Genomic DNA, 230,686 nt, shown 5'->3' with positions numbered 1-230,686 from the left:
GGCACGCCACCGGCCACCCGAGGGCCGGCCGGACGCGCCGGCCGCCGTCACCTCCGCTGTCGTCGTCACCTCCGCTGTCGTCGTCGCCGCGTCGAGCGGAACCTTCGTCAACCGCATGGTCGTTCCTTTCCTCAGAGGACGTCGCCGAGGACGGCGACGATCACCGGCACCAGGCCGGCGAGAATGAAGGCGGGCAGGAAACACAGCCCGAGTGGAAGCACGATCAGCACCCCGGCGCGACGGGCCGCCGCCTCGGCCGCCGCCGAACGGCCGGCCCGCAGGTCGTCGGCGAGCCGGATCGCCGCACCGGCGAGAGCCGCTCCGCTGGCGGCGGAGCGCACCGCGGCGGCGGCCAGCCGGTCGCCGCCCGGCACCGCGTCGAGCTGCCGCCACGCCTCGACCGGCTCCGCCCCGAGCCGCAACGCCCGCGCCACCCGGCCCAGCCGGGCACCGAGCGGCCCGGCGACGGCGTCGGCCACGGCGACCACCGCCTGATCCACCGGCGCTCCGGCGCGCAACGCCGCCGCTAGCAGGTCGGCGGCCAACGGCAGGTCAGCGGCGGCGCGCAGCCGTCGACGGCGTACCGACGGGGGTTCGATCCGCCGCAGCGACCGGTCGACCCCGACAGCGACCCCGACAGCCACCGGCAGGTACCACCCGCTGCCGCCGATCACCAGCACCGCCAAGCCGGACAGTGCCGCGACCGGCCGCACCAGCCGGGACAGATCGAACTCCGGTGCCGGTTCCCCGCCGAGGCGGGCCAGCCGGCGGCGGGCAGCACGCGCCGTGACCGGCCCGGCGGCGGTCCGCAGCGGCGCACGGATGCTGGTCGCCATCAGCTGGTCGCCTCCGGTGCCCGGTTCAGCCGCTCGGTCCAGGCCAGCCCGGCGACCTGCAAGGCGACGGCGGCCACCGCGCAGCCGGCACCGGTCGGGGTCCGCAGCAGCACCGCCAACGGGTCCACTCCGATGCTGTAGCCGAGCGCCAGACCGCCGACCGGCAGCCCGGCCAACAGCCAGGCCGTCATCTGCGCCCCGGCGGCCTGCGCGGCCACCGCCTCCCGTGACCGGTCCACCGCCCGGGCGTCGGCTTCGATCCGTTCGATCAGGTCGGCCAGTGGCGCGCCGGTGCGTTCCGCCAGCCGTACGGCGGCGGCCGACAGGTGCGCGAGCCGCGTCGCGGCGGCGTCCGCCGGTGCGGCCGTCAGCGTCACCGGCTGCACCGGAAGACCGGCCCGCAGGTCAGCGGCGTGCGCGGCCAGTGCGTCCACCTGCCGTACCCGCCCGTCCCGTCGGGCCTTGCCGGCCGCGCGGACCACCGCCGTCCGCAGGCCGAGCCCCAGGTACGCGGCGGCGACCACCGCCGCCACCGGCCCGCCCAGCCAGCCAGCGGCCAGCCCACCGCCGCCGGCCACCGCGACCAGCGTCCAGCGTGGATGCCTGCGGGCGGCGTCGCCGAGCCACCGCGCCCCGGCGCGCAGCCGGACGCCGACCTGGGTGCTCGCCGGTGCGCTCGGTGCCGGCAACGTCGGGGCCGGGCCGGTCACCGCCAGCAGCCGACGGCGGTAACTCCGTGGCCGCAACGGGCCAGGCCAGCGCCGAAGTAGCGGACCGGGACGCCGGCGCGGCGGGTCGGCCCGGGTCATCGCGGTCCCCCGCCGTCGAGCACCGCCGGCACCGGTACGCCGCGTTCGGTGAGCAACCGGGCCAGGGCCGGCCCGGCCGGTTGCGGGCCCGCACCGCGCCGCCAGGCCGAGGTGACCGTGATCAGCTGGTCCGGGCCCTGCGGAGTGAGCAGGCACACCGCGTCGACCACCCGCCGCCCGCCGATCCGGCGCAGCTGGACGACGACCTGGATCGCGGCGGCGATCTGCGCGTGCAGTGCGGCGCGCGGCAGCCCGCCGAGCAGCCCCAACGCCTCCAGCCGGGCCGGTACGTCGCTGGCCGCGTTGGCGTGCAGGGTGCCGGCGCCGCCGTCGTGGCCGGTGTTGAGCGCGGCCAGCAGATCGACGACCTCGGCGCCCCGACACTCGCCGACGACCAGCCGGTCCGGCCGCATCCGCAACGCCTGCCGGACCAGCTCCCCCAGCCCGACCGACCCGACACCCTCCACGTTGGCCGTCCGCGCCTGCAGCGTCACCACATGCGGATGCTCCGGCCGCAACTCCGCCGCGTCCTCCACCATCACGATCCGCTCACCGGCCGGCACCAGCCCGAGCATCGTGTTCAACAGGGTCGTCTTGCCCGACCCCGTCCCGCCCGCGATCAGGTACGCCAACCGGCCGGCCACCACCGCCCGCAGCAGCTGCGCCACCCCGTCGTCGACCATGCCGTTGGCCACCAGCTCCGCCAACTGGAACGGCCGCTGCCGGAACGTCCGCAACGACAGGTACGGCCCCGTCGCCGCCACCGGCGGCAACACCGCGTGCAACCGCGTCCCGTCCGGCAACCGGGCGTCGACGTACGGGCAACCGTCGTCGAGCCGACGCCCACACGCAGCCGCCAGCCGCTGCGCCAACCGCCGTACCTCGTCGACCGACCGCAACGCCACCGCAGCCCGCTCCAGCCCGCCACCCCGGTCCACCCACACCTGCACGCCGTTGACCAGCACATCGGTCACCCGTACGTCGGCCAGCAACGGCGCCAACGGCCCAGCGCCGGCCAACTCCCCGTGCACCCGGTCGGCCAGCCGCAACAACCCGGCGTCACCGCGCAACGCCGCCCCCGGCTCGGCCCGCACCGCACTGACCACCGACGCCGGCGTCACCGGCGTACCGTCCGCGACGAACCGCTCCCGCACCCGGGCCGCCACCGCCGCACGATCGACCTGGCCCGCGACGTCACCCCGGGGTCGCCCCTCGGCGGTGACGAGCGGCGGGTTGGTGCGGTGCATCGCGGTGGGGTACGGCGGCGGCATCTGAGCCCTCCTACAGATCAGGAAGCGATGCCGAAACTGTGGACGTCGACACGGCGTCCACGCCTGGCCGATCAGACAGCCTGTGGACAACCGACCTGCCTGTGGATAACTCCTCCCGGCGCAGGTGATCTGCTATGGCAACCGGGGCACCGAATCGACCGGGTCAGATCGAACGGCGTGGCCAGCGCCGGCGTGGGCGCGGCTCCTCCTCGCGGTGTTGGCGCTGGTGCTCGCGCACCCGGTCTTCCCATGCCTGCTGGTCGTCGTCGGCGGGATCGAACGGGTACCAGCGGTGGGAACCATCCTCGAAGTGCATGTCCTCGTCGCCGGGCCGGATGACCGACATCAGCGCCACCACCCCATGAAGCGCCAGTACAGGTAGCCGCTGCGGTCGTCGGCCAGGTCGATCATCGCGTCGAGCAGGCACGTCGCCATGTAGACCGACAGCGACACCGTCGCCCCCGCGTACTCCGCCAGCAGTTCCTGACGACGGCTGTGACAGGGCCAGGGATCCGCGCATCCCGCGCAGGTCCACGCCGGCTGGATCGGAATGTGGACGCTCACTCGCCATCCTCCGGCCAGTGACCCCGGTTGATCGGAATCCGGTGCCGCGCCCGGCAGGGCAACGCCGACCCGCACCGACAGACCTGCTGCCACTTGCTCCAGGACCACACCGGCCGATGTCGCCTGGCCAGAGTCCGTGCGACCGCGACGACGTACGCCTCGTAGGTGACGCGCTGGGTCATGAGCCCCTCCTTCAGTGAGGGGATGTGACGGCCGGGCCTATCGGTCATCCGACCGCCACACCCAGCAACCATGGTTCTCACGAACCATGATCAATGCAATATTACATTCTAGATGAAACACTTGACGATACTTCATATAGTGATGTTTCATTGTCGAGCGTGGTCGATGGGTGCTACATATCGAGTGCGAATGTCGCCCGGTGTGTAGTCGCGGAGAGGAGAATCCAGTGACGACCGACACCGGCTCGACCGTCCCGAGGCGACAGCTCGGCAGGCATCTACGGCAGCTCCGCGAGGAGGCCCGCATGACCGTGAAGGCTGCGGCCACCGCGCTGGAATGGTCCACGCCCAAGATCTGGCGCATCGAAACCGGTGCGACGTCGATGCGGTCCCTCGACGTCGAAGCCATGTGCAAGGTGTACGGAGCGTCACCAGAAATCACCGAGGCGTTGATGGGTCTCGCCAAGGAAACCAGGGCCCGTGGCTGGTGGCACTCGTACGGCGATGCCATCCCTGAGTGGTTCGAGCTGTACGTCGGCCTTGAGTCAGGCGCGACCCGGCTGCGCAAGTACGAGGCACACCTGATCCCCGGCCTCCTGCAGACCAAGGCGTACGCGACCCGGGTATATGAGGCCGGACGCCCCGACATGAAGCGCGAGGACGTCGACCGAGGGGTTGCCTTGCGGCTCGACCGTCAGGCGCTACTGACCCGAGCCACGCCACCCGCGCCGCAGGTCGACATCATCCTCGACGAGGCCGTGCTCCGGCGCGACATCGACGCTGAGCAGCTGAACCAGATCGTCACCGTCAGCCGCCAACCCAACGTCTCCGTCCGGGTGGTGCCGTTCAGCGCGGGCCTGCACCGCGCTACGTTGGCGAACGGCGCGTTCACCATCCTGGATTTCGACGGTTCCGACGAACCGACGATCGTCTACGCCGACGGGCTGACCGGTGCGCTCTACCTCGACAAGCCCGCCGAGGCGGCGGCGTACGAGGAGGTCTGGTCAACCGTCGAGTCCACGGCACTGAGCGAGGCGCAGTCTCGCAAACTCATCTCATCGATCGCGGAGGAACTGACATGACCGAACTCGTGTGGAAGAAGAGCACCCGCAGCAACGCCGGCGGGGACTGCGTCGAGGTCGCCAGCCCCAACCGAGCAGTCCTGGTCCGTGACAGCAAGGACCAGGCCGGACCAATCCTGTCGTTCACCGCCGGCACCTGGACCGGCTTCGTCCGAGGGATCAAGGTCGGACAGTTCGACCTCTGAACTCGCTGACCGGCTGCCCCCGATCCCAGGCATGGGACCGAGGGCAGATCGGGGCGTCAGATCACCAACGGCCGTACGACGACGACCCGACGGTGTGGTCCACGATCGGAGCGGAGCCCGCCTGGTACTTGACGGACCGGGCGGCGCTCATCGCGTCGCTCTTGTTGTAGTACGTCTCCGACGTGGCGAGGATCCGGCCGTTGCTGGCAACGATCTGCCAGTAGTACTGCTGCGTCGGGTTGCTCGAGTAATGGATCTGGATTTCCACTTGCTCACCTTCCGGGGCGCCTGCCGTCTGTCGGCAGCGCACAGCGAGGCAGAGCCATCCCGGACAACTGTGCCCGACTCGCCGTGCGCGTCAGGGCACACCCGTTGTAAGGTCACACTGCAGCGGCAAAGTTGCAGTGGACCCCAGCCCGGAAATGTCGGACCTTCGACCATCTGGGTCTGGGGTCCTTTTTCTGTCCCGGTCACGAAGCGTAGGGGCCAAGCCAGACCCCGTCAAGTTGATCACACACTCGCATAGTTCGACCAACTGTCTACATGTGCCGTCTAGGCGAGACCTACACACAAGATGTTGTGTGATTTTAGAGAGTCGTGTACGTCGGCGACTCCATGCCCAGCACTGCACCTCCGACACATGTACGAACACTCAGCGTGACGGGCGAGATGTACACCAACTGCCCGATTGCTGGTCACGTCGCCTCGCCTCGACCTTCAGAGCGGATGGCTCGCATGAGCTCGGCCAAGGCCTTGATAATGTCCGGGCACCGTACTATCGGCGCATCGCGCAGGGCACCAGAAACATGATCGCGGATGCTGCCGTCACGACGATCAACGGATTTGCCAGGGCCCAAGGGCCGACCGACGCGCGACGAGCGAGGCGCGTGTCAGCCCTCAGGGCTACTACGAGGTCTGGCATCGGCAGCCGACTCAGCAGAAGGAGCATGACGTGGACTCGGCGTGGCGCAAGAGCACCCGGTCTGGTTCGTCCGGTGACTGTGTAGAAGCCCGGTTCGTCGCCCAAGCCGCCCAGGTCCGTGACAGCAAGGACCAGGCCGGGCCGATCCTGTCGTTCACCGCCGGCACCTGGACCGGCTTCGTCCAGGGAATCAAGGTCGGCCAGTTCGACCTCTGAACTCACTGAACGCCTGCCCCTGATCCCATGAACGGGACCAGGGGCATACGCTGGCGTCAGGGCAGGCGGTCAGGCTGCGATGAACTCGACAGCACCACTGCTGACCTTGATATTGAAGTCCATGCCAGTACCCTTCGACAGCTTGGCCAGGGTCGCGATCGACGGCGGCTGGTCGCCCGACTCAAGGCGCGCGATCACCGACTGGGTCATCCCGACCTCGCGGGCGAGCGCCGTCTGAGTGAGGCCATGCTCCCGGCGGTAGCGCAAGATGCGCAGTGCGACATCGTTAGCGAACGCTGTGCGGTTCCACTCCGAGCTGAACTCTGGGTCGTGGCGCTGCTCGTCGTGGACTTGGGCCGAGGTCTTCAGATCGGACAGGTTCATCACTCGTCGCCCCTCACTTCGTCGATGCGCTTCTCAGCTACCGCGATTGCCTTTCGGAAGGCTCGTTGGTTGACGCTCACCTCGGGGGCGATGGCTCCGATGACATAGGCGTTGCCGACCTGGCGATAGAGGGCTCGCCAGCGGCTACGGCCGGCTCGTGGGCGTAGCTCCCGAAGGTTTGTGGCTGTCTTGATGTCGCTCGAGTGCGGGTACCCAAGGTTTGGCCCGATTGCTACCAGTTTGTCTACTGCATGGCCGATCGCCACACGCTCAGCGGCTCGCAACTCACGCAACTCCGCTTCCGCCTCGGGGTGGTAGTAGACAGGCCACGACGCCTGGCCAATATAGCAGAACTGCGATAACGGCGTGTGCCTGGAGGCCGCATCACCGGAACGTCGGTCGCCCGCGTCCGAACGAGCCGGACCGGTCGTCACGACGCTGCCGCCGTACGGTCGACCAGGCCGGCGACGATCCGCTGACACAACTCGGCCAACGGGCCGCGACCCGACGCACCCGGCGCTTCGCCGCGCTCCAGCCCACGGCTGACCCGTGGCTCAGGCTGCAGCACCCCGGTCACCGGCAGCCCGAGGGTCCGCCCGATCTCCCGGGCCCGCAGCCGGCCCGGTGCCGGCCCGCGCACGACCAGCGACAGGTCGGAGCAGTGCCGGTGGATGCGGGCGATCACCCGGGCGGTCGCGGCGGTGGCCCGCAACTCGGCCGGGACCAGGACGAGGACCCGGTCGGTAAGGTGCATCGCGGCGACGGCGGCGTCGTCGGGCCGGCGGGGCAGGTCGACGACGATCAGGTCCCGCTCCCGCCGGGCGGCGTCGAGCGCGGCGGTCATCGTCGCGGCCGGCAGTGGCAGCGGCTCGCCCCGGTCCCAGGAGAGCAGGCCGAGGTCGCCCCGGCAGGGCAGGGCGACGGCGAGGGCGGCCGGGTCGATCCGGCCGTCGCTGTCGGCCAGGGCCGGCCAGCGCAGGCCGTCGATCTGCTCCCAGCCGAGGACCAGGTCGAGGCCGCCGCCGAGCGGGTCGGCGTCGACCAGCAGGCTGCGCAGGCCACGCCGGGCGGCGGTGACCGACAGGGCACCGGCCAGCACGCTGGCACCGGCCCCGCCCCGGCCGCCGATCACCCCGACGACCGCCGCCGCTGGTCGCTCGGCGTCGCCGTCGTCGGTGAACCGGTCGACCAGCCACGGCTCGGCGGCCGGCAGGATCGCGATGTGCTCGGCACCGAGCACCTCGGCGATCTGCCAGGGCGGCTCCTGGTCCGCGCGGCCGACCAGGACCAGCCGGGGTCGGCGGGGCAGCCGGGCCCGCAGGTAGGCGTCGGCCTGGTCGGCGCCGACCAGGACGAGTGGGGCGACGGCCTGCCGGGAGCGGGCGGCCACCGGGTCGGCGGCCAGGTCGACCTCGGTGCCGGCGAGCGCCGCGAGGCGCAGCAGGTCGTCGAGGAGCCGTTCGTCGGCGGTGACGACCAGCGGCAGCCGGCGGGGTACGACGGTGCTGGTACGCGGCGGCATCCGGACCTCCTGCGGTCGGTGAGGGATGCCGTAACTGTGGGTGCAGATCTGGGCCCAACGCGCTGTCGACCCGGCGGCCTGTGGACAACCGGGCCGCCTGTGGACAACGCCGTCGACAGCCAGTTGATCTGCTACAGCGAGTGCCGCATGCGAACCGCCGGGCACCGACCTGGAGATAGCGACGACCCCCGCCGGGGGGATGGCGGGGGTCGTCTGGGGTTCGGCTCCGGGGGGGTCGAGCCGAACCCTCTCAGCGGTCACGGGGGGTGCAACCGCCGAGCGTCTGTTGGATGCCGCGACCCGGGAGATGAAACCGTGTCACAAACAAGCATGCCTGAGCGGACCGCCACACGTCGAGTGGTGTTTCCGGCGAGTCGCGTAACGGCAGCCGACCCGAGCAGCGGCCGCAGCCGCCCGGCCGCTGATCCAACGGTCAGTAACCGGGGCTGCCCGCTGGTCCCGCCCGGGGGCCACCCCGGGGACCGCCGACAGCGGCGCGGTACGGCTAGACTTCAGCGTCGTGGGCCGCAGCGCCGCTTTTTTTGATCTCGACAAGACCGTCATCGCCAAGTCCAGCGCCTTGGCGTTCGGCCGGCCTTTCTACCGCGATGGGCTGATCACCCGCCGGGACGTGGTCAAATCGGCGTACGCGCAGTTGATGTTCCGCCTCGGCGGCACCGACGAGCAGACCATGGCCCGCACCCGGGACTACCTCGCCGCGCTGTGCAAGGGCTGGCCGGTGGAGCAGGTCCGCCAGCTCGTCGCCGAGACCCTGCACGAGCTGATCAACCCGTACGTGTACGCCGAGGCCGCCGCGCTCATCGAGGAACACCAGGCCGCAGGCAGGGACGTGGTGCTCGTTTCCGCCTCCGGCGAGGAGATGGTCCGGCCGATCGGCGAGCTGCTCGGGATCACCGACGTCATCGCCACCCGGATGGCGGTCGAGGACGGCCGCTACAGTGGCGACATCGAGTTCTATGCCGCCGGTCCGGCCAAGGCGACGGGCATCGTCGAGCTGGCCGAGCAGCGTGGCTACGACCTGGCGGAGTGCTACGCCTATTCCGATTCCTACACTGACGTGCCGATGCTGGAATGCGTCGGGCACCCCAGCGCGGTGAACCCGGACCGGCAACTGCGTCGGATCGCCGCCGAGCAGGGCTGGCCGGTGCTGGCGTTCCGCCACCCCGTACCGCTCGGGCGTCGGCTGCGGGAACGTCCGGCCGTGCCGGTCGCCGCCGCCGCGCTCAGCGTCGGGGTCGGGGTCGCGATCGGCATCGCCTGGTACGGCCGGCACCGCCGCACCCGGGCCACCTCGGTCTGACGACACCGACGAGACCCGCCGCACCAGGAGGACCGGACCGGCGGGTCAGGCTGTGGCCAGCACCTCGTCGGCGACGGTCGTCAGCTCCCGCGCGGCCAACTCGACAGCGGTGAGGTAGTGCCGCAGCCAGGAGCGGATGCCGTCCGGCGTACCGGTCGCGAAGGCACCGGCCGCGCCGACGTACTCCGGTTCGCGCTCGCGGTGGCCGACCTCGACGGCGAGCAGGCCACGGGGATCCACCCCGGCCGCGACCAGGGTGAGCCGCCCGGCACCCCGGGCGACCAGCCCGCTCGGGCCGGCGAACGGGCGCAGCGCGAGCAGTTCGGCGTGCACCACCGCGGCCACCAGCAGCGCCGGTGCCGACGTACCGCCGCCGACCAGCTCCGCGAGCCCGTCCAGCCGGGCGGCGACGGCCGGCGTACCGCTGATCGGACGCCCCAGCTGGTCGGCCGGGACCTGGTCGCGGGCGGCGAGCACGTGCAACCTGGCCAGGACCTGACGGGGGGTACGGGGCCACCGGTCGGCCAGCCCGGGCACCGCCTCGGCCACCCGCAGCGCCCCCTGCGTCACCGGGTCCGTCACCGTGCCGGCGCGGACGTCGGCGACCGGGTGCGGGTGGCCTTCCAGCGCGGCGCTGGCGACCGCCGAACGCAGGCTGACCTCGGCCGCGACCGCTCCGCCGTGGCGGCGCAGGGCGCGGTGCCGCAGCGCGGCGTCGACCTGTTCGCGGGCGGCGGCCAGCGCCGGTGCCACGTCGGCGAGGTCCAGCAGCGGGGCGAGCGGATCGGTCCTTGTCACGTCGGCCACGGTACAAGCCGGCGCGAGCAACCGCCCGCCGCGCGGGTGTGGCCTTTCGGCGCGTGGTGGGTACCCCGGTATCCGACAACTCTCGTGCCGGCTGGACCGCGACACTAACCTCGGAGCAAGTCAAGCGACGTGTGAGGAGCCCCACGGATGAGCGAAACGCTGGAGAACCTACTTCAGGAGAATCGGCGGTTCGAGCCGCCGGCCGAACTGGCCGGGGCGGCCAACGTCACTGCGGCCGCCTACGACACCGCGGCCGCCGACCGGCTCGGCTTCTGGGCGGACCAGGCCCGCCGGCTGCACTGGGCCAAGGAGTGGGACCAGGTGCTGGACTGGTCCAACCCGCCGTTCGCCAAGTGGTTCGTCGGCGGTCAGCTCAACGTCGCGTACAACTGTCTGGACCGCCACGTGGCCGCCGGCGCCGGTGACCGGGTCGCCATCCACTGGGAGGGCGAGCCGGGTGACACCCGCACCATCACCTACGCCGAACTGCACCGGATGACCTGCCAGGCGGCGAACGCGTTGACCGACCTCGGCGTCACCGCCGGCGACCGGGTGGCGATCTACCTGCCGATGATCCCGGAGGCCGCGGTCGCGATGCTGGCCTGCGCCCGGATCGGCGCCACCCACAACGTGGTCTTCGGCGGGTTCTCCGTCGACGCGCTCTCCGGCCGGGTCCGCGACGCCAGCGCCAAGGTGATCGTCACGGCGGACGGCGGCTACCGCCGGGGCAAGCCGTCGGCGCTCAAGCCGACCGTCGACGAGGCGGTCGCGCAGTGTCCGTCGGTGGAGAACGTGCTGGTGGTACGGCGTACCGGTGAAGATGTCGCCTGGACCGACAAGGACCACTGGTGGCACGAGACGGTCGAGACGGCGAGCAGCACGCACGAGGCGCAGCCGTTCGACGCCGAGCACCCGCTGTTCATCCTCTACACCAGCGGCACCACGGCCAAGCCGAAGGGCATCCTGCACACCACCGGCGGCTACCTCACCCAGGCGTCGTACACCCACCACGCGGTCTTCGACCTCAAGCCGGAGACGGACGTCTACTGGTGCACCGCCGACATCGGCTGGGTCACCGGGCATTCCTACATCGTGTACGGGCCGCTGTCCAACGGTGCCACCCAGTTGATGTACGAGGGAACCCCGGACACCCCGCACAAGGGCCGGTTCTGGGAGCTGGTGCAGAAGTACAAGGTGAGCATCCTGTACACCGCGCCGACGCTGATCCGCACCATGATGAAGTGGGGCGAGGACATCCCCGCCAAGTACGACCTGGGTTCGCTGCGGCTGCTCGGCAGCGTCGGTGAGCCGATCAACCCGGAGGCCTGGATGTGGTACCGGGAGCACATCGGTGCCGGCCGGTGTCCGATCGTGGACACCTGGTGGCAGACCGAGACCGGGGCGATCATGATCTCGCCGCTGCCCGGCGTGACCGCGACCAAGCCGGGTTCGGCGATGACCCCGCTGCCGGGGATCAGCGCCGACGTGGTCGACGACCAGGGTGCGTCGGTGCCCGACGGGGGCGGCGGCTACCTGGTGCTGCGCGAGCCGTGGCCGTCGATGTTGCGCACCATCTGGGGTGACGACCAGCGGTTCATCGACACCTACTGGTCGCGGTTCGACACGATGTACTTCGCCGGTGACGGGGCCAAGAAGGACGCCGACGGGCACGTCTGGCTGCTCGGCCGGGTCGACGACGTGATGCTGGTGTCCGGGCACAACATCTCGACCACCGAAGTGGAGTCGGCGCTGGTGTCGCACCCGTCGGTGGCGGAGGCGGCGGTGGTCGGCGCGACCGATCCGACGACCGGTCAGGCGATCGTCGCGTTCGCGATCCCCCGGGGCAGCGCCGACACGGCCGGCGACGCGGGCGAGGCGTTGATCCAGGAGCTGCGCAACCACGTCGCCCGTACGCTCGGGCCGATCGCCAAGCCCCGGCAGATCATGCTGGTGCCGGAGCTGCCGAAGACCCGGTCCGGCAAGATCATGCGCCGGTTGCTGCGGGACGTCGCCGAGAACCGTTCCCTCGGTGACGTCACGACCCTGCAGGACTCCACCGTGATGGAGCTGATCTCCTCCGGCATGCAGGGCGGCAAGTCCGACGAGGACTGACAGCGTACCCGCTGGGCTGGACACTCTGGCCGGTTCGGCCGCTTCGGCGGCCGGACCGGCTTTTTCGCGTGCCCTGAGCGTTGTGACATATCAGGGCGTTCCAACCATGATCGTGAAACAAATCGACGCATGGACCTTCACAGAAGTTCCCTCGGGTGACTAGGTTCACGATGGCCCCGCAACACGAGGCCGGATCATCCGGAACCCCCAGCCCCACTCACCCAAGTGGCGGCTCGGTATCCCCCGAACCGGAGGTAACCACGTGCGCAAAGTCATGGTGGGAATGCTCACCGTGTCGCTTGCCTCGGGAATGGGTGTCGCTCTCCCCGCGTCAGCGGGGGCGGCACCGCCGGTGGACACACCGGCGGCAGCGCCCTCCCAGGCCGTAGCCCCCAGCATCGACGACCTGCCCAACCCGCTCGGCGAAAAGCGGCGTGAGCTGCGTGAACGTGCGGTCAGCGAGGTCGTCAGCGGACGGATCGCCCCGCAGCGCCGGGGTGCCAGCACCGTCGCGAAGATCGGTGAGACAGCCGGCACCGGCCTCGCCGGGCGGGGCACCGCCGCCGCCGGCAAGGACCAGTACGTCGAGCTCTCCCGGGAGACCACCGACCGGATCTTCGTGATCCTGGCCGAGTACGGCGACGAACGGCACCCCAGCTACCCGGACGTGGACAGCAACCCCGGCTGGCCCGGCCCGGTCAGCTTCGACGGACCGCTGCACAACCAGATCCCCGAGCCGGACCGGTCGGTCAACAACAGCACCGTCTGGCAGGCCGACTACTCCGCCGAGCACTACCGGCAGCTGTACTTCGGCGCCGGCGAGGGCGTCGAGTCGGTCAAGACGTACTTCGAGACGCAGTCCTCCGGCCGGTACAGCGTCGACGGCACCGTCACCGACTGGGTGAAGGTCCGCTACAACGGCGCCCGCTACGGCCGCGACCTGTGCGGCAGCAACGTGTGCAGCAACGTCTGGCAGCTGGTCCGTGACGCCGCCAACCAGTGGGTCGCCGACCAGCGGGCGCTCGGGCGCACCGACGCCGAGATCACCGCCGAGCTGCGCGAGTTCGACAAGTGGGACCGGTACGACTTCGACGGCGACGGCGACTTCAACGAGCCCGACGGCTACCTCGACCACTTCCAGATCGTCCACGCCGGTCACGGCCAGGAGGACGGCGACCCGTGGCAGGGTGAGGACGCCATCTGGAGCCACCGCTGGTACGCCTTCGCCAGCGACGCCGGCCTGACCGGCCCCGCCGACAACCTGTTGGGCGGCACCCAGATCGCCGACACCGGACTGTGGATCGGTGACTACACCATCCAGCCGGAGAACGGCGGCCTGAGCGTCTTCGTCCACGAGTACGCCCACGACCTGGGCCTGCCGGACGACTACGACACCTCCGGCGGTGGCGACAACAACAACGAGCACTGGACGTTGATGGCGCAGAGCCGACTCGGTGCCGCCACCGACGAAGGAATCGGCGAGCGCCCCGGCGACCTCGGTGCCTGGAACAAGCTGCAGCTCGGCTGGCTGGACTACGAGGTGGTGGTCGCCGGCCAGAAGCGGACCCTGCACCTCGGACCGCAGGAGTACAACACCAAGCGGGCGCAGGCGGTCGTGGTGGTCCTGCCGAAGAAGGAGGTCACCACCGAGCTCGGCGAACCGTACGCCGGTGACCTGCAGTACTTCTCCGGCAACTCCGACGACCTGAACAACACGATGACCCGCGAGTTCGATCTGACCGGGGCCGCCACCGCCGCCCTGTCGATGAAGGCCCGCTACGACATCGAGGACGACTACGACTACCTGTACTACCAGGCGTCCACCGACGGCGGCGCGAGCTGGACGTCGCTGGACGGCACCATCAACGGCGACCCGTTCGGCACCGACGGCAGCGGCACCCCGGCGATCGACAGCTCGACCGGTGGCCAGTGGGTGGACATCGCCGTACCGCTCGACGCGTACGCCGGTGACGAGGTGCTGGTGCGGCTGCTCTACCGCACCGACGGCGCGGTGGCGTACGGCGGCTTCTTCGGTGACGAGATCGTCGTCACCGCCGACGGATCGCCGATCTTCACCGACGGCGCGGAAGGCGACGGCGACTGGACCCTGACCGGCTGGTCGGCGGTCGGCGCCAGCGCCACCGGCGAGTTCGACAACTACTACATCGCCGGGCACCGCTCGTACGTCTCCTACGACCGGTACCTCGAGACCGGTCCGTACTACTTCGGTTACGCCGACAGCAAGCCGGACTGGGTGGACCACTACGCCTACCAGGAGGGTCTGCTGATCTCGTACTGGGACACCTCCCAGGCCGACAACAACACCAACGTGCACCCGGGTGAGGGTCGCAACCTCTACATCGACTCCCGGCCACGGCCGATGTACAACCTGACCGGCGCGCCGTGGCGGGCCCGGGTCCAGGTGTACGACGCGCCGTTCAGCTTGGAGAAGGCCGACTCGTTCACCCTGCACATCAACAGCCAGCCGCAGTACATCCGTGGCCAGGCGGCCCAACCAGTGTTCGACGACACCAAGAAGTACTTCTTCGAGGAGTTGCCGAACCACGGGGTCAAGCTGCCGGCCGTCGGCGTCAAGATCCGGGTGGTGGATGTCGACGGCACCACCATGAAGATCAGGATCTCCTGAGCCGGTGCTGCCCGGCCGGCGGATGCAACGTCGGCCGGCCGGGCGGCGTCCAACCCGACATGACACCTCCGCAGCTGATTCATCGGTCAGCCATCCGGCGTCGTCCGACCCGCGCCGGGTGGCTGGCCGTCGGCGTCTGCGCCCTCGCCCTCACCGCCGCGGCCTGCGCCCCACCGCCGGGAGACACGACGTCGGCCACCCCGCAGCCGGGAGACACGATGCCCACTGAGCCCGGCGAGACCCCGACGGAGCCAGGCGAGACCCCGACCAGGTCCGCCGACCCGACGGGGCCGCCGCTGTCGCGCACCGACCCGCCGGTGCCGACCCGCCCCGGTACGCCGCCGTCGACACCGTCCGACCTGATCACCGGCGACTGGCTGGTCGGCACCGTCACCACCGGCGGCACCGGCCCCTGCTACGGCCTGGTCACCGACGACGGCGTGGAGCATGCGCTGTACGGCGACGCTGGTGCACCACTCGTCCGGCACACCCGCATCCGGGTCAAGGTCGAGCCGCTCGACGTACGGATCAGCTGCGGGCCCGGTCAGTCGTGGCGGCTGGTACGCGCGGAGCTGCTGCGCTGACGTCGGCGTCGTCGGCCAGCTCCAGCCACTGGTAGTCGTGCCGGCACGGCGGCCCCGCCGCCAGACCCAGTCGTCGACTGTCCAGATCGAGCAGTACCGAGTGGACCGTCTCGGCCTGGTCCGCCGGGGCGTCCCGTTCGTCGAGGTGCCGGCAGATCGCCAACGGCAGCCCCAGGTGGTCGTGGAACACGTCGGCCAGCGCGTCGAGCCCGACCGGGCCGCGACCGGCCCGTTCGACCAGCAGCCGTCGGGCCCGCGCCGAACGGAACAGCGACGACCCGCCCATGTCCTTGATCGTGTCCCGCACCGCCAGGGCGCTCTCCAGGTGGTTGGCGTGCGTCAACACCCCGTCCGCCGGGTGCAGCCAGCCCACGTCACCGGGTACGACCTCCAGATCCAGCAGCTCGCCGCCGCCCGGCCCGGCCTGACCGAGCAGCATGTTGATCGAGGCGTTGCGCGGCGTACGGCAGGCCACCCTGGTCGCCTGACCGAGACTGCCGGCTTCCAGCACGGCACGCAGCAGAACGTGGTACGGCACCCCCGGCGTACGGCCGGCCGACAGCCCGTCCCGGTCGGTGCCGAGCATGTTGACGCAGACCCCGAGGCCGGCGGAGTTCAGCCCGGTCTTGGCGAGCATGCCGGCCTCGGCGAGGGTGAGCACCGCGTCGCCACGCTCGTCGACGGTACGCAGCACCACCATCGTGTCCCGCTGATCGGGGTGCCAGTCCCAGTTCTGCCCGAGCAGCAGGTGACCGTCGGTGGTGTGGGTGCCGAGCACGCCGACCGCCGTACAGCCGCCGTCGGCACCGTCCGGATGCGCCGGCGCGGCGGGGGGCCGGGTGCCGTAGAGCAGTTCGGTACGCGCGTTGAGCGCGTAGATCTCGTCGACGTGCACGCCGGCGCCCTCGGCCAGCCCGTCGAGCATGTCGGTCACTCGCGGGTGCACGGCCCGGCTGGCGTTCCGGAACGTGCCTCCGGCCACGCGTACCGCTGCCCGGCTCAGCCCGGCCTCGTCCAGGAAGCGGCGCAGGTACCGGTCGACGTTGTCGGCGATCAGATCGGCGGCGGCGACGCCGTACCCGGCACCGCACTCGGCGGGCGCGCCGGTGACGTCGACCACCGGGACTCCGGCGACGCGCAGCGGGGCCCGCAGATCGTGCCGGGCGACATCATCAGCCACGGGGATCACCCTATCGTCGCCAGTGACGAGACCTGCCCCGGAATCTTCCCTGATTGTCTGACCAGGCCTTATCCGCAGGGTGCGGCGGCCGCCTACGCTGTGGCCATGGCAGATGACGGCGGGGCGGTCGGTCCGGTGGACGAGTCCTGCGTGCTCATCGACGGCCCATGGGAGCACCGGTACGTCGGCGCGAACGGCAGCAGGTTCCACGTCGTCGAGGCGGGCACCGGCCCGCTGGTGTTGTTCCTGCACGGTTTTCCCGAGTTCTGGTGGGCCTGGCACGAGATGCTGCCGGCCGTCGCCGACGCCGGGTACCGGGCCGTCGCGGTCGACATGCGCGGCTTCGGGGCCAGCGACAAACCACCCCGTGGCTACGACGGCTACACGCTGGCCGCCGACGTCACCGGCCTGATCCGGGCCCTCGGCGAGCGTTCGGCCGTCATCGTCGGCGCCGGGTTCGGCGGCATGATCGGCTGGACGGCCGCCGCGTTCCACCCCCGGATGGTGCGCCGGTTGGTCGTCATCGGGGCCGCCCACCCGCTGCGGCTACGATCGGCGATCTTCTCCGATCCACGGGGGCAGTTCACCGCCTCCACCCCGTCACTACGGTTCCAGCTGCCCCGCTACGAGCACGTGCTGACCCGCGACGACGCCACGATGATCGGTGAATTCCTCCGACGCTGGGGCGGGCCGGCCTGGACGGACGGGCCGCGCTTCGCCGAGTACGAGCAGCGGTGCCGCACCGCTATGCGGATCCCGCAGGCGTCGTTCTGCGCGCTGGAGGGCTACCGCTGGGCGTTCCGGTCACTGCTGCGGCTGCACGGCTACCGCTTCGTGAAACTGCTGCAGGAACCGCTGGTGACGCCGACGCTGCAGCTGCACGGTGCGCTGGACCCGGCGGTCCTGCCGCGTACCGCGCAAGGCTCCGGGCGGTACGTGATCGCCCCGTACGAGTGGCGGCTACTGGACGGGGTGGGCCACTTCCCGCACGTCGAATCTCCCGACGTGGTCCTCGGTGAGGTGCTGCGGTGGGCGAAGAGCTGACCGGGCCGATCCAGCGGCGCCCCGGCCCGGCGGCGGATCCGCGGCTCAGACCCGCTGCTCCCGCAGCTCGGTGACCTCGTTGGCCGGTGCCCAGCCCTGGTAGACACCGAAGTCGAACTCTTCCAGCCCGAGGGACTGGGCGACCGGGGCGCGTCCGCCGGTGTACTCGACCCGCAGCCAGCTGTCGTGCTTGGCGAGCACCACGAACGGCTGGCCGTGCCAGGTGCAGGTGGTCCGCACGTACGCCAGGTCGTCGATCTCGGCGGCCGGCACCACCCGGACGCACCGGCCGGGGCGGATGGCGGTGAATCCGTCGCCGTCGGTGGGCTGGTAGATCCGGACGTGGTCGCCGTCCGGGCTGGCGTCGTACTCCTGCCCCCGCCAGCGGGCGACGTAGCCGTCACGCATCATTCCTCCTTGACCCGCTGCCACGCCGCCTCGTCGACGTCCAGGCGGGCGACGAGAGTCTCGGTGCCGTCGGCGGTCAGCCGCCACAGCTGGGATCCGTGCGGCAGCCGGATGCTGTCCACCTTGAACTCGGCCACCACGTCGCTGCTCTCGCCCGGGGCGAACCCGTTGCCCCGGAACGGCGGACGCTCGATGACCCAGCCTTCCATCGCCCGCATCGCGGACTCGTGCTGCCCGCCGTAGGGGATGCGGTAGAGACTCGGCCGGTAGGCCGGCCAGCGGAGCACGAAGATCTCCGTCGCCGCCCGGTCGAACGGTGAGCCCGCGTAGCCCAGGCCGAGCGCGGCGTGCAGTTTGCCCGGGGTGTTCAGATGGGCGACCTCGGCGGCCCGGTGCACGAAGCCGGACACCCGGTCGTATCCGCGCTCCAGGTAGTAGTCGACCTGGCTGGCCGCGATGGCCTTCTGCATCATCGTCGGCTGGTCAGGATCGGTGCCACCGGTCGCGGCGACCGGCTGCGCGACCGGCGACTCGGCCGGCCGGGCCTCCGCCGGCTCGGCCTCGGTCTCGTCACCGAGGCCGAGCTCGGCGGCCCAGCTGGCCAGGCCGACGATCTCGGTGCCGGGCAGCTTCGCGCCGACCGGGGTGCCGGGGTTGATGACGAACGACCACTGGGTGTCGGGCCAACGCCGGATCAGCTGGACGAACTTGACCTCGACCGTTTCGAGCGGGCTGTCGAAGTGGTCGGCGATGCGTTCCGGCGACGTGAACACCAGGACGAAGGTGTCACCGTCCACTGTCTCGGTACGCCACACGAAGCCGTCGTCGCCGGGCCGCGCCCCGGCCGCAGACTCGGGCGAGACCGGCAGCAGGACCCGGGCGAGCAGCAGCGTGGAGAGGAAGGAGTTGCTGCCGCCGCCACCGGCAGCGGCGACCAGGTCGCGCTCGACGTCGTTCGCCGGATCGAAGACGACGGCCGGCTCAGGCTCCGGCAGCTGTGGCTCTGGCTCGGGCTGCGGCTGTACGGGCTGTTCGACGCGCTCGACCGGGGCGACCGTTGGCGCGGGGACCGGGCCCGGTGCCGCGACCTCGACCGGGGCTGGGGCGGGGGCTGGAGCTGGGGCGACGTTCGCCGGGGCCGGAGCAGCCGATGCGGGGGCCGACGCCGCAGGTTCGACCGGCGCCGGACCGGCAGGTGGTGTCGGGACACGACGCGGCAGGCCGTTGGGCCCTACGCCGCCACCGGCACTGCCACTCGTACGGGTCGACCCGTACGGCGGTGGGCTGGCAGGCGCCGGCGGCGCGGTCGGTGACGCCGTGGCGAGGTCGGGTTGCGGGCGGTGCGGCCACTGGCCCTGCGGGGCCGGGGTGGTCGGCGGCGCGGGTGCCGGTGGTGCGGGTGCCGGTGGTGCGGCGTGGTCGGTGGTGTACCGGTCGTGCGGCGGCGGCACGGGCTCCCCGGGCCGGGCCGGAGCACCGTGACCGCCCTGATCACCGTGACCGCCCATGCCGGTCGGCCCCATGCCGGTCGGCACGGTGGCGGTGGCCCGCGCGCGGGCCTGCCCGCCGCGGTTCGGCAGTCGCGCGTCGCCCCGCGCCAGCTGAGCGACGAACCAGGCCGGCAGCCAGCCTTCGATCGGCAGACCGGGGTTGACCGCCAGCCACCACTCGAGATTCGGCCAGGTGGCGGCGAGCTCGGCGAAGGTCACCCGACGGGCGGAACTGCCGTTGTCACCGAGGCAGGCGCGCAGGGTGACCGGGGAGGTGAAGGCGAGCACGTGGGTACGGCCGTTGGTGGTCCAGGTACCCCAGCCGAGTGGAGCCTGGCCGGCCAGCGCCTCCGCCGACACCGGCAGCAGCAGCTCCGTACCGGCCAGGATCTGGAAGTACAGCTCCTGGTCCTGCCGGAGCAGCGCATCACGCATCGCGGCCTCGACCTCGGTGGCCGGTTCCCAGTCGGTCACGGCCGCCCCCCTTCCGCCGGACAGGCCACACGCGTCGGATACAACCTACAAGGTGGGGCGGCGATCACAACGGCCGGCGGGGAGGCGTTCTCGATCACGCCCCGACTATCACTCAGCGTGCCGATCGAAACACAATTTCCCCGGCCGGTCACTGAAACAGCCGGACGTTGCGCTGCTCCGTACTGAGATAGTCGGCCGCCGATTCATCCACCGCCACCTTGATCTCCTGCAGCATCGTGCGCAACCGGCCGGCCGCCGCCCGCCAGTGCGCCTGGCGGGCCTCGTACGCCTGGCGGGCCGCGCCGTCCCAACTGCCGACCAGCGGCGCGGCGTCGCGCTCCACCTGATCGAGCTGGGTCTCCAGCGTGCGCAACGCCTGCTGGATGTCGACGCTCGCCTGCTGCAGCACCCGGAAGTCGACCACCAGGACGTCGTCGTTCATCGGGTCACCACCGACCCGCCGGCACCCGGAACCGGCACACCTCGGCTCACAGCGGCAGCTCGATGCGTCGGGCGACGGCCGCGACCCGGTCGGCGGCGGCCGTGTCGGTGCCGCGATAGTGCACGCCCGCGCCGCGCACCGCACCCGCCGTCTCGCGCAGCGCCCGGTGCAGGGCCGCCTGCTCCTGCGCCCACGCCGTCTTGACCTGCTCAAACGATCGGCCGCCGGCGCCCCGCCAGGCGCTGCGCACCGACTCGAGGCGCTGCAGCAGCCCGCGCAACATCGCCTGCAGCTCCTCGTCGGTCTGCTCGAACCGGGCGGCGACCTGCTGCATCGCCGCCGGATCGACCTGTGTCTGCGACATCTGACCACCCGTCATGTCTCGCCTGCCGTCACCCTCACCGACGAACGTAGCCGGGCCGGCCCCCCGGCGCTGCCCCGAACCCGTCCGCTGTGGATGACGTGCCGCCCGCTGCCGCTGCGGGCCGTCACCGGAGAGCGGCCCGCGCGTCCAACGCCGGGCCGGCCGGGACCAGCCCGACCACGTCGGCGGGCATCGGTACCGGCACCGCGTCGGGATAGCCGAGCACCGCGAGCGTCGCCGGATCGGTGACCTCGTGCCGCACCCCGGTCTCGGTGACCAGGCTGACCGGCGCCGGCGACAGCGCGGGCGCTGGCGCGGAGGCGGTCGCGGAGGCGGGCGCCGTACCGTCGCCTGCCGAGACCGCCCGGACGAGCGCCGCGCGGCCGGGTGGCACCTGCACCCCACCGGCCGCCGGCCCCGACGGCCCCGACGGATCCAGGTCGATCTCCACCGGAGCGTCCGGCGCGGCGATCCGTACGCAGAGTCGACCCTTCGCGGCTTCACGTAGTCGCGGTGTGGTCGCCGGTGGTGGCGCCGACCCGGACGGCGTCAGGTCCCCCGCACCGGCAAGGGCACGGAACCTGCCCTGCGTCAGCGGAGTCGGCACCGCCTGGTCGTGGCTGGTGAGCAGCAGATCGGCCTGCACCTGGGTGATCTGCGCCAGTCCATCGCGCACCGCCACCGCGTACTGTCGCGATCCGCTCTGGGTCGCCACCACGAAGACCTCGCCGACCCGGGCCCCCGGTACGCCGGACGACCGGTCGCCGACGCCGGGCACCGTCGGCCCGACCAGCTCGGCACCGGCCGGCACCGCGCGCAGGAACGCCGTCGCGACCGGCAGGGGCCGGTGCTGCCCCCAGCCGAGCGCGCCGCGCACCAGCTGCGGCTCCGGTACGCCGTGCCGCCGGCCGCGCCAGAGCAGCGCGACCGCGCCGTCGGGTGTCTGGACCAGCAGCCCGTCCTCACCCAGCGGGCGGTTCGCCGCGCTCGTGACCCCGACCTGGACCACCGACGCCGGCGGGCCGGTCGCGGCGGACACTGCCGGCGTGGTGCCCGTGCAGACCGTCCAGGCGCCGTCGAGCAGGTCCTGCTGCTGCGGCAGCGAGTCGGGAGCGCCCTGGATGCCCAGCAGTGCCCCACGCGGCACGCTCCGCAGCGCGTCGCGGGACACCAGCACGGTGCGCGGCGGCGCGCTCGCCACGAGCAGCGCCGCCGAACTGTAGTTGTGCACCGGATGGAGCAGTCCGTCGCGGAAGACGTACCGGACACCGGACTCGCGCTCGACGATGATCGCCCGACCGTCCCGCCAGTCCTGCCGGGCCGACCCGCCGACCGCTCCGTACGCCGCCGCACCGCCCACTCCGATGACGGCGGCCAGCAGGCCGGCCAGGGCCACGGTCCCGGCCCGACCGCCCGGCACCGGCTGGGCCGGATCGGCGTCGCCGGTCACCAGTGCGGCCACCGTCCGGTTCCCCGCGTACCGGTGCGACCGCAGCAGTTCCCGCCGCGATGCCATCGCCCACCTCCGCACTCCACCTGGGACAGCGCCGACAACCCGGCGTGACCGGTTGGTCGACGGTGAGAGATCGTATCGCCGACCGACGATGCGGGGCGGTACGGCGATCCGCCGTCATGGCAAGATCCGGGGATGGGTTTCGTGACTAGCCTGCTCATTCGGCTCGGCAGCACCGCGCTCGCGTTCTGGCTCGCGACCTTCGTCATCCCCGGCATCAGCCTGGAGACCGACGCGGTCGGCGAAAGCATCGTCACGTTGCTGTTCGTGTCGGTGATCTTCGGTCTGGTGAACGCGATCCTGCAGCCGATCATCAAGACCCTGGGCTGCGGCCTCTACGTGCTGACGCTCGGCCTGATCGCGATCGTCGTGAACGGACTGCTGTTCCTGCTGACCGGGGTCATCGCCGAGCAGCTGGACCTGCCGTTCCAGGTCGACGGGTTCTGGCCGGCCGCCGTGCTCGGCGCGCTGTTCGTCAGCGTGGTCACCTGGCTGCTGGGGCTGGTACTGGACCGGGACTGACCGCCGGACATCGCGTCACCCGTTGGGAAACTCGTACGACAGCCGGTCGCCCGGGGCCTACGGTCGGCGGATGGTGTCGATCATGCTTGCGGACGGCCATCAGATCTGCGACGACCCGACCCGGGTCGACGTCGACCGGGTCCACGACTGGCTCTCCACTGACGCGTACTGGGCGCTGGGCCGCCCCCGGGAGGTGGTCGCCCGGTCGATCGCCAACTCACTGGTGTTCGGCGTGTACCGGGGCGGCGACGGTGGCCAGGTCGGTTTCGCCCGAGTCGTCACCGACCAGGCGACCTTCGGCTGGCTCTGTGACGTCTACATCGACCGGTCGGTACGGGGTCGTGGACTCGGCCGCCGGCTGGTGGCGGCGGCCCGCGACGAGCTGGCCCGACGGGGCGTACGCCGGCTGCTGCTGGGCACTCTGGACGCGCACGGCGTCTACGCCGCGTTGGGCTTCGCCCCGCTGGCCGAGCCGGGCCGCTGGATGGAGCTGACGGCACCGCCGACGGCCGATCCGGCCCTCGGCGGCTGACCGCAGGCCCGGCCTGGCGGCTCAGCCGACCTGGCGGCTCAGCCGACCTGGTGGGTCAGGATCGCCGATCCGTCGGCCCGCACCAGCTCCAGCCGTTCCAGGTCGGTCTGGGCGAACCGGGTGGCACCGGTGAAGACGATCTCCGCGCCGGGACTCACCGCCCACGAACCGACCCGCTGCTTCGCGCCGTCGCGGTCGTAGGCGACCAGCTCGAAGTTCATCGGTTCACCGTCCGGATTGGTCGGCTCCCACCAGCATCGCATCGTCACCTCGGTGCCGTTGGCGACCTTCTGCAGGCCGACCTCGGCGTGGATCGGCAACTGCGACGCCACCGGCTGCATCGCGGTGAGCTGCGTGCCGGGGTTGGTCTCCGGCGTACCGCCGGCACCGACCCAGCCGACCCCGAAACCGACCACGATCGCGAGTCCGGCGGCGGCCAACGTCGCGCCGGCGGTCTGCCAGCGCCGCATCCGGCGGCCCTTGCGGCGGGCCTGTCCGGCGGCGGTGACCAGCGTCGCCAGCCGGGGTCCGGCCGACGGTGGGTCGCTGATCTGCTCGAAACCCGCCGGGTCGAGCCGGCCGAGCAGACCCGGCAGTACGGCGATCTCGGCGACCGCCTGCCGGCAGCTCGGACATCCGCTGAGGTGGTGCTCGTACGCGGCACGTTCCGACGGGGACAGGGCACCCAGGACGTACGCGCCGTCGTCGTGCGCGTAGTCACACTTCACTGGGTCACCCCCATCTCCTCCAGCACCAACCGTAGCGAGCGCAGTGCGTAATGTGTACGTGACTTCACGGTCCCGGGTGGCACCCCGAGCCGGGCGGCCGCCTCGGAGACCGAGCGACCCCGGTAGAAACATTCGATCAGCACCTCGCGGTGCGGTGGGGACAACCGGCCGAGAGCCTCGGCCACCGTCCACGCCTCCACCGCGCGGTCCGCCTCGTCCACCGCGGGCGGTGGCTCCGGCAGCTCGTCGGTGACGACCTCCCCGACCCGTACGCTGCGTCGACGCCAGGCGTCGATGGCGAGGTTGCGGGCCGTGGTGAACAGCCAGGCCCGTACGGAGCCTCGCTCCGGGTCCAGCGACTCGGGGTGTCGCCAGGCCCGCAGCAGCGTCTCCTGCACCAGGTCCTCGGCTCGTTGGCGGTCACCGCCGGCCAGCCGCAGGGCATGGGCGAAGAGCGCGTCGCCGTGCTCTTCGTGCAACGCGCGCATCAGTTGTGAATCCTGGTCGGTCAAGAGGCGCCCTTCCCTTCCGCCTCTTGACACGTAGCCGCCGGCCCGGCGGTTCAACGTCCTGCGAAAACAGCTCAGTTCATCGGCTGTTCCGGCGCGGTCATCGCGTCGGCGACCGCCCGGGCGGCGGTCAGCAGCTTCGCGCGGACCACCCGGGCCGAGGTCATCATCTCGGCGGCCGGCAGCGCACACGCGATCGCGACCCGTCGTTCGACGTCCTTGTCGACGTTGACCATCACCGCCGCGCAGGCCACCCCCTGCCGGTACTGGCCGATCTCCAGATGCATACCGCGCCGGTCGCCGACCGCGATGTCGGCCTCGAAACCCTCGATCGTCGTGATCGTCGCCGAGGTGAACGGCCGCATGCCGAATTCCTTGAGGTAGCGGAACCGCTGATCGGGGGTGAGGGTGGCGAGCAGCGCCTTGCCGAGCGCGGTCGCGTGGGCGCCTTCGTCGAAGCCGGGGACCATGTCCTCCAGGTACGGCGACCGCAGTCCGTCCGCTGAGGCCGTCACGGCCACCTGGGTGCCGACGAACCGGCCGAGATAGTGGCTGTAGCCGGTCTCGACGGCCGCCCGGCGCAGGGCCTCGCCCACCGCCGGCGGTCCACGGAACGCGGCCACCAGTTCCCGGTACCGGTCGGCGACCTCGAGCCCCACGATGTAGGTGCCGTCCTCACGACGGATCACATAACCCTCGTACGCCAGGGTGCGCACCAGGTGGTACGTGGTGGCCACGGTCAGCTCGCAGCGCCGGGCAATCTGTTTGACGGTCAGTCCGCGCGGGGCACGACCGACCGCTTCGAGCACCCGAAGTGCCCGTGAAACGCTCCGGATGAGGTCCGAAGGTTCCGCCAAGGGGTCGCGCACAACCACCTCCGCCGCCGGGGACTTACACCATATGAAAAGACAGCCGCCTGTGGAATGCCCTTTCGAATCAGGGGCACCAGATGGCGACTATCGGTGTGGCGCCCGACACGTACGGTTCATGCTATTGGCTGGCCTGAGCTCCTCGCAAATGGGAGCACCCACCGCCCTCGCCGTACCGCCCCTGGACAGCGGAAATCCGACTGCCAGGCTACGCCGACGACACCGTCCGGCAAGCCGGCCGTCGGCGGTACGGACCTCGTCAGTTGGTGCGGTCGGCGATGAAGTCGCAGAGGGACTCCATCGCCTGCCGGGCCGGCCCCGCCGGCAGCGGTGCCAGCCGGGACCGCGCCTCCTCGGCGTAGCTGCGCACGGTCTCCCGGGCCCGCTTGAGCGCCGGCGACTCGCGCAGCAGGCCAAGGGCTTCGGCGTGCAGGTCGTCGTCGGTCACCGGGCCGGCGGCCAGGATCTCCCGCAACCGCCGGGAGGCGGCGTCCCCGTCGTCGTCGGCCAGGGCGTACAGCATCGGCAGGGTCGGCACCCCCTCCCGCAGGTCGGTGCCGGGTGTCTTGCCCGACTGGGCCGACTCGGAGGCGATGTCGAGCAGGTCGTCGGAGAGCTGGAACGCCACGCCGATGATCTCGCCGTACCCGCCGAGGGCCTCGACGTGGGTCGGCGTCGCACCGCCGAACATGCCGCCGAACCGGGCGGACGTCGCGATCAACGAGCCTGTTTTGTCCCCGATCACCTGCAGGTAGTGGTCGACCGACGGTTCACCGTCGCGCGGACCGACGGTCTCGGCGATCTGACCGTGCACCAGCCGGGCGAAGGTGCGGGCCTGCAGCCGGACCGCCTCGATACCCAGGTCGGCGGCGAGATCGGCGGCCCGGGCGAACAGGTAGTCGCCGACCAGGATCGCCACCGAGTTGGTCCACCTGGAGTTGGCGCTGGGCGCACCCCGGCGCACCGGGGCCTCGTCCATCACGTCGTCGTGGTAGAGCGTCGCCAGGTGAGTGAGCTCCATCACCACCGCCGCCGGCACCACCAGCGGCCGGTCCGGGTCGCCGAAATGCGCGCCGAGCGCCACCAGCAGCGGCCGGAACCGCTTGCCGCCGGCCTCGACCAGGTGTCGGGCCGCCTCGGTGACGAACGGATCGGCGCTGAACACACTGTCGCGCAACTCGGCCTCGACCGACGCCATGATGCCGGTGACGGACGCCTGCAAGCGCGGGTCGACGATGTCGATCCCGATCGAGGTCACCGCCCCGCCGCCAGACGCGATGGAGCTGCCGTCAGCCGTCCTCACCACACCCCCAACCATGCCACAGCGGTCCGTGCGGCCCAGGTTGGGGGCGGGTGAGGTGACTCATCGGACAAACTCGGCGGCGTTGCTGGTGAGATCCAGCAGTGCGCCCGGCGCGACCCCGAGCAGCAGCGTGGCCAGTACGCCGATCATCAGCGCCGCCGAGGTCAGCGCCCCGGGGATCACCACCGTCGGGGTGGTCTCGCTCGGCTCACTCAGCCACATCATCACCACCACCCGCAGGTACGGGAAGGCGAGAATCATGCTGGTCACCACACCGGCGATCACCAGCCAGACCTGACCGTCCCCGACCGCCGCCCCGAACACCGCGAACTTGCTGGTGAACCCGCTGGTCAGCGGGATTCCGGCGAACGCCAGCAGGATGAAGGTGAAGATCCCGGCGAACAGTGGCGACCGGCGGCCCAGCCCGGCCCAGCGGGACAGGTGGGTGGCCTCACCCTCGTCGTCGCGGACCAGGGTCACCACGGCGAACGCCGCGATGACGATGAAGCCGTACGCCACCAGGTAGAACATCGTGCTGGCCAGGCCCTCGGCGGACAGCGACAGCACACCCACCAGCAGGTAGCCGGCGTTGGCCACCGACGAGTACGCCAGCAGCCGCTTGATGTCGGTCTGGGTGACCGCCATGATCGCCCCGACCAGCATGGTCAGGATGGCGATCACGCCCAGCACCGGGGTGAAGTCCCAGGCGGCCCCGTAGAAGGCCACGTGCAGCACCCGCAGCAGCGCGCCGAACGCGGCGACCTTGGTGCAGGCGGCCATGAAGCCGGTGACCGGGGTCGGCGCGCCCTGGTAGACGTCCGGTGCCCAGACGTGGAACGGCGCCGCGGTCGCCTTGAACAGCAGCCCGACGGAGATCAACGCGATGCCGGCGAAGAGCAGCACCGGGCTGGCGTTGGAGGTCTCCACCGCCGTACGGATGGTGGCGAAGTCGACCCCCGGTCCGGTCGGGCTGTCCACGCCGGAGGTGAAGCCGTAGGTCAGCGCCAGCCCGAACAGGAAGAACGCCGACGAGTAGGCGCCGAGCATGAAGTACTTCAGGGCGGCTTCCTGGCTGAGCAGCCGCCGACGGCGGGCCAACGCGCAGAGCAGGTACAGCGGCAGCGAGAAGGCTTCCAGGGCGATGAACATCGTCAGCAGGTCGTTGGCCGCGACGAACAGCAGCATGCCGGCGATGGCGAACAACGCCAGCGGGTAGACCTCGGTCGCGCCACCCCGGCCGGCCGCCTGCCTACGGTCCTCCGGCGAGTTGACCACGATCGCCGCCTGCGCGACGAAGGCGCCGCCGGTCTCCAGCGACCGTTCGCCGATCAGCAGCATCGCCATCACCCCGAGGACCAGGATCGCCCCCTGCAGGAACAGCGTCGGGCCGTCGACCGCGATCGCCTCGCCGGCGGTCACCGTCCGGGTGCCGCCCTGCATGACGACCGCCACCAGGGCGGCGACCATGCTGGCAAGGGTGAGCACCAGCTGCACCGGGTTGCGTACCGACCGGGGCACGAACGCCTCGACCAGCACGCCGACCATCGCCGCGCCGAACAGGATCAGCATCGGCGCGATCGCCGCGTAGCTGATCTCGGGGAACGAAATGTCGCTCACCGGGCCGCCTCCTGAATAACGCCCACGGTCGGGGCGGGGTCGGACCTGCCGACGTCATCGGACAACGTCGCCTCGATCGCCGGGTTGATGACGTCGGTCAACGGCTTGGGGTAGAAGCCGAACAGCAGGATCAGCGCGATCAGCGGGGCGACCACGATCTTCTCCCGCAGAGTGATGTCCCGCTTCATCGCCTCGACCTCGGTCAACGCCGGATTGAGCGTGCCCTGGGTGGTGCGCTGCACCATCCACAGCACGTACGCGGCGGCCAGGATGATGCCGAGGGTGGCGATCACAGCGACCGGCTTGTTCACCGAGAAGGTGCCGATCAGCACCAGGAACTCGGAGATGAACGGGGCGGTGCCGGGCAGCGCCAGCGACGCCAGTCCGGCGAAGAAGAAGACGCCGGCCAGCACCGGGACCAGTTTCCCGGCACCGCCGAAGTCGCTGATCAGCGCGGATCCGCGCCGCGCCACGAACATGCCGACGACCAGGAACAGCAGGCCGGTGGCGAGCCCGTGGTTGACCATGTAGAGCACCGCACCGGTGCCGGCCTGGGTGGTGAACGCGAAGATGCCGACGCCGATGAACCCGAAGTGCGAGATCGAGGTGTACGACACCAGTCGCTTCAGGTCGTTCTGGCCGACCGCGAGCAGCGCGGCGTAGATGATGCCGATCACCGCCAGCGTCAACGCCCAGGGGGCGAACCACTGGGACGCCTCCGGGAACAGCCCCAGGCAGTAGCGCAGGATGCCGAACGTACCGACCTTGTCCATCACGCCGACCAGCAGCGCGGCCGAGCCGGCCGGCGCGGCGCCACCGGCGTCGGGCAGCCAGGTGTGGAACGGGAAGAACGGTGCCTTGATCGCGAACGCCACGAAGAAGCCGAGGAACAGCCAGCGCTCCACGCCGGTGGACATGTCGATCTGGCTGAGCGCCTGCCAGTCGAAGGTCTGCCCGCCGACCACCCACAGGCCGATCACGGCGGCCAGCATGAACAGGCCGCCGACCAGCGAGTAGAGGAAGAACTTGACCGCCGCGTACTGCCGCTGGTGGCCGCCGTAGCTGCCGATCAGGAAGTACATCGGCACCAGCATGACCTCGAAGAACACGTAGAACAGGAAGATGTCGGCGGCCGCGAAGACGCCGATCATCGTGCCTTCGAGCAGCAGGAGCAGACCGAAGTAGACCGGCACCGACCGCTTCGACGCCTCCGCGTCGTGCCAGGAGGCGAGGATCACCAACGGCACCAGTACGGCGATCAGCATCAGCATGACCAGCGCGATGCCGTCGGCGGCGAAGGTGAAGTTCACCCCCCAGTTGGGGATCCACGGGTACGACTCACGGAACTGGAAGCGCTCACCACCGGCGGAGAAGGCGAACCACATCACCAGTGACAGCACCAGCACCGCCACCGACCAGCCGAGCGCCAGCCACTTGGCCAGCTCCCCCTGGCGGCGCGGGACGAGCGCCACCACGAGCGCGCCGACCAGCGGCGCCACGGTCAGCACCGAGAGGAACGGAAAGTCGTTCACGCCAGCCATCCCATCTGCAGGGCGAGGAACGCCGCGACCACCACGAAGGCACCGGCGAGCACAGACATCGCGTACGAACGCACGAAGCCGGTCTGCAGCCGCCGCAGCCGCCCGGAGCTGCCGCCGATCGCGGCGGCCAGGCCGTTGACCAGGCCGTCGACTCCCCGGTTGTCGAGGAAGACCAGCGCCCGGGTGAGGAAGACACCCGGCTTTTCGAAGACCGCCCGGTTGACCGCGTCGGTGTAGAGGTTGTTGCGGGCAGCGGTGACCAGTACGCCGGCCGGCTGCTCCTGCTCGGCGGTGCCGTTGCGGAACAGCAGCCAGCCGCCGACCGCGCCGATCACCGTGACCACCAACGCCAGGATGGTGACTGCGGTGTGCGACAGCATCGCCTCGTGGCCGCTCTCCTCGGCCCCGAAGACCGGGGTCAGCCACTCGGGCACCGAGGTGGACATCAGCCAACCGGCGGCGACCGAGCCGACCGCCAGCAGAATCAGCGGTACGGTCATCAGCGCCGGCGACTCGTGCGGGTGGTCGATGTCGGAGGTCCACCGCTTCGGGCCGTGGAAGGTCAGCACGAACAGCCGGGTCATGTAGAAGGCGGTCAGCCCGGCACCGAGCAGCGCGGCCCCGCCGAACAGCCAGGCGGTCCAGCCCTCCCGCTCGAAGGCCACCGCGATGATCGGCTCCTTGGAGAAGTAGCCGGACAACGGTGGGATGCCGATGATCGCCAGCCAGGCCAGCCCGAAGGTGGCCCAAGTGATCTTCATGTAGCGCCACAGGCCACCGAAGCGGCGGATGTCGGTCTGGTCGGACATGCCGTGCATCACCGAGCCGGCGCCGAGGAACAGCCCGGCCTTGAAGAAGCCGTGCGCCAGCAGGTGCACGATCGCCAGGGCGTACGCGCCGCCGCCGAGCCCGACACCGAGGAACATGTAGCCGATCTGGGAGACCGTCGACCAGGCCAGCACCCGCTTGATGTCGTCCTTGGCGCAGCCGATGATCGCGCCGATCAGCAGGGTGGCCGCACCGACGCTGACCACCACGGTCTGCAGCGTCGGGTTGGCCGAGAAGATCGGGTTGGACCGGGCGATCAGGTAGACGCCGGCGGTGACCATCGTCGCGGCGTGGATCAGCGCCGAGACCGGGGTGGGGCCCTCCATGGCGTCGGGCAACCAGGCCTGCAGCGGGAACTGGCCGGACTTACCGGTGGCGCCGAGCAGCAGCAGCAGGCCCATCGCCAGGATCGTGCCGGAGGCCAGCGCGCCGGCGCCGGTGAAGACCGCGTCGAACTGGGTGGTGCCGAGGGTGGCGAACATCAGGAAGATCGCCAGCACCAGGCCGGCGTCGCCGACCCGGTTCATCAGGAACGCCTTCTTACCGGCGGTCGCCGCGGCCGGCAGGTTGTACCAGAAGGAGATCAGCAGGTACGACGCCAGACCGACGCCCTCCCAGCCGAGGAAGAGCATCACGTAGTTGTTGCCGAGCACCAGCACCAGCATCGCGGCGACGAACAGGTTGAAGTACGCGAAGAAGCGCCGCCGCCCCGCGTCGTGCGACATGTACTCGACCGCGTACACGTGGATCAGGAAACCCACGCCGGTGATCAGCAGCACGAAGACCGCCGACAGCGGGTCGAACAGCAGCCCGAAGTCCACCGACAGGCCACCGACCTCGATGAACTGCCACAGGCTCAGCTCGACCGCCCGGTTGTCCAGGCCGCGTAGCTGGAAGAAGTAGGTCAGGCCGAGGACGAAGATCGCCCCGACGGCGACCACGCCGAGCCAGTGCCCCCACTTGTCGGCGCGCTTGCCGAGCAGCAGCAGGATCGCCGCGCTGGCCAGCGGGATGGCCACCAGCAGCCACACGCTACTCAGCAGCCCCGTGGCCTGGGCGTACTCCACAGTCGGTTCCACGTGTGGGCCCCTTAGTACTTCAGCAGGTTGGCGTCGTCGACGCTCGCCGAGCGTCGAGTCCGGAAGATGGTCGTGATGATGGCGAGCCCCACGACCACCTCGGCGGCCGCCACGACCATCACGAAGAAGGCGATGATCTGGCCGTTGAGGTCACCGTTGATCCGGCTGAAGGTGACCAGCGCCAGGTTCGCCGCATTGAGCATCAGCTCGATGCACATGAACAGCACGATCGCGTTTCGGCGGACCAGCACGCCGACCGCGCCGATGGTGAACAGCACCGCCGACAGGATCAGGTAGTTGTCCGGAGTCATTTGTCAGTCCCCTTCGGGGCGGCCTCGCTCGGCGAAAGTTCACGCGTCGGCAGGATCGCCGGGATGCTCCGCTCGGTGAGCGTGCCGTCGGGCAGCCGGCCCGGCGTGGCGACCGAGGTGGAGGTGGCGTAGACACCCGGCCCCGGCTTCGGGCCCGGGTAGTTGCCCGGCGCGAACCGTTGCCGCATCATCTCCGGCTGACCGCGCCGCTCCTCCTTGCGCTTCTCGATGTGCGCCAGGATCAGCGCGCCGATCGCGGCGGTGGTCAGCAGAGCGGCGGTCACCTCGAAGGCCACCAGGTAGCGGGTGAACAGCAGAGCGGCGATGCCCTGGACGTTGCCGTCCGCGTTGGCCTGCTCCAGACCGACCGCCTGCACCCCGCCCAGGCCCCGATACAGCCCGGTGCCGACCAGCGCGGCGAAGCCGACGCCGAGCACGACGGCGGCGACCCGCTGCCCGCGCAGGGTCTCGATCAGCGAGTCCGAGGCGTCCCGGCCGACCAGCATCAGCACGAACAGGAACAGCATCATGATGGCGCCGGTGTAGACGATGATCTGCACCAGGCCGATGAACGGCCCGCCCTGCACGACGTAGAAGACGCCGAGGCAGAGCATGGTCAGGACCAGCCAGAGCGCGGAGTGCACCGCGTTGCGGGCCCACACCATGCCGATCGCGCCGAGCAGCGCGAGCGGAGCCAGGATCCAGAAGGTCACCGCCTCTCCAGTGGAGACCTCCGCTGCGAGGACCTCGGTCATGGCTTGGCCTCTCCCGTCGTCGTCCCCGAGCCGTCCTCGGTGCCCTGCTCCGACCAGGGCGCCCGTTCCGCACCGGCCGACGTACCGGGGTTGGTCAGCGCCCCGACGTAGTAGTCCTTCTCGCTGTCGCCCAGCCGCATCGGGTGCGGCGGCTGCTCCATGCCCGGCAGCAGCGGCGCCAGCAGCTGCTCCTTGGTGAAGATCAGGTCCTGCCGGGAGTCGCGGGCCAGCTCGTACTCGTTACTCATGGTCAACGAGCGGGTCGGGCAGGCCTCGATGCACAGCCCACAGAAGATGCACCGGGCGTAGTTGATCTGGTACGTGCTGGCGTACCGCTCACCCGGGGAGAACCGCTGTTCCTCGGTGTTGTCGCCGCCCTCGACGTAGATCGCGTCCGCCGGGCAGGCCCACGCGCACAGCTCACAGCCGATGCACTTCTCCAGCCCGTCCGGGTGCCGGTTGAGAATGTGCCGGCCGTGGTAACGCGGCGCGGACACCGGCGGCTTGAACGGGTAGTCGGTGGTGACCACCTTGCGGAACATGTGGGAGAAGGTGACCCCGAACCCCTTGAACGTTCCCGTGATCGCGCCCACGTCACACCTCCTTGTCGTCGGCGGCGGGACCGACCTGGGCCGGTTCCCGTTCGGCTACCGCCCGCTTGGCCCGGGGGCTGGGCGGGACCTGCAGGTCCATCGGGGGCAGCGGGAAGCTGCCCGGCGGACGGGTGTCGACCTGCTCCTGCAGGGTCGGCGTCGGCTGTTGCCTGCGGCTCGGCCAGAAGATCACCACGGCCAGCAGGATCGCGACCGGGATGCCGATCGCGACCAGCCGGTCGTTGCGCTCCCAGCCGCTGGTCACCCGGATACCGCCGAGCGCCAGGATCCAGAGCAGGTTGATCGGCAGCAGTACCTTCCAGCCGAACCGCATGAACTGGTCGTAGCGCAACCGGGGCAGGGTGCCGCGCAGCCAGACGAAGACGAACACCAGCGCGATGACCTTGCCCATGAACCAGAGCATCGGCCACCAGCCGGAGTTGGCCCCGTCCCAGATGCTGATCGGCCAGGGTGCCCGCCAGCCGCCGAGGAACAGCGTCACCGTCACCGCCGACATGGTCACCATGGCGACGTACTCGGAGAGCATGAACAGCGCGAACTTCAGCGAGCTGTACTCGGTCATGTAGCCGGCGACCAGCTCGGACTCGGCCTCGGGCAGGTCGAACGGTGCCCGGTTGGTCTCGGCGACCGCCGCGATGAAGAAGATGATGAAGCTGGGCAGCAGCAGGATCGCGTACCAGCCCGGCGCGTACAGGTCGAAGCCAGCGATCGAGGTGACCCGGTCACCGCCCGACTGGGCGGCGACGATGCCGCTGGTCGACATCGTGCCGGCGGTCATGAACACGCCGACCACCGACAGCCCGAGTGCGATCTCGTAGGAGATCACCTGCGCCGTCGAGCGCAGGCCGCCGAGCAGCGGGTACGTCGACCCGGACGCCCAGCCGCCGAGCACCAGGCCGTACACGCCCATCGACGAGCAGGCCAGCAGCACCAGCACCGCCACCGGCACGTCGGTTACCTGCAGCGGGGTCCGGGTGCCGAAGATGCTCACCATCGGCCCGAACGGGATCACCGACAGCGCGGTCACCGCGCAGATCACCGAGATCGTCGGGGCGAAGAAGTAGACCACCTTGTCGGAGGCCTTCGGCAGGATGTCCTCCTTGAAGGCCATCTTCAGGCCGTCCGCCAGGGTCTGCAGCAGACCGAACGGACCGGCCTGGTTCGGGCCGGGCCGCACCTGCATCCGGCCGACGACCCGCCGCTCGAACCAGACGCCGAGCAGCGTGCCGACCAGGCCGAACACGAAGGCGAAGACCACCTTGATCAGGATCAGCCACCACGGGTCCAGCCCGAAGTCGGCCAGGGTGGGATCCTGTGCCACTGGGTTCACCGCAGACCCCCTACGTTGAGGTTCGTCGCGCCGTTGCCGCCGACCGCACCACCGGCGGCCGTGCTGTCGCCGGTCGGGCCGGCGGCCGCGCCGACCCGGACCACCGCTCCGCCGGCCACGCCGAGGCTGCGGCGCACGGTGGAGCCGGGCGAGTTCGTCGGCAGCCAGACCACCCCGTCGGGCAGCCCGTCGGTGACCGCCGCCGGCAGGGTGACCGCGCCCCGGTCGGTGCCGACGGTGACCGGGTCGCCGTCGGCGACGTCGAGCGCGCCGGCCAGCGCCTTGCCGAGCCGGACCACCGGCCGCCGCGCCGTGCCACCCAGGTGGGTGTCGCCGTCGGTGAGGGTGCCGAGGTCGATCAGGTGGTGCCAGGTGGCCAGGACCGCTTCGCCGGCTCCCGGTGCCGCCACCGCGACCGGGTCGACCAGCGGCAGACCGGGCCGCTGGGCCTTGGTAGCCGGCAGCGCGCCAAGCTCCCGGCGGATCAGGTTGACCTCGCCGGTGCCGAGGGTGACGCCGAGTTGGGCGGCGAGCGCGTCGAGCACCCGCGCGTCGGGCATCGCGGTCGTCTCCAGCACCACCCCGAAGGTGCGCAGCCGGCCTTCCCAGTCGACGAAGCTGCCGGCCTTCTCCACCACCGGGGCGACCGGGAAGACCACGTCGGCGCGGCGGGTCACCGCGCTGTGCCGGATCTCCAGGCTGACCAGGAACGGCACCTCGTCCAGGGCCTGCTCGGCCAGCCGCGGATCGGTCAGGTCGGCCGGGTCGACGCCGGCGACGACCAGCGCGCCGATCTTGCCGGCGGCGGTCGCCGCGACGATCGCGTCGACGTCGCGGCCCGGCTCGGCCGGGATGATCCCGGCCCCGATGTCCCAGGCTCCAGTGAGCTCGGCGCGGGCCGCCGCGTCGGCGACCGGGCGGCCACCGGGCAGCAGGTTCGGCAGGCAGCCGGCGTCGACCGCGCCCCGGTCACCGGCCCGGCGGGGCACCCAGGCAAGCTTCGCGCCGGCCCGGTCGGCGACCGCGCCGGCGGCCGACAACCCGCCGGGTACGCCGGCCAGCCGCTCGCCGACGATCAGGATCGCGCCGGAGCGGGCGAGTGCCTCGGTGACCGTGGCATCCTCGGTGAGCAGCCGCGCCTCGTCGCCGGGCACGGTCGGCACCAGCGTGGCGCCGAGCTTCTCCAGGCCCCGGCTCAGGTACGGCGCGAGCGCCACCACCCGCAGGCCCTTCTTGGTGTACGCCTTACGCAGCCGCAGGAAGAGGATCGGGCACTCCTCCTCCGGTTCCAGCCCGGCGAGCACCACCACCGGGGCCTGCTCGACGTCGGCGTAGGTCACCTCGGCGCTGCCGGCGACCCGGGCGGCCAGGAACTCGGCCTCCTCGGTGGAGCCGGCGGCACCGGCGATCGGCCGGGCCCGGAAGTCGATGTCGTTGGTACGCAGCGCCACCCGGGCGAACTTCGCGTAGGCGTAGGCGTCCTCGACGGTGAGCCGGCCGCCGGTGAGCACCCCGACGCCGTACGCGCCGTCGCGGGCCTTGCGCAGCCCGTCGGCGGCGACCGCCAGGGCCTCGCTCCAGGACGCTTCGCGCAGCTCACCGCTGTCGGCGTCGCGCACCAGCGGGGTGGTCAGCCGGTCGGTGGCGGTGGCGTAGCGGAAACCCCACCGGCCCTTGTCGCAGTTCCATTCCTCGTTGACGGCCGGGTCGTCGCCGGCCAGCCGGCGCATCACCTTGCCGCGCCGGTGGTCGGTGCGCTGGGCGCAGCCGGCCGAGCAGTGCTCGCAGACGCTCGGCGTGGACACCAGGTCGAACGGGCGGGCCCGGAACCGGTACTGGGCGCCGGTGAGGGCGCCGACCGGGCAGATCTGCACGGTGTTGCCGGAGAAGTAGGAGTTGAACGGCTCGTCGCCGGCACCGGCCTCGCCGTCGACCGCCGGGTCGGCGCCGAACGCCTCGTCGCGGTAGACGTTGATCTGCTCGCCGGAGGAGCGGTCCATCAGGTCGATGAACGTGTCACCGGCGATCTCCTCGGAGAACCGGGTGCAGCGTTGGCACAGTACGCAGCGTTCCCGGTCCAGCAGCACCTGGCTGGAGATCTCGACCGGCTTGGGGTACTCCCGCTTGTGCTCGTGGAAGCGGGAGTCCGGCCGACCGGTGGACATCGCCTGGTTCTGCAGCGGGCACTCACCGCCCTTGTCGCACATCGGGCAGTCCAGCGGGTGGTTGACCAGCAGCAGCTCCATGACCCCCTGCTGGGCCTTCTTGGCCACGTCGGAGGTGAGCTGGGTGCGGACCACCATGCCCTCGGCGACGGTCTGGGTGCACGAGGCGACCGGCTTGCGCTGGCCCTCGACGTCGACCAGACACTGCCGGCAGGCACCGGCCGGGGCGAGCAGCGGGTGGTCACAGAACCTGGGGATCTCGATGCCCAGCTTCTCGGCCACCCGGATCAGCAGCGCCCCCTTGGGCGCGGTGACCTCGACGCCGTCGATGGTCAACGTCACCGTCTCGGTGGTCTTGGCTACGTCGCTCATCAGTGCGCACCTACCAATGCTTTCTCCGACAGCTTCGGCGCCGTGCGGCCCTCGATGTAGTCGAGGTAGTCCTGCTTGAAGTACTTCAGCGAGGAGGTCACCGAGCTGGTCGCACCGTCACCGAGGCCGCAGAACGACCGGCCGAGGATGTTGTCGCAGGTGTCGAGCAGGGTGTCGAGGTCCTCGTGGGTGCCCTGACCGGCCAGGATCCGCCGGTAGACCCGCACCATCCAGTAGTTGCCCTCGCGGCACGGGGTGCACTTGCCGCACGACTCGTGGTGGTAGAACTCCAGCCACCGGTAGGTCGCGTACACCGGGCAGTCCTGGTCGGAGAAGATCTGGGTGGCGGTGGTGCCGAGGATCGACCCGGCCGCGGCCACCCCTTCGAAGTCGAGTGGCACGTCCAGGTGCTCGGCGGTCAGCAGCGGGGTGGACGACCCACCGGGGGTCCAGAACCGCAGCTCGTGCCCGGGTTGCATGCCGCCGGCCAGCTCGATCAGCTCGCGCAGGGTGATGCCCATCGAGCACTCGTACTGGCCGGGGTTGGCGATCCGGCCGGAGAGCGAGTAGATCATCGGGCCGGACGACTTCTCCGTACCCATGGACTTCCACCAGTTGGCGCCGCCGAGCACGATGTACGGCACGCTGGCGATGGTGCCGACGTTGTTGACCACGGTCGGGCAGGCGTACAGGCCGTGGGTGGCCGGGAACGGTGGCCGCAACCGGGGCTGGCCCCGGAAACCTTCGAGGGAGTCCAGCAGCGCGGTCTCCTCGCCGCAGATGTACGCGCCGGCACCGCTGTGTACCACCAGGTCCAGGTCGAAGCCGGAGCCGAGGATGTCGGTGCCGAGGTAGCCGGCCCGGTACGCCTCGTCGACGGCGTTACGCAGCCGCCGGGCGGCGTGCACCGCCTCGCCCCGGATGTAGATGAAGGCGCGGCTGGCCCGGATCGCGTACGAGGCGATGATGACGCCTTCGACCAGCGAGTGCGGGTCGTACATCATCAGCGGGAGGTCCTTGCAGGTGCCCGGCTCGCCCTCGTCGGCGTTGACCACCAGGTAGTGCGGCTTGCCGTCGCCCTGCGGGATGAAGCCCCACTTCAGCCCGGTGGGGAACCCGGCCCCGCCGCGACCACGCAGCCCGGAGTCCTTGATCAGTTTGATCAGGTCGTCCGGGTGCACCGGGTCACTGGCGCGGCCCCGGCCGCTCGGCGTACCGGCGAGCACCTTGCGCAGGGCCGCGTAGCCGTCGAGCTGCTCGTAGACGTCGATCTTCCAGGCGTCCGGCGACAGCCAGCGCTTGGTCAGCACCGGCGTCAGCTTCTCCAGGGTCTCCCGTCGCGGCTCGGTCATGCCGTGCCCTCCTCGCTGCGCGCGTCCCGCAGCGCCTCACGCTGCGGCTGCGGGCTGTCACCGGCCGGTTTGGCGTCGCCGGCCGGCGGGTTGGCGGCGGTGCCGGCCGCCTCGGCGGCCTCGGCGTCGCTGTCCGGCTCGGCCCGGTCGGCCGGCACGGTGGTGCCGGGCGCGTCCGGCGCCGGCGTCTTCGCGTCCGGCGCGCGGGTCTCGGCGGCCCGGATCTCCGGCGACTTGGCCTGCGGGGCCTTGACGTCCGGAGCGGTGCTGCCGGTCGCGGCCGGTGCCGGCCGGCTGGCCGCTGGCTCCGGCGCGTCGCCGGTGATCGGGGTGTTCGGGTCGAAGCCGGCGACGGCGATGCCGTGCTGCTGGGCCAGCCGCAGCCCGCGCAGGGTGGCGTCGCCGGCCGGTCCGTCGGCGACCGCACCCTCGCGGGTGTCGGAGAAGCCGGCGAGCTGCAGCGACATCTCCTTCAGGGTGCACAGCCGGGCACCCCGGGTGGGGGTCGGCCGGCCGCCGGCGCGCAACTCCTCGACGACCCCGAGCGCGATGTCCGGGTCGACCTTGTCGAAGAAGTCGTAGTTGACCGTCATCACCGGGCCGTAGTCGCAGGCGGCCAGGCATTCGGCGTGTTCCAGGGTGACCGTGCCGTCGGCGGTGGTCTCCTCGTGCCCGACACCGAGGTGCTCGCTGAGCGCGTCGTAGACCCGCTGCCCGCCGAGCACGTCGCACATGGTGTTGGTGCAGACGCTGACCAGCCAGTCACCGGTGGGCCGGCGCTTGTACATCGTGTAGAAGGTGGCGACCGCGCTGACCTGGGCCTTGTTGATCCCCAGCTGCTCGGCGCAGAACTCGACGCCGGCCGGCGAGACGTAGCCGTCCTCGGACTGCACCAGGTGCAGCAGCGGCAGCAGCGCCGAGCGGGACCGGTCCGCCGGATACCGGGCGATGATTTCCCGGGCCCGGTCGTGCGTTTCCTGACTGAAGCCCATCAGCGGTCACACCCACCCATCACGGGGTCCAACGAGGCGCCCCCGGCGATCACGTCGGCGAGCAGCCCGCCTTCGGCCATGGCCGGGATCGCCTGAAGGTTGACGAAGCTCGGTTCGCGGTAGTGCACCCGGTACGGGCGGGTCCCGCCGTCGGAGACGGCGTGTACGCCCAGCTCGCCCCGGGGTGACTCGATGCCGACGTACACCTGGCCGGGTGGCACCCGGAAGCCCTCGGTCACCAGCTTGAAGTGGTGGATCAGCGACTCCATCGACTGACCCATGATCTTGGCGACGTGCTCCAGCGAGTTGCCCATGCCGTCGACGCCGATGGCCAGCTGCGCCGGCCAGGCGATCTTCTTGTCGGCCACCATGATCGGGCCGGGCTCGAGCCGGTCCAGCGCCTGCTCGACGATCTTCAGCGACTCCCGCATCTCGGCCATCCGGACCAGGTAGCGGCCCCAGACGTCGGCGGTCGGCGTGGTCGGTACGTCGAACTCGTAGTTCTCGTAGCCGCAGTACGGCATGGTCTTGCGCAGGTCCCAGGCGAGCCCGGCCGAGCGCAGCACCGGACCGGTGATGCCCAGCGCCAGGCAGCCGGTGACGTCGAGCACCGCGACGTTCTGCGTCCGCTCCAGCCAGATCGGCTGCCCGGAGAGCAGGTCCTCGTACTCCTTGAGCCGCTTCGGCATCATCTTCAGGAACTCGCGGATCTTGGTGATCGCCTCGTCCGGGATGTCCTGGGCGACCCCGCCGGGACGGACGTAGGCCATGTTCATCCGCAGCCCGGAGACCAGTTCGAAGATCTCCAGGATGTACTCGCGTTCCCGGAAGCAGTACAGCATGATCGAGATCGCGCCGAGCTCCAGACCGGTGGTGCCCAGCCAGATCAGGTGCGAGGAGATCCGGTTGAGCTCCATCATCAGCACCCGGATGGTGTTCGCCCGGTCGGTGATGTCGTCGGTGATCCCCAGCAGCTTCTCGACCGCGAGGCTGTACGCCGTCTCGTTGAAGATCGGCGCCAGGTAGTCCATCCGGGTGACGAAGGTGGTGCCCTGCACCCAGTTGCGGTACTCGAGGTTCTTCTCGATCCCGGTGTGCAGGTAGCCGACGACCGTCCGGGCCTCCCGGACCGTCTCACCCTCCAGCTCCAGCACCAGGCGCAGTACGCCGTGGGTGGACGGGTGCTGCGGACCCATGTTGACGATGATCCGCTCGTCGGTGAGCGGGTCGGTGCCGCCGACCACGGTGTCCCAGTCCCCACCGGTGACGGTGAAGACCTTGCCCTCGTCGGTGTCGCGCTCGGTTGCGTATCCGGCGGTCATTGGTAGCTCCTCCGCTTGTCCGGCGGTGGGATCTCGGCGCCCTTGTACTCCACCGGGACACCGCCCAGCGGGTAGTCCTTGCGCTGCGGGTGGCCCTCCCAGTCGTCCGGCATCAGGATCCGGGTCAGCGCCGGGTGGCCGTCGAAGACCACCCCGAACATGTCGTACGTCTCCCGCTCCTGCCAGTCGGCGGTCGGGTAGACGGCGGTGACGCTGGGCAGGTGCGGGTCCTCGGCGCTGACCGCCGCTTCCAGCCGGACCCGACGGCGGTACGTCATCGAGGTCAGCTGGTAGACGACGTGCAGTCGACGCTCGTCGGCACCGAGGTAGTCCACTCCGGAGACGGAGGAGCAGAGCTCGAAACGCAGCGACTCGTCGTCGCGCATCACCCGGCACACCTCGGCGATGCGCTCCGGCTTGATGTGCAGGGTCAGCTCGCCCCGGTCGACGACGACCTTCTCGATCGCGTCGGCGAACGCCGGGTAGGCCTCCTCCAGCGCGTCGCAGACCTCGTCGAAGTAGCCGCCGTACGGCCGCTCGCTGCCGGCCACGGAGGCCCGGCGGCGGACCAGACCGCCGAAGCCGGAGGTGTCGCCGGAACCCTGGATGCCGAACATGCCACGCCCGGCCGGACTTGCCGGCGGGTACTCGGCCGGCGCGCCGCTGGTCGCCCCGACCGGCGGCGCGGCGGCGGGTACGCCGCCACCGGGCTGCTCGCTCGGCGCGTTGGTCGGCCCCGTCACTGGATCGTCCTTTCGCTGGTCGACGCGGACATCACTTCAGCCGCTCCCGGACGTGCAGGTGGTTCTCGGCTTTCATCCAGTTCTCGATCCGCAGCTGCTCCTCGCGGCCCTCGCGGACGGCCTGCTCCCACTCGGCCCGGCGGGTCTTGTCGGAGCGGTACGACGACGGCATCGACCCGGGGGCGACCACCGGCACGTCACCGCGGGCGCGGCGGGCCTCGAGCATCTTGCGGCCGTTCGGTCCGAGCGGCTCGTGGCCGATCTTCTCGCGCAGTTTCAGGACCGCGTCGATGAGCATCTCCGGACGCGGCGGGCAGCCCGGCAGGTACATGTCGACCGGCACCACGTGGTCGACGCCCTGCACGATCGCGTAGTTGTTGAACATGCCGCCGCTGGAGGCGCAGACGCCCATCGACAGCACCCAGCGCGGCTCGGCCATCTGGTCGTAGATCTGCCGCAGCACCGGGGCCATCTTCTGGCTGACCCGGCCGGCGACGATCATCAGGTCGGCCTGCCGGGGCGAGGCCCGGAAGACCTCCATGCCCCAACGCCCCATGTCGTAGTGCGGGGCACCGGCCGCCATCATCTCGATCGCGCAGCAGGCCAGCCCGAAGGTCGCCCCCCAGACCGAGGTCTTACGGGACCAGTTGACCAGCTTCTCCACCGAGGTGAGCAGTACGCCGGCGGGGAGTTTCTCCTCGATTCCCATGGTTCCTCCGTCAGTCCCAGTCGAGCCCGCCGCGCCGCCACTCGTACACGTAGGCGACCGAGACGGCGACGATGAACAGCGAGACCGCGACGTACCCGAACGCGCCGAGCGGGTCGAGCGAGACCGCCCACGGGATCAAGAAGATGATCTCGATGTCGAAGATGATGAACATCATCGCGGTCAGATAGAACTTGATCGGGATCCGACCGCCGCCGACCGGCTCCGGGCTCGGCTCGATGCCGCACTCGTACGCTTCGAGCTTCGCCCGGTTGTAGCGCAGCGGTCCGGCCAGCCGGGCGGCGGCCACCGAGAACAGCGCGAAGGCCGAGGCGAGGGCGAACACCCCGACGATGGGTATGTAAGGCGAGAGCGACATGGTCTTCTCCTGCTCGTCCTTCCCTGCCCGCGGTCAGTTTCCAGCGATCCAGCGTGTTGACTGCCCGGGTCGGGCACCCTTGCCCGCCCCGGTGGTTGCTGCGGTGGGCCGGTGCCGGCCCGGTCGTGCTCGTGGTGGCGTCACACGGCGGGAGCCACCTTGGTCATCGCGTTGATCATCCGGTCCATGGCGTCCCCACCCCGTGGATCGGTGAGGTTCGCCAGCAGTTTCAGGACGAACCGCATCAGTGTCGGATGCGGCATGCCGTGTTTGGTGGCGATCCGCATGATCTGTGGATTGCCGATCAGCTTCACGAAGATGTTGCCGAGCCGGTAGTAGCCGCCGTACCGGATCTTCAACTCGGCCGGGTACTGCGCCAGCGCCCGCTCCCGGTCGGCCCCGGCGGACCGGGCCAGTGCCTGCACCGCGACCTCGGCGGCCAGCTCACCGGACTCCATCGCGTACGCGATGCCCTCGCCGTTGAACGGGTTGACCATACCGCCGGAGTCGCCGACCAGCAGGACTCCCCGGGTGTAGTGCGGCACCCGGTTGAAGCCCATCGGCAGCGCCGCGCCGAGAATCGGACCGTCGGCGTTGGCCTCGTCGGCCAGGCCCCAGTCCGCCGGGGTGCTGCCCAGCCAGTCGGTCAGCATCCGCCGGTAGTTGGTCTTACCGAAGGCCGACGACGAGTTGAGCACACCGAGACCGACGTTGACCCGGCCGTCGCCCATGCCGAAGATCCAGCCGTAGCCGGGCAGCAGTGTGTCGCCGCCCTCACGGCTGCGCAGCTCCAGCCAGGACTCCAGGTAGTCGTCGGAGTGGCGGGGGGAGCGGTAGTAGCGGCGGACCGCGACGCCCAGCGGCCGGTCCTCCCGCTTGGCGAGCCCCATGGCCAGCGGGAACCGGCCGGAGACGCCGTCGGCGGCGACGATCAGCGGGGCCCGGAAGGTCGTCGGCTGCTTGTCCGGGCCGACCTCGGCGGTGACCCCGACCGCCCGGCCGGTGTCGTCGAGCACCGGGGCGACCACGTTGGTGCCGGTGTGCAGCAGCGCGCCGGCCTCGACCGCCCGTTTGGCCAACAGGTCGTCGAAGTCGAGCCGGGTGCGCACCAGGCCGTAGTTGGGGAAGCTGGCCAGGTCGGGCCAGTCCAGCTCGAGCCGGATCCCGCCGCCGATCACCCGTAGGCCGCGGTTGTGCAGCCAGCCGGCCTCCGGCGAGGTGTCCACCCCGAGCTTGATCAACTGCTTGACGGCACGCGGGGTGAGCCCGTCACCGCAGACCTTCTCCCGGGGGAAGCTGGTCTTCTCCAGCAGCAGCACCCGTACGCCGTGCCGGGCGAGGTGGTAGGCGGTCGCAGACCCTCCTGGACCCGCGCCGACGACGATGACGTCGGCTTCGGTGTCGCTCACAGCCACCTCCCATTCACCTCCGGGCCGCTCGTGAAATGCTTCACAAGCCGTCTCGGGGGTGAGTCTAGAACCGTTAACAGGGCGGCGATCGGTTAGGCGACCCTAACCCTGCGAGGTAGCGACCCCGTCGGGTGACCGACGACACGGAACCTCCCATCGACGGACACCGAGGAGTAACCGGACCGCGACACCACCGCCGGAAACGGGTCGGACCGGCTACGCCCGCAGCGCCCGGACCGGACCGGCTACGCCCGCGCGAGCGGGTCCGGACCGGCTACGCCCGGGTAGCCCGGTGCAGCGCCACGATGCCGCCGGTCAGGTTGCGCCACTGCACCGTCCGCCAACCCGCCGCGCCGATCCGCCCGGCCAGCGCCGCCTGGTCCGGCCACTGCCGGATGGACTCGGCCAGATAGACGTACGCCTGCGGGTTGCTCGCCACCGCGCGTGCCACGGTCGGCAACGACCGCATCAGGTAGGAAAGGTAGACGGTCCGGAAGGCCGGGTTGGTCGGCTGGGAGAACTCGCAGACCACCAGCCGCCCACCGGGTCGGGTCACCCGGGCGAACTCGGCCAACGCGGCATCGGTGTCGACCACGTTGCGCAGCGCGAAGGAGATCGTCACCGCGTCGAAGGTCGCGTCCGGGAACGGCAGGGCGAGGGCGTCACCGGCGAGCAGCGGCACCTGCGGACGGGCCCGGCGACCGGCCCGCAGCATCCCGAGCGAGATGTCCGAGCCGACCGCCCACACTCCGTCGCGGCCCAGCTCGGCGGTCGACACCCCGGTCCCCGCCCCGACGTCGAGGACCTTGTCCCCGGGGCGCAGTTCTGCCGCCGCCCGGGTGGCCCGACGCCACCGGCGGTCCTGGCCGAACGAGATCACCGTGTTGGTCAGGTCGTAACGGCCGGCCACGCCGTCGAACATCGCGGCGACCTCGGCCGGTTGTTTGTCCAGGCTGGCGCGGACGGCAGGCGGATTCTGGTTCACACCTTCGCACTCTGCCAGCTACCGGCGGCGACCGGCGGAGCGGGTCCCGACCACTCTCACCAGCATCCCCAGCAGCACCGCGACCAGGCCGAGCCCGACCAGGGTGGCGACCGACGGTCCGGTGACCGGCAGACCGTCGCCGCCGGGCGGCGCGGTCAGCACCGTGAACGTGTCCTGGTTGTCGCTGGGATCGACGTCCACGGCGGTCGCGGCCACCGCGCCGGCCGGCAGGGTCGCCAGCGTGGCGACCGGGTCGGCCGCCGCCAGCGCCACCGGGTCGGCCACCTCGTCGATCGCCGCCGTGACGACGCCGCCGGCAAGCACCGCCGGGGCCGGGGCACCCGCCCCGACCTGGACCGGGTGGGTGAAGACCACCGCCGAACCGGTCTGCGCCGACCTCGTGGCCAGGACGAGCTCGGGGTACGCGCAGGTGGCCTCGGCCCGGTCGGCCGCATACCGGCAGCCCGGCAGGGTCTCGGCGAAGGTCACGTGCTCGGGCAGGCGCACAGTGAGCGTGATTCCGGTCACCGGCACCGTGCCGACGTTGCCCACCTCGTACCGCAGCGCGGTGGTGTCGCCCGGCGCCACCGTCGCCGCCGGGTCGTCGGGCAGGTACGGCACGTCCCATGCCCGTACGTACACGTCGGTGACCGGCTGCCCGGCGATGCTCACCGGCGCCTGCGTGCTGTCGTTGGCCGGGTCGGGGTCGCGACCGTCGTGGCGCACCGTCGCCCGGAGCACACCGATCCGCATGCCGGCACCGATCCACGGCCGGATCCGGGTCTCGAGCCGGATCGAGCGCCCGGCCGGCAGGTCGTCCAACGCGCACTCGCCGGCCACCGGGATGTCGTAGCCCCGGTTGGGGAAGTCCGGGTCCGGCGACGGCGGATCGTAGGGCGGCATCGTCCCGGGCAGGGTGTCACAGAAGTAGATGGTGCCGGCGTCGACCGCTTCGCTGTCCACCCTCGACTCGCTCAGATCCAGGATGATTCCGCTGGCCGTACCGGGCCCGTGGTTGGTCACCGTGATCACCGTCGACTTGTAGCCGGGCGCGTTGATCGTGGCACCGGTGATCCGTACCGCCAGGTCAGCGTCCGGGGAGGCCGGCGCGGCGACCGGCGTGGCGACGGTTGCCGAGGGAGTCGGGTCGGCCGGGGCAGGGGCGGCAGCGGCCGGGCCGGCGACCGGACCGACGGCGACGCACATCCAGGCGGCCACGAACGCGACGGTTGCCGTACGCCGGACCGCTGGCAGTTTCCACTTCCAGCCCATGGCGACGTAGCGTAGCCATCGAATGCACTGAATGCACGCCCGACACCCGGACACACGTCGGGCGGGATGGTTGAACCATCCCGCCCGACGCGCCGTGCGTTATGTAGACGGCCCCCGCGGGCCGCTGGAGTACCCTTCCGGCAACCCGCCCTGGGGGACGTGACCAGCACCGACAGGGGGTGTCGGCGCGGCGTGGGTGGCTGCCGGAACGTTGTTGACGGCGACGTTAGCGGCCGGCCCGCAGCTTCGCGCGCCTCGTGATCAACACGTTATGGCCCTCTGACCTAAGGTGCGCGCACCCTCCGCCGCATCGACAGCGGTACGCACCACAACCGGCCGAGCGTGATCGCCGTACCGATGAAGTCGACTCGTCCGGTCGGTCACCAGGCTCCCCCGATCAGGGGAGAGCGGGCCGCTCAGCGGGCCGATGCCCCGGCGGTGGGCGGTGCCCGTCAGTGGGCGTCGACCAGCGGAAGATCCCGGCGGGCGCCACCACCGGGCAGAGCGATCGACGAGAAGTGCGACACCACCCGGTCGTCGGTCGGGTCGTCCGCCGGGGTGTGGTGCACAGCGAGGTGGCGGTACTCGGTGTCGCGCTGCGCCGGGATCCGGCCGGCCGACCGGATCATCCAGATCAGCTCGTGCAGGTTCGACCGGTGCCGGGCACCGGCGGAGGAGATCACGTTCTCCTCCAGCATGATCGAACCCAGGTCGTCGACGCCCATGTGCAGGGCCAGCTGCCCGACGTCCTTGCCGGTGGTCAACCAGGAAGCCTGCAGGTGCGCGACCTGGTCGAAGAAGAGCCGCGACACCGCGATCATGCGCAGGTATTCCAGGGTCGTCGCCTGGGTACGGCCCTTCAGGTGGTTGTTCTCCGGCTGGTACGTCCACGGGATGAACGCCCGGAAGCCACCGGTGGAGTCCTGCACGTCCCGGATCATCCGCAGGTGCTCGATCCGCTCGGCGTTGGTCTCCCCGGTGCCCATCATCATCGTCGCGGTCGACTCGATGCCGTGCCGGTGCGCCAACTCCATCACCTCGAGCCAGCGCGCACCGGACTCCTTGAGCGGCGCGATAGCCCGACGCGGCCGGTCCGGCAGCATTTCGGCGCCGGCCCCGGCGATCGAATCCAGACCCGCCGCCTTGATCCGGGCAATCGCCTCGTCCAGGGTGACACCGGATACTCTGGCCATGTGCAGAATCTCGCTCGGGCCGATCGAGTGGATCACCAACTGGGGGAACGCGGACTTCACCGCGCCGAACAGTTCCTCGTAGTACTCGACACCGAAGTCAGGGTGATGCCCGCCCTGCAGCATCACCTGGGTCGCGCCGAGCTCGACCGCTTCACCACAGCGACGCAGGATCTCCTCGGTCGGGTGGGCCCAGCCTTCGGCATGCTTGGGAGCGCGGAAGAATGCGCAGAACCGGCACGCCGTGACGCAGACGTTGGTGTAATTGATGTTGCGATCGATCAGATAGGTCACGACGTTGTCCGGGTACCGGCGGCGGCGTACCGCGTCGGCGGCCTCACCGAGGGCGTGGAAGGGCGCATCGGTGTAGATCAGCAGCGCCTCCTCCGGAGTGATCCGGCCACCGTCGGCGCCACGCTGCAGGATGCTGTCGATCTCCCGGCTGGTAGTCACGCATGAAGCGTACTGCCCGGGTGCAGGAGAGGCAGAGCCACCGGATGACCCTGCTCCGTCGGCACCTGCCCATCGTGATCCTGCTGGCCGCCGGCGTCGCGCTGCGGGTCGCCTACCTGATGGCGTACCAGCCGGCCTTCTGGTTCCATGGCGACAGCGGCGCCTACCTGTTGATGCTCGACCAGCCGCTGGAGCCGCACCCGAACCGGCCGCTCGGCTACGTCCTGCTGCTGGCCGCGTTGGAGCCGACCCGCACCCTGGCCGCCGTCGCCGGTGTCCAGCACCTGCTCAGCCTGCTGCTCGCGGTCGGCCTGTACGCCCTGCTGCTGCACCGGGGGGTCGCCCGGTGGCTGGCCACGCTGGCCGCCGTACCGGTGATCTTCGACTCCCTTGTCCTCACCATGGGCCACTACCTGCTGCCCGACCTGCTCTTCATGGTGTTGTTCGCCACTGCCGTCGGCGCGCTGCTCTGGTCGCCCCGGCCGGGCCTGGTCGCCGCGATCGTCTCCGGCGGCCTGATCGCCCTCGCCTGGGTGACCAAACCCACCGCCCTGCCGGTCGCCCTGCTACTGGCGATCTATCTGGTCGTCCGGCGGGTCGGCTGGCGTCCGGTGGTCGGCTACCTGGTCGCCTTCGCCGTGCCGTACGTCCTGGTCATGGTCTGGGTTGGTGACCGGCAGAGCGTGTACGGCGCGCAGAGCGGCACCGCCCTGTACGGCCGCGCCGCGATGATCGCCGACTGCGACCGGATCGAGCTGACCGACGAGGAACGCATCGCCTGCCCCGACCAGCAGCTCGGGCAGCGGTGGGACCGCGCCGACGCGTTCTTCTGGCGGCGGCCCGACCGGCTCGGCAACTGGGTCTACACCGACGAGGGCACCCGGGTGCTGACCAGCTTCTCCCGGTCGGTGATCCGTCAGCAGCCCGGTGACTACCTGGCGACCGTCGGCAAGGAGAGCGCCGCGCACTTCGTGCCGGGCCTGTACCTCGGACCGATGAACGACTGCCTACGGCAGCGCCTGGTGCCGCCGGCGCGGTTCCGCTCCGCCGAGGTCCGCGTCGAGGACCACTGCCCGCCCGCCCAGGCCTCCGCCGCCTACCATCCCCAGGTCGCCGAGCCGGCGGTGGCACCCCCGGCCACCACGCTCAGCCGCGCCCTGCACTGGTACGGCACCTGGACCCGGGGCATCCCGGTGGTGCTGTCGCTGGCGGTGCTGTTGACCATCGCCGCGCTGGTCGCCGGCCGCCGGGTAGCCGGCTGGATCCGGCTCGACACGGTCCTGCTGGTGCTCGCCGGGCCGGGTCTGGCCGTGTTCACCGTGGCGATCGGCATGTACGAGCCGCGCTACGCGCTTCCGGCCCTGCCGCTGGCGGCGGCGACGGTCGCGTTGGCCGCACAGGGTCTGATCCATCGGGACGCGCAGGGTGCCACGGCGACTGCCGACCAGACCGACCACGCCGACCACGCCGACCGGGAAACACGGTAAGGCGGCACGACAAGGCAGTCGGACTCCGAAAGGCAAGCGCAGTAAATCGTAGAGGAATTCACGTCCACCATATTTTGCAAATGAGCGTGACCAACTCTGGCGCGACCGGGACACCGCAACTACGCTGGGCCGCGACTCCGGGACCGGCTCGCCCGCCGGTGCCCGGTCGTCCGGCAGCGCCCCCGATGTCGATGGAGCTGATACAGATCCGCCTATCTCGATTCAGCCGACACCGCGACAGTTAGAAACTGTCGCGGGTTCCACGATCCGCGTGAAATTGTTTCGCACCACGACGTCGAATGCCGCCGGGTGCGACGGATCATGCTGCCCGGATTCCCCCATCTCACCCGCTCATCTCCAAGGAGACAATCGATGTCTGCTGCTTCCCTGCCGCGCACCGGCACCAGCGCCGCGGTCACCATCGGCGGAATTGGCGGTATCGGCCAGTTGAGCCTTCCGCTGCCGGCGGCCCTGGTCACCGCCGCAGTCACCATGATCGTCATTGGTGCGTTGCTCGTCCGGCTGTCCTTCCGTCCGGGTCGCCCCGCGTCGAACCGGTGACCGCGACCCTCGTACCGGGGCGCACCTACGCCGCCGCCGCTGCCCTGCTGGCAGCGGTGGCGGTGTGGGCCGCCCATCACGCGCTCGCCGCGTTCGGCCTGCTCACCCACGGTTCCGGGCACCGTTTCACCGCGATCTACGTGCTCATGTACGGCCTGCTGGTGTGGCAGTTGGGGTTCGCCTACCTCAATCAGCCGTACCGGGTCGGCCGCGCCGGGCGGCGGGCCCTCGACGCGCTCGACGTGGCGGCCCTCGTCCCGGTGTACAACGAGGACCCGACGGCGCTGCGCGCCTGCCTGGAATCGATGATCGGGCAACGCCGACGGCCCCGGACGATCGTCGTCGTCGACGACGGCTCCACCACCGGTGCGGACGCCTACGCCGAGATCCGGGACTGGTTCGGGCCGGCCGCCACCCAGGCCGGGATCCGGCCGGTGTGGCGACGCCAGGACAACGCGGGCAAACGCCACGCCCAGGCCGCCGCCGTCGTCTCCGCACCCGACGCCGACGTCTACTGGACCGTCGACTCGGACACGATCAGCGATCCGCACGCCCTCGGCGAGCTGCTCGCGCCACTGGCCGACCCGGCGGTGCAGTCGGTCGCGGGGATCGTGATGGCCGCCAACGTCCGGTCGTCGTTGCTGACCCGCTTCACCGACCTGTGGTTCGTCACCGGGCAGCTGACCGACCGGTCCAGCCTCTCCGTCCTCAACGCCGTCTGGGTCAACTCCGGACCGATCGCGGTCTACCGCGGCCGGGTGATCCGCGACAACCTGGACAGCTACCTCAACGAGACCTTCGCCGGGCGGCGGGTGCCGTTCAGTGACGACTCGATGCTGACCCTGTTCGCCATGTTGGCGGGTCGGACCGTCCAGCAGCCCTCGGCGTTCGCCTTCGCGCTGATGCCCGAGAAGGCCGGCCATTTCCTGCGAATGTTCGTCCGCTGGATGCGGGGCTCGTTCATCCGGTCGCTGTGGCGGATGCGGTACCTGCCGCTGCGTTCGTGGGCCTACTGGCTGCACCTGATCCGGTGGGCGACGACGCTGCTGTCCACCACGCTGTTCGTGACCGTTGCGGTGGTGATCCCGATCCGGGAGCCGTCGCTGGCCGCCCTGCCCTGGCTGGTCAGCGTCCCGATCGTCATCGGGTACGCGCAGTGCCTGCGGTACCTGACGATCCGCCGGTCCGACCAGTCGACGGCGTACCAGTGGGGCACCTGGGCGCTCGCGCCGATCGCGGTGGCCTGGGCGATGCTGGTGCTGCGCGCCACCCGCTGGTACGGCGTGGCCACCTGTTGGAAGACCGGCTGGGGCACCCGTGGCACCGTCGAGGTCGCCCTGTCGGCAGCCCCGGTCCCCGGCCAGCGGGCCGGCGACGTCGAACAGGTGCCGAATCCGGATGCCGAGTTGGCGGCCCGCCGCTAGCCTGATCGGTCGTGCGGCGGGTGTCGGTGGTCGGGGTGCCAGGGTCGGGGAAGTCCACCCTGGCCACAGCGTTGGCGGCCCGGCTCGGTGTACCGCACGTCGAGCTGGACGCGCTGTTCCACCAACCGGACTGGCAGCCGACGCCGCCCGAGGAGTTCCGGGCCGCGGTGGCCGACGCGACCGCCGGCGACGGCTGGGTCGCCGACGGCAACTACTCGTCGGTGCAGGAGACGATCTGGCAGCGCGCAGACACGGTGATCTGGTACGACCTGCCCCGCTGGCAGGTGATGCGCCAGATCGTGTGGCGCACCGTGCACCGGGCGTGGAGTCGGGTCGAGCTGTGGAACGGCAACCGGGAACGCTGGACCAACCTGCTCAGCCGCGACCCGGAACACTCGATCGTCGTCTGGGCGTGGCAGCAGTACCCGCACTACCGCAGCCGCTACCAGGCCGCGCTGACCGACCCGCGCTGGAGTCACCTGCGGATCGTCCGGATCACCGCACACGCCCAGGCCCGACGACTGCTGCACGACCTGGACCGGTGAACTCCCGCGTCGAGCTGCGCCGTCAGGCGTCGTAGTCGACGGTGAGCCGGTCGGTGGTCGGGCTGGACTGACAGGTCAGCACGTAGCCGGCGGCCAGCTCGTCGGGCTCCAGGGCGTAGTTGCGGACCATCGTGACCGCGCCGTCGACCACCTTCGCGCGACAGGTGGAGCAGACCCCGCCCCGGCAGGCGTACGGCAGCTCGGAGCGGACCCGCAGCGCCGCGTCGAGCACCCGCTCCCCCGGCTGCATCCGCACCGTCGAGGCCCGTCCGTCGAGCAGCACGGTCACCTCCGCGCCGGTCGCCTCCGCGCCGGTCGCCTCGGCAGCGGCCGGTACCGGCTCGGCCGGCGTGGCGACGGTCGGCGCGTCGCCGGCGTGGAACAGCTCGCTGTGCACCGCCCCGGCCGGCACACCCCGGTCGCCGAGCACCTGCTGGGCCGCAGTCACCAGACCGTACGGTCCGCAGAGGAACCATTCGTCGATCCGGTCACCCGGCACCAGGGTGTCCAACAGCTGGCCGAAGCGGGCGGCGTCGATCCGCCCGGACAACAGCTGCGCGCCGGTGACCTCCCGGGAGAGCACGTGCACCACCTGCAGCCGCGTCGGGTACCGGTCCTTCAGGTCGGCGATCTCGTCGGCGAACATGACGGTGTGCGCCGACCGGTTGCCGAAGATCAGGGTGAACCGGCTGGCCGGCTCGGTGGCCAGTCCGGTGGCGAGCAGCGACAGCACCGGGGTGATGCCGGAGCCGCCGGCCAGCATGCCGTAGTGCCGGCTGCGCTGCGGGGCGAACCCGGTGGTGAAGTTCCCGAGCGGCGGCAGCACGTCCACGGTCGCCCCGACGGTGAGCTGACGCACCGCGTACCCGGAAAATGCGCCGCCGGGCACCTGCCGCACGCCGATCCGCAGCCGGCCGTGGTCGTCGAGCTCCGCCGGGGTGGAGCAGATCGAGTACGAGCGGCGCACGTCGGGGCCGCCGGCCGGGTCGACCAGCCGTACGGTCAGATGCTGCCCGGCGGCGAACCGGAACGTCTCGCGGACCGCCGACGGTACGGCGAAGGTGACCGCGACCGCGTCGTCGGTGAGCCGGTCGACGGCGAAGACCGGCAGCGGGTGGAACACCGGCCGCCGCCGCACCGGCCGGCTGATCGTCACCGCCATCGCGGCACCACCCCCTCGCCTGCCATCACAGGGCCTTGATCTGCTCGAACGGTTCGGTGCAGGCCTGGCACCGCCACAGCGACTTGCAGGCGGTCGCGCCGAACCGGCTGAGTTGCTCGGTCCGTGGCGACCCGCAGGCGGGGCAGCGCACGGTCAACGGCACAGGCACCGGCCCGGTGGTCACCGGATGCGGTGGGGCGATCCCGGCGGCGGCGAGCTTCTCCCGGCCGGCGGCGGAGATCCAGTCGGTGCTCCAGGCCGGGGCGAGCACGGTGGCGACCGTCGCCTCGGCGAAGCCGGCGCGGGCCAGCGCCGCCCGGATCTCGCTGCGGATCAGCTCCATCGCCGGGCACCCGGTGTAGGTCGGGGTGATGGTCACCCGGACCGCGCCGGTGCCGGCGTCGAGCTCGACGCCGCGCAGGATGCCGAGGTCGTCGATGGTGAGGACGCGGATCTCCGGGTCGACCACCGCGGCGGCCGCCGCCCGGGCAGCGCTCTCGGTGGCGCTCACCACCGCGCTCCCGGATGTGCCCGGTACACCACCTGCATCTCGGCCAGCAGGTAGGACAGGTGCTCGGTGTGCCGGCCGTGCCGGCCGCCGTCGGGTCGCCAGCCGTCGTCGGGCCGGCGCAGTGTCGCCTCGTCGAGGACCGGTCCGACCATGCCGAGCCAGCTCTCGCGCAGGTCGGCGACCCCGCCGCCGGGCGGCGGGGCGACCAGCTCGTGCGTGTACGGCCACAGCTGGTCGACCGCACGCTGCATCCGCCGGTGCGACTCCTCGGTGCCGTCGCCGAGTCGCAGCGTCCAGATCCGGGCGTGGTCGAAGTGGTACGCCGATTCCTTCGCCGCCTTGCCGGCGATCGCCGCGAGCCGGGAGTCGGGGCCGGACCGCAGCACGGCGTGGAGCTGGCTCTGGTAGGCGGCGACGAACAGCAGCTTGCCGATGGCGACCGCGAAGTCGTCGTCGGGCAGTTCGACCAGCAGGCAGTTGTGGAACTCCTGGTCGGTACGCAGATACGCCAGGGTGTCCTCGGTGATCGGGGCGTCCGCCGGGGCGGCCGGCACGGCACCGGGTGGCAGCTGCTCGGCGGCGTACGTCAGCAGCAGCCGGGCCACACCGAGCTGGTCGAGCGCGACGTTGGCGAGCGCGACGTCCTCTTCGAGCTCGGGAGCCCGGGTGCACCACCAGGTCAACCGCTGGGCGGTGATCAACGCGTCGTCGGCCCAGCAGAGCAGCTGGTCGACCGGGGTGCTGCCGCTCACAGGTGACGCACCCCGTCCGGCACCTCGTAGAAGGTCGGATGCCGGTAGACCTTGTCGGCCGCCGGGTCGAAGAAGGCGTCCTTTTCGTCCGGGCTGGAGGCGGTGATCGCCTCGGCCGGCACCACCCAGATCGAGACGCCTTCCTGGCGGCGGGTGTAGAGGTCGCGGGCGTGCCGTAGGGCCAGCACCGCGTCGGGCGCGTGCAGGCTGCCGACGTGGGTGTGGGCCAGACCGCGCCGGGGGCGGACGAAGACCTCCCACAGCGGGGTGGGGGTGGTGGCGTTGGCCTGCTCGCTCATCGGGCGCCCGCCCCGGCCGTCGCGGCGGCGGACCGGGTCGCGGTCGCGGACCGGGCGGCCTGCTTGTCGGCGTACGCCCGGGCGGCGGCGCGCACCCACCCGCCGTCGTCGTGTGCCGCCCGACGGTGGGCGAGCCGCTGCCGGTTGCAGGGGCCGTCGCCGCTGATCACCCGGTGCAGTTCGGCGTAGTCGGGGGCGGTGAAGTCGTACGCCTGACGCTGCTCGTTCCAGCGCAGGTGCGGATCCGGCAGAGTCAGGCCGAGGGACCCGATCTGCTGGACGCACATGTCGACGAAGCGTTGCCGCAGCTCGTCGTTGGAGAAACGCTTGATCTTCCAGCTCATCGACTGGGCCGAGTGGGTGGAGTCGGCGTCGGGTGGGCCGAACATCGCCAGGGACGGGTACCACCAGCGGTCGATGGCGTCCTGGGCCATCTGTCGCTGGCCAGGGGTGCCGTGGGCGAGGGTGTGCAGGATCTCGTACCCCTGACGCTGGTGGAACGACTCCTCCTTGCAGATGCGGATCATGGCGCGGGCGTACGGGCCGTACGAGCAGCGGCACAGCGGCACCTGGTTGATGATCGCGGCGCCGTCCACCAGCCAGCCGATGGCACCGACGTCGGCCCAGGTCAGCGTGGGGTAGTTGAAGATGGAGCTGTATTTCTGGCGGCCGGACAGCAGTAGGTCGACAAGTTCCTCGCGGGTCACCCCGAGGGTTTCGGCGGCGGCGTAGAGGTAGAGGCCGTGGCCCGCCTCGTCCTGGACCTTGGCCAGCAGGATCGCCTTGCGGTGCAGGCTGGGGGCCCGGCTGAGCCAGTTCCCTTCGGGCTGCATACCGATGATCTCCGAGTGCGCGTGCTGGGCGATCTGCCGGATCAGGGTGCGCCGGTAGCCGTCCGGCATCCAGTCGCGCGGCTCGATCTTCTGGTCCGCCTCGATGGTCCCGGTGAAGTACGTGGCGGGGTCGTCATGCCGCCCCGGGTCGGCAGTCGGCCCGGCCCGGTGCCGGGCTGCGGCCGCTCGCAGCTCCGCCTCGGCGGCCTCGACTTCGCCGAGGATGCCGCCCGGTGTCTCACGCATCGACTGGGGGTGATCGCCGTCCACCCGTCCAGTGTTACAACTAACCCACCCGTACGCCAAGGCCTGTAACAAAACAGTCCAGACTCCGGGCAGCATCGGACGGCAGGGAGATGCACCATCGGCGATCCCATGAGGCAACTCACCACGGACATGATTCCGATCCACCTATTGTGCCATTATTATGGAACTAATTGGACATAAACGTTCATTGTCGCCGCAATTAACCTGAACTTGAAACTCCCTCCACTGGCCGATCGAGATTCCCGACGTAAACTGCCCTGTGTCGCGTCGGGCCACACCGAGCGCGCCAGACCGGACACCCACCGTCGATCAGGACATCCGACGCAGAATCATCCACGCTCACCTCCCGGAGCAGCCCCCAATGACTTCACGCGTGACGGTCACTGTCGTGCTGGCAGCCCTGGTGGTCGGCGCAGTCCTGATGATCCCCACCGCCTCCGCCCGCCTGGTGGGCGACATGACGTCGAACGCCGACAACCAGCCGGCGACCGCGCTGACCGAGTCGACGCCGACCGCCCCCGAGTCTCCTGAGCCGCCCGCCGTACCGACGCTGCGGGCCGCACCGGTCTCCGTCCCCGTCGACGGATTCCTCTCCTGGGCACTGCTGGACCGGGCCAGCGGCGAGATCAACGGCTCGGACAACATCACCGAGACCAGCTCGACCGAGTCGATGATCAAAATCTGGATCGTCTCCGACTACCTGCGCGAACTGGGCGAGGCCGAGCCGAGCCCGGACAACCTGGCGCAGGCCGAGCTGGCCATCCGGGACAGCGACGACGACGCGACCAACCGGCTCTACTACGCCGCCGGCGGCGACATCGTGCTCGACCGGATGATCAAGATGTGCGGGTTGGCGCAGACCCGGGCGGTGATCCCGCCGGGGGAACGCAACATCTGGTGGAGCTACACCCAGATGTCCGCCCGCGACGCCGTCCTGATGGGCGAGTGTGTCCGCAACGGCACCGCCGCCGGGCCGAAATGGACCGACTGGGTGCTGAACGAGATGGCGCAGGTCCGGGGCAGCACCGCGGCGACGGACCAGCAGGCCCGCTCCGGCGGCGGCCGTTGGGGGATCGTCGACGGGCTGCCACAGAGCCTCCTCGACTCAGTCGAGGTCGGGATCAAGAACGGCTGGACCCGGATCTGGGCCGATGCCTCCTGGCACCTGAACTGCCTCGCGGTCACCGACGACTGGGTGCTCGCCGTGCTGACCCGCTACCCCGGCGAGTACGGACTCGACTACGGTGCCAACCTCTGCCGCGACGTCACCCGGCAGCTGGTCACCCCGCACGCCGGCGCGTCGATCCAGCTTCCCGCCACCGCCGCCACGCCGGCACCCCGTAGCTGACATGGCGGATCGACACCCCACCGACCGGGCCGGTGACGTCCCACACCCCCGGATCCCGGTCACGCACACCCGACCGACCGGTATCGCCCGCCACGGCCGGCGACCCGGCCGGCGCCTCGGCGGACGCCGCTGGCCGGTGCCGCTGGCGCTGGCCGGGGTGCTGGTGATGATCGCCGTCACGGTCGCCGCTCTACGGTTCGTCCCCGACGCGCCGCTGGCCAGCGCCGCCGGGCAGCCCGCCGCCGGGCAGTGGCACGACGGCGTACCGCAGTCGGATCCCACACCCACCCCGCAGGCCAGCCCGACGCTGCCACCGCTGGCGGTGGCGCCGGCCGACGTACGACTCGACGTCGACGGCTGGTGGTCGTGGGCGCTGCTCGACCAGCGCACCGGGGAGATCCACGGGTCGGCCAACCTGGCCGAGACCAGCACCACCGCGTCGTTGATCAAGGCCTGGATCGGTGCCGACTACCTGCGCCGGGCCGCCGAGGACGGCCGTACGCCGGACGACTACCGGATGTACCAACTGGAGATCATGATCCGGGACAGCGACAACGCGGTGGCCGAGCAGCTCTGGCAGGAGATCGGCCGGTCGGCGGCGATCGACCGGATGATCGACATCTGCGGACTCACCGACAGCAGCTCCACCGAGAACCGGTGGAGCACCACCCTGCTGTCCCCCCGCGACGTCGCCCGGCTCGGCGCCTGCATCGCCGACGGGCGGGCGGCCGGCGCGACCTGGACGGACTGGTTGCTGACCCAGATGCGTACCGTCCGCAGCCCCGGCGACTTCGGCGTACTGCAGGCCTTCGACGGCGCCGAGGCAGCCGACATCGCCATCAAGAACGGCTGGGTGATCCGCGACGAGGAACGGCAGTGGCACGTCAACTGCCTGGCGATCGGTGACGGCTGGACCATCGGCGTGATGGTCCGCTTCCCGACCAGCCACGACTACAGCTACGGCGGCCAGGTGTGCCAGGACGTGACCGCCCAGCTCCGCGCGGCGGCAGCGACACCTGCGGAGGCAGGGACACCTGCGGAGTCTGCGGCACCGCCGGACGTCGAGGTCGACGGCACGGGCGCAGGGGCGGGCCGGCCGTCAGGCCAGGAAGAACTCCGGGCCGTCGGCGGGTAGCGGCGGCGCCTCGCCGAGCCGGGCGGCCCGACCGGCGAACTCCCGCAGACCGGCCACCTGCCGGTCGCCGAGGGAGAAATCCAACACCCGGAAGTACGACGCCAGCGTCGCCGCGTCGAACGGCTCCCACCGGGCGGCTGCCTGCGCCACGTCGTCGAGCTCGGCCAGGCACAGGTCACGGGAGCGCAGGAAGGCCTGGTGGACCTCCTTGACCCGGCCAGGATGGGCGGCGGCGAAGTCACGGCGGACCGCCCAGACGGCGAACACCATCGGCAGACCGGTCCAGTCCCGCCAGGCCTGCCCCAGGTCGGTGACGGTCAGACCACGGGCGGGGGCCTCGTAGTGCGCCCGCAGCGCGACGTCGCCGATCAGCACCGCCGCGTCCGCCTCCAGCAGCATCTGGGTGAGGTCGGGCGGGCAGGTGAAGAACTCCGGGGTGACCCCGTACCGCTGCGCCAGCAGCATCCGGGCCAGCAACACCCCGGTACGCGAGGTGGAGCCGAGGGCGACCGGCCGGCCCGACAGCTCCTCCAGTGGCCGGGTGGCGACGACGTTCACCGACAGCACCGGGCCGTCGCTGCCCACCGCGATCTGCGGCAGCAACAGCAGCTCGTCGGCGTGCCGCAGGTACTCGACCAGCGAGATCGGACCGATGTCGAGGTCACCGGCGACCAGCGCGGCGCTGAGCCGCTCCGGCGAGTCCTTGTGCAGGTCGACGTCGAGCAGCGCGCCGGAGCGCATCAGCCCCCAGTAGATGGGCAGGCAGTTCAGGAACTGGATGTGCCCGACCCGGGGCCGGCGCAGCTCGCCGCCCGCTCCCCCGTCACCACGACTCATGATCCCCACCGTATCGGGCGGTCCGCCGGGCGGCGCGGGTACACGGCCGGCGAGTGGCGTACCACGCAGTCCGGGGCGACCCGACGACCCGGCCGGATATTCGTCGCCGTTTGCCGGGACAACCCCGTGGCCGCCCGCGAGACGGTAGCAACGAAGGTAGGAACGCGGTAGCATCGCGGTATGAAGGTCAGTGTGAGTCTGCCCGACGACGACCTCGCCTTCGTGGAACGCTATGCCCGCGACCGTGGCAAGACGCGCTCCGCCGTCCTGCACGAGGCCGTCCAGTTGCTGCGTCAGCGCGACCTGGCCGCCGAGTACGAGTCGGCGAACGACGAATGGGTGTCCAGCGGTGAGGCCGACGTCTGGGACGCCGTGACCGGAGACCTGCTGCGGTGAAACGGGGCGACGTGGTCCTGGTCGACCTCAACCCCATCATCGGAGCGGAGGCGGCCAAGCGCCGACCATCGGTCGTGGTCAGCAACGACGCCGCCAACCGCAGCGCGGTGTCGCGCGGCCGGGGCGTCATCACCGTCGCGCCGGTGACCAGCAACACCTCCCGGGTCTACCCGTTTCAGATCCTGCTGCCGCCGGATCCGGGTACCGGGCTGACCGTGGCCTCCAAATGCCAGGCCGAGCAGATCCGCTCCATCGACGTCGCCCGGGTGCATCGCCGGCTCGGTGCGCTCTCCCCGGAGCAGCTCCGGGACCTCGACGCCGCCATCCGGCTGCACCTGGACCTGTGAGGTCGCCGCGCCGGTCCGGACGCCACACCCGGCGGACGGCGTACGGGTCGAAATCGGTGGAGGACGTCGACGACGGCGAGTAGTGTCACTGGTCGCTTGACGGCCATGGTGAACAGGCACCGCTGACGGACGTCACCGCGCCGGGGCCCCGACGGGCGACCCGGACACGCGAGCGAGCACGCCGACGATCCGCGCTGGAGTCCGCATGCCCGTACCAGATCTCGACACCGAACTCGCCACCGAACGCGCCCACCTGGCCGCGTCCCGCGCCGCGCTGCAGCGGATGCGGCAGCGGGCGGAGACCCTCTTCGCCGCCGGGGACACCGTCGCCGGGGACGCGTACACCGCCGAGACCCTCGGCCGGCACCTGTCCCGACGGGTCGCCGAACTGGCCGACGACCCGCACACCCCGCTGTTCTTCGGCCGCCTCGACTTCGGCCCGGCCGACGACGCCACCGCACCGACGGACCAGGCCACCGCACCGACGGACCAGATCACAGGCCGCCACCACATCGGCCGGCGGCACGTCGCCGACGACGCCGGCGAACCACTCGTCCTGGACTGGCGGGCACCGGTCAGCCGCGCCTTCTACCAGGCCAGCGCCGCCGACCCGCAGCAGGTACGGGTCCGCCGCCGGTTCGGCTACGTCGGTGGCGACATCACCGGCTTCGAGGACGAACACCTCGACCGGGGCGAGGAGCTCGGCACCAGCTCCCGCATCCTCACCACCGAGATCGAACGGCCCCGGGTCGGACCGATGCGCGACATCGTCGCCACCATCCAGCCCGAACAGGACGCGCTGGTCCGCGCCGACCTGGGCACCTCGATCTGCGTACAGGGGGCGCCCGGCACCGGCAAGACCGCCGTCGGCCTGCACCGGGCCGCATACCTGCTGTACGCCTACCGGGAGCGGCTGCGCCGCGCCGGAGTGCTGATCATCGGACCGAACCGGGCCTTCCTGGCGTACATCGCGAACGTGCTACCCGCGCTCGGCGAGGTCGAGGTCGCCCAGTGCACGATCGCCGACCTGATCGACGCGGTGCCGGTCCGGGGCGTGGACGACCCCGCCGTCGCCGCGCTCAAACACGACCCCCGGATGGCCGAGGTGCTGCGCCGGGCCGTCGCCGCGTACCTCGGCGAGCCGCAGGAGCCGATCACCGTCGCCGACGGCTCGTACCGCTGGCGGATCGGTGCCGAGGCCCTGCACCGGGTCGTCGCCACGGTCCGCGCCGAGAATCCGCCGTACCTGCTCGGCCGGGAACGGGTGCTGGCCCGCGTCGTCGCGCTGCTGCAACGCCAGGCCGAGACCCGGCGGGCGGAGTCGCCCAGCGACGCCTGGCTGCGGCGGATGGCGCGGGTCGCGCCGGTACGCGGCTTCCTGGACCAGGTCTGGCCCGCACCGACCGCACCGCAGGTGGTGGCGGCGCTGCTCACCGACGCGCGCCGACTGGCCGACGCGGCGACCGGGGTGCTCGACGACGCCGAGCAGGCGGCGCTGATCCGTCCGGCGGCCCGCTCGCTGGGCAGTGTGCGGTGGACCGACGCCGATCTGGTGCTCATCGACGAGGTCGCCGGGCTGCTGCACCGGCCGGCCGGGTTCGGCCACGTCATCGTCGACGAGGCACAGGACCTGTCCCCGATGCAGTGCCGGGTGATCGCCCGGCGCAGCGAACACGGCTCGATCACCCTGCTCGGTGACCTGGCGCAGGGCACCGCCGTGTGGGCGGCCACCGACTGGCGCGACGCCCTGACCCACCTGGGCCGCCCGCAGACCCGGGTGGTGCCGCTGTCGGTCGGGTTCCGGGTGCCGGCGGTGGTGGTGGCGCTGGCGAACCGGTTGCTGCCCGCGCTCGGGGTGGACGTGCCCCCGGGCGTGTCACTGCGGCGCGACGGCTCGCTGTCCGTGCGTACCGTCGCAGACCTGGCGACCGCCACGGTGGCCGAGGTCCGCGCGGCCCTGACGCACGACGGCTCGGTCGGGGTGATCGCCGCACGGGACACGACCGCCGGCCTGCGGGACGCGCTGGCCGCCGCCGGCGTCGCGACCACCGACGTCGACGACCCCGACCCGGCGGTACGGGTGACCGTGGTCGCCGCCACCGACGTCAAGGGCCTGGAGTACGACCACGTGATCGTCGTCGAGCCCGCACAGATCGTCGCCGCCGAGCCACGCGGCCTGCACCGGCTGTACGTCGTGTTGACCCGCGCGGTGTCCCGGCTGGTGGTGCTGCACAGCGCGCCGCTGCCGGACGCACTCGCCGACGACTGACCGGCCGCTGCGCCCCGAACACCGTCCACCAAACACCTTCGGCCACAACGACTTCACTGTCCGCACTCGACTGGGAGTCGGCGTCGGGGCGACCGCGAGTTGCCGTTAGCATGACGCGTTTCTCCCCACACCCTTTCGCCTCAGACCCACCCCGTACCGCCACTGCCCGCCCCCCCACTCACCTGGAAGTCCGAGAATGGCCTTCTCGTCCCCTACCTTCCTGTTCCTGTTCCTGCCGCTGACCCTGCTCGGCTACCTGGCCGCGCCGGCCCGACTGCGCAACCTGTGGCTGCTGGCCGCGAGCATGCTCTTCTACTTCTGGGGTGCCGGCGGTGAAATCGGCGTCCTGCTCTACGTGGGGCTGATCAGCTTCTTCGGGGCGTTGATCGGATGGCGGGCCGGGCGACGGGCCCAGGCCGCGCAGGACGCCGGGGGCCGGGCCGCAATGCCGAAGGCCGCGATCGTTTCGCTGATCGCGTTGCTTCTCGTACCACTCTTCCTCTTCAAATATCTGCCACCCCTGGCCGACTTCGCGGACTCGATCGGGTGGAGCGACCGGTTCGGCGTCGGTCCGGTCACCTGGGCGCTGCCGCTGGGTATCTCGTTCTTCACCTTCCACGCCATCTCGTACGTCGTGGACACCGCCCGGGGCGCGATCCCGGCAGAACGGTCGCTACGCGACTACCTGCTCTACCTCTTCCTCTTTCCACACCAGATCGCCGGCCCGATCGTCCGGTACGCGGAGATCGTCGACGAACTGAAGAGCCGCCGCGACGTGCACCTGGAAATGGCGGTGTACGGGATCACCCGATTCGCCTGGGGTCTGGCGAAGAAAGTGTGCATCGCCGATTCCGCAGGTATCGTCGCGGACGCCGCTTTCGGTTCGGCAGGCGGTGACATGTCCGCCCCGACGGCATGGCTGGCCGCCGTCGCCTACACCGTCCAGATCTATTTCGACTTCAGCGGATACTCCGACATGGCGATCGGGCTGGCCATGTTGTTCGGGTTCCGCTTCCCGGAGAACTTCCGGGCGCCGTACACCGCGCTGGGGCCGGCGGACTTCTGGCGGCGCTGGCACATGACGCTCTCCCGGTGGTTCCGGGACTACGTCTACATCCCGCTCGGCGGCAGTCGACACGGGCTCCGGCGGGAGTACGCGGCCCTGCTGATCACCTTCCTGCTCACCTCGCTGTGGCACGGCGCCACCTGGCCGTTCCTGGTCTGGGGCGGGCTGCACAGCCTCGGTCTGTTGGTCGAGCGGATCACCGGCGTTCGTGACAGCACCCGGCTGACCTGGCTACGTCGAGTGGTGACCGCCGTGTTCATCATCGCCGCCTGGGTCCCGTTCCGGTCCCAGACGATGACCCAGACCGGGCAGATCTGGAACGCGATGGTGACCGGCGGGCTGGCCGCGCCACCGCCGGTGGTGCTGGTCACGCTCACCCCGTTGACCGTCGCGGCGATCCTGCTGGGCGTGGCCGCGTTCTTCGCGCCCCGGTCGACGACCGGTTTCCAGTTGGTGCACGGCCAGTTCCAGGGCTTCCGCATGCGGGTGGCCACCGTCACCGCCCCGGTGCTGCTCGGCGTGGCGGTCGTGGGCGCGCTCTGGATCGACTTCAGCCCGTTCCTCTACTTCCAGTTCTGAGGATTCCGATGACCCAGACGCCGAATCTCGCACGCGACCGTGGGCAGACCGACAGCCCGGGCACCACGACCGACCCCGGCGACCCGGCCGACGGTACGGCGCAGGCCGGTCGGCGTAGTCGACTCGCGGCCCGGCTGCTCACCCTCGGGCTGGCGGCACTACTGCTGGTGCCGACCCTGATGAGCATCCGGGATGCCGACGACGCGGTGGAGAACCGGGCCTCGGTGCCCTTCCCCGAGCTGAACTCCGACACGGTCGCCGACACCGACACCTACCGCCAGTTCGACGCGGCCCTGCGGGACCGGCTGACCCTGCGGCGTCAGGTGGTCAAGGCGGTCGGCAAAGTCGGGTACGACGGGCTGGGGACCAGCTTCAGCAGCAGGGTCTACGTCGGCGAGGACCAGGTGCCGTTCTTCACGGAGGACTTCACCAAACCCTGCCTCACGCCCTTCGACGCCGAGGCGGTCGACGCCCGCCTGCGGTCGTTCGAGGAAACCGCCCGGGCCTCCGGCAAGGACGTGCTCTTCGTCGTCGCGCCGGACAAGACCTCCGTACTGCGGCACAAGCTCGGCTGGCCGGCGGACGTGCTGATGGTCTGCGCCGACCCGGTGCGGGAGCAGTCCCAGGCACAGTGGGGCGACGACCACGCCGGGCCGGTGGTGACCCTCTGGCCACAGTTCGCCGAAGCGGAGCTGGCCGAACCAGGTCGGATCTGGCAGACCGGCGACAGCCACTGGAGCTACCAGGGCGCGATGATGTTCACCCGTGCCGTACTTGAGCGACTGGCCGTCCGGGGCGGTGCGCCGGACGAGCTGCGCGACGCACCGGGCGCGCAGCAGCGGCCCGACCGGAGCCTGGCCGGCGACCTCTACCCGCTGATGGGCATCCCCCGCAAGGACAAGGTGGCGAACTGGGTCGTGCGCCGGGAGGGTGTCACCGTGGAGACCACGGCCACCGAGCTGGCCTCGGGGCGTACCGAGCGGGTCCACACCACGGTCGCCCCGGACGGTACGCCGATGGTGCCCGGTCGGACCCTGGTGGTGTACGACTCGTTCTTCTACCTGGCCGAGGCGCAGCTGACACCGTACTTCGCGCAGCTGCACACCTTGCACTGGGACGATTTCCTGCCGATGGCCCGCGCCGGTCAGGTGCCGGAGTTCGACCGGGTCATCTTCCAGAGCGTGCAGCGCAGTTGGCCGCAGCGGACCGTCGACCAGCTACCGGATCCGGCGGTCACCGCCACGCTCATGGCCGGGCTGGGCGCGCCGGCCAGCCCGTCGGCGGCGCTAGCAGACGACTGAGTGTGACCACCCCGGACCCGCCCCGGTCCGGCACCGACCGCTGCGGAACAATCGCCAGGTGAGCGAGGAGAAGTCGACCGGCGGCGGGCTGCGCCGGCTGCTCGCCTTCCTGCTCGCCGTCGTACCGGTCGCCCTGGTGCCGATCACCGCCGAACTGCTGCGCCACCGGCTGCCGCACCGGCTGCCGATGCACTGGAACGCCGCCGACGTGGTCGACGCGACGAGTTCGCTGACCAACAGCGTCACCGGGTACACGATCGGGGCCTCCGTCGGGGCGGTGCTCGCCGCCGTCGGCGTGCTGCCGCTGGGGCTGCGGTGGCGGCTCCGCCGGTGGCTGATCACCATCGGGGCGGCGGTGGCGGCCTTCGTCGCCGCGATCTGGCTGACCACCGTGTCGCTGTCGATCGACGTACTGGATCCGGCGCAGGCACCGGCACCGAGCTGGCACGTGCCGGCGCTGCTGATCGGCGTCAGCGGCTGGACCTTCGCGGCGTACCGGGCCTGCGGCCCACCACCGGCGGCACCGGCCGCAGCCGGCCGACCCGCCGCCGACCTGCCCCGGGTGCCGCTGCCGCCCGGTACGGGCAGCTGGACCGCGCCGGCGGCGGTGTCCCGTCACGGGTTCTGGCTGCTGGTCCCGCTGCTGCTGCTGACCGCGCTGGTCGCGTTCTGGCTCAACATCTGGGCGGCCAGCCCGGCGCTGTTCGCCGCAGCGCTGGTGGGCCTGACGCTGGTCAACCGGCTGAGCATCGACCGGACCGGCATCCACATCGGGTTCGGCCCGTTCGGCTGGCCCCGGCTGACGGTCCCGGCGCGGGAGATCGCCGGCGCGGTCGAAACCACCGTCCGGGTAGCCGAGTGGGGCGGCTGGGGATACCGGCTGCATCCCGACATGCGGGGTCGTGGCCTGATCACCGGATCCGGCCCGGGGGTGCGGGTCGAGCTGTCCGGCGGGCGCTACCTCGTGGCGAGCACCCGGGACGCGGCGACCGTGGCCGGCCTGGTCAACACCGTCGCCGACCTCGTCGAACGCTGAACCGCAGCCGCCGGGGTCAGATCCCGGTGGGCCAGCCACTGGACGACTGACCGGACGGGTTGAACGCCGCGTGCAGTGCGGCCGCCACCCGGTCCTGGGCCTGCACCGCCACGTCCAGCACCGCCCCCATGCCGAAGAACTCATGCGGTACGCCGTCGTAGTGGATGTGCTCGACCGGCACCCCGGCGGCCCGCAGCCGGGCGGCGAACTCCTGCCCCTGGCTGCGCAGCGGATCCCGCTCCACGGTGATCACCACCGCTGGCGGCAGTCCGGCGAGGCGCTGCACCGGCACGTCGAGCAGCGCCACCCGGGGATCGGCGAGCAGCTGCGCCGACGGGAAGGTGTGCCGGGCGAACCAGCTCAGCATCGCCCGGTTCAACGGTGCCGCGTCGGCGGCGTCCACGGTCGAGTCGTCATCGACGACGATGCTGGTCAGCGGGTAGATCAGCACCTGGAGCAGGGGCAGCCGTTCGCCGGCGTCACGCAGTTGCAGGCAGGTCGCCGCCGCCATGTTGCCGCCGGCTGCCTCCCCGGCGATCGCGATCCGCTGCGGATCCCCGCCGATCTCCCCGGCGTTGGCCAGCAGCCACCGGGTGGCGGCGAGGACGTCGTCGTGGGCGGCGGGGAAGGGATGCTCCGGCGCGTGCCGGTAGTCGACGGCGACCACCATGCACCGCTCCCGGTTGCACAGCGCCCGGGGGGTGGCGTCGTAGGTGTCCAGGCTGCCGACCACCCAGCCGCCGGCGTAGAGGTAGACCAGCACCGGCAGGCCGGCCGACGGTGAGGCCGACGTCGGCCGGTACACCCGCAGGGTCAGCCCGCCGCCGGGCCCGTCGATCACGTAGTCGAAGACCGAGTCGACCGGTTCCCGTTCGTCGAGGTCGCCCCGGTCGGCGCGGATCCGGGCCACCGCGTCGGTGAGCGTCGGCTGCCGGCGGGCCTCCGCCGGGTCGAGGATCTCGGTCGGCCGGGGCCCCAGCGCGGCGAACGCGTCCAGCAGCGCCTGCGACTGCGGCTCCAGCAACCCGGAGGCGTCGGTGGCGACCCAGCCGCGCCGCCCCGACGTCCGGTCCCGCAGCCGGTCGAGCAGCGCGGTCGGCCCGCCCAGCAGCCGACCGCCCCGGGCGGTGTTCGGTGCCTGCGGGTGCGGGTGCGTCGGTGCCCGGTGCTTGGCGGCGCTGAACTGCTCCCCCAGCTGCGCCATCCGCTGCGGTCCGACGGCGGCCCGCAACGCCGGCAGCAGGATGCCCTCCTGCTCGGTGGCCTGCCGCCGGACGTCGGCGATCAGGTGGTTGAGCGCCTCCTCGAAGTCCAGGTTGCCGGGTTTGGACCGGTCGATCTCCGCCGCCGCCTCCTTGATCCGTTGCCGGGTGTCCCGGCCCCGGCCGATCAGATCGGCCACCGCTTCGGCCGGCAGCCCGCCGGCAGCCATCCGCTGCGCCACCTCGGGCTCGTCGAGTACCGGGTCGAGGGTCTGCTCCTCGGCGACCAGGTGCATGGACATCCGGAACACCACCTGGTCGGCGAGGATCCGCCGGTCCCCCTGGCCTGCCTCCAGCCGCTGGAAGATCCGGTCCAGCAGGATGTGGTCGTCGCGGATCGCCCGGTCGATGTCACCCGGCAGTGCCTCGATCACTTGTCCCATCGCTCCCCCTGGTCGCGTCCGTCCCGCGCGCCACCGCCGCTGGGTGGCCGCCCGCCTGTGGCGCGGATACCCGACACCGCGCCTAAGATTCGCCGTACCGCCGGTCGTTTCGGCCCGATCGCGCGCGCCACGGCCCGGTCGGGTGCCACGATGCGGTCAGTGGGGTGCGCCCGACGTCCCGCAGGAGGAGAGGCCGTCATGTCCGTCGCCGCAGCCGGGGTCCCCGCCTGGGTCGATCTCGGCACCCCCGACCTGGCTGGTGCGATCCGGTTCTACGGCGAACTGTTCGGCTGGACCGCCCGGATGCCCGATGAGCCGGACGGTGAGGGGTACGTCCTGTTCAGCAAGGACGACAAGCTGGTCGCCGGTGCCGGCGCGGTCTCCACCGACGGGCAACCGCCCACCTGGACCACCTACATCGGCACCCTGGACGCCCAGGCCACCGCCAAACTGGTGGAGTCGGCCGGCGGCACCGTACTGATGCCGCCGTTCGACGTGCTGGACCGGGGGCGGGCCGCCGTCTTCACCGACCCGGGCGGTGCCAGCTTCGCCGTCTGGCAGCCGGTCGGGATGGTCGGTGCCGAGTTGATGAACGTGCCCGGTGCGCTCTGCTGGAACGAGCTGACCACCCGCGACCCCGACGGTGCCAAGGAGTTCTACGGCGAGGTGTTCGACTGGGAGGTACGCGACACCCCGTTCCCCCCGATCATGTACACGGAGTGGCTGGTCGAGCAGCAGCCGGTCGCCGGGATGATGCCGATGGTCGGCGACGACTGGCCGGCCGAGCTGCCCGCCCACTGGATGGTCTACTTCGCGGTCAACGACTGCGACGCGACCGTCGAACACGCCACCGCGCTCGGTGGCACCGTGTCAGTCGCCCCCACCGACCTGCCGCACGGCCGGTTCGCCGTGCTCCACGACCCGCAGGGGGCGTTCTTCTCGGTCATCCGCATCGCCGGGGACTGACGGCTGCCCGGTCGCGTGGGTCGACCGGTCGCGGACCGGGACGACCAGCGGGCCGTGGGCGCCCGGCAGCACCCGTACCCGGGCCCGGTAGTAGCGGGCCAGGTTCTCCTCGGTCAGCACCTGCGCCGGTGGGCCGTCGGCGACCGCACGGCCGGCGGCGAGCAGCACCAGCCGGTCGGCGTACTCACCGGCCACCGACAGGTCGTGCATGGTCGCCAGCACGGTCAGCCCCCGGTCGCGGCGCAGCTCGTCGACCAGCTCCAGCACCTCCTGCTGGTGGCCGATGTCCAGCGCACTGGTCGGCTCGTCGAGCAGCAGCAGCGGGGCCTGCTGGGCGAGCGCCCGGGCCAGCAGCACCCGCTGGCGTTCGCCGCCGGACAGGGTGCTCAGCTGCCGGTGCGCGAACCCGGACAGGTCGAGCCGGTCCAGCACCTCGTCGACCACCGCCAGGTCGGCGGCCGATTCCCGGCCCAACGGCGGGACGTACGGGGTCCGTCCGAGCAGGACGTACGCGGCGACGGCCATCCCGGCGGGCACCACAGGGGACTGCACGACGGTGGCGACCCGCCGTGCCCGGTCCCGCCGGCCGAGCCGGGCGATCGGCGTACCGAACAGCTCCAGGGTGCCGGTGGCCGGCACCAGCCCGCCGACCGCCCGCAGCAGGGTCGACTTGCCGGCACCGTTGGGGCCGATCACGGCCACCCACTCCCCGGCGCGCACCGTCAGGTCGACTCCGTCGAGCACCGGCGTACGGTCGAGGCGTACCCGCAGGTCACGAACCTGGACCACGACGGAGTCGGCGACGGGACCGGCAGGGTCGGGGGCGGATCGGGCGGTCACAGCGTCACCGTCCGGCGGGTGGTGCGCAGCACCAGGACGAAGAACGGGGCACCGAAGAAGGCGGTGACCACGCCGATCGGGATCTCGGCGGGGGCGGCGACGGTCCGCGCCACGACGTCGGTGACGGTCAGGAACGCACCGCCGAGCAGCATCGACAGCGGCAGAATGACCCGGTAGCTGCTGCCGACCACCAACCGGACCAGGTGCGGCACGATCAGCCCGACGAACCCGATCAGCCCGGAGACCGACACCGCCGCCGCGGTGCCCAGCGACGCCGCAGCGAGCAGCAGATAGCGGGACCGCTGCGGGTGCAGCCCGAGGCTCGCGGCCTCCTCGTCGCCGACCGACAGTACGTCGAGTTCCCGGCCGTGCACCAGCACCACCAGGCCGGCCAGCACCGCGTACGGGGCGATCAGCCGCACCTCGTGCCAGCCGTCGGTGGCGAGCCGGCCGAGCAGCCAGGAGTAGACCTCCCGGATCGTGTCGACGTGCCGTTGCAGCAGGTAGGTCTGGCCGGCGGCGAGGAACGCCGAGACCGCGACGCCGGCCAGGATCAGCGTCGCGGTGGACCGGTCCCGGCCGCCGGCCGCGCCGAGCAGGTAGGTCAGCGCGACCGCGCCGACGGCGCCGACGAAGGCGGCCACCGGTACGGTGACCGGCAGCCCGGTCAGCACTCCGGTGCCGGGGCGAAGCGCGATCACCGCAGTCACCGCCAGCCCGGCCCCGGCGGCGACCCCGAGCAGGTGCGGGTCGGCCAGCGGGTTGCGGAACACCCCCTGGTAGCAGCCGCCGGCCAGGGCCAGCATGCCGCCGACCAGCAGCGCCAGCACCACCCGGGGCAGCCGCAGCTGGGTGACGATCGCGGCCTGCCGGTCAGTCAGTCCACTGTCGAGCTCCACCCCGGGGAGTTGGTCGAGCAGTTCGACGCCGACCGCCAGCGGCGGCAGGCTGGCCGGGCCGAAAGCGAGCCCGGCCAGCACCGCCAGGACGACGGCGGTCACCGCTGCGGCGAACCAGCCGACGGTCAGGCCCGGCCGGTGGCGGCCGCCGTCCAGTCCGCCCGCCGACGGCCGGCGGGCCGTCCGGAGCATGTCAGTTCGTCGCCGCGTCGACCGCGTCGACGATCGCCCGGACCAGGTCGACGACGCGCGGGCCCCACCGGGAGGCGATGTCGTCGTCGAGTTCGACCACCTGGCCGGCCTGTACGGCGGTGATCGTGGACCAGCCGGCGCGGGCCGCCACGGTCTGCGCGTCCTGCTCGCAGCACTTGGTGTCGGCCAGGAAGATCAGGTCCGGGTCGGCGTCGATCAGCGCCTCGGCGGACAGCTGCGGGTAGCCGCCGGCGTCGCCCTGCGGGTCGGCCGCGTCGGCGATGTTGGTCAGCCCCACCATGGCGAACAGCGAACCGACGAAGGTCTGGCTGGTCACCGTGTAGAACGTCGGGTCCAGCTCGTAGTAGTAGGTCAGCGGCTCGGCCAGCTCCGGCGCGTCGGCGACCAGCTTGTCGATCTCCGTACGCATGCTGTCGGCCAGGTCGGCCGCCGCGTCCGGATGCCCGGTGAGCGCGCCCAGTTCGGTGATCTGGCGGTACGTGTCCTCCAGGGTGACCGCCGCGTCGGCGACGTACACCGGGACCGACAGCCGTTCCAGCCCGGCCACCACCCCGTTGGCGTCGGTGGAGAGCACCACCAGGTCGGGCTCGTAGGTGACGATCGCCTCGACGTTCGGGGTGAACCCGGACAGATCGGTGGTCGGTGCCTCGGCCGGGTGGTTGGAGTTGTCGTCGACGGCGGCTACCTGGTCACCGGCGTCGATCGCGAAGAGCATCTCGGTCAGCGTCGGCGACAGCGAGACGATCTTCTCCGGCCGTACGTCGAGGGTCAGGTCGCCGACGGTGACCGGGAAGCTGGCCCCCGCCTGCGGGCTCGCGCCGGGCTGTGCGTCGTCGGCGTCGCCGGAGCCGCAGCCGGCCAGGGCGAGCGTGGCGGCGGCGGTGACCGCAGCGGTACGCAGCAGCGCCGCCCGCAGCCGATATGGTGTCCTCATTGGTCCTCCTGTCGGTCGAGGGGTGCTGCTTCGCCGACAGGTCCGGGGTGCCGCTGGGCTGGCCCCGGCCAGGTTGGCGAGGCGCCCTTCCTCGAGAGCGCGGTTCGCGACCACACCGCAGGCGACCTGGCTCACCCCGGGCGGCGCTCGCCGGTCGGGGCATCACAGTTGCGGGACAGCGCCGGGTTCTCACCGGCTTCGCTGCGGGGCGGTCGCTAGCACGGTAACCCACCGGTGCCGCCGGGTCGTCATCGCGACAGCCCAGGGCTGCCGTACGGTGATGTTCGCCGCACGGCAGCCCTGGTCGTAGAAGGGTGTCGCAGGAGGGTCAGGAGCGGGTGATCGTCACGTTGTCGATGGCGGCCTCGACCAGGCTGGCGGTGGAGGTGTCCGCCGCCTGGACCAGGATGCGCACCGACTGGCCCGCGTACGGGGTCAGGTTGTAGCTGTTGGTCGACCAGGATCCGTACCGGTTGCTGGCCGCCCCGGACTGGTTGAGCAGGGTGGTGGTGCCGCCGCTGTGGACCACGCTGACCCGCAGGTAGTCGGCCGACGACGAGTTGTTGAGGTGGGCGAGGTACCACGCCAGGGACAGCGTGAGGGTGCCGCTCGACGGCAGCGAAATCGCCGGCGACTGGGCGCTGGTGACCCCGCCGTCGACGTCGTGCACACCGGCGGAGCTACCGGCGAGCCGGCCGGTGACCAGGCTGTTGCTGCCGGCGTAGGCGGTCAGCTGCAGGGCCCCGCCGGAGCTGGTGGCCTGCGCCACGCCGCGCTCGAACTGCCCGGCGGTGGCGGTGTCGGTGCCGGCCGGGTTGGTCGTCCAGCCGGTGGCGGTCTCGAAGGTGTCCGACCAGACGGTGGTGCCCGGGTCGGGGTCCGGGTCGCCGCCGCCGCCGCAGTACTGGGACTGCTTGCCGATCGCCCGGTACGGACAGTCGGCGTACTCGCTGAGGATCAGCACCGCGTCCCGGTTGCGGGTGGTCTCCCGGTTGATGACCGAGGCGGGCGGGTAGAAGCCGCCGCCGGCGGCACCCCGGGGGTAGAGCTCGAAGGTGTACGCCCAGATGCCGTGTTGGGCCCACATCCAGTCGATGCTGCTGCCGTCGGTGATGTAGAGGTCCGACGATTGCTCCGGGGTGTAGCCGTTGGTGGCCGCCATCTGGCCGCCGATGGTGGCGAAGGTGTTGTACTGGTCGGCGGTCATCCCGGTGGTGGTGTTGGCGGTGGTGTGCCCGAACGGCCAGAGCACCAGCTCCGAGTAGGAGTGGAAGTCGATGTTGGCCTTGATCTGCTGGGTGCCGCCGACGACCCGGCTGTTGACGAAGTTGCGCAGCGCCTGGGTCTCCGGGGCGGAGAACGCCGACGGGCCACGGTAGGTGTCCGACGACGGCGATCCGGAGGAGCCGCCGCAGCAGCCCCACAGGTAGCCCCAGTTACGGTTGAGGTCGGTGCCGACGAACGACGACCCGCTGTTGGGTTGCCGGTTCTTTCGCCAGGACCGGTACGAGCCGGTGGCGATGTCGTACTCGCTGCCGTCCGGGTTGACACTGGGGATGATCCACAGTTCCCGGTTGTTGACGATGTTGGTGATCCGCGAGTCGCTGCCGTAGCTGTCGGTGAACAGGTTCAGCAGGTAGATCGCCATCTCGACGGTGAGGTGCTCGCGGGCGTGCTGCTGGGAGTTGAACAGGATCTCCGGTTCGTTCTCGTCGGTGCCGACGTTGTCGGAGATCTTGACCGCCATCAGGTCACGACCCTCGTACGACGTACCGATGCTGACCTTGCGGGCGATGCTCGGATGGTCCGCGACCACCTGGTTCACGGCGGCGGTCATCTCCGCGTAGTTGTGGTACGCCGAGTCCGACGGCGGGAAGTCCAGGGTGCCCACGTCGTCGGTGGCACGGACCGGGGCACGGACCGCTTCGACGTCGAAGCCGAGCGCCTGGATCGCCGTGACCTCGTTGCGGGTCGCGGTGACGTTGATGACGCCGTGTTCGATGAAGTCGATGGCGGCGCCGGTCTTCGCCACCGCGTCGCGGTCGGCGAAGGTCTTCGGCCCGAGGACCCGGTACGGACCGGCGATCGAGTCCCGGTCGACGCCGCTGGGCTTGGGATCGGCCGATACCGGGCCGGTCACGACGGCGAACAGGCCGACGACGGTGGCGATCAGCAGGACGGTGGTCCTGCGCCACGAGCCGGCGGCGTTCGCAGATGGTGCGCGGAATCGCATGTAGACCTCCTGGGGGTGGGGAGGACTCCGCTAGTGAGCACAACTGCACCATTAGTCACATGGTCATATCAATATCCATTACCCTCAGTTCCATGCCAAGCTGATCATCACACGGTGCGGATACTTCGCGTACCGGACAGCACGCAGCGGAGTGTCCGCAGCTCACAGCAGTTTGTCGAGGGTGATGGGGAGATCATGCACCCGGATCCCGGTGGCGTTGTAGATGGCGTTGCCGATCGCTGCCGCCGACCCGACGGTGCCGAGTTCACCGACGCCACGCGCACCGAGACCGTTGACGACCGGGTCGGGCCGGTCGATGAAGTGAACGTCGATGACCGGAATGTCGGCGTTGACGGGGACCATGTAGTCGGCCAGGTTGCTGGCGGCCAACCTGGAATCATCGATCATCTCCGAACGGCGTCGGACGGGGCGCGCCGGGTGGAACCCGGTGGCGGGCAACCGGTCGGCTGCCCTTCCACCCTGATCACCGATGTGGATCGTTGCCAGGACCTGTCGATCCCAGGCTAGGGTGGGCCCGATGACGGGTGACCGCCGCCACGCGATGCTGGAACGACTACGCCGGGCGTACGACACGGGCGCCGCCGCCCGCGACCAGCATCCGAAGTCGGCGTGGAAGATCGCCGAGCGATCCGCGTTCGGCGACCGGCTGGCGCGACGCGGGGCCCGGTCCCTGCTGGAGATCGGTGCGGGCACCGGACAGGACAGCCGGTACTTCCAGGAGCAGGGCTTCGACGTGGTCGCCACCGACCTCACCCCGGCGATGGTCGCCGCCTGCCGGGCGAAGGGCCTCGACGCCCGGCTGATGGACGTCCTGGCCATGGACTTCCCGGTGGCGTCGTTCGACGCGGTCTACACGATGAACTGTTTGCTGCACGTGCCGAACGCCGACCTGCCGGCCGCCCTGACGGCGATCGGAGACGTGCTGCGGCCGGGCGGGCTGTTCTTCCTCGGCGTCTACGGCGGCGACGGCAGCGAGGGCGTCGCCGACTGGGACGATCACGACCCGCCCCGGTTCTTCTCGATGCGCACCGACGAACAGATCCGGCGGTACGCCACCGACGTCTTCGACCTCGTCGACTTCCACGCCCTCGACGTCGACGGCGGCTTCCGCTTCCAGTCGCTGACCCTGCGCCGCCCGGCCCAGGCGCCCTGACGCAAGATCAATGTGAGCGTCGTTGCTGTCATCTCGCGCTGTTGACAACAACGACGCTCACATTGATCTTGATCATGCCTGTCGGGAGCACTGTGGAGGCGGCTACGGTTGGGCGCTGTGACGGATCGGAGCTCATGGGTGCCGGGGTGGCGGGTGCGGCTGGCATCCCTGGCGGCCGCTGGCGGGTTCCTCGCGATCGCCCTCGGCATCCGATTGTTGGCCAGTGGGGACGGTGTGCTGGACAGTTCCGGTGTGCTGCAGCAGCACTCCGGCACCGCCCTGTACGCGTCGATGGTCTACGCGGGCGTCTTCGTCCTCGCCCCCCGGGTCACGCCGGTCGTGGCTGGCGTGGTGGCCGTCGCTTTCTGCTGGCTCGTCGAGCTTCTGCAGCTGACCGGGATCCCGGCGGCGCTGTCCGAGCGCAGCGTCATCGCGCGGCTGGTGCTGGGCGTCCAGTTCGACGCCACCGATCTGGCGTGGTACCCGGTGGGCGTACTGCCGTTGGTGCTTATGCACCTCGGCATCGACCGCTGGCGGCGGTACCGCCGCGACCAGCAACCGACGGCCGCCGGCACCGCCCACACCTAGCGCAGGTGTCTACGGTGAAGTCGGGTGGGCCAGGGCCGCCTGGACGATCCGGACCGCTTCGGCGGGGTCGATGCCGACCCGGCTGATGATCGTCGCGTAGTCGCGGGCGGCGCGGCGGGCCTGTTCGAGAGCCTGGTCACCGGCGGCCGAGACGAACGAGCCGGCCCGCCCCCGGGTCTCGATCAGGCCGGCCTCCTCCAACTCCCGGTACGCCCGACCGACGGTGTTCACGGCGAGACCGAGGTCGGCGGCGAGCCGGCGGACCGTCGGCAACCGGGTGCCGACGGCCAGCGACCGGTCCTGGATCTGCTTCGCGAGCTGGGCCCGCAGCTGCTCGTACGGCGGCGTCGGCGACGCGGCGTCGATGACGATCATCGGACGATCATGGCCTGCCGGGCAGTCGCCCCGACGCCGGCGGTCCGGCGGTGGATCAGGGCGAGCGCGGCGACGCCGACCGGGACGAGGCCGATCGCGACGGCGTTCCACCAGCCGAGCGACTCGCCGTACAGGAAGATTGCCGGCAGCGTCCAGACCAGGCTGGGGGTGACCAGGGCGCGGGCGTCGGAGACCCGCATGATGACGTCGGCCGTGAGCGACACCTCGTCCTCGGCGACGGCCGGGGTGGTCAGCACCTGGCGTAGTTGCAGGATGGTGCCGGCACCGGCACCGGCGAGGCCGATGAGGACGACGGCCGCGCCGGCGCGCAGGTCAGGATCGGAGATCGGCAGTACGCTGAGCGCGAGCAGCAGCGCGCCGGCGAACGTCGCGACCGCGAAGACGGCGTACGGCCGGCCCAGCACCGCCTGCCAGCCGAAGCCGACCGGGTGGGCCACCCGTCGGGGCAGCGCGGCGCCGGCCCGCTGATCGGCGCGACGGATCCACCAGCCGAGCAGCCACTGGCCGGTCAGCAGTGCGACCACCAGCGCGGAGAGTGCCAGGAGTCGGAACTCGGCGGACGTGCCGTCGCCGAGCCGGGAGACGTGGGTGAGCGACGCGCCGATCATGAACGTGGCCAGCAGGAGGCTGCCGTAGGAGTTGGCCTGTCGGCGTACGGCCAGCCGCGCGGCGAGCAGCGGGGTCGGCTCCGCCTCGGTCAGCCCGTGCCGGTCCAGCCACTGTCTGGTCTCCGGGTGCGCCGTCTGGCTCATGTCACCACATCCTTATGTCGCAAGACTTGTCCCATGAGCATGCGACAGAGCATGCGACAAAGTCAAGCCCGGCGTGCCGGGTGAAACCGGGAGGCGGGGACCTGCACCTGCGTCTATGGTGAACCGATGGCAGCGGTCAGGCAGTTCCAGGTCACCTTCGACTGCGCCCAGCCGGAGCGCGTCGCCCGCTTCTGGTGCGAGGCGCTGGGGTACGTCGTACCGCCACCGCCACCGGGGTTCACCTCTTGGACGGAGTTCGATCAGGCGCTGCCGCCGGAGCGCCAAGGGTCGGCGTTCGCCTGCGTCGACCCGACCGGCGTCGGCCCACGACTGTTCTTCCAGCGGGTTCCCGAAGGCAAAACCGTCAAGAACCGGCTACATCTCGACGTACGGGTCGGCAGCGGGCTCGTGGGCGACGAACGGGTCGCCGCACTCGAAGCCGAATGCGCCCGGTTGGTCGCGCTCGGCGCGGTACGGGTGGAATTGCTAAGCGCAGATGGTTTTAACGAGTCGTGCCTCGTTATGCGCGACATCGAGGGGAATGAGTTCTGCCTCGACTGAGGATCCGACAGCACCCCTTCCATCGCATCGATCACAATGAAAAGATGAGATCGCTACACGTCGAACTCCCGGCAGCAGGGCACGCGGAGGTCGGCGAACGATCCGATGGGAGTGTCAATGCGAAGACTGACCACATTACTGGTGGCGTTCACGATCGCCATGGCCGGCCTGTTCGCGACCACCGCCGCCCCGGCGTCGGCGGACTACCCGGACCCACCGGGCGGCACGCTGCGCAACGTCTACAGTACCCTCAGCTTCTGTAACTCGTACGGCACCTACGGAGTCCAGAACGGCCTGTGGAGCTCGTACCTCTGCCAGTACCGGGCCTACGGCAACCCGCCCGCCGTCTACTACTTCTTCTGGACGTTCGAGTAGCAGGTGGCTCCTGGGGAGGCTCCACCGTGGGGCTACGGTCTGCTCCCAGCAACGCCCTCACCCACGTCAACCGGGCGTGCGAGACGGGGGCCGGCGAGCGGGGTCGAAGACGCGGGCCATCATCAGGGCGGCCCGGCGCCGACTCACGAAGCGGCTCACGAGCACGCCGAGCCGGTTGCCACCGCCGTCAACGACGATCGGGCCCGGATCCCGGAGCTCAAGGTGCCGCAGCGCGGTCGCGACGACGTCCTCTGCGGCCCGTACCTTCCCTGCGGCCAGCACCGCCGCGTCCGGACCCATCCCGGCCGTGAAGTCGGTGCCGGTGGCTCCGGGGGCGACCGCGAACACCGTCAGGCCGGTGCCACGCAGCTCCGTCCATAGTGACTCGGTGAAGCTGAGCATGAACGCCTTGGCGGCACTGTAGACGGCCATCCGGGGAGTCGGGAAGTACGCGGACACGCTGGCAAGGTTGATGATGAAGCCGTTGGCGGCACCCGTCAGCTGCGGCATGAAGGCCGCTGTCAGCGCGACCGGTGCCATCACGTCAACGGCGACCTCGGCGGTCGACTGACTCGGGTCCACATCGGCAAACAGGGCGAAAGAGCCGATCGCGGCATTGTTGATCAGGCTTGTCACCTCGACGCCCCGGTCGGCGACCACTCGGCGGATCTCGGTTGGCGCACCAGGACTGGACAGGTCCACGGGGACGACCTCGATTCGCACATCAGCAGTGCGGCGCAGCTCGTCCGCAATCGACGCCAACCGGTCGGCGCGCCGCGCGACCAGCACGAGGTTCGCGCCGCGCCCGGCCAGCGCCCTGGCGAAGGCGGCACCGATCCCGGAGCTCGCCCCGGTGAGCAGAACGGTCTGTGAGCGGTAGTCGACAGGCATACGACCAGCCAACGTTCTGCCGGCGGCGGTGTCCAAGACCTGTTTCGCACCCCGTCATGCAACAGGCGCATGACGATCGGGACCCGGGGTCAGCCAACGAGGAGCCGCTCAGCAGAGCGGACGAACTCCGCGACCAACGGGTTGGCGTCCCCGGCGCGGGTGACCACGGCGACCTGGCAGGGCTCGACCTCGTGGATGGCAACGGTGACCAGGTCGGGACGCAGGCTGAACCGCCGGTCATTGGCCGGGACGACGGCGATGGCACTGCCGTCGGCGATGGCTTCGAGTTTGTCGTCGTAGGTGTCGGCCAGCGTGGGGCCGAGCTGGGCGGGACTGCCGTCCGGGCGGGGTTCGAGCCGCCAGAAGCCGGTCCAGTCGGCACCCATGCCGGTGCAGCCGACCAGCGGTTCCGCAGCGATGTCCGCGACGGTCACCGACTCCTTGCCGGCCAGCCGGTGCGCGGCGGGCACGACCAGGACCCGGGGTTCGTCGTATAGGACAGCCACGTCGAGGTCGTCGGCCGGAACCGGCAGCGGCGTACGGATCACCAGGGCGTCGGCCTGCCGGCGCAGCAGTGCGTCGGCGTCCCGGCTGTCGAGGTGGCGGGTGCGGACGTGGGCGTCGGGAAACCGGTGGCGCAGGTCGCGTACAGCGGGGGTGACGATCAGATCGTCGACGTACCCGATGGTGATGGTGCGCTCCGGCGCCGCCGCCCGCGCGGCGAGTACCGCCTGTTCGGCACCGTGCAGTAGCTGCTCGGCACGGGGCAGGAACGCCGAACCGGCGGCGGTGAGCCGGCTGCCCTGGCTGGTGCGTTCCAGCAGGCGTACGCCGAGAGCGTCCTCCAGCCGCTGGATCTGTCGGCTCAGCGACGGCTGGGCGACCCGGAGCTGCTCGGCGGCGCGCGCGAAGTTCAGCTGCTCGGCGACCACGATGAAGTACCGGACCAGCCGCAGGTCCAGATCCGGAAGCATGCCGAAAGCCTACTCGTCATGCAGTTCCTGCATAGCGAGGTCGTGCAGCAGGTCGGTGGAGCGTTCAGTCCGCTGGTCCGCGACGCCATCGGCGGCCCCGACTCCGGCTCCGGCCCTGGCCGTGGCCCCGGCGCGGTCGACCATCGTGGCTTTCTTCGTGGTGACGGGCCGACGGCCTACACCGGCATTCGGGCCTGGAACTGCCTCGACTGCCAGTCCCGCAGCGCCTGCTTGATCCGTACGTTCTCGTCGCGGGTCATCGCCAGCTCGGCCCGCACTGCGGCCAGCTCGTCGGCGACCAGGTGCAGGAAGGCGCGGACCTCGGTCGGGTCGAGACCGCGCCGGGTGCGGTCCAGGAACTGACGGTCGCGGACCAGCCCGGGGCTGATCGGCGGCCGGGCCGCAGCGCGGTAGTGGCGGGCACCGGCGTTGCGGGTGTGCGGCCGGGACTGCTGCCGGGTACGCCGGGGGAACAGAACGAGGTGGAGAAGCCTGCGCACGGTGGAACCGCCTTTCGCATTTCGACGGGATCGCTGTCGGGTGTTTCTGGTCAGGGGCGAGATTCGGGGGTACGGCCGTCGCGCTCGACGACGCCGGGCCGCCGCAATGCGTGTTTGAACACCGACAGCAGCATCATCTGGCCGGTACGGGGGCCGCTGACGACGGTGCCCATCACCGCGATCATGGTCACGTGCGGAATGTCGTGACCGTGCCGCAGATGTGACACCCGGATCGCCACCGGTCCGTTGCCGAATGCCCAGTCTTCGGCGCGCAGCCGCAACACGTCGCCGACCTTGATCAACGGTTCACCGGACAATTTCGCACCACCCTCCGCTGTTGCCGTTCTCCGGCGGGTGTGGGAACTCCGGCGGCGACAGGCCGGCAACGGTGAGCACAGTCCGGATCCGGCGGGCACGTGGCACGTCACGCCGGTCGAGGATCGCCAGGGCCATGGTGAACGGTGCGCAGAACGCCACCGATCCGCAGGCCGGGCATTCGCCGGTCCGTAACGGCAGGTGCTTCTCGGCGGTCTCCCGCGCGTGCCGCAACACCCGTTCGGCGTCCGCGTCGACATCCACGTCGGCATCGGAGCCCGACTCCTTATTGATCATCGACTTCTCCCGTCCAAGAAGATCTGACGACATCCACCCTGGACGCAGCCGGTCCGCAGTGGAAGGATTTCCACCAACAGAACCCGTTCCGAAGTTTCGATCTTGAATCGGGAAGGACCGGTAATTCGTGACCACCAACGGGGTTCCTCGCATCCTCAAGTTCCTCCGTACGCTCAACGGCGGCATGACGCAGGAGCAGTTGGCGCAGCGGTTGAGCGTCTCCACCTCGCTGATTGCCAAGTTCGAGACGGCCCGGCAGATCCCGCTGCCGGACACCGCCGTGCAGATCGACGAGGTCTTCGGCAGCGGCACGCTGGTGCAGGAGACCGCCGACAACGCCCGCCGGGCCGTCCCACCGGACTGGTTCCAGCCCTGGCCGGAGTACGAGGCCGAGGCCGAGATGCTGCGCGCGTACCAGTCGACCTACGTCCCCGGCCTGCTGCAGACCGAGGCGTACGCCCGCGCGGTGCTCGCCGTCGGCATGCTCCCGCCGGAGGTGGCCGAGCAGCGGCTGGCGCACCGGCTCGCCCGCCAGGTGACCGTCTTCGACCGCAGGACGCCGCCGGTCACCTCGTTCATCGTCGACGAGGCGGCGCTGCGCCGAGGCGACCCGGTGGTGATGAAGGAGCAGCTGCTGCACCTGGTGGAGATGTCGCGGCGCGACCGGCTGCTGCTGCACGTGGTGCCGCTCTACGCCGGGCTCTACGCCGGACAGTCCGGCAACTTCATCCTCGGCACGCTGCCGGACGGGGCGACGGTGGCCTACGCGGAGAACCCGTTGGACGGCCGCACCTAGCGCCAGCAAGATGTTCGCCTCCGTCGTCATACTGCAGCTCGTCGACGAAGGCACAGTCGACCTCGACGGGTCGGTCGAGACCTACCTGCCGGGCCTGGTCCGCAGCCCCGGCGTCGACCCCGACACGATCACCGTCCGCCAACTGCTGCAGCACACCAGCGGACTGCCCGACTACACCGACTCGATGTTCCCGGAAATGATCGACATCCCGCCGTACCAGCACATCTACCTCGAGCCCCGGGACCTGCTCGACATGGCCAACGCCATGGAAGGCCGGCCGGCCGGCACCTGGGCCTACAGCAACACCAACTACCTGCTGGCCGGTCTGATCGCCCAACGGGTCACCGGCCGCCCGTTCAACGAACTGGTCACCACCCGGGTCATCGAGCGGCTCGGCCTGCGCGACACGTACGCGCCCGAGGTCGGCGAGGAAGGCATCCGGGGCAGGCACCCCAAGGGTTACCAACTCGACGACGCCACCGGCGAGCTGCTCGACTTCACCCGGATGGACCCGAGCTGGGGGTGGGCCGCCGGCCAGCTGATCTCCACCCCGGCCGACCTGAACACCTTCATGCGGGCGCTGCTCGACGGCAAGCTGCTCAAGCCCGCGCAGCTGGCCGAGATGCGCACCACCGTCTCCGTACACCCGCAATCGGACGTGCGGTACGGGCTCGGTCTCTTCAGCACCCCGTTGAGCTGCGGCGGGGTGGCCTGGGGACACGGCGGCGACATCCCGGGCTACTCGACCGCCAACGGCGCCACCGACGACGGTCGGGCGGCGACCCTCACGGTCACCTCGATGACCGGATCGGTGACCGACAAGTCCGTCGCCGCCGAGCGGGCCGCGCTCGTCGACGCCGCGCTCTGCGCGAAGTGACCCGCAGCGGTCGAGGGCGGTTCAGCAGCGGACGAGTTCGTCGATCAACGTCCAGTGCCCGTCCTCGATCGCCTGGTCGTAGTCCAGATTCAGCAGTGTCCGTACCACGGTGGTCAGCCGGCTCACGGTGATCCGCTGCGGATCGTTGGCGACCGACAGCTGAACGACGACCAGCTTGACCATCGTCCACAGCCGCCGGGTCTCGACCCGGTCGAGGTCACCGAACATCTGCTCTGCCAGTACGGCGGTCCGCTCGATCGCCGTACTGGCAATGCCGTAGTCAAGGCCGGCCAGTGCGGCCCGGTTCACCAGATCGCGCCGGACCCGCTTGGGCAGCCGTTCGACGGCTTCGACGTGCGACCGCAGGGGTCCGCCGATCAGTTCCTGTATGTGCACGACGCCGTCAGCGGTGAACCAGGCCCCACGGTCGTCGCGGTACCACCGCCAGATCCGCCCGGGACTGTCGAAGGTAGCCCTCGTCGGCACGACCACGTGCACGCTGAGCGCCCGGTGCAGGTCCCGGGCGAGTTTGCGCAGGTGTGCCGCGCCGCTGGTGCCGGAGAGCTCCGCCGGATGTTTCGGCAGCAGCAGAATGTCCTGGCGGTTCCAGCCGACGGTGTGCCGGATCTGCGCCGCCACTGCCTGCGGATCGTCGGTCTCCTGGCTGCCAAGATGGACCGTGCCGGTCGAGTCGATGTCGACCACGACGGTGGTGACGCCCGGGTGGTGCGGCAACGTCTGCGGGTCGAGCGGGGTCAGGTCGCTGGCCCGGGTGGACTCGACGACCAGGACTGCACCGTCGCGCAGCGCCGTGGTGTGCGAGTGCGTCGGCGGCCCGGCCAGCGGTACGGCCTCCGGCAGGTTCAGCGCCTTGGCCGCAGCCGCCGTCACGGTGATCACCGCCGCGTTGCTGACCGTCAGGTCGATCGTGATCGGCTGGTGGACGGTGTGCGTCCCGGTGATCCGGAAGGTACCGCTCGAAACCAGGTAGACGTACCCCTCGGTCTTGTCCTCGTGGGTGTGCTCGACGGTGGCCGACACCGTGAGCGGATCCGGCCTGTCTTTGCTCGACGCCAGTTTGAATTGCAGGACCTCCTGATCGCGACTGTTGGTGACGGCGGTGTCGGTCTCCGTCTCGTCGCCGAGTTCCCGCACGCTCTCGTTGGTGAGCTTGACCGAGTAGAGGTACGTCAACGTGTGCGGCAACAGCTGGACGGTCGGGTCGGCGATCAACAGGTGACTCAGCCCGGGGATCCTGACCCCGCCGGGTTGCAGGATGCGGTCGCCGAGCCCGAGCAGCACCGCCGGGACGACCTGTGTGGCCAGGTGGCCCTCAGTGCCCGGAGCCAGCCAGGACGGCGGGTGGGGCAGCCGGTCGGTGTGCCGGAACACCGTGTTCTGCACACCCCGGACGGCCGCCGCCAGCATCGACCTGTCGACGGTCAGATCGTTGAGCAGCACCTTCGATCGGACCTTGCCTTCGATGGCTTCAAGACGCCGCGCCGAAAGGTCGTAGTACGGCAACAGGTCGGCCGGCCGGCGGTTGCGGTAGACGACGACCTGGGTCACCGCGCTGCCGACCGGCAGCATCGGGGTGTCGGTGGTCAGCGCGGTCGGATAGTGCAGCCGCAGCGTCCCGGGCAAGGTACGGGTCTGGGCCGGCTGCGGTCGTTGCCGCGCCCACCAGGCGGTGATCGGGCCGGCCTGTCCGAGACTCATCCAGACCACCATCTCGGGTGGGCTGGACACCGTGGCGGTCCGGACAGTGAAGATCCACGGGTGGGTGTACTCCTCGAAACCGACGTACTTGCGGGAGTCGGTGGTCGCCTTGTTCGCCCTGTCGTCGATCTTGAGGCGTTCCTGCCGGCGGTCGGAGTTCGACACGGCCACCGTCCGTACCCGGTTCCGGCCCAGCGCCCTGCCGAACAGCCGGACAGCCGCTCCGAGGGCCTCAGCCGACCCCGGCACCGACAGCCCACCGCCACGACTCCACTCGAAGCCCCGGACGCGACGGTCCTCGCGCTGGACGCCGCCCTGGTGGTAGGTGTCCGACTTCTCCTTGGCCGGCAGGCTGCCGATGTGCGTACCCTGGCCCATCCGGGCGGTCACCGTGACCATGTCGACGGTCCACCCGTACCAGGTCTTGCGCGGCAGCAGCAGGTGCAGGGCACCGTTGGCGCCGAGGTACGGGGCGAGGACGTGCAGGGCGTCGGCCTCCAACAGCATGGCCAGTTTGTCCTGCCGTCGGGCGCCGACGCTCCACGCCTGGCTGGTCCCGGTGACGTGGGGCAGCAGGGTGAGCACCGTCGGCATGACGTCGTCGGCGTTGGTCATCTCCGCCACGTCGCCGAGGCCGAGCGACTGGCCGGAGGCGACCGTCGGCGGGAGGTGGCGCCGGTTCTCGCCGCTCGCCACGAACTGGCCGACGAGTGCGTCCGTGACCGAAGCAGTGAGCGCCGGCGCGGGCAGGTTGTACCGGTCAGGGAAACGCAGCGTCTCGGTTCGCAGCAGCACGGCGGTCATCGACCCGGCCGGGACGAGCCTCGTCTCGGTGACCATCGTGTCGTCGGCGCCCTTGCGGGTCGCCCGTACCTCGAAGACGGTGTGGAACTGGTACAGGTCACTGGCGGTGGTGTCCTTGGCGGACCGGCGGTTGATGCCGCTGATGCCGTGACCGGACGAGTGGTCCCAGAGCGTGAACGCCGCCTGGCCGCCGTAGGTGCCGGTCAGCCCGATGGCGGTGCCGTCCTGCGCACGCCGCAGTCCGAGGGTGACGAGCAGCCGCCAGGGCCACTTGATCCTGTACGCCGCCGATGTGTCGAGACTGCTGTTGACGTCCTTGACGTTCTCCGGACCGCCACTGAACTGCGAGCCCCGCTGCAGGTCGACATCTGTCAGCGCTTTGACCGGGTCACGCAGGATGTCGACCGGACGCGCCTGGTAGAGCCGCCGATGGACCGTCAGGTACCACGACGTGCCGTCGACGGCGGTGTACAGGCCCAGGTACGTCGTGCCGGAGGGGCTCATCGCGTCCGCCGGCCCGAACCGGTCCATCACCCGTACCGCGGTGGTGATCATGTCCTTGTCGACCTGGTCGACCTCCATCTCTTCGGGGTAGCCGAGCAGCTCGCCGATGGCCGCCAGCACCCCGGCGGTCTGCGGCGGGGTCAGCGGAGTCGAACCTGGCGGCAGCTTCACCTCCGGACCGGGGTCGGCGAGATCGAGTTCGCCGAGCTGCGGTAGGGCGTCGACCCGGTCGCTGTCGAGCCGCCCGATCGTCGTGACCACGCTCTCGATCGAGGTGGTCGCCGGCGGCAGATGTGCCTTGCCCGTCAGGTCGAACACCGCCGTCTCCACGTGCAGCAGCGCTTTGTACCTGCCGCGCACCCCCGCGCCGGTCAACTTGATCCGCCGGTTCCCCCGATAGCCGACCATGGCACTGTCGGAGTGCACCTGGCTGAACGCCAGTTCCGTGCCGAAGTTGACCCCGCCCTGCACCTGCCAGTCGCTACCGGGACCGAACTTCGTGCGCCCGACGACCGTCCCGTCGATGCCGATCTGCTGACCGGTGGTCACGCCGGTACGGGTGACCACCTTCCCGCCGTACTTGGCCGACGAGTCGATGGTCAGCTTGTCGTCGGACCGGGCCGATCCGGCGACGCCGAACAGGGACTGGTCGGTGGCGTCCCCCTCCTGTTCGATCCAGAACCTGACGTACGCCAGGTACGTGCCGAGTTCGTACGACGCCAGCAGGCCGCTGTCGGCCGCCTTGCCGTGCCCGGTGAGCAGGGCGCTACCCGAGAAGTGGGCCGCGAAGTGGCGCTCCATGGCTGCGGTCTCGACCGGTGACACGGCCGGCTTGGTGAGCCCGCTGAATGCCGTCCGGATCGAGTGCAGCACCGCCGGAAGGACCTGCTCCACCTTGCTGATGCCGGTGACCATGGGCAGCACGGTGAACGGCTGCTGGATGCCGGTCCGCGCCGGGGTCAGGAACGTCAGCGGGGTCAGGGCGCTCGTGCTGCCGGCCTCGTCGCGGGCGGCGGCGAGGAAGGTGCGGACCTGCCGCGTGAAGCGCCGTCTGACCCCGACCTCGGGGGTGACGACCACTTCCGCGAACAGCGGCTTGTTCATCAGCAGCGCGTCGGTCGTCCGTTCGACCACGGCCTTCTGCGCATGCTGACTGGCGTCGCCGACGTTGATCCCTTTCGCCGTTGCGCCGCCGAGGATGCCACGGACGATGCCGCGACCCGGGGTCTCGACGACGTCCCCGGTCTGTGGATCGGTCATCTCGTTGATCCCGAACCCGACGCCGACGTTCGCGGCCAGTTGGGCGCTGCTGCCGTTGCCGTCCTTGCCGGCGGCCTTCGTCCCGCCCAGTGCGTCCAGCCGCAGGATCGTGTTCGACAGCCGGTCTACGGCCCAGGTGTGCGGGGAGGGACTGGTGACCTTCGGCGTCAGGGTCAGTGTCAGCTGGTCGGTGCGGGTCCGGCCGTCGAGGGTGTGCGGTACGGACAGCAGCAGCGCCCCGGACGCCAGGTCACGCGGATGGTGGGTCAGCGTACGTTCGCTGAGGAACTCCGCGATGGACTTCAGCACCTCCGGGCGGGCCCGCCGCTGGTGCACCACCCCGTTGGCGTCGGTCGTGTCCGAATGGTAGTGATCCAGCAGCCGCGATCTGATGGCACCGAGGTCGACCGAGACGACCTTCTTCCAGGCACCGTCGAGATCGCCGGTGACGGTGCCCGGCGACAACTGGTCCCGGGAGCCGTCGGGCGGGCGCAGCCCACTCAGGTCCGGGACCAGCGTCTCCTTCAGGTAGCGGACGGTGAGCGGCTTGCCGATCAGCACCGACCTCGCGGCCTGCGCACCACCGATCCGACGTACGGTGATCCGGGGTTCGGGGTAGTCGAAGTAGCCGGGTGCCTTGAAGCTCTTGATCGAGGTGGCGTACTCCGCCATCGTGATCACCGACTGCCCGGTGCTGGTGGTGACCGCGGCGGTCGCCGCCACCGCCGCCACCACCCCGCTCTCCGGCGGCAGTCCGATCGCCGGGGTCGACACCGCCCCGGTCTGGCTCGTGGCGGTGACGGACTTCGGCGCCGACCGCGCACCGTACGGCACCGCGAAGTTGACCTCGCCGGCCTTGAACGCCGGCCGGGGGACGGCCTGACCCAGCCTCAGCCGTACCTCGTACATGTTGCCGCCGGACGATACGACGTCGCCGCTGTTCGCCAGGTTCCGCAGATAGTGGTCGTCGGTCAGGTCGGCGGCCAACTGGCGGGCCACGGACTGCGACAGCGACGTGAGCTGGGTGACCCGGTCCGCGAAGCCGCCGAGGTCGGTCAGGCCGGAGTCAAACTGCCCGTCGCCCAACGCGTCGAACTGCTGGGCGTGCGCCGGCGGCCCGAACGTGATCCCGTGACGCTCACCGGCGAAGTCGACGTACCGCTGCACCAGTTCGGGCCAGTGCCGCCGGTCGACGGACCGCAGACCCGCGCTGAACGCGTCGGACAACTGCACCAGGCGGGTGCCTTCCGGCAGCGTCTCGCGTACCGCCTGGTCGAGCTCGCCGGGGTTGTTCACCAGCAGCACGACGAGGTTGGCGCCGTGATCCGGAGCCGTCTCCTGGATGAGTTCGTCAAGCTTGCGTGTCTCGTCCCGGCCGACTTCGACGACCTCGCCGGACTCCCGGTCCACCGCAGCGAAGATCACCGCCGTCGGCGGTACCGGCGCGTCGACCCGCAGCCCGTGGAACACGGCGTCCAACAGCTGCAACGTCCAGGTGGGCGCCTTGTCGAAGGACCCGTCGAACTCGAACACCTTGGCGACACTCACGGTGAGCCCGTCCGAGACCGTGTTCCAGCCCGGCACCCGCATTTCCTGCTCGACGTGATCGACGTGCTCCGCGTGATCCACGTGCTCGACGTGCTCGACGTGATCCACGTGCTCGACGTGATCCACGTGATCCACGTGCTCGGTGGCGGTGGCTGCCGCCGCGACGGCGCTTTCGCCAATTTCCTGCAGTTGCTGCTCGATCAGGTTGATTTCGGCCGTGAGCGACGCGGCCTCCGCAGGGATCGGCGCGCTCGACGATCCGGTCGTCAGCATGGTTCGTTCGTCGACCAGTCGTTCGAGGCGTTGCCGCAGTGCCTCGACGTTCTCGGGGGTCTGCGCGGTCTGGTCGAGGGTGCCGGGTCGGTAGTCGTGTGGGGCCAGCAGCAGGCCGGAGACGCCGTCATGGTGTGCGAAGTCCGGCCCGGTCAGCGGAACCCGGTCCGGGGTGAAGGCGATGAACCGCAGGTCGACCAGCCCGACCGGCGCGACCTGGCTCGGCGAACGGCTGTCGTAGGAGGTCACCGGGTCCTGGCCGGCGGGAGCCGTCACGTCGACGAACATCAACCCCGACGAGTGGTCGTTGACCAGCGCGAAGGCGTGGGTCGGCGCATTGGGCGGACCGGCCGTCAGGTACGCGACGGATCCTGGCACGTCGCGCAACAGGTCGGCGACCTGCTCGACACCGCCCGCCTGTCGCCAGGGTTGCCCGTGGTCGATCGCGAACCGCTGCGCCGGCCCGGCCTCCAGGTACGCGGAGTCGCGCACCACATTCGGCCGCTTCGCGAGTACGCCGGCCCTGGTCAGGCCGGTGTCGACGTTGTGCAGCTGGGGAAGGCAGTCCAATGGCTGCGGGTCGGCCAGGCGCGCCTGCTGCAGCGACCGCGCCGTGTCGGCGGTCGACCCCACCGTACGGGTGGCCGGCCCCGCAGTGGCAGCGGTGGCCGGCTCCGGCGGTTTGGGGATCGTGCGCCAGAACGCCAGCACTTCCTCGCGCCACCGGTCGGTCCGCGCGGCGTCCGCCGCCCGCACGTCGGCGTCGGCTCTGGTGGTGTACGACGAGAACACATCGCCGTTGGCCTGCTCGTGATCGAGCCAGAGTTTGCTGTGGCCGCCCGAGTTCAACTGCTCACGGGCCAGGTAGACGAAGTCCTCACGGTAGTCGGCACCGATCTGGTCGAGTACGTCACGGGACAGACCACGGTTGTACGCCAACTGCTGGAACCCGTCGCGGGCCTCGACCACCGCCCGGTTCGACTTGATCTCGCCGATGAACCGGTCGGACAGGTTGTCGAGGTCGAGCAGATCACGGTACGGCGCGGTGGTGATGTCCTCAGGACGGGAGTTCGTCGGCAGTGACTCCTCGAACACCGCCCGGAAGTCCTGCTTGAACACGTTCCAGGCGCGATCCAGCGCGGTCGCGCCCAGCTCGGGGAAGTACGCGGCGACCTCGTCGAACGTGCCCCGGGCCTGATTCAGCGTACGTTCGAAAGCGGCCTCGGCCGTGAAGGCGTCGTACAGTCTTGCCTGGTTCGCCGCTACGGTTTCCAGCAGGTGTTCCAGCGGAGCCCCGTTGCCGGCGTCCAGGGCTTCGCGGTACGCCGCCCGCACCGTCTGCTCCCAGCGCCCGTTGACGGCCGCCAGCCCTTCGGGGGACAGCGTGGACTTCGGGGTGCCCAGCTGCCAGTCGACGTACGCCTGGTTGAACAGCTCGACCTGGATGTGCCGCAGACCGTCCGGGCTGTCCAGTACGCCGGGCGGGGCCTTGCCGGTGGTCGCCTCCCACAGCTGTGCCGGTGACGGGTACGGGTTGTCGCCGCCGTCGAGCAGTTGCCCCACCGTGGTGATGTGCTCCTGCCCGCTGCCGAGCCGGTCCCGTACATGTCCGGGCAGGGCCTGGTCGCGCCACCGGTCGAGGTCCGGGAACGGCTGGTCCCGCCGACGGCCGATCAGGTTCGCGGCCTGCCGCTCCCCGGCGTCGGGGTGCAGGGCCAGTTTTGCCTCCTGCTGGGTCAGCGGTTCGGAGATGCCCAGGTCGTTCTGCCGTTGCGCGTTGAGTTTCAGCAACTCGCTCGGGCGCACACCGCGTTCGAGACCTTTCTGGTACGCGGCCAGGTCGGCACTGTCCAGGTCAAGATCGTGCAATCGTTGCTGGATGTCGGCACGGTGATCCTCGAAGGGGTTCAGCCGGGACTCGGCCAGCAACCGGTTCAGGCCGAGCCACTCGGCGTCGGTGACGCCGAGAACCTTGCGACCGTCGGCGCGCTCGGCCCAGCTGCGGCCGTCCTGCCCGCGCTGGTCGGGATGCGGGCTGAACAGTTCCGCGCGGTCCAGCAGGTTCCCGTACTCGCTGTCCAGGGCCTGCCGGGCCTCGGTAGTCAACTGTGGAGTCCAGGGTTGTGCCTGCGACTGCGGCGACGGCGGCGGTGTCGTAGCCGGCTGCGACTGGGAGGTGCCCGCATCCCGCATCGTCGGCAGCACCGGATCCGGTGGGGACACCGACTGCGTCTGCGGCGAGAGCGTCTGCCCCGCCTGCGCCGTCGTCGACTGCGTCTGGGGCGTCTGCGACTGCGCCGTCGTCGACTGCGTCTGGGGCGTCTGCGACTGCGCCGGCGTCTGCTGAGGCAGGTCGGCGATCGTCGACGGCCGGGCCGGGGCGGACGAGGTCGACGTCGGCCGGTCGAGGCTGCTCACCGAGGTGCGCGGGGAGTTGTCCGGCACGACCGGGGCGGGGACGACACTCGCCGAGGTCTTCGGGGCGGTCCCCAGGTTCGCCGGCGGGAGCGACCCCGCGCGCGCCTCGCCAACCGGACGCACCGCCGACGGCTCACCTGTCGGGCGTACCGCCGAGGGGCCGCCGACCGGGCGTACGACCGGAGCCTCACCCGGCGGACGCACCGCCGGTGGGTCGACGGTCAGCTTCGGCGGCAGCGAGACACCGCTGTTGGTGATGCTCAGGTCCACCTTCGGCGGCGACGTGACCGATCCGATGACCGGCGCGTTCGGTACCGACTGCGCCGGCACCGGCAGGGGCGGGCCGACCGACGCGGGCAACCCGGTGACGGGCCCGGGGCGGGAGGTGGCCGGGACCATGTCGTGCAGGCCCGGTACGGCACCTGACAGGCCCATCGCGGCCGAGATGCCGATCACGGTCGGATCGGCTTCGTACTTCACTCCGTACGCCGTCTTGACGATCGCATCGGGGCCGAGGTCCACCGCCATGTTGACGCCGACGTTGGAGATGACCTCCGCCGCCGGCCGGATGACGGCCTGGCTGGAGCGTACCGCCGCACTCGCCACCTGCGCCGGGGTCCGGACCGCCGGCGGCACCACGGCGGCGCCGTTGCGGGTCGCGACCTGCAACGCCGCGACCAGCCCGTCGCCCACCTGCACGGTGGTGATCCGCGGCATCCCGGCCGAGACGATCCGCAGCGCCCGGCCGAAATTGACCGACACGTTCACCACGACCCGCACCAGGCTGGACAGCAGTACGGAGACGGCCCTGGTGATGGCGGCGAACAGCGGCCCGATGGCGAACGTCAGCGGGGTCAGCACCACCCCGATCACCCCGACGATGATCTCGATGGTCCGCATCTGTTCCTGTTCGGCCCGCGCGTCCCGGACCTGCTGGGCGAAGTCCTGGATCGCCTGGCCGACCGCGATCATCTCGTTGGCGACCGGCACCACCGTGTTGGTGACGATCCCGTCCCAGGCCTGCACCGCCCGGTCGCGGCCGGTGCCCTGCCAGGCGATCTCGCCGAGCGGCCCGGTGATCCCGCCGGCCTGCCGGTACAGCTCGTTGCCCAGGGCGACGAACGCGTTGCCGAGGCTCTGGATCTGCTGGTCGTCGATCTCCGTTGGAAAGATCGGCACGTCAGGCCTCCTCGATCGCCACCTGGATGACGGTGTCGGGGTGCGCGCGGCGCAGCAGCCGGCCCCGACCCGGTGGCCCGTTCTCGGCCCGGTGGCCGCCGAACAGCACGCCTTCACGGCTGTCCCCGGGCAGGATCACTGCGGCCGGCTGCTGCTCCCGCAGCCGGGCGAGCAGCTGATCGACCGCGAACCCCCGGGAACTGCCGGTGACCCGCCGGGCGAGTACCACGTGAAACCCGAGGTCGTGCCCGTGCGGCAGCCGGTCGACCAGCGGCGACAGCGGCGAGCTGCCGCCACCGACCAGGTCGTGATCGTCGACCACGACGAACAGCTGCGGCCCCTGCCACCAGTCCCGGCGGGCCAGGTCCTGACCGGTCAGACCGGGCGGCGGCATCCGCTCGGCAAGCTTGCCGTCGACCTGTCCGACGTACTCTGCGGCGGCGGTCGGGTCGGCGGCGTAGGCACCCAGGTAGTCCTCGGGCACCGCGCCCAGCAGGGTCCGCCGGTAGTCGATTACGACGAACCGGATCTCCCACGCCGTGTAGCGCCGGGCCATCGCCGCCATCCAGGTACGCAGCAGCTGGGTCTTGCCGGTGCCGGAGTCGCCGAGCACCACCAGGTGCGGATCGTCACCGATCAGGTCGAGGTGGACCGGGGCGAGGCCGACCTCGTCCAGCCCGACCGGTACACCGGCGCTGGTGGCGTCGACCGGCAGTTGCGCGGCGGCCAGCCGGCGCGGCAGTACCCGCACCTCGGGGGCGGCCGGTCCGCTCCAGCCGGCGGCCAGTTTGCCGATCACCTCGTCGACCGCCTCGGTCAGGGCGTCGACGGTGTCGGTGTCGTCGACCCTGGGCAGCAACGCCTGGTACGGCACGCCGGGCGGGGCCAGTCCCCGGCCGGCGACGACGTCGCCGAGCGCGCGGGCCGCCGGCCGGCTGATCTCGCTCTCCGCCGGGTCGTTGAGCCGCAGTTCGAGCCGGCCGGCGAGGCTGTCACGCAGATTGGACCGGATGTCGAACCAGCGGTTCGCGGTCACCACGACGTGCACCCCGACGCCGAGGCCGCGCGCCGCCACGTCCACGACGACCTCGTCGGCCAGGTCGAACTCGGCCCGGATGGCGGGCCAGTTGTCCAGCACCAGGAACACGTCGGCGGCGCGTACGTCGGCGGGGATTCCGCCGCTGGCCCGCAGCTGCCGCCAGCGGCCGGCCGAGTCGACGCCCAGATCGGCGAAGATCCGTTCGCGTTCGTCGACGAGCCGCCGGGTGTCCAACAGGATCCGGCGGGCCAGCTCCACGTCCCGGCGACCGGCGACCCCGGCGACGTGCGGGGCGGCGGCGAGCGCCCGCAGCCCACCGCCACCGAGGTCGACGCAGGCGAACTGGGCCTCGTCCGGGGTGTGGGTCAGCATCAGGGCCAGCACCGTGGTGCGCAGCAGGGTGCTCTTGCCGGTCTGCGGAGCGCCGACCACGGCGAGGTTCCCGGCCACGCCGAAGTCCACCAGCATCGGGGACTGCTGCTGGGTGGCCGGCTCGTCGAGGACGCCCAGCGGCACCCGCAGCCCGCCGAGCCACGGCCAGCTCTCGGCCTGCAGCCCCCGCTCCGGCACCTCGCTCACCGGGCCGAGCACGGATCCGAGGGCGATCGCCGGTGGCAGCGGCGGCAGCCACACCTGATGGGCCACCGCGTCGACCTGGGCCAACGCGGTCGTCACCAGATCCAGTGTGGATGGTCCGTCGACACTGCCCTCGGCCGACCCGGTGTCGGAGGCCCGACCGGTGTCGGTCCCGGCCGACCCACCGGGGTACGGCGCGTCGCGGGTGACCGGGCCGAACGGCACCGGGACGAGATTGGCCGGCGCGGCCGGCCGGGCCGGCGGCCAGGCCGGGCCGGAGACGTGCGAGACCCGGAACCGGCGGTACGCCGACTCGTCGACCTTCAGGTACGCCGAACCGGGCAGCGGCGGCAGCAGGTACGCGTCGGCGGTGCCGAGCACCGCCCGGCTCTCGGCGGCACTGAACGTCCGCAACCCGATCCGGTACGACAGGTGCGACTCCAGGCCACGCAGCCGGCCCTCGTCGAGCCGCTGGCTGGCCAGCAGCAGATGGATCCCGAGGCTGCGGCCCACCCGACCGATCTGCACGAACAGGTCGATGAAGTCGGGCCGCCCGGTGAGCAGCTCACCGAACTCGTCCACGATCACCAGCAGGTACGGCAGGGCCGGCAGCGGGGCACCGTCGACACCCGTACCGCCGGCGGCACGGCGCACCTGGTACTCGCGTACCGAGTCGACGTTGCCGGCGTCGCGCAGCAGCCGCTGCCGACGCTGCTGTTCCCCGACGAGCGCCGCCCTGACCCGGTCCACCAACGCCATGTCGTCGGCCAGGTTGGTGATCAGACCGGCGACGTGCGGCAGATCCACGGCGTTGGCGAAGGTGGCCCCGCCCTTGAAGTCGACAAGCACGAAACTGAGCAGGTCCGGTGGGTGGGTCATGGCCAACCCCACCAGCAGGGTACGCAGCAGTTCACTCTTGCCGGAGCCGGTCGCGCCGATCACCAGCCCGTGCGGGCCGACACCGCCCTGCGCCGACTCCTTCAGGTCGAGCACCACCGGCCGGCCGTCGCTGTCGATGCCGATCGGTGCGCGCAGCAGTTCGTCGCTGCCGGCCGGCAACCAGCGTCCGGTGCCGACCACCTCGTCGCGGGACAGACCCAGCAGTTCCGGCACCGACAGCGAGTCGACCAGCTCGCCGGCCCGGGGCGGCCGCAGCCGAAGCGGCGCCATGGCCCGGGCCAGGCACCGGGCCAACGCCGGGGTCGGGGCGTCGCCGACCAGGTCGTCGACCGCGGCGACCAGCTCCGACCGGCCGGCGAGGGTGAGCCGGCCGGCGTCGTCGACGCTGACCCGTACGTCGGCCCGGGGCGGCTGGTACGACGGGCTGGTCACCAGACACACCACGCTCACCCCGCTGGCCTTGCCGGCCCGGGCCAGCAGTTCGGTGAGGACCGGCTCCCGGACCCAGGTACTGGCCGGGTCGTAGCCGTCGATCAGCAGCACCAGCCGGCGGCCCGGGTCGGTGTCGGCCCGGGTCAGCAGGACCGGTTCGTCGGTGGTGTCGAGCCGGGCCAGCCACAGCTGCAGCAGCCCGACCAGGGCGGACAGGTCGTCGGCGACGGCGACCTGCGCGACCGTCGGCGGCAGGTCGGCGACCTGACCGGTGGGGCCGGCGGTCCGTACGTGCGGTAGCCAGACCGCCCACTGCCAGTCCCGGACGGTGTCCGGCGCGCAGACCATCACGGCCACGTCCTCCGGTGCGTGCAACGCCGCCGTCTGGCACAGCATCGCCCGGCCCACCGCGCGGGCCGCCGCCGGCGGGCCGATCACGCTGACCACGCCGGCCCGGCCCAGGTCGATCAGGCCGGGCTGGCGGCCGACCGAACCGACCTGCCGGACCATCGCCTCGGCGGCCGCAGTGAGGTCCGGATCGGTGTCGGCCATCGGGTCGGCCCTGGCCGACAGGGTGACCGGTACGCACAGCGGCCCGCTGCCGAGGCCGATCCGGATCCGCAGAAAGTCCGGATCGGTGGGTCGACGCTCCCACAGCCGCTGCCGGTGCCAGGCGATGGCGAGCAGTCGCTGCGGTGACGGATGCGTCACCGGCACCGCCGCGCGCTGCTGGGCGGCGATGTCGCGGGCGCTGCGGCGGATCCCGGTCAGATGCGCGTGGTAGCGGATCCGCTGGCGGGCCCGCTGGCGGCGGGCGTGCGAGCTCATCTGGTAGCGGATACCGAAGGTCGACACGATCGAGATCACGATGAACGCGATGCCGGCCACCACCATCCACCGGTGCCCGAGCGTGATCATGTAGCCGGCCATCGCGATCGTGCTGAGCAGCGGCAACAGCAGGGTGATCAGCGCGATGCCGCCGTTGCCGGCAGGGTCGGTGGGCGGGGCCGCCACGGTCAGCCGGCCCTGCGGCAGGGCCGGCCCGGCGGTGCGCGCGGCCCGGTGCAGCAGCCGCACGGGGGGCGCGGATTCTGATGTCGACATGGCTTCCTGTGGTCCGGCCCGGTTCAGGACCGGGCCACCTCGGTGAGGGTCACGGGGTTGGGGGTGCCGCCCGGCGGGGTGTCGCCGCCGGACGGATCCGGACCGCCGGACGGGCCGGTGCCGCCGCCGGAGCCACCGCCGACCACGTCGACGAACGCGTCGAACATGGCGACGATCTGGGTCTCGGCGGCGTCGTAGTTCAGCGCCGCCCGACGCAGATTGACCCCGATCACCGCGAAGAGCCCGGGTGGTTCGTCGTTGAACAGCTCGCTGGCCGCCGCGTTGAAGTTGTCGAACAGCAGCTGTGCGTCGGTCGCGCTCGGACCCAGCCAGGCGCCCGCCTCGGACAGGCCGTTCAGCGCGCCGACGATCCGTTCCAGGCATCCCGCGACCCGGCCGGCGTCGTCGAGCACCTGCTGGCCGTTGGCGGCCAGGGTGGTGATGTCGCAGGAGATGCTGCTGGTGTTGTAGACCGGGTTCGGCCCGAGCGGGTTGTCGGCCAGGGGCATGTCAGGTTCCCCGGATGGTGTAGTAGTTCGCGGTCTCCGTACGCTCGTAGTTGTCCAGGGTGGTCTGCATCCGGCCGATGATCGCGTCGATCGCGTCGATCAGGTCGGTGTTCGCGCCGACCAACTGCTGCGACAGGTCGGCGAAGGTCGACGCCGCCGGCCCGGACCAGACGGCGGTGGCGCTGTCCAACGCGCCCTCGATGCCGGTCAGCAGCTCGTCGACGGTGTCGCGTTCGGTCCTGATGGTCGTGATCGCGGCACGCACCGCGTCCATGTCGACGTAGTACATCAACGGCATGCCGGCTCCTTTCCCCACCTGCGGGCGCGCCAGGCGACGCGACGCCGGATGCGGTCACCGTAGGTCGCCGGCCGATGCCCCGGACAGCTCCGCTTTCGGGCCCGGTACCCAGAACATGGACGTTCCGGTGGTCACCGGATCCGGGGGATGCTGCGCCGGAACGACGGCACGACCGGGAGGTGGCATGGGAACGACGAGCAACAATCCGGGTGACGAGGTCCGCGACCCGGGCCTGCCGGTGCCCCCACCGAACCCGGGCGGCGACTCCTCGCCGCCGCCGGAACAGATCACCCTGGACTCGGTCACCGTCGACCCGGGCTTCTCGATCTCCTACGAACCCGGCGGCTCGTCGGACAGCTCCGGCGAGTCGGACGAGGACGGCCGCACCGCGACCTACTCCCAACTGTCCGTGTCGTTGGCCGACCTGGCCGCCACCGAAGGGTCCCTGCTCACCGCCGTGCGGGACCTCACCGCCCGGTACGAGGAGCTCCGCAACCGGGTGGCGACGACCCAGGACACCGTCTTCGGGCAGACCGTGACCCACGACGAGATCGTGCAGGACAACCCCGGCGCGCCACACCAGCAGTACTACATCCGGCGGGACGTACCGGACTCCCTGCAAACCTACGCGATCGGGTTCGCCGACGGGACCGACGAATTCCCCGGGATCCGTCCGTACATGGCGCAGGCGCTGGACGACTTCGCCAAGACGCTGCAGCTGCTCGGCGCGTACGTCCAGGCGTTGGAGGCCACCGGCGACGGGTACGCCACCGCCGACGACCACTCCCGGTTCGACTCCGGCTGATCCTCCGGGCCTGCTCGACCTGGGCCGGTCAGGACGCGATCGACCGGCCCAGGTCGAGCATCACGCCCACCGCCCCCCAGATCGTCAGCGCCGCGACCAGCGCCACCGCCACGAACAGCGCCGAGGCACCCAGCAGCCAGCGGGGCCGACGGTCCGCCAGCGGCGACCGCGACGCCAGCCAGGCGCCGCAGCCCACCAGGGTCAGCGCCACCAGCACGCCCACTGCGACCGCGACCGGCCACCGGGCTGCGACGGTCACGGTCAGGGTGACCAGGCCGGCCGCCGCGGCAGCGACCGTCGCCACCGCCTCCACCGCGAACTCGTGGCTGACCGCACGCAGCACCAACGCCACCGCCAGCGCGCCGACCAGCAGCCACGCCGCCCAGTCCGGCGATCGGGCCACCCCCACCAGGCCGGTCGCGGTGAGCAGCGCCGCCGCCACCGTCCACCCGGCCAGGACCCGGTACGCCCGGCGTACCGCCGCGGTGACCGTCACCGGGTCGTCAGCCGGCGCCGAACCGGCCCGGCCCTGGCCGAACATGGCCAGCCGGCCGGCGGCCGGCGCGGCGGCGACCAACATCGCGAAACCGACCAGCGCCACCACCGCCAGCAGGCCGGCGCCCGAGGGCCGCAGCACGACCAGCGGTACGGCGCACCCGGCGGCGACGGCGATCCACAACGCCACCGCCAGCGTCCCGGCGGACGGCGCCGCCGCGAACGCCAGCAGACCGCCGACGCTGGCGGCCACCGCCGCGCCCGACACACTGCCCAGCGTCATCGCGCCGGCGCAGCCCAGGGCGACCGGGGCGGTCAGGGCCAGGCCGGCCAGCAGCGGCTCCGGCAACGGCCAGCCGCGCCGTCGGGCGAGGGCGACCAGCCCCGGAACGGCCAGCCCAACGACGACGGCGAGCAGCTCGACACCGACCGGCCGACCCGGCCCGGACGTGGCCGGTCCGGACGCCGCAGGCCCGAACGTCGCCAAGCCGACCGTCGCCACCAGCCACCCGACGCCCGCCGCCACCAGGGTCGCGGCCGCCGCCCGTTGGTTCCACCGCCACCGCCCCAACTCGTCGGTGGCTTCGGCGACCACCTCGTCGATGTCGGTCACCTGCGCCTCGTGGTCCTCGTCGGCGGCCAGGTCGACCAGGTACAGCACCATCCCCTCGGTCGGTGCGCAGTCGGCGAGCGGGGCGTCCAGCGGCAGCGGCCGAGCGCCCAACGGGGCCAGCGACCACACCTGCGGGTGGGCGCCGGTGGTGGGCTGCTCACACAGGTCGAGGATCAGCCCGAGATACTCGCCGACCGGCACGTCCACCGGCAGGGCGAGGTCGACCCGGCGGTGGGCACCGACCACGGTGACCGGACAGCGGTGGCCCGTCGCGGCACCGGCGCCGGTGCTGAGATCGGCGCCGACGCCGGTGCCGGCGGTGGCCGGCGTCACGACGACCGCCACGTCGCCCGGTTGCTCTCCTCCGCCCCGGTGTAGTTGTCCCAGCAGGTGTTCAGCGCGTGGCCGACCATGCCGAGCACCCCGGTGGGTCCGAACAGGTCGGCGGCGGCGACGCTCCACTGGTTACGCAGCTCGAAGTAGTGCTCCCGGGCCTCACCGGTCCAGATCGACTCCAACTCGGCGAGCTGGGTCTTCAGCTGGGAGAGCCGTTCCTCCATCTCGGCGGACCGGGACAGCACGTAGCTACCGGCGGTCTCCTGCGCCGAGGTGACCCGCAGAAAACTACTGTCGATGCTCATCGATCACTCCTTGACGTCGTCAGCCGAGCCGGGCCGGTGGCATGGACGCGAGGACCTGCTGCACCGACTGGTTGTTGGCCGTCTCGCTGCCCACGTAGTTCTGGTAGGTGGTGTTCAGCCCGTTCGAGATCCCCATCAGCGCGTTGTGCAGGTTCTGGGCATCGACCGCCCACCGCTGCATCAGCTCGTCGAAACTCACCTGCGCCACGCCTTCCCATGCGCCGCGCAGCGACGCCACGTACTGCCGCAGCTGATCGAGCCCGACGGAGATCTCGTCGGCGATCGCGGCGGCGCTCTGCGCGCCGGCCTGCACCTGCAACGGGGTTACGCCGTAGTCGGCCACCGTCGGTTCACCTGCCTCATTTCGCGTCCTCCACCTGGCATCCGTCATCGTGTCCGGCCGGCCCGGGCACCACCAGTCACCAAATCCCCGACGTCGGGGCGGGCGACCAGAACAGGGACGTGGTGCGCCAGGCCAGGCACCGCCGAGAATCGGGCCAATGACCACACGTCTGCGGGTAGCGACGCACGGTTGGGGCGCCCACCGCAGCGTCGGTGCCGCCCTGCGGGCGGCCGCCGTCGGCGGCACCGTCACGATCCGGGCCGGCCGCTACCGGGAGGCGCTGGTCCTCGACCGGGCCGTCACCCTGGTCGCCGAGGGCGAACCGGGATCCGTCCGGATCGTCACGCCGGTCGCCCCGGTGCTGGTGGTCGGCGCGACGGTGACCATCCGGGGCGTGGTCTTCGAGGCGCCGCCGACCCACCCGGGTACGCCGGACGGGCACACCGCCGCCGTGCTGCTCGACCAGGGCAACGCGCTCCTGGAGGACTGCACGGTCGTCGGTGCCGGCGTGATGGTCACCGGCACCACGACGGCGACGCTGCGTCGGGTGACCATCCGGCAGGTCGCCGGCGACGGGGTCCAGGTGACCGACGACGCCACCGTCACGGTCACCGACTGTCTCCTGGCCGGGGTCGGCGGCTGCGGGCTGCGGGTCGTCGGCGGCCGGGTCGACGTCACCGGCAGCCGGATCGAGGACAGCACCGGCGCCGGGGTCCTGGCCACCGGTACCGCCGAGGTACGGCTCGACGACTGCACGCTCACCGGGGTACGGGACTCGGCGCTGGCAGCCCGCGACGACGCCCGACTGACCGTCACCGCAGGTCGGCTGGTCGACGCGCGCGGCAACGCCGCGTACCTGACCGGGCGGGCCCGGATCACGATGACCGGGGTCGTCGCCACCGGGTCCGGGTACAGCACGGTGCACGTCGGCGGGCAGGCCCGCGCCGAACTGACCGGATGCGAACTGGACGGCAGCGGCGAGCACGGGGTGGCGGTGGCCGACGGCGCGACGGCGCAGCTGACCGGCGGACGGATCACCGGTGCCCGGCTGACCGGTGTGCACGTCTGCGACCGGGGCGACCTCACCGCCGACGGCGCGACGATCTCCGGCGGCACCGGCCTGGTCGTCGACACCGCGCACCGGCCGCTGCTACGCGGCGGCGCGATCACCGGCACCGGTGGTGTCGCCGTGCAGGTCGGCGCCGAGTGCACCACTGTGCTCGCCGGCCCGACGCTGCACGGCACCGTCCACGGCGGACCGTGGGCGGTGCTGCGCTGCCCCGACCCGGGACCCCGTGACGAGCAGCCGACGCCGGGGCAGGCGGCCCCGGCGCCGGCCGACGATCCGGCCGACCCGGACGAGTCGGTGGCCCGGCTGCTGCGCCAACTCGACCAGCTCGTCGGACTCGACGACGTCAAACGCGACGTCGGCGCCCTGGTCACCGTCATGCGGCTGGTCCGGTTGCGGCGCGACGCCGGGCTGCCGCCGCCACCGCTGAGCCGGCATCTGGTCTTCGCCGGCAACCCGGGGACCGGCAAGACCACCGTGGCCCGCCTGTACGGTCGGATCCTGCACGCGCTGGGCCTGCTCACCCGGGGGCATCTCGTCGAGGCCAGCCGTAGCGACCTGGTCGGTGAGTACGTCGGACACACCGCGCCGAAGACCACCGGTGTCTTCCAACGGGCCCGGGGCGGCGTGCTGTTCATCGACGAGGCGTACGCGCTCGCCCCGACCGGGCAGGGCGCCGACTTCGGCGCCGAAGCGGTCGCCACCCTGGTCAAACTGATGGAGGACCACCGCGACGACGTCGTCGTCATCGCCGCCGGCTACCCCGACGACATGGCCCGGTTCGTCGCCTCGAACCCGGGCCTGGCGTCCCGGTTCACCCGTACGCTGCGGTTCCCCGACTACCGGTCGGCCGAGCTGGTCCGCATCGTCGAAGCCCAGGCCGAACAGCACCGCTACCGGCTCACCGGATCCACCCGGGACACCCTGACCGCACTGTTCGACCGGCTCCCCCGGGTCGACGGATTCGGCAACGGCCGGGCCGCCCGGCACGTGTTCCAGCGGATGACCGAACGCCACGCGCTACGCGTCGCCACGACCCCCGGGGCGAGCGAGGCCGAGCTGACCGACCTCCGACCGCAGGACGTGCCTGATGACGCTGACTGACCGATCCGTTCCCGCCGACCGCACGATGCCCACCGACCGCACGATGCCCACCGACCCGGCCGCTGAGCCGACGACGCCACAGCTGGTGCTGCTGCTCGACTGGGCGTCGCTGCCCGCCGGCCGGTACGCCGCCGTGGCCGCAGCTGCCGGAAAGCGCCGCGTGGTCCTGGCCGTCCCGGCCGACGAACCGGTGGACCTGGTGGGGCTGCTGCGGGCGGGAGTGCGTGCGCTGGTCGCCGTCGGCGACCCCGTACCCGATCTCGACCTGGCGATGGCGGCGGCCGCCGCGGGAGGCCGGTACGTCTCGGCCGGGCTGGTCGACCGGTTCGTCGCATCCGTCGACGAGCCGGCACCACCGGACCGGATCCCGTTGACCTACCGGGAACTCGATGTCCTGCAGGGCATCACCCAGGGCCTGACCCACCGGCAGGTAGCCCGGCGCATCGGCGTCACCGAGGCGACCGTCCACACGTACGCGAAGCGGCTGCGCCGCAAACTCGACGCGGTCAACAAGGCCGACCTCACCCGGCGGGCGATCGAGCTCGGGTACGCGCAGGCCAGCTCCGCCGAGCGCTGAGCACGTCTCGTCGCTCCGGTTCTGCCGGTGCGATTTCCTGTCGCCGGCCCCAGGCTGCCGGTTGGATTACCAGGTGGGTGGCGTACCGGCGGCGGGTCGCCGCAACCCGGGCAGCCAGGCGGGCGCCCCGGCGCAGCGCCGCACGGGAGGACGCGTTGACCGTCGAACCGGCCCCGTACGACGTCGTCGCCCTCGTCCGGGATCCGCTGGCCGGCATGGGCGTACGCTTCCTGCTCTCCGAGGCCGACCGGATCCGCGACGTCGCGCTGCGCTGTCAGGTCCAGGACCTGCACAACGGTACGGTGCCCGACACCTGCGCCGCGCCGCGTCGGCCGACGGTGGCGGTGCTCGGCGTCGACCTGCCCCCGGCGCAGCTGCGCCGGATCTGCGACCGGTGGCCGACCCTGGTGGTGGCCTCGGCGACGGCGATGAGCTCGGCACTGGCCGCAGTCCGGTGCGGTGCCCGTTCGGTGCTCGTCGCGGCGGCGACCGACCCGGCTGAGATGCGCATCGCCCTGAACGCCGTCGTGTCCGGCGGAATCCACCTCGGACGGGGTCTGCAGTGGGCACCGGCCGAGCCCGTCCGGGCGGTGCCGGCCCGTACCGGCTCGGTCGCCGCCGAAAGCCGACAGCTTCCGGCGCTCGCTCCCCGGGAGGTGCAGACCCTGCGGCTGATCGCCCGGGGTCTCACTCACGCACAGGCCGCCCGGGAACTGGGGTTGACCGCCGCCACCGTCGACACCTACGTGAAGCGGATCCGGACCAAGCTCGCCGTGGGCAACAAGGCCGAGCTGACCAGGCGGGCGATCGAGTTCGGCTACGTACCGGCGCAGCTGGCCGCCCCCGGCTCCTGACCCGGATCGGTACGACCGGCCACCGGTCCCGGTCGCCTATCCGGCGGTGCAGTTCACCCGGACCTGTGCGGCACCGATGTGTTCACCGTTCGGGTCCCGGCCGGAGTCCTGCAGGTGCAGCGAGATGGCACCGTTGCGGACCGCCACCGCCCCGGTGCCGACCCACTGTCCCCGGTTCGCCGTCTGGTTGATCGAGAACTGGGCGTACGGGCTCGTCGACGTCCGACCGCCGAGCACCTTGTACACCGCCGGGTTGCCGGCGACGTCGCGCGCCGAGCCGCTGTTCGGGACGAGGACGGAGAAGGTGCAGGTGCCGTTGACGACGGGAGCTGTCTCGAACCACCAGACCACGTAGTTGCGGCCGGTCGCGGTGGAGCTGCCGGACATCGGGATCGCCAGCGCCGACCCGGAACAGCCGTCGCCCCGGTGGCCGCCGGTGATGTCGTACCAGCCGGCGGTGCCGTCGCGGTACACCCCGTGGCTGTACCAGTTGTGTGCGTCGTTGTTGCCGGCGCAGCCGGGACCGGCGATCGCCGAGTACGTGGTGGCCGCCAGCCGCGCCGCGCTGGTCGGCTGCGTCGCGACCGACCGGCTCTGCTCGGCGGTAGCCGGTGGTGTGGTCCGGGTCGCCGATGCCACGACAGGGGCGGTCGTCGGCTGCGTTCCGGCCGGCGGCGGCACCAGGTGCGCGCCAGTCGGCGTATCCGGCTGCTGGCCGGCCGTCGTCGGACCCTTGGTCGGGGCAGAGCCGTCCGGCCCGGTCGGCTGACCCGGGCTCTCGGACCCGTCCGGCCCGACCGGGCTGTCCGGGTCGGTGGTCGGCGCGGTGGCACCCGGTACGGCAGCCGCCCGCGCGGTGCCCTTTCCGCTGCTCAGGTACTCGACCAGGAACCCGGCGACAGCCACGACGACCAGGGTCAGCAGCACCGCGACCAATGCGGCGGCACCGCGTCGCGCGGGTGAGGCCGCCGGGTCGCGGTGCAGCACCCGGGTCGCGACCGCGTCGGCGAACGCTGCCCGCGCGCGGTCGGCCGGCAGGTGGCCGGCGGGTGCGTCCCCGGCTGACGATTGCTGGCCGAGCTGCATCACTGTCCTCCGGGCACGGTCGGCGTCGACGTCTCGACGCTCGTGATCTCGACGCAGGCGACCTCGCCGCACGCGATCGCCTCGACCCTCGGATGGAACCCGATCCCCGACGGCCGGAACAGGAAAACCGACCGGCAGAACCGGATTCGTCACTGCCGAGGGCCTGCGTCACTGCCGAGGGGCTGCGTCACTGCCGGGCGAGCCGAACGAGCAGGCTGCGTACCTCGAGGTCGGCCGACCCCGCGCAGAGCGACCGGGCCCGGTCGAAGCACCGGGCATGGTCCTCGGCGCGCTGCTCCGCCTGGGCCACCAGGCCCAACGCGTACCAGGCCTGGGCTTCGCGCAGCGTGTCGCCCAGCTCGTGGCAGACCCCGACGGCACGGGTGGCGACCGCGACCGCGCGTGAGCTGCCCAGTTGGGCGAGCACCTCGCTGAGCGCACCGAGACATTCGGCGATCCCGGTAGGATGGTGCTCGGCGGCGAACGCCGCGTACGCCGATTCGAGCACCTGCACCGCGCCCGGCAGGTCCCCGGCGGCGGCCAGGTCGAGGCCGAGCCGGTAGCCGAACATGCCGGCCGTCACCCGGTCCCGGCCCGCCGGATCAGCGAGCTGGGCGAGCCCACGGCGGTGGGTCCGGGCCGCCTGCTGCGGCTGCCCCAGGTCGCGTTCGATGTCGCCGACGGCGTAACTGGCGATCACCGCCCCCTGGGTCTCACCGAGCGCGGCGAACAGGTCTGCGGCGAGCCGCGCCCGGTCGAGCGCCTCCGCCAGACGACCGCAGCGGTGCAGCGCACCGGTGGTGTAGAGCGTGCTCCACGCGTACCCGGTCCGGTCGCCGATCTCCGCGTGCAGCCACCGCGCCCGTTCGTGCTCCGGCAACGCCTGCTCGGGGCGACGGACCTGGTACTTCAACGCGAAGCCCAGGGAGTCGCGGTGCCGGGCCTCCGCCGCCGGGTCACCGAGGACGACGGAGGAGTCCACCGCCGTCTGGAAGACCTCCCGCCAGGGCGCCAGATGGTGATGGCGGTTGGCGACCCCACGGATCGCGTCCACCACGGTCACGATCTCGGCGTGGCGGTGCTGCTGTGCCGTACGCCGCAACGCCCAGGTGATCGCCCGGCGCTGCGCGGTGCACCAGTCCAGGGCGGCCGTGGCGGACCTGAACGGCGTACGGGCAGCGGGGAACCGGTGCCGGGTCAGCGGCTCCTGGTACGACGGGAACCAGCCGCCGACATCTGCCACCGTCGCCAGCAGGCCGGCCCGGACCCGGTCGAGAGCCGCCTGCCGATCCGCCGGACCGTCCTCGGCCGCCGCGCGTTCCTGCCCGAACACCGCCAGCAGATCGTGCAGCCGGTACCGGCCGCTGTCCGCCAACGGCGTGAGCAGCCCCGCCTCGGCGATACCGGCCACCACCGTGGCGGCCCGGTCGGTCCCGCTGTCCAGCAGGTCCGCCACGACCGCCGCGTCGTAGCCGGGCCATGGCAGCAGCGCCAGCCGCCGCAGCGCCGTCCGATGTTCCGGGTCGAGCTGCCGGTAGGACACCAGGAACGCGGTACGGACCTCGATGTCCCCGGCGTACAGGCCGTCGAGCCGGCGCTGACTGTCGCGCAACCGGTCCAACAGCCCCGCTATTGTCCACAACGGACGGCTAGCCAACCGGCTGGCCACGATCCGCAGGGCCAACGGCAGGCCGCCGCAGATCCGGACCAGCTCGTCGACCGCCGCCGGCTCGGTGGCCAGCCGGGCCGGTCCGACCACCCCGGCCAGCAGGGCCCGGGCATCGGGTCCGGACAGCGCACCGAGCGCGATCCGCTCGACGTGCCCCGGCCCGGCACCGGCCCCGGCGGCACCGGCCAGGTCGGTCAGCTGGCGACGACTGGAAACCAGAACCCGCCAGTCGCCGCCGACCGGCAGCAACGACCGGACCTGCGCGGCGTCGCGGGCATCGTCGAGGACCAGTACGGCGCTACGCTCGGCCGACGCCTCGCGGTACGACGCCAACCGCGCGTCGAGGCCAGCGGGCAGCCGACGGCGGTCCACACCGAGCTCGGCGAGCAACTGCGCGACCGCACCGCGTACCGTCGTCGGTTGTTGCTGGGTGCCTCGGAGATCGACGAAGAACGCCCCGTCCGACAACTCGGCCGCCACCGTACGGGCAGCGCGCACGACCACGCTGGTCTTCCCGATCCCGGGCGGACCGTGGACCACCACGATCGACCCGGGACGGGCCAACAGGCCCGCCAGCCGGTGCAGTTCAGTGTCCCGCCCGCTGAAATCGGACGGATCCGCCGGCAGCGGCACCCGCGCCGGCGCGGCCAGACCGATCAGGGCGAGATCCGGATCGCCGTCGACCGGCTGGTCCGACGTCGCCGACCGGCGCAGCCGCTGCGCCTCGGCCGGCGGCAACCGCAACGCCTCGGCGAGCCCGGTCACCGTGGCCCGCTGCGGCCGGCCGACCCGGCCGCGTTCCAGGTCGCGCAGCGTCCGCACGCCCAGACCGGCGGCCTGCGCCAACTGCTGCTGGCTGAGGCCGGCGGCCCGCCGGTACCGGCGCAGCAGCACGGCGAACGCGTCCGGACCCGCCGGGTCCGCAGCACCGAGGCTCATGGTCCGGCCTTTCGACACACCGACGCTGACCGTGCGGCCACAAGTTACCGGACATCAATTCCGCAGCCACACAACCGAAGCACCGGAAAGGAATGATCATCAGGCATGCCGACACTCGAGGTTGCCCCGACCACACCCGACGGCCGGTCACCGACCGACCTGCCGTCGCTGCTCGTGGCGTTGCGGCGGGCGGCCGGTCTGTCGCAGGAACGGCTCGCCGAGGCCGCCGGCCTGTCCGCACGCACCGTCGGCAACATGGAACGCGGCCGGGTGGCCCCGCACCCGTTGACAATCGAACGGATCGCGGCGGCACTGCGCGCGACGGCATCCGTCGACGCGGCGGTGGTGGACCAGCTCACCCGGGCAGCGGCCGCCCCGGTGACCCGTCGACCGGAGACCTGCCACCCGCTGGCCCTGCCGGTGCGGCGACGGTCCTGCCCCGACCGCCGGGCCGAGCTACGCCAACTCGACGCTCTTGCCACCGCTGCCGTCGACGCGCGGCCGTCGGCGGCCGGGCCGGCCGTCGTCGTGGTGTGCGGGCCGGCGGGGGTCGGCAAGACCGACCTCGCCGTGGCGGCGGCGCAGCGCGCCGCCGACCGGCACGGCGTCGACGGTCTGCTGCTCGACCTGGCCGGCACGTCCCGCCAGCCACTGGCCGTCGGGACGGCGATCGACCGCCTGCTCCGCGCGTTCGGCATACCGGAGCACCGGACCCCACGGCCGATTCACGACCGGGCCGGACTGTTACGGTCCGTCATGTCCGATCGGCGCGGGATCCTCGTCCTGGACGACGCGTACGCCGAGGAGCAGGTCCGGCCGGTGCTACCCGCGTCGGCGGGGTGGTTGACGATCGTGGCCAGCCGTAGTGGGCTCGCCGGACTGTTCGGAGCCCGCTGGTGCCCGCTGGCACCGCTGTCCGGCTCGGCACCTGCCCCCGGTCCGGCCAGCATCGACGCCGCCTACCTGCGGTTGCCGACCGACCAGCGCCACCTGTTCCGACGGCTGGCGTTGCTGCGCCCCGGCGACCACCCGACGACGGTCGCCGACCTGCTGACCACGCTCGGCCCGGCGGCGACCGCGCGCGCTCTGGACGGGCTGACCGAGCAGGGCCTGCTGACCGACACCCCTGCGCCGGGCGGCTTCCACCTCTGTCCAGCAGTACACCGCCACGCCGCCGCCCGGCTGTGGCGCGAGGAGTCCGCCGTGCGGTGGCACCACGCCTACCAGCGGTTGTGCCGACATCCCGACTGGCGCGACCGGGCACGACTGCCCGATCCATCCGCCGTGAAGTCGTTGCCGTCGGAGGACGGCAAGCCGTAGTGAGAATCGCCGTGCCGATGCCCGACCGGCATCGGCACGGCGATCAGCCTCACCCGGTCAGCGACCGGCTGTCTGAGCGAACGGCACGATCAGTCGCAGACGTGCGCTTCGTAGGGCACCTCCACCGAGACCGACACCAGCTCACCGTCGAGGCGCGCCGCCGCGGTCACCGTCGCCGTACCGGCCGGGACGACCGCCCCGCCGGTCGGGAAGGTCCGCGCCTTGCTCGTCGCCGGTGCCACGCCGTACTGCTTCTCGCCGTATCCGGTGGTGACGGTGCCGGTGATCCGGGCCGGCGCGTCGTTGGTGACGTCGACGACGAGTTGCGCGTTGCGCCCGAAGCACCGGACACCGGCCGTCGCCGACACGGCCAGCGTCGGGCCGTCGGCCGCCGGGGTGAACGACCACGTGTCGATCTCGAACAGGTCGTCCCCGGCCGGTCCGGCGTAGGTGAAGTAGACGTCGTGCACCCCGGTGACCCCGTCGAGGGCAGCGGTCAGCTCCGCCCACTCACCCGGCGGCGCGGTGACGTCACCGAGCCGCACCTGGATCGACCCGCCGGCCACCAGCGGGCGGACCTTCGCGGTCAGGCTCGCCGCACCGGTGCCGAAGTCCACCGAGGAGAGCGCCGTCCAGTCGCCGTTGTCGACGTCGCGCACCACCAGGTTGGGTGCGCCGTCACCGAACTGCGGCGATCCACCGTCGACCTTCGCGGTCGCGACCCCCTTGCTCCAGCCGAACGTCTCGGCCTCGAAGACACGGTACGGATCGAAGTCGCGGACCTGGTCGACCCCGGCGTAGGTGCCGACGACCTGCTGGATCGTGCCGTCGGAGTTGAAGGTCAGCTCCTGGATGTGCGGGCTGCGGTAGCCCTGGGTGGTGTTGCCGTTGATCCGCTTGTTCAGCGTCGGGGCGTGGTAGGTGAAGTAGTACCTGCCCTCGTACTCGAAGACGGACTGGTGGTTGTTGCCACCGGTGCCGGCCCCGAAGAACTGCGACTGGTTGGGGAACAGCACGCCAGCGTAGGTCTCCTTCGGCCACGACATCGGGTCGTCGGAGATCAGGTAGCCGATCTGGCCGCCGCCGGGGTAGCCGGGCAGCGGCGTCTGGTTGCCACCGAAGTCGGGCCCGCCGAAGTGCGACGAGTACGACAGGTAGTACCTGCCGTCGCGCTTGAACACCTGCGCCGCCTCGAAGGCCACCGGCGCGTCCACCACGGCCGCCGTACCCTCGGTCGACACCATGTCGGCACCGAGCTCGATCGCCCGCAGGTTCTTCGGGTTGTTGAACCGCTCGGCCGGCGGCATGCTGGTCGACGCGGGACCGCCACCGAAGTAGAGGTACTCCTCGCCGTCGTCGTCGACGAACGGCGCCGGGTCGAACTTCCACGCCACATCCTCCGCACCGGGCGTGCGGCCGTCGATCAGGGTGCTCGTCCGCTCACTGACCCACGGGCCCAGCGGCGACGCACCAGTGATCACGTTGCTCGATCCGCCGCCGTTGGCGTAGTAGAGGAAGAACTTCTCCTGGCCGTCGACCACCTTGCTGGCCATGCCGGGCGCCCACGAGTTGTTGGTGAACGGCGCGACCCCGTTCGGGCCGGCGACCTGGATCTCCCCGTGGTCGGTCCAGTTGACCATGTCGGTCGTCGAGATCACCGTGATCTGGTTGATGTCGCCGTAGTTGATGCCCGGCGAGACCCCGGTGGCCGGATCCGGCGCGTACCCCTGGGTGTCGTTGGTCAAATACAGGTAGACCCGGCCGTCGTGCACGAACCCGTACCCGTCGGCACCGAACTTGTGCCCGATCAACGGGTTGTGCTCGCCGGGCAGCTTGCCGACCACCTCGATGGTCTTCGACGGTGCCGGCGGCGGTGGGGCACCGACCACCGACACGTCGTCGAGGCGGAAGTCCATCAGGTGCAGGTCCGGATCGGCCGCTGGGTCGGCTGTCCACGGCGTCTCGAAGAACAACCGGGCCGTGGAGACGCCCTGGCCCGCCGGGATGGTGAACTGCCCGGCGAACTGCGCCCACTGTCCCCTGGTCGCGGTCACGCTGACCAGGTTCGTGTAGGTGGCCCCGCCATAGTGCATCGTCGCGAAGAACTGCTTGGTCGCCGGCGACGCCGCGTCGTCGTACCGGATCCGGGCGGTGAGGGTGTACGTCTGCCCGGCCTGCACCTTGCCGGTCAGGTCCTGCATCGGGCCGGACCCGGTCGTCGCCCGGTCGGTGACCAGTACCGCGTTGTCCCCCGAGTAGGCGTCGTCGGTCAGTGCCAGCGTCGCGCTGTCGGTGGCGTTGCCGTTGTTGACGAACCAGCCGTCGAGGCCGGTTTCGAAGCCGCCGTTGACGATGAGATCGGCGTCGTCGGCGTACCCTGGCGACGCCGGGGCGACGAACCCGGCGACTACCAGGGCGCTGACCGCGACGAGCGCCGTGGCGCGCCGGCGGGTGGTGCGGTGCACGGGTGGTCTCACGAGGATCCCTTCTGATCTGCGAGTTGACTGCCGGTGGAAGAACAGGTCACTGGCAGGTCCGCGCGGCGTACGGCACGGTCACGGTCGCGCTGACCGGGGTGCCGTCGACGCGGGCCGTCGCGGTCACCGTCACCGCACCGGCCGGCATCGACGCCGTACCGGTCGGGAAGGTCCGCACCTTGCTCGCGGACGGAGCGACCCCGTACTCCTTGGTGCCGTACGGCGAGGCGACCGTGCCGGTCACCCGTGCCGGTGCGACACCGGTCAGCTCCACGACGAGCTGCACCTTCTTCGCCAGGCAGCGGCTCGACGTGGTGACCGACAGCAGCCTCGGTGTGTCCAGTCGGAGCACGCCGAGACGGGCCAGCTGGTAGCTGAGCGCCCGCTCCGGCGCGTCGATCTGGTTCTGGGTGCCGAACTGACCGGCCCGCGCGGTCACCGCGTCGTCCAGCGCGGCCCGCATCGCCGCCCAGGCGTCCGCCGGGTGGTCGGCTTCGCGCAGCGTCGCCGCGTACGCGATGGCGTCGTCGAGCGCACCGGTGTCCAGCGGCCGGCCCTGCGCGGTCAGTGTGTCGCTGAGCAGGTAGTGGTCGAAGTCGACGTGCCCGCCGGTGGTCTGCGTCGCGTAGTTGAACAGGCCGACCCGGTGGCCCATGAAGTGCGCCAGCGAGCCGTCGAGGGTCTGCGGGCCGACCCGGCTGCCGAGTTGGTGCCAGCTGAGCCCGTCGAGGCTGTAGTGGAAGGTGGTCCAGAGCTGTCCGGTCGGCGCGGCGAAGTCCAGGTCCGCCTTGAGGTGCACCTCGGTGGCGTCGCCCAGTGGCACGGTGCTGCCCGGCAGGAAGTTCTCCAGGGTCGCCTGGTCGAGGTCGACCGCGAACGGCTGGCCCCGGTTGACCACGCCGAGGGTGTTGACGCCGGCGACGCGTTTCACCGCCGCGTACGAGAATCCCCGGTTGTAGGCGGCGATCCCGGCGACGTCGCCGTCGCGCATCGCGGAGACGTCCATCCTCGTCTCGGCCGACTGGCGCGGGCCGAAGGTCCGCTGCGACAGCGTGTTGCGGGCCTCCTCGAACCAGGCCAGCTCGGCCCGGTTGGACAGCTTCGTGTAGACGTACCCGCCGGTGACGACCTTGCCGGTGGTCAGCCGCAGCCAGCCGTCGCGGTCGGTGAGCGACCAGTAGCGGTTGTCCGGGGCGTGGTTCCACTGCCAGGCCATGTCCAGCCGGGAACCGTTGGGGGCGATCTCCGCCTCGGTCGGGGGTTCGCCGGTCGGCGGCGGGTCCGGGATCGTCCACTGTTCATCCTGGTACGCCTTGTGCGGGGCGTCGTTGGCGAAGTCGTCGGACGCGACGATGCTCTGCTGCCGCTGGTAGCTCTCCTCGGCCGGGTCGAGCCGGATCGGCTTGTCGAACGCGCCGCCGACCGGCACCACGCCGTTGGTGCCGAAGACCGGCCAGCCGTCGGACCAGACGGCCGGGATCAGCGCCGGGATGCGGCCGATCGGGAAGGTGTCGCGGAAGAACATGCCGTGCCAGTCGGTGCCGCCGTCGGCGGTGGCGATCGGCACCAGGCTGCCCTGGGCGAAGCCGTTGGAGTTGAGCACCCCACGGGCGACGTACGTGTTGACGCCACCGGCCGAGGTGTAGCGGCCGAGCAGCTCGGTCGAGCGGAACATGACGACCTGCCGGCCCTTCCCGGACGGCCAGGTGATGATCAAAGCGTAGTAGTAGCCGTCGATGTAGTAGAACTGGGCACCCTCGAACAGTCCGCCGATGAACGGCTGGCCGGCGTAGTCGGCGGCGGTGAAGATGTTCGGGTAGTTCTGCTCGATGGCGGTCAGGTCGGCGTTGAGCCGCACCGCGCTGGTGCCACCGGATCCGTAGAAGATGTACGGGGTTCCGTCGAGGTCGAAGAAGAGCGACGGGTCGTGCAGGCCGCGGCCGAGCGCGGTCCGCTGCCAGGCGCCGTCGTCGATATCGTCGGTACGGTAGATGTAGGCGCCGCCCAGGTTGTTGGTGTTGAACGCGACGTAGAACATGCCGTCGTGGTAGCGCAGCGACGACGCCCACTGGCCCTAGGCCTATTGACGGGGTACCTGGCTGTGGACTGCTACCTGTACGCCGACACCGGGCACCGCTCCGCTACGGAGGACACCCTCCCACCTGGGCAATGGGAGGGTCGAGCCGGTCAAGGAGTAGCCGGTGTGGTGGGGCCCTCGCCCGCCGATGCGGCGGGCCAATCGGTCGCGTGGGTATCCGCGCCAGTCAAGCGGTGACGGCGAGTACGACAGCACCGGGCGTCGCGATCAGACGGGCAGTACCACCGAGGAGGACCGAGTCCAGTGCTGGCGCTCCTCGGCACACACCCCCATGCTACCGGGAATGACCTGGCTGAACTCGGCGGCGAACGCGGTCACTGGTCCAGCATCTCCCGCGCAGCCGATGCCGTCGTGGCACCTGGGTGTTCCTTGGGTGTTCCCCGCAGAGCTCACATTTCCGACAAGCCCGGCTCGATAAAGCCGAGCCTTCCATTTATGAACTTATATTTTCCCAGTTCAGGTGGTGGGCCGCCTGGGACTCGAACCCAGAACCTAAGGATTAAAAGTCCTCAGCTCTGCCGATTGAGCTAACGGCCCGTCAAGGGCCTACCCTACTCCGCCTGGCTGCGGGCCCTACGTCGGCCTGTCTGCTACCTGGGTTGTCGGATGTTTGCGGCTGGCGGGTGGGCGGTGTTGCCGGGCGTGTGGTCGGTGGTCGTGCTGGGGCGTCGGGTGGTTGGTGGGGTGTTGGGGTTGGTGGGGCGGCGCGGTCGACTCTTGCGGGAGATCGACATGGAGATGGTGCCGCGCCGCCCCGGGGCAGGTTACCGGGCTCGAGCTGGCCTGTTGTCGGTGTCCCGGGGCAGGCCGCCCGGCAGGCGGCAAGGCCGATGCCGAAATGGACACACCTTTTGCCGATGTCCCGCACGGCGAGCACCTTGAACCGGGCCCCGGCCAGGAAGACCGCCTCGTCCAGCTCCTGTCGCTCGGCGAGGGCGCCGGCCTGACGGGCGGTACGGGACCAGACCAGATAGTCGACGTCGGCACCCTCGACGGCCAGCCCGGCTCCGCTCACGCTGCGGAAGCCCGGCTCGACCAGCGTCGCCCCCTCCGAGTAGAGCTGTCGTGCCGGCACCGCCAACCGGCTCTGGCAGAGCATCGCCCGTCGGCACGGCGGCAGCCGGCGTAACCCGGACACCAGGCACGACAGATAGCTGGTCAGCTCCGGCTGCCGCCCGGCCCGCAACCCGGCGTTGAGTCGTGCCGCGCCCAGCTCCGACCGGCCGAAGTAGACCCGTATCGCCACCAGGTCGGTCTTCGCGGTCGCCGAGATGTCCTGGCGAAGCGAGGGCCAGGCGGCCAGCGCTGCGTTCACCGTGGTGATCGAATCCGTGTACGCCGATCCGAGGGCTGCGGTGAACTCACGCTGCTCGGCCGGCGTACTGTCACGGTCCGGTACCGCTGTCGCGACAGCAGGCACGTACCGGCCGGCCGGTCCGGCGTGGTCGCTGTCCGCCACGGCGGACTCCCCGGCGGACGTTGCCGGCAGCGGAATCACCGCCGGCGGTAGTACGTCCACCGTCGCTGGGACGTCGTCCGGCCGCTCGTCCTCGGCCACGTCCGGGTCCGGTCCGGAGCTGGTGATCACCGGCGGGTAGGCGAACGACGGCGGTGGCGGTGCGGGCGTCGGGATCGGGGTCGGTGCGGGATGTGCGGGATGTGCGGGCGCCGGGAACGTCGGAGGGGGTGCGAGCACCGGCGACGCAGGTGATGCCGGTGCGGGCGCCGGTGACACGTGCGGTGGCGCCGACTGCGGCACCGGCCCGACCGGGTCCAGTCCCGGCGCGAGTGTCACTGGTCGAGACGCGACGGCTGGCCGGCGCGCCACTGCCGGTTGCGACGGCACAGTCGAGCGAGGTGCTGCATCGGCCGGCGGCGGAGGCCCGGCGGCGGACTGGTCGACGTACCCCTTCTCGACCGGTTCCCCCGTCGACGCCTCGACCGGTCGGTCGGGCTGCGACCCGGCCGGCCGTACGGCTACCGGTTGCTCCGGTCCCAGGTCGACCAGCAGACCGTCGGGAGCCATCGCGACGACCCGGCGCAGCGCCGCCATCAGTGGCCGCGACGCCGCCGCATCGGGCCTCAGGATGCCGGTGGCCGGGTCGATGAAGGCCAGGTCCGCGCGGCGGAACTCGTCCGCCCTGCGTAGCAGGACGCCGGCTGCGGAGACCTCCGCCACCAACTGGGGCTCGGCTATGTGCCGGTAGAGCCGGGTACCGACCCGCGTCCATCCGCTGTTGAGCAACTCCGGTGGCGGCTGCGTCGACCGGCGGATCCCCACCGGCTCCGGTACGGCGGTGGACCGGCCCCCGTCGAGTACCGCGTCGAGCGCCGCCGACAGCCGGTCGAGCCACTGTGGTCGAGGCTGGACCCGGTCGGGATCCAGCAGACCGACCTCGACGCGGACCATCGTCCGGGCCGGCAGGCCAGCGAAGAGCGCGGCCAGCTCGGCCGGCTCCACCGGCGGCTCGCCGACATGCCGGAGCACCAGCGTCGGACCTCGGCGGTCCACGGGTACGTCGAAGGCCGGGTCGGTGGGCTCGACCACCGCCGTGCCACTGGCCCGCAGCAGGAACCCGGCGGGAATCGGGTCGGCGACGAGGCCGGGCAGCCCGACCGGATGATCCGGCATCGCCGCCTCCCACGGCGGCGGCGGAAACCGGTTCGCGACCACGGCAGGATCGGCCCCGGGCTGAAACGACCACCAACCACCGGCGTCGGTACCGGTACCGACGTACCGGGTGCCGTCCGCGGTGAGGTGCGGCGGCCCGTCCGGGGCGAGCAGTTCGACCTTGACGTGCGCCGCCAGCCGCAGCAGCCAGGAGGCGTAGACGTTGTCCGGACTGCCGATACCGGCGGCGTCCACCCAGATCCGACGGGCACCCAGGTTACGCGTCGCGTGTTCGACCACCTGACGCAGCGCGGCGCCGCAGGAGGAGTCGGACAGCGCCGCGTCGGTCACGACGACCAGGATGTCCTGGCTGAGGGCGGCGGTAGCGTCGCGCATCAGTCGCCACAGCAGCGCCGGCGGATCGTCAGCGTGCGAGACGACGGCGACCCGGCCGTGCCACAGCGGATGAACGGCCTGCGGCAGTGTGGTGCCGGGACCGTCCGGCAGCGGTCGCCGCCTGAGCCACCGCGACAGCAGCGCCATCACCACCAGACCTCCAGCTCCACGAGGCCGATCCGCATGCCCTCGCCCCGTCCAGCGTGCATGCATCGGTTGCCGACAGCGGCCAGGCCGGCGATTGAGGCACATTTCTACGGGAAAACCCTTGCTGATGGCAACTGGCACATCTGCGGCGGCCGACCTCCGTTCGGAGCGTGTACCAGGTGATCGCGCAGTCGTTTCTGGAGCTGCGGACGTACATGTCGGTGTAGACCGTGCTCGGACCGGTGTCGCGCGGCTAGGTGACGGCCTGAGCCGACCCGGTCAACGACTGCTCCAGCCGCTTCGTGAAGAAGGTGCTGTTGGGATCGTCCCGGTAGCTACCGAACGGGGCACACTCCACGAAGCCGGCCTTCGCGTACAACGCCCGGGCAGCGGCGAAGAACTCCATGCTGCCGGTCTCCAACGACACCCGCCGAACCCCGCGCCTGCGGGCGTCCTCGAGCAGATGGCGCAGCACCGCGGTGGCGATGCCCCGGCCCCGGTGCCGCGGGTCGGTCCGCATGCTCTTGATCTCCTCATGGCCCGGCTCGACCTCTGCCAACCCGCCGGTACCGACGATCGTCGCCCCGTCGCGCGCCACCCAGAGCTGGACGCCGGGCTTGCGCAACCCGGTCAGGTCCAGCGCGTGCCGGCTCTCGGCCGGCGCGGTCGGCGCGATGTCGTCGAGGTGGGCCTGCAGGAACACGGACAGTCCCGGGTCGGCGAAGTCGGCCCGCTCGATGCGCAACAGCATGGCCGTATGCTGGCGCTACCGCGTTACGGACACGTTTCGCCAGGTCCGGTCTCGGCAGGTGGCGGCCCGGCCGGCACGGTGAACCACACGGTGGTGCCGTCACCCGCAGCGGGGTCGACGCCGACCTCACCACCGAGCGTGCGGACCGTAGCGGCGACGATCGCCAGGCCGAGCCCGGCCCCCTGCCCGCTGCGGCCCACCGGGCCGGCCGACGGGCCGGCCGACGGACCCGCCGCCGCCCCGACCGACGGACCCGCCCGGTAGAAGCGGTCGAAGATCCGGTCGACGGCGTCCGGTGCCAGCCCCGGGCCGCTGTCGGCCACCGCGACCCGGACCGGACCACCGGCCCGGTCCGGCCGCACCGACACCTCGGCGTGCGCCGTGGCCGGCGTGTGCTCCCGTACGTTGGCCAGCAGGTTCGCCAGCACCTGCCGCAGCCCGTCGGCGTCACCACGGACCCACACGTGCGGCGGCGAGTCCAGGGCGATCACCCGGTGCGGCTCGACGGCGAGCGCGTCGGCGACCGCGTCGCGGGCCAGGACGGCGACGTCGACCGGCTCGTCCCGCAGCTGCGGCTCGACGTCCAGCCGGGCCAGGAACAGCAGGTCGCCGACGAGTTTCGACATCCGGGTGGCCTCGTCGTCGAGCCGGCGCAGGACGTCCGGTCGCCGCTGCTCGTCGACCATTCCGGCGCGCAGCAGCTGGGTGTAACCCCGGATCGCGGTCAGCGGGGTCCGCAGCTCGTGTGAGGCGTCGGCGACGAAGGCGCGCATCCGCTGCTCCGAGCGTTCCCGGGCGGCCAGGGCGGCGTGGATCCGGTCCAGCATGCCGTTGACCGCCAGGGTCAACCGACCTGCCTCGGTACGCCGTACCCGTCGTGGGTCGTCGGTGACCGGCACCCGCCGGTCCACCTGGCCGGCGGCGATGGCGTCGGCGGTGTGGGCGATGTCGTCCAGCGGCCGCAGCCGGGCCGCGATCAGCATCCTGGCCAGGAACGCCAGCCCGACGGCGACCGCGATGGAGACCAGCACCTCGATGCCGATCAGCCGGGTCACGGTCCGCTGGACCGGGGCCAGCGGCAGTCCGAGCAGCACCACGGCCGGCCCCACGTCGATGGTCACCACCCGGTACTTGCCCTCCGGGGTGGCGACGGTGCTCAGTGGTGACCGCCCACCTGGTGATGGTGCCGGCGCGGAGTTCAGCAGTGGCGTCGCCGGCACCGGGGCGGTCGAGGCGAACCGGGACAGCTCCCCGGTGCCGGTGCGGATCTCCACCAGGAACTCGGTCGGTCCGACGACCGCGCGGACCGTCCGGTCCCGCTCGCTGATCAGCGCGATCTGCCGGCTGCCCTGGGTCACCAGTCCGGCGGCGGCGGTCAGCTGGTCGTCGATCTGGTTCACCAGGTGGTGGCGGGTCGCGACCGCGCTGACCAGTCCGGTGATGAGCAGTGCGGCGCAGGTCAAGGCGACGGTGCTGGCGGTCAGCGACCGGCGCAGCGACCAGCGGGGGGCACGACGAGGGCGATCAACCGGCATGCCACCTCACCCCCCACCAGTACGCAATGCGTATCCGAACCCACGGTGGGTAACGATGATCGGTTCGCCGAGCGGGTCGAGTTTGCGCCGCAGGTACCCGACGTAGGTGTCGACGACGTTCGACTCGCCGCCGAAGTCGTAGCTCCACACCGCTTCCAGGATCTGGGTCCGGGACAGCACCCGGCCGGCGTTGAGCATCAGGTACCGCAGCAGTTTGAACTCGGTCGGCGACAGCCGTACCGGCTGGCCGGCCCGGGTCACCAGCAGCGTGTCCTCGTCCAGCGAAAGGTCCGCGTAACGCAGCACGGACCGGGCGGCGTCATCGGGTCGCCCGACGGCACCGACCCGGCGCAGCACCGCCCGGATCCGGGCCAGCAGTTCGTCGACGGCGAAGGGCTTGGTCAGGTAGTCGTCGCCACCGAGGGTGAGCCCGGAGACCAGGTCACGCCGGGCGTCGCGGGCGGTCAGGAAGACGATGCCGAACCGGTGCCCGTCGGCCCGCAGCCGCCGGCAGAGGTCGAACCCGTCACCGTCGGGCAGCATCACGTCGAGTACCACCAGGTCGGGTCGGTGTCGTACCGCCGACTGCTGCGCCTCGGTCACGGTGCCGGCGGTGTCGACCGTGTAGCCGTGGAAGGTGAGCACGGTGACGAGCATGTCGACGATGTTCGGCTGGTCGTCGACGACCAGGATGCGTTCGCCTGAGCTGCCCATGTCCGCCGATCAGATCACGCGAACATGGGAGTCGGATGAGAATCGGTCAGAGGCTGCACCAGCAGTAGAGGTGGTCACCGTCGTCGCGGGCCCGCCTGGCGAGACCGGCGATGGCCTCGATCACCGGTACGAGGTGATCGTCGGGCAGCGGGCCGGTGGGCGCCAGCTCGTCGGTCCGCCCCCATCGTGCCGACAGCTGCGGCGCCTGGCCGCTGTCGATGCCGGCCAGGGTGTCCCGGGTGCCGTCGTCGATACGCAGCAGCCAGGGAGTGTCGTCGTCGGGGTCCCCGACAAGATCGCTGCGCACCAGGTCGGGCCGCCAGGCGACGCCACGGACGAAGGCGACGAGGCTGCCGAGGGCGACGTCGGGGTCGATGCCCTTGCAGTCGACGGCGTCCACCGCACCGGCGGCGGTCGTCGGGCCGCCCACCAGACCGTCGATCAGGGCGACCGCCGCGTCGTCGCCGGCCGCCCGAAAGTAGTCGTAGAGCACTCCCATGACGACCATCCAAGCAGCCAGGTGCGACACCGCGACTGGGTCGACGATCGAACGGACCGACAACCGAAGGCGGTACGTGGCGCGTCGATGCCTTATGCACCCGACGACGGCGACGATCGTCCGCCGGTGGCGGTGGGCCGCCACCACCACTGCCGTTCTGCTGTTGATCGGCGGATCCGTGCTGCTGGCCGGCTCCCGGCCGGTGGGTGGGACCGCCGATGCCCTGCCGGACCGGGTCGGCACGCCGCCGTGGGGCGCTCTGCGGATCACCGATCCGTTCCCGATCGGTGCGGCGGCGGTCGCGGTCAGCGGATTCGGCGGTGACGATGCCGGGGCCGTGGCGGTGGTCGACGCTGGCGCGGACCGGTACCGGGTGCACCGGGTCGGGGTGGACGCACCGGCCGGTGAGGTGGTGCTGCTCTCACCGGACGGGACCCGCCTGGCGCATCAGTGGGACTCCGCGCAGGGGGGCACCGGGGTGCGGATCCGGCACCTCGGTGACCGTACGGTGGCCGCGCTCGGGCCGGGGGACGCCGCCAGTGTCCTGACCCGGCCGCTGGCCTGGTCGCCGTCCGGCGACCAGCTGGTGGTGGTGGACTCGGTGCCGCGTACGTCGGACCGGTCGGCGTACGCGGCGGTCGTCAGTCTGGTCGACGTGGCCGACGGGTCCGTGCGGAAGTTGGCCACCGTCGACGACACGCTCGTCGCCGGGTACGCGGTGGCGTTCGCCGCCGACGGCCGACGTCTGGCGCTGCAGTCCGGCAGCCGACTGACCATCATGGACCTGGGCTCGGGCCGGCGGCATACGCTCGACCTGCCGCCCGGTCGGACCTTGGCCGGCAAGGGCGCCTGGCAGCCGGACGGGCAGGCGGTGACCCTGGCCGAACGTGACGGCGACGACTGGCGGCTCGTCGCGGTCGACCCGGTGACCGGGGCCGACGCGCCGGGTCCGCGACTACCGACCGTGGCGGACGTGACGGCGGTACGGCTGCTCGGCTGGCGGCCGGACGGCAGCGCCCTGGTGGTCGCCTACCAGCCAGCTTCCGCCGGCATGAGTGGGGTCTGGGCGCTGAGCCAGCGGATCCACGCCGGACACGTCGGCGGCGTACAGCTGGTGTCGTTGGCCCCCGGTGCCGACGCGCCGACGGTGTGGATGACGTTTGCCGACGGGGTGCGGGCGGTCGACGTCGCGGACCGGGCGGTCGCGACCGGGACGGTCCGGCCGGCGCAGGTGCCCTCCCGGTGGCCCGGCCCCCGGCTCTGGCTGTGGCTCGCCGTCGGCCTGGCCGTCGTCGTGGTGCCGGTGACGGTGCGGCTGCGCCGCCGCTACCGTGCTGCGGGTGACTGACTCCGACTTCCTGACCGCCACCCGGGACTCCTACGACGCCATCGTCGACGAGTACGTCCGGGAGGTGCAGACGGCCCTGGACGAGGCCCCGCTGGACCGGGCCATGCTGGGCCTGTTCGCCGAACTGGTGCTCTCGACGGGCAACCGTACGGTCGCCGACGTGGGCTGCGGGCCAGGCCGGGTCACCGTACTGTTGGCCGGGCACGGGCTGGACGCCGTCGGCGTCGACCTGTCACCGGGCATGATCACCCACGCCCGGCAGGCGTACCCGCAGCTGCGGTTCGAGGTCGGCTCGATGCTGGAGCTGGACCTGCCCGACAGCGGGCTCGGCGGGCTGCTCGCCTACTTCTCGATCATCCACCTGCCGTACGACCGGCGACCGGCGGCGTTCGCCGAGTTCCACCGGGTGCTGACGCCCGGCGGCTACCTGATGTTGGTGTTCCAGGTCGGCGACGAGATCCGGCACCGCGACGAGTTCGAGGGCAAGCGGATCGACCTGAGCTTCCATCGGCAGCGGCCGGCCGAGGTGGCGAGGTTGCTGGCCGAGGCAGGTTTTCTGGTCCTGGTGACCGTGGAACAGACTCCGCCGGCCCCGGACCGGCCGCCGCTCGGCATCCTGGTCGCCCGCAAGGCCTGAGGCTTCGGCGGGAGCGGCGGGGGCTGCTGCCCACGCCCAAGCGCGGCCCGGTGCGCGCCAGGAGCAGGGACTATCGATTTTAGTTGATGTTGACAGACTGGCGCCTATCTGGAAGCTTTGTTTAGAGAGAGCGCTCTCAGCCCTTGCGATCCCTCCCACCCCCGGAGGTTCCCCCGATGAACCGCACGCTGAGAGCACTGCTGGGCCTGACCCTGGGCACGGCACTGATCGCCCCGCCGTCGGCCGCCGTGGCGGCCCCGACCGTCACGCCCGCCCAGACAGCACCGACAGCCGCCACGACACCGGCCGGGGTGCTCCCGGCCGGCCAACTCGCCGCCCTACGCCGCGACCTCGACCTCACCGTCGAGGAACTCGACACCCGGCTCGCCGTCGAGGCCACCGCCCCGGACATCGAGCAGCGACTGCGCCTCGAACTGGCCGACGCGTACGCCGGCACCTGGGTCGACGCCGACGGACGTACCGTGGTCGTCGGGGTGACCGACCCCGCGCAGGTCGACCGGGTCCGCGCCGCCGGTGCCGAGGCCCGGGTCGTCCCCCGTGGCCTGCGCGAGCTCGACCGGCTCGCCGCCGGGCTGGACCAGCGGGCCACGGTCGCCGGCCCCGCCGTGCACGCCTGGTACGTCGACCCGGTCGACAACACCGTGACGATCCAGGCCGCCACGGCCACGGCGGCCACCGCCTTCGCCCGTACCGCCGGGCTGCCCGCCGACGCCGTCTCCGTCGTCGTCGACGCCGACGCCTACCGGCCGGTGTACGACATCCGGGGCGGCGACCAGTACACCATCAACAACAGCGTGCTCTGCTCGGTCGGCTTCGCCGTCGCCGGCGGCTTCGTCACCGCCGGCCACTGCGGCACCGTCGGCGCGACGACCACCGGCAGCGGCGCCGCCCAGGGCACCTTCCGTGGCTCGTCGTTCCCCGGCGACGACTACGCCTGGGTGCAGACCAACGCCAACTGGGTGCCCCGGCCCTGGGTCAACAACTACGGCGGCGGCACCGTCACCGTCAGCGGCTCCCAGGAGGCGGCCGTCGGGGCCGCCATCTGCCGGTCCGGCCGCACCACCGGCTGGCGGTGCGGCACCATCACCGCGAAGAACGTCACCGTCAACTACTCGGGCGGACGTACCGTCTACGGGCTGGTCTCCAGCACCGCCTGCGCCCAGCCCGGCGACTCCGGCGGCGCGGTGCTGGCCGGCACCCAGGCCCAGGGCGTCACCTCCGGCGCCGGCGGCACCTGCGCCTCCGGCGGCACCACCGTCTACCAGCCGGTCAACGAGATCCTGTCCCGCTACGGGCTGTCGTTGACCACCACCGGCAGCGGCGGCTCGACCAGCCGGCTGATCGGGCTGGCCGACAAGTGCATCGACGTACCGAACTCCAACGGCGTCGACGGCCAGCACCTGCAGCTGTACCGCTGCAACGGCACCAACGCGCAGAACTGGACCTTCCCCGGTGACGGCACCATCCGGGCGCTGGGGCTCTGCATGGACGTCGCCTGGGGGTCCACCGCCAACGGCGCGGTCGTCCAGCTCGCCAACTGCAGCGGCAACCCGGCCCAGCAGTGGGTGCTCAGCGGGGCCGGCGACCTGGTCAACCCGCAGGCCAACAAGTGTGTCGACGTCGTCGACTGGAACACCGCCGACGGTGCCCGGCTGGTCATCTACGAATGCCACGGCGGCGCCAACCAGAAGTGGCGGCGCGGCTGAGCGCCGGGCGGGTGCGCCGCAGGCCACGGGTCAACAGCATCGTGGCGACCAGCGACAGCCCGGCCAGTACGGCGACCGCCTGGTGCACCGGTAGATGGTCGGCGACCGTGCCGGCGAGGATCGCGCAGACCGCCTGCCCGGCCAGCATGCCGTTCTGCTGCAGGCCGAGGACCTGGCCGCGCGCCTGCGCCGGCGAGTGGGCGATCAGCCGCTCCTGCAGCGGCAGCGCGGCGGCGAAGCCGACCGAGGCGACCATGGCGAGCAGCATCGCCAGCGGCAGCTCCGGACGGATCAGGAACACGAGGTACGGCAGGGGAAGCAGCAGCCGCAGCGGCAGCACGCACCACTGCCGGGCCGCCGGCGACAGAATCCGTCCGACCAGTACGTCACCGGCGAGCATCCCGAACGCGCCGGCGGCGAACAGGAATCCGGCCCGGTCCCCGGCGTACGGCACGAACAGGGCCTCGCAGCCGACCACCAGTCCGTTGGGCAGCCAGAGGTTGAGCAGCAGCGACCGGCGTCCCGGATCGGCCCACAGCTGCCGGTTGATCCGCCAGGTACGGGCGGTCGAGGTCCGCTCGGTGGTCCGGGCCGGCCGTTCCGTCAGACCGAAGCGGACCACCGCCGCCGCGACCGCGCGCAGCCCGGCGGCGACCAGGAACACCTGGTACGGGCTGAGCCAGACCAGCAGAACCCCGCCGACGCCGAACCCGGCGATCTGCATGATGCCCACGCTGGCGTTCATCGTGGACCGGGCCAGCACGTAGGCCCCGGTCGGCAGGATGTCGTTGATCAGTGCCCACCGGGCACCGGCGGTGATCGACGCGACGTAGGTGACCAGCCCGATGATGGCGAACCGGGCCCACAGCGGCAGCCCCGGTACGGCCTGGGCAGCGGCACCGACCAGGGCGACCAGCGCCGCGATGGTCATCGCCCGACGCGGCGGCAGGCTGTCCGCCGCCGACAGCAGAGTCACGCTGCCGAGCACGCCAGCGAGCGGCGCACCGAACATGCTCAGCGCGGTGAGCAGGGCGGACCCGGTCGTCGCGTAGGTCAGCGCGCCGAGCGCCAGCGATGAACTGGTGTGCGCGGCGATGCCGGCACAATTGGCCACGAACAGATTGCGGAACTCACCGACCGCGAACAACTCCGAGTAGGTCCTCACCCGCTGATGCTGCGGCCCGGCGGTGCCGGACCAGTAGCGTTACGTCTGGAGGCGAAAGTTGACGGTCTGGCAGGTGCCGGCGGATCTGCTGGCCCGCAGTCGGTTCGTCGTCTCGCCGCTGACCGACACCGTCGCCGCGCTGCGCGCCCTGTACTACCCACGTCGGCCGTGGCAGCACGACTGGCGGCGACCGTACCTGGCCGCGTTCCAGCATCTGCTGGACGACCGGCCGGTGCTGCGCGCCCTGTTGGCGGCGTCGTTCCGGCCCCGGTATACGGCCGACTACCTCACCCTGGCTCCGTTGTCGACGGCACCGACCTTCGCCGAGGAGCTCACCGCCGTCGCCGGTCGCGGGGACGCGCAGATCCGCGCCGACCTGCGCGAGACCCGACCGGGGCCGCTCGCTGACGTACTGCTGGCCGACGGGCTCGCCGGGCGGGCGGCGGAGCTGCTCGACTGGGTGTGGCGGCAGACGGTGCAGCCACAGTGGCCGGACCGGGAGCGCCGGCTGCGGGCCGACATCGTCGGGCGCACCGCCCGACTCAGCAGCCAGGGCTGGGCCGGCGTCTTCGCCGACCTCAACCAGAAGATGCGCTGGTTGGGCGACGGCCGACTGCAGGTCAACGACTACCCGTCGCCGCCGATGCGGCTCGACGCGGCGGAACAGTTGGTCTTCGTCCCCGCGCACTGCGCCCGTGGCTGGGTGCTGTGGGACCAGCCCACCCGGTTCGGCATGGTCTATCCGGCCAGCGGCATCCTCGCCGACCCGACACCGGTGACGGCGACCGGGCTGGGCCGGCTGATCGGCGCGAACCGGGCGGCGATCCTGATCCGGCTGGCGACCCCGATGAGCACTTCGCAGTTGGCCACGGCCACCGGGCTCGGCACCGGCACGGTCGGCGACCATTTGAAGGTGCTGCTCGACGCCGGCCTGGTCACCAAGCGCAGGTCCGGGCGGGAAGTACTCTACTGGCGGACCGCGATCGGCACCGCCCTGACGGGTGGGACAGAGAGGATCGGGACATGGGGATCTACGACATTGCGCTGACCTCCCTGGCCGGGGAGCCCGGATCACTCGGGGACTTCGCGGGCAGGGCCGTGCTGGTGGTCAACGTGGCGTCGAAGTGCGGGCTCACTCCGCAGTACGCCGACCTGGAACGGCTGCACGAGCGGTACGCCGACCGGGGCTTCACGGTGGCCGGTTTCCCGTGCAACCAGTTCGGCGGTCAGGAGCCGGGCAGCGCCGAGGAGATCCAGGAGTTCTGCGCGACGACGTACGGGGTGACGTTCCCGATGTTCGCCAAGATCGAAGTCAACGGGCCGGGCCGGCACCCGCTGTACGCCGAACTGGTGGCCACGCCCGACGCCGACGGCGAGGCCGGTGACGTGCAGTGGAACTTCGAGAAGTTCCTGATCGCCCCCGACGGTACGGTGGCCGGCCGGTTCCGGCCCCGGGTCGCGCCGACCGATGCCGCGCTGGTGGCCGCCATCGAGAAGCACCTGCCCGCTCAGGTGCCGTGACTGTCCGCAACGGCTCCTCAGACAGGTACGGCTCCTGACGGTATACCTGTGTGGAATGATTATTCCACACAGGTATACCGTCGGATCGCACCTTGGCCTTCGGCAGGCTATAGCGGGCGTCGGTCAGCGGGCGTCGAAGGTCTGCTTCGGATGACCCACGCAGTGCCAGATCATCAGCGGCGCGCCGACGCCGTGGCCGGCCACGTCCAGGCACTTGCCGGTCAACGGGTTGACCAGCGTGCCACTGCGGCCCTGCCACTTCTGCCAGTTCTGCGCCGGATTGCCGCTGCAGTACGCCACCTGCACGGCGGTGCCGTCGGCGCTGGCACCCCAGGCGACGTCCATGCAGAGTCCGTTGGCCCGGATGGTGCCGTCGCTACGGATCTCCCACCACTGTGACTTGTTCTCCGCGCAGCGTTGCAGGGTCAACTGGGTCCCGTCACTGCCGGCACCGGCGCTGACGCACAGCCCGGTCTCCTTGCCGACCAGCTGACGCATGTTCGACGGCCGGACCGGGGCCGGGGGTGCGGCCGGGGTGGTCTGCTGCGGCGGCGGGTTGTTCGTCGCCCGGGTGTCCGGCGGCGGCGCGGCCGCCGGCGGGGTGACGACCTTGGCCGGCGGCGTGGTCGCCCCCGGGCCGGGTCGGGTCGGATCCGCCGCAGGCGTCCGCGGGGACGCCGTGACCGACGGCGACACCGACGGCGACGGGGACGTCGACGGCGACACCATCCGGCCGTCCATCGCGTAGAAGTCGGTGAGCCGGCGTACCGCCGCCACCAGGTCCTCGGTCTGCTTGCCGAGCGGCTCGTCGGCGTCGCGGACCGCGTCGACGCCCCGGTGGTACGCGGCGAGCGCCAACTCGTACGGGTCACCGCCGTCGACGTCGGCGAACTCGGCGACGAGTGCACACATCGCGGCCCCCAGCGCCGGGATGGCGGCGGCCGGGACGTAGGCGGTCGCGTCGTCGGGGCCGTACTGCTCCCACAGTTGCGGGCGGAACTGCGCGATGCCCGCCCGGCCGTCCTCGCCGGTCGCGGTGGCGTCGAACCCGGACAGGGCCATCAGCTGGGCGGCGACCGCCGGTGGGGTGACCGGTGCGCAGACCGACCCGGCCGCGACGATCAGGTCGACGTACTCGGCGGGGATGGCCTTCGGCTGCCGGGTCGGGTCGGCCGGCGCCTTGTCGGCACCGCCGAACTGTGGCAACTGGCTGTAGTAGGCGGCGTACCCGCTCGCCTCGCCGACGTAGCCGAGCGCCGGGTCGGGCACCCCGACCGCGTCGGTGACGGCGTCGAGTCCGGTGTGGAAGGCGGCCAGCGCCAGCCACCACGGGTCACCCGGCACCTCGGCCACCCGCAGCTTGCCGCTCAGCTGGCACATCTGCCGGGCGAGGGCCACCACGTTCGCGGCGACGTCGGCCCGCTGGGCGGCCGGCCACGGCGCCCATTCCGTCCAGTCACGCTCGTCCAGGCCGGCGATGCCCTGCCCCCCGGAGGTGGTGACGTCGGCGGCGGCGTCCAATCCGGACTCGGCCATCAACTGCCCGGCGACCCTGGCCGGGGTGAGCATCGGGCAGGACTGGGCGGCGGCGACGATCACCACCAGCTGCTCGGCGGAGACCGGCTCGCCGATCAGGTCGTCGTCGCGGGCCGAGGCGGCACCGAATCCGATGGTGGCGACGATCGTCGACAGCGCGGCCACGCCGGCAAGGACCCCGGCCGTGGTACGCCGTGGGAGCCGGCCGAGCCGACGTCGGATTGACAAGTTGCCGGGCAACACGATCCACCACCGTCTCAGGTGCATCCGCCAAGGCGATTCCGGCGACATTCAAGCGAGCATCGGGTTGCCGGGTCAATCCTTTGTGACCGAAAGCTATCAATTCTCCTGGGATCTGCCGTCCGTACCACCGGGTTGGTCGTCGCCGGCCAGCGCGGACCGCAACCGCTCCTTCTCGGCCCGGCGGCGCTCGGTGACCTCGGTGATCTGCTGGGCCATCTCGTCGCGCCAGCCGCGCATCAGAAAGAACGACAACGCCGCAGAGAAGATCACCGCGATCATCAACTTCAGGAAGATGTTCATGTCGATCGGCCACAGGGCCAGCACGACGACCACGAACAGCCCGATCCGGCCGAGGGTGTACTTCACCGCAGGGCTCATGTCTCTCCTCACCGTCTCGTCGGCGTCCGGCTGTCCAGCCACCGGACGCCGTGGAACCAGACCGTCGCGTACACCAGTGTGGAGACCGCCGCTCCGATCCCGCCGCCGGCCAACGGCGGCAGGTCGGCGGCGAGCCCGGCGGCCAGCAGCCCGGAGGTGGTCCCGACCCCGGCCGCGACTGCGGCGGCGGCGAACCGGGCGGACCCGCCGTGCCAGGCCCGGAACTCCTCGGCGAACAGCCACGCCGGCAGGATCACCGCGAGCCAGCCGTTGGACTGGCCGATCCGTCCGGGTCCGATGAGGGTGAACACGCCGTCGAACAGCAGCAGCAGGAGCAGACCGATCACCAGGCCGGCGCCGACGACGCCGTACAGGTCCGGCAGCGCGACGATCCGGCCCGCCGCGTCGCGGCGCGGCGAACCCTCGCTCTTCGATTCAGTCATGACCAGACGAGGGTACGCCTGCCTGGTCGCGCCGCTGCTGCGCCGTACCCGTGCGGTGTCGCCGCAGGGCCGGTCGGTGCTCGGCCCGCGCCACCGTCAGCAGATCGTCGACGATGTCGCCGACCAGGTTGGTGACCCTGGGCTGCTCGCCGGCGGCCCGCCGCACGTCGGTGACGGACGTGTCGAGATGCTCGGCGAACGTCTGCCGGCGCAGATGGACGCGGACGGTGCCGTCGTCGTCGCGGACGATCCGGGGCCGGTCCGGTCGGTCGGCGAGCCGGCGCAGCAGGTCGTGGGACTCCTGCAGGGCCCGCACGGCGGTAGTGGTGTCGTTGATGCCCGGGGAGAGCGCCCGTTCGGCGATGTCGGCGAGTTGCCGCAGGCCGAAGCCGACGTCCTGGCCGGGAATCCGTTCGACGCCGATCTCGACGGCCTGGGCCGCCTGGGACACGTCCAGCGGCCGGGGCGGGGCGTCACCGACCGCGTGTACGGCGAGCAGCGGCATGCCGGCCACGACGAACTCGCCCGGTATCCGTGCGACCGTGACGGCGCAGTCGTGCCGGCGGGCGATCCGGGCCAGCTGGTCGACGTCGACGGCGGTGACCGAACCGGTCCCGGGGGCCACCAGCACGTCGACGATCGGACCGTTCGGCGCGTCGTCCGGGTCGGCGGGCCGGGGCGCCCACCGGTCGATGCTGCGGCGGGTCTGCGCGCCGATCGCCGCGATCATGTGGGAGACCCGCATCAGCGCGGTCATGTGGTGCAGGTAGTAGAGGAACATCCCGGTGCTGCCGAGCACGAGGCCCATCGACACCGCCAGGGACAGGGCCGGCAGGCGGGCGTCGGACTCGTCCGGCAGCGCGGCGAGCACCACCATGGCGAACAGGAACGTCGCGACGAACGTACCGAGGGTGGCCTGGGTCACCCGGTCCTGCAGGAAGGTCCGCAGAACCCGTGGGGTGTACTGGCTGGACGCCAACTGCAGCGCCACCACGGTGATCGAGAAGACCAGCGCGGTGAACGAGATCATCGCGGTGATGATCGACGAGAGCAGCGATCTCGCCCCGGCGGGCCCGCTGGGCAGGTACGAGTCCAGTGGCAGCCGCAGGCGCAGCTCCAACGCGGTGAGAACGACGGCGAGGAGGACCGATCCGACCGCGAACGCCGCCGGGACGGCCCAGAAACTCCTCCACACGCCACGCAGGCGCGAGATCACGCTACGTGGCTGACTCACCGGTACGTCATTCCCTGATCGGGGCGGGTCGACACCTGTCCGCCCCGACTGCCGGCACCCGGGTCAGGCCCAGATCTGCTGCGGCTCGGCCCGCCGCTGCGCCAACGACGGCGGCCGGTCGTACTCGCGGACCACCTGGTAGCGGGTGTCCCGCTCGACCGGCTGGAAGCCGGCGTCCCAGATAAGGTGCAGCAGGTCGTCGCGGTGCATGGTGTTCGGCGTGCCGTAGGAGTCCGCGTCGTGGGTGATCTTGTACTCGACCACCGAACCGTCCAGGTCGTCGACGCCGAAGTTGAGCGACAACTGCGCCACGGACAATCCGTGCATCACCCAGAAGCACTTGACGTGCGGCACGTTGTCGAACAGCAGCCGGGACACCGCGAACGTCTTCAGCGACTCGGCCGGCGCGGCCATCGTGGTCCGCTCCTGGATCCGGTTACGGATCTTGCCGTCCGCCGAGTCGACGAAGTCGTGCTGGTAGCGCAGTGGGATGAAGACCGTGAAGCCGCCGGTCTCGTCCTGCAGCTCACGCAGCCGCAGCACGTGGTCGACCCGGTGGCGGGGCTCCTCGATGTGGCCGTAGAGCATCGTCGACGGGGTCCGCAGCCCCTTGCTGTGGGCGAGCCGGTGGATCCGCGACCAGTCCTCCCAGTGGCAGGCGTGGTCGACGATGTGCTGGCGGACCTCCCAGTCGAAGATCTCCGCGCCGCCGCCGGTCAGCGACTCCAGGCCGGCGTCCATCAGCTCGTCGAGGATCTCGTCGGCCGGCAGGCCGCTGATCTTCTCGAACCACTGCACCTCGGTCGCGGTGAACGCCTTCAGTTTGACGTTCGGCAGCGCGGCCTTCAGCTCGCGCAGCACCTTCGGGTAGTAGCGCCAGGGCAGCGTGGGATGCAGGCCGTTGACGATGTGCAGCTCGGTGAGCTGCTCGTCCTCCATCTCCTTGGCCTTGCGGACGGCCTCTTCGATCCGCATCGTGTACGCGTCCTTCTCGCCCGGCTTGCGCTGGAACGAGCAGTACGCGCACGAGGCGCTGCAGACGTTGGTCAGGTTCAGGTGCCGGTTGACGTTGAACATCACCCGGTCGCCGTTGAGTTCGGTACGCCGGTGGTGCGCCAGCCGCCCCAGCCAGGCCAGGTCGTCGCTGGCGTACAGGTCCACCCCGTCGGTGTAGTCGAGCCGCTCCCCGGCGTACACCTTTTCTTCGAGCTCGCGCTTGCGACCAGCGTCCACGTCCGCCACGTCCCTTCCACCGGCCGGGCGCGTCGACGACCCGCCCGTCGACGGCCAGTCCCGCCGAGATCCGCGTTCGAGCGTACGTCCCGACGGGCCCGTCCGGCGCGTCGGCCGACTCCGCAGCGATCTGCGTCATGTCCCGGCCGCCAACCTCACAGGGTCTCGTTACCTCCTGGAACATCGACATCACGCGTCCCGTGCGGTAAGACCGATGGGGGACAGCTGACACCAGGCGACGCGACCCGGTTCCGGGGCAACGGCATCGGGACAAATGCGCCGTACGGGGAGCGAGCAGGCATGATTGGCAAGAGCAGGGACAGGGCAGGCCGACGAAACGTCCGACGCTGGTCGCGTCCGGCACCCGGTGCGCCCGACGTCGTCCCGGTACGGCTGAGCCCGGCCCTGTGGGCCGCACTGCTCGGTGCCGTCACCGCCCTCGCGCTGGCCTCCCCGGTCGCCGCCCAGCCGGTGGCCGTGCCCGACACCGGTGCCCGGCCGGTCCCCGCCGGCGGCCTGCAACTGCCCGGTGCGGCACCGACGACCGGCCCTCCCGTCCCGCCGAACTTCGTACCCAGCACCGTGCAGGGCCCGCTCGCGTCGCAGATCTACGCCAGCGAGACCGAGGTGGCCCTGCTCGGCGCCAAACTGATCGACCTGGAGGAGCAGCAGACCGAGGCCGAGTCGGCGCTGCACGCCGCCGAGCTGGCGCTGCGGCAGCGGCGTACCGCGTTGCTCGACGCCCAGCGGGCCGCCGAGAACACCGCCGCCTCGGCGATCAAGGACGCCGCCGCGCTGCCGCCCGGCGAGTACCGGGGCGACCTGCACGGGTGGGACGCGCTGTCCCGGCTGCAGCGCGGTGAGCCCGGCACCAGCGCCGACGCCGCCAACCGGGAGGTGTCCCTGGCCGCCGCCGCCGAGCAGGAGGCGCACCGGACCTACACCGCCGCGCTGGCCCGGGTCGACGCGCTGCGCGCCGAATTCGGCTCCACCGAGGGCACCTTCAAGCAGCGGGAGACCGCGCTGCTGGAACTGAAGGCCCGCAACACCCAGGAACTGGTCACCATCGAGCGGCAGCGGGAGGCCGCCGAGCAGGAGATCGGCCGCGGCATCGACGGTGTCGACGGGATCACCGGCACCACCGCCCACCCGCGCGCGGTCGCCGCCCTGGACTTCGCGCTCAGACAGCTCGGCAAGCCGTACCTCTGGGGTGCCGAGGGCCCGAGCCGATACGACTGCTCCGGCCTGATGTGGGCCGCCTACCGGTCACCCGGCGCCGACTACTTCAGTCTGCCCCGGGTCGCCGCCGACCAGTACTGGGCGACCAGAGGCAAGACCGTCGACCGCTCGGAGCTGCTCCCCGGCGACCTGATCTTCTTCGCGTCCGGCTCCAGCTGGACCACCGTCCACCACGTCGGCATGTACGTCGGCGACGGCCAGATGGTGCACGCACCGACCACCGGCGACGTGGTCAAGGTCGCCACCGTCTGGTGGTCGCGCTTCTACCGGGCGACCAGGGTGTTCGACGCCGTCGCCGCCCCGACGACGACGCCCACGCCCACGCCGACGCCGACCACCCCGGCCACCCCGAAGCCGACCCCGTCCACCCCGGCCACACCGAAGCCGACCCCGACGGGCTCGGCGTCGCCCACCCCGACGCCGACCGGGGGTCCGACGCCGACACCGACCGGCACCCCGAGCACCCCGGCGCCGACCCCGTCGACCAGCGTGTCGCCGACCACGACGCCGACCACCGTGCCGGGCACGCCGGATCCGGACGAGACCGGCACCCCGGACCCGGACGAGACCGGCACGGGCACCCCGACCGCGACGCCGAGCGGCGTGACGGGCACGGCGTCGGCCAGCCCGAGCGCGTCCGCCACGGCCACCGGCAGCCCCAGCGCGGGTCCGCAGGAGAGCTGACCGGGTCGGCTGGTCGTGCCGAACGTGCCGACCCGCGGTCGGTACGCCGATACTCCGGGTGTGCCGACGGGCACCGGTATGGCACGGTGATCACAGGAACGCCTCACCGGCCGGAGGCGTATCCGGGCGGACCCCTGTCACGGGAGGCAACCAATGGACGAAGATCGGCGCTGGTCAACGGTGGACCAGGTCGACGCCGGGCAGCCACTCGTGCCCGGTCAGCCCGACCGTTCCGGCTCGTCCGGCAGTACGCCCCAGCCGCCCGAGCCGTACGTTCCGCTGCCGGAGCCGTACAGTCCGCCACCGCCACCGCCACCGGGTGGCGCCCTCTGGCCGACCAACGTGGGCGGCGCCGACGTACCGGTGGTGCCGGGCGCGACCGACGCGCCCGTATCCGGCGGTTCGGTGTCCGACCCCTCGGTGTCCGACGCTCCCGTCTCCGGCGCGCCCGTCTCGGCCGATCCGGGTGCCGGCCGATCGGCGGCGTCGGCCTGGTCCGCGTTCGCCGACACCTGGCAACCACCGGACAGTGCTGCCGCCACACCGGCTCCTCCTGCCGTACCCGCCGTGGAGCACTCGCCGACGGCCTCCGCCGACGCTGACGATCCCGCCGCGTCGCCCGGCTCCGCCGCTCGGGCCAGAGCTGCGGTGACCGGGGCGGCGCAGGTCTCCGCCAGCGACGTCGGTGCACTGCGGTTCCCGACCGGCGGCACCCGGGTCTACGGCGCCCGGCGCGAGTCGACCGCGCCGGAGCCGGCCGTACCGCCGGCACCGGTCTCGCCGCCCGCCCCCGCGCAGCCGCCGCCCCCGGCGCCGTTCCCGCCACCGCTGCCCGGCTCGCCACCACCGTCGCGGCCCACCTCGCCGCCGGCACCACCCGCCCCGGCTCCGGGGCCCTTCCCGCCACCGCCCGGCCAGTTCGCCGCCGGCGGATACACCATCCCGGCGGCCACGTCGCCGACCTGGCACCCGACGCCACCGCCACCGCCCGTTTCCGCACCGCCGGCCGTGTCCGCACCGCCGGCGGTCTCCGCACCGCCGGCCGCCGCACCGTGGTCGCCGCCGGCACCGTCGACCGGGACGGTGTACGGTGCCCGGCGCGCCGAACCCGGCGCGGACTCGACGATGGCGCTGCCGATGGGTGCGCCGCGCGGCGGCATGACGTTCGACCCGGCCGTGGAGAACTCCGGCTCGCTGACCGGTCACATCCTGGCCCAGGGCTGGGCGGACACGCCGGACCGGGAGGACCGTGGCACCACCAAGGTGGTCCTGGTCATGGCGATCGGACTCGGTGTGGTCGTGGTGCTCGGCGTACTGATCGCCCTGGTCGTCGGCAACGCCTTCAACAGTCTTTTCGACGGCCTGCTCGGCGGCTGACCTCGGCCCGGTCCGGCGCGCCCGACCCGGTGGGTCGGGCGCGCCCGGACCGCCGACCGGCGTGAGCCGGCCCACCGGCCGGACAGGTCGGGTGGCAACAGCGCGGCAAACCCGTACACTTGCACCCGATCATCAATCCGGCATGCTCACGCGTGCTCATGGGCAATCTTGCGGGCGATTCAACGGTGCGACACCGGAACGGGCCATTCGCGAAGATCTGCCCCGCTCTGAGAGGTTTTCTTGACCACCTTCGCTGACCCCAGCACGTTCCCCTCCGTCCTCGACACCCCGGTCGAGCCCGTCGAGCAGCCGACCGAACCAGTCGCCGAACCAGTCGCCGAGGCGGTCCACGAGCCGGACTTCGCCGAGCTCGGCCTGCCGCGACCGCTGGTCAAGGCCCTCGCCCGGGAAGGCATCACCGCCCCGTTCGAGATCCAGCGGGCCACCGTGCCCGACGCGCTCGCCGGCCGTGACGTGCTGGGCCGTGGCCAGACCGGTTCCGGTAAGACCCTCGCCTTCGGCCTGCCGGTGCTGACCCGGATGGCCGACGGCCCCCGGGCCCGTCCGTTGCACCCCCGCGCACTCATCCTGGTCCCCACCCGCGAGCTTGCGATGCAGGTCAACGACGCGCTGTTCCCGCTGGGCCGGGCCGTCGGCGTGTTCCTCAAGACCACCGTCGGCGGCGTGCCGTACGACCGGCAGATCGACTCGCTGCGCCGGGGCGTGGAGATCATCGTCGCGACCCCGGGCCGGCTCGGCGACCTCATCGCGCGCGGCGTGTGCAACCTCGACGACGTCGAGGTCACCGTGCTGGACGAGGCAGACCAGATGGCCGACATGGGCTTCCTGCCGGAGGTCACCGAACTGCTGGACAAGACGCCCGCCAACGCCCAGCGGCTGCTCTTCTCGGCCACGTTGGACAACGACGTCGACGCTCTGGTGCGGCGGTTCATGACCGATCCGGTCACCCACTCCACCGCGCCGCCGACCGCAGCGGTCACCACCATGGACCACCATCTGCTGCTGATCCCGCCGAACGACAAGTTCGCCGTCGCCGCGTCGATCGCCGCCCGGTCCGGCCGCACCATGATGTTCGCCCGTACCCAGATGGGGGTGGACCGGCTGGTCGACCAGCTGGCCGCCGTCGGAGTCCGGGCCGGCGCCCTGCACGGCGGCAAGACCCAGCGGGTACGGACCCGCACCCTCGCCGAGTTCAAGGAGGGCCGGGTCAACGTGCTGGTCGCGACGGACGTCGCGGCCCGTGGCATCCACGTCGACGGGGTCTCGCTGGTGGTGCACGTGGATCCGCCGAAGGACCCGAAGGACTACCTGCACCGGGCCGGCCGGACCGCTCGGGCCGGGGAGTCCGGCGCGGTCGCCACCCTGGTACTGCCGAAGCAGCGTCGCAGCACGCTCGCCATGATGGAGAAGGCCGGCGTCGAGCCGGCGCAGACCCGGGTACGCCGGGGCGACGCCGTCCTGACCGAGCTGACCGGTGCCGCTGAACCGAGTGGCGTACCGATCGTCGAGGAGCCGGAGCCGCCGCGTCAGCACCGTCAGCGGCCCGACCGCTTCCGGTCCGACCGTCCGGACCGGTTCCGTGGCCGGGGCGACCGGGGCCGGAGTGAGACGGACCGTGGCCCGCGCAGCGACACCGACCGGAGCCGGCGCGGTGACGTCGACCGCGGGCCGCGCGGGGACGCCGACCGTGGCCCGCGCGGCGACGCCGACCGGTCCGGGGAGCGTCGTGGCGGGTTCCGCCACGACGGCAACCGGCCGCCCCGCGACGACCGTCGCGGTGGCGAGCGACGCTTCGCCGACCGACGGCCCACCCGCAGCCACTGACGGATCACCGCACCGGCTGACGGGTCACCGCAGCCATGACAGCCTGTCGCACCGACTGACGGGCATCGACTGACACCGGCAGATCGGTCCGGCTCCCCGCCGGCCCGATCTGCCGGTACGGTCGGCTCATGCCGACGTTGCCGAAATCGATCATCTGGGCGCGCACCGACACCGGCGGCGCCGACCACGTGCTCTTCGACGACCGGCGTGGACTGACTGCCCGGGGTGTGTCGATGGCGGCGGCACCGCTGCCGTACAGCTGCCACTACGAGCTCGCCACCGACGAGCAGTGGGAGTCGGCGCGGCTCACCGTCACCGCCGAAGGTGCCGGCTGGCTGCGCACGGTACGGATGGAGCGGGCGCTCGGCCGGTGGCGGGTCAGCACCGCCGAGCAGGGTGACCTGGACGGGGCGCTGCGCGCGGCGGGGCACCCCCCGGTGGGGTTGCCGGGCACCGAGGAGCCGGGGCGGCTCGACCCGGCCCTCGACGTCGATCTCGGTGCGGCGCCGCTGTTCAACACCCTGGTGGTACGTCGACTGCGGTTGGCGCAGCGCCCGGCAGGTGAGGAGCACCGGTTGACGGTCGCCTGGGTCCGGGTGCCGAGCCTGGAGGTGCTGCCGGTCGAGCAGGTCTACACCGTGCTCGACGTCGACCGGGTCCGGTTCCGTAGCGGCAGCTTCACCGCCGAACTGACCGTCGATCCGGACGGATTCGTCCGGCACTACCCGGGGCTGGCGCAACGCGCCTGACCAGGCACCGGCCGCAGGTCACCGAGCCGGCGCCGGCCGACGGCGGCCTGACTCAGCTGACGACGTCGGTCGACCAGTCACCGGTGCGCAGGAAACGCTCGACCACCGCCAGGTACGGGGTCAGGTCGAGGCCCTGGCCGGCGAGCCAGTCGGCCGAGTAGTAACTGTCGGCGTACCGCTCGCCGCTGTCGCAGAGCAGGGTGACCACCGATCCCTGCTGGCCTGCCGCGCGGAGCTGGGCGATCAGTGCGAACGCCCCCCACAGGTTCGTGCCGGTCGATCCGCCGACCCGCCGGCCCAGCAGATCGGTGGCCAGGCGCATTGCGGCCAACGACGCCGCGTCCGGGACCTGGATCATCCGGTCCACGACGGACGGTTGGAACGAGGCCTCGACGGTCGGCCGGCCGATGCCCTCGATCGTCGAGCCGCGCCCGGTGGTGGTGGTCCAGTCGCCGCTGGTCCACGCCGGATAGTAGGCCGAGTGTTCCGGGTCGACCACGCACACCTTGGTGCGGTGGCGCTGGAAGCGCACGTACCGGCCGATGGTGGCGCTGGTGCCGCCGGTGCCGGCGCCGACCACGATCCAGCTGGGGATCGGGTGCCGTTCCAGGGCGAGCTGCGCGAAGATCGACTCGGCGATGTTGTTGTTGCCCCGCCAGTCGGTGGCCCGCTCCGCGTAGGTGAACTGGTCCATGAAGTGCCCGCCGAGGTCCTCGGCCAGCCACCGGGCCTCGACGACGACCGCCGCCGGATCACGGACCAGGTGCGGCCGGCCGCCGTGGAACTCGATCTGGGCGATCTTCTCGGCCGAGGTGGCCGCCGGCATCACCGCGACGAACGGCAGGCCCAGCATCCGGGCGAAGTACGCCTCGGAGATCGCGGTGGAACCGCTCGACGCCTCCACGATCGTGGTCTGCGGTCCGATCCAGCCGTTGCACAGCCCGTAGAGGAACAGCGACCGGGCCAGCCGGTGCTTGAGCGAGCCGGTGGGGTGCACCGACTCGTCCTTGAGGTAGAGGTCGATCCCCCAGGACGGCGGCAGCGGGAACGGCAGCAGGTGGGTGTCGGCGGACCGGTTGGCGTCCGCCTCGACCTTGGCGATCGCCTCGGTCACCCAGGCCCGGTCGGCGTCGTCGCACCGGTCCAGTTGATCCACCCGCTGACGGTAACAACACCGCCGGTCGGATCAGCCGGTGAGGGGTCGGGGACGGTTCTCCCACTTGGTGGAGAGGGTGACGCTGGTCCGGGTGTTGGCGATCCCGGCAGTCCGGTTCAGCCGCATGATCAGTTGTTCGAGTTCGGCGATGGTGCCGACCCGGGCCAGGCAGAGGAACGACTCGACGCCGGCCATGAAGTAGCACGACTCGATCTCCGGCATCGCGCGGAGCGCGTCGAGCACGGCGTCGGTCTCGGCTCCGGAATCCTCGACCAGGCCGATCAGGGCGGTCACCCCGAGGCCGACGGATTCGGGGCGTACGTCCGCCCGGTAGCCGCGCAGCACGCCCGCGGCCTCCAGCTTGCCGATCCGCTCGTGCACGGCGGGGGCGGAGAGGCCGACCTGGCGGGCGAGCTCGGCGTAGGAGAGCCGGGCGTTGCCACGGAGCAGGTCGACGAGCCGCAGGTCGATGACGTCCACGGGAAGTACACCCTAGTACCTGCCGGCCGGTCGGTGGCTCCCTCGGATGATTCAAGGACAGGTGACACGAGTTCACGCTAAGCTAGTGTAAATCACAATATAGGGTGCAAATCATACTGGACAACTTCCCAGGCAGGTAGCTTTCCCCATTTCCCGGACAGGGCAGGCAGCCGGTGCTCTAATGGCCGTACGTCTGGCACGACGGCAGCTGGCACACGGTCCATCGGGGGGCTCACTGGCTAGGTCAGGGCTGTCGTGGACGCGAGGAGGGGACCGTGGACACTGGAGATCGTCTGCTGACGCCGGGCGAGGTGGCCGCGCTGTTCCGCGTCGACCCGAAGACCGTCACACGTTGGGCGGCGGCCGGCCGGATCGGCAGCATCCGTACTCCCGGAGGCCATCGCCGGTTCCGCGAGTCCGAGGTACGCGCGCTACTCGAAGGCGAAGGCGTACTGGAGGAGATGCAGGCGGAGAGCGCGGCGGAGAACCGCCCCCGGCACACCGAGAACGGATCCGGCGGCTACGTCGGCTGACCCGTCAGGACCCAGCCGGCGCGTCGCGGGCCGCGCCGAGCTCGCCGGACCACCGGCGGAACAACGAATGCGGTACGCCGAGCGCGTCCAGCACCTTGCCGGCGACGAAGTCGACCAGCTGGGCGGCGGAGGCGGCCGCACCCGCACTGTAGAAGCCGGGGCTCGCCGGCAGCACCACCGCTCCCGCGTCGTGCAGGGTGATCAGGTGCTCCAGATGACTGCGGGTCACCGGGGTCTCCCGGGGGACCAGCACCACCGGTCGGCGCTCCTTCAGGTTCACCTCGGCTGCCCGCTGCAGCAGGTCCTTGGACAGCCCGATCGCGATCCCGGCGCAGGCAGCCGTGCTGGCCGGCACCACCACCATCCCCCGCGCCGGATAGGAGCCGCTGCTCGGACCGGCGGCCAGGTCACCCGCCGGCCAGAACCGGACGTCCGCGTCGTGCACCGCACGGCCGAGCCACCGGCCGAGATCGTCGCGCCAGTGGCTGTCGCGCAACGGTCCACCGGTCTCGTCGAGGATGGTGAGCCGGGCCGCCCGCGACACCACCAGGTCCACCGGATGCCCGGCGTCGAGCAGGGCCCGCAGCACCGCCGCCGGGTACGGCGTACCGGAGGCACCCGAGACGCCGATCACCCACGGTCTTCTCATCTGCTCCCCGTCCACTCACCGGCTGTCGCCCAGCACGATCACCCCATAGGGTAGGTCGCACCCCGTACGGACACTGTGGCAGCAACCACGCAGGTAGGTGATGGACTCCGGCAACCGCACCGACCTCACCGGCCTGCTGGCCGAGCTACAGGCGCAGTGCCGGTTGCCGGTCGTGGTCTCCCCGCACCTGCACGCCGCCGACGGCTGGCTGCCCGGCTGGCTGCGGCGCTGCGGCCTGCCGCCCGACACCACCGCCCACCGGCGGCTCGCCGGGGCACAGATCGGCGGGTACGCCGCCCGCCTCTACCCGGCCGCCGACCTGGGCCGGCTGCGTCTGCTGACCGCGCTGTTCGCCTGGTTCTTCCTGAACGACGACGAGTTCGACCAGGTAGCCGAGCCGCAGCAGGACCGGCTGCACCGCGTCGCCAGCGAGATCCTCGCGCTGCTGCGTACCGGGCAGACCACGGGCGCGGACGCCCGGTCCGACGCCGGCCCGGACTCCGACGCTGGCCCGGTGTTCGTCGGCCCGGCCCGGCGGATGCTGACCGGGCCGTGGCGGGTGCTGGTCCGGACCATGCCGCCGTGGTGGCGCGAGCGGTTCGTCGACGCGGTGGCCGAGCACCTCGACGGTGCGGTCCGCGAGGCCCGGAACAAGGCCACCGGCCACCGCCCGGACCCGGCCGAGTACGTCGAGCTGCGCCGGGCCACGTCGGCGGCGAACGTCGCGTACACGTTGATCGAGTTCGCCACCGGCGAACCGGTGCCGGACGCGGTGTTCCACCACCCCCGGGTCCGGGAGCTCGCCGACACCGGCAACGACCTGCTCTCCTGGTACAACGACCTGTACTCGCTCCCCGGGGACCTGCGGGTCGGCGGTGGGCACAACCTGGTGGTGGCGGTGGCCGAGGCGGACCGGATCCCACTGGCGGCGGCCGTCGACCTGGTCGCCGGGCGGTGGCGCGCCCAGCTGGACCTCTTCGCGGCCCGCCGCGCGGCGGTGCCGTCGTTCGGGCCGGCGTACGACCGGGCCGCCGCCGCGCTGCTGGACGGGATCGGCCACGCGGTACGCGGCACCATCGACTGGTCCGCCGAGTCGGGCCGGTACCGCCCGCCAGGTCGAGGCGGGCGGGCGGGTGAGCCGGGGTCAGGGCCGTAGGCCGAGTCGGAACACCAGGTCGAGCAGGGCGAAGACGAACAGCGCGATGCCGACGAAGCCGTTGGCGGTGAAGAACGCCCGGTTCACCTTCGACAGGTCGGTCGGGGTGACCACCAGATGCTGGTAGCCGAAGGCCACGGCGGTCAGGGCCAGGCCGAGCCACCACGGCCAGCCGAAGCCGACCACGAAACCGAACCAGCCGAACAGCCCGAACGTCACCACGTGCGCCGCCGTCGAGGCGTGCAGCGCGAACGCCCGCCCGTACCGCGCCGGCACGCTACGTACCCCGATCTCGCGGTCGATCTCCGCGTCCTGGCAGGCGTAGATGAGGTCGAATCCGCCGATCCACAGGCCGACCGCCGCGCCGAGCACGATCGCCGGTCCGGCGCCGTCGACAGTGCCGGTGACCGCCAGCCAGGCACCGACCGGGCCGACCATCTGGGCCAGCCCCAGCACCGCGTGCGGCCAGTTGGTGAACCGCTTGGCGTACGGGTAGACGACCAGCGGCACCGCCGCCAGCGGGGCGAGCACGAGGCAGAGCGGATTCAGCGCGGCAGCGGCACCGAGGAAGACCACCAGGGCGACCACCGCACCGGTCCAGGCCGTCCGGACGCTGACCGCCCCGGTCACCAGCTCCCGACCGGCGGTACGCGGATTGCGCGCGTCGACGTGCCGGTCGATGATCCGGTTCGCGGCCATGGCGAACGTGCGTGCCCCGACCATCGCGACGGTGATCAGCAGCAGGTCGAGCCAGCGGACCCCACCGTCGAGGCTGACCATCGCGGTCAGCGCGGACAGGTAGGCGAACGGCAGCGCGAAGACCGAGTGTTCGATCGCGACCAGCCGCAGGAAGGCCCGGACCCGGCCGACCGGTACGCCGGCCGGCCCGGCGGTGGTGGCTGCGGCGCTCACGAGATCCCGTACTCCCGCCACCGCTTGTCCACAAGCGACACGATCTCCGGTGACATGGTCATCTCCTCGGGCCAGCCCCGGGTGTAGCCCTCGGTGGGCAGCTTACGGGTCGCGTCGACGCCGGCCTTGCCGCCCCAGAACTGCTGGTACGACGAGTGGTCGAGGTGGTCCACCGGGCCCTCGGTGAGCAGCAGGTCACGGGAGTAGTCGACGTTGCCGAAGGCACGGAACGCCACCTCGGCGTAGTCGTGCACGTCGCAGTCGTCGTCGACCACGACGATCAGCTTGGACAGCGACAGCAGGTGGGCGCCCCAGATCGCCGACATGATCTTCTGGGCGTGCTTCGGGTAGCGCTTGCGGATCGACACGATCACGCAGTTGTGGAACACCCCGGCGGCCGGCAGGTCGTAGTCGACGATGTCCGGGATCAGCATCCGCAGCAGCGGCAGGAAGATCCGTTCGGTGGCCTTGCCGAGCCCGTGGTCCTCCTGCGGCGGCTTGGAGGTGATGATCGAGTGGTAGAGCGCGTCGCGCTGCAAGGTCATGCATTCGATGTGCAGCACCGGGAACGGTTCGACCGGGGTGTAGAAGCCGGTGTGGTCGCCGAACGGCCCTTCCGGCAGCCGCTCGCCCGGCTCCAGGTAGCCCTCCAGCACGATCTGGGCGTGCGCCGGCACCTGCAGCGGCACGGTCCGGCAGTCGACCATCTCGACCCGCTGGCCGCGCAGGAACCCGGCGAACAGGTATTCGTCGATGTCGCCGGGCAGCGGCGCCGACGCCGAGTAGCTGACCACCGGGTCGCAGCCGATCGCCACCGCCACCGGAAGCCGTTCGCCGCGCCGCTCCGCGACCGCGTGGTGGGCGGTCGAGTCCTTGTGGATCTGCCAGTGCATGCCGAGGGTGTTGGGCGAGTGCTGCTGCAGCCGGTAGAGACCCAGGTTGCGTTTGCCGGTCTCCGGATGCTTGGTGTGGGTGAGCCCGTAGTTGTGGAAGATCCCGCCGTCGCCCGGCCAGACCTGCAGCCCGGGGAGCCGGTTCAGGTCGACGTCGGCACCGGTGTAGACGACCTCCTGGCACGGTGCGGTCTTGACCTTGCGCGGCGGCAGCGAGGTGAGCTGCATGACCTTGCCCAGCCCGTCACGGATGCCGGACCAGCCGACCGGCAGGTCGGGCTTGATCATGGCACCGATCCGGTCGCCGATCTCGTTCAGGTGCTCGACCCCGAGCGCCATGGCGGTGCGCCGCTCGGTGCCGAACAGGTTGATCGCCAGCGGCATCTCACCCCGGGTGGGGCGCTCGAACAGCAGCGCCGGGCCGCCGGCGCGGACCGTGCGGGTCACCACCTCGCTGATCTCCAGCGTGGGATCCACCGGCACGTCGACCCGGCGCAGCTCGCCGGCGGTCTCCAGCGCCGCGACGAAGTCTTTCAGATCCTGGTACGGGAACCCTGCAGCCGCCATGTCGCCAAGTCTGGCCTACCAGGGCGCCGGTGCCACCATCCGGGGCGGTGATTCGCGCCGCGTCCGGTTCGTCCGGTCTTCGTCCCGACGGGACCCCGCGCTGTCGCACGGTCCGTTTATCATCGTGCGTCCCCCATAATCCCTCGTAAGGACACCCATGTTCGTACGCACATCCCGGCGGCGCCACTCGGCCCGCCTGGGAGTTTCCCTGGTCGCCGCCGGCGCGCTGCTCGCCGCCGTGCCGGCCGCCGCAGCGGCCCAGGGCGAGGACGGCTACCTCGAGTTCTGGCTCAACGACGTCACCATCGGCGGCCCCGGTGCCCCCGGCAAGTACGTCCCCGCACAGATCTACCTCAGCGACGGGATCGTCGACCCGCTGGTCACCGTCGACGTCTCCGGACTGGCCGGAGTCGTCGACGTGGAGTTCCCGGCGCAGTGCACCGTCGACGCCGACACCGTCACCTGCGAGCTGGATCTGTTCGACGCCGACCCGTACGGCTCCTTCGTGATGCCGATCGGCCTGGCCGCCGCCAGCGGCGCCGACGTCGGCGACAGCGGCCAGATCAGCTGGACGGCCACCGCCGCCAACGCCGGCGCTCGATCCGGCTCGGCGACGATCACCCTCGGCGACGGCCCGGACCTGGTGGTCACCACCGGCGACGAGGACCTCGGCCTGGTGGCCCCCGGTGAATCGGTCGCGGTGCCGATCGAGGGCTACAACGCCGGCAACCAGCCGACCGACGGCCTGCAGTTGACCATCGACGTCACCTCCAGCGAGTTCGGCCAGTACGACAACTGCGTGTACACCAGCTACCCGCTCTCCAACTACGCGGTCTGCGATATCGCGCTCGAGCTGGAGCCGGGCGATGGCTTCGAGATCGTCGACGGGTTCGAGGTCACGCCGACCGAGGCCGCGCTGCGCGAGCACCTCATCTACACGGTGCTGCCCGCTGGCGAGGTCAGCCTGTCCAGCCAGGCTGAGCTGAGCCGGGGCCGAGGCGCGACCCTACGCGCCGTCGCCACCGGCAGCCGGGTGGCCAGCCGGTCGGCTGCCGATCTCGACGAGTCGGACAACTACGGCTCAGTGTTCCTCAATGTCGACAACCAGGCCGATTTCGCGGTGGCCGGTGCCGAGGCCAGCGGCGTGGCCGGCGACGAGGTCGAGGTGACCCTCGGGCTGACCAACCTTGGACCGGGCACGGTGTTCGACCGGTCCGGCAATCCGGCCGCCTACTTCGCCTTCCACACCCCGGAAGGCACCGAGGTCACCGAGGTGCCGGAGGGCTGCCGCACCGCGCACACGCCGGAGGAGTCCGGTGACCAGGTGCCCGGCGCGGACTGGTACATCTGCCGCAGTCCCTTGATCATCATCAAGGCAGGTGAGGAGTTCGAGCACACCTTCACCCTGCTGATCAACGAGGTGATCCCGGACGCGGAGGGCCTGGTCGAGGTCGTCGACTGGGACGGGTCACCGGAGCCGTGGTACGACCGGAACCTGGACAACAACGAGGCACTGGTGCTGATCAACCCGACCGGTGAGCACCCGGGCACCGGCGGCGGATCCGGTGGTGGCGGTGCCGGCGACGGCGGGCTGCCGGTCACCGGCGCGCAGGCCGGGCTGGTCGCGGCCGGTGGTGCCGCGATCCTGGTCGTCGGTGTGGCGGTCTTCCTGCTCGGCCGGCGCAAGCGGGTCGTGCTGGTCACCGGCGACGACGAGACCAGTTCGTCGAAGTAACCCGTCGCCGTCAGGCGGTCGGTCCGGGGCGGGGGTGCATCGGTCGGAGTACTCCGACCGATGCACCCCCGCCCCGGTCGGCTACGGACGAGATGCGCGCGACCGGCGGTCAGGCGTACGAGTGCAGGCTCTCGAAGAAGTAGTTGACGCCGATCAGGTTCATCAGCATCGTGAGGAACCCGAGGATCGCGATCCAGGTGACGGTGGTCCGCCGTACGCTCGGGGTGGCCCGGGCGTGCAGGTAGCCGGCGTAGACCACCCAGGAGATGAACGCCCAGGTCTCCTTCGGGTCCCACGCCCACGGCCGGGACCAGGCGTGTTCGGCCCAGATCGCCCCGGCGATCACCGCGAAGGTGAAGACCGGGAAGCCGATCGCGTGCAGCCCGAAGGTGAGCCGTTCCAGCGACACCGCCGCCGGCACCCGCTTGGCCAGCAGGTACGGGAATCCGCGCCGCCCCTGCTCGTACCCGTGCCGGAGCAGGAACATCGCGGCCGGAATCGACCCGAGCAGCAGCACCCCGGACGACGCCATGATCGTCGAGACGTGGATGGCGTACCAGTAGGACTCCAGCGCCGGCACCAGCGGGGTGATCGGCGTGTAGAAGACCAGTCCGGCCATTCCGAGCAGAGCGACCATCACCAGGGCGACGAACAGCCCGAGTGGGCGCAGCGACGGATGCCGGTAGACCATCACCAGCCAAGCGGCGACACCGACGAAGGTGATGGCCAGCACGTACTCGTACATGTTGCCCCAGGGCAGCCGCTCGGCGGCGACACCCCGGGCGACCAGGGCGGCGAGGTGCACCAGCGCGCCGAGGACCGTCGCGCCGATGGCGAACCAGCCGGCGAGTCCGACGCGGGCCCAGCCGGTCCGCTCCGGCTCAAGCCCGACCGGGCCGCCCGGGGTCGGCGCTCTGGAGACCGGACCGTCCGGGATCAGGTCGTCAGCGGCGCCCGGCACCACGGCGGTCACCGTCGGCGACGACCCACCGACGGTGGCGGTGGCGAGTTCCCGGTCGCGGGCCGCGACCGGCGCGCTCCGCCGGCTGCCGCTGCCGAAACCGGCCTCGACCGCATGACAGATCATCGCGAACAGGTACGCGAAGATCGTGACGACCAGGAGTTGGTCGGACAGCTCTGCCATCACTGCGTTCCTTCCCGTGGCGGGCCGGCACCGCCGACCGCCCGGACGAGCTCCCGGAACTCGTCGCCGAACCCAGGATGGTCGGTACGCGGCAGCCCACCGGCCTCGATGACGCTACTACCGGTTGTCGTGGAGCCGTCGCCGGGGGCGGCCGGTGTGACCCGGAACCACACCCGACGCCGCCGGACGAACAGCGACGGCATCAACCCGGCGAGCAGCAGCACCGAGCTGGCCAGCAGTAGCCCGCTGCCCGGATCATGGCGTACGGAGAGGGTGACGTACTGCGTGATGTCCAGGAACTCGATGCTGGTGCCGTCGTCCAGGGTCATCGTCTCGCCGACGCGCAGCAGTTGCGGATCCCCGACCGGCAGCAGCCGGCCGGCTTCCACCTGACTCTGGTCGATGCGGTAGACCGAGCCGGGGATGCCGGCGTCCAGCCCGAGGTTGCCCCGGTACGCCCACAGCATCAGCGCCGGGTCGCGCAGCTCGGGATGGGTGGAACGGATGTACGGTGCCTGTGCCGGGGCGGTCGGCAGGAACAGTCCTTCGAACGCGACCTGCAGGTCGGGGTCGCGCTCGCCGCTGGCCGGGTCGACGTTGGCGTCCGGGAAGCTCGCCACTCCCTCGCTGGTGATCATGTCGTCGACGGCCAGGAACGGCGCGGTGACCGTCTGGGCCTGCCCGTACCGGTCGGTGTAGCGCAGCACCGGCACGTAGCCGTGGCCGAGCAGGTAGACGTTGGCGTCGGCCAGGCGCAGCGGTGAGTTCACCGAGAACGTCGCGTCGCGGGGGGTGCCGCCACCTTCGTCGACCCGTACCTCGGCGGTGTAGCTGTCCGGTTGGCCGGTCTCCAGGAAGGTGGCCGTGAAATCGGTCAGTTCGAGGCAGAACCGGGGCAGGTCGGTGTCGGCGACGCGCGGGCCGAGGCCGTACTCGTCGTACTGCTGGACGGTGTTGCAGAACGCGGTCTCCGGGCCGGCGACCAGCAGCCGGTTGCCGTGCCAGCCGTACCACGAACCGAGCGCGACGCCGCACAGGACGGCGACCAACGACAGGTGGAAGACCAGGTTGCCGGTCTCCTTCAGGTGGCCCTTCTCGGCGTTGACGGTGTCGCCGGTGACGGTGACCCGCCAGCGGCGGCGTCGCAGCTGCGCGGCGATCGCGGTGATGTCGCCGGTGCCGGTCCAGCTGGCGTGCTGCGGCAGCCGGTCCAGCCGGCGGGGCGCGGCCGGCGGCGCGGCCCGCAGCGCGCGGACGTGGTCGCGCAGCCGGGGCACGATGCAGCCGACCAGCGAGGTGAACAGCAGCAGGTAGATCGCGGCGAACCAGGGCGCGGCGAAGACGTCGAACATGCCGAGCCGGTCCAGCACCGGGGCCAGCCGGGGGTTGTCCTGGAAGTAGGCGTTGACGTTTTCGATGTTGACGTCGCGCTGCGGCAGCAGGGAGCCGGGGATGGCGGCGACCGCCAGGCAGAAGAGCAGGATCAGGGCGGTACGCATGCTGGTCAGCTGCCGCCAGGAGTTGCGCAGCAGTGCCCGTACCGCTCCGGACCGGGACATCAGATCCCGACCTCGCCCGATCCGACGGTGGCCTGCAGCCAGATGACGAAGCTGCTCCAGGCGCCGGTGACCAGCGCCGTCCCGACTGCGATCAGCATGACGCCGCCGATGCGGGTGACCCACTGACTGTTGCGGCGGATCACCGTGAAGACGCCGAGCAGCCGACGGAACGCCAGCCCGAAGATGACGAACGGCAGCCCGAGGCCGAGGCAGTACGCGATCGCCAGGGCGACGGCCCGGTCGGTCTTGCCGCTGACGGTCGCCATGCCGATCACCGCGCCGAGGGTCGGGCTGACGCAGGGGGTCCAGGACAGCGCGAAGACCGCGCCGAACACCGGGGCCCCGAACAGCCCGGCCTCCGGCAGCCGGTGCATCCGGATCTCCCGCTGCATCCCGGGCACCAGGCCGAGGAAGGCCAGGCCGAACAGCACGATCAGCAGACCGACGCCGATCTCGACGGGCCGCTGGTAGACGAACAGGTAGCGGCCGACGCCGGCCATCAGGATCGCCGTCAGCGTGAAGACCAGGGTGAAGCCGCCGACGAACAGCAGGGTGCCGGCCAGCACCCGGCCGTACCGGCGGGCGGAGTCGCCGCCGGCGGAGTCCAGGTCGGAGCCGGCCAGCCCGGTGACGTACGACAGGTAGCCCGGGGTCAGCGGCAGGATGCAGGGTGACAGGAAGCTGACCAGCCCGGCGAGCGCGGCCAGGCCGAGCGCGACCAGCACCGGCCCGCCCCGGGTGATCTCGGCGAAGGTCTCACCCATCGACCGGCTCCGCCTTGATCGGTTCGGCGACGATCTGCTCGACGAGCGGCTGCAGGTCGTCCTGGCGGACGGCTTCGCGGATCACGACGGCGATCCGGCCGTTCCGGTCGACGATCATCGTCGCGGGGATGCTGTTCGGTGGGATGTTGAAGTCCAGCGCCAGGCGGCTGGCCGGGTCGAACAGGCTCGGGTACGTCACCCGGCCCCGTTCGAAGGCGCGGGCCCGGTCGCGTTCGTCACGGACGTTGACGCCGACGAACGCGACGCCCCGGTCGCGGGTCGCCTGGTAGATGGCTTCGAGGTCGGCGGCCTCGGCCCGGCAGGGCGGACACCACGACCCCCAGAAGTTGATCACCACGACCTGGCCGCGCAGCGCCGCCGCGTCCAAGGTGCCGCCGTCGAGCAGTTCGAGCTCCAGTTGCGGGGCCGGGGGCCGGTCGTCGCCGACGCAGCGGATCACACCCTGCCCGTCGGTGTCGCAGTCGGTGGCCCAGTCGCTGGCGGCACCACAGCCGGTCAGGGCGAGTACGGCGACCACCGCCGCCACCACCGACGCCCGTCGGACCCGCATGTCAGGCGCCCTTGGCGGTCCGCGCCGACGGGGACATCGCGATCAGGTGGGCGGCCGGCTCGGAGTAGCCGATGCCGACCACCTTGGCGTCCTCGAAGTGGATCGAGGTCAGGCTGGCCAGGCCGCACTGGCGACGCCGAGGGTCGTGCCAGAGCCGCTTGCGCTCCAGGTAGCGGCGCAGGGTCCAGATCGGCAACTGGTGGGAGACGCAGACCGCCTCGTGACCTTCGGCCGCCACCCGGGCCGCGTGCACGGCGGCGAACATCCGTTCGGCGATCACCGTGTAGGCCTCGCCCCAGGACGGGGTGACCGGATCCCGCAGCACCCACCAGTTGCGCGGGTCGCGGAACGATCCGTCGCCCGGGGAGACCCGCCGGCCCTCGAACCAGTTCGCGGACTCGATCAGCCGCTCGTCGACGGACACCGGCAGCCGGAACTGGGCCGCGATCGGCTCGGCGGTCTCCTGGGCGCGCTCCAGCGGGCTGGCGACCACGTGCACCACGTCCCGGTCGGCGAGCGCCTGACTGGCCGCTTTCGCCATCTGCACACCCAGCTCGGACAGCCGGAAGCCGGGCAGCCGACCGTAGAGGATCTTGGTCGGGTTGTGTACCTCACCGTGCCGCAGGACGTGGACCACCGTACGTTTCATCCGCTAATCCCCCACCGTCCGCAGGTCACCGGCGGCGGCTGCGGCCGTGGCCGCAGCAGGCAGCGCGGCGGCCAGCTGCTCCAGGGCGGCGTCGTCGATCGCCGCCGAGACGAACCATGCTTCGAACGCGCTGGGGGGCAGGTAGACGCCGTGCGCGAGCATCGCGTGGAAGAAGGCCCGGTAGGCGTCGGTGTCCTGGGTCCGGGCGCTCGCGTAGTCGGTGACCTCGGCGTCGGTGAAGAAAATGGAGAACATGGTGCCGGCGGTGGAGAGCCGGTGCGGCACGCCGGCGGCGCGCAGCGCCCCGGTGGCCATCGTCGCTACCTGGGTGGCGGTGTCGGCCAGCCGCCGGTAGACGTCGGCGTCGGCCAGCCGGAGCGTGGCCAGGCCGGCCGCGCAGGCCAGCGGGTTCCCGGAGAGGGTGCCGGCCTGGTAGACCGGACCGGCCGGGGCCAGCTGCGCCATGATCTCGGCCCGGCCGCCGAACGCCGCTGCCGGCAGGCCGCCGCCCATCACCTTGCCGTACGTGTAGAGGTCGGCGTCGGCCGGATCCAGCTCGGCCCAGCCGCCCCGGGCGACCCGGAAACCGGTCATCACCTCGTCGACGATGAGCAACGCGCCGTGCGCGTGGGCGATCCGGGCCAACGCGGCGTTGAACCCGGCGCCGGGGGCGACCACCCCCATGTTGCCGGCCGCCGCCTCGGTGACGATCGCGGCGATCTGGTCGCCGTACTCGGCGAAGGCCCGCTCGACCGCAGCCACGTCGTTGTACGGCAGCACGATCGTCTCGCTGGCCGCAGCGCCGGTGACGCCGGGCGAGTCGGGCAGCCCGAGGGTGGCCACCCCGCTGCCGGCGGCGGCGAGCAACGCGTCGACGTGACCGTGGTAGCAGCCGGCGAACTTGACGATGCGCGACCGGCCGGTGTGGCCACGGGCCAGGCGGATCGCCGACATCGTCGCCTCGGTGCCGGAGTTGACCAGCCGGACCTGCTCGACCGGGGTCCGCTCGACGATCTCCGTGGCCAGCTCCACCTCACCGGGGGTCGGCGTACCGAAGCTGGTGCCCAGCGCGGCGGCCCGGCCGATCGCGGCGACCACCTCAGGGTGGGCGTGGCCGAGGATCAGCGGGCCCCAGGAGCAGACCAGGTCGAGGTAGCGGCGCTCGTCCGCGTCGAACAGCCACGGTCCGCTGCCGCGCACCATGAAGCGGGGTGTCCCGCCGACCGCCCGGAAGGCGCGCACGGGTGAGTTGACCCCGCCGGGGACGATCGAGCTGGCGCGGTCGAACAGGGCCTGGGAAGCGGGCGCGTCAGCCGGGTACGGGCGGGCGCCGGCGGTGTCGGTGGCAGTCACGGCACTGCCATTGTGGCAGTCGCGCCCGTGGGGGTGCACATCCGCCCCGTGCCCAGCTCGCGGCCACCCGCGCCGGGCGTAGCCGGGCCCGGCTCGCCTGATCGCGATACGCTGGCCGGGTGGAGCGGGCGGAGCTGTCTATCGCGCTGCAGCGCACTTCCGACGAGGCGATGCTCCGCCTCGCCGGAGAGATCGACATGCTCACCGCCACCCAGCTGACCAACACCGTCAACGAACTGCTCAGCGACGCCCCGGCGCGGATCGTGCTGGACATGGGCGGGATCACCTTCTGCGACTCACAGGGGCTGGGCACCCTGGTGGTGCTCACCCGTAAGGCGAGTCACGCGCAGAGCCTGCTGCTGCTCACCAACGTCGGCGAGTTTCTGCTCCGGGTGTTGAACATCACCGGGCTACGCTCGGCGCTGACCATCCGGTGACGGTCACGGCTGCGCCGCGCCAAACCATCCGGTGACGGTCACGGCTGCGCCGCGCCAAACCATCCGGTGACGGTCACGGCTGCGCCGCGCCAAACCATCCGGTGACGGTCACGGCTGCGCCGCGCCAAACCATCCGGTGACGGTCACGGCTGCGCCGTACGGTCCCCGCCCCACCGGGCCGCCTCCAGCTCGTCGGCTACCGTAGCCGGGGCGGCGTCACCGGCCCGCAGCTGCCCGACCGCCCGGTCCACGGCAGCGACCAGCCCGCGCAACTGCTCGTCGCGCTGGCGGACCAGGTCGGCCTGGGTGGCCAGCTGCCGGTTCTTCACCCACAGGTCGACGAAGACGCCGACCTTGGCCCGCAGCACCCACGGGTCGAACGGCTTGATCAGGTAGTCGACCGCGCCGGCGGCGTAGCCGCGCAGCGCGAGCTGGTTGTCCCGGTCCGCAGCGGTCAGGAACAGGATCGGTACGTGCCGGGTCCGCTCCCGCCGCTTGATGTGGTTGGCGGTTTCGAAGCCGTCCATCTCCGGCATCTGCGCGTCGAGCAGGATCACCGCGAAGTCGTCGACGAGCAGCTGTTTCAACGCGGCCTCGCCGCTCTCCACGGCCACGGTCTGCACCGGCAGACCCTGCAGGATCGCCTCCAACGCCATGAGGTTCTCCCGCCGGTCGTCCACCAGCAGTGCCTTCGCCGTCGCGGCGGTCATCGATTCTGCTCCTCTGCGGCGTTGATCCAGGTCACCATCAGCGTGATCAGTTCGTCGAGGTCCACCGGCTTGGTGATGTAGTCGGTGGCACCGGCCTGCAGCGCCGACTCCCGGTCGCCGGGCATCGCCTTGGCGGTCAGGAAGACCACCGGCAGGTCGGCGAACCGCTCGTTGCGGCGGATGATCCGGGTCGTCTCGTAGCCGTCCTGGTCCGGCATCATCGCGTCCATCAACACGATGTCGACCTCCGGGCGTTCGGCGAGTTTACGCACCCCGTCGACCCCGTTGTCGGAGTACAGCACGGTCATGCCGTGCAGTTCCAGGGCGCTGGTCAGGGCGAAGACGTTGCGCACGTCGTCGTCGATGATCAGTACGGTGGCGCCGTCCAACCGCCGGGTGGCCGGCGGCTCCGGCCGGTCGACCTCGATCGGCCGGGTCAGCGGCGGCAACGCGGTCCGGATCGGCGCCGCGCTCGGCAGCGGCGCCTGCGACAGTACGGCGTCGGCGTCGAGCACGTCGGGAACGTACAGCGTGAAGGTGGAGCCGGCACCCGGAGCGGACGACACGGTGATCGTGCCACCGATCAGCCGGGCCAGGTCGCGGCTGATCGACAGTCCCAGCCCGGTGCCGCCGTAGCGTCGGCTGGTGGTTCCGTCGGCCTGCTGGAACGCCTCGAAGATCAACGAGAGCTTGTCGTCGGAGACGCCGATCCCGGTGTCGATGACGGTGAACGCCACCACCTGCGCGGCGGCCGACAGCGCCGGCACGCTGAACTCCTGGCCGGGTGCCGCCGGGCCGATCCGCAGGATCACCGAGCCGCTGTCGGTGAACTTCACCGCGTTGGATAGCAGGTTGCGCAGGATCTGCTGCAGCCGCTGTGCGTCGGTGACGATCGCCGGCGGCAGGTCCGGGGCGACCTCGACGTGCAACTGCAGGCCCTTCTCGTCGGCCTGCGGCGTGAACGCCTGCTCGACGTACGCCTGGATCTCGACGAACGGCACCTCGGCCGGTTGCACGTCCATCCGGCCGGCTTCGATCTTCGACAGGTCCAGGATGTCGTCGATCAGCGACAGCAGGTCGGAGCCGGCGCTGTGGATCGTCTTGGCGAACTCGATCTGCTTCTCGGTCAGGTTGTCGTCCGGGTTGTCGGCCAGCAGCCGGGCCAGCAGCAGCAGCGAGTTCAGCGGCGTCCGCAGCTCGTGGCTCATGTTGGCGAGGAACTCCGACTTGTACGCCGAGGCCCGCGACAGCTGCTGCGCCTTCTCCTCCAGGCCGAGCCGGGCCAGTTCGATCTCCCGGTTCTTGGTCTCGATGTTGCCCTTCTGCTCGGACAACAGCCGGGCCTTGTCCTCCAGCTCGGCGTTGGTGCGCTGCAGCTCGGCGGACTGCGCCTGCATCTCGTTGGCCAGCCGCTGCGACTGGGCGAGCAGCTCCTCGGTGCGCTTGTTGGCCTGGATGGTGTTGACGGCGATGCCGATGGTGGCCACCAGCCGCTCCAGGAACGCCAGATGCAGTTCGGAGAAGGCGGCGACCGAGGCGAACTCGATCACCCCGAGCATCTCGCCCTCGAACAGCACCGGCAGGACGACATGGTCACGCGGCGCGGCGCTGAGCAGACCGGACCGCAGGGTGAGGGCACCGGTGCTGCCGGCACCGACCCGGATCGTGCGCCGGGACACCGCGGCCTGACCGACCAGGCCTTCGCCGGGCCCGAAGATGACGATGTGGTCACGGGCCACGTAGCCGTACGAGGCGGTCAGCCCCAGCCGCATCACCCCTTCGTCGACGTCGGCGAGGAAGAAGGTGCCGAGCTGCGCGTCGACCAGCGGCGTGACCTCGTTCATGATCATGCGGCAGACCTCGCCGAGGTCCCGCTGACCCTGCAGCAGCCCACCGATGCGGGCCAGGTTCGAGTCGAGCCAGCCCTGTTCGGCGTTCTTCTTCGTCGTGTCCCGCAGGGTCACGATCATCTGGTTGATGTTGTCCTTCAGCTCGGCGACCTCGCCCTGAGCCTGGACGGTGATGTGCTGGGTCATGTCGCCGCGGGTCACCGAGGTCGACACCTGTGCGATCGCCCGCAGCTGGGTGGTCAGGGTCGAGGCCAGCTGGTTCACGTTCTCGGTCAGGTCCCGCCAGGTGCCGGAGACCCCCTTGACCTGGGCCTGGCCACCCAGCTTGCCCTCGGTGCCCACCTCCCGGGCCACCCGGGTCACCTCGTCGGCGAACGACGACAGCTGGTCCACCATCGTGTTCACCGTCGACTTCAACTCCAGGATCTCGCCCTGCGCGTCGACAGTGATCTTCTGCGACAGATCGCCCTTGGCGACCGCGGTGGTGACCGACGCGATGTTACGCACCTGACTGGTCAGGTTCGACGCCATCGAGTTCACGTTGTCCGTCAGGTCCCGCCACGTACCCGAAACGCCCTTGACCTGGGCCTGACCACCCAACTTGCCCTCGGTGCCCACCTCCCGGGCGACCCGCGTCACCTCGTCGGCGAACGACGACAGCTGATCCACCATCGTGTTGACGGTGTCCTTGAGCTCCAGGATCTCGCCCTGGGCGTCGACAGTGATCTTCTGCGACAGGTCACCCTTGGCCACCGCCGTCGACACCTGGGCGATGTTGCGCACCTGCGCGGTCAGGTTCGACGCCATCGAGTTCACGTTGTCGGTCAGGTCCCGCCAGGTGCCGGCAACCCCACGCACCTGGGCCTGGCCACCCAACTTGCCCTCGGTGCCCACCTCCCGGGCCACCCGGGTCACCTCGTCGGCGAACGACGACAGCTGATCCACCATCGTGTTCACCGTCGACTTCAACTCCAGGATCTCGCCCCGCGCGTCGACAGTGATCTTCTGCGACAGGTCACCCTTGGCCACCGCGGTGGTGACCGACGCGATGTTACGCACCTGACTGGTCAGGTTCGACGCCATCGAGTTCACGTTGTCCGTCAGGTCCCGCCACGTACCCGAAACGCCCTTGACCTGGGCCTGACCACCCAACTTGCCCTCGGTACCCACCTCCCGGGCCACCCGGGTCACCTCGTCGGCGAACAGCGACAGCTGATCCACCATCGTGTTCACCGTCGACTTCAACTCCAGGATCTCGCCCCGCGCGTCGACAGTGATCTTCTGCGACAGGTCACCCTTGGCCACCGCCGTCGACACCTGCGAGATGTTGCGGACCTGGCTGGTCAGGTTGCCGGCCAGCTGGTTGACGTTCTCGGTGAGGTCACGCCACGTACCGGAAAGGCCCCGGACCTGGGCCTGACCGCCCAGTTTGCCCTCGATGCCGACCTCGCGGGCCACCCGGGTCACCTCGTCGGCGAACCAGGACAGCTGGTCCACCATCGTGTTCACCGTCGACTTCAGTTCGAGGATCTCGCCCTGCGCCGCGACGGTGATCTTCTGCGACAGGTCGCCCTTGGCCACCGCCGTCGACACCTGGGCGATGTTGCGCACCTGCGCGGTCAGGTTCGACGCCATCGAGTTGACGCTGTCGGTCAGGTCCTTCCAGGTGCCCGCGACGTTCGGCACCTGCGCCTGGCCGCCGAGCTTGCCCTCGGTACCCACCTCCCGGGCCACCCGGGTCACCTGTTCGGCGAACAGGCGCAGCGTGTCGGTGAGCATGTTGATGGTGTCCGCCAGCTCGGCGACCTCGCCCTTGGCGGAGACGGTGATCTTCTGGGACAGGTCGCCCCGGGACATCGCGGTCGCCACCTGCGAGATGGACCGCACCTGGTGGGTGAGGTTCGACGCCATCGAGTTGACGTTGTCGGTCAGGTCCTTCCACGTCCCGGAGACGCCCTTGACCCGCGCCTGGCCACCGAGCTTGCCCTCGGTACCCACCTCCCGGGCGACCCGGGTCACCTCGTCGGCGAACGACGACAGCTGATCCACCATCGTGTTCACCGTCCGGCCGATCCGCAGGAACTCGCCCCGCAGCGGCTGCCCGTCGATCTCCAGCTCCATGTGCTGGGACAGATCGCCCTCGGCGACCGCCCGGATGACCCGGGCGATCTCGGTGGTCGGCCGGCCCAGGTCGTCGATCAACGCGTTGATCGCCTGGTGGTTGTCGGCCCAGGCGCCGCCGAAGCCCTCCTCGTCGAGGCGTTCGGTCAGTCGACCGTCCCGGCCGACGATCCGGCTGATCCGACGCAGGTCCAGGTGCTGGCGCTCCTGCAACGAGACCACCTCGTTGAAGGCGTCCGCGACCTCGCCGGCCACCCCGACCCGGCGGGGCAGCCGCACCTTGAGGTCGCCCTGCCCGATCCGGCGCAGCGCCGCGGCGAGTTCGACGAGCAACGCGGTCTCGTCGCCGGCCGGCGGATGCTCGGTGGGCAGGCGGTCGGTGGACAGCTCTTTCGCGCGGGTCATCGGATCCTCGCTCAGCTCTGGGAGTGGGCTGACCTCATCATTGCTCGACTACCGTGACAGATGCGAGGTGCACGACCGTTTCGATGAACCGGGCGATCGGAGGAACTGGCAGGTGACAGCAAGGGCCGAGGGTCCCACCACCGGTACTGGGAGTGAACATTTCCGACGAGTACGCCTGCCCGCCGACCGACGCACCCCAGCAACAGCACGAGCAGTAGTCAGATCCATACTCTCTGACGCAGCCCTGGACGACCTGCTCAACGAGGCCCTGCTGCTGACCACCGAGCTGTCCACCAACGCGGTCGTACACGCCGGCACCGAGCTGATCATCGAAGTGGCGGCCGACGCGGTCGGGCTCACCGTCACGGTCACCGACTTCGCCGCCGGGCCCATCGAAACCGTCGCCGCCCACCCCCGCAACGACCGGCAGAACATCGGTGAGGTGCCCGAACGCGGTCGCGGCCTGCTGCTGGTCGACCACTTCGCCAGCCGCTGGGGCACCACCCACCTGCCCAGCGGCAAGGGCGTCTGGTTCCGGCTCGACCGGCACCCCGCCACGCCGACGCCCGACCAGGTCGACCCGACCGGCCCGGCCGACCCAGCCGGCCCGGTCGACCCGTGGCAGGGCGTGTCCGCCGTACCCGCACCGCCGGTCGACGACGAGCACCGACCGGCCGCCCCCAGCGCCGCCACGCTCGCCGCACTCCTGCAGGCCGCCCCGGAGCCGTACGCCGACGATCCGCTCGCCGACCTGGCCGGGACCCTGCTGGCCCGGGTCGCCGACCTGGTCGGGGCGGCCGGCGGCACCATCCGGGTCGACCGGGGCGACGGGTACGGCACCCAGGTGCTCGCCCGCTACGGCCGGTCACCGCGCTCCGGTGAGCTGCTGCGCGTGCCGCTCACCCTGCACCGGCCGTACAGCGGTGAACTGGAACTGGACGCCGCACCCTCCGACTACGCCCGACCGCTGGCCACCCTGGTCGCCGAGCGGCTCTCCCTGCACCTGGAGAACGACCGGCTGCGCCGCGCCGACCTGCGCCGGCAGACCTGGCTGACCTTCCTGGCCGAAGCCAGCGAACTGCTCGCCCAGTCGCTCGACGTGGACCTGACCATGGCACTCATCCCGCAACTGGTGGTGCCCCGACTCGGCCGGTGGTGCGCGGTGCACACCGCCGACGAGTGGGGTCAGCTGCAGTTGGCCGCCGCGATCCACGCCGACGAGACGGTCCTGCCGGCGCTGCACGCCACGCTGACCGAATCCGGCCCCGACTCGGTCTCCGCCCGGCTACGGGAGGCATCCCGCATCGGATCCCAGGTGCCGCTCGGCGCCCCGATGGACGGCTTCGCCGTACCGCTGGTGGCCCGGGGGCAGCGGCTGGGCACCCTCGCCGTCGGCCGGCACGAACGACACCGGCACGACCCCGACGAGGTCGCCGTGCTGGAGGACGTCGCCCGGCGGGCCGCGCTGGCCATCGACAACGCCCGGATCCATCAGGAACGTCGCCGGGTCGCGCACACCCTGCAGCAGTCGCTGCTGCCCCCGGTGCTGCCGGTGATCGACGGCATCGGGCTGGCCGCCGAGTACGTACCCAGCGGCGACGCCGTGGAGGTCGGCGGCGACTTCTACGACGTGGTGCCGCTGCCCGGCGGCCGGTGGCTGGTGGTCGTCGGCGACGTCTCCGGCAAGGGCGTCCAGGCGGCGACCGTCACCGGACTGGTCCGCGACGTCATCCGGGTGCTGGTCCGCGACGGCAAGGCGCTGCCGGAGGTGCTGGGCCGGCTCAACGACACGCTCGTCGAACGCGGCGGTGGGAGGTACTGCACACTGGCCATGGCGGCTGTCGGGGTCACCGACGACCAGCGGCTCGACGTCCGGCTGCACCTCGCCGGACACGACCGGCCGGTGCTGGTCAGCGGCGACGGGCAGGCCCGGTTCGTCGGCGCCGGTGGGACCGCGCTGGGTCTGCTGGACCGGATCACCGCGCCGTCGGTGGAGCTGAGCCTGGCGGCGGGCGACTCCCTGGTGTTCTACACCGACGGGATCACCGAGCGGCGGGACGGCCGGGAACTGTTCGGCACCGAACGGCTGCGCCGCGCGGCGGCACCGCTGGCCGGCTTCTCGGCCGAGGTGGTCGCGGCCCGGCTGCGGACCGCCACGCTGGACTTCTCCGCCGAGGCACCCCGCGACGACATCGCGATCCTGGTGGTCCGTAACGAACTGACGGCGGGCACGGGCCCGGCCGGCACGGGCCAGACCGACCACCTCACAGGCCGCCGGGAAGCCGGCCGGGGGCCAGCCGGCGGTGCGGGTCGAAGGCCTGCTTGAGCTGGCGCAACCGGGGCAGATCAGGCACGTCGCCCCAGATGTCGACGGACCGGCGTACCGCTGCCGGTGCCGCCAGCACCTGGCAGGTCCCGCCCCGGGCGAGCAGCACCGTGCGCACCGTCGCGAGCAGCCCGCCGATCCGCTCCGGTGAGGTCGCCCCGGGCAGCACGGCGTGCACCACGCCGGTGCCGGCCGAACCACGCACCCCGACCGGCGCGCCGACGGCGTCCCGCAGGGCGTAGATCGCCGCGTGCAGGTGGGCCGCCGGTACGGCCAACCGGATCGCGACGTCACCAGGACCGAACGGGTAGCGCTGCCACCAGGACGGTGGGCGGTCGGTGACGGTGGCGGTGCCGCCGAGCAGGGCGGCGGCGCGGTCGGCGCGGCTGCCGGTGGGGCCCGGTTCACCCTCGAACAGCACCGCGAGCGTGCCCGACCGTACGGCTGGTCCCGACCGTACCGTCGGTCTCGGCCCGGCGGCCCGGTCCGGCCCGGTCGGTCCCGACCCGGACGGCGCGTCGGACGCCGGCAGGTCCAGCTCGATCGCCGCCGGTTGCAGCCCGATGCCGGTCAGCTCCTCGACGAGGTCGTGCACCTCCAGCGGGGTGGCGACGGACCGGCAGACCCAGCGACGGTCGGCCGGTGCGGGCTGCAGGCGTACGGTCGCCGAGACCAGCACCGCCAACGCGCCCTGCGACCCGCAGAGCAGCTCCGGCACCTGGTCGGGGCCACCGCCGCTGGACCCGGCCCGGACCAGGGCACCAGTGGCGTCGACGTAGTCGACGCCGGTCAGATGCCGACAGGGTGAGCCGTGCCGGTGGCTCAACGGCCCGGCCTCAGCCGTGGCGACGACCCCGCCCACCGTGGCGGCGGCCGAGGGCGGATCGAACGGCAGTCGCCACCCGGTCCGACCGACCGCCCGCTGGGCCGCCTGCAGGGTGGTGCCGGCACCGACCCGTACGGTGGCCGAACCCGGCGGATGGTGCCAGATCCCGGAGAGCCGCACGGTGTCCAACAAGATGTCCACATGCGGCGGAGCGGCACCCCAGTCCAGTTTGCTGCCCGAACCCCGGGGCACCAGCGTCAGACCCCGATCGGCGCAGAGCCGCAGGACATCAGCGACCACCCCGGGACTGCCGGGCGACACCACCCACCGCGGCGTGGTCGCCGCCACCGCGTCGCCCTCGCCGCCCCGGCGCGCGTACCGGGCACCGCAGATCTCCGCCAGGTGATCAAGCACACCACACACCTCCCACCGGACATCGTACACATGTTCTAATCGACGTCGAGTGGTCGACGACCGGCACCGACCCGTCGCACCCGGGCGGTACCGTGGCCGGGTGACGACCGACGCACCCGTGCCTCCCGCCGCCAAGCGTGTCCCGACCGAGCGCACCCACCACGGCGACACCGTCATCGACGAGTACGCCTGGCTGGCGGTCAAGGACGACCCGGACACCATCGCCTACCTGGAGGCGGAGAACGCCTACACCGAGGGTGCCACGGCACACCTCGCCGCGCTGCGCGAGACGTTGTTCGCCGAGACGAAGCGGCGCACCCAGGAGACCGACCTGTCGGTGCCCACCCGCAAGGGCGACCACTGGTACTACACCCGGACGGTCGAGGGTCAGCAGTACGGAATCCAGTGCCGACGGCCGGTCAGTCCAGACGAGACGCAGCCGCCGGCCACCGTCGACGGCGCACCACCGCCCGACGAGGAGATCCTGCTCGACGGCAACGCCCTCGCCGAAGGACACGACTTCTTCGCGTTGGGCACCTTCGACATCAGCCCCGACGGACGGTGGCTGGCCTACTCCACCGACTTCACCGGCGACGAACGCTTCACTTTGCGGGTCAAGGACCTGGCCAGCGGGCAGGTGCTGCCCGACGAGATCCCGTCGACCTTCTACGGCACCGCCTGGTCGGCCGACGGCAGCGTGCTGTTCTACCTGACCGTCGACGACGCGTGGCGGCCGTACCGGGTCTGGCGGCACCGGGTCGGGACCGCCGCCGACACCGACGACGTGCTCTACCAGGAGGACGACGAACGGTTCTGGGTCGGCGTGGAGCTCACCCGCTCCGAGCGCTTCATCCTGATCGACGCGCACAGCAAGACCACCAGCGAGGTACGGGCGCTGCCAGCCGCCGACCCCACCGCCGAGCCGGTCGTCATCGCGCCCCGCCGCCAGGGCGTCGACTACTCGGTCGAGCACCACGGGCACCGGTTCCTGATCCTGCACAACGACGGTGCCGAGGACTTCGCCCTGGCGTACACCTCGGCGGACACCCCCGGCGACTGGGTGCCGTTGATCGACCACACGCCCGGCACCCGGCTCGAGTCGGTGGATGCCTTCGCCAACCACCTGGTGGTCTCGCTGCGCACCGACGGACTCACCGGGCTGCGGGTGCTGCCCGCCGGCGGCACCGACACCTTCGACCTGGAGTTCCCCGAGCCGATCTACAGCGTCGGGCTGGACGCCAACCCGGAGTACACCACCAGCACCCTGCGGATCCGGTACACCTCGCTGGTCACCCCCGACTCCGTCTACGACTACGACCTGGTCACCCGGGCGATGACGCTGCTCAAGCGCAAGCCGGTGCTCGGCGGCTACGACCCCGACGACTACGAACAGCATCGGGAATGGGCGATGGCCGACGACGGCACCCGGGTGCCGATCTCGGTGGTGTGCCGCGCCGGCACCCCGCGCGACGGCTCCGCCGCCTGCGTCATCTACGGCTACGGCTCGTACGAGATCAGCATGGACCCCTGGTTCTCGGTCCCCCGGTTGTCACTGCTCGACCGGGGCGTGGTCTTCGCCGTCGCGCACGTACGCGGCGGCGGTGAACTCGGCCGCCGCTGGTACGACCACGGCAAGATGCTGGCCAAGAAGAACTCGTTCACCGACTTCGTGGCCTGCGCCCGGCATCTGGTGAAGGCGGGCTGGACGACGACCGACCGGCTGGTCGCCCGGGGCGGCTCCGCCGGCGGGCTGCTGATGGGCGCGGTGGCCAACCTCGCGCCCGAGGCGTTCGGCGGGGTCGTCGCGCAGGTGCCGTTCGTCGACGCGCTGAACACGATCCTGGATCCGTCGCTGCCGCTGACCGTCACCGAATGGGAGGAGTGGGGCAACCCGCTGGCCGACCCGGAGGTGTACGCGTACATGCGCTCGTACACGCCGTACGAGAACGTGACCGCCGTCAACTACCCGCCGATCCTGGCGGTGACCAGCCTGAACGACACCAGGGTGTTCTACCACGAGCCGGCGAAGTGGGTCGCGAAGCTGCGGGCGGTGGCACCGGGCGGGTCGTACCTGCTCAAGACGGAGATGGGTGCCGGGCACGGGGGTCCGAGCGGCCGCTACGACGCCTGGCACGAGGAGGCGTTCGTCACCGCCTGGATCCTCGACCGGGTGGGCCGGGCCGGGGACTGAGACGGCCGGCCGCCCCGGAGCGGACGGGTAAGGTGCCGGTGGTGCGATTCGTCGCCGGGCCACCGATTATGGTGGCACCGACGACGAACTCCCGGTCCGGCACGGACGACATCGAGTGGAGTACCGTTCGAGCGGAATGGCTGGAGGTCGTGAATGTCTTTGACGGTGGAGACGCAGCAGCGCGGCGATGTCGTCGTGGTGTCGGTCGGTGGCGAGTTGGACATGGCCACCGCCCCGCAGCTGCAGGACCAGATTACCGACCTACTGGACAAAGGCCGCAGCAGGCTGGTCTTCGACCTCGCCGACGTCTCGTTCTGCGACTCCACCGGCCTGTCGGTCTTCGTCCGGGCCAAGAACGGTTGCGACGAGGCGGGCGGCGTCGTCCGACTCGCCGCCCCGCAACGTGGCGTGCTGCGCATCCTCGAAGTCAGTGGGCTCGTCGAGGTCCTGCAGACCTTCCCCACCGTCGACGAGGCCGTCTCCGCACCGGAGCCGGCGGCGACCGACTGAGGTCGCCCCGGCCCGGCCGACTGGCGGTCGTCGCTCGACCGGTCAGCGCAGTTCGTCCTCGATCCACCGTGGACGGGCAATCGACCAGCCGACACCGGTCTGCACCAGCAACGCCACAACGAGCAGGCCGACCGGCGCCACCCAGTCACCGGTCCGCCCGTACAGCAGGCCCACCGACAGCGGGCCGACCGCCGCGATCAGGTAACCGACGCTCTGGGTGAACGCCGACAGCGACACGATGCCCGCGCCGGTCCGGGCCCGTAGCCCGATCATGGCCAGCGCCATCGGGAAGGTGCCCTGACCGAGGGCGAGCAGCACCATCCAGACCAACGCCAGGTCGTACGGCGACCACAGCAGCCCGGCGTAGCTCAGCCCGGACGCCAGGGCGGTACCGAGCACCAGCGGCCGCAGACTGGTCATCCGGCCGGCCAACGTCGGCATGACCATCGCGATCGGCACGCTCACCGCCGTGACACCGGCCAGCAGCAGCCCGGCGGTCTCCGCCCGGAAGCCGGCGTCCCGGAACAGCTGCGCCAACCAGCCCATCTGCGCGTACGCCGCGAACGACTGGGCACCGAAGAAGACCGCCATCAGCCAGCCGAGCCGGGTCCGGCCCGCCCGGATCCGTACCCCGGCGGCGGCCGCCGGGCGCGGGGTGCCGGCATCGACAGCGGTACGGGCAGCAGCGGCAGCGGCGCGGCGCCGACTCCGCCAGGCGATCGGCACCCACAGCACGGCGGCGGCCACCGCGACCAGCGCCCAGAAGCCGAGCCCCACCCGCCAGCTGCCCGCCGCGTGGGCGATCGGCACCGCCGTACCGGCGGCCACCGAGGCACCGATGGTCAGAGACATGCTGTACGCGCCGGTCACCAGGCCGATCCGGTGCGGAAAGTACTGTCGGACCAGCATCGGCAGCAGGACGTTCGCGACCGCGATCCCGGCCAGGGCCAGCGCGCTGGTCGCCACGAACAGCCAGGCGTCGCCGGTCGCCACCCGCAGCAGCTGCCCGAGGGCGAGCGCGCCCATCGCCGCGACCAGTAGTCGCGGCGGGGAGAAGCGACGGACCAGCCACGGGGTGGCCGACCCGACCGCTGCGAAGGCCAACGCCGGCAGGGTGGTCACCACTCCGGCTTGCAGGGCGGACATCGGCAGGCCGGTGCGGACCTCGTCGAGCAGCGGACCGAGGCTGGTGATCGCCATCCGCAGGTTGAGCGCGACGAGCACCATCGCGGCGAGCACCAGGAGCGCGCCCTGGCCGGACCGGACCTGCTGGCGGTGGGTGGCCCGGTGCCGCCCGCGCCCGCCGGGATCCGGCAGCCGGTCGCCCGCCGGGCCGGTCGGGGCCGGTGCCGGCGCCGGTGCCGTACCGGTGCGGACGGCGGTCCGGGTGGCGAGGGCGGTTGGCGGAGTCATGCCTGCCATCCTAAAATCATGGGATGATTTATGGTCGGGTGATGTAACGGATGACACCACCGGTACCTTCCCCTGCGGCCGCTGCCCGGCCCGCCCGCTCCCGGCAGACCCTGGTCCGCCAGGCGATCGAGTCGCTGCGCGAGCCGATCGCCGCCGGCGACTGGCCCCTCGGCTCCCGCATCCCCACCGAGCCGAAGCTGGCCGAGGCGCTCGGCGTCGGGCGCAACACCGTCCGGGAGGCGGTACGGGCGCTCGTCCACGCCGGCATCCTGGAGTGCCGGCAGGGCTCCGGCACGTACGTCGTCTCCACCGACGAACTCGCCGGTGCCGTCGCCCGCCGCTGCGCCACCGCCGAATGGCGGGAAACCGTCGAGGTCAGGCGCGCCTTCGAGGTCGAAGCGGCCCGGCTCGCCGCCCAACGCCGTACCCCGGCCGACATCGCCGCGCTGGACCGGGCCCTCGCCGACCGCGAGGCGGCGTGGCGCACCGGCGACCTCACCCCGTTCGTCGAGGCCGACATGGCCCTGCACCGGGCGATCCTGGCGGCGGCGCACAACGTGATGCTCGCCGAGCTGTACGACTCGATCGGCGCGGCGATGCGGACGACCGTCGCCGAAGCCGTCGGCCCACAGTTGCACCCCGACCGGCACGTCGACCACGCCCGGCTGGTCGAGGCGATCCGCGACGGCGACCCGGACCGGGCCGCCCGGGAGGCAGCGGCCTACCTCACCATCGACTGACCCCGGCGGGTACGCGTGGAAGGGCCGGACCCCGGGTACGGGGTCCGGCCCTTGCACGGTGTCTGTGTCTACGTCCGGGTCAGCTGTTCCAGTGCTGGGCGACGAGTTCGGCGGCCTGGGTCTCCCACTGGGCGTAGTGGTCCGGGTACGCCGACACCTGCACGGTCTGCGCGGCCTCGGTCAGCGGCATGTCCTGCCAGCCGTCGACCTGCTTCAACCCGTTGAGGAACGCGGTGGTCGAGTACTCGACGTCGGTGATCTGCTCCACCGTGCCCCAGCCGGACGACGGCCGCTGCTGGAACAGGCCCTGCGAGTCGTGGTCGTTACGGTCACCCAGGTGGCCCAGGTTCTCCAACTTCGACTCCTGCAGCGCGGTCGCGATCGCGACCACGGCGGCCCGCTCGTCCATGCCCGCCTTCTTCGTGGCGGCGATGATGCCCTTGACGTTGTCGGTCTGCTCGCTGCTCAGGTCGATGCGGGACTGCTCGCCCTGCACACCGTGCGGGATCAGCTTGGCGGTGTCGACGCCGCTGTCGCTCGCGGCTGCGGCGGCGGGTGCGGCGATGCTGGCGGGGGCGTGGTCGGCGGCCAGCGCGGGGCCGGCGATCGCGCCGCCGGCCAGGGTGAGACCGGCGATGCCCAGAGCGGTGGTGCGCAGGCTGGTGGCCAGGGTGCGGGTGATGATCGTGGTCATAGGGGGGTCCACCTTCCGTTTTCCGAGGGGGCACACCCGCCACCCGGGCCCCGGGAAGCGTGCCGGGGCGGGCGGTCGTGCGGGGTGTGCGGTAAACGGTCATCCGGGTGGTACGGGGACGCCGCGGCGGCTGCTCGCCCGCTCGGGGCTGGCCTTCCGTGCGTCGCGACCATGTACAACCATGCGGGCCGGCCGGCCATTCCCCGCCGGGGCCTCGCGGCCCGCCACGTCACCGACCGTGACGGCACTACACAGGGATACCGGTCTGGACGATATACCTCAGAGGAATGATTATTCCTCACAGGAATACTGTTCTACCGCAGTACCGGTCCGCCAGGACGCCCAGGCAGGTCGGAACGGGCAGGTGGAACGGGCAGGCATGCCGGGGGGCTGGCCGAAGCGGTCTACTGCGCGTCGCGGACCATGCACAACGACCCGGCCCGGCGGATCATTCCGGGCCGGCCTGCGGGCGGAGCCGCGCAGGCCAGGGACCGCGCAGGCCAGGGACCGCGCAGGCCAGGGACCACCGCGGTGGCGGTCACGGGTAGGTTGTCCGCGACATCTCGCTCTGGCCCCGGGAGTACCCCTCATGCTTAAGGGTTTCAAGGATTTCATCCTGCGCGGCAACGTCATCGACCTCGCGGTCGGCATCGTGATCGGTGCGGCGTTCACCGCTGTCGTCACCCAGTTGACCAAGTCGTTCCTCGAACCGTTCATCCGGCTACTGACAGTGCTGCTGACCGGCGGAGACGGCGTCGCGGGCTCGGTGGTCACCGTCCGCGGAGTCGAGTTCGACTGGCCGGCGTTCGTAAACGCGGTGATCACGTTCGCGCTGACCGCCGCCGCGCTCTACTTCCTGGTCGTCCTGCCGATGAATCGGCTGGCCGAGCGGCGCCGTCGGGGCGAGGAGCCGCCGCCCGCCGCGCCGAGCGAGGAGATCAAGCTGCTGACCGAGATCCGGGACGCGCTGGTCGCCCGCGCAAGCCAGCCAGGCACGCCGGGGCAACCGGGCCAGCCAGGTCAGCCGGGCCAGTTCCGCTGATTCACTCCACACCCCCAGTCGACAACCCTTCGTAGTTGCTATATCGCTCCCAGTTGTCGAAAAGAAGACGACAGGCCGACCCGGCCTGAGTGACACTGAACACATGCAGCAGCTAGCCGGGACGAGCTCCCAGGACTGTGCGACGCCCGCCCGCCCCCTACCCGACCTGAACCGCCCACCCGCGAGACCGGCCGGCGGGCGGGCGGCCACGCTCATCCGGAGCCGGTGCGACGACCCGACCTGCGGCGCCTGCTACCAGCGCCCGGAAACCGACTGACCAAACACCTGTCCTGTCGAACACATGTTCGATAGGGTCGCCCGGTGGAGCAACGTAAGCACTGGTGGAACGGGGTGTGGGGGCGGCTCGCCCGGCGGGACGTCTTCCTGCGTACCGACGCCGACCACTGGTACGTGGAGGCCCGGGTGGGCGGGGCCGACGGACGGTCCCGGTTCACCGAACACGGCACCGAGGACGCGGCGTACGACATGGTCCGTCACCTGCTCGCCGGGCCGGGCGACTGGCGGGAGGTCTCCGACGGACCCCCAGCTGCCCGCCACCGGACGGCCGAAGAGGTTTGTCCGCCGCCGGCGCGGGGAACCGGGCAACCATGAGCAGCGTCGACGAATTCGGGACATCGGACCCGATCCAGCGGACAGCGCCTGGGATGACGGTGGTCGACGTACACGGTGATGTCGTCGGCCGGGTCGCCCTGGCCCAGGTCGGCGACCCGGCGGCGGTGGCCGTCGAGGGCGACGTCGACCCGCAGGACGCGATCGGCGACCAGGTGCCGCACCCACAGGCCGGCGACGAGCCGACCACCGCTCCGGACATCGCCGCGCGGCTGCTGCGTACCGGGTTCATCAAGATCGACGGCGTCGGCTACGCCGGGGCGGACCAGATCGCGGCGGTCGAGGTCGGCACGGTCCGACTGACCGTTTCCCGATCCGAGGTGACACCACCCGCCTGACCGGCGGTATGGTCACCGGGCGGACCGGCACGGTGGGGGGCGACGTGGCGCGCGGTGGTGTCTTCTGCATCGAAGGTCAGTGGCACCGTGACCTCAACGAACGTGGATCCGTGCTGCCCACGCTGGAGTTGCTGGAACGGCTCGGCCGGATCCGGTTCATCCACCGGGACGCCGCCACCCCCGACGAGCTCGCCTACTTCCTGGACCGCTGGCTGCTACGCCAGTACGCCGACTACCGGGTCGGCTTCTTCGCGATGCACGGCGAGCCGACCCGGCTCTGCCTGACCGAACGCCACCACGTCGACCTCGACGACGTCGCCGACCAGATGGCCGGCCGGTGTGCCGGCAAGCGGCTCTACTTCGGCAGCTGCTCGGTGCTGCGAGCCTCCGACGTGCGGATGCGGGAGTTCCTCGCCACCACCGGTGCCGCGCTGATCTGCGGCTACACCCGGGAGGTCGACTGGGTGGAGTCGGCCGCGTTCGAGACGGTACTGCTCGACGTACTCGCCAACGGGGTCTACAACAACGCCGCCGAGCTGCGGATGGGCTCGTCGCACTGGGCACCGTTGGCGGCGTACCTGGGGTTCCGGATCGTCTACGCCAACGGCCGCACCTGGCGCCCGGCCGGCCGGCAACGCGCGTCGGCCGGCCGGCAGCCGGCACCGGCGGCCGCCGAACCGGCAGCAGGAGGCTCCCAGCAGGTGCCGACGCAGGGCGGCAGGGCCAGGAGCGGCGCGCGGAGCAGGCCCTCGGGCATCGCACGGAAGGATCGATAGCAAGCAAGGCGGCATGGCTGAATCTGTTCGCGGTCGAGCGCGCCGTGTTTGCGCCGGCGGCCTGGCGTGGGTTCGTCGACCTGGCCAAAGCGAGCCGGCTCCGAAAGCTGACCGCGCCAAGATCAGGTGAGTGCTATGGACCTGGACCGCACCCCGCCGTCGAGAGGTCCATAGCGCCCACCTGATCTTGGGATGTCGGTCGGGTCAGCCGCCCACCAGCCGAAGCTCGTCGTGCAGACTGCGGGCGACGTACGCCATCGAGGCCTCGGCCGCCGGCTGCACCATCGCCGGCACCCGGGACTCGGTCAGCGCGGCGACCGCGTAGATCTGGCCATTGGCGTGTTCCACGACGCCGATTTCGTGCCGCAGATTGAGCAGGGTGCCGGTCTTCGACGACCAGCGGGCAGCATCGGAGCTGAAATCGGGTGCGAGTCGCTGTCGCAGCACGTTGTCACCCATCAGCTCGCGGACCCGGCCGGCAACCCGTTGGTCCATCGCGGTCGGCAGCCAGAGTTCGTGCAGGAGGTCGACGAAGGCGCGGGCCGATCCGGTACTGGCCCGGCTGACGTCGAGTTGGGCGACCGGGTGGCCATGACCGGCGGTCGCCGCGCCGATGGCCAACGACTGCGCCAGGTGACTCTCCTGCGGGGCGAACCGTTCGGCAGGGGTGTCGGTCAGGTCACTGATCGGGTGCCGGACGATGATCCCGGACAGCCCGAGCCGGCGCAGCCCGATGGTGACCTCCGCTGGCGGCGTGAGGCCGAACAACGCGTCGGCGGCGGCGCCGTCGCTGATCGCTGTACTGAGATAGAGCAGGTCCTCGACGGCCACTGTGGCCGGGTGGCGGAACTTGCTCAACCCGGTCGGGCCGGGCCCGGCGACCCGGTTCGGGCGCACCAGGATCGGCGTCGCCGGATCGAGTTCCCCCCGGTGGATCCGGTCCAACGTGACCACCGCCAGCGGGACCTTGACCAGCGACGCCGCCGGGAACTCCAGGTCGGGGTCGATGCCAAGCTCGTCGCCGGTACGCAGGTCACGGACCAGGACGGAGCCACGGAGTCCCGCCTCGTCGAGGGTGGCCCGTGCCAGCCGCAGCACCTTGGCGACGCCCATGCCTTCCCTACCGTTGCTCGTCGGGCGGGGCACCGAGGCAGGCTCGCACTGCGGCGTCCGGTAGGTCGTGCAACCGCCGGGCGTCCTCGGCCAACCCGGCGGCGATGTCGTAGCCTCGGGCGAACACCTGCTCGCCGATCGGGCGCCAGCGCAGCCCGAGATCCCGGGCCTGACTGGCCGAGCAGAGCAACAGGTCGCCGCCGTACACGTCGGCGAGCGCGGCGACGAGTCCGGGGGCGAGCCCGACCTGCGTGGGTGCCAGACCAACGGACTGGGCGAGATGGATCATCCGGTCCCGTACATGCGGGACGTCGTCCTCGGGCTGAATCCAGATCCGGTGGCGGACCGGGTCACGCCGAAACCGACCAGGGCGCAGCGCGGCGAGGAAGATCGGGTCGGCGGCTTCCGGATCGGCGGCGTCGCCGGTGGAGTCGTCGGACGAGCCGGCAAGCCCCAGCGGCACCTGCCACCGGCTGCCGTCGGGTGCCACGGCGAGCAGCGCCGCGCGTACCTCCAGGCCGTGGACGAGGTCGGCGCGCCCCGCCGGATCGGCGGGGACCAGATCCAGTCGCAGACCGTCGGTCCGGGCTTCGGCGACCAACCGGGCCAGCCGCCGGGGCGGGCAGATCGCCGGTACGGCTAGCCGGAGCGGGCGCTGTCGGGCCTGCTCGGCGTGGTGTTCCAGGGTGTCTGCGAAGTCGACCAGGCGCCGGGCCGAGGGCAGCACGTCCCGCCCGAAAGCGGTCAGGGTGATGGCGCGTGACGAGCGGTCGAACAGCCGGGCACCGAGGTGCTGTTCGAGGGTGGCGATCCGCCGGCTGGCCACGGACTGCGGGATGCGGGCCGCCGCCGCGCCGATGGTGAAGCTGCCGTGGGCGCTCACCGCAACGAAAGCCCGGCAGGCGGCCACCACGTCCACGGCAGCTGATTCTATGCCGGCCCTATGCCGAATCAGCATCAGAACGCGCGTCGCCGTCTTTTACCGCATCCGACTCCTCTGCCAGGCTGACTGGCGTCCCAAGTACACCGGGAAAGGATGCTCCGCATGACTTTGCGTACCTCTGTCCGTATCGCCGTCGCGGTGGTGGCACTCGTACCGCTGGCGGGCTGTGTGACCTCGGGCCCGCCCGACGCCGCCCCGAGCGCTGTCGGGCAGCCGACCACGACGGCGACCACCGGCGCACAGCTGGTCGAGCTCCGACGCCTGGAGGAAAGCTTCGACGTCCGGCTCGGCGTCTACGCCGTCGACACCGGCACCGGCCAGATTGTCGAACACCGGGCAGACGAGCGGTTCGCGTACGCCTCGACCTTCAAGCCACTCGCCGCAGCCGCGGTGTTCGACCAGACCACCGATGCCGAGCTCGATCAGGTGATCCGTTACAGCACCGATGACCTGGTCACTTATTCACCGATCACGGAACAGCACGTCGAGACCGGAATGCCGCTGCGCGACATCGCCGACGCGGCGATCCGGTACAGCGACAACACCGCCGGCAACCTGTTGCTGGAGCAGCTCGGTGGCCCTGCCGGCTTCGAGAAGCGGCTGCGGGAGATCGGCGACGACGTGACCGATCCGGACCGCTGGGAGACCGAGCTGAACGACTACACCCCGGGCGACCCCCGGGACACCAGCACGCCGCAGGCACTGGCCGAAAGTCTGCGGGCGTACGCCGTCGGCGACGCGCTCGCCACGGACGACCGGGACCTGCTGGTCGACCTGCTGGTGGCGAACACCACCGGCGACGAGCTGATCCGGGCCGGTGTACCGGCCGGCTGGCGCGTCGGCGACAAGACCGGCGCCGCCGGATACGGCACGCGCAACGACATCGCCGTGGTCTGGCCGCCCGACGGCCAACCGATCGTGCTGGCGGTGCTTTCCGACCGGGACGATCCGGACGCCGGGTACGACAACGCGCTGATCGCACAGGCCGCGCAGGTCGTCGTCGCCGCGCTGCGGCCGTGAGATCCAGGCCCGGGCTATGAGAAACGGGTCGGGCAGGGGTCAGTCGGGTGCCAGTCGGTGGGTGAGTGCGGTGTGCCGGCGACCGGCCCCGGCGGTCCGGACCGCGATCGCGATCGCCTTGCGCGAGCCGACCAGCACGACGAGCTTCTTCGCCCGGGTCACCGCCGTGTAGAGCAGGTTGCGCTGCAGCAGCGTGTACGAGCTCATCGTCACCGGGATGACCACCGCCGGGTATTCGCTGCCCTGGGAGCGGTGCACGGTGATGGCGTACGCGTGCTGCAGCTCGTCGAGCTCGTCGAACTCGTACTCGATGTCCTCGTCCTCGTCGGTGCGGACGGTGAGTCTGCGGTCCTCGGTGCTGATGGCGGTGACCACGCCGATGGTGCCGTTGAAGACCCCGGCGGTGCCCTTGTCGTAGTTGTTACGGATCTGGATGACCTTGTCGTTGATCCGGAACACCCGGGCCCCGTGGCGCCGTTCGGGCCGGTCGTCGCGCGGCGGTGCGAGGGCCTCCTGCAGGGCGACGTTGAGGTTGCCGGCACCGGCCGGGCCCCGGTGCATCGGGGCGAGCACCTGGATGTCGCGGGCCGGCACCCGGAACTTGCGCGGAATCCGGCGGGCGACGACGTCGACGACCAGGCCGGCGACCGCTTCCGGGTCGTCGGCGGCGAACAGGAAGAAGTCGGCCATGCCGTCGGTACGGGGCTGCTCGCCGGCGTTGATCCGGTGTGCGTTGACCACCACCCCGGACTCCTGAGCCTGGCGGAAGATCCGGGTCAACCGCACCTGCGGTACGGCGGGCGCGGCGAGCACGTCGCGCAGCACCTCGCCGGCGCCGACCGACGGCAGCTGGTCGACGTCGCCGACCAGCAGCAGATGCGTGCCGGGCGCCACCGCCTTGACCAGCTTGTTGGCCAGGATCAGGTCGAGCATCGAGGCCTCGTCGACGACGATCAGGTCCGCGTCGATCGGGTTGTCCCGGTCGTACGTCGGATCGCCGCCGGGCCGCAGTTGCAGCAGCCGGTGCACGGTGGCGGCCGGGTGCCCGGTGAGCTCGGTCATCCGCTTCGCGGCCCGGCCGGTCGGCGCGGCGAGGACGATCTTGGCACCCTTGGCGGCAGCCAACGTAATGATCGACTTGACGGTGAACGACTTGCCGCAGCCCGGACCGCCGGTGAGCACCGCGACCTTCGACGTCAGCGCCAGGCGTACCGCCTGCTCCTGTTCGGGGGCGAGGTCGGCGCCGGTCCCGGCACGCAGCCAGGCCAGCGCCTTTGCCCAGTCGACGTCGGCGAACGCCGACAGCCGGTCGGCCCGGTAGTGCAGCAGCCGCAGCAGGCTGCCGGCCAGCGAACATTCGGCCCGGTGGAACGGCACCAGGTAGACCGCCGGGATGGTGCCGCCGTCGCTGGTCGGGTTCGGCACCGCCTCGCGTACCACGCCTTCCTCGGTGACCAGCGCGGCGAGTGCGTCGCGGACCAGCTCGACGGCGACGCCGAGGATGCCGGCGGCGTCGGCACACAGGTTCGGTTCCGGCAGGTAGCAGTGGCCGTTGTCGGCGGCCTCGGAGAGGGTGTACTGAATGCCGGCCTTGATCCGTTCCGGGCTGTCGTGCGGGATACCGACCGCCTGCGCGATGGTGTCGGCGGTCTTGAACCCGATGCCCCAGACGTCGGCGGCCAGCCGGTACGGCTCGTTACGCACGATCGAGATCGACGCGTCGCCGTACTTCTTGTAGATCCGTACGGCGAGTGAGGTGGTGACCCCGACGCCCTGCAGGAAGATCATCACTTCCTTGATCGCCTGCTGTTCGATCCACGCCTTGGCGATCAGCGAGGTCCGCTTCGGGCCGAGCCCTGGCACTTCGACCAGGCGGGCCGCCTCCTCCTCGATGACCCGCAGCGTGTCGGCACCGAAGTGGGCGACGATCCGGCCGGCCATTTTCGGGCCGATCCCCTTGATCAGCCCGGACCCCAGGTAGCGTTCGATGCCCTGCACCGTCGCCGGCAGCACGGTCGTGTACGAGTGGACCTCGAACTGCCGGCCGTACTTCGGGTGCGACCCCCAGCGGCCGACCAGCCGCAGGCTCTCCCCCGGCTGTACGCCGAGCAGCGAACCGACCACGGTCAGCAGGTCGGCACCGGAGCGGTCGGTGGCCACCCGGGCGATGGTGTAGCCGGTCTCCTCGTTGGCGTAGGTGATCCGTTCCAGGACCGCGTCCAGGACGGCACCGGGCCGCGCCGCGCCAGCCGGCGGCGCGGCGGCGGGTCGTCCGGTGGTGGCGGTCACCGGTCGATTATGCCGATCGGCACCGCACCGACCTCGGTAGCGCTGGCCGGTGGGGCAGACTGCCTGGCCGGCGCGGGGCACACTGCCTGGCCGGCACGTGGCACACTGCCTGCTCGGCGCGGGAGCACCGGCGCCGTACCGCCAGATCCCCACCCCTTTGCGCAAGAGAAGGTCGGCGACCGATGGACCAGCAGTTCCTGCAATCCCAACGACAGCTGCTCGTACGGCAGCGCATCCGGCTGATGGTCAACCAGTACGAGGTGTGCGCGGCGCAGCCCGACGGCTCGCCGGGTCCGTTGCTGGCCTTCGCCCAGCAGAAGCGGATGGCCTTCCGGGAGCAGGTCACCCTCTACGCCGACGACCAGCGGCAGCAGCCGCTGCTGGGCTTCAAGGCCCGGCAGGTCATCGACCTCGGCGCCACCTACGACGTGACCGACGCCGCCGGCACGCCGATCGGACTGTTCCGCAAGGACTTCGCCAAGTCCCTGCTGCGGTCCACCTGGCACCTGGAGCAGCCCGGCCTGGGCGTGGCCACCGGCGCGGAACGCAACATGGCGGTGGCGATCCTTCGGCGGCTCAGCGACATGCTGTCGTGGCTGCCGTACCACTTCGACTTCACGATCGACGGTCAGCCGGCGTTCTCGGTGGTCCGCAAGTGGGGTCTGCGGGACAGCTATCTGGTCGACATCCACCACCCGCAGTTGGACCGGCGGTTGGTCATCGTCATGGCGGTCGCGCTGGACGCCCTGCAGTCGCGCTGACGGCCTCGCCGGGCCCGGTCCGCGTACCGCCCCGTCGGGGCGGGCGGACCGGGCGGCCGCAGGTGAGCCGTCCTCACTAAGATATCGATTTGTGACAGCCGGATGTGGCGAAGTTTCCAGCAGTCTGGGCCAGCGGCTGAAGCAGACCCGGGAGCGCTACTTCGTCGGCCGGGTAGCGGAACTCGACCTGCTCCGCCAGGCCCTGGCTCGGGCGCCCGAGCCGTTCAGCGTGCTCTACCTGCACGGATCCGGTGGCGTCGGCAAGTCGACCCTGCTGCGTTACTTCGGTGACGAGGCGACGGCAGCGGGGCGGCGGGTGGTGCACGTCGACGGTCGCGCGGTCAGCCCGTCCCCGGCCCGGTTCGAGGCCGCCGCGGCAGCGGCGCTGACCGACGAGTCGGCCGTCCTGCTCGTCGACTCCTTCGAGTACTGCCAGGGGCTGGAGGACTGGCTGCGGAACCGGTTCCTGCCCCGGCTGCCCGAGTCCGTACCGGTGGTGCTGGCCGGGCGCTCCGTGCCCGGCCCGCAGTGGCGGGCCGACCCGGCATGGCGGGACCTGCTCAAGGTGGTACCGCTGCGGGACCTGGCCCGGGAGCACGCGGTGGCGCTGCTGACCCGCCGGGGCGTACCGGCGGAGCTGCACGAATCGGTGCTGGCCTTCGCCGGCGGGCATCCGCTGGCGCTGCGGCTCGCCGCCGAGGTGGCGGTCACCCACACCCCGGCGGTCACCGCCACCTGGCGGCCCAGCCTGAACGTGGTGGAAACGCTGCTCACCCAGCTGATCGGGGAGACCCCGTCGCCGCAGCACCGGCTGGCGTTGGAGATCTGCGCGCACGCCCGGACCACCACCGAAGGGCTGCTGCGGGCCGTGCTGGACGTCGAACCGGGGCCGATCTTCGCCTGGTTGCGGGAGCTGCCGTTCATCGAGTCCGACGCCCGGGGCCTCTACCCGCACGACGTCGTCCGCGACGCGCTCGACGACGACCTGCGCTGGCGGGATCCGCAGGGCTACGAGACCATGCACCGGCGGCTGCACGACTACCTGCTGGAGCAGGCGTTGGCGGCGACCGGCGCGGCGGTGCTGCCCGCCGTCGGCGCGATGATGTACCTGCAGCGGCACGCCCAGGTGATCCGCCGGTACTTCACCTTCGGCGGCGAGGGCAAGGTCTACGAGGACGTCTACCGGCCGCCGGACCGGACGGCGGTGCTGCGGCTGGCCACCGAGGCCGAGGGCGCACAGTCCGCCGCCATCGTCGACTTCTGGTTGGCCCGCCAGCCGGACACCTGCTACGTCTACCGCAGTTCGGCGACCGACGAGGTGGTCGCCTTTCTGGTCTGGTTGCGGCTGACCGACCCCGACCAGGCCGAACTGGACGCCGATCCGGTGGTGGCCCGGGCCTGGCGGCACTGCCGGTCGACGGCTCCGCTGCGGGCCGCCGAGCACATCGGGATCGCCCGGTTCATGGTGCACCCGCCGGCCTATCAGCGTCCGTCGCCGGTCAACGACCTGATGCAGATGCGGATGCTCGCCCACTTCCTCCACGACAAGGGCCTCGCCCTGCACTACCTGGTGCTGCACGACGCGGAGTTCTGGGCGGCCCACGTGACGTACTTCGACGACCACCCGGTCGGCGAGGCTCCGCCCCGGGTCGGCGCACGCGCGTACCACCTGTTCTTCCACGACTGGCGGGTGACGCCGCTGATGCAGTGGCTGGCCCACAACCAGCAGCAACTGCTGTACGGCCTGCAGCCGAGGCCGGCGAACACCGGCGCGGACCTGCTGGTGCTGTCCCGGCCGGAGTTCGACGCGGCGGTCCGCTCCGCCGTCCGGGCCTGGCGTCGCCCGGACGAGTTGGCGGCCAACCCGCTGACCCGCAGCCGGCTGGTGGCCGACCACGGCAGTGCCGACCCGGTGGCGGCGCTGCGCGACGTGCTGGGTGCGGCGATCGACGACCTGCGCGACGATTCCCGGCTGCACCGGGTGCTGGTCACCACCTTCGTGCACGGTACGCCGACCCAGGAGGCGGCGGCCGACCGGCTGGGGCTGCCGTTCAGCACCTACCGTCGGCACCTGACGAGGGGGCTGGACCGGCTGAGCGATCTGCTCTGGGACCACGAGGTGCACGGCTGAGCTGACCATGCGACGATGCCGGCCGGCTACGAGTCGGCGCGCCAGAGCAGGTCGCTCAGCCGGTCGATGGCGCCGCGCAGGTGTCGCTTGTAGGTGGAGGCCGGCAGGCCGAGCCGGTCGGCTGCCGCCTCCTGGGTGGTCGGGCCGTCGAAGTAGGTGGCAGCCAGCACCCGGTGCAGCTTCGCGTCCCGGGGGTCGTCCCGCATCGACCGTGCCGTGGCGGTCAGCACCGTACCCAGCGCCTCGGCCGGGTCGATGGCACCGGACCCAGAGCTGAGGGTCACCACCGCGCTGCGGGTCAGTGGGTTGCCCCGTAGCCGGGCGGGGTCGTGCAGGTGCCGCAGGGCGGCGCGGACCGCCTTGTCGAAGTCCGGCCGGGCCAGGACGGTACGCGCCGGCGGGTCGACCGTCGGCCCTGGTGCGCCGGCCAGGGGCCAGGCGGTGATCCGGTCGGCCCACACGTCGACCGGCACCGCCCGCCAGTCGTGGGCGTACATGTCGAAGGGTCGGCCGCCGACGACCGGCCGCGGCTCGACCAGCCGGTGGTCGATGAACTCGGCGACCCCGACCGCCTCGGGGTCGAGGCTGACGAACGACCAGGCGACCCGCTCCGACCTGATCCACCCTTGCAGGGTGCGCACGTGCATCAGGTCCCGCACACCGGAGCTCCGCTGTCGGGGCAGCGGGTAGCTGAACCTGGTCAGCAGGATGTGCTCGCCCGGCCGGGGCGGCGCAGTGGCGACGTACCGCCAGGCTGCCGCGACCACCGGGTCGACGGCGACCTCCTCAGGGTCGGGCCCGGTCAGCCGCAGCGTCACCTGGAAGCCGGCGACGACGGCGTCGACCGAACGGCGGTACACGTCGAACGCCTCCGGCTGGCGGTCCAGCCAGAAGGCGACCAGGTCGGCTCCCCCGTCGTCGGCGTCGCGGGCGATCCGCAGCAGCGTCGTGCGGTCGGCGACCCGCAGCTGGTCCGGGTAGACCGCGCCACCGGCGCGACGCATCGCGTACGGCGCCATGATCGGGCTGTCCTGCAGGATGTGGTACAGCGAGCGGACCGCCGGCAGCACCGCGTCGCCGCTGGCGGCGCGGGCCCGGTCGAGCAGGTGTGCGGCGACCCGGGCGTGCATCACCTGGTAGCCGTGCGGGTCGCGCCACCGCAGGTCGGCGTCGAGCACACTGCGCACCACGTCGTGCGGCATCACTCCGTCCTGGTCGGACTCGACGAACGGCAGCCGACGCAGCCAGGCGAACAGTTCGGCGGCCGGCTCGCCGACCACCGCCCGCAGCAGGTCCTCGGTGGTGGTCAGGGCATGTGAGCAGGTCTCCAGGGCGAGCCGGTGCTGCGCCGACGGCACCTCGCCGACGAGCTGCCGCAGCAGCGTCGCGACCACGTCCGGGGACGGGGCCCAGCTGGCGGCTCCCTGGCCGTCGCGGACGGCGACCGTCGCGGAGAGATTCAACGCGAACGGGTGCCCGCCGGCGAACCGCAGCAGCCCGTCCCACAGCTCCGGCGGGACGCCCCGTCGGTCGAGCAGCTCGGTGGCGGACTCCGGCGGCAGCTCGTCGAGGCCCACCACCTGCAGCAGCCCGGACCAGCCGAGGTCGGAGGTCCACTCCCGGTCCGGCGGGTGCTGGCTGGCGATCACCACCAGCACGCCGTCGGGGATGCGCGGCAGGAACCGGTCCCGTAGCCAGCTTTCCAGCCCTTGGCAGCGTTCGAAGGTGTCCACCAGCAGCACCGAGGGCGCGCCGCTGAGAGCCGCGTACGCCGCCGCGGTGAACCCGGCCGGGGACGGGTCGATCCCGGCGCTGTCGATCTGGACGACGATCCGGCCGGCGTCGCGGGCCAGCGCCGCGAAGCGACGCAGCAACATGGACTTGCCGATGCCGCCGGGCCCGTGCAGGTACCACACCGGAAGGCTGTCGGCGGCCCCGGCGAGCGCGGCCCGGAAGGCGGCAAGTTCGGCGGTACGGCCGACGAACGCCTCGTCGCGGGCCGCTCCCAGTCTGTCCGCCAGCCGCCCCGCCACCGCACCCCCTGTGTTCCAGCCCTGGAGGCATACTACGTTGCGTTACTACCACCGGTGCACGGCAGCCCCGCTTACGCGCTCAGCGGCCGGATCGGCTCGCCAGCCGGTAATCGGTCGTCGCTCTGCGTACCGGTGGGAGTGGTCGGTGAGCGGCTCGTCCACGAAGGACCGTGCCGGTTGCCGGTGGGTGCTCACCCCTGCTCCCGGCATGGCTCGGTGTCGTTGCTCCCGGCCGACGCGGTGGGGCGCAGCCGGGCCATGTCGTCGAGATCGATCGACTCCCCGCCGACCGCCAGGAGCAGGCCGTCGGCGGTCACGGTCAGTTCCTGGTACGTGAGCCCGGCGGGCAACTCGGGCAGTTCCCGCTCGATCCGGCGCTCGCCGAGGGCACCGGGCAGCTGGTCGGCGCTGCGGCGCAGGCCGAACAGTTCGACCTCGACCGGGGTGATGCGCAACATCCGCCCGTCGAGCTCCGGGACGGCGTACACGGTGACCGGTAGGGCCTGGCCGAGCATCTGCGCGGTCAGCTCCACCACGAGCTGACCGTTGTCGGTGCCCCGGATGCGCAGGTCGGACGCGTCGAACAGTCCACCACCGAACACGGTGCCGGCGTCGGGCGCGGTGTCATCCGATGTGGTGTCGTCCGCCGCGCCGCCGTCCGGCAGGGTTCCGGCCAGCTCGGTGAGCCGGCCGAGGTCGATGGTGGCCGCTGCGGACAGCTGACCGACCCGCACGCCGGACGGGCTGGTCAGGTCACCGACGATCTCGACGTCGCTCAGCCGCACGGTCACCCCGGCGACCAGCGGCTCACCGCCGATGTCCAGCCCACCGCCGATGTCCAGTTCGCCGCCGCCGAGCTCGTCGGCGGTGATCGTGAGCCCGGCGAACCGCCCGGTCAGCAGCTGGCTGACGAACGGGAAGCCGTGCACGGTGACGCGGGGCGGCTCGGCCATCCCGGTGGCACAGGCCACGGCGTCGGCGAGCCGCCCGGCGACCAGCCGCGCCGCGACCCGGTCGGCGACGAGCAGGGTGGCGAGGACGAGCCCGACCGCTGTGACCGCCAGCCACGCGCGCCGACTACGTGGTCTCCAGATCCGCATGCCCCGATCACACCCGCCACGGATGGGAGCCGGACGGGAGGAAGATGAAAGTCCGTTAAGACCGTGCCGCGGCGAGCAGATGGTCGACGACGTCGGCCGCCGAATAGTCGACGCCGTGGCGGGTCAGCTGACGCAGGAAGGCCAGGTCCTGCCCGAGGGTCACCAGCGGTGGCTCGGCGTAGCCGTCCGACCGGTGCTGGCCGAGGCCGACCGCCGCGACCAGGCCGTTGCACAGGCAGCGGCTGCCGACGGTCTCCTCGACCGACCCGCCCTTGCGCACGTACTCGTCGACCGGTTCCGCCGGGCAGCGGTACCCGACACCACCACCGTCACGGCGGTACGGGGTCCGCAGGTAGCCGAGGTCGCACAGGCGGGGCCGGTCGGCGTAGATCTGCTCGTCGGCGACGGTGTCCGGCAATGCGGCGATCTTGAACGGAAACCCGGTCGGCGAGGCCCGTACGTCGTTGCGCACCACCAGTGCGCCCTGACCGGCCTCGTGCAGCATGCGTCGGCGGATCGCCTCGTCCAGCCCGGACTCGCGGCACAGGGCGAACGCCGTACCGACCTGGACGCCGGCGGCCCCGGCGGCGCGGGCCTCGGCCAACCGCTGCGGGCCGGTCTGCCCGCCGGCCAGCCAGAACGGCAGCCCCAGACCGGCCACCTTCGGCACGTCGAGCTGGTCGCGCGGGCCGTACACCGGTTCGCCGTCGTCGTCGACGGTGAGCCGCCCGCGTGGGCGGGCACTGTGGCCACCGGCGACCGGGGACTCCAGGACGAAGCCGTCGGGGCGGGTGACCTCGTCGCGGGCGAGGTACCCGGCCAGGGTCGCGGAGGAGACGATCGCCAGCAGCCGGGGGCGGCGCAGGTCACCGACGGCCTCGCCGAGCAGTTCCACCGGGTTAAAGCGGACGTGGTGCTCCTCGCCGGGAACGGCCCCGTGCACCGGCACGGTCAGCCGTACCGGACGGTGTCCGGCGAGCCCGTCCAGCAGGCGCGGGATCTCGGTCGGCAGCCCGGCACCCATCAGGACGTAGTCCACCCCGGCGAGCATGGCACCGTACACCGCCGCCGGGGTCGCCAGCTGGATCTTCTCCAGATAGTTCACCCCGACCGGACCGTCGTGGCCCTCGCGGGCCAGATCCACCTCGACGAAGTTCGCCACGACGGCCAGCAGTTGACCGTGGCGGGCGGTCCGCAGCCCGAGCCGGGGCACCGGCCGGTACGCGGCCGTCGGCGACGCCCCGTCCGGTACGAAGTACCGGTCCTGCACCTGTTGCGCGATCCGGGGCACCGGGAACCGGGCGAGTGCCCGTCGGACGTGCCCGCCCGGGTCGCCACGCTGCAGGCGACGGGCGAGCAGTACGTCGAGGGCCACGCCGGAGACCACGCCGAGCTGGCCGGTCCGGGCGACGGCGCGGGCCAGGCGCCAGCTCGACACGCCGACGCCCATCCCACCCTGTATGACCGCCGGCAGGCTCGTCGCGGCCGGCGTCGGAGTGTGTGCCACCCGTTCAGCGTGGTCGCTGCGACGCCGGCCGGCCAGGGGATCGCCGCCCGGTGTCGTCGGGCACAACGCCTCTACCGCTGGCCGGTATGTCCTGGGAGCGGGCAGCACGGGGCCGCGCGGGCAGGCCGGGCCACGGGCAGCGGGCCACGGGCCACGGGCAGCGGGCAGCGGGCAGCGGGCAGCGGGCAGCCAGTGTCTGCGTCATATGCCGGCGAAGACCTATGTTGCGCGCCTTTCGGATCTCCGCGACGAATCGTCAGGGGAGTTGCGGTCCTGGATGGATCATGGCTACCGTGCGCTGTCCTTCGTGAATAGACCGTGCGAAGCGACATTCGTTGAATCGTCCAGCGGGGAGACAAACAGCGCATGCACATCAGGACACCTTTCCGGCGGATCGCCGCGGCCGGCCTCGCCGCCGGCCTCGCCGGCCTGTCGATCGCCACACCGGCGCGGGCCACCGAGCCGGCTGACGTCGCCTGGGCCCAGCCGTACATGGAGTACGTGGTCAACATCGCGATGGACGCGACCATCCCGAAGCCGGTCAAGGTCACCATTGAGAACAGCGTCCCCACCACGGCCGTGGACGTGTCCGTGACGATCGACGCCTCGATGGTGTCGGACGCGTTCCAGCTCGACCTGCCGGGCACGGACCAGGGCTGCACGGTCGCCGGGAAGGTCGCCACCTGCGTTCTCGACGAACTGCCGGGTGACTCGTCGCACGTCTACACCATCGACGCCCTCCCCGGCGATCTCGAGGTCCTCGAGTACCAGGGCCTGATCCAGGTCACCACCTCCGCCGCGAACATGCCGCAGGACCAGCAGACCGAGGGGTACGTCCAGCTGGCCTGGCCCGGGGTCGACCTGGTCGTCGCCCCCATCGACGACGTGACGCTGGAGCCGGGTCAGAGCATGGCCGTGCCGGTCGAGGCCGCGAACGTCGGTACGGTGGCCGCCGCCGGGGTCGAGGTGGTGCTCAGCGTCGGGCTGGACCTGGAGCTGCCGGACCGGTACGACAACTGCGACTACGACGCAAACTTCCTGGAGCTGACCTGCCAGATCCTCGGTGAGGTCGGCCCGGGGGAGGTCTTCGCGCTGCACGAGGAGACCCCGCTGCGGGTGAAGGTCGCCGACGACGCACCTGGCCCGGGAGAGCGGATCGTCAACGTCGTGGTGCACCCGCTCGGCGACGAGCAGGTCTCCGCGCTCGGGTTCCGGTCCGCCGAGGCGGCCGGGGAGCAGTTGCGGCTCACCTCGGTGGAGCCGCTGTGGGACCTGAACGACTCCGACAACTGGACCGACTTCCTCGTCGACATCCCCAGGCAGCCCGCCGACACCGTCGCGGTCGGTGCCACGGTGGACGGCAGCGTCGGCGACACGGTCGACATCGAGGTGGGGATGCGCAACGACGGGCCCGCCAGGCTGAACTCCCCGAACGAGGTGTGGGCACCGTCGGCACTGGTCACGCTGCCGGACGGAGTCGAGGCGGTGACCGTCGACGAGCGCTGCACGCCGGTCGTGGACGACCAGCCGGTCTGGGACGACCGGGGCAAGCCGGTCGGCCTGGTCTACCTGTGCTTCCCGACGCACAGCCCGGTCGCGGGTGAGTCGTACCTCTTCGCATTCCAGGTGAAGATCGTCGGCGCGGCCGGTGCCGTCGGCACGGTCGTCGTCGACGGTGGTGTACAGGACCCGGACACCAGCAACGACGTCGCGGAGATCACCCTCGGCACGGGCGGTGGCGGCGGCGCCGGCGACGGGCTGCCGGTCACGGGTGCCCCGGCCGCGCTGCTGGCCGGCGCCGGAGCGCTCCTGGTCGCCGCTGGCGCGGTGGCGGTGCTGATGTTCCGCCGTCGTCGGATCGTCACGGTCGTCGACTGACCGTACGCACCTGCGCACTGACGGATGCCGCCGGGCCGTTGGCCCGGCGGCATCCGCCGTTCGTCACGGCCGACGGGCGGCCAGCCGCTCGATCAGGCCGAACCACAGCCGCCGGCGTCCCTCGGCCACGAAGCCGCCGCGCAGCGCCAGGTCGGCCGGGTGGGCGTGCCGCCACCGGTGTTCGCGGTGGTCGAGCAGGAGCAGTCGGCCGCCGGGTCGCAGCACCCGGCGCATCTCGGCGAGTACGGCGGCCCGGTCGTACACCGAGCAGAGCGCCAGGGTGCAGACGACAGTGTCGAACGACTCGTCGGCGTATGGCAGCGCGGCGGCGTCGGCCTGCCCGAGGGCGACCCGCCGGCCGGCGGCGGCGGCCCGACGCCGGGTGACGTCGAGCATGCCGGGGTCGACGTCGATGGCCACCAACTCGACGTCGGATGGGTAGAACGAGACGTTGCGGCCGGTGCCGACGGCGATCTCCAGGGTCCGGCCGGTCGCCCGACGGCACAGCCAGGGGCGGCTGTTGCCGACGATCAGCCGTTCCGCCCACAGCCCGACGGTGTCCATGGTGATCATTGCTGTCCCACCAGGGTCAGCGCGGCGACGGTGCCCGCCACCAGGAACGGCCCGAACGGCAACTGCTGCGACCAGCGGATCCGGCCGAGCAGCAGCAGCCCCACCGCGACCGCGCCGGAGCCGACGAAGGCGACGAGCAGTCCGGCCAGGACGGTCGGCCAGCCGAACCAGCCGAGCACCGCGCCGATGCTCAACGCCAGCTTGGCGTCGCCGAGGCCGAAGCCCCGGGCACCGAAGATCACCGTGGTGGCGGCGAACAGCAGGGCGACGGCCGCACCGGCGGCGACGGCGCGCAGCCCGGCGTCGGGCCGGCCGGTGACCAGTGCGGCGAGGCCGAGCAGCGCCCAGGTGCCGGCCGCCGCCGGGTAGGTGAGCCGGTCGGGCAGCCGGTGCACGGCGAGGTCGACGAAGACCAGCGGGACCATCCAGGCGGCCCACCAGAGCAGTGCGATGGTGACCGGCCAGGGCGTGCCGGCGGCGAGGACCGCGAGCCCGACGACGAGCCCGACGGCTTCGACGGCGAACGGGGGCGCACCGATCCGCGTACCGCAGCCGTCGCAGCGGGCCAGGGCGGACAGCGTCCGGGGCGACCGGCGCGGTCCGATCGGGGCCCGGCACCGTGGGCAGCCGGTACGCCAGGGTTCACCGGCCGGGACCGCGTGGGCGGCGACGGCCCACCGCAGCACCGGGGTGATCACCGGTACGCCGACCAGACCGGGTCGAAGCATCCGACCAACACCTCACTCTCAGTAGTTTCATGATCGCTGACTCTGCGTGGCACCGGACCCGACGCGCCGGGCCGAACCACTCGCGCCATCCAGCACCACCGACCGCCGGACCGAGACTCCACCCCATCGACGGCGACTTCCAAATCGGACAGAACGCGAACGTTGCCGGCAATTCGCTAACGCCGATGGCCGTTTTCGATCAGTTGTCATCGCTTGACAGCGCGACCACCCCCGGCTCCGGGAGATGAACAGGAATAGACGGACGGCACTCCTCCTTCCATCGCCACCGAACCCAAAGATCGTGACTCTGAGTGTTGTTCTGAATTGCCCCTGTTGCTGTCGCGAGCGTCAGCCTATGCTCCCCCCTTGAGCGATGCACTACTGCCGGGAAACATCGGACTCCACCGGCTGAATTGTGTCGTTGGCGGAGGTGAGCGCGCAGCCGGAGGCAACCGGAGGCACATTCCAGCGGGGAGTGCGACCGCACCCCGGAACATCGACGTTGGTAATAGTGTCGGTCACCGTACGCCGCGACGTCCGGCCCGGCAGGCACGAGGAGGACGGACCGTGGGGCTCACCGCGCCACGCTGGGCAGCAGCGACGCTCGTCGCGTCGGCGCTCGCGGCTGTCGGCCTCACCGCGTGCGCCACCGAACCGACCGCCGCGCTGCCGCCGCTGACCGCACCCGCCGCCACCGACGACCCGGCCGCCGCGCAGGCGGCCGACGCCGCTCTCGCCGCGTACGAGGGGTACCTCGCCGTCGCCGAGGACGCCGAACACGAGGCAGACCCGCATCACCCCGATTTGAAGAAGTATCTGGCGGATCCTCTCCTGACGCAGGTCCGGCTGGGCATTCGAGACGCAAAGGAGCGTGGAGCCATGCGTACCGGCTCACTCATCTCCGACCCGACGGTGACCGAAGTCAATCTTGATTCGGTGCCGGTGACGGTGGTGATCCAGGACTGCCTCGACGCCAAGAATTACCGGATGGTCTACGCCGACGACACCGACAAGGTCGTCCCCGGCACCGAGGTCGGCCGCTACCTGGCCACCGCCACCGCGACCCGCTACGACGACGGTCGCTGGCTGATCAGCAGCGGCGTCGCCCACCCGGACCAGCCATGCTGACCGCCGCCGACCCGAAGCAGCCGGGCCGGCTCGCCGGCCGGGCCGTCGGCACCCTGCTCACGGCAGTCGCCGGAGTCGCCGTGCTGGCCGGCGCCGCCGTGCTGGTCGCCGCCGCGCCGGTCGCCGCCCAGTCCGGCAGCCAGTGCACGATCACCCAGGCACACTGCGACGGCTGGAGCGAGGGGCCCGGCGACGACGGCGGTGGCGGCGACTCCGGCGGTGGCGACGGCGGTGGTGGCGGCGACTCCGGCGGTGGCGACGGCGGTGGTGGCGACGGCGGCGGGGCCGGCCCCTGCTACCGCGACGGCGTCGAGTTGCCCTGCTACGACGACATCGTCGGCTGGTTCAACCGCGAGGACGAGTGCTACTACAAGGCCGCCGAACCCCAGCCGCCCGGCGGCCGGGAGGGTTGGACGGCGTATCAGATCAGTTGCGTAGCCGGGCAGGTCTCCCTCGAACCGGAATGGCTCGAGAACCCGCCGCCTGGGTACGAGGCTCCGCCGGACCCAGCCGAGCTGCGCCGCCGCGCGTACGCCCGGATCGACTTCGAACGGCCGGCGCTGCACACCGCGCCCGACCCCGACCAGGCACCGGGCCTGGTCGGCCTGCCGGTCTGGGTCTGGTCCGAGCGCACCGAGGCCGCCTGGGGGCCGCTCGATGAGTCCGAACGCGACCGGGACGTCAGCGTCGTCGTCCGCGCCGAGGTCAGCGGAGTCACCATCGACATGGGCAACGGCGACAGCGTCGAATGCGCCCCCGGTGACCTTTTCGACGCCTACCAGCCGGGCGTCGACGACCCGCTCGATCCCAGCTGCGGATACCTGCCGGGCTACCGGGCCCCCGGACAGTACGCGGTCACCGCGACCGTCACCTGGAACGTGACCTGGACGATCAACGGTGAGCCGCAGGGCACCTTCGCCACCCTCGACTTCGAGTCGGTTCCGGTCACCATCGAGATCGACGAGCTTCAGGTGGTGCGCGAATGACCGTGGCGACGACCCATACCGGCACCGGCACCGACGCCCCGGTCACCCCGCCGAAGATCGTCCGGCAGCGGCGGATGCGGCCCGGCCTGCTCGGCCTGGCGGTCCTGCTGATCGCCCTCGGCGGGCTCGGTTCGGCGTTCGCGGTCACCTCGGTCCGGGCCACCGGCTCCTACCTGGCGATCGCCCGCGACGTGCCGGTCGGCACCGTGCTGAGCGCCGACGACCTGGTGACCGTGCAGGTGGCCGGCGGGCAGGCGATCAAGCCGGTGCCAGCCAGCCAGCTCGACCAGGTGATCGGCCTGCGGGCGGCGGTGGCCCTGGTGCCGGGCAGCCTGCTCACCCCGGCGCAGCTGACCAACGAACCGATGATCGGGCCCGACCAGCAGCAGATCGCCCTCGGGCTACGCGCCGAGCAGGTGCCGGCCCGGCGGCTGAACCCGGGCGACAAACTGCTGCTCGTCGGCACCCCGGGGCGCAACGCCGGCGATGCCGCGGTCACCCGGTTCGACGCGACCGTGATCGACGTGGCCGCCGACGACCGGGGCGGGGTGATCGCCTACCTGGCGCTGGCCGCCCGGGACGTACCAGCCGTGGTGGTGCTCGCCGCCGAGAACCGGGTCGCGGTCGTGCTGACCCCGGCGGCCTGACGGATGGCCATCGTCGCCCTCGTCTCGGCCAAGGGGTCTCCCGGGGTGACCACCAGCGCGCTGGCCTGCACCCTCTCCTGGCACCACCGGGTGGTGCTCGCCGAGTGCGACCCGGCCGGCGGGACGCTGATGGCCGGCTACCTGGGTGGCGCGTTGGCCGGCCCCCGCGGCATCGGCGAACTCGCCGTCAGCGAGCTACGCGACGGCAACCTGGAGGAGGCGTTCTGGAGCCAGCTGGTCGACCTGGACGCGCCCCGGCGGGAGCGGCTGCTGCTGCCCGGGGTCGTCGACCCCGCGCAGATCGGCAGCGTCACCCCGCTGTGGCAACGCTTCGCGGACTTCTTCGTCGGCCTTGAGCAGGGTCGACCACCGTACGATGTGATCGTCGACTGTGGTCGGCTGTACGTCGCCAACCCACCGTGGCCGATCCTGCGGGCGGCGACGATCGTCCTGGTGGTCGCCGCCGCCCACCTGCCCGACCTGTCCAGCGCCCGCTCGGCGGTCGCCACGATCGAGCGGGACTTCGCCGAACACCGGGTGCCGCCCGGATCGCTGCGGCTGCTGCTGGTCGGTGACGGGCACAGCCGTGCCGAGATCAGCAAGGCCCTGCAGCTGCCGGTGATCGCCCGGCTGCCGGCCGACCCCCGGACCGCCGAAGTGCTCAGCCACGGCGGCACCGTCAAGCTCAACCGGCCGCTGCTGCGCGCCGCCGGGGCGCTGGAGGTCCCGGTCCGGTCGCTGATCGAACGCCGGCAGGCGCGGCTGCGCTGGCCCGCGCTGGAAGGGGTCCCGCATGCGGTTTGAACCAGTGTCCAGCGACCCCCGCGACCACCCGGTCCAGCAGCCGGCCCGACCCGACCAGCCCGCACAGCCAGACCAGACCGCGCAGCCAGATGAGCCGACCTGGCCCGATCAGCCGGTCGGGACCGACCAGCCCGCGCGACCGTGGTCCGGCCGGCCGGACCCGGTCACCTCGATCACGCCGCCGCTGGGCCCCAACGGCATCCCCGGCGAGACCGGGCCGGACCAGGTGCCGACGACGTACGCCGGCCGGCGCAACTGGCCGCTGCTCGCCCCGCCCGGTCCACCGGCTCCGCCCGGCCTGTCGACCCCGATCGCGGCGGCGCTCACCGCCCCGACGGTGCCGGGCACCCCCGCAGTGCCGGGCACCCCAGCGGCACCGGGCACCCCAGCGGTACCGGGCGTGCCGGCGGTACCCGTACCGCGTACCGCCGGGCCGACCCGGCCGGGTAGCCGACCCGGCGGCGCACCACCCGGCCGGCCGACCGCGCCGCCGACCAACGGCCACCACCCGCCGGCCAGCGGCGGTGCCCGCGCCCCGCAGACCGGCGGCGGTGTCCGCACCCCGACCGCCGCCGCCCCGCCCCGGCCCCGCACCGACTTCGCGCTCGTGCGCGAACTGCGCCGCGAGCTCAGCACCCGGCTGACCCGCTGGCAGCGCGGCCGCGAATTCACCATCGACGAGGAGGACGTCGAGCGGGCCCGGATCGCGATCGCCGTCGTCGCCGAGTACGCCGACCAGGTCCGTCGGGCCGGCACCCCGCTCACCGCCCACGAGGAACGGGTCCTGCTCGACCAGGTCACCGCCGAACTCGTCGGCCTCGGCCGGCTGCAGACCCTGCTGGTCGACGACACCATCGAGGAGGTCCACATCCTCGGCTGCGACCAGGTCCGGATCACCCGCCGCGACGGGCAGGTCGACTGGCACGATCCGATCGCCGACAGCGACGACGAACTCGTCGAGATCCTGCAGGCCGCCGCCCGCCGGGCCGGCGCCACCGAACGGTCGCTGTCCACCTCGAAACCCACCCTGGACCTGCAACTGCCCGACGGCAGCCGGCTCGCCGCCGTCTACCTGGTCAGCCACCGGCCGTACGCGGTGATCCGCAAACACAACACCCTCGACATCAGCCTCGACGACGTGGCCGGCGGCCGGGCCGACCTCGACGAGATGATCGACGTGCTGGTCCGCGACTTCCTGCGGGCGTCGATGCGGGCCGGGCTGAACATCATGGTCGCCGGGCTCGCCGGGGCCGGCAAGACCACCGTCATCCGGGCGTTGATGAACGAGATCCCGGCCAACGAGCCGTACGTGCTGCTGGAGGAGAGCCGGGAGCTGCTGCCGGCGAAACGCACCGAACGGCACCGCGCGGTGATGAGTTTCGAGGCCCGCGAAGGCCACGGCGAACGGGGACTCGACGGCCGACCCGCCGGCGAGGTCAGCATCGCCGATCTGATCCCGGTCTCGCTGCGGATGGGCGTACTGCGGATCATCGTCGGCGAGGTCCGCTCCCGGGAAATCGTCCCGATGCTGCAGGCGATGACCACCAGCCGGGGTTCGATGTGCACCATCCACGCCCGCACCCCGTCCGGGGTCGGCGAACGGATCGTCGAGTTGGCCCTGTCACACGGCCGGGAAATGACCGTCGACCAGGCCCGACGGATGGCCGGCAACGCCCTCGACCTGATCGTCTACGTCACCGTCGAGGACGAGACCGGCATCGGCGGGCGCAAGCACCGGTTCGTCTCGCACGTCGAGGAGGTCATCGGCGTCGGCGAGGGGGGCCGGATCGCCACCACCACCGTCTTCGGTCCCGGACCGGACGGCCGGGCCATCCCCCGGCACCTGCCGGAACGGATCCGCGAACAGCTGATGCGGGTCGGCTACGACGTACGCGGCCTGACCCGCTACATCGAAGCCGGGGTGGGTGGCTGGCGGCGGCCCCGGCACAGCGTGCTGCGGGGTGGCCGATGAACCTGCCCGCCAACATCGAGGTGATCGCGGTCATCGCCGGCGCGGCCTGCGTCGGCGGGCTGGTCCTCACCATCGTCGCGGTGATCGGCACCAGCCGGCCACCCGGCCCGCCGTCGCGCACCGGCCGGCTGGTCGCGCGGATCTGGCAGGGCTCCGGGGCCGGCCAACGCGAACAACGCCAGCACCAGGCGCTGCTGATCGCCGCCGGCCTGGCCGGCGTCCTCGCCTTCCTGATCACCGGGCTGCCGATCGCCGGCCTGCTGGTCGCGGTCGCGGTGCCGGGCGCGCCGTGGCTGTTCAGCGTCGGCAAGGCCGAACGCCGGGCGATCGCCCGGATCGAAGCCGTCGGCGAGTGGACCCGCCGGCTCAAGGACGTCTCCGGCACCGGCCAGGGGCTGCAGCAGGCGATCATCGGGACCGTCGCGACCGCGCCGGCCGAGATCAATTCCGAGGTACGGGACCTCGCCGCCCGGCTGCAGGCCGGCTGGCTGGGCCGCAGCGCGCTGCTGGCGTTCGCCGACGAGATCGGTGACCCGGTCTGCGACCAGGTCGTCGCGGCGCTGATCCTGCACCTCACCGACCGGGGTGAACGCCTCGGCGACGTTCTCGGGTCGATCGCCAACGCCGCCGCCGCCGAGGTCGCCACCCGCCGCGAGGTGGAGGCCAAACGGACCCAGCCCCGGTTCGCCGTACGGTTCCTGACCGTGATGACCCTGGTCGTCCTCGGGTACGGGCTGGTCAACCCGGCCTACATGGCCCCGTACGGCACTCCCACCGGACAGCTGGTGATGACCGCGCTCGGTGGCCTGTTCGTCGCCCTGCTGGTCTGGGTGCGGCAGATGAGCATCCCGCCCCGCCCGGCCCGGTTCCTCGCCGCGCCCGAACCGGAGGAGGTGCTGCGGTGACCTTCGACTGGCAGCTGCTCCTCAACTGGCAGACGACCATCGCGGTCGCCGGTGGCGCACTGGTCGGGTTCGGCGTGTTTCTGCTGGTCCGGGAGACCAGCCCGGCGACGCCGGCGCTCGGCCCCGCGCTGCGCCGGCTGCACCAGGCCCAGGAAAGGCCCCGGGCGGTCGCCGCCGACGGCGACCTGGCCTGGCTGACCGGGGTGGTCCGCTGGCTACGGCCGCCACACAAGGAACTCGCCCTGCTCGGGCGCACCCCGGAGCAGTACGCCCTCTCCCTGCTGTTGTCGGCGCTGATCGGGCTGGCCGCCCCGACCGTGCTCACCATGGCCCTCGGGGTCGTCGGCATCGACCTGCCGGTCGCCGTACCGGTGATCGCCGGGCTGGCGCTGGCCGTCGGTGCCGCCGTGCTGGCCCACCAGGACGTGCTGAGCCGGGCCGCGCAGGCACGACGGGAGTTCAGCCGGGCGGTCTGCACCTACCTGGACCTCGTCGCCCTGCAGATGGCCGCCGCGCACGGGCCGGTCCAGGCCCTGGAACGGGCGGCGAAGGTGTGCGACGGATGGGTGTTCGAGCGGATCCGGGAGGCGCTGCGGCTGGCCCAGCTGCAGATGCACTCGCCCTGGGACGAGCTGCGGGACCTGTCCGACCAGATCGGCGTACCGGAGCTCGGCGACGTCGGATCGATCATGCAGTCGTCCGGCACCGAAGGTGCCCAGGTGCACGAGACGTTGCGCAGCCGCGCCGACTCGTTGCGCGACCAGATCAGGACCGACAACCTGGCCCGGGCCGAAGCGGTCACCGGTCGGCTCGACATCCCGGGCGCCTTCCTGGTCTTCGTCCTCATCGGATTCGTCCTCTATCCCTTTCTGGCCCGCATCTGACCGCGGTATCCCCCGCCAGCCCCTCCCGAAAGGACCCGACATGCAGGTACTGACCCGCCTTCAGGTAGTGGTGGCGCAACGCCTCGCCGAGTTGCGCGACGCCACCGAACGCGACCGGGGCGACAGCCCGGTGCCGACCGCCGTGATCATCGTCGGCCTGGCGCTGGTCGCCATCGCCGTCCTCGCCTGGGCCTCCAACCTGGCCTTCGACTTCATGAACGCCAACCCGGACCCGAGCAACGACCTGCCCGACCCCAACAACATCCCCGGCGGCAACGGCGGCGACGGCACCGGCGGCTGAGCCGTACCGTGCCGCGCCCGCCCGACCGACGCACGGGCCGGGCCACCGCTGACCCGGTGGTGGCCCGGCCCGGCGGACGCGCCTGCCCGGACCGGGGGGCCGCCCCGGTCGAGTTGGCGATCCTGCTGCCCGGAATCCTCGTGCTGCTGTTCGCCTCGATCCAGGTCGCGTCCCTGTTCCTGGCCCGGACGGTGGCGCTGACCGCCGCCCAGCAGGCGGTCAGCGCCGAACGCGGCTACGACGTGCTGGGCAGCGGCAACGCCGACACCGGGGTCGGCGCGCAGCGGGCGGCGGCGTTCCTGGCCGGTGCCGGCGACTGGCTCGACCCCGACCCGTTGCCCGAGCCCGTGGTCGACTCCTCCGGACGCTACGTCTCCTACACCGTCAGCGGTACGGCGTTGTCCCTGGTGCCCGGCGTGACCTTCACCGTGAGCGAGACCGCCACCGGCGAGATCGAACGGTTCGAGCAGTAGGGGGTGACCATGCGACGACAGGCGGCGCGGCGCGGCACCGACGCGGCGGGTGCGGCGCAGCGCGGGTCGATCTCGGTGGAGGTCGCGATCCTGACCCCGGTGTTCCTGCTGCTCATCGTCGTCGCCTGGGTGAGTGGGCGGACCGTGGTGGCCCGCAACGCCCTCGACGCGGCGGCCCACGACGCCGCCCGCGCCGCCTCCATCTCCCGGACGAAGGCCGAGGCGCAGACCCACGCCGCGCACGCCGTACAGCAGCGGCTGGACTGGGCCGGGATCGCCTGCGCCGACGAACCGGTCCCGAACTTCCAGCACGACGGGGTGGACACCCTCACGGCGGCGTTCGACAGCCCGCCCGGTGCCGCCACCGCACTGATCCACGTCCGGATCACCTGCGCGGTGCGCTTCGACGACCTCGGGCTGCCCTGGGTGCCGGACGACCGGCTGCTCAGCGCCGAGTTCCGGTCCCCGTTGGACCGGTTCCGGGGGCGGCAGTGAAGCCGGCGGGCGGCCGGGCCGCCGTCGACGCCGGTCGGGTCAGTGTCTTCCTGGCCGTGGCGTTCATGGCGGTGGCCACCGTCATCGGGATCACCGTGGACGCCGCCGGCAAGTACCGCACCCAGCATCGGGCCGACAACCTGGCGGCCGAGGCCGCCCGTACCGGTGGGCAGCAGATCGACATCGGGCTCGCCGTCGGCGGCGACGGCGCGGTCCTCGACGTGGTGGCGGCGACAGCAGCGGTCGACGCCTACCTCGACGACCTGCCGCTGGTCACCGGGCACACCGTCACCGTCGCCCCCGATCAGCAGCAGCTGACGGTGACCGTCGACATGTCCTACGAAACCACCATGCTCAGCCTCTTCGGCTTCCCGTCGGCCATCCCGGTCACCGGGCAGGCCACCGCCCTGCTACGGACGGAGCCCTAGCAGGCCGCGAACCCCTCGATAGGAGCGGACATGAGCACGACGCGCGTCACCCCCGCCCGGCGGCTCGGGCAGGTCGTCACCGGCCTGGGCGCCCTGATCGTCCTGTTGATCCTGCTCGCCGGGGCACCGGTCGCGTTGCTCGCGTTCGCCGGCAACCCGCTGCCCGACGAGGTGCCGTCGGCCGCCGCCATCGGTGCCGCCCTGACCAGCCGCGACGACGGCCAGTTGTTCCTGCGGGCGTTGGCCGTCGTCGGCTGGCTGGGTTGGGCGACGTTCCTGGTCTCCGTACTGGTGGAGGTGCCGGCGCGGCTACTGCGCCGGCCGGCACCCCGGCTGCCCGGACTGAACCGGCAGCAGCGGGTCGCGGCCGCACTGATCGGGTCGATCTCGCTGATCCTGGTGGCCAGCCCGGCGGCGGCGTTCGCCGCACCGGGGACGGTCGAGGCGACGACGGTGGTGGCGGCGAGCACCGGGTTCGGTGCGGCGCCAACCGACGCGCCGGCCGCTGCCGGCCGGGCGACCCCGCACCAGCTGGCCGGTGCCGGCCAGGCCGGGCCGCTGGTCTCGCCCGCCGCGCTGCACACGCTCGCCACCGCAACGGCGTCCACACCAGATCGGCCCGGCACCGACGCTGACGCCACCGACCCGGTGTACCGGGTCGCCAAGGGCGACTACCTGGGCCACATCGCCGACCGCTACCTGGGTGAGTTCGGCGACTACCGGCAACTGGCCGCGCTCAACGAGATCGACGACCCGGACCGGATCCGGGCCGGCCAGCTGCTGCGGTTGCCGGCCGACGCGACGGACACCGGGGTACGGCCACACGCCAACGGCACCGTGCTGGCCCCGGAGTCCCCCACACCACCGGCGGCGGAGCAGCCGGCACCGCAACCCCCGGCGGCACCGCAACCCCCGGCGGCACCGCAACCCCCGGCGGCGCAGCAGCCGCCCGCCGGGCAGCCGACGACTCCGCCGCCGACCGTCGACGTACCGTCCGACGCCGGCACCGCGCCGACGCAGCGGCCGGCCTGGCCGATCGGCGACGACGGGGCCGCCGGCAACCTCGGCGGCGGGGTCTCCGCCGGGTCGTCCGGGCCGCAGCAGAACCTCAACCGACCGCTCGCCGTCGCCGCAGTGATCACTGCGGCGAGCATCGTCGGCGCGCAGATCGGCACCGTACTGGGGCTCAAGCGGCGGACCGCCGGGGCACCGACCGACTCCGGCCGGCACCGCCGCTACCGCGACTGAACCGGGCTGGCACCGGGCACACGCAGCTGCCGCTTGTCCGGTTTGCCGCTCGGACCGACCGGCACCGCGTCGATGAAGGTCACCGTGCGCGGCCGGCTGCCCTCGCCGAGCTGGTCGGCGACCAGTTCGGCGAGCGCCGTCGGGTCCGGCCGCTCGGCGGTGGTGGGTACGACGAAGGCGTGCACGGCCTCCCCGGTCTGCTCGTCGGGCCGTCCCACGACGTACGCCTCGGCGACGGCGGGATCGCTGGCCAGGACCCGTTCGATCGGGCCGGCGTAGCGGATGTCGGCGTTGACGATGATCACGTCCCGGGTGCGGCCGAGCAGGTACAGGTAGCCGTCGTCGTCGAAGCGGGCGAGGTCGCGGGTGCGTACCCAGCCGTCGACGAACACGGCCGCCGTCTCGGCCGGGTCGGCCAGGTAGCCGACCGCCTGCGACGGGGTACGGACGAACAGTTCGCCCACCTCGCCGGTCGGCACCGGGTTGCCGGCGCTGTCCCGGATCTGCGTCCGCACCACCTCGGGTGGCCGGCCCACGCTGGCCAGCCTGGCCGGCACGGCGGCGGTCTCGGCCGGCGTCATCAGGGTGATCAGACCGGTCTCTGTCTGGCCGTACCCGTGGTAGACCACCGGCCCCAGCACCGCCTGGGCCTGCGCCAGCCGGCCGGGCTCCAGTGGCGAGCCGGAAACCATCAGGGCCCGCAACGTGCTCAGGTCGACCGGGTCGGTGAGCTGGCCGGTGACCAGCTGATGCAGTCGGGGTACGGCGGTCACGCTGGCGGTGGCCCGCAGTCGGGCGATCGCGTGCGGCAGGAACGGTTCCGGGCCGCCCGTCGGTTCGGCCACCACGGCGGTGCCGCCGGCGGCCAGGGCCAGCGTGGTGTACTCCATCATCACCAGGCTGCTCAGCGAGCCGAAGACCAGGAACCGGTCCAGCTGGGCGGCGAGGTCCCGGACGACCGACGGCCACCGGTCCGGGTACGGCGCCCAGGCCGCGCCGAGCCCGGCGTAGGTCTCCATGCAGCCCTTCGGCTCGCCGGTACTGCCGCTGGTGTAGGTGATCCGCCCGATGTCGTCCGGCCGGCCCGCGCAGTCCAGCGCGTTCGACGAGGCCGCCGCCGCGAGCAGATCGGTGACCCCGTCCACCGGGCCGACGGCGAGCAGGTCGAGGCCGTCGGCGGCGGCCCGCAGGCTGTCGGTCGCCGTCGACCGGTCGACCACCACCGCCCGGTTGGCCGGGGCACTGGCGCCACCGGTGAGGACGTGCCGCAACTGCCCCGGGGTCAGTCCGGTCCGGACACCGGCGACCCGGGCACCGACCACCTGGGCGGCGATCATCGCGGCGAACGCCACCGGGTCGACACCGAGCGAGATCGCCACCCCGTCGCCCGGTCCGATCCCGGCGCTACGCAGGCCGGTCGCGATCCGCCCGACGGCGTCGAGCAGTTCGGCCCCGGTGACGACACGCTGGCCGTGTTCGAACACCGGTCGGTCGGCGGCGGCGGCGAGCAGGTCCAGGATCGCCTGCGGGTGACGGTCGGGGGCCATGGCGGCGACCCTAGCGGTACGGAATCAGAGATTCCTCAGACCGTTCTGTCCGGCGGGCGGGCAGCCGTACTGAGAGCGTTCTGAGAATCCGTCGATACGGTCAGCGAGGTGACCCGTCATACGGCCACCAGGCTCGGTGTCATCGACCCGACCGGCCCCTTGCACCCGGCCAACCTACGGCGCGTGGCTGCCGCAGTGCACATCGGAGTGACTGCGGCGATACGCGGCCGGGTGCGGGGTGGCCGTTCGTCGCCGCGGGCCGGGCGCGGATGAACGGGCACCTGGTGGCCGTCCCCGCCGCACCGGTGAACCTGGCCGACCTGCGGGCGGCGGCGCGGCGCCGGCTCGACCCGGCCCACGACGACTTCTTCGCGGGCGGGGCCGGCGACGAACGGACGGTACGGGACAACGAGGCCGCCTTCGACTCCTACCGGGTGCTGCCCCGGGTGCTGCGCGGTATCGGAGCACGGGACCTGCGGACGACGCTGTTCGGCGCGACGATGTCGATGCCGGTCCTGGTCTCTCCGACGGCCTTCCACCGGCTGGCTCACCCCGACGGTGAGGTGGGCTGTGCCCGCGCGACTGCCGCCGCCGGCACGATCATGGTGGTGAGCATGGCCGCGACCACCCCGGTGGAGGCGATCGCGGCCGCCGCCGCGTCGACGACGCTGTGGTTTCAGCTCTACCCGCAGCCGGACCTGGCGTTCACCGAGTCGGTGATCCGCCGTGCGGAGGCGGCCGGCTGCGCCGCCCTGGTGGTCACCGTCGACTCGCCGGTGTTCGGCCGCCGCGAACGGGACCTGCGGCACGGCTTCCTGGACCTGCCGGACGGGCTGCGCTGCGAGAACATGCGCGACCCGGAGACCGGCGAGATCCGGCCGATCACGATGGACGCCAGCCTGGACTGGCAGCGGATCGAGTGGCTGCGCGGCATCACCCGACTGCCTGTCGTACTCAAGGGCATCCTGCATCCCGCCGACGCGGTGCTGGCCGTCGACCACGGCGTCGACGCGATCCTGGTGTCCAACCACGGCGGACGGCAGCTCGACGGCGTACCGGCCAGTCTCGACACGCTGCCCGCCGTCGTCGACGCGGTCGCCGGCCGCCTTCCGGTGCTGCTCGACGGCGGGGTGCGCCGGGGCACCGACGTCCTCACCGCACTGGCGCTGGGCGCGACCGCCGTCGGCGTCGGCCGCCCGGCGCTCTGGGGTCTGGCCGCCGACGGCGAGACCGGCGTACGACAGGTGTTGGAGCTGCTGCGGTCGGACCTGGACCGGGCGATGGCGCTGGCCGGGGTCGCCCGGCCGGCCGACGTCACCCCGGACCTGATCAGACCGGCGGTACGGCGGTGACCGGGCTCGCCGTACCGGTGCTGCTGGCCGTCGCGGCGGCGGCCGCGCTCTGGACGCTGCCCCGGTGGCTGCCGCCGGCGGTGATCTGGCTGCGCCAGTGGGTCTTCGCCCGGGTCAACGGTACCGAGGGGATCCCGGTGCCCGGCCCACTGGTCGGCGCGGAACACTTCGAGAAGGTGTACGCGAACCCGGCGGCGGACGGGCGCAGTCGGGGTGCCGGGCTGTCCGACCTGTTCTGGTACTGGCTGGCACCGGGGCCGCACATGCATCAGGAGCATCTCGAGCCGGGTGAGCGGTACCGGACGGTGGCCCGGGCCACCCGGCGGGTGCTGGCGGTGTCACACGACCGGTCGACGGAGCTGGCCGCCGAAGCCGCCCGCCGGCAGTTGGACCGGCTACCGGCCGACCGGGTCAGCCGGGTCCGGCTGCGGGACCTGACGATGCCGATCTGGGCCGAGGCCTACTACGAGCTGGTCTTCGGCGAGCCGTGCCCGCCGGACGCCCGGGCGTTGATCGTGGCGAACGCCGACGACGTGGTGACCGCGTTGAAGTGCTGCGGGTTGCGGCACATGGACCGACGGGACCGGTTGACCCGCTACCTGCGGGCCCGTGTCGACGCGGGCACCTCCCCGGTGGTCCTGCCGGAACCGTTCACCGCGCAGGAGACCGCCTGGTGGCTGCAGGGTGCGTTCTTCAACACGGCCGTGGTGCAGATGTCCGAGGCGATGGCGCATCTGCTGCTGGCCATCGCCCAGCATCCGCCGACGCAGCTCGCGCTCCGCCGGGCGCTGGACGGGCCGGCGGCCGACGCCGACCGGCTGCTGGACCGGGTCATCGACGAGACGATGCGGGTGCATCCGCTGTTCGGGGTGGCGCACCGGATCACCTCGGCGCCGATCGAGGTGACCCCCGACGTCACGCTGCCGACCGGCTCGGTGCTGCTGTTCAACTATCTCGCCTACCAGCGGACCGGGCCGGCGGCAGACGAGGACTTCGACCCCGACCGGTGGCTGCGGCTGTCCCGGCGGGAGGCGCACTTCCTGCCGTTCGGCGTCACCGCGAACCGGGCCTGTCCGGCGCGCGGCGTCGCACCGGTGATGATGCGCGCGGTGGCCCGCGAGGTGCTGCGCCGGTACGCGTTGGTCTCCTCGGTGCGCCACGACCGGTCGTTGCCGAGCCGGGGCCCGTGCTACCTGGTCCCGGCCGGGCCACCGGCCGACGCAGTGGCCGGGCCGCCAGCCGACGCCGCTGTTGTCGCCGCCGGCGCGGCACCGGGCCGGCTGCGACTGTGGTCGATGCGCACCGGGGACCGGTGGGCCGACGTGTGGCGCAGCCTGGTCCAGCTGGTGCTCGGCACCGTGATGGTGCTGCACGCGCGCCGACTGCGGTTGTGCGCCAACCACTTCGACCGGGCCGAACCGTCCACCCTGCCCCACCGAAGTCCCTAGAAATCGATTAGACCCTATGGGCAACCGTGCCCTGTGTGCGATTCTCGGCGGGTGATGACGGCAAGCGTGACGTCGCCACCGGCACACCGCCTGCTCCTCATCGAGGACGACGCCGAGCTCGCCGGTCTGCTGACCGAGATGCTCGCCGACGAAGGCTACCGGGTCGACACCGCCCGCGACGGGCAACAGGGACTGCATCTGGGGTTGACCCGACCGTACGACGTCATGGTCATCGACCGGATGCTGCCGGCGATCGACGGGCTGAACCTGCTCGCCCGGCTGCGCTCCCGCGCGGTCGGAGCCCGGGCGCTGATCCTGACCGCGCTCGGCGCGGTCGACGACCGGGTCGCCGGGCTCGACGCGGGCGCCGACGACTACCTGGTGAAACCGTTCGAACTGGACGAGTTGGCGGCCCGGCTGCGGGCACTGTGCCGGCGCAGCGTCCACACCGCCGAGACGGTACGGATCGGCGCCGGCTGGCTCGACCTCGGGCTGCGCGACGCCGTCCTGCCGGACGGCTCCCGGGTCGCGCTGTCGCTGCGGGAGTTCGAACTGCTCCGGGTGATCGCCACGGCACCGACCCGGGTGCACTCCCGGTCGGGGCTGCGCCGGCAGGTCTTCGACGATGCCCACGCTACGTCCATCGTCGACACGTACGTCTACTATCTGCGCCGCAAGCTCGGCCGGTCGGTGATCCGGACCGTGCACGGACTCGGCTACCGGATCGGGGAACTCTGATGTCACGATCGTCGGCCGAACCGTACGGCACCTCCTGGGCAGCCGCCGAACGTACCGTCCTCGCGCGGGCCAGGCTGCGGGTCGGCGTCCTGGTCGGCCTCGCGGTCACCGCGCTGGTCACCCTGGTCGGTGGCATCGCGTACGGCATGCTCGTCCACGGCCAGGAGAAGCAGATCGACCGTGAGCTGCGGTACGCCGCCAGCCGGGTCGACCCGGCCGGGCCACCGGGTTGCACCTGGATGTTCCTGCGCAGCGGCGACCACCTGCGCAGCGGCGTACCGTCGCCGCCCGTCCCCGCCGGGTTCCCGCTGCACACCGCCATGGAGGCCGTCGCCGCCACCGGAGTCGCGCAGTCGACCACGATCGAACGCAACGGCACCGTCTACCATGTCCTGACCCAGCCCAAGGGCGACGACACCGTACAGGCGGTCTTCGACGCCCGCTACCACCTCGCCGACCGCCGGCAGCTGCTGCTGGCGCTGACCGTCACCGAGGCGATCGGGCTGATCGCCGCGCTGATCAGCGGGCTCGTCGTCGGCTGGCTCACCGTCGCGCCGCTGGCCGACGCGCTGACGCGCCAGCGGCGCTTCATCGCCGACGCCAGCCACGAACTCCGGACACCGATCGCACAGGTGCACACCCGCGCGCAACTGCTCGCCCGTCGGGCCCGCAACGGTACGCTGCCGACCGGCTACGCCGCCGACCTGGAACGGCTGGTCGGCACCACCCGACAGCTCGGTGAGGTCGTCGACGACCTGCTGCTCTCCGCCCGGCTCGCCGCCGCCCCCGACCGGGTCGCCGACGCCCCGGTGGACCTGGCCGCCGTCGTCGAGGGCGCGGTCGACGCCGAGACCGACCGGGCGCAGGAGTTCGGCGTCGTCATCGCCCTGACCGCCGCCGACGGCCCGCTACCGGTTACCGGGGTTCCGTCGGCACTGCGCCGGGTGGTCTCCGAGCTGCTGACCAACGCGTTGCGCCACTCCCGCCCCGGCGGCCGGATCGACGTCGACGTACGCCGGTCCGCCGCCGGCGACACCGTCGAGTTGACCGTCGCCGACACCGGCGAGGGCTTCGACCCCGACGAACGCATCTTCGACCGGTTCCATCGAGGTCCCGGGTCGGACCGCCGGCACACCGGCCTCGGCCTGGCGCTGCTGCGCGAGGTGGTGACCGCGCATCGCGGCACCATCGAGGCGACCGGCCATCCGGGGGCCGGCGCGCGGTTCACCGTACGGCTTCCGGTTGCCGGCGGACACGTGACCCGCCCGGCGTCGACCGCCGGCCGGTTCCTGACCGGCGGCGTGACCCTCGGCCGCGCCTGGCGGTCCCGACCCTGACCGGGGCGTCCCTGCTCTTCAGGGGCTTGTGTTTCAGGGCAGTTGGGCCTGGACGACACCGGCGACCACCCGGCTGCGCAGCACCTGCTGGTCGGTGGCGGCCGGCCCGTGCGCGACCGTACCGTCGGTGAGCCGGAACGCGCTGCCGTGCCACGGGCAGACCACGCAGGCGTGCCCGTTCGAGCTGATGACCGCACCTTCGTCGAGTGGCCCGTTCTGGTGCGCGCAGTGCGCCAGCAGCACCGTCACGTCCTCGCCGTGCCGGTAGACCAGCACCGGCACGTCGTCGACCCGGCGGGAGACCATCGTCGACTCGGGCAACCCCGCGAAGTCGACGACCGGATGCCAGCCGGCGGAGATCCGGTGCAGGTCGGGTGCCGCCTGGTTCACCCCGGCCGCCTGCTTGTAGGCCAGATGTCCGCCGAGGAAGCCGCCGGCACTGACCGCGGCCAGGCCGACAAATCCGAGCGTACGGCCGGTGCGGTGCTGCCCGCGCAGCCGGGCGAGCAGCGAGCCGGCGTAGCAGGCGACGCCAACCGTGTTGGCGACCGCGTGCACCAGACCGACCCGGCGCTGGTCGCGCGAAAGGCTCGCCCAGTCGTTCGCCCCGGCCACTGCCGCCGGGAGCGCGGCGACGGTGCCGACGCCGACCAGGGTGGTCGCGGCCCGTCGCTGGCCGGGCAGCACATCGAGTACGGCGGCACTGAGCCAGGCACCCATCGGCACCTGGATGAGCACCGGGTGCAGCGGATGCCCCAGCCACACCCCGTGCAGCAGGTCCCGGACGCGTTCGCTGCTGATCCGCCGCTGAACGGAGCGCTGCAGCCGGTCACCGATCCGGTCCAACACAGCCGCCTGCTCGATCTTCATCAACAGTGCCCGCATCGCTGCGACGTTCCCACCTGGCGTCCAGCCAAACCGGCGCGGCGCAGCCGGCGACGCAGGATGCCGCCGCACTCCATCACTGTGCGTGACGGGCACCCACCAGGTATCCGTCCGGACAGTATTCCTCAGAGGTATGAATATTCCCCACAGGTATACCGGGCTGCCGCAGTACCGGTCCGCGCCCGGGACCAGACGCCCGCGCACTCGGTGCGGCAGCTCCGTTCGATGCCATCCTGTGGTCAGAGCGCGGCGGCGATGCAGCAGGCGACGAAGAGCACCTGCAGCATCGTGCGCGGAACCAGCGGCGTGACCGGCCGATCGGCGATCGTCAGCTGACGCCGTGCCGCCGACACGTTGGCGGGGAACATCGCCAGGAGCAGGAGCGCGAGGCAGATCGCCGCGACCGGTGCGGTCGACGGGAACGCGAGGCCGACGGCTCCGGCCAGCTCAAGGACCCCGGTGACGGTGACCAGCAACGGTGCCCGGGGCAGCCGGGGCGGCACCATCGCGATGAGTGAGTGGCGCCGCTTCGCACTGAAGTGGGCCACACCGGTCAGCACAAACATGAGGGCCAGTCCGCCACGCAGGGCCGGCTGCCAGTCGTCGAGCGCGTCGATGCCGAGCAGTCCAGCCATGCGCAGGACCAGCCAGCCGCCGATGAGGGCGACCAGGGGAGCCATCGCGTACCTCCATATCTTGTCACTGACAAGATATCGTCCAGGGCGGACATCTTGTCAATGACAAGTTTGGCTTGCCGCATGAGTTCGTACCCTGACGGAAGGCCGAGAAGAGCAGAGCATCGCGTACCGACAATCTCCCGCCTGAGCTCGGCCTGGACCTATCGGCCGCCGCCCGAGCTTGACCCGGAGCACGGGTCGTGCCGTCTTGCCTCGCAAGGTGGTGGCCAGTTCATCGACCAGGGTCGCCTTGTCGGCCGCGGAGGGGGCCGCGGGGAGGGGCACGTCCGCAAATCGTTCGCGGAGGTGGCCGTCGTCGTCCTGCGACGACTCGACACCATCGGCAAGGTCGTGCCTCGATTGCCGCCTGCGACTCGGTGTGACGCCCGACGGCGGCAGGTGCGGATGCTTCATCAGAGGCTGCCTCACCGCGAGGACTACGGTGGTGGTGTGCAGATTCCCCATCTCGGTACGGTGACGAAGACCGCCGAGCCGGGCTGGTATCGCAGTGCGCCGATACCGGTGCCGGTGTTGGGCGGTGGGTCTTGCCGCATCCGGGTCGACGGCTACGACGACGACCCGGCGCAGGAGGACTTCCACGCCGCGATTCGCAACTTCCTCGCGCTCGACCGATCGGCGTTGGCGGTGGCTGCGCCATCGATCTACGCCTACTACCGCGATGTCGCGGATGACCTCCTGGCCGCCGGCGACGACGAGTGGCACGTTGGGATCAGCGGCCCCGACGAGGTCCTGGCCCATGTCCAGCTTGGCAACGAGCCGATCGTCGTGCGCGACCCCTACGACGATCGCCGCGTCTATGTCTCGATCGGGGGCGAGTGTGCCTGGGAACCTGAGCACGGCCTGCAGATCGTGTTCCGCGACGGTGCCACAGTGACCAAGGTGGGACCGTACGATGGACACCTCACCAACTCGGCCGCCTACGCCGACGACGAACTCGATGGCGTCGTCTACCACAGTTCCCGGTAACGGTGTAGCTGGACCCGCCTGCGCTCGACGCACCCGAAGCGCTCCGGGTACGCCGATCTCGGCTGGGCCGACACCACGTCGGACACCGCTGGTGGCCGCTGGACGAACTGATCAGCAGCACGGACGCCGTCTACCCCCTCGGATCCCCTGAACGCCCGATCCGCAGCAGATCCAGACAGCAGCGGCAGGTCGGCGAGTTCAAGGTCATATCCGCTGGCCCGGTAGCCCGTCCATGAGCGATTCTCACCGGTACGATGCGCCGGTGGAAATCTTGGCGCAGATGCGGTCCGTAACCACGCTCGAACGGTTGCTCTGCCATCCCAGGCTGCCGTTGATAGCCGGTTGGGAGACCGAACGCCCGGCGATCCGGATCTGGGAGTACACGGTCGGGCAGTTGCGCGAGGTTGGCGGTGTCGGTGCAGATTCGGCCGTCTACGACGCCCCCGACTATGCCCGGCGCAAGCGGACACCCTCCGCCGCCTGGCATCCGGACGAGCCGCAGCTGATCGTAGCGGACGGTAACAGTACGGCCTGCTGGACTCCTTTGGGCATCACCACAATCGATGGCGTTCCGCCGACTGAGTACCAACGGGAAGTGGCATTCGGTCCGGACGGTCAGACGCTCTGGTTGTCGCCCAGCGGCGGAGAGAACGGCTGGGAGTCCTCCATCGCGCTCGACCTCGCCTCCGGCGCAACCGCAGTCGGCCCGCGCTGGGACACCGGAGTCGCGGCGTATCCGGGCGGTGGCCTCTTAGCCACTCTACAAAGCGAGCAGGGTGCCACGCTGGTGCTCTTCTCTCGGGATGAGCCGGTGCTGCGGCCATTGCGGCGGGTGTTGGTCCTCGACTGCGACGGATACGAGACACCTATCTTCAGCCCGGATGGGCGGTATTTCGTAGTGCGGGGCAACGCCTACGAAGAATCGCTGGAGGTGTTCGAGTTTCCTTCGCTGCGTCGCGTTCTCGGCCTGACACTCGGGGACCCAAGTCCGGAGTACCCGTACCCGCAGGAGCGGGTGGACAATATGCGCGCCTGGTCGCGCCACAACGTCGCGTTCGGGCCAGCTCCGGGTGTTCTCTGGATCGGTACGCCGGAGGGTGCCGTCATCGAGTTCGAGATCGACGGGAAACGGGCGGCCGAGTTTGATGCGCTGCCCGGGTCGATGGTGACGGCCCTGGCGGCCGCCGCTACAGGCGAGTTGATCGTTGCCGGCCGCGACGGCACGCTTCTGGTGCTGTCGGGGGGACGGGCCGGCCCAGCCGAGGCATCAACCGCCGCAGTAACCGAGTTCCTTGCCGGCACCTCTGAGGCTTCGGTCATCGACATGAACCAACTTGACCTCACCGATGGAAACCGGATCTGGCAGCCCAGCGATCTGCAAACGGTCACCGACGCATCAGACAGCGACCCGTCATGGCTGAAGATCCGGGCTGCCATGAACCGGCTTACCTAACCTCAACGCGAAGACGTCGCGCCGAGTTGCGCATCGCGGTTTGGTGGTCGGCAGCGAGAAACGACATCACCATCGGCGTGGGCTGTGGTCGGGTCGCGCAAACGATTGCCAGCGGGGCACCTGTACGAACATCGGGATGATCAGCTGTGCTGATCTCGGCGCGTCCGGAGCCGGCAGCTGGCACCGCCATCACCCGTTGGGACGATCGGTTCGCGGCGTGAGCGGATCTCGCTGTACCGCCCCGACACCGTCAACCGCCGGAGCAGCGCGTGGTGGCAGGTTCAGATCCGGACGCCCGCGATCGGCGACGCTGCTTCGAGTGGAGGGCTCAGGCACGTTACTCGCGCGAATAACGTGCCTGAGCCCTCCACTCGACGGCGCACCGAGACTCGATAGACCGAGATGCGCGATTTGCGGTCACGCTACGCCAGCGGTCCGGCGGGCGTACGGGACGGCTCCATCCCCTGAGACCAGGGCAGGCGCTTCTCGATATTGTCGGCGGAGGAGTGGTAGGCGCGGCTGGTCAGTGGTGGTGCTTGGCCAGCTCGACGAAGGAGCGCCAGGCGGACGGGCCGAAGGCCAGGGTGCCGCCGTCGCGGTCCTTGGTGTCCCGGACCAGCACCCGGCCGGGCAGGTTGTCGGCTACCTCGACGCAGTTGCCGGATGCACCGTTCGACCGCGACGACTTCCGCCATGCTGGTTCATTGATCACTGGATCATCCTTAACATCAGGTCTCGGGTCTGGTCGGCGGACAGCGCCAACTCGTTGACTGCCTCCCAGATTAGTTCCAGTTCGAGTACGTCACCAGCGGTGGTGGCGAGGCGTCCTCGCAGCAGATCGTCCAGATAGCCGACCCGCCTCCCGTCGCTCATGGTGGCCAGCGCCAGAGGTCCGCTGAGGCCAGCGTGGAGGCCGGCCGACTCGGGGACCGCACGGATCCGGATGGTTGGCCGGTGCCCGAGGTCGACCAGGTGGGCAAGCTGGTCCTTCATCACCTCGCGCGGACCACGACGCAACGCGGTCTCCTCGACCAGGACCACCAGGTCCACCGGGGGATCGCGGTCCAGCACCGCGCGTTGCCGCTCCTGACGGGTCGCGATCACCTCCTCGAGCCGGCCCCGGTTGGACGGCACGCCCGTGAAGACCTGCCGCATGTACGCCTCGGTCTGCAGCAGCCCAGGAACCAGGGTCGGCTCCCAGGCCCGTAGCAGCACCGCGCGTCGCTCGTGGTCGACCCAGGAGCGCAGCCAAGGTTGGCGGTCCTCTCTGCCCTCTCTCGACAGCTGCTGAAGCTGGTCACCGGAGTTCAGTAACTTGTCGAGATCCTTCGCGGTGTCCTCCTTGGGCACCAGCCGGCCGGTCTCGAAGCTGGCGATGAGCGACTTCGACACGCCTGCCGCTTTGGCCAACTGGGTCTGGTTCATGCGCTGGGACAGCCGGAGCCGTCGAAGCTCTACAGGCAGTTCAGTCATGTTTATAACCTCCAATAACTCGGGCTCATCTTTATCTCTGCGATTTTCATATTGCCCTATGTTCGGGCAGGAGTCCAGGGTGGATCACGACGGGAGATTGACTCGACGAGTGAGGGGGCGACGGTGGAGGTGGGGGCGCTCGTCGGGGCGGCGCTGCTCGGCTTCTGCGCCGGGCTGTGGTCGTTCAAAGTCAAATCCAGATGGTGCCCCAGCTGCGGGCGCGCGACCTGGCCGATGGAGCGGGGCGCCGACGGTGTCCAACGGCCACGAGGCGATGGAAGGCCCGATGGGTAGCCGGCTGCTGCGGACGCCGGAGCCGAAACCAGGGGACGTGCTGTTGGTCGGCCAGGAAGCGCGCATGCAGTTCGCCGGCGACCGGAGAGTTCGATTTCGGGTCATCTCGGTGGACCGGAAACCGACCTACGACGGCTGGGTCTGGCTCACCGGCTACGTCATAGACGAACGTGGGTACGCCGCCGAGCGGCGGGAGATATTCGTGCAACGCGACGGACTCTACCGACTGGCCAAACGGCAGTCGACATAGCAATTGATCAAGGAGAGAAAAGATGATCACCGAGATGGTACGTGACTGGTGGCTGCGCTGGCTCGACTGGCGCTCCGGCCGGTCCACGGCGTCCAGGCGACTCGAATACCTGCGCCGCGAACGGCACGGACAACACCAACGCGGCCGTACGACGGCCCGGCACCGTCGACTCGACGGAAACCGGGGACGCCACTGGTCGACGGAGGCTACCGTCCTGGTCCCGACGCTGCGTCCACTGATGACCTACGGCCAGCAACTCGGCTACCGGCTGCCGCCGCACCGGGTGAGCTGACCGGCGGGGTCCCGCCGGATGATGAGTGGAGGGTGCTGGATGATCAGGGCAGGGCGCGGCTGGTCGCGACGGCGGCGTACCGGGCGGTGCTCGGCTTCGGGGTCCGAGCGAAGGTCTCCCGGTCGACGATGTGCAGGCCGAAGTGGAAGCGGTAGCCGGCGGCCCACTCGAAGTTGTCCAGCAGCGTCCAGTGGCAGTAGCCGAGCACCGGTACGCCGTCGTCGATCGCGTCGAGCAGACCGGCGAGCGACGGTGCGATGAAGTCGGCCCGCAGGGCGTCGTCGTCGACACCGACGCCGTGTTCGGTCACGAAGACCGGCACCCCGCTGACCTGGTACGCGTACCGCACCGCACCGCCGAGTGACGTCGGGTCGATCGCCGAGCCCAGCTGGTGCAGGGTGGCCCCGGGCGGCGGCGGCAACAGGCCGTTGGCGTCGTAGCCGGCACTCTCGTAGTTCTGGATGCCGATGAAGTCGTCGGCGCTGGCCAGCCGCAGCCAGTGGTCGTACACCTCGGCGCGCTTGCGGTCGCGCAGCGTGGCGTCGTCGCCGGTCACCCGGTCGTCGACGATGGCGATGGACAGCCCCACCGGCAGGTCGGGCCGCCTGGCCTTGATCGCCGTACGGGCGGCGAGATGACCGGCCGTCATGCCGTCGCGCATCGCGTCGAACTCCTCCGGCAGCATGATGTTGCTGACCCGGTAGCGGGGCACCCCGGCGGCCGCGCTGGCCGCCTCCAGGGTGGCCCGTTCCAGTTTCCGGTCCGACTCGGGCACATCGGTCCAGGAGAGCAGCTGCGGCAGGTTCGGCTCGTTGAGGGTGACGGCCACCGCGATCCGGTCACCGAGGTGGCGCATCACCTGGTCGCAGTAGCGGGCGAACAGCTCCGGTGCGGCCGGGTCGAGCCAGCCACCGCGCTTGGCGAACCAGTGCGGGCAGGTCATGTGGTTGAGCGTCACCACCGCTGCCAGGCCCCGCTGCGCGCAGCCGTCGACGATCGCCGCGTAGTGGTCCAACGCTTCGCTGGCGAACGTGCCCTCCTGCGGCTCGACCCGGGCCCACTCGATGGAGAACCGGAACGCGCCCAGCCCCATTGCCTGCACCAGATCCAGATCTTCCTGCCACAGTTCCCAACTGTTGCAGGCCCGGCCGGAGCGTTCGGTGAAGACCGTCGGCGCGATGTTCTCCAGGAACCAGGTGTCGCTGCTGGTGTTGTCGCCCTCGGTCTGGTGGCCGGAGGTGGCGACGCCGAAGAGGAAGCCGTCCGGGAAGTATCTCATGGACGACCATCATTCCTTGCCCGGCTCCGGATTGCAGTACGTCGGTGGTCAGGTGAGTTGCGCTACGGCGGTCTGGATGGCGCGGTGCACGGTCGGGTACGCGTAGATCATGTGTCGCAGGCTGGTCAGCGGCACTTCACCGTGGACGGCGACGGCGAGCGCGCCGAGCACCTCGCCGCCGGTCGGACCGGCCGACGTCGCCCCGACCAGCACCCCCCGGTCGGCGTCGGCGACCAGCTTGACGAAGCCGTCGTTGCCCGGCCCGTGGATCCAGCCGCGGGACGAGTCCGCGACGTCGGTGATCGCGGTCCGCACGTCGATGCCCTGCTCGCGGGCCTGCTGCTCGGTCAGGCCGACGGCGCCGATCTCCGGGTCGGTGAAGGTGACCCGGGGCACCGCCCGGTACTCGGCGGCCGGCCCGCCCTGGTCGAGGATGTCGCGGACCGCCACGTCCGCCTGGTACATGGCCAGGTGGGTGAAGGCGCCGTGGCCGGCGACGTCGCCGACCGCCCACATCCCGTCGCCGACGCGCATCCGCTCGTCGACCGGCAGGTGCCGGGCGGCCGGGTCCAGGCCGACGGTGTCGAGGCCGAGGTCGCCGAGGTCGCTGCGCCGGCCGGTGGCGACCAGCAGTCGCTGTCCGCTCTCCGGGCCGCCCTGGGACAGGTGTACGGCGAACGTGTCGTCGCGGTGCTCGATCCACTCGGCACGGCTGCCGAGCCGGATCCGTACCCCGTCGTCGCCGAGGACCCGGGCGGCCAGCGCCGACGACTCCGGCTCCTCGCGGGACAGCAGCCGCTCGCCGGCCTCGACGATGGTCACCCGTACGCCGAACCGGGCGAAGACCTGGGCCAGCTCCAGCCCGATCGCGCCGCCGCCGAGGACGACCAGCGACTCGGGCAGCTCGGTGACCTCGATGGCTTCCTTGTTGGTCCAGTACGGCGTACCGGCGAGGCCGTCGATCGGTGGCACCACGGCGACGGTGCCGGTGGCGAGGACGACGCCCCGGCGGGCGGTGAAGGACTGCCCGTCGACGTCGACCCGGCCGGGTCCGGTGAGCCGGGCGGTGCCGTGCAGCACCCGTACCCCTTTGGTGGTGAGCCGGTCCACGGCGGCGGTGTCGGTCCAGTCGGCGGTGGCCTCGTCGCGGATCCGCCGCGCCACCGGTGTCCAGTCCGGACGGACGCTGGCGGTGCCGGCCAGGCCGTCGATGCGCCGCCCTTCGGCGAGGGCGTTCGCGGCCCGGATCATCATCTTGCTCGGCACGCAGCCCCAGTAGGGGCATTCGCCGCCGACGAGTCGGCGTTCGACGCCGACGACGGTCAGGCCGGCCTGGCCGAGCCGGCCGGCGACCTCCTCGCCACCGACCCCGAGCCCGACGACCACGACGTCCACCTGTTCCGGCTCACGCATGGGCCCAGCATGTCAGAGGGCACGAACCGCCACCGACCGGGCGGCGAAGCTCAGCGCTCGGACAGTGGCGGCGGGTAGTCGAGGCCGGCGCGGACGGCCAGCGGCAACCGCCAGGGCTCGTGGACGGCGGCTCCGGTGACGTCGGCAAGCTCCGGCACCCAGCGGCGGACGTAGTCGCCGGCCGGGTCGAAGCGGTGGGCCTGGCGCAGCGGGTTGAACCGCCGGTTGGGCCGGGTGTCGTTGCCGGTGCCGGCGACCCACTGCCAGTTGCCGGAGTTGTTCGGCAGGTCGCCGTCGAGCAGCCACCGGTCGAACCAGGCCCGGCCGGCCCGCCAGTCCAGGCCGAGCTCCTTGGTCAGGTACGCGGCGGTGATCAGCCGGGCCCGGTTGTGCATCCAGCCTTCGGCCCGTAGCTGTCGCATGCCGGCGTCGACGATCGGCAGCCCGGTGTGCCCGGTCTGCCAGGCGTCCAGCGCGGCGGCGTCGTAGCGCCACTCCTCCTTGGCGCCCCGCCGGTAGGCGGTGGTGGCCAGGTCGGGGAAGGCGTACGCGACCTGGTAGTGGAAGTCCCGCCAGCACAGTTGCCGGACGAACGGCCCGTCGCGGTCACCGGCGGCGGTGGCCACCTCCAGCGGGGACAGGCAGCCGAACCGCAGGTACGGACTGAGCCGGGAGGTGGCGTCGCCGGGCAGGTCGTCGTGGCGGTCGCCGTACTGGTCGAGGTTGCCCAGCCAGTCGCGCAGTCGGCGCCGGCCGACGGTCTCGCCCCCGACGGCGACCTGCGGCGACCCGCCGGTGCCGGGCTGCGGCGACTCGCCGGCGGGCAGCGCCGGCAGCCGGCCGACGGTCAGGCCCTCGGGGGTCGGCACCCGGTCCGGGGCGGCACAGGCGCTCCGCCAGTCGGCGGCGCTCCAGGCCCGGAAGTACGGGGTGAAGACCTTGTAGTGGTCGCCGCCGGTCGGGGTGAGCGCCGCCGGGTCGACGACGGTCAGGCCGGGGAAGTCGCGGTACGCGATGCGGTGCCGCTCGCATTCGTCGCGTAGCCGCCGCTGCCGCTGCCGGGCGTAGTGGCTGACATCGGCGGAGACCGCGACACCGTCGGCGGCGACGTCGCGGGCGAGCCGGATCGTCTCGGCGACCGGGTCGCCGTGGCGCAGCACCAGGTCGCCGCCGCGTTCGCGCAGCACGGCGCGCAGGTCGGCGAGGGCCTGGTGCAGGAACCGGTCCCGGTTGGGGCTGCGCCCGGCGAGCCGGGGGTCGAGCACGAACAGCGGCACGACCCGCTCGGCGGTGGCGCAGGCGGTGGCCAGTGCCGGGTGGTCGTGCACCCGCAGGTCGCGGGTGAACAGCACGACGGCGGTACGCACGGTTACGGCGCGGCCGGTGGCACGGGGACTGCGGCCAGTTCGGGCTGCCGCCGGGTCGGCGGGTCGACCCGGACCGTGAGGGTGGGGCCGGGCATCGTCACCGGCGTGCCGGTCGGGGTGAGCAGCGCGCGGGCGGCGACGGCCGCGCGGCGCCGGTGCGGCACGGTGGCGCGGCGACGGAACACGTCGTAGCCCTGCGCGGCGACCTCGTCGAGGATGCCGCCGTAGAGGGCGTACGCGGTGCGTATGCAGGCCTGCGAGGCGGGTTCGAGCATCGTGATGCCCGGTGCCGCGGCCGTGTAGTGGGCCTGTGCGCGGGCGATCTCGTACTGGATCAGCTCGATGATCGCCGGGGTGGCCCGACGCCGGCGGGCGGCCTCGACGAGGTCGGCGCGGGTCAGGCCGAACCGGTCCAGGTCCTCGTCGGGCAGGTAGGTGCGGCCGCGTTCGAGGTCCTCGCCGACGTCGCGGATGAAGTTGGTGAGTTGGAAGGCGAAGCCGAGTTGGCGGGCCGGTTCGCGGGCGGCGGCCCGGTCGGTGCTGCCGAGGATCGGCAGCATCATGGTGCCGATCACCGCCGCCGAGCCTTCCATGTAGTCGAGCAGGTCGGTGTAGCGCGGGTACGAGGTGACGGTCAGGTCCATCGTCATGCTGCGCAGGAACGCGGTGAAGTCGGCGGTGTCCAGGTCGAACACGGCGATGGTGTGCAGCACCGCCGGCAGCAGCGGGTCGTCGACGGCGGCACCGTGCAGGCCGGCGAGGAACCGCTCGGACCACTGGTCGAGGGCGGCGGCCCGGTCGGCGGCAGGGAGCGCGTCGGTACGGTCGACGATTTCATCGGCGTACCGGGTGAATCCGTACAAAGCATGAACATGGCGTCGTTTCCACTGCGGTAGCAGCCGGGTCGCGAGATAGTAGGTACGGCCGTGCCGTTTGTGCAGCTCGCGGCAGCTGGCGTAGGCAGCTGACAGGTCCGTGACCACCGGCCCCCCTCATATTTCGACGCAGAACTTTCGACGCAAGAATCGACGCAATTTCACAGCCTAGGGTACGCTCGATCGCGTGGCCAATCACACCGTTGCCGGCAATACCCTGAAATCCGGCGATACCGTGGGTACCGGTGTCGGCAGCACGGTGCACGCCCCGGCCGTCGCCGGGCCGACGCCCACCGGCGAGGGCCGCGAGCTGACCGCCGCGGTCACCGACACACTGATCGATTTCCTCAGCGCCGAACTGTCCATGCTCGACCGGATCGACCCGTCGCTGCGGCCGTTCGCCCAGGTCGCGCGGGACACCGTGCTCGGCGGCGGCAAGCAGCTACGCCCGATGTTCGCCCACTGGGGCTGGCGTGGCGTGGTCGGCACCGCACCGCCGGTGACCCCGCTCCTACCGGCGCTGGCCGCGCTGGAGCTGCTGCACGCCTTCGCCCTGGTCCACGACGACGTCATGGACGCCTCCGCCACCCGACGCGGCCTGCCCACCGCACACCGCCGGCTCGCCGGCCAGCACCGGGACGCCGGTCGGGCCGGCGACCCCGACCGGTTCGGCGACGCCGCCGCCGTCCTGGTCGGCGACCTCTGCCTGGTCTGGGCCGACCGGCTGCTGGCCACCGCCGACCTGCCGGCGTCGACCCTGCTGGCGGTACGCCGTTGCTACGACCAGATGCGGGTCGAGACGATCGCCGGGCAGTACCTGGACGTCCTCGGTGAGGCCGAGTCGGCCGACTGGTCGATCGACCGCGCGATGCGGGTGGCCCGGTACAAGACCGCCTGCTACACCGTGCTGCGCCCGTTGCACCTCGGTGCGGCGCTGGCCGGCCCGGCCACCGACCCGGCGGTCTGGGCGGCGTACCGGCGCTACGGCACCGACGTCGGCGAGGCGTTCCAGCTCCGCGACGACCTGCTCGGCGTCTTCGGGGACCCGGCCCGCACCGGCAAGCCCGCCGGCGACGACCTGCGGACCGGCAAACCGACCGCGCTGCTGCTGATCGCCCGCGAGCTGGCCACCGATGCCCAGCGCGCCGAACTCGACGCGGTGTCGCCGACCGGCGACACCGGACCGGACACGGCAGCCGGACCGGACACGGCAGCAGGACCGAACGGTACAGCGGCGGTCGCGCGGATGACCGAGATCGTCGTCGAGACCGGTGCCGCCGTCCGGGTGGAACGCATGATCGAGCAACGGGTGGCGACGGCGGTCGCCGCGATCGACGCCGCGCCGATCGACGACGCCGCCCGTACCGCGCTCACCGGCCTCGCGGTGACCGCCACGACCCGCCAGACATAAGGTGAGCACTGCTCAGAAGGAGGTGGTCGCGGCATGCGTACCGTGACCGGGGCGAGCGAGCGGGTCGTCATCGTCGGTGCCGGGCTGGGTGGCCTGGCCTGCGCCCTGCACCTGGCCGGCGCCGGCCGGCAGGTCACCCTGCTGGAACGCGAGGCGGTGCCGGGCGGGCGGGCCGGCCGCCGGGCGGTCGCCGGGTACGAGTTCGACACCGGGCCGACCGTGCTGACCATGCCGGAGCTGATCGCCGAGGCGCTCGCCGCCGTCGGCGAGGAGCTCACCGACTGGTTGGAGCTGACCCCGCTGGAGCCGGCGTACCGGGCCTACTACCCGGACGGGTCCACCCTGGACGTCATCACCGACACCGCCCGGATGGCCGCCGAGGTGTCCCGGGTCTGCGGGCCCCGGGAGGCCGACGGGTACCTGCGGTTCGTCGAGTACGCCCGCCGGCTGTGGCAGCTGGAACGCGCCGACTTCATCGACCGGAACCTCGACAGCCCGCCGGACCTGCTCACCGGCAACCTGCTGCGGCTGCTCGCCGCCGGGGCGTTCCGCCGGATGCAGACCAAGATCGACCAGTTCTTCGCGGATCCCCGTACCCGGCGGATCTTCTCCTTCCAGGCCATGTACGCCGGCCTGGCGCCGCACGACGCGCTGGCCATCTACACCGTCATCGCCTACCTGGACTCGGTCGCCGGGGTGTCGTTCCCGCGCGGCGGGATGCACGCGGTGCCCCGGGCCCTGGCCGGGGCGGCCGAGAAGCACGGCGTGCAGATCCGCTACGGCACCACGGTGACCGAGGTGGAGACCTCCGCCGGCCGGGCCCGCGCGGTGCGCACCGCCGACGGCGAGCGGATCCCCGCCGACGTCGTGGTGCTCAACCCGGACCTGCCGGTCGCCTACGCCGAACTGCTGCCGCCCAGCCGGCAGCGGCGGCTGCGCTACTCGCCCTCCTGCGTGGTGCTGCACGTCGGTTCCCGGCAGGGCTACGACAAGATCGCCCACCACAACATCCACTTCGGCCGGCTCTGGAAGGGCACCTTCGACGAGGTGATCCGCCGAGGTGAGCTGATGAGCGACCCGTCGCTGCTGGTCACCAACCCGAGCCGGACCGACCCGTCGGTGGCCCCGGTGGGCGGGCACACCTACTACGTCCTGGCACCGGTGCCCAACCTGCAGAGCGGGCGGCTCAACTGGCGCGGCGACCTGCCGCAGCGCTACGCCGACGAGCTCGTCGCCACCCTGGAGGATCGCGGCTACCGGGGCTTCGCCGACGGCATCGAGGTCCGTGAGGTGGTGACCCCGGCCGACTGGGCCGACGCCGGCATGGCCGCCGGTACGCCGTTCGCCGCCGCGCACAGCCTGTTCCAGACCGGCCCGTTCCGCCCCGGTAACCTGCATCCCACACTGGAGAACGTGGTTTTCGTCGGCTCCGGGACCCAGCCGGGGGTCGGCGTACCGATGGTGCTGATCTCCGGCAAGTTGGCCGCCGGACGGGTGACCGGTTCCACCGGTGGCCGGTCCCGCAGCCGCAGCAGCCTGGAGGGTGCCTGATGTCCGTCGCGTCCCGCGAGAGCCATCTCGTCGAGTTGGTGGACCCCGCCGGGCAGCCGGTCGGCGCGGCCACCGTCGCCGATGCCCACCAGCCGCCGGGTCAGCTGCACCGGGCGTTCTCGGTGCTCCTGGTCGACGACGCGGGACGGCTGCTGCTGCAGCAGCGGGCCGCTGTGAAGACCCGGTTCCCGTTGCGCTGGGCCAACACCTGCTGCGGCCATCCGCTGCCCGGCGAGGACCTGTCGGTGGCGGCCAACCGCCGCCTCGGCGAGGAGGTCGGCGTGGGCCCGGTGGCGCTGACCGAGATCGGCGTGCACACCTACCAGGCCACCGACCCGGTCACCGGACGGACCGAGTACGAGTACGACCACGTACTGCTGGGCAGTCTCGACCCACGGACCCCGCTGCGGCCCGACCCGGCCGAGGTCGCCGAGCTTCGCTGGGTCGAGCCGGCGCGGCTGCGGGCCGGCCTGGCCGACGAGCCGGACCGGTACGCCCCGTGGCTCGCCGGGGTGGCCGAGCAGTTGTTCGCTCTGGGGCAGCCGGACCACGGCGCGGCCGTGGAGCGGCCGGGTGAGCGATGACGCGCTGAGCGCGGGCAGCGTGGCACGCCGGCTCGGCGTGGCGGTGACCACGCTGCGGACCTGGCATCAGCGGTACGGCCTGGGCCCGACCCGGCACGTCAAGGGTCACCACCGCCGGTACGGCCCCGACGACCTGGCCCGCCTGGAGGTGATGCGGCGGCTCACCGCGCAGGGTGTGGCGCCGGCCGAGGCGGCCCGCTGGGCGCGCCGCGTCGGGTCTGCCCTGGGCCCGGACGGGGCCGCCGGCACTGAGCTGGTCCCGTTCGACATCGTCGAGCCGGGCCGGGCCGGCGGTGGCTTCACCATCGGTGTCGGGGCGGCCGGCCCGGCCGCCCGTGGCCTGGCCAGGGCGGCGGTACGCCTGGACAACCAGGCGATGCGCGACATCCTCGAACGGGCGCTGCACACCGACGGGGTGATCGCCACCTGGGACCGGGTGGTCCGCCCGGTGCTGGCCGGGGTCGGCGACCGGTACGCGGCGACCGCCGGCTTCGTCGAGGTGGAGCATCTGCTGTCCCGGTGTGTCTCCGAGGCGTTCGCCCTGGTGAACCGCCCCCGGGCCCGGCCCCGCAACCGCGACGACGACGGTGCCGGCGACCACGGCGGCGCACCTGGCGGCTGGCACTCCCGGCACCCGGTCGGACCGGGCGCGCTGCTGGCCTGCGCCGACGAGGAGCAGCACACGCTGCCGCTGGAGGCGCTCTCCGCGGCCCTGGCCGAGGCCGGGGTGACCAGCCGGCTGCTCGGTGCCCGGGTTCCGCCGGCAGCGTTGGCCGCCGCGATCGAGCGGACCGGGCCGTCCGCTGTGGTGCTCTGGTCGCACACCTCGGCGACGGCCGACCCCGACCAGTTGCTGACCGCGAGGTCCGGGCGGCACCGGCCGGTGCTGGTGCTGGCGATCGGGCCCGGCTGGGCGGTGGCGGACCTGCCGGCCGGCGTCGACCACTGCGCCGGTCTGGCCGACGCGGTGGCCCGGTGCCGTACGGCGGACGAGGTCGCCGGTCACCGGACCGACGAACCCACCGTCCACTAGTCACCCGGCGACGCCCGGCACCACTGCCGGGGACAGGGTCGAAATGTACCTGTTGATCGACTAGCGTGTGGGGGCATTCGATCTCCGCCCACCCCCTCACTCGGAGTCGACATGGCGAAACGTGCCGTATTCGCTGCAGGTCTGGCAGTGTTCGCACTACTGGTCGGCAGCGAGAGTCTCGTCGCGGTGCGCGCTGCCCGGCAGGTACCGCCGCAGCTTCCCGCCGTCGTCGGGCTCGGCCCGGCTCCCGAGGTCCGGCCCGACGACGCCCTCGGCCGGCCAACCCCGGAGCCGACCGCTCCGGCGGCAGCGCCCGACCCGTCGCCCGCCGCCGGTGGCGATCCGGCGGGGTCACCGCCGGCCGGTGGCGACCCGGGTGCCTCCCCCCGCACCACCGTGGACCCTGGGTTGCTGCAGCGCCGTACCGGTATCCGGCAGGTGGCGTTGACCTTCGACGACGGCCCACATCCGCAGTGGACACCGCTGATTCTCGACGAGCTGCGGGCCGCCGGGGTCCGGGCGATGTTCTGCGTGGTCGGCAGCCAGGTGCGGCGGTACCCGGCGCTGGTCACCCGGATCGTGCGGGAAGGTCACACCCTGTGCAACCACAGCTGGGACCACGACCTGGAGCTCGGCACCCGGCCGGCCGCCGAGATCCGGGCCGACCTGGCGCGGACCACCAAGGAGATCCACCGGGTGGTCCCGGGAGTGCCGGTCGCGCACTTCCGGCACCCGGGCGGGTTGTGGACCCCGGAGGCGGTGGCGGTCGCCGAGGAGCTGGGGCTGGCGGCGCTGGACTGGGACGTCGACCCGCAGGACTGGCGCAAGCCGACCCGGGACGAGATCGTCGCGCACGTCCGTGACGAGGTCCGGCTCGGCTCGGTGCTGCTGCTGCACGACGGCGGCGGCGACCGGTCGGCCACCGTCGCGGCGCTGCCGGCCGTGATCAACGACCTGAGGCAGCGGTACGGGATCACCCTGCTCGGTGCTAGCCTTTCCCCCTGATCCGTCCGGTTCGCCGATCTGGTTTGGTCCGGGGCATACTCGTCACGTATGCTTTCGCAAGCTTCCGGCGGGGCCGGATGGGAGCACTACCGTCAGAGTCATGATGTGCGATGATGACGGGGCCGCCCTCATCGTCTAGCGGCCCAGGACGCCGCCCTTTCAAGGCGGTAGCACGGGTTCGAATCCCGTTGGGGGCACCACCGGCCGACCGACCGGCCGGAGCAACACCGAGGTCCTGTGGAGCAGTCGGAGTGCTCGCCGCCCTGTCAAGGCGGAGGTCGCGGGTTCAAGTCCCGTCAGGACCGCGCAACGATGATCGCCGTGCGGCACGCTTCGCGCGGCGATTCGTTTTCGGTGCCGTCCACCCACCCGGTGGTCACTTCTCCGGGCAGGTATGATGGCCCGGACACCTGGCCAGGTAGCTCAGTTGGTACGAGCGTCCGACTGAAAATCGGAAGGTCGGCGGTTCGACCCCGCCCCTGGCCACAGAGCCTCTCGCCGGGCTTTCGAAGCGCCCAATCGCCTCCTGCGGTTGGGCGCTTCGCTTGTCGTCGAACCTGCGGCGGTATCCCGCTGAACCGGCCTGAACCGGACGGACCGCGTACCCGCGCTTGACAATCCGCGACGGGCCGTGAGACTGCCGGCATGGCCGAACACGATGGCGCCGGCGATCCGCCGACGTCCGACCACCCGGCGACGCCGCCGCGCCGGGTGCGGGTCGTGCTGGGCGAGGTGAGCCGACGCGGCGACGCCGACCGGCTCCGTACCGACCTGACCGAGCAGAGCCAGGTCGGCGAGGCTCTGGTCCGTGGCCTGGTCCGGGCCCAACTGGCGCTGGCGGTACGGCTGTCGGCCGTCGTGGCGATCGCCCTGGGTGCGCTGCCGCTGCTGTTCTCGCTGGCCCCCGCGTTCGGCGGGCTGAAGGTCGCCGGGGTCAACCTGGCCTGGCTGCTGCTCGGGGTGGCGGCGTTCCCGTTCCTGGTCGTCGTCGGACTCGCCTACGTCCACCTCGCCGAACGCAACGAGCAGGACTTCGTCGCCCTGGTGCGGCGGCCGGAGCGCTGAGCCGGCCCGATGACCAATCCGTACGTGGTACCGGCGCTCGTGGTGGTCACCCTGGTGACCGTCGCGATCGGCTTCTACGGGCTGAAGCTGGCCCGCACGACGTCGGACTTCCTGGTCGCCTCCCGGACCGTCAGCCCGGCCTGGAACGCCGCGGCGATCAGCGGGGAGTACCTGTCGGCGGCGTCGTTCCTCGGCATCGCCGGACTGATCCTCAAGTACGGCGTGGACGTGCTCTGGTACCCGGTCGGCTTCGCCGCCGGCTATCTGGCCCTGCTGCTGTTCGTGGCGGCCCCGCTGCGCCGCTCCGGCGCCTTCACTCTGCCGGACTTCTGTGAGATCCGTCTCGGCTCGCGGCGGCTGCGTCGGCTGGCCACCGCTTTCGTGATCTTCATCGGCTGGTTCTACCTGCTGCCCCAGCTGCAGGGCGCGGGGCTGACCCTGGCGACGGTCACCGGTGCGCCGTACCCGCTCGGTGCCCTGCTGGTAGGCGGCGTGGTGACCGCCAACGTGGCGCTCGGCGGGATGCGGGCGGTCACCTTCGTCCAGGCGTTCCAGTACTGGTTGAAGCTGACCGCGCTCGCCGTACCGGCGATCTTCCTCGCGCTGCAGTGGCAGGCCGACGGCCGGCCGACGGTCAGCCCGCCGCAGGGAGCGACCTTCGTCGAGGCGACCACCGTCGTCGTCGAGCGGGAGGCCACCCTGACCTTCCCGGACGGGCGCACCGAACAGGTCGACGCCGGCACCAGCCTGGCCTTCGACGCCGGCGACCCGGTGCCCGAGGTCTCCGGCGTCGACGTCGACCGGGGGCTGGCCTGGCTGCTGCCGGGCGACCCGGAACGCGGCGACCAGGGGCTGTTCGCCACCTATTCGCTGATCCTGGCGACCTTCCTGGGCACCATGGGGTTGCCGCACGTACTGGTGCGGTTCTACACCAACCCCGACGGTGCCGCCGCCCGCCGGACCACCCTGGTGGTGCTCGCCCTGGTCGGCCTCTTCTACCTGTTCCCCACCCTGTACGGCGTACTCGGCCGGGTGTACACCCCGCAGTTGCTGATGACCGGCCGGTCGGACGCCGTGGTCGTGCTGCTGCCCGAGGCCGCGCTCGGCGGTGGCCTGCTCGGCCAGCTGCTCGCGGCGCTGGTCGCCGCCGGTGCCTTCGCGGCCTTCCTGTCGACCTCGTCCGGGTTGCTGACCAGCGTGGCCGGCGCCGTCTCCACCGACGTGCTGCGCCGCCCCTCGGTACGGGGTTTCCGGCTGGCCACCCTGGTCTCCGGTGCGGTCCCGGTGGTGCTGGCGTTGAACGTCTCCGGCCTCGACGTGTCACAGGTGGTCGGGTTGGCGTTCGCGGTGGCGGCGTCGAGTTTCTGCCCGCTGCTGGTGCTGGGCATCTGGTGGCGGGGGCTGACCGACGCCGGGGCCGCCGCCGGCATCGTCGCCGGCGGCGGGGCCGCCATCGGGGCGGTGCTGTGGACGATGCTCGGGCCGGCGTTGACCGGCTGGCCGGCGGTCCTCGTCGCCCAGCCGGCCGCCTGGACCGTGCCGCTGGCGTTCGCGGTGATGGTGCTGGTGTCACTGGTCAGCCGCCGGCGGCTGCCCGGCAACGTGAACTCAGTCATGCTGCGCCTGCACGCCCCGGAGAGCCTGCGCAGTTGACCCTCTCGTGCCTGGGTACGAGCGACGGTTCGTCCCTGAGCGGGTTTGACGACCCCCGCCCAGTGGTTACCGTCGGCCCATGACCGACGCGCAGCAGTCAGCCTCCCCGGCACCCGGCCCGCAGGCGTTGGCCCTGCGTGGGCTCGCCAAGCGGTTCGACCACAAGATCGCGGTGGCCGGTGTCCACCTGGACGTGCCGGTCGGCTCGTTCTACGGCCTGCTCGGCCCGAACGGGGCCGGGAAGACGACCACCCTGTCGATGGCCGTCGGTCTGCTGCGCCCGGACGCCGGCAGCGCGCACGTCCTCGGTCACGACGTCTGGGCCGACCCGGTGCAGGCCAAGCGGATGCTCGGCGTACTGCCGGACGGGATGCGGCTGTTCGACCGGCTCACCGGTGCCGAACTGCTCGCCTACCAGGGCCTGTTGCGCGGCATGGACCCGGCCGTGGTCGACCAGCGGGCCCGCGAACTGCTCGACGTGCTCGCCCTCGACGACGCCGGACGGACCCTGGTGGTGGACTACTCGGCCGGGATGAAGAAGAAGATCGGCCTGGCCTGCGCGCTGCTGCACGGGCCACGCCTGCTCGTCCTCGACGAACCGTTCGAGGCGGTCGACCCGGTGTCGGCGGCGCTGATCCGCGACATCCTGCAGCGCTACGTCGCCGGCGGCGGCACGGTGATCTTCTCCAGCCATGTGATGGACGTCGTCGAGCGGCTCTGCAGCGACGTCGCGATCCTCGCCGACGGGGTGATCAAGCGGGTCGGCACCCTCGAACAGGTGCGGTCCGGCCGGTCCCTGGAAGAGGTGTTCGTCGAGGTCGTCGGCGGCCGTACGGCAACCGGCGAGGAGCTGTCATGGCTGTGATCGCCCCCACCGGAGGCACCGGCACCGGCACCGCCGCGCCCCGGCCGGTCCGCCCCCGGCACTTCATCCGGCTCAAGCTGCGGGTGATGGGCAACAACCTGCGCGGCCAGGGCTGGCGGGTCGGCCTGTTCATCGGCGGCCTGCTCGCCGGGCTGTGGTTCGCCGGCACCGCCTTCCTCATGCTGGCCGCGCCGGGCTTCGGTGACAACCCGCAGGGGATGCTGCTCACCGCCGGTTTCGGTGGGGCCCTGCTGGTGGTCGGCTGGCTGCTGCTGCCCCTGGTCTTCTTCGGCGTCGACGAGACCCTCGACCCCGCCAGGTTCGCGCTGCTGCCGTTGCGCCGCCGCACCCTGGTCAGCGGCCTGCTGGCGGCGGCCCTGGTCGGCACCCCGACGATCGCCACCGGGCTGGCCACCCTCGGCATCGTGGTCAGCGCCCTGCTGCTCGGCGGAGCCCTGGCCGGGCTGGTCCAGCTGATCGGCGTCGCCGCCGGCCTGCTCGTCTGCGTGACCGGCAGCCGGGCCATCACCAGCGCCTTCGCCGGGATGCTGCGCTCCCGGAAGGTGCGTGACCTGGCCGCCGTCCTGCTGGCGGTGCTGGCCGCACTGCTCGGCCCGCTGCAACTGCTGGTGATCGGCGGGCTGGGCAACGCCGACTGGGACCGGCTCGCCGAGGTGGCCCGGGTTCTCGGCTGGACGCCGCTGGCCGCCCCGTACACGGTCGGATTCGACGTGGTGGAGGGCCGGGCGTGGGCCGTACCGGTGAAGTTGCTCATCACAGCGGTGACCGTGGTCGCGCTGCTGGCCTGGTGGTCGCGGTCGCTCGAATCGGCCATGGTCGGTACCGCCAACGCCGGCCCGGCGAAGGCCGCCGCTGGCGAGCCGGGCGCACCGGTGGCGCAGCTGTTCCCCCGCCTGCTGGGCCGGCTCCCCCGCGACCGGTACGGTGCCCTGGTCGCCCGCGAGGCGCGCTACTGGTGGCGGGACATGCGTCGACGGGCCAACCTGATCACCGTGGCCGTGGTCGGGGTCTTCGTACCGGTCATGGTCAACGTCGGCGGCTTCACCTTCGGTGCCGACCCCGACGCTCTCCGGATGACGGCGTCGGCCGTCTCGGTCAGCCTCTCGATGCTGTTCGTCGGCGCACTGGCCGCGGTCACCCTGGCCAACCAGTTCGGCTTCGACGGCAGCGCGTACGCCGCGAACGTGATCGCCGGCGTACCGGGTCGGCTGGAACTGCGGGCCCGGGTGGTCGCCTTCTCGCTCTACATCGTGCCGATGCTGGTCGTGATCTCCGCCGGGCTCGGGCTGTTCCTGCAGGAGCCGGGCTGGATCCCGGTCGCCGCCGGGACGCTGTTCGCCGCGTACGGCGCCGGCCTGGCGGTGAACCTGGCCATCTCGGTGATCGGCGCCTACTCGCTGCCGGAGACGTCGAACCCGTTCGCGTTGAACAGCGGGGCCGGGATGGCCAAGAGTCTGCTGGCGTTCCTGGCGATGATCGCGTCGGCGGCGGCCGCCGTACCGATGGTGGTCGCCACCGCGCTGCTCGGCGACGTCTGGCAGTGGCTCGCGCTGCCGGTCGGCGTCGGGTACGGGTTCGGTGCGGTGCTGCTGGGCCTCTACATCACCGGCGACCTGCTCGACCGACGGATGCCGGAACTGTTGGCGACGGTGGCGTCCCGGCGGTGATCCAATGTTTCACGTGAATCATCCCGAGCCTGGTGCCGAGATCCACTACCGCGACCCGTTCGCCACCGCACCCGACCAGCGGTCGCCGGCCCGCCGGCTGCGGGGCCGGCTGGCGGCCCCGGTCACCCTCTGGACCGCCGTCGACCCGGCCGACGGTACGCCGGCCGGGCTGACCGTCTCCTCCACCGTGCTCGCCGACGGGGAGCCCGCCCGGCTGATCGGCCTGCTCGACGAGGAGTCCGACCTGTGGGAGGTGCTCCGCGAGTCGCGGCGGTTCACTGTCGCCCCACTGGGTCCGGCCCACCGCCAACTGGCGGACCGGTTCGCCGGGTTGATGCCGGCACCGGGCGGCCCGTTCACCGGCGTCGACTGGCAGGACACGCCGTTCGGCCCGGTGCATCCGCAGGTCACCAGCTGGGCCGGCTGCCGGCTGGACGACGCCCGGCCGTACGGGTGGTCGATGCTGGTCGAGGCGACGGTCGAGTCGGTGACGGTGACCGAGCAGCCCGATCCTGGGCCGCTGCTGCACTACCGGGGCCGCTACCGGGAGCTGACCGGACCGTCCGGGCCCGCTACCGGGAGCTGACCGGCACCACAGGGTCCGGCTACCACTAGGCTCAGGGCATGCTGCCTGTTCCCCGATTCGGCGACGGTCACCGGGTGCTGGTCACCGGTGGCGCCGGCTTCGTCGGTAGCCACCTGGTCGACCGGCTCGTCGCACGCGGCTGCACGGTCGTCGCGGTGGACAACTTCGTCACCGGCTCGAAGGACAACGTCGCCCATCTCGCCGACGAGCCACGGTTCACCCTGGTCGAGGCGGACATCTCCGACGGGGTGCCGGACCACCATCCAGCGGTGCAGCAGCGCTTCGACGCGATCATGCACTTCGCGTCGCCGGCCAGCCCCACCGACTTCGGCACCCTGCCGGTCGAGATCCTGCGGGTCGGCTCCGTCGCCACGTTGCACCTGCTGGACCGGGCGGTCACCGACCGGGCCCGGTTCATCATGGCCTCGACGTCGGAGGCGTACGGCGACCCGCTGGTGCACCCGCAGCCGGAGACCTACTGGGGCAACGTCAACCCGATCGGCATCCGCAGCGTCTACGACGAGGCCAAGCGCTTCGCCGAGTCGGCGACGATGGCGTACCACCGGTACCGGGGCGTGGACGCCGGGATCGTGCGGATCTTCAACACGTACGGGCCCCGGATGCGCCCTGACGACGGGCGGGCCATCCCGACCTTCATCAGCCAGGCGCTGCGGGGCGAGCCGATCACCGTGCACGGCACCGGCGACCAGACCAGGTCGATCTGCTACGTCGACGACCTGGTGACCGGCATCGTCGCGCTGCTGGACTCGACCGAGGTCGGGCCGATCAACTGCGGTACCGAACACGAGATGTCGATGCGCCGGCTCGCCGAGACGATCATCGAACTGGTCGGCAGTTCCTCGACGGTCGACCTGGTCACCCGGGCATCGGACGACCCGGAGATGCGCCGCCCGGACCTGACCCTGGCCCGCACCCGGCTCGGTTTCACCCCGACGGTCGGTCCGCAGGACGGGCTGCGGCGCACGATCGCCTACTTCCGCCAACGGCTGGGCTAGCTCGCGACCAGCCCCCGGCCCCGGGCTGACCTGCCCGTACCGGTCCCGGTGTGCCGAGTCGGCGGTCAGCGAGCGCGCAGTCCGTACGCTGGATGCATGTCAGCCAGCAGTCACCACGGCCACCAGCCCGGACATGTCCCCGGTGCCGGGCGCGCCCGACCCGTACCCGCCGGCACCGCCGGGCGCGCCCGGGTGCCCGGGCCCGGCGGCGGTGCGACCGGTCGGTCCTACGGCGGCCCGCCGCGCCGGGCACGCCCCCGGTGGGGTCGGATCGCTCTCGTCGGTGTGGTGTCGCTGCTGCTGCTGGCGCTGGTCGCCGGCGGCGGGCTGTGGGCGTACGCCCGGGGGTTGGACAACGATCTGGGCCGCACCGACCCGTTCTCGGCGATCACCGAGGGCCGGCCGCCGGCGGCGGTCGACGGCGCGTTGAACATCCTGATGATCGGCACCGACTCGCGGGACCCGGACGCCCCGCTCGACACCGCCGGCCGGTGGCGGGCCGACACCATCATCGTGATGCACATCCCGTCCTCGCACGACCGGGCCTACCTGGTCTCCATCCCACGCGACCTGTACGTGCCGATTCCCGCCGAGGCGAGCGCCCCCTGCGAGACCGGGGAGCGGGCGAAGATCAACGCGGCGTTCGCGTTCGGTGGCATGCCGCTGGCGGTACGCACGGTGGAGTGCTTCACCGACGTACGGATCGACCACGTGATGGCGATCGACTTCGGCGGTTTCGTCGAGGTGACCGATGCGCTCGGCGGGGTGGAGCTGACCGTCGAGCAGGACGTCACCTCGATCCACAAGCCGTACCGGCAGTTCAGCCAGGGTGTCAATCACATGAATGGCGCCGAGGCGCTCGACTGGGTCCGTCAGCGCAAACAGTTCCCGGACGGTGACTTCGCGCGTATGCGCCACCAGCAGGAGTTCCTCCGGGCATTGATGGACAAGGCTGTGAGCTCCGGCACACTGTCGAACCCGGCCAAGCTGAACGCGTTTCTTCAGGCGACGACCAAGGCGGTGACGGTCGACGAGGGGTTCTCACTGGTCGACATGGCGCTGCAGTTCCGCAAGCTGCGTGGGGAGAACCTGCAGTTCCTCACCAGCCCGCACAACGGCAGCGAGACGATCAACGGCGAGTCGGTGGTCGTCTCGGACCGGGAGAAGGCGTTGACCATGTATCAGGCGATGGCGGCCGACCAGATGACGGCCTGGGTGCAGACCAATGTCACGCCCAGTCCAGGCGCCAGTGACTGAGTGACCATGATCACCAATTTCGTTGAGTGACCGATCGAATCCGACACGAATCTGAAACCTTCATAGGGTCGATTTATCCATCAAACATCCGTACAGTGGGCTCGCCCTATTGTCACGCCCCCCAGGAGCAGGCATGCCGGTTCAGTCCCGCCGACGCTCGGCGTCGAACGAGTCGACCGGAGCCGTCTCCGGCCGGGCCTCGTCGGTGCGGCAGTCGGGCGCGCGGACCGGTCCGGCCGGCCGCGGCGGCCCGGCCGCACGCTCCGGCCGCGGCACCACCACCGGCGGTAAGCGGCCGCGCCGCAAGGACCCGATCTGGGCCCGCACGATGGTCATCATGGGCGCGCTGCTGATGATGCTCAGCGGCACCACCATCGTCGGCAGCAAGTGGCTGATCGACCGGGCGACCGGTGGCATCGAGCAGTCCAACCTGCTCGGGGTGGCCGGCAAGACCGAGGCCGAGGGCGGCAACAACCTCGAAGGCCCGATCGACATGCTGCTGCTCGGCATCGACCACCGGGCCAGCTGGGAGGAGTCGGACACCCGCGCCGACACGATCATCATCCTGCACATCCCGGCCACTCACGACCAGGCCTACCTGATCTCCATCCCCCGGGACACCGAGGTCGAGGTGCCGGCCTTCCCGGCCAGCGGGTACCCCGGTGGGGTCGCCAAGGCCACCGAGGCCTTCTTCCACGGCGCCCAGAACGGAGCCGGGCACGCCGGCGGTGCGCAGCTGATGGCCGAGACGATCAAGAACATGACCGGGATCAGCTTCGACGGGGCCGCGATCATCAACTTCAGCGGCTTCAAGTCGGTGATCGACAGCCTCGGCACCATCCCGATCTGCGTCGACGAGGACACCCCGTCGGCCCACATGACCCTGGTCGACGGCAAGCCGATGTGGAACTCCGACGCCGAGCAGACCAACGGCGACAAGCAGCAGGTCGTGCACAAGAAGGGCTGCCGCGAGATGGCCGGCTGGGAGGCGCTGGACTTCTCCCGGCAGCGGTACGGCCTGGCCAATGGCGACTACGACCGGCAGAAGAACCAGCAGAAGCTGCTCAAGGGCATGGCCAAGAAGGCGATGGCCGACGGTGTGATGACCAACCCGCTGAAGCTGACCCAGCTGATCGAGTCGGCCGGCAAGGCCTTCGTGCTGGACACCGGCCCCGTACCGGTCGCCGACTTCGTCTTCACCATGCGTGGGGTGGCCGCCAACGACCTGGTGATGTTGCGCACCAACGACGGCAGCTTCAACGGCAACGATTCCGGCCGTGAGGAGCTGACCCCGCTGTCCATGGAGATGTTCCGCGCCGTGAAGAACGACACTCTGGACGACTTCATCCTGGCCAATCCCACCGTCCTCGCCGGTCAGCAATAGGCTGACGGCATGTTCGGACCTGCTGTGCCCGTCGTCGCCGCCCCGGACGTCGCCGACGACGCCTATCTGCTCGACGTCCGCGAGCCCGAGGAGTGGGCCGCCGGGCACGCCCCCGGTGCCCACCACCTGCCGATGATGGAGATCCCGCACCGGCTCGCCGACGTGCCCTCCGACGGCGACGTGGTGGTCGTCTGCCGCTCCGGCGGCCGCTCCGGCAAAGTCGTCGCGTACCTGCGCCAGCACGGGTGGGACAACGTCCGCAACCTCGACGGCGGCATGCAGAGCTGGGCGGCGAACGGCCGGGCGATGGTCAGCGAGACCGGACAGCCGGCCCAGGTGCTCTGACCGGCCGAAGCACCGTACGCCGACAGGCGGCGGACACCACCGTACGCCGACGGGCGGACACCACCGGACGCACGGCGGTCGGCGGCCACTGCCGAAATCGGCCCGAACACGGCACACTCACAGGCATGCCGGAACGCCCCGACTACCCGAGCCTGATCGCCGGACACACCGTCGTCCTGGACATGATCAACAACGGGGAGTCCGGCCTGCCGGTGCTGCACCACCTGCTGCGCCTGGCACAGCGGGCGCTCGGTGCCGCCGGGACCTCCTTCGCCGAGTACGGCCCCACCAGCGGCCGGATCATCGCCGCCGCCGGGGCCGCCGAGTGGTCCATCGGCCGCCCGGTCGACCTGGCGAACCCGGCCACCGCGCGGCTGCTCACCGGCCCCCGTACGATCGAATTTCCGGTCTCGGCCCTCGCCGCCGAGCAGGCCGACCAGATCACCGGGCGGGGCCTGCACCGGATGCTGACCGCCCGCGCCGAGATCGGCGGCGTCCTCATCGGCAGCCTGCACGCCTACTATCCGGACGCCGACGGCGAGGCCAGCCCCGACCACCACACCCTGATCGCGTACCTGTCGTCCTGCATCGCGCACATGTACGGCGACCAGACCGGCCTGCCGGTGCACGGCGACGGCCCGGTGGTCGCCGCGCTCGCCGACGGACTGGCGATCATCGACGACGAGTCCTGCGTACGACTGTGGAACCCGGCCGCCGAACGACTCACCGGCAGCCCGGCCGCGCAGCGACTGCACCGGCCGATCCCGTTCCCGGTGCCGCCACCGGGTCAGGTCGTCGACCACCAGCTGTCGGACGGCCGCTGGCTGCGGCTGACCTCCGGGGACCTGCCCGGCGTCGTCGCCTCACGGGTCGTCACCTTCCGCGACATCACCGACCAGCACCGCCGCGACCACGACGTCGACCTGTTCATCTCCGTCACCAGCCACGAGCTGCGGACACCCGTGACCGTGATCAAGGGTTACGCCGAGACGCTCAGCGAGCACTGGGATCAGCTCACCGACGCGGACCGCCGCGACGCGGCCCGGGTGCTCGGCCAACGCGCCACCGAACTGGCCCGGCTCGTCGACCGGCTGCTGTCCGCGGCGAACGACGCCGGGCCGGCGGTCGGCAGCCCGCCGGCCCCGTTCGACCTCGTCGAAACCCTGCGCACGGCCGCCGAGCACCTGCCGGCCGGGCTGCGTCGCCGGCTCACCATCGACCTGCCGGAGGACCTGCCGAAGGCGTGCGGCGACCGGGGCAGCCTGGCCACCGTCGTGACCGAGCTCGCCACCAACGCCGACAAGTACTCACCACCCGGCACGGCGGTCGAGCTGACCGCCGACGCCGACGAACGCACCGTGGTGTTCCGGATTAGCGATCGTGGCATCGGGGTACGTCCAGAGCACGTGGAACGAGCGTTCGACCGGTTCTGGCAGGGCGAACAGGGCGATCAGCGCCGCTACCCGGGTGCCGGCCTGGGGCTCTACCTCGTGCGGCAGATCGTCGAGCGACAACACGGATGGGTGTCCCTACGACCCCGCGACGGCGGGGGGACGGTCGCGGAGGTGCGACTGCCCCGGGGGTGAGAGGAGACAGGCGTGAAGGCGGCACTGGTGGGACGGACCTGGAGCGTCCTGGTGCCGCACCATCCCAGTGGTGCACGGCTCGCCCGGCACCGGCTCACCACCTGCCTGACCGACCGGATCCGACCCGGTCTGCTGGCTGACGTGATGACGGTCGTCGCGGAGCTGGTCGGCAACGCGGTACGGCATGCCCGACCGCTGCCCGACGGGATGGTCCGGATCACCTGTCAACTGATGTTGCGTGAACCCGGCCGGACGGTACGCATCCAGGTCACCGACGGTGGCTCGGCCGACGCACCGCAGGTGCGCCCGGCGACGCCGGAGGCGCTCAACGGCCGGGGGCTGGGCATCGTCGCGGCGCTCGCACGGCGGTGGGGGGTGGCCGAGTCCGGTGCCGGCCGGTGTGTCTGGGCCGAACTCCGCTGACCGCGAAGCGGTGGAATCCTCTAGGCTGACTGGCCGTGAGCAAGCGCCGAAAGCAGGACCGGGCCGCGAGCGGCGGCAAGCGGGAGAAGATCCGCGACGTATTCGTGCCCCGGCCGTTCGCCGGGCTGGCCGACGAACCGGACTGGGTCGCGCTCCGCGAGCTGGTCCCGGCCGGCACCGCCCCGCTGGTCCTGGCTGCGGAGCTGACCGAGAAGTACGCCGACCGGACGGTCACGCTGGCGACCGTCCTGCCGATGGCGGTGCCGGCGCTGGTGCGCGCCGACGGGCACGTCATGCTCGGACTGCAGCGGCACGCCCAGTCCGGTGACGTGTCCCGGGACCTGGCCGCCGCGCTGCTGTCGGCGTTGGAGACCGCGCCGGGCGAGACCGTCG

At 71.6% G+C, this 230,686-nt stretch carries 207 protein-coding genes, 4 tRNA genes, 2 pseudogenes and 1 riboswitch (1 of these 214 only partly in view); of the genes and pseudogenes, 99 read left to right on the top strand and 114 right to left on the bottom strand.

Annotated features, from left to right (window positions below; genetic code table 11):
• Positions 1 to 131: 131 nt before the first annotated feature.
• The 6 genes from O7608_RS06400 to O7608_RS06375 form a co-directional block, all read right to left on the bottom strand.
• The gene (locus O7608_RS06400; RefSeq protein WP_289209086.1) at positions 132 to 836 is read right to left on the bottom strand and encodes a type II secretion system F family protein; all 705 of its coding nucleotides are present in this window, start codon (positions 834 to 836) and stop codon (positions 132 to 134) included.
• The gene (locus tag O7608_RS06395; RefSeq protein ID WP_289209085.1) at positions 836 to 1,582 is read right to left on the bottom strand and encodes a hypothetical protein; all 747 of its coding nucleotides are present in this window, start codon (positions 1,580 to 1,582) and stop codon (positions 836 to 838) included. The genes O7608_RS06400 and O7608_RS06395 overlap by 1 nt, the downstream gene beginning before the upstream one ends.
• 59 nt (positions 1,583 to 1,641) lie before the next feature.
• Entirely contained in the window at positions 1,642 to 2,916 is a 1,275-nt protein-coding gene (locus O7608_RS06390; RefSeq protein ID WP_289209084.1) for a TadA family conjugal transfer-associated ATPase, read from the bottom strand.
• Between the two features lie 163 nt (positions 2,917 to 3,079).
• Positions 3,080 to 3,262 carry a hypothetical protein gene (locus O7608_RS06385; RefSeq protein WP_282224249.1) on the bottom strand — a complete coding sequence of 61 codons (183 nt, stop codon included), beginning with the start codon at positions 3,260 to 3,262 and terminating at the stop codon, positions 3,080 to 3,082.
• Complete coding sequence (locus O7608_RS06380) at positions 3,262 to 3,480, bottom strand: hypothetical protein (protein WP_289209083.1); 219 nt, start codon at positions 3,478 to 3,480, stop codon at positions 3,262 to 3,264. The genes O7608_RS06385 and O7608_RS06380 overlap by 1 nt, the downstream gene beginning before the upstream one ends.
• A complete protein-coding gene (locus O7608_RS06375) occupies positions 3,477 to 3,662 on the bottom strand; it encodes a hypothetical protein (protein ID WP_289209082.1) in 186 nt (61 codons plus the stop codon). The genes O7608_RS06380 and O7608_RS06375 overlap by 4 nt, the downstream gene beginning before the upstream one ends.
• A 227-nt stretch (positions 3,663 to 3,889) precedes the next feature.
• Between O7608_RS06375 and O7608_RS06370 the strand changes: the two genes are divergently transcribed.
• Positions 3,890 to 4,744 carry a helix-turn-helix domain-containing protein gene (locus tag O7608_RS06370; RefSeq protein ID WP_289209081.1) on the top strand — a complete coding sequence of 285 codons (855 nt, stop codon included), beginning with the start codon at positions 3,890 to 3,892 and terminating at the stop codon, positions 4,742 to 4,744.
• Positions 4,741 to 4,929 (top strand): DUF397 domain-containing protein, encoded by a 189-nt coding sequence (locus O7608_RS06365; protein ID WP_289209080.1) that lies wholly within the window; start codon positions 4,741 to 4,743, stop codon positions 4,927 to 4,929. The genes O7608_RS06370 and O7608_RS06365 overlap by 4 nt, the downstream gene beginning before the upstream one ends.
• 61 nt (positions 4,930 to 4,990) lie before the next feature.
• Here O7608_RS06365 and O7608_RS06360 read toward each other — a convergent pair whose 3' ends face one another.
• Positions 4,991 to 5,197 carry a YegP family protein gene (locus O7608_RS06360; RefSeq protein WP_289209079.1) on the bottom strand — a complete coding sequence of 69 codons (207 nt, stop codon included), beginning with the start codon at positions 5,195 to 5,197 and terminating at the stop codon, positions 4,991 to 4,993.
• Positions 5,198 to 5,881: 684 nt separating this feature from the next.
• Between O7608_RS06360 and O7608_RS06355 the strand changes: the two genes are divergently transcribed.
• Positions 5,882 to 6,067, top strand: coding sequence for a DUF397 domain-containing protein (locus O7608_RS06355; RefSeq protein ID WP_289209078.1), 186 nt, complete (start codon positions 5,882 to 5,884; stop codon positions 6,065 to 6,067).
• A gap of 69 nt (positions 6,068 to 6,136) precedes the next feature.
• Here O7608_RS06355 and O7608_RS06350 read toward each other — a convergent pair whose 3' ends face one another.
• Genes O7608_RS06350 through ssd form a run of 3 tightly spaced genes read right to left on the bottom strand, consistent with a single transcriptional unit; the run spans position 6,137 to position 7,973 of the window.
• Entirely contained in the window at positions 6,137 to 6,451 is a 315-nt protein-coding gene (locus tag O7608_RS06350; protein WP_289210804.1) for a helix-turn-helix domain-containing protein, read from the bottom strand.
• Entirely contained in the window at positions 6,451 to 6,885 is a 435-nt protein-coding gene (locus O7608_RS31955) for a type II toxin-antitoxin system RelE/ParE family toxin (protein ID WP_353850504.1), read from the bottom strand. Before O7608_RS31955 ends, O7608_RS06350 begins: the two co-directional genes overlap by 1 nt.
• Positions 6,882 to 7,973, bottom strand: coding sequence for a septum site-determining protein Ssd (gene ssd, locus O7608_RS06345; protein WP_289209077.1), 1,092 nt, complete (start codon positions 7,971 to 7,973; stop codon positions 6,882 to 6,884). The genes O7608_RS31955 and ssd overlap by 4 nt, the downstream gene beginning before the upstream one ends.
• Before the next feature lie 520 nt (positions 7,974 to 8,493).
• Between ssd and O7608_RS06340 the strand changes: the two genes are divergently transcribed.
• Positions 8,494 to 9,294 (top strand): HAD family hydrolase, encoded by an 801-nt coding sequence (locus O7608_RS06340; protein ID WP_289209076.1) that lies wholly within the window; start codon positions 8,494 to 8,496, stop codon positions 9,292 to 9,294.
• 45 nt (positions 9,295 to 9,339) lie between these two features.
• Here O7608_RS06340 and O7608_RS06335 read toward each other — a convergent pair whose 3' ends face one another.
• Positions 9,340 to 10,092: a Fic family protein gene (locus tag O7608_RS06335; RefSeq protein ID WP_289209075.1), complete on the bottom strand. Its 753-nt coding sequence runs from the start codon at positions 10,090 to 10,092 to the stop codon at positions 9,340 to 9,342.
• Positions 10,093 to 10,248: 156 nt separating this feature from the next.
• Here O7608_RS06335 and acs point away from each other — a divergent pair, with 156 nt between their 5' ends.
• The 3 genes from acs (at position 10,249) to O7608_RS06320 (ending at position 15,444) form a co-directional block, all read left to right on the top strand.
• On the top strand, positions 10,249 to 12,213 hold the full coding sequence (acs, locus tag O7608_RS06330) for an acetate--CoA ligase (RefSeq protein WP_289209074.1): 1,965 nt from the start codon (positions 10,249 to 10,251) through the stop codon (positions 12,211 to 12,213).
• Between the two features lie 277 nt (positions 12,214 to 12,490).
• Complete coding sequence (locus O7608_RS06325) at positions 12,491 to 14,860, top strand: immune inhibitor A domain-containing protein (protein ID WP_289210803.1); 2,370 nt, start codon at positions 12,491 to 12,493, stop codon at positions 14,858 to 14,860.
• Positions 14,861 to 15,078: 218 nt separating this feature from the next.
• Complete coding sequence (locus tag O7608_RS06320; RefSeq protein WP_289209073.1) at positions 15,079 to 15,444, top strand: hypothetical protein; 366 nt, start codon at positions 15,079 to 15,081, stop codon at positions 15,442 to 15,444.
• On the opposite strand, the gene O7608_RS06315 is transcribed toward O7608_RS06320, so the two are convergent.
• Positions 15,389 to 16,624, bottom strand: coding sequence for a C45 family autoproteolytic acyltransferase/hydrolase (locus O7608_RS06315; RefSeq protein ID WP_289209072.1), 1,236 nt, complete (start codon positions 16,622 to 16,624; stop codon positions 15,389 to 15,391). The two genes, O7608_RS06320 and O7608_RS06315, sit on opposite strands and share 56 nt — an antisense overlap.
• A gap of 105 nt (positions 16,625 to 16,729) precedes the next feature.
• Here O7608_RS06315 and O7608_RS06310 point away from each other — a divergent pair, with 105 nt between their 5' ends.
• The gene (locus O7608_RS06310; RefSeq protein ID WP_289209071.1) at positions 16,730 to 17,668 is read left to right on the top strand and encodes an alpha/beta fold hydrolase; all 939 of its coding nucleotides are present in this window, start codon (positions 16,730 to 16,732) and stop codon (positions 17,666 to 17,668) included.
• A gap of 45 nt (positions 17,669 to 17,713) precedes the next feature.
• On the opposite strand, the gene O7608_RS06305 is transcribed toward O7608_RS06310, so the two are convergent.
• The 5 genes from O7608_RS06305 to eccB form a co-directional block, all read right to left on the bottom strand.
• Positions 17,714 to 18,079 carry a UCP033725 family protein gene (locus O7608_RS06305; RefSeq protein WP_289209070.1) on the bottom strand — a complete coding sequence of 122 codons (366 nt, stop codon included), beginning with the start codon at positions 18,077 to 18,079 and terminating at the stop codon, positions 17,714 to 17,716.
• Entirely contained in the window at positions 18,076 to 20,040 is a 1,965-nt protein-coding gene (locus O7608_RS06300; RefSeq protein WP_289209069.1) for an SseB family protein, read from the bottom strand. Before O7608_RS06300 ends, O7608_RS06305 begins: the two co-directional genes overlap by 4 nt.
• Positions 20,041 to 20,188: 148 nt before the next feature.
• A complete protein-coding gene (locus O7608_RS06295; RefSeq protein ID WP_289209068.1) occupies positions 20,189 to 20,482 on the bottom strand; it encodes a WXG100 family type VII secretion target in 294 nt (97 codons plus the stop codon).
• Between the two features lie 46 nt (positions 20,483 to 20,528).
• Positions 20,529 to 20,846: a WXG100 family type VII secretion target gene (locus O7608_RS06290; RefSeq protein ID WP_289209067.1), complete on the bottom strand. Its 318-nt coding sequence runs from the start codon at positions 20,844 to 20,846 to the stop codon at positions 20,529 to 20,531.
• A gap of 124 nt (positions 20,847 to 20,970) precedes the next feature.
• Entirely contained in the window at positions 20,971 to 22,362 is a 1,392-nt protein-coding gene (gene eccB / locus O7608_RS06285) for a type VII secretion protein EccB (RefSeq protein WP_289209066.1), read from the bottom strand.
• 132 nt (positions 22,363 to 22,494) lie between these two features.
• Between eccB and O7608_RS06280 the strand changes: the two genes are divergently transcribed.
• Together O7608_RS06280 and O7608_RS06275 are read left to right on the top strand one after the other, a co-directional pair.
• The gene (locus O7608_RS06280) at positions 22,495 to 22,881 is read left to right on the top strand and encodes a phage holin family protein (RefSeq protein ID WP_289209065.1); all 387 of its coding nucleotides are present in this window, start codon (positions 22,495 to 22,497) and stop codon (positions 22,879 to 22,881) included.
• A gap of 70 nt (positions 22,882 to 22,951) precedes the next feature.
• Positions 22,952 to 23,413 (top strand): GNAT family N-acetyltransferase, encoded by a 462-nt coding sequence (locus O7608_RS06275; RefSeq protein WP_289209064.1) that lies wholly within the window; start codon positions 22,952 to 22,954, stop codon positions 23,411 to 23,413.
• 38 nt (positions 23,414 to 23,451) lie between these two features.
• Here the strand turns inward: O7608_RS06275 and O7608_RS06270 are convergent, their stop codons facing one another.
• From O7608_RS06270 to mqnC, 22 genes are all read right to left on the bottom strand, one after another.
• Positions 23,452 to 24,141, bottom strand: coding sequence for an anti-sigma factor family protein (locus tag O7608_RS06270; RefSeq protein ID WP_289209063.1), 690 nt, complete (start codon positions 24,139 to 24,141; stop codon positions 23,452 to 23,454).
• A complete protein-coding gene (locus O7608_RS06265; RefSeq protein WP_282229466.1) occupies positions 24,138 to 24,632 on the bottom strand; it encodes a sigma-70 family RNA polymerase sigma factor in 495 nt (164 codons plus the stop codon). Before O7608_RS06265 ends, O7608_RS06270 begins: the two co-directional genes overlap by 4 nt.
• A gap of 92 nt (positions 24,633 to 24,724) precedes the next feature.
• The gene (locus O7608_RS06260; RefSeq protein WP_282224271.1) at positions 24,725 to 25,519 is read right to left on the bottom strand and encodes an IclR family transcriptional regulator; all 795 of its coding nucleotides are present in this window, start codon (positions 25,517 to 25,519) and stop codon (positions 24,725 to 24,727) included.
• Positions 25,520 to 25,778: 259 nt separating this feature from the next.
• The gene (locus O7608_RS06255; protein ID WP_289209062.1) at positions 25,779 to 26,837 is read right to left on the bottom strand and encodes a polyprenyl synthetase family protein; all 1,059 of its coding nucleotides are present in this window, start codon (positions 26,835 to 26,837) and stop codon (positions 25,779 to 25,781) included.
• A 45-nt stretch (positions 26,838 to 26,882) separates the two neighbouring features.
• Positions 26,883 to 28,391 (bottom strand): NADH-quinone oxidoreductase subunit NuoN, encoded by a 1,509-nt coding sequence (gene nuoN / locus O7608_RS06250; protein ID WP_421361436.1) that lies wholly within the window; start codon positions 28,389 to 28,391, stop codon positions 26,883 to 26,885.
• A gap of 44 nt (positions 28,392 to 28,435) precedes the next feature.
• Positions 28,436 to 29,971: an NADH-quinone oxidoreductase subunit M gene (locus tag O7608_RS06245; protein ID WP_289209060.1), complete on the bottom strand. Its 1,536-nt coding sequence runs from the start codon at positions 29,969 to 29,971 to the stop codon at positions 28,436 to 28,438.
• A complete protein-coding gene (gene nuoL / locus O7608_RS06240; protein WP_289209059.1) occupies positions 29,968 to 31,887 on the bottom strand; it encodes an NADH-quinone oxidoreductase subunit L in 1,920 nt (639 codons plus the stop codon). Before nuoL ends, O7608_RS06245 begins: the two co-directional genes overlap by 4 nt.
• 11 nt (positions 31,888 to 31,898) lie before the next feature.
• Positions 31,899 to 32,198: an NADH-quinone oxidoreductase subunit NuoK gene (gene nuoK / locus O7608_RS06235; RefSeq protein ID WP_289209058.1), complete on the bottom strand. Its 300-nt coding sequence runs from the start codon at positions 32,196 to 32,198 to the stop codon at positions 31,899 to 31,901.
• Positions 32,195 to 32,953 (bottom strand): NADH-quinone oxidoreductase subunit J, encoded by a 759-nt coding sequence (locus tag O7608_RS06230; RefSeq protein ID WP_289209057.1) that lies wholly within the window; start codon positions 32,951 to 32,953, stop codon positions 32,195 to 32,197. The genes nuoK and O7608_RS06230 overlap by 4 nt, the downstream gene beginning before the upstream one ends.
• Positions 32,950 to 33,546, bottom strand: coding sequence for an NADH-quinone oxidoreductase subunit NuoI (nuoI, locus tag O7608_RS06225; protein WP_353850503.1), 597 nt, complete (start codon positions 33,544 to 33,546; stop codon positions 32,950 to 32,952). The genes O7608_RS06230 and nuoI overlap by 4 nt, the downstream gene beginning before the upstream one ends.
• Position 33,547: 1 nt before the next feature.
• Positions 33,548 to 34,897 (bottom strand): NADH-quinone oxidoreductase subunit NuoH, encoded by a 1,350-nt coding sequence (nuoH, locus tag O7608_RS06220; protein WP_289209056.1) that lies wholly within the window; start codon positions 34,895 to 34,897, stop codon positions 33,548 to 33,550.
• Positions 34,894 to 37,434: an NADH-quinone oxidoreductase subunit G gene (locus O7608_RS06215; RefSeq protein ID WP_289209055.1), complete on the bottom strand. Its 2,541-nt coding sequence runs from the start codon at positions 37,432 to 37,434 to the stop codon at positions 34,894 to 34,896. Before O7608_RS06215 ends, nuoH begins: the two co-directional genes overlap by 4 nt.
• Positions 37,434 to 38,786: an NADH-quinone oxidoreductase subunit NuoF gene (gene nuoF / locus O7608_RS06210; protein ID WP_289209054.1), complete on the bottom strand. Its 1,353-nt coding sequence runs from the start codon at positions 38,784 to 38,786 to the stop codon at positions 37,434 to 37,436. The genes O7608_RS06215 and nuoF overlap by 1 nt, the downstream gene beginning before the upstream one ends.
• Complete coding sequence (nuoE, locus tag O7608_RS06205; RefSeq protein ID WP_289210802.1) at positions 38,783 to 39,781, bottom strand: NADH-quinone oxidoreductase subunit NuoE; 999 nt, start codon at positions 39,779 to 39,781, stop codon at positions 38,783 to 38,785. Before nuoE ends, nuoF begins: the two co-directional genes overlap by 4 nt.
• Positions 39,778 to 41,100: an NADH-quinone oxidoreductase subunit D gene (locus tag O7608_RS06200; protein ID WP_289209053.1), complete on the bottom strand. Its 1,323-nt coding sequence runs from the start codon at positions 41,098 to 41,100 to the stop codon at positions 39,778 to 39,780. Before O7608_RS06200 ends, nuoE begins: the two co-directional genes overlap by 4 nt.
• On the bottom strand, positions 41,097 to 41,843 hold the full coding sequence (locus O7608_RS06195; RefSeq protein WP_289209052.1) for an NADH-quinone oxidoreductase subunit C: 747 nt from the start codon (positions 41,841 to 41,843) through the stop codon (positions 41,097 to 41,099). The genes O7608_RS06200 and O7608_RS06195 overlap by 4 nt, the downstream gene beginning before the upstream one ends.
• Before the next feature lie 31 nt (positions 41,844 to 41,874).
• The gene (locus O7608_RS06190; RefSeq protein ID WP_289209051.1) at positions 41,875 to 42,552 is read right to left on the bottom strand and encodes a NuoB/complex I 20 kDa subunit family protein; all 678 of its coding nucleotides are present in this window, start codon (positions 42,550 to 42,552) and stop codon (positions 41,875 to 41,877) included.
• Between the two features lie 10 nt (positions 42,553 to 42,562).
• A complete protein-coding gene (locus O7608_RS06185) occupies positions 42,563 to 42,928 on the bottom strand; it encodes an NADH-quinone oxidoreductase subunit A (protein WP_123607118.1) in 366 nt (121 codons plus the stop codon).
• A gap of 140 nt (positions 42,929 to 43,068) precedes the next feature.
• A complete protein-coding gene (locus O7608_RS06180) occupies positions 43,069 to 44,337 on the bottom strand; it encodes a geranylgeranyl reductase family protein (RefSeq protein WP_289209050.1) in 1,269 nt (422 codons plus the stop codon).
• A gap of 274 nt (positions 44,338 to 44,611) precedes the next feature.
• The gene (locus O7608_RS06175; RefSeq protein ID WP_289209049.1) at positions 44,612 to 45,322 is read right to left on the bottom strand and encodes a demethylmenaquinone methyltransferase; all 711 of its coding nucleotides are present in this window, start codon (positions 45,320 to 45,322) and stop codon (positions 44,612 to 44,614) included.
• Positions 45,323 to 45,340: 18 nt separating this feature from the next.
• The gene (locus O7608_RS06170) at positions 45,341 to 46,594 is read right to left on the bottom strand and encodes a COG1361 family protein (protein WP_289209048.1); all 1,254 of its coding nucleotides are present in this window, start codon (positions 46,592 to 46,594) and stop codon (positions 45,341 to 45,343) included.
• A gap of 452 nt (positions 46,595 to 47,046) precedes the next feature.
• On the bottom strand, positions 47,047 to 48,237 hold the full coding sequence (gene mqnC, locus O7608_RS06165) for a cyclic dehypoxanthinyl futalosine synthase (protein ID WP_289209047.1): 1,191 nt from the start codon (positions 48,235 to 48,237) through the stop codon (positions 47,047 to 47,049).
• A gap of 2 nt (positions 48,238 to 48,239) precedes the next feature.
• Between mqnC and O7608_RS06160 the strand changes: the two genes are divergently transcribed.
• The 4 genes from O7608_RS06160 to O7608_RS06145 all read left to right on the top strand — a co-directional run bounded on the left by O7608_RS06160 (position 48,240) and on the right by O7608_RS06145 (position 52,254).
• The gene (locus tag O7608_RS06160; RefSeq protein WP_289209046.1) at positions 48,240 to 49,724 is read left to right on the top strand and encodes a glycosyltransferase family protein; all 1,485 of its coding nucleotides are present in this window, start codon (positions 48,240 to 48,242) and stop codon (positions 49,722 to 49,724) included.
• Positions 49,725 to 50,096: 372 nt separating this feature from the next.
• A complete protein-coding gene (locus O7608_RS06155) occupies positions 50,097 to 50,285 on the top strand; it encodes a hypothetical protein (protein WP_282224288.1) in 189 nt (62 codons plus the stop codon).
• Complete coding sequence (locus tag O7608_RS06150; protein ID WP_289209045.1) at positions 50,282 to 51,709, top strand: glycosyltransferase; 1,428 nt, start codon at positions 50,282 to 50,284, stop codon at positions 51,707 to 51,709. The genes O7608_RS06155 and O7608_RS06150 overlap by 4 nt, the downstream gene beginning before the upstream one ends.
• Before the next feature lie 11 nt (positions 51,710 to 51,720).
• Positions 51,721 to 52,254 (top strand): AAA family ATPase, encoded by a 534-nt coding sequence (locus O7608_RS06145; protein ID WP_289209044.1) that lies wholly within the window; start codon positions 51,721 to 51,723, stop codon positions 52,252 to 52,254.
• Between the two features lie 22 nt (positions 52,255 to 52,276).
• On the opposite strand, the gene paaE is transcribed toward O7608_RS06145, so the two are convergent.
• The 5 genes from paaE to paaA are packed head-to-tail and all read right to left on the bottom strand — an operon-like array spanning position 52,277 to position 56,057.
• The gene (paaE, locus tag O7608_RS06140) at positions 52,277 to 53,416 is read right to left on the bottom strand and encodes a 1,2-phenylacetyl-CoA epoxidase subunit PaaE (RefSeq protein ID WP_289209043.1); all 1,140 of its coding nucleotides are present in this window, start codon (positions 53,414 to 53,416) and stop codon (positions 52,277 to 52,279) included.
• Positions 53,417 to 53,441: 25 nt separating this feature from the next.
• Positions 53,442 to 53,927 carry a 1,2-phenylacetyl-CoA epoxidase subunit PaaD gene (gene paaD / locus O7608_RS06135; protein ID WP_289209042.1) on the bottom strand — a complete coding sequence of 162 codons (486 nt, stop codon included), beginning with the start codon at positions 53,925 to 53,927 and terminating at the stop codon, positions 53,442 to 53,444.
• Positions 53,924 to 54,679, bottom strand: a complete 756-nt coding sequence (gene paaC, locus O7608_RS06130) for a 1,2-phenylacetyl-CoA epoxidase subunit PaaC (RefSeq protein ID WP_289209041.1) — start codon at positions 54,677 to 54,679, stop codon at positions 53,924 to 53,926. The genes paaD and paaC overlap by 4 nt, the downstream gene beginning before the upstream one ends.
• Positions 54,676 to 54,978, bottom strand: a complete 303-nt coding sequence (gene paaB, locus O7608_RS06125; RefSeq protein ID WP_289209040.1) for a 1,2-phenylacetyl-CoA epoxidase subunit PaaB — start codon at positions 54,976 to 54,978, stop codon at positions 54,676 to 54,678. Before paaB ends, paaC begins: the two co-directional genes overlap by 4 nt.
• Complete coding sequence (paaA, locus tag O7608_RS06120; RefSeq protein ID WP_289209039.1) at positions 54,975 to 56,057, bottom strand: 1,2-phenylacetyl-CoA epoxidase subunit PaaA; 1,083 nt, start codon at positions 56,055 to 56,057, stop codon at positions 54,975 to 54,977. The genes paaB and paaA overlap by 4 nt, the downstream gene beginning before the upstream one ends.
• 382 nt (positions 56,058 to 56,439) lie before the next feature.
• Between paaA and O7608_RS06115 the strand changes: the two genes are divergently transcribed.
• Complete coding sequence (locus O7608_RS06115) at positions 56,440 to 57,426, top strand: hypothetical protein (RefSeq protein WP_289209038.1); 987 nt, start codon at positions 56,440 to 56,442, stop codon at positions 57,424 to 57,426.
• Positions 57,427 to 57,592: 166 nt separating this feature from the next.
• Positions 57,593 to 58,561 carry a serine hydrolase gene (locus tag O7608_RS06110; RefSeq protein WP_289210801.1) on the top strand — a complete coding sequence of 323 codons (969 nt, stop codon included), beginning with the start codon at positions 57,593 to 57,595 and terminating at the stop codon, positions 58,559 to 58,561.
• On the opposite strand, the gene O7608_RS06105 is transcribed toward O7608_RS06110, so the two are convergent.
• The gene (locus O7608_RS06105) at positions 58,526 to 59,398 is read right to left on the bottom strand and encodes a menaquinone biosynthetic enzyme MqnA/MqnD family protein (RefSeq protein WP_289209037.1); all 873 of its coding nucleotides are present in this window, start codon (positions 59,396 to 59,398) and stop codon (positions 58,526 to 58,528) included. The two genes, O7608_RS06110 and O7608_RS06105, sit on opposite strands and share 36 nt — an antisense overlap.
• Positions 59,399 to 59,578: 180 nt before the next feature.
• Between O7608_RS06105 and O7608_RS06100 the strand changes: the two genes are divergently transcribed.
• The 6 genes from O7608_RS06100 (at position 59,579) to O7608_RS06075 (ending at position 66,392) form a co-directional block, all read left to right on the top strand.
• Positions 59,579 to 59,794 carry a DUF8778 family protein gene (locus O7608_RS06100; RefSeq protein ID WP_289209036.1) on the top strand — a complete coding sequence of 72 codons (216 nt, stop codon included), beginning with the start codon at positions 59,579 to 59,581 and terminating at the stop codon, positions 59,792 to 59,794.
• Entirely contained in the window at positions 59,791 to 60,141 is a 351-nt protein-coding gene (locus O7608_RS06095) for a type II toxin-antitoxin system PemK/MazF family toxin (RefSeq protein WP_289209035.1), read from the top strand. Before O7608_RS06100 ends, O7608_RS06095 begins: the two co-directional genes overlap by 4 nt.
• Positions 60,142 to 60,346: 205 nt before the next feature.
• Positions 60,347 to 62,410, top strand: a complete 2,064-nt coding sequence (locus O7608_RS06090; RefSeq protein WP_289209034.1) for a HelD family protein — start codon at positions 60,347 to 60,349, stop codon at positions 62,408 to 62,410.
• A gap of 196 nt (positions 62,411 to 62,606) precedes the next feature.
• On the top strand, positions 62,607 to 64,055 hold the full coding sequence (locus tag O7608_RS06085) for an MBOAT family O-acyltransferase (RefSeq protein ID WP_289209033.1): 1,449 nt from the start codon (positions 62,607 to 62,609) through the stop codon (positions 64,053 to 64,055).
• Positions 64,056 to 64,063: 8 nt separating this feature from the next.
• On the top strand, positions 64,064 to 65,356 hold the full coding sequence (locus tag O7608_RS06080) for an alginate O-acetyltransferase AlgX-related protein (RefSeq protein WP_289209032.1): 1,293 nt from the start codon (positions 64,064 to 64,066) through the stop codon (positions 65,354 to 65,356).
• A 58-nt stretch (positions 65,357 to 65,414) separates the two neighbouring features.
• Positions 65,415 to 66,392, top strand: a complete 978-nt coding sequence (locus tag O7608_RS06075) for a hypothetical protein (protein ID WP_289209031.1) — start codon at positions 65,415 to 65,417, stop codon at positions 66,390 to 66,392.
• Positions 66,393 to 66,408: 16 nt separating this feature from the next.
• Here the strand turns inward: O7608_RS06075 and O7608_RS06070 are convergent, their stop codons facing one another.
• Positions 66,409 to 68,037: an alpha/beta hydrolase fold domain-containing protein gene (locus O7608_RS06070; RefSeq protein ID WP_289209030.1), complete on the bottom strand. Its 1,629-nt coding sequence runs from the start codon at positions 68,035 to 68,037 to the stop codon at positions 66,409 to 66,411.
• Between the two features lie 198 nt (positions 68,038 to 68,235).
• Here O7608_RS06070 and O7608_RS06065 point away from each other — a divergent pair, with 198 nt between their 5' ends.
• Complete coding sequence (locus O7608_RS06065) at positions 68,236 to 69,003, top strand: VOC family protein (RefSeq protein WP_289209029.1); 768 nt, start codon at positions 68,236 to 68,238, stop codon at positions 69,001 to 69,003.
• A gap of 18 nt (positions 69,004 to 69,021) precedes the next feature.
• On the opposite strand, the pseudogene O7608_RS06060 reads toward O7608_RS06065, so the two are convergent.
• The 5 genes and pseudogenes from O7608_RS06060 to O7608_RS06040 form a co-directional block, all read right to left on the bottom strand.
• A pseudogene (locus O7608_RS06060) lies at positions 69,022 to 69,792 on the bottom strand (ABC transporter ATP-binding protein); the annotation flags it as partial.
• A 47-nt stretch (positions 69,793 to 69,839) separates the two neighbouring features.
• Positions 69,840 to 70,934 carry a FecCD family ABC transporter permease gene (locus O7608_RS06055; RefSeq protein WP_289209028.1) on the bottom strand — a complete coding sequence of 365 codons (1,095 nt, stop codon included), beginning with the start codon at positions 70,932 to 70,934 and terminating at the stop codon, positions 69,840 to 69,842.
• Between the two features lies 1 nt (position 70,935).
• Complete coding sequence (locus O7608_RS06050) at positions 70,936 to 71,889, bottom strand: ABC transporter substrate-binding protein (protein ID WP_289209027.1); 954 nt, start codon at positions 71,887 to 71,889, stop codon at positions 70,936 to 70,938.
• Positions 71,890 to 72,014: 125 nt separating this feature from the next.
• Positions 72,015 to 72,086: riboswitch (cobalamin riboswitch) on the bottom strand.
• Between the two features lie 131 nt (positions 72,087 to 72,217).
• Positions 72,218 to 74,122 carry a M14 family metallopeptidase gene (locus tag O7608_RS06045; protein WP_289209026.1) on the bottom strand — a complete coding sequence of 635 codons (1,905 nt, stop codon included), beginning with the start codon at positions 74,120 to 74,122 and terminating at the stop codon, positions 72,218 to 72,220.
• A 162-nt stretch (positions 74,123 to 74,284) separates the two neighbouring features.
• A complete protein-coding gene (locus O7608_RS06040; RefSeq protein ID WP_289209025.1) occupies positions 74,285 to 74,512 on the bottom strand; it encodes a hypothetical protein in 228 nt (75 codons plus the stop codon).
• Between the two features lie 148 nt (positions 74,513 to 74,660).
• On the opposite strand from O7608_RS06040, the gene O7608_RS06035 reads away from it, so the two are divergent.
• Together O7608_RS06035 and O7608_RS06030 are read left to right on the top strand one after the other, a co-directional pair.
• Complete coding sequence (locus tag O7608_RS06035) at positions 74,661 to 75,296, top strand: class I SAM-dependent methyltransferase (protein WP_289209024.1); 636 nt, start codon at positions 74,661 to 74,663, stop codon at positions 75,294 to 75,296.
• A gap of 153 nt (positions 75,297 to 75,449) precedes the next feature.
• On the top strand, positions 75,450 to 75,884 hold the full coding sequence (locus O7608_RS06030) for a ribosomal maturation YjgA family protein (RefSeq protein WP_289209023.1): 435 nt from the start codon (positions 75,450 to 75,452) through the stop codon (positions 75,882 to 75,884).
• Between the two features lie 9 nt (positions 75,885 to 75,893).
• Here O7608_RS06030 and O7608_RS06025 read toward each other — a convergent pair whose 3' ends face one another.
• Positions 75,894 to 76,259: a GntR family transcriptional regulator gene (locus tag O7608_RS06025; protein ID WP_289209022.1), complete on the bottom strand. Its 366-nt coding sequence runs from the start codon at positions 76,257 to 76,259 to the stop codon at positions 75,894 to 75,896.
• Positions 76,256 to 77,032: a hypothetical protein gene (locus O7608_RS06020; RefSeq protein ID WP_289209021.1), complete on the bottom strand. Its 777-nt coding sequence runs from the start codon at positions 77,030 to 77,032 to the stop codon at positions 76,256 to 76,258. The genes O7608_RS06025 and O7608_RS06020 overlap by 4 nt, the downstream gene beginning before the upstream one ends.
• Before the next feature lie 126 nt (positions 77,033 to 77,158).
• On the opposite strand from O7608_RS06020, the gene O7608_RS06015 reads away from it, so the two are divergent.
• On the top strand, positions 77,159 to 77,593 hold the full coding sequence (locus tag O7608_RS06015) for a VOC family protein (protein WP_289209020.1): 435 nt from the start codon (positions 77,159 to 77,161) through the stop codon (positions 77,591 to 77,593).
• Between the two features lie 141 nt (positions 77,594 to 77,734).
• Positions 77,735 to 77,968 carry a hypothetical protein gene (locus tag O7608_RS06010; RefSeq protein ID WP_289209019.1) on the top strand — a complete coding sequence of 78 codons (234 nt, stop codon included), beginning with the start codon at positions 77,735 to 77,737 and terminating at the stop codon, positions 77,966 to 77,968.
• Between the two features lie 66 nt (positions 77,969 to 78,034).
• On the opposite strand, the gene O7608_RS06005 is transcribed toward O7608_RS06010, so the two are convergent.
• The 5 genes from O7608_RS06005 to O7608_RS05985 form a co-directional block, all read right to left on the bottom strand.
• Entirely contained in the window at positions 78,035 to 78,859 is an 825-nt protein-coding gene (locus tag O7608_RS06005; RefSeq protein ID WP_289209018.1) for an SDR family NAD(P)-dependent oxidoreductase, read from the bottom strand.
• 89 nt (positions 78,860 to 78,948) lie between these two features.
• The gene (locus O7608_RS06000) at positions 78,949 to 79,833 is read right to left on the bottom strand and encodes a LysR family transcriptional regulator (RefSeq protein ID WP_289209017.1); all 885 of its coding nucleotides are present in this window, start codon (positions 79,831 to 79,833) and stop codon (positions 78,949 to 78,951) included.
• A 176-nt stretch (positions 79,834 to 80,009) separates the two neighbouring features.
• Positions 80,010 to 80,309, bottom strand: coding sequence for a DivIVA domain-containing protein (locus O7608_RS05995; protein ID WP_289210800.1), 300 nt, complete (start codon positions 80,307 to 80,309; stop codon positions 80,010 to 80,012).
• A gap of 74 nt (positions 80,310 to 80,383) precedes the next feature.
• Positions 80,384 to 80,650: a hypothetical protein gene (locus O7608_RS05990; RefSeq protein WP_289209016.1), complete on the bottom strand. Its 267-nt coding sequence runs from the start codon at positions 80,648 to 80,650 to the stop codon at positions 80,384 to 80,386.
• Positions 80,640 to 80,945 (bottom strand): hypothetical protein, encoded by a 306-nt coding sequence (locus O7608_RS05985; protein WP_289209015.1) that lies wholly within the window; start codon positions 80,943 to 80,945, stop codon positions 80,640 to 80,642. Before O7608_RS05985 ends, O7608_RS05990 begins: the two co-directional genes overlap by 11 nt.
• A 127-nt stretch (positions 80,946 to 81,072) precedes the next feature.
• On the opposite strand from O7608_RS05985, the gene O7608_RS05980 reads away from it, so the two are divergent.
• Complete coding sequence (locus O7608_RS05980) at positions 81,073 to 81,741, top strand: helix-turn-helix domain-containing protein (RefSeq protein WP_289209014.1); 669 nt, start codon at positions 81,073 to 81,075, stop codon at positions 81,739 to 81,741.
• A 10-nt stretch (positions 81,742 to 81,751) separates the two neighbouring features.
• Complete coding sequence (locus O7608_RS05975) at positions 81,752 to 82,618, top strand: serine hydrolase domain-containing protein (RefSeq protein WP_289209013.1); 867 nt, start codon at positions 81,752 to 81,754, stop codon at positions 82,616 to 82,618.
• A gap of 21 nt (positions 82,619 to 82,639) precedes the next feature.
• Here O7608_RS05975 and O7608_RS05970 read toward each other — a convergent pair whose 3' ends face one another.
• Genes O7608_RS05970 through O7608_RS05955 form a run of 4 tightly spaced genes read right to left on the bottom strand, consistent with a single transcriptional unit; the run spans position 82,640 to position 97,181 of the window.
• Positions 82,640 to 92,323, bottom strand: a complete 9,684-nt coding sequence (locus tag O7608_RS05970; RefSeq protein ID WP_289209012.1) for a hypothetical protein — start codon at positions 92,321 to 92,323, stop codon at positions 82,640 to 82,642.
• Between the two features lies 1 nt (position 92,324).
• Positions 92,325 to 96,347 carry a type VII secretion protein EccCa gene (gene eccCa / locus O7608_RS05965; protein ID WP_289209011.1) on the bottom strand — a complete coding sequence of 1,341 codons (4,023 nt, stop codon included), beginning with the start codon at positions 96,345 to 96,347 and terminating at the stop codon, positions 92,325 to 92,327.
• A 50-nt stretch (positions 96,348 to 96,397) separates the two neighbouring features.
• Complete coding sequence (locus O7608_RS05960; RefSeq protein WP_289209010.1) at positions 96,398 to 96,883, bottom strand: WXG100 family type VII secretion target; 486 nt, start codon at positions 96,881 to 96,883, stop codon at positions 96,398 to 96,400.
• Between the two features lies 1 nt (position 96,884).
• The gene (locus O7608_RS05955) at positions 96,885 to 97,181 is read right to left on the bottom strand and encodes a WXG100 family type VII secretion target (RefSeq protein ID WP_289209009.1); all 297 of its coding nucleotides are present in this window, start codon (positions 97,179 to 97,181) and stop codon (positions 96,885 to 96,887) included.
• A gap of 184 nt (positions 97,182 to 97,365) precedes the next feature.
• Between O7608_RS05955 and O7608_RS05950 the strand changes: the two genes are divergently transcribed.
• Entirely contained in the window at positions 97,366 to 97,986 is a 621-nt protein-coding gene (locus O7608_RS05950) for a hypothetical protein (RefSeq protein WP_289209008.1), read from the top strand.
• Positions 97,987 to 98,014: 28 nt separating this feature from the next.
• On the opposite strand, the gene O7608_RS05945 is transcribed toward O7608_RS05950, so the two are convergent.
• Genes O7608_RS05945 through O7608_RS05935 form a run of 3 tightly spaced genes read right to left on the bottom strand, consistent with a single transcriptional unit; the run spans position 98,015 to position 100,078 of the window.
• The gene (locus O7608_RS05945) at positions 98,015 to 99,439 is read right to left on the bottom strand and encodes an EsaB/YukD family protein (protein WP_289209007.1); all 1,425 of its coding nucleotides are present in this window, start codon (positions 99,437 to 99,439) and stop codon (positions 98,015 to 98,017) included.
• On the bottom strand, positions 99,424 to 99,735 hold the full coding sequence (locus O7608_RS05940) for a WXG100 family type VII secretion target (RefSeq protein ID WP_278173242.1): 312 nt from the start codon (positions 99,733 to 99,735) through the stop codon (positions 99,424 to 99,426). The genes O7608_RS05945 and O7608_RS05940 overlap by 16 nt, the downstream gene beginning before the upstream one ends.
• Before the next feature lie 19 nt (positions 99,736 to 99,754).
• Positions 99,755 to 100,078: a WXG100 family type VII secretion target gene (locus tag O7608_RS05935; protein WP_289209006.1), complete on the bottom strand. Its 324-nt coding sequence runs from the start codon at positions 100,076 to 100,078 to the stop codon at positions 99,755 to 99,757.
• 157 nt (positions 100,079 to 100,235) lie between these two features.
• Between O7608_RS05935 and O7608_RS05930 the strand changes: the two genes are divergently transcribed.
• From O7608_RS05930 to O7608_RS05920, 3 genes are all read left to right on the top strand, one after another.
• A complete protein-coding gene (locus tag O7608_RS05930; protein WP_289209005.1) occupies positions 100,236 to 102,251 on the top strand; it encodes a right-handed parallel beta-helix repeat-containing protein in 2,016 nt (671 codons plus the stop codon).
• Positions 102,238 to 102,828 (top strand): helix-turn-helix transcriptional regulator, encoded by a 591-nt coding sequence (locus tag O7608_RS05925; protein WP_289209004.1) that lies wholly within the window; start codon positions 102,238 to 102,240, stop codon positions 102,826 to 102,828. The genes O7608_RS05930 and O7608_RS05925 overlap by 14 nt, the downstream gene beginning before the upstream one ends.
• Positions 102,829 to 102,983: 155 nt before the next feature.
• Positions 102,984 to 103,682, top strand: coding sequence for a helix-turn-helix transcriptional regulator (locus tag O7608_RS05920; RefSeq protein ID WP_289209003.1), 699 nt, complete (start codon positions 102,984 to 102,986; stop codon positions 103,680 to 103,682).
• Between the two features lie 36 nt (positions 103,683 to 103,718).
• Here the strand turns inward: O7608_RS05920 and O7608_RS05915 are convergent, their stop codons facing one another.
• Positions 103,719 to 104,768 carry a hypothetical protein gene (locus tag O7608_RS05915; protein WP_289209002.1) on the bottom strand — a complete coding sequence of 350 codons (1,050 nt, stop codon included), beginning with the start codon at positions 104,766 to 104,768 and terminating at the stop codon, positions 103,719 to 103,721.
• Positions 104,769 to 104,955: 187 nt separating this feature from the next.
• Positions 104,956 to 107,376, bottom strand: a complete 2,421-nt coding sequence (locus O7608_RS05910) for an ATP-binding protein (protein ID WP_289209001.1) — start codon at positions 107,374 to 107,376, stop codon at positions 104,956 to 104,958.
• 105 nt (positions 107,377 to 107,481) lie between these two features.
• Here O7608_RS05910 and O7608_RS05905 point away from each other — a divergent pair, with 105 nt between their 5' ends.
• Positions 107,482 to 108,696 (top strand): helix-turn-helix domain-containing protein, encoded by a 1,215-nt coding sequence (locus O7608_RS05905; RefSeq protein ID WP_289209000.1) that lies wholly within the window; start codon positions 107,482 to 107,484, stop codon positions 108,694 to 108,696.
• An 89-nt stretch (positions 108,697 to 108,785) separates the two neighbouring features.
• Here O7608_RS05905 and O7608_RS05900 read toward each other — a convergent pair whose 3' ends face one another.
• From O7608_RS05900 to O7608_RS05865, 8 genes are all read right to left on the bottom strand, one after another.
• A complete protein-coding gene (locus O7608_RS05900; protein ID WP_289208999.1) occupies positions 108,786 to 111,173 on the bottom strand; it encodes a family 43 glycosylhydrolase in 2,388 nt (795 codons plus the stop codon).
• 46 nt (positions 111,174 to 111,219) lie between these two features.
• On the bottom strand, positions 111,220 to 113,229 hold the full coding sequence (locus O7608_RS05895; protein ID WP_289210799.1) for a glycoside hydrolase family 43 protein: 2,010 nt from the start codon (positions 113,227 to 113,229) through the stop codon (positions 111,220 to 111,222).
• Between the two features lie 503 nt (positions 113,230 to 113,732).
• Positions 113,733 to 113,808: transfer RNA gene (locus tag O7608_RS05890), tRNA-Lys, on the bottom strand.
• A gap of 1 nt (position 113,809) precedes the next feature.
• Positions 113,810 to 116,425, bottom strand: coding sequence for a hypothetical protein (locus tag O7608_RS05885; protein WP_289208998.1), 2,616 nt, complete (start codon positions 116,423 to 116,425; stop codon positions 113,810 to 113,812).
• 253 nt (positions 116,426 to 116,678) lie between these two features.
• Complete coding sequence (locus O7608_RS05880) at positions 116,679 to 117,176, bottom strand: GNAT family N-acetyltransferase (RefSeq protein WP_289208997.1); 498 nt, start codon at positions 117,174 to 117,176, stop codon at positions 116,679 to 116,681.
• 23 nt (positions 117,177 to 117,199) lie between these two features.
• Complete coding sequence (locus O7608_RS05875; protein WP_289208996.1) at positions 117,200 to 118,711, bottom strand: sensor histidine kinase; 1,512 nt, start codon at positions 118,709 to 118,711, stop codon at positions 117,200 to 117,202.
• A gap of 6 nt (positions 118,712 to 118,717) precedes the next feature.
• On the bottom strand, positions 118,718 to 119,425 hold the full coding sequence (locus O7608_RS05870; protein WP_289208995.1) for a response regulator transcription factor: 708 nt from the start codon (positions 119,423 to 119,425) through the stop codon (positions 118,718 to 118,720).
• 46 nt (positions 119,426 to 119,471) lie between these two features.
• Positions 119,472 to 119,987, bottom strand: coding sequence for a hypothetical protein (locus O7608_RS05865; protein ID WP_289208994.1), 516 nt, complete (start codon positions 119,985 to 119,987; stop codon positions 119,472 to 119,474).
• A gap of 31 nt (positions 119,988 to 120,018) precedes the next feature.
• Here O7608_RS05865 and O7608_RS05860 point away from each other — a divergent pair, with 31 nt between their 5' ends.
• From O7608_RS05860 to O7608_RS05850, 3 genes are all read left to right on the top strand, one after another.
• On the top strand, positions 120,019 to 121,272 hold the full coding sequence (locus tag O7608_RS05860; protein WP_289208993.1) for a WD40 repeat domain-containing protein: 1,254 nt from the start codon (positions 120,019 to 120,021) through the stop codon (positions 121,270 to 121,272).
• Complete coding sequence (locus O7608_RS05855; RefSeq protein ID WP_289208992.1) at positions 121,265 to 121,909, top strand: methyltransferase domain-containing protein; 645 nt, start codon at positions 121,265 to 121,267, stop codon at positions 121,907 to 121,909. The genes O7608_RS05860 and O7608_RS05855 overlap by 8 nt, the downstream gene beginning before the upstream one ends.
• A 176-nt stretch (positions 121,910 to 122,085) precedes the next feature.
• Positions 122,086 to 123,636 carry a ricin-type beta-trefoil lectin domain protein gene (locus O7608_RS05850; protein ID WP_289208991.1) on the top strand — a complete coding sequence of 517 codons (1,551 nt, stop codon included), beginning with the start codon at positions 122,086 to 122,088 and terminating at the stop codon, positions 123,634 to 123,636.
• On the opposite strand, the gene O7608_RS05845 is transcribed toward O7608_RS05850, so the two are convergent.
• On the bottom strand, positions 123,587 to 124,801 hold the full coding sequence (locus tag O7608_RS05845) for an MFS transporter (protein WP_289208990.1): 1,215 nt from the start codon (positions 124,799 to 124,801) through the stop codon (positions 123,587 to 123,589). The two genes, O7608_RS05850 and O7608_RS05845, sit on opposite strands and share 50 nt — an antisense overlap.
• Positions 124,802 to 124,859: 58 nt before the next feature.
• On the opposite strand from O7608_RS05845, the gene O7608_RS05840 reads away from it, so the two are divergent.
• Together O7608_RS05840 and O7608_RS05835 are read left to right on the top strand one after the other, a co-directional pair.
• Positions 124,860 to 125,849 (top strand): ArsR/SmtB family transcription factor, encoded by a 990-nt coding sequence (locus O7608_RS05840; protein ID WP_289208989.1) that lies wholly within the window; start codon positions 124,860 to 124,862, stop codon positions 125,847 to 125,849.
• Positions 125,825 to 126,322: a glutathione peroxidase gene (locus tag O7608_RS05835; protein ID WP_289208988.1), complete on the top strand. Its 498-nt coding sequence runs from the start codon at positions 125,825 to 125,827 to the stop codon at positions 126,320 to 126,322. The genes O7608_RS05840 and O7608_RS05835 overlap by 25 nt, the downstream gene beginning before the upstream one ends.
• Positions 126,323 to 126,445: 123 nt before the next feature.
• Here O7608_RS05835 and O7608_RS05830 read toward each other — a convergent pair whose 3' ends face one another.
• The 5 genes from O7608_RS05830 to mqnE form a co-directional block, all read right to left on the bottom strand.
• Entirely contained in the window at positions 126,446 to 128,086 is a 1,641-nt protein-coding gene (locus O7608_RS05830; RefSeq protein WP_502959179.1) for a ricin-type beta-trefoil lectin domain protein, read from the bottom strand.
• Between the two features lie 111 nt (positions 128,087 to 128,197).
• The gene (locus O7608_RS05825) at positions 128,198 to 128,479 is read right to left on the bottom strand and encodes a DUF4229 domain-containing protein (protein WP_289208986.1); all 282 of its coding nucleotides are present in this window, start codon (positions 128,477 to 128,479) and stop codon (positions 128,198 to 128,200) included.
• 8 nt (positions 128,480 to 128,487) lie between these two features.
• On the bottom strand, positions 128,488 to 128,922 hold the full coding sequence (locus tag O7608_RS05820) for a hypothetical protein (protein WP_289208985.1): 435 nt from the start codon (positions 128,920 to 128,922) through the stop codon (positions 128,488 to 128,490).
• Positions 128,915 to 130,156, bottom strand: a complete 1,242-nt coding sequence (locus tag O7608_RS05815) for a DUF2254 domain-containing protein (protein WP_289208984.1) — start codon at positions 130,154 to 130,156, stop codon at positions 128,915 to 128,917. Before O7608_RS05815 ends, O7608_RS05820 begins: the two co-directional genes overlap by 8 nt.
• Before the next feature lie 63 nt (positions 130,157 to 130,219).
• Positions 130,220 to 131,389: an aminofutalosine synthase MqnE gene (mqnE, locus tag O7608_RS05810; protein WP_282229473.1), complete on the bottom strand. Its 1,170-nt coding sequence runs from the start codon at positions 131,387 to 131,389 to the stop codon at positions 130,220 to 130,222.
• Between the two features lie 300 nt (positions 131,390 to 131,689).
• On the opposite strand from mqnE, the gene O7608_RS05805 reads away from it, so the two are divergent.
• The 4 genes from O7608_RS05805 (at position 131,690) to O7608_RS05790 (ending at position 137,283) form a co-directional block, all read left to right on the top strand.
• Positions 131,690 to 133,312: a C40 family peptidase gene (locus O7608_RS05805; RefSeq protein WP_289208983.1), complete on the top strand. Its 1,623-nt coding sequence runs from the start codon at positions 131,690 to 131,692 to the stop codon at positions 133,310 to 133,312.
• Between the two features lie 153 nt (positions 133,313 to 133,465).
• Positions 133,466 to 134,689, top strand: a complete 1,224-nt coding sequence (locus tag O7608_RS05800; protein ID WP_289208982.1) for a hypothetical protein — start codon at positions 133,466 to 133,468, stop codon at positions 134,687 to 134,689.
• Between the two features lie 375 nt (positions 134,690 to 135,064).
• A complete protein-coding gene (locus O7608_RS05795; RefSeq protein WP_289210798.1) occupies positions 135,065 to 136,534 on the top strand; it encodes a DEAD/DEAH box helicase in 1,470 nt (489 codons plus the stop codon).
• 128 nt (positions 136,535 to 136,662) lie between these two features.
• Positions 136,663 to 137,283, top strand: a complete 621-nt coding sequence (locus tag O7608_RS05790; protein WP_289208981.1) for a putative glycolipid-binding domain-containing protein — start codon at positions 136,663 to 136,665, stop codon at positions 137,281 to 137,283.
• Between the two features lie 52 nt (positions 137,284 to 137,335).
• On the opposite strand, the gene cds1 is transcribed toward O7608_RS05790, so the two are convergent.
• Positions 137,336 to 138,439 carry an L-cysteine desulfhydrase Cds1 gene (cds1, locus tag O7608_RS05785; protein ID WP_289208980.1) on the bottom strand — a complete coding sequence of 368 codons (1,104 nt, stop codon included), beginning with the start codon at positions 138,437 to 138,439 and terminating at the stop codon, positions 137,336 to 137,338.
• Between the two features lie 30 nt (positions 138,440 to 138,469).
• The gene (locus tag O7608_RS05780) at positions 138,470 to 138,919 is read right to left on the bottom strand and encodes an Lrp/AsnC family transcriptional regulator (protein WP_282224404.1); all 450 of its coding nucleotides are present in this window, start codon (positions 138,917 to 138,919) and stop codon (positions 138,470 to 138,472) included.
• A 275-nt stretch (positions 138,920 to 139,194) separates the two neighbouring features.
• On the opposite strand from O7608_RS05780, the gene O7608_RS05775 reads away from it, so the two are divergent.
• Positions 139,195 to 139,452, top strand: a complete 258-nt coding sequence (locus O7608_RS05775) for a BldC family transcriptional regulator (protein WP_289208979.1) — start codon at positions 139,195 to 139,197, stop codon at positions 139,450 to 139,452.
• A 4-nt stretch (positions 139,453 to 139,456) separates the two neighbouring features.
• Here O7608_RS05775 and O7608_RS05770 read toward each other — a convergent pair whose 3' ends face one another.
• On the bottom strand, positions 139,457 to 140,101 hold the full coding sequence (locus O7608_RS05770; RefSeq protein WP_289208978.1) for a UbiX family flavin prenyltransferase: 645 nt from the start codon (positions 140,099 to 140,101) through the stop codon (positions 139,457 to 139,459).
• A gap of 100 nt (positions 140,102 to 140,201) precedes the next feature.
• Between O7608_RS05770 and O7608_RS05765 the strand changes: the two genes are divergently transcribed.
• Complete coding sequence (locus tag O7608_RS05765) at positions 140,202 to 141,257, top strand: terpene synthase family protein (RefSeq protein ID WP_289208977.1); 1,056 nt, start codon at positions 140,202 to 140,204, stop codon at positions 141,255 to 141,257.
• On the opposite strand, the gene mqnP is transcribed toward O7608_RS05765, so the two are convergent.
• Together mqnP and O7608_RS05755 are read right to left on the bottom strand one after the other, a co-directional pair.
• A complete protein-coding gene (gene mqnP, locus O7608_RS05760; RefSeq protein ID WP_289208976.1) occupies positions 141,246 to 142,169 on the bottom strand; it encodes a menaquinone biosynthesis prenyltransferase MqnP in 924 nt (307 codons plus the stop codon). The two genes, O7608_RS05765 and mqnP, sit on opposite strands and share 12 nt — an antisense overlap.
• Positions 142,166 to 143,629 (bottom strand): menaquinone biosynthesis decarboxylase, encoded by a 1,464-nt coding sequence (locus O7608_RS05755; protein WP_289208975.1) that lies wholly within the window; start codon positions 143,627 to 143,629, stop codon positions 142,166 to 142,168. The genes mqnP and O7608_RS05755 overlap by 4 nt, the downstream gene beginning before the upstream one ends.
• Before the next feature lie 157 nt (positions 143,630 to 143,786).
• On the opposite strand from O7608_RS05755, the gene O7608_RS05750 reads away from it, so the two are divergent.
• Positions 143,787 to 145,364, top strand: a complete 1,578-nt coding sequence (locus tag O7608_RS05750; protein WP_289208974.1) for a COG1361 family protein — start codon at positions 143,787 to 143,789, stop codon at positions 145,362 to 145,364.
• A gap of 109 nt (positions 145,365 to 145,473) precedes the next feature.
• On the opposite strand, the gene ccsB is transcribed toward O7608_RS05750, so the two are convergent.
• From ccsB to hemL, 6 genes are read right to left on the bottom strand one after another with little or no spacing between them, the layout of a single operon-like run.
• Positions 145,474 to 146,508, bottom strand: coding sequence for a c-type cytochrome biogenesis protein CcsB (gene ccsB, locus O7608_RS05745; RefSeq protein ID WP_289208973.1), 1,035 nt, complete (start codon positions 146,506 to 146,508; stop codon positions 145,474 to 145,476).
• Positions 146,508 to 148,067, bottom strand: coding sequence for a cytochrome c biogenesis protein ResB (resB, locus tag O7608_RS05740; protein ID WP_353850501.1), 1,560 nt, complete (start codon positions 148,065 to 148,067; stop codon positions 146,508 to 146,510). The genes ccsB and resB overlap by 1 nt, the downstream gene beginning before the upstream one ends.
• A complete protein-coding gene (locus O7608_RS05735) occupies positions 148,067 to 148,831 on the bottom strand; it encodes a cytochrome c biogenesis CcdA family protein (protein ID WP_289208972.1) in 765 nt (254 codons plus the stop codon). The genes resB and O7608_RS05735 overlap by 1 nt, the downstream gene beginning before the upstream one ends.
• Positions 148,824 to 149,402 carry a TlpA family protein disulfide reductase gene (locus O7608_RS05730; RefSeq protein ID WP_289208971.1) on the bottom strand — a complete coding sequence of 193 codons (579 nt, stop codon included), beginning with the start codon at positions 149,400 to 149,402 and terminating at the stop codon, positions 148,824 to 148,826. Before O7608_RS05730 ends, O7608_RS05735 begins: the two co-directional genes overlap by 8 nt.
• Before the next feature lies 1 nt (position 149,403).
• On the bottom strand, positions 149,404 to 150,051 hold the full coding sequence (locus O7608_RS05725; RefSeq protein WP_289208970.1) for a histidine phosphatase family protein: 648 nt from the start codon (positions 150,049 to 150,051) through the stop codon (positions 149,404 to 149,406).
• Positions 150,052 to 150,054: 3 nt separating this feature from the next.
• Positions 150,055 to 151,404 (bottom strand): glutamate-1-semialdehyde 2,1-aminomutase, encoded by a 1,350-nt coding sequence (gene hemL / locus O7608_RS05720; protein WP_289208969.1) that lies wholly within the window; start codon positions 151,402 to 151,404, stop codon positions 150,055 to 150,057.
• Positions 151,405 to 151,523: 119 nt separating this feature from the next.
• Here hemL and O7608_RS05715 point away from each other — a divergent pair, with 119 nt between their 5' ends.
• Positions 151,524 to 151,841: an STAS domain-containing protein gene (locus O7608_RS05715; RefSeq protein WP_289208968.1), complete on the top strand. Its 318-nt coding sequence runs from the start codon at positions 151,524 to 151,526 to the stop codon at positions 151,839 to 151,841.
• 143 nt (positions 151,842 to 151,984) lie between these two features.
• On the opposite strand, the gene O7608_RS05710 is transcribed toward O7608_RS05715, so the two are convergent.
• A complete protein-coding gene (locus tag O7608_RS05710; protein WP_289208967.1) occupies positions 151,985 to 152,551 on the bottom strand; it encodes a response regulator in 567 nt (188 codons plus the stop codon).
• On the bottom strand, positions 152,548 to 156,927 hold the full coding sequence (locus O7608_RS05705; RefSeq protein ID WP_289208966.1) for a HAMP domain-containing protein: 4,380 nt from the start codon (positions 156,925 to 156,927) through the stop codon (positions 152,548 to 152,550). The genes O7608_RS05710 and O7608_RS05705 overlap by 4 nt, the downstream gene beginning before the upstream one ends.
• A 112-nt stretch (positions 156,928 to 157,039) precedes the next feature.
• Between O7608_RS05705 and O7608_RS05700 the strand changes: the two genes are divergently transcribed.
• Positions 157,040 to 159,253, top strand: coding sequence for a SpoIIE family protein phosphatase (locus tag O7608_RS05700; protein ID WP_289208965.1), 2,214 nt, complete (start codon positions 157,040 to 157,042; stop codon positions 159,251 to 159,253).
• Here the strand turns inward: O7608_RS05700 and O7608_RS05695 are convergent.
• A complete protein-coding gene (locus O7608_RS05695; RefSeq protein ID WP_289208964.1) occupies positions 159,192 to 160,493 on the bottom strand; it encodes an FAD-binding oxidoreductase in 1,302 nt (433 codons plus the stop codon). The genes O7608_RS05700 and O7608_RS05695 overlap by 62 nt on opposite strands.
• 100 nt (positions 160,494 to 160,593) lie before the next feature.
• On the opposite strand from O7608_RS05695, the gene O7608_RS05690 reads away from it, so the two are divergent.
• Positions 160,594 to 162,684, top strand: a complete 2,091-nt coding sequence (locus tag O7608_RS05690; RefSeq protein ID WP_289208963.1) for a S9 family peptidase — start codon at positions 160,594 to 160,596, stop codon at positions 162,682 to 162,684.
• 153 nt (positions 162,685 to 162,837) lie between these two features.
• Entirely contained in the window at positions 162,838 to 163,194 is a 357-nt protein-coding gene (locus O7608_RS05685) for an STAS domain-containing protein (protein ID WP_289208962.1), read from the top strand.
• Positions 163,195 to 163,236: 42 nt separating this feature from the next.
• Here the strand turns inward: O7608_RS05685 and O7608_RS05680 are convergent, their stop codons facing one another.
• Positions 163,237 to 164,607: an MFS transporter gene (locus O7608_RS05680; protein WP_502959178.1), complete on the bottom strand. Its 1,371-nt coding sequence runs from the start codon at positions 164,605 to 164,607 to the stop codon at positions 163,237 to 163,239.
• A gap of 50 nt (positions 164,608 to 164,657) precedes the next feature.
• On the opposite strand from O7608_RS05680, the gene O7608_RS05675 reads away from it, so the two are divergent.
• The gene (locus O7608_RS05675; RefSeq protein WP_289208961.1) at positions 164,658 to 165,347 is read left to right on the top strand and encodes a FadR/GntR family transcriptional regulator; all 690 of its coding nucleotides are present in this window, start codon (positions 164,658 to 164,660) and stop codon (positions 165,345 to 165,347) included.
• A gap of 79 nt (positions 165,348 to 165,426) precedes the next feature.
• Here O7608_RS05675 and O7608_RS05670 read toward each other — a convergent pair whose 3' ends face one another.
• Positions 165,427 to 166,017, bottom strand: a complete 591-nt coding sequence (locus O7608_RS05670; protein WP_289210796.1) for a hypothetical protein — start codon at positions 166,015 to 166,017, stop codon at positions 165,427 to 165,429.
• Positions 166,018 to 166,630: 613 nt separating this feature from the next.
• On the opposite strand from O7608_RS05670, the gene mscL reads away from it, so the two are divergent.
• The 4 genes and pseudogenes from mscL to O7608_RS05650 form a co-directional block, all read left to right on the top strand.
• Positions 166,631 to 167,083: a large conductance mechanosensitive channel protein MscL gene (gene mscL / locus O7608_RS05665; RefSeq protein ID WP_289208960.1), complete on the top strand. Its 453-nt coding sequence runs from the start codon at positions 166,631 to 166,633 to the stop codon at positions 167,081 to 167,083.
• Positions 167,084 to 167,404: 321 nt separating this feature from the next.
• A complete protein-coding gene (locus tag O7608_RS05660; RefSeq protein ID WP_289208959.1) occupies positions 167,405 to 167,695 on the top strand; it encodes a hypothetical protein in 291 nt (96 codons plus the stop codon).
• A gap of 53 nt (positions 167,696 to 167,748) precedes the next feature.
• On the top strand, positions 167,749 to 168,051 hold the full coding sequence (locus O7608_RS05655; protein ID WP_289208958.1) for a hypothetical protein: 303 nt from the start codon (positions 167,749 to 167,751) through the stop codon (positions 168,049 to 168,051).
• Between the two features lie 44 nt (positions 168,052 to 168,095).
• Positions 168,096 to 168,743: pseudogene (locus tag O7608_RS05650) on the top strand (DUF6642 family protein); the annotation flags it as partial.
• A 288-nt stretch (positions 168,744 to 169,031) separates the two neighbouring features.
• On the opposite strand, the gene O7608_RS05645 reads toward O7608_RS05650, so the two are convergent.
• Both O7608_RS05645 and O7608_RS05640 read right to left on the bottom strand, forming a co-directional pair.
• The gene (locus tag O7608_RS05645; protein ID WP_353850552.1) at positions 169,032 to 169,940 is read right to left on the bottom strand and encodes a serine hydrolase; all 909 of its coding nucleotides are present in this window, start codon (positions 169,938 to 169,940) and stop codon (positions 169,032 to 169,034) included.
• Positions 169,941 to 169,947: 7 nt separating this feature from the next.
• Positions 169,948 to 170,859, bottom strand: a complete 912-nt coding sequence (locus O7608_RS05640) for a LysR family transcriptional regulator (protein WP_289208956.1) — start codon at positions 170,857 to 170,859, stop codon at positions 169,948 to 169,950.
• A 126-nt stretch (positions 170,860 to 170,985) separates the two neighbouring features.
• Between O7608_RS05640 and bla the strand changes: the two genes are divergently transcribed.
• The gene (gene bla / locus O7608_RS05635; protein ID WP_289208955.1) at positions 170,986 to 171,903 is read left to right on the top strand and encodes a class A beta-lactamase; all 918 of its coding nucleotides are present in this window, start codon (positions 170,986 to 170,988) and stop codon (positions 171,901 to 171,903) included.
• 39 nt (positions 171,904 to 171,942) lie between these two features.
• Here bla and recD2 read toward each other — a convergent pair whose 3' ends face one another.
• A complete protein-coding gene (gene recD2 / locus O7608_RS05630) occupies positions 171,943 to 174,192 on the bottom strand; it encodes an SF1B family DNA helicase RecD2 (RefSeq protein ID WP_502959177.1) in 2,250 nt (749 codons plus the stop codon).
• A gap of 182 nt (positions 174,193 to 174,374) precedes the next feature.
• Here recD2 and O7608_RS05625 point away from each other — a divergent pair, with 182 nt between their 5' ends.
• Together O7608_RS05625 and O7608_RS05620 are read left to right on the top strand one after the other, a co-directional pair.
• Positions 174,375 to 174,953 carry an LURP-one-related family protein gene (locus O7608_RS05625; protein ID WP_289208954.1) on the top strand — a complete coding sequence of 193 codons (579 nt, stop codon included), beginning with the start codon at positions 174,375 to 174,377 and terminating at the stop codon, positions 174,951 to 174,953.
• Positions 174,954 to 175,044: 91 nt separating this feature from the next.
• A complete protein-coding gene (locus tag O7608_RS05620) occupies positions 175,045 to 177,084 on the top strand; it encodes an AAA family ATPase (RefSeq protein WP_289208953.1) in 2,040 nt (679 codons plus the stop codon).
• 26 nt (positions 177,085 to 177,110) lie between these two features.
• Here O7608_RS05620 and O7608_RS05615 read toward each other — a convergent pair whose 3' ends face one another.
• The 3 genes from O7608_RS05615 to O7608_RS05605 form a co-directional block, all read right to left on the bottom strand.
• Positions 177,111 to 179,117 carry an AAA family ATPase gene (locus O7608_RS05615; protein WP_289208952.1) on the bottom strand — a complete coding sequence of 669 codons (2,007 nt, stop codon included), beginning with the start codon at positions 179,115 to 179,117 and terminating at the stop codon, positions 177,111 to 177,113.
• Between the two features lie 191 nt (positions 179,118 to 179,308).
• On the bottom strand, positions 179,309 to 180,217 hold the full coding sequence (locus O7608_RS05610; protein ID WP_289208951.1) for an LmeA family phospholipid-binding protein: 909 nt from the start codon (positions 180,215 to 180,217) through the stop codon (positions 179,309 to 179,311).
• A gap of 55 nt (positions 180,218 to 180,272) precedes the next feature.
• A complete protein-coding gene (locus tag O7608_RS05605) occupies positions 180,273 to 181,667 on the bottom strand; it encodes a nitronate monooxygenase (RefSeq protein ID WP_289210794.1) in 1,395 nt (464 codons plus the stop codon).
• Positions 181,668 to 182,090: 423 nt separating this feature from the next.
• Here O7608_RS05605 and O7608_RS05600 point away from each other — a divergent pair, with 423 nt between their 5' ends.
• Positions 182,091 to 183,602, top strand: coding sequence for a COG1361 family protein (locus O7608_RS05600; RefSeq protein WP_289208950.1), 1,512 nt, complete (start codon positions 182,091 to 182,093; stop codon positions 183,600 to 183,602).
• Positions 183,603 to 183,665: 63 nt separating this feature from the next.
• On the opposite strand, the gene O7608_RS05595 is transcribed toward O7608_RS05600, so the two are convergent.
• Together O7608_RS05595 and O7608_RS05590 are read right to left on the bottom strand one after the other, a co-directional pair.
• Positions 183,666 to 184,175, bottom strand: coding sequence for a class I SAM-dependent methyltransferase (locus O7608_RS05595; RefSeq protein ID WP_289208949.1), 510 nt, complete (start codon positions 184,173 to 184,175; stop codon positions 183,666 to 183,668).
• The gene (locus O7608_RS05590) at positions 184,172 to 184,903 is read right to left on the bottom strand and encodes a prepilin peptidase (protein ID WP_289208948.1); all 732 of its coding nucleotides are present in this window, start codon (positions 184,901 to 184,903) and stop codon (positions 184,172 to 184,174) included. The genes O7608_RS05595 and O7608_RS05590 overlap by 4 nt, the downstream gene beginning before the upstream one ends.
• Before the next feature lie 666 nt (positions 184,904 to 185,569).
• On the opposite strand from O7608_RS05590, the gene O7608_RS05585 reads away from it, so the two are divergent.
• Genes O7608_RS05585 through O7608_RS05530 form a run of 12 tightly spaced genes read left to right on the top strand, consistent with a single transcriptional unit; the run spans position 185,570 to position 195,174 of the window.
• Positions 185,570 to 186,031 (top strand): hypothetical protein, encoded by a 462-nt coding sequence (locus tag O7608_RS05585; protein ID WP_421361428.1) that lies wholly within the window; start codon positions 185,570 to 185,572, stop codon positions 186,029 to 186,031.
• Complete coding sequence (locus O7608_RS05580) at positions 186,025 to 187,017, top strand: hypothetical protein (RefSeq protein ID WP_289208946.1); 993 nt, start codon at positions 186,025 to 186,027, stop codon at positions 187,015 to 187,017. The genes O7608_RS05585 and O7608_RS05580 overlap by 7 nt, the downstream gene beginning before the upstream one ends.
• A complete protein-coding gene (locus O7608_RS05575) occupies positions 187,014 to 187,664 on the top strand; it encodes an SAF domain-containing protein (protein WP_289208945.1) in 651 nt (216 codons plus the stop codon). The genes O7608_RS05580 and O7608_RS05575 overlap by 4 nt, the downstream gene beginning before the upstream one ends.
• Before the next feature lie 3 nt (positions 187,665 to 187,667).
• Positions 187,668 to 188,468: a CpaE/TadZ family protein gene (locus tag O7608_RS05570; RefSeq protein ID WP_289208944.1), complete on the top strand. Its 801-nt coding sequence runs from the start codon at positions 187,668 to 187,670 to the stop codon at positions 188,466 to 188,468.
• On the top strand, positions 188,458 to 190,440 hold the full coding sequence (locus tag O7608_RS05565) for a TadA family conjugal transfer-associated ATPase (RefSeq protein ID WP_353850500.1): 1,983 nt from the start codon (positions 188,458 to 188,460) through the stop codon (positions 190,438 to 190,440). Before O7608_RS05570 ends, O7608_RS05565 begins: the two co-directional genes overlap by 11 nt.
• Positions 190,437 to 191,345, top strand: a complete 909-nt coding sequence (locus O7608_RS05560; protein WP_289208943.1) for a type II secretion system F family protein — start codon at positions 190,437 to 190,439, stop codon at positions 191,343 to 191,345. Before O7608_RS05565 ends, O7608_RS05560 begins: the two co-directional genes overlap by 4 nt.
• Before the next feature lie 14 nt (positions 191,346 to 191,359).
• Entirely contained in the window at positions 191,360 to 192,229 is an 870-nt protein-coding gene (locus O7608_RS05555; RefSeq protein WP_289210793.1) for a type II secretion system F family protein, read from the top strand.
• A 40-nt stretch (positions 192,230 to 192,269) separates the two neighbouring features.
• Positions 192,270 to 192,530, top strand: a complete 261-nt coding sequence (locus O7608_RS05550) for a hypothetical protein (RefSeq protein WP_289208942.1) — start codon at positions 192,270 to 192,272, stop codon at positions 192,528 to 192,530.
• A 56-nt stretch (positions 192,531 to 192,586) separates the two neighbouring features.
• On the top strand, positions 192,587 to 193,003 hold the full coding sequence (locus tag O7608_RS05545) for a TadE/TadG family type IV pilus assembly protein (protein ID WP_289210792.1): 417 nt from the start codon (positions 192,587 to 192,589) through the stop codon (positions 193,001 to 193,003).
• Positions 193,004 to 193,012: 9 nt separating this feature from the next.
• Positions 193,013 to 193,498 carry a TadE/TadG family type IV pilus assembly protein gene (locus O7608_RS05540; protein ID WP_289210791.1) on the top strand — a complete coding sequence of 162 codons (486 nt, stop codon included), beginning with the start codon at positions 193,013 to 193,015 and terminating at the stop codon, positions 193,496 to 193,498.
• Positions 193,495 to 193,926, top strand: a complete 432-nt coding sequence (locus tag O7608_RS05535) for a pilus assembly protein TadG-related protein (protein ID WP_289208941.1) — start codon at positions 193,495 to 193,497, stop codon at positions 193,924 to 193,926. The genes O7608_RS05540 and O7608_RS05535 overlap by 4 nt, the downstream gene beginning before the upstream one ends.
• Before the next feature lie 30 nt (positions 193,927 to 193,956).
• Complete coding sequence (locus tag O7608_RS05530; RefSeq protein WP_289208940.1) at positions 193,957 to 195,174, top strand: LysM peptidoglycan-binding domain-containing protein; 1,218 nt, start codon at positions 193,957 to 193,959, stop codon at positions 195,172 to 195,174.
• Here the strand turns inward: O7608_RS05530 and O7608_RS05525 are convergent.
• Complete coding sequence (locus O7608_RS05525) at positions 195,162 to 196,721, bottom strand: class I adenylate-forming enzyme family protein (RefSeq protein WP_289208939.1); 1,560 nt, start codon at positions 196,719 to 196,721, stop codon at positions 195,162 to 195,164. The two genes, O7608_RS05530 and O7608_RS05525, sit on opposite strands and share 13 nt — an antisense overlap.
• A gap of 269 nt (positions 196,722 to 196,990) precedes the next feature.
• On the opposite strand from O7608_RS05525, the gene O7608_RS05520 reads away from it, so the two are divergent.
• The 4 genes from O7608_RS05520 to O7608_RS05505 all read left to right on the top strand — a co-directional run bounded on the left by O7608_RS05520 (position 196,991) and on the right by O7608_RS05505 (position 201,596).
• On the top strand, positions 196,991 to 198,073 hold the full coding sequence (locus tag O7608_RS05520) for an alpha-hydroxy acid oxidase (RefSeq protein WP_289208938.1): 1,083 nt from the start codon (positions 196,991 to 196,993) through the stop codon (positions 198,071 to 198,073).
• Entirely contained in the window at positions 198,070 to 199,521 is a 1,452-nt protein-coding gene (locus O7608_RS05515; protein WP_289208937.1) for a cytochrome P450, read from the top strand. Before O7608_RS05520 ends, O7608_RS05515 begins: the two co-directional genes overlap by 4 nt.
• 66 nt (positions 199,522 to 199,587) lie before the next feature.
• Entirely contained in the window at positions 199,588 to 200,259 is a 672-nt protein-coding gene (locus tag O7608_RS05510; protein WP_289208936.1) for a response regulator transcription factor, read from the top strand.
• On the top strand, positions 200,259 to 201,596 hold the full coding sequence (locus O7608_RS05505; protein WP_289208935.1) for a sensor histidine kinase: 1,338 nt from the start codon (positions 200,259 to 200,261) through the stop codon (positions 201,594 to 201,596). The genes O7608_RS05510 and O7608_RS05505 overlap by 1 nt, the downstream gene beginning before the upstream one ends.
• 33 nt (positions 201,597 to 201,629) lie before the next feature.
• Here O7608_RS05505 and O7608_RS05500 read toward each other — a convergent pair whose 3' ends face one another.
• On the bottom strand, positions 201,630 to 202,481 hold the full coding sequence (locus O7608_RS05500; RefSeq protein WP_289208934.1) for a Rieske (2Fe-2S) protein: 852 nt from the start codon (positions 202,479 to 202,481) through the stop codon (positions 201,630 to 201,632).
• A gap of 239 nt (positions 202,482 to 202,720) precedes the next feature.
• A complete protein-coding gene (locus O7608_RS05495) occupies positions 202,721 to 203,161 on the bottom strand; it encodes a DoxX family protein (RefSeq protein WP_289208933.1) in 441 nt (146 codons plus the stop codon).
• A gap of 447 nt (positions 203,162 to 203,608) precedes the next feature.
• Here O7608_RS05495 and O7608_RS05490 point away from each other — a divergent pair, with 447 nt between their 5' ends.
• A complete protein-coding gene (locus tag O7608_RS05490) occupies positions 203,609 to 204,145 on the top strand; it encodes a DUF6985 domain-containing protein (RefSeq protein WP_289208932.1) in 537 nt (178 codons plus the stop codon).
• Between the two features lie 262 nt (positions 204,146 to 204,407).
• The gene (locus tag O7608_RS05485; RefSeq protein ID WP_289208931.1) at positions 204,408 to 205,598 is read left to right on the top strand and encodes a WD40 repeat domain-containing protein; all 1,191 of its coding nucleotides are present in this window, start codon (positions 204,408 to 204,410) and stop codon (positions 205,596 to 205,598) included.
• Positions 205,599 to 206,121: 523 nt separating this feature from the next.
• On the opposite strand, the gene O7608_RS05480 is transcribed toward O7608_RS05485, so the two are convergent.
• Both O7608_RS05480 and O7608_RS05475 read right to left on the bottom strand, forming a co-directional pair.
• Positions 206,122 to 206,307, bottom strand: a complete 186-nt coding sequence (locus O7608_RS05480; protein ID WP_278174709.1) for a DUF397 domain-containing protein — start codon at positions 206,305 to 206,307, stop codon at positions 206,122 to 206,124.
• The gene (locus O7608_RS05475; RefSeq protein WP_282233120.1) at positions 206,307 to 207,071 is read right to left on the bottom strand and encodes a helix-turn-helix domain-containing protein; all 765 of its coding nucleotides are present in this window, start codon (positions 207,069 to 207,071) and stop codon (positions 206,307 to 206,309) included. Before O7608_RS05475 ends, O7608_RS05480 begins: the two co-directional genes overlap by 1 nt.
• Before the next feature lie 253 nt (positions 207,072 to 207,324).
• Between O7608_RS05475 and O7608_RS05470 the strand changes: the two genes are divergently transcribed.
• Positions 207,325 to 207,615: a hypothetical protein gene (locus tag O7608_RS05470; protein ID WP_289208930.1), complete on the top strand. Its 291-nt coding sequence runs from the start codon at positions 207,325 to 207,327 to the stop codon at positions 207,613 to 207,615.
• Between the two features lie 22 nt (positions 207,616 to 207,637).
• The gene (locus O7608_RS05465) at positions 207,638 to 207,907 is read left to right on the top strand and encodes a hypothetical protein (RefSeq protein ID WP_281552277.1); all 270 of its coding nucleotides are present in this window, start codon (positions 207,638 to 207,640) and stop codon (positions 207,905 to 207,907) included.
• Positions 207,908 to 207,950: 43 nt separating this feature from the next.
• Here O7608_RS05465 and O7608_RS05460 read toward each other — a convergent pair whose 3' ends face one another.
• Genes O7608_RS05460 through O7608_RS05445 form a run of 4 tightly spaced genes read right to left on the bottom strand, consistent with a single transcriptional unit; the run spans position 207,951 to position 212,949 of the window.
• A complete protein-coding gene (locus O7608_RS05460; protein ID WP_289208929.1) occupies positions 207,951 to 209,186 on the bottom strand; it encodes a glycoside hydrolase family 1 protein in 1,236 nt (411 codons plus the stop codon).
• A 48-nt stretch (positions 209,187 to 209,234) separates the two neighbouring features.
• Positions 209,235 to 210,599, bottom strand: a complete 1,365-nt coding sequence (locus O7608_RS05455; protein WP_289208928.1) for a dihydrolipoyl dehydrogenase family protein — start codon at positions 210,597 to 210,599, stop codon at positions 209,235 to 209,237.
• Between the two features lie 50 nt (positions 210,600 to 210,649).
• Positions 210,650 to 211,966, bottom strand: coding sequence for a cryptochrome/photolyase family protein (locus tag O7608_RS05450; RefSeq protein ID WP_289208927.1), 1,317 nt, complete (start codon positions 211,964 to 211,966; stop codon positions 210,650 to 210,652).
• A gap of 2 nt (positions 211,967 to 211,968) precedes the next feature.
• Complete coding sequence (locus O7608_RS05445; RefSeq protein WP_289208926.1) at positions 211,969 to 212,949, bottom strand: phytoene/squalene synthase family protein; 981 nt, start codon at positions 212,947 to 212,949, stop codon at positions 211,969 to 211,971.
• A 79-nt stretch (positions 212,950 to 213,028) separates the two neighbouring features.
• Here O7608_RS05445 and O7608_RS05440 point away from each other — a divergent pair, with 79 nt between their 5' ends.
• The 20 genes from O7608_RS05440 to O7608_RS05345 all read left to right on the top strand — a co-directional run.
• Complete coding sequence (locus O7608_RS05440; protein WP_502959176.1) at positions 213,029 to 214,252, top strand: polyprenyl synthetase family protein; 1,224 nt, start codon at positions 213,029 to 213,031, stop codon at positions 214,250 to 214,252.
• 33 nt (positions 214,253 to 214,285) lie between these two features.
• Entirely contained in the window at positions 214,286 to 215,803 is a 1,518-nt protein-coding gene (gene crtI / locus O7608_RS05435) for a phytoene desaturase family protein (protein WP_289208925.1), read from the top strand.
• Positions 215,803 to 216,387 carry an isopentenyl-diphosphate Delta-isomerase gene (gene idi / locus O7608_RS05430; protein WP_289208924.1) on the top strand — a complete coding sequence of 195 codons (585 nt, stop codon included), beginning with the start codon at positions 215,803 to 215,805 and terminating at the stop codon, positions 216,385 to 216,387. The genes crtI and idi overlap by 1 nt, the downstream gene beginning before the upstream one ends.
• Positions 216,377 to 217,420 carry a MerR family transcriptional regulator gene (locus tag O7608_RS05425; RefSeq protein WP_289208923.1) on the top strand — a complete coding sequence of 348 codons (1,044 nt, stop codon included), beginning with the start codon at positions 216,377 to 216,379 and terminating at the stop codon, positions 217,418 to 217,420. The genes idi and O7608_RS05425 overlap by 11 nt, the downstream gene beginning before the upstream one ends.
• A 147-nt stretch (positions 217,421 to 217,567) precedes the next feature.
• On the top strand, positions 217,568 to 218,425 hold the full coding sequence (locus O7608_RS05420; RefSeq protein WP_289208922.1) for a polysaccharide deacetylase family protein: 858 nt from the start codon (positions 217,568 to 217,570) through the stop codon (positions 218,423 to 218,425).
• 124 nt (positions 218,426 to 218,549) lie between these two features.
• A tRNA-Glu gene (locus O7608_RS05415) sits at positions 218,550 to 218,625 on the top strand.
• Positions 218,626 to 218,656: 31 nt separating this feature from the next.
• Positions 218,657 to 218,730, top strand: a tRNA-Asp gene (locus O7608_RS05410).
• A gap of 107 nt (positions 218,731 to 218,837) precedes the next feature.
• A tRNA-Phe gene (locus O7608_RS05405) sits at positions 218,838 to 218,911 on the top strand.
• Between the two features lie 159 nt (positions 218,912 to 219,070).
• On the top strand, positions 219,071 to 219,490 hold the full coding sequence (locus tag O7608_RS05400; RefSeq protein ID WP_289208921.1) for a DUF485 domain-containing protein: 420 nt from the start codon (positions 219,071 to 219,073) through the stop codon (positions 219,488 to 219,490).
• 9 nt (positions 219,491 to 219,499) lie between these two features.
• A complete protein-coding gene (locus O7608_RS05395; RefSeq protein WP_289208920.1) occupies positions 219,500 to 221,143 on the top strand; it encodes a sodium/solute symporter in 1,644 nt (547 codons plus the stop codon).
• Positions 221,144 to 221,222: 79 nt separating this feature from the next.
• The gene (locus tag O7608_RS05390; RefSeq protein ID WP_289208919.1) at positions 221,223 to 222,008 is read left to right on the top strand and encodes an ABC transporter ATP-binding protein; all 786 of its coding nucleotides are present in this window, start codon (positions 221,223 to 221,225) and stop codon (positions 222,006 to 222,008) included.
• The gene (locus tag O7608_RS05385) at positions 221,999 to 223,696 is read left to right on the top strand and encodes an ABC transporter permease (protein WP_289208918.1); all 1,698 of its coding nucleotides are present in this window, start codon (positions 221,999 to 222,001) and stop codon (positions 223,694 to 223,696) included. The genes O7608_RS05390 and O7608_RS05385 overlap by 10 nt, the downstream gene beginning before the upstream one ends.
• Entirely contained in the window at positions 223,608 to 224,282 is a 675-nt protein-coding gene (locus tag O7608_RS05380) for a flavin reductase family protein (protein ID WP_502959175.1), read from the top strand. Before O7608_RS05385 ends, O7608_RS05380 begins: the two co-directional genes overlap by 89 nt.
• Positions 224,283 to 224,320: 38 nt before the next feature.
• Entirely contained in the window at positions 224,321 to 225,298 is a 978-nt protein-coding gene (locus tag O7608_RS05375) for an NAD-dependent epimerase/dehydratase family protein (protein WP_289208916.1), read from the top strand.
• Between the two features lie 96 nt (positions 225,299 to 225,394).
• Positions 225,395 to 226,555: an LCP family protein gene (locus O7608_RS05370; protein WP_289208915.1), complete on the top strand. Its 1,161-nt coding sequence runs from the start codon at positions 225,395 to 225,397 to the stop codon at positions 226,553 to 226,555.
• A 133-nt stretch (positions 226,556 to 226,688) separates the two neighbouring features.
• Complete coding sequence (locus O7608_RS05365) at positions 226,689 to 227,939, top strand: LCP family protein (RefSeq protein WP_289208914.1); 1,251 nt, start codon at positions 226,689 to 226,691, stop codon at positions 227,937 to 227,939.
• Positions 227,940 to 227,948: 9 nt separating this feature from the next.
• The gene (locus O7608_RS05360) at positions 227,949 to 228,284 is read left to right on the top strand and encodes a rhodanese-like domain-containing protein (protein WP_289208913.1); all 336 of its coding nucleotides are present in this window, start codon (positions 227,949 to 227,951) and stop codon (positions 228,282 to 228,284) included.
• 125 nt (positions 228,285 to 228,409) lie between these two features.
• Entirely contained in the window at positions 228,410 to 229,870 is a 1,461-nt protein-coding gene (locus O7608_RS05355; RefSeq protein ID WP_289208912.1) for a sensor histidine kinase, read from the top strand.
• A 12-nt stretch (positions 229,871 to 229,882) separates the two neighbouring features.
• Entirely contained in the window at positions 229,883 to 230,293 is a 411-nt protein-coding gene (locus tag O7608_RS05350; protein WP_289208911.1) for an ATP-binding protein, read from the top strand.
• Between the two features lie 35 nt (positions 230,294 to 230,328).
• A protein-coding gene (locus O7608_RS05345) for a DUF5926 family protein (RefSeq protein WP_289208910.1) crosses the window boundary here: on the top strand, positions 230,329 to 230,686 show its beginning. It continues 524 nt past the right edge of the window; 358 of the gene's 882 nt are visible here — the first part of the coding sequence; its start codon is at positions 230,329 to 230,331; its stop codon lies off the right edge, out of view.

The organism is Solwaraspora sp. WMMA2056 (genome assembly GCF_030345095.1).
Lineage (GTDB): Bacteria > Actinomycetota > Actinomycetes > Mycobacteriales > Micromonosporaceae > Micromonospora_E.
This window is presented reverse-complemented; position numbering and strand designations above follow the sequence as displayed.

Coding starts and splice junctions, on each gene's coding strand:
- O7608_RS05825 (WP_289208986.1), bottom strand. CDS start 128,479: ATGAGCCCTGCGGTGAAGTACACCCTCGGCCGGATCGGGCTGTTCGTG.
- O7608_RS06255 (WP_289209062.1), bottom strand. CDS start 26,837: ATGGTTGGGGGTGTGGTGAGGACGGCTGACGGCAGCTCCATCGCGTCT.
- O7608_RS06230 (WP_289209057.1), bottom strand. CDS start 32,953: ATGACCGAGGTCCTCGCAGCGGAGGTCTCCACTGGAGAGGCGGTGACC.
- eccB (WP_289209066.1), bottom strand. CDS start 22,362: ATGGCATCGCGGCGGGAACTGCTGCGGTCGCACCGGTACGCGGGGAAC.
- O7608_RS05885 (WP_289208998.1), bottom strand. CDS start 116,425: ATGGCGCTGCTGTCGCGGTGGCTCAGGCGGCGACCGCTGCCGGACGGT.
- O7608_RS05805 (WP_289208983.1), top strand. CDS start 131,690: ATGATTGGCAAGAGCAGGGACAGGGCAGGCCGACGAAACGTCCGACGC.
- O7608_RS05560 (WP_289208943.1), top strand. CDS start 190,437: ATGAACCTGCCCGCCAACATCGAGGTGATCGCGGTCATCGCCGGCGCG.
- O7608_RS06105 (WP_289209037.1), bottom strand. CDS start 59,398: ATGAGTCGTGGTGACGGGGGAGCGGGCGGCGAGCTGCGCCGGCCCCGG.
- O7608_RS05575 (WP_289208945.1), top strand. CDS start 187,014: ATGACCGTGGCGACGACCCATACCGGCACCGGCACCGACGCCCCGGTC.
- O7608_RS05540 (WP_289210791.1), top strand. CDS start 193,013: ATGCGACGACAGGCGGCGCGGCGCGGCACCGACGCGGCGGGTGCGGCG.
- O7608_RS05925 (WP_289209004.1), top strand. CDS start 102,238: ATGACGCTGACTGACCGATCCGTTCCCGCCGACCGCACGATGCCCACC.
- O7608_RS05370 (WP_289208915.1), top strand. CDS start 225,395: ATGTCAGCCAGCAGTCACCACGGCCACCAGCCCGGACATGTCCCCGGT.
- O7608_RS06290 (WP_289209067.1), bottom strand. CDS start 20,846: ATGTCGCAGACACAGGTCGATCCGGCGGCGATGCAGCAGGTCGCCGCC.
- O7608_RS05905 (WP_289209000.1), top strand. CDS start 107,482: ATGCCGACACTCGAGGTTGCCCCGACCACACCCGACGGCCGGTCACCG.
- O7608_RS05385 (WP_289208918.1), top strand. CDS start 221,999: ATGGCTGTGATCGCCCCCACCGGAGGCACCGGCACCGGCACCGCCGCG.
- O7608_RS05725 (WP_289208970.1), bottom strand. CDS start 150,051: ATGAAACGTACGGTGGTCCACGTCCTGCGGCACGGTGAGGTACACAAC.
- O7608_RS05685 (WP_289208962.1), top strand. CDS start 162,838: ATGTCTTTGACGGTGGAGACGCAGCAGCGCGGCGATGTCGTCGTGGTG.
- O7608_RS05605 (WP_289210794.1), bottom strand. CDS start 181,667: ATGGGCGTCGGCGTGTCGAGCTGGCGCCTGGCCCGCGCCGTCGCCCGG.
- O7608_RS05625 (WP_289208954.1), top strand. CDS start 174,375: ATGGACCAGCAGTTCCTGCAATCCCAACGACAGCTGCTCGTACGGCAG.
- O7608_RS05595 (WP_289208949.1), bottom strand. CDS start 184,175: ATGATCACCATGGACACCGTCGGGCTGTGGGCGGAACGGCTGATCGTC.
- O7608_RS05365 (WP_289208914.1), top strand. CDS start 226,689: ATGCCGGTTCAGTCCCGCCGACGCTCGGCGTCGAACGAGTCGACCGGA.
- O7608_RS05550 (WP_289208942.1), top strand. CDS start 192,270: ATGCAGGTACTGACCCGCCTTCAGGTAGTGGTGGCGCAACGCCTCGCC.
- paaB (WP_289209040.1), bottom strand. CDS start 54,978: ATGAGCGAGCAGGCCAACGCCACCACCCCCACCCCGCTGTGGGAGGTC.
- O7608_RS06035 (WP_289209024.1), top strand. CDS start 74,661: ATGACGGGTGACCGCCGCCACGCGATGCTGGAACGACTACGCCGGGCG.
- O7608_RS06170 (WP_289209048.1), bottom strand. CDS start 46,594: ATGGGCTGGAAGTGGAAACTGCCAGCGGTCCGGCGTACGGCAACCGTC.
- O7608_RS06015 (WP_289209020.1), top strand. CDS start 77,159: ATGGCAGCGGTCAGGCAGTTCCAGGTCACCTTCGACTGCGCCCAGCCG.
- ssd (WP_289209077.1), bottom strand. CDS start 7,973: ATGCCGCCGCGTACCAGCACCGTCGTACCCCGCCGGCTGCCGCTGGTC.
- O7608_RS06305 (WP_289209070.1), bottom strand. CDS start 18,079: ATGATGCGTGACGGCTACGTCGCCCGCTGGCGGGGGCAGGAGTACGAC.
- O7608_RS06155 (WP_282224288.1), top strand. CDS start 50,097: ATGTCTGCTGCTTCCCTGCCGCGCACCGGCACCAGCGCCGCGGTCACC.
- O7608_RS05570 (WP_289208944.1), top strand. CDS start 187,668: ATGGCCATCGTCGCCCTCGTCTCGGCCAAGGGGTCTCCCGGGGTGACC.
- O7608_RS05505 (WP_289208935.1), top strand. CDS start 200,259: ATGTCACGATCGTCGGCCGAACCGTACGGCACCTCCTGGGCAGCCGCC.
- O7608_RS06310 (WP_289209071.1), top strand. CDS start 16,730: ATGGCAGATGACGGCGGGGCGGTCGGTCCGGTGGACGAGTCCTGCGTG.
- O7608_RS05735 (WP_289208972.1), bottom strand. CDS start 148,831: ATGGGTGAGACCTTCGCCGAGATCACCCGGGGCGGGCCGGTGCTGGTC.
- O7608_RS05675 (WP_289208961.1), top strand. CDS start 164,658: ATGACACCACCGGTACCTTCCCCTGCGGCCGCTGCCCGGCCCGCCCGC.
- crtI (WP_289208925.1), top strand. CDS start 214,286: ATGCGTACCGTGACCGGGGCGAGCGAGCGGGTCGTCATCGTCGGTGCC.
- O7608_RS05565 (WP_353850500.1), top strand. CDS start 188,458: ATGCGGTTTGAACCAGTGTCCAGCGACCCCCGCGACCACCCGGTCCAG.
- O7608_RS06100 (WP_289209036.1), top strand. CDS start 59,579: ATGAAGGTCAGTGTGAGTCTGCCCGACGACGACCTCGCCTTCGTGGAA.
- O7608_RS05950 (WP_289209008.1), top strand. CDS start 97,366: ATGGGAACGACGAGCAACAATCCGGGTGACGAGGTCCGCGACCCGGGC.
- O7608_RS05460 (WP_289208929.1), bottom strand. CDS start 209,186: ATGAGATACTTCCCGGACGGCTTCCTCTTCGGCGTCGCCACCTCCGGC.
- O7608_RS05910 (WP_289209001.1), bottom strand. CDS start 107,376: ATGAGCCTCGGTGCTGCGGACCCGGCGGGTCCGGACGCGTTCGCCGTG.
- O7608_RS05530 (WP_289208940.1), top strand. CDS start 193,957: ATGAGCACGACGCGCGTCACCCCCGCCCGGCGGCTCGGGCAGGTCGTC.
- O7608_RS05465 (WP_281552277.1), top strand. CDS start 207,638: ATGATCACCGAGATGGTACGTGACTGGTGGCTGCGCTGGCTCGACTGG.
- bla (WP_289208955.1), top strand. CDS start 170,986: ATGACTTTGCGTACCTCTGTCCGTATCGCCGTCGCGGTGGTGGCACTC.
- O7608_RS05880 (WP_289208997.1), bottom strand. CDS start 117,176: ATGCTGTTGCGCATCGAGCGGGCCGACTTCGCCGACCCGGGACTGTCC.
- resB (WP_353850501.1), bottom strand. CDS start 148,067: ATGTCCCGGTCCGGAGCGGTACGGGCACTGCTGCGCAACTCCTGGCGG.
- nuoN (WP_421361436.1), bottom strand. CDS start 28,391: ATGCTGATCCTGTTCGGCGCGGCGATGGTCGGCGTGCTGGTCGAGGCG.
- O7608_RS06065 (WP_289209029.1), top strand. CDS start 68,236: ATGTCCGTCGCCGCAGCCGGGGTCCCCGCCTGGGTCGATCTCGGCACC.
- O7608_RS06320 (WP_289209073.1), top strand. CDS start 15,079: ATGCCCACTGAGCCCGGCGAGACCCCGACGGAGCCAGGCGAGACCCCG.
- O7608_RS05395 (WP_289208920.1), top strand. CDS start 219,500: ATGACCAATCCGTACGTGGTACCGGCGCTCGTGGTGGTCACCCTGGTG.
- O7608_RS06190 (WP_289209051.1), bottom strand. CDS start 42,552: ATGGGAATCGAGGAGAAACTCCCCGCCGGCGTACTGCTCACCTCGGTG.
- O7608_RS06050 (WP_289209027.1), bottom strand. CDS start 71,889: ATGAGGACACCATATCGGCTGCGGGCGGCGCTGCTGCGTACCGCTGCG.
- O7608_RS06000 (WP_289209017.1), bottom strand. CDS start 79,833: ATGCTTCCGGATCTGGACCTGCGGCTGGTCCGGTACTTCATCGTGGTC.
- O7608_RS06275 (WP_289209064.1), top strand. CDS start 22,952: ATGGTGTCGATCATGCTTGCGGACGGCCATCAGATCTGCGACGACCCG.
- O7608_RS06160 (WP_289209046.1), top strand. CDS start 48,240: ATGAAGCGTACTGCCCGGGTGCAGGAGAGGCAGAGCCACCGGATGACC.
- O7608_RS05705 (WP_289208966.1), bottom strand. CDS start 156,927: ATGACCCGCGCGAAAGAGCTGTCCACCGACCGCCTGCCCACCGAGCAT.
- O7608_RS05360 (WP_289208913.1), top strand. CDS start 227,949: ATGTTCGGACCTGCTGTGCCCGTCGTCGCCGCCCCGGACGTCGCCGAC.
- O7608_RS05870 (WP_289208995.1), bottom strand. CDS start 119,425: ATGGGCAGCTCAGGCGAACGCATCCTGGTCGTCGACGACCAGCCGAAC.
- O7608_RS05525 (WP_289208939.1), bottom strand. CDS start 196,721: ATGGCCCCCGACCGTCACCCGCAGGCGATCCTGGACCTGCTCGCCGCC.
- O7608_RS05580 (WP_289208946.1), top strand. CDS start 186,025: ATGCTGACCGCCGCCGACCCGAAGCAGCCGGGCCGGCTCGCCGGCCGG.
- O7608_RS05680 (WP_502959178.1), bottom strand. CDS start 164,607: ATGACTCCGCCAACCGCCCTCGCCACCCGGACCGCCGTCCGCACCGGT.
- O7608_RS06400 (WP_289209086.1), bottom strand. CDS start 836: ATGGCGACCAGCATCCGTGCGCCGCTGCGGACCGCCGCCGGGCCGGTC.
- O7608_RS06070 (WP_289209030.1), bottom strand. CDS start 68,037: ATGGGACAAGTGATCGAGGCACTGCCGGGTGACATCGACCGGGCGATC.
- O7608_RS06185 (WP_123607118.1), bottom strand. CDS start 42,928: ATGTCGCTCTCGCCTTACATACCCATCGTCGGGGTGTTCGCCCTCGCC.
- O7608_RS05790 (WP_289208981.1), top strand. CDS start 136,663: ATGCCGACGTTGCCGAAATCGATCATCTGGGCGCGCACCGACACCGGC.
- O7608_RS05975 (WP_289209013.1), top strand. CDS start 81,752: ATGTTCGCCTCCGTCGTCATACTGCAGCTCGTCGACGAAGGCACAGTC.
- O7608_RS06280 (WP_289209065.1), top strand. CDS start 22,495: ATGGGTTTCGTGACTAGCCTGCTCATTCGGCTCGGCAGCACCGCGCTC.
- O7608_RS06005 (WP_289209018.1), bottom strand. CDS start 78,859: ATGCCTGTCGACTACCGCTCACAGACCGTTCTGCTCACCGGGGCGAGC.
- O7608_RS06375 (WP_289209082.1), bottom strand. CDS start 3,662: ATGACCCAGCGCGTCACCTACGAGGCGTACGTCGTCGCGGTCGCACGG.
- O7608_RS05850 (WP_289208991.1), top strand. CDS start 122,086: ATGAACCGCACGCTGAGAGCACTGCTGGGCCTGACCCTGGGCACGGCA.
- O7608_RS05610 (WP_289208951.1), bottom strand. CDS start 180,217: ATGCGGATCTGGAGACCACGTAGTCGGCGCGCGTGGCTGGCGGTCACA.
- O7608_RS05915 (WP_289209002.1), bottom strand. CDS start 104,768: ATGCAGCTCGGCCAGCAATCGTCAGCCGGGGACGCACCCGCCGGCCAC.
- paaA (WP_289209039.1), bottom strand. CDS start 56,057: ATGCGTGAGACACCGGGCGGCATCCTCGGCGAAGTCGAGGCCGCCGAG.
- O7608_RS06080 (WP_289209032.1), top strand. CDS start 64,064: ATGACCCAGACGCCGAATCTCGCACGCGACCGTGGGCAGACCGACAGC.
- O7608_RS05875 (WP_289208996.1), bottom strand. CDS start 118,711: ATGCCGGTTGATCGCCCTCGTCGTGCCCCCCGCTGGTCGCTGCGCCGG.
- O7608_RS05860 (WP_289208993.1), top strand. CDS start 120,019: ATGCACCCGACGACGGCGACGATCGTCCGCCGGTGGCGGTGGGCCGCC.
- O7608_RS05960 (WP_289209010.1), bottom strand. CDS start 96,883: ATGCCCCTGGCCGACAACCCGCTCGGGCCGAACCCGGTCTACAACACC.
- O7608_RS05590 (WP_289208948.1), bottom strand. CDS start 184,903: ATGCTTCGACCCGGTCTGGTCGGCGTACCGGTGATCACCCCGGTGCTG.
- O7608_RS05770 (WP_289208978.1), bottom strand. CDS start 140,101: ATGAGAAGACCGTGGGTGATCGGCGTCTCGGGTGCCTCCGGTACGCCG.
- O7608_RS05500 (WP_289208934.1), bottom strand. CDS start 202,481: ATGCGGGCACTGTTGATGAAGATCGAGCAGGCGGCTGTGTTGGACCGG.
- O7608_RS06085 (WP_289209033.1), top strand. CDS start 62,607: ATGGCCTTCTCGTCCCCTACCTTCCTGTTCCTGTTCCTGCCGCTGACC.
- O7608_RS05750 (WP_289208974.1), top strand. CDS start 143,787: ATGTTCGTACGCACATCCCGGCGGCGCCACTCGGCCCGCCTGGGAGTT.
- O7608_RS05400 (WP_289208921.1), top strand. CDS start 219,071: ATGGCCGAACACGATGGCGCCGGCGATCCGCCGACGTCCGACCACCCG.
- O7608_RS05390 (WP_289208919.1), top strand. CDS start 221,223: ATGACCGACGCGCAGCAGTCAGCCTCCCCGGCACCCGGCCCGCAGGCG.
- O7608_RS05755 (WP_289208975.1), bottom strand. CDS start 143,629: ATGGCGGCTGCAGGGTTCCCGTACCAGGATCTGAAAGACTTCGTCGCG.
- idi (WP_289208924.1), top strand. CDS start 215,803: ATGTCCGTCGCGTCCCGCGAGAGCCATCTCGTCGAGTTGGTGGACCCC.
- O7608_RS06295 (WP_289209068.1), bottom strand. CDS start 20,482: ATGAACGACGACGTCCTGGTGGTCGACTTCCGGGTGCTGCAGCAGGCG.
- O7608_RS06090 (WP_289209034.1), top strand. CDS start 60,347: ATGCCCGTACCAGATCTCGACACCGAACTCGCCACCGAACGCGCCCAC.
- O7608_RS06385 (WP_282224249.1), bottom strand. CDS start 3,262: ATGTCGGTCATCCGGCCCGGCGACGAGGACATGCACTTCGAGGATGGT.
- O7608_RS06350 (WP_289210804.1), bottom strand. CDS start 6,451: ATGAACCTGTCCGATCTGAAGACCTCGGCCCAAGTCCACGACGAGCAG.
- O7608_RS05930 (WP_289209005.1), top strand. CDS start 100,236: ATGACCACACGTCTGCGGGTAGCGACGCACGGTTGGGGCGCCCACCGC.
- O7608_RS06025 (WP_289209022.1), bottom strand. CDS start 76,259: ATGATCGTCATCGACGCCGCGTCGCCGACGCCGCCGTACGAGCAGCTG.
- O7608_RS05495 (WP_289208933.1), bottom strand. CDS start 203,161: ATGGCTCCCCTGGTCGCCCTCATCGGCGGCTGGCTGGTCCTGCGCATG.
- acs (WP_289209074.1), top strand. CDS start 10,249: ATGAGCGAAACGCTGGAGAACCTACTTCAGGAGAATCGGCGGTTCGAG.
- O7608_RS06115 (WP_289209038.1), top strand. CDS start 56,440: ATGACTTCACGCGTGACGGTCACTGTCGTGCTGGCAGCCCTGGTGGTC.
- O7608_RS05940 (WP_278173242.1), bottom strand. CDS start 99,735: ATGAGCATCGACAGTAGTTTTCTGCGGGTCACCTCGGCGCAGGAGACC.
- O7608_RS05985 (WP_289209015.1), bottom strand. CDS start 80,945: ATGATCAATAAGGAGTCGGGCTCCGATGCCGACGTGGATGTCGACGCG.
- O7608_RS05520 (WP_289208938.1), top strand. CDS start 196,991: ATGAACGGGCACCTGGTGGCCGTCCCCGCCGCACCGGTGAACCTGGCC.
- O7608_RS05955 (WP_289209009.1), bottom strand. CDS start 97,181: ATGCCGTTGATGTACTACGTCGACATGGACGCGGTGCGTGCCGCGATC.
- O7608_RS06020 (WP_289209021.1), bottom strand. CDS start 77,032: ATGAGCCAGACGGCGCACCCGGAGACCAGACAGTGGCTGGACCGGCAC.
- O7608_RS05475 (WP_282233120.1), bottom strand. CDS start 207,071: ATGACTGAACTGCCTGTAGAGCTTCGACGGCTCCGGCTGTCCCAGCGC.
- O7608_RS05600 (WP_289208950.1), top strand. CDS start 182,091: ATGCACATCAGGACACCTTTCCGGCGGATCGCCGCGGCCGGCCTCGCC.
- O7608_RS05710 (WP_289208967.1), bottom strand. CDS start 152,551: ATGACCGCCGCGACGGCGAAGGCACTGCTGGTGGACGACCGGCGGGAG.
- O7608_RS05800 (WP_289208982.1), top strand. CDS start 133,466: ATGGACGAAGATCGGCGCTGGTCAACGGTGGACCAGGTCGACGCCGGG.
- O7608_RS06365 (WP_289209080.1), top strand. CDS start 4,741: ATGACCGAACTCGTGTGGAAGAAGAGCACCCGCAGCAACGCCGGCGGG.
- nuoK (WP_289209058.1), bottom strand. CDS start 32,198: ATGACTCCGGACAACTACCTGATCCTGTCGGCGGTGCTGTTCACCATC.
- O7608_RS05375 (WP_289208916.1), top strand. CDS start 224,321: ATGCTGCCTGTTCCCCGATTCGGCGACGGTCACCGGGTGCTGGTCACC.
- O7608_RS06055 (WP_289209028.1), bottom strand. CDS start 70,934: ATGCTCCGGACGGCCCGCCGGCCGTCGGCGGGCGGACTGGACGGCGGC.
- nuoF (WP_289209054.1), bottom strand. CDS start 38,786: ATGACCGAGCCGCGACGGGAGACCCTGGAGAAGCTGACGCCGGTGCTG.
- O7608_RS05645 (WP_353850552.1), bottom strand. CDS start 169,940: ATGGGCGTCGCCAAGGTGCTGCGGCTGGCACGGGCCACCCTCGACGAG.
- paaE (WP_289209043.1), bottom strand. CDS start 53,416: ATGGCGGTGACGATCAGCCGGCCGGTGCGGCGGCGGCCGGTGTTCCAC.
- O7608_RS06215 (WP_289209055.1), bottom strand. CDS start 37,434: ATGAGCGACGTAGCCAAGACCACCGAGACGGTGACGTTGACCATCGAC.
- O7608_RS06045 (WP_289209026.1), bottom strand. CDS start 74,122: ATGCGATTCCGCGCACCATCTGCGAACGCCGCCGGCTCGTGGCGCAGG.
- O7608_RS05730 (WP_289208971.1), bottom strand. CDS start 149,402: ATGCGGGTCCGACGGGCGTCGGTGGTGGCGGCGGTGGTCGCCGTACTC.
- O7608_RS05820 (WP_289208985.1), bottom strand. CDS start 128,922: ATGACTGAATCGAAGAGCGAGGGTTCGCCGCGCCGCGACGCGGCGGGC.
- O7608_RS05355 (WP_289208912.1), top strand. CDS start 228,410: ATGCCGGAACGCCCCGACTACCCGAGCCTGATCGCCGGACACACCGTC.
- O7608_RS06200 (WP_289209053.1), bottom strand. CDS start 41,100: ATGACCGCCGGATACGCAACCGAGCGCGACACCGACGAGGGCAAGGTC.
- O7608_RS06110 (WP_289210801.1), top strand. CDS start 57,593: ATGATCGCCGTCACGGTCGCCGCTCTACGGTTCGTCCCCGACGCGCCG.
- mscL (WP_289208960.1), top strand. CDS start 166,631: ATGCTTAAGGGTTTCAAGGATTTCATCCTGCGCGGCAACGTCATCGAC.
- O7608_RS05835 (WP_289208988.1), top strand. CDS start 125,825: ATGGGGATCTACGACATTGCGCTGACCTCCCTGGCCGGGGAGCCCGGA.
- O7608_RS06390 (WP_289209084.1), bottom strand. CDS start 2,916: ATGCCGCCGCCGTACCCCACCGCGATGCACCGCACCAACCCGCCGCTC.
- O7608_RS05455 (WP_289208928.1), bottom strand. CDS start 210,599: ATGCGTGAGCCGGAACAGGTGGACGTCGTGGTCGTCGGGCTCGGGGTC.
- O7608_RS05765 (WP_289208977.1), top strand. CDS start 140,202: ATGGACTCCGGCAACCGCACCGACCTCACCGGCCTGCTGGCCGAGCTA.
- O7608_RS05655 (WP_289208958.1), top strand. CDS start 167,749: ATGACGGTGGTCGACGTACACGGTGATGTCGTCGGCCGGGTCGCCCTG.
- ccsB (WP_289208973.1), bottom strand. CDS start 146,508: ATGGCAGAGCTGTCCGACCAACTCCTGGTCGTCACGATCTTCGCGTAC.